The sequence below is a fragment of the Cupriavidus sp. Met-2 genome (assembly GCF_049843575.1).
Classification (GTDB): domain Bacteria; phylum Pseudomonadota; class Gammaproteobacteria; order Burkholderiales; family Burkholderiaceae; genus Cupriavidus; species Cupriavidus metallidurans.
In genome coordinates this window covers 56,739-287,424 of the sequence record NZ_JBBHZL010000008.1, presented here as the reverse complement: position 1 = coordinate 287,424, position 230,686 = coordinate 56,739, and the positions used below count along the sequence as shown (strand labels likewise).

At 64.9% G+C, this 230,686-nt stretch carries 202 protein-coding genes, 3 tRNA genes and 2 riboswitches (1 of these 207 running past the window's edge); of the genes, 128 read left to right on the top strand and 77 right to left on the bottom strand.

Annotation, left to right across the window (positions count from 1 at the left end):
* The first annotated feature begins 409 nt into the window (after positions 1-409).
* The 11 genes from rpmH (at position 410) to WD006_RS18755 (ending at position 9,030) form a co-directional block, all read left to right on the top strand.
* Positions 410-544, top strand: a complete 135-nt coding sequence (gene rpmH / locus WD006_RS18805) for a 50S ribosomal protein L34 (protein WP_008650850.1) — start codon at positions 410-412, stop codon at positions 542-544.
* Between the two features lie 146 nt (positions 545-690).
* Entirely contained in the window at positions 691-1,137 is a 447-nt protein-coding gene (rnpA, locus tag WD006_RS18800) for a ribonuclease P protein component (protein WP_085960498.1), read from the top strand.
* 8 nt (positions 1,138-1,145) lie between these two features.
* A complete protein-coding gene (gene yidD / locus WD006_RS18795) occupies positions 1,146-1,436 on the top strand; it encodes a membrane protein insertion efficiency factor YidD (RefSeq protein WP_008650848.1) in 291 nt (96 codons plus the stop codon).
* A 22-nt stretch (positions 1,437-1,458) separates the two neighbouring features.
* Positions 1,459-3,126, top strand: a complete 1,668-nt coding sequence (gene yidC / locus WD006_RS18790; RefSeq protein WP_011518027.1) for a membrane protein insertase YidC — start codon at positions 1,459-1,461, stop codon at positions 3,124-3,126.
* Positions 3,127-3,259: 133 nt separating this feature from the next.
* Positions 3,260-4,030, top strand: a complete 771-nt coding sequence (gene tam / locus WD006_RS18785; protein WP_029306819.1) for a trans-aconitate 2-methyltransferase — start codon at positions 3,260-3,262, stop codon at positions 4,028-4,030.
* Between the two features lie 106 nt (positions 4,031-4,136).
* On the top strand, positions 4,137-4,898 hold the full coding sequence (locus WD006_RS18780; RefSeq protein ID WP_011518025.1) for a CHAD domain-containing protein: 762 nt from the start codon (positions 4,137-4,139) through the stop codon (positions 4,896-4,898).
* Positions 4,899-4,950: 52 nt separating this feature from the next.
* Positions 4,951-6,378 (top strand): tRNA uridine-5-carboxymethylaminomethyl(34) synthesis GTPase MnmE, encoded by a 1,428-nt coding sequence (mnmE, locus tag WD006_RS18775; RefSeq protein WP_011518024.1) that lies wholly within the window; start codon positions 4,951-4,953, stop codon positions 6,376-6,378.
* Between the two features lie 46 nt (positions 6,379-6,424).
* A complete protein-coding gene (locus WD006_RS18770; RefSeq protein ID WP_011518023.1) occupies positions 6,425-7,015 on the top strand; it encodes a hypothetical protein in 591 nt (196 codons plus the stop codon).
* 12 nt (positions 7,016-7,027) lie between these two features.
* A complete protein-coding gene (locus tag WD006_RS18765; protein WP_011518022.1) occupies positions 7,028-7,624 on the top strand; it encodes a TetR/AcrR family transcriptional regulator in 597 nt (198 codons plus the stop codon).
* Positions 7,625-7,683: 59 nt separating this feature from the next.
* Positions 7,684-8,250, top strand: a complete 567-nt coding sequence (locus WD006_RS18760) for an OB-fold putative lipoprotein (protein WP_008650831.1) — start codon at positions 7,684-7,686, stop codon at positions 8,248-8,250.
* 180 nt (positions 8,251-8,430) lie between these two features.
* The gene (locus WD006_RS18755) at positions 8,431-9,030 is read left to right on the top strand and encodes an Sbal_3080 family lipoprotein (RefSeq protein WP_011518021.1); all 600 of its coding nucleotides are present in this window, start codon (positions 8,431-8,433) and stop codon (positions 9,028-9,030) included.
* Between the two features lie 122 nt (positions 9,031-9,152).
* Here the strand turns inward: WD006_RS18755 and WD006_RS18750 are convergent, their stop codons facing one another.
* The 3 genes from WD006_RS18750 to WD006_RS18740 all read right to left on the bottom strand — a co-directional run bounded on the left by WD006_RS18750 (position 9,153) and on the right by WD006_RS18740 (position 12,218).
* Complete coding sequence (locus WD006_RS18750; protein WP_011518020.1) at positions 9,153-10,127, bottom strand: M14 family metallopeptidase; 975 nt, start codon at positions 10,125-10,127, stop codon at positions 9,153-9,155.
* A 17-nt stretch (positions 10,128-10,144) separates the two neighbouring features.
* Positions 10,145-11,116, bottom strand: coding sequence for a Bug family tripartite tricarboxylate transporter substrate binding protein (locus tag WD006_RS18745; RefSeq protein WP_029306820.1), 972 nt, complete (start codon positions 11,114-11,116; stop codon positions 10,145-10,147).
* 163 nt (positions 11,117-11,279) lie between these two features.
* The gene (locus WD006_RS18740; RefSeq protein WP_011518018.1) at positions 11,280-12,218 is read right to left on the bottom strand and encodes a LysR family transcriptional regulator; all 939 of its coding nucleotides are present in this window, start codon (positions 12,216-12,218) and stop codon (positions 11,280-11,282) included.
* Positions 12,219-12,277: 59 nt separating this feature from the next.
* Here WD006_RS18740 and WD006_RS18735 point away from each other — a divergent pair, with 59 nt between their 5' ends.
* On the top strand, positions 12,278-13,117 hold the full coding sequence (locus tag WD006_RS18735; protein WP_029306821.1) for a MerR family transcriptional regulator: 840 nt from the start codon (positions 12,278-12,280) through the stop codon (positions 13,115-13,117).
* A gap of 46 nt (positions 13,118-13,163) precedes the next feature.
* Here the strand turns inward: WD006_RS18735 and WD006_RS18730 are convergent, their stop codons facing one another.
* The 4 genes from WD006_RS18730 to WD006_RS18715 all read right to left on the bottom strand — a co-directional run bounded on the left by WD006_RS18730 (position 13,164) and on the right by WD006_RS18715 (position 17,564).
* Positions 13,164-14,036: a metal-dependent hydrolase gene (locus tag WD006_RS18730; protein WP_011518016.1), complete on the bottom strand. Its 873-nt coding sequence runs from the start codon at positions 14,034-14,036 to the stop codon at positions 13,164-13,166.
* Positions 14,033-15,034, bottom strand: a complete 1,002-nt coding sequence (locus WD006_RS18725) for an alpha/beta fold hydrolase (protein WP_029306822.1) — start codon at positions 15,032-15,034, stop codon at positions 14,033-14,035. The genes WD006_RS18730 and WD006_RS18725 overlap by 4 nt, the downstream gene beginning before the upstream one ends.
* Positions 15,031-15,921 carry an SDR family NAD(P)-dependent oxidoreductase gene (locus WD006_RS18720; RefSeq protein WP_011518014.1) on the bottom strand — a complete coding sequence of 297 codons (891 nt, stop codon included), beginning with the start codon at positions 15,919-15,921 and terminating at the stop codon, positions 15,031-15,033. Before WD006_RS18720 ends, WD006_RS18725 begins: the two co-directional genes overlap by 4 nt.
* A 77-nt stretch (positions 15,922-15,998) precedes the next feature.
* Entirely contained in the window at positions 15,999-17,564 is a 1,566-nt protein-coding gene (locus WD006_RS18715) for a flavin-containing monooxygenase (RefSeq protein ID WP_029306823.1), read from the bottom strand.
* Between the two features lie 353 nt (positions 17,565-17,917).
* Here WD006_RS18715 and WD006_RS18710 point away from each other — a divergent pair, with 353 nt between their 5' ends.
* The 7 genes from WD006_RS18710 (at position 17,918) to WD006_RS18680 (ending at position 26,167) form a co-directional block, all read left to right on the top strand.
* Complete coding sequence (locus WD006_RS18710; protein WP_029306824.1) at positions 17,918-18,499, top strand: hypothetical protein; 582 nt, start codon at positions 17,918-17,920, stop codon at positions 18,497-18,499.
* A gap of 8 nt (positions 18,500-18,507) precedes the next feature.
* Positions 18,508-20,103: a GMC family oxidoreductase gene (locus tag WD006_RS18705; protein WP_011518011.1), complete on the top strand. Its 1,596-nt coding sequence runs from the start codon at positions 18,508-18,510 to the stop codon at positions 20,101-20,103.
* Between the two features lie 202 nt (positions 20,104-20,305).
* Positions 20,306-21,247, top strand: coding sequence for a TetR/AcrR family transcriptional regulator (locus WD006_RS18700; RefSeq protein WP_011518010.1), 942 nt, complete (start codon positions 20,306-20,308; stop codon positions 21,245-21,247).
* A 207-nt stretch (positions 21,248-21,454) separates the two neighbouring features.
* The gene (locus WD006_RS18695; RefSeq protein ID WP_011518009.1) at positions 21,455-22,354 is read left to right on the top strand and encodes a DUF1571 domain-containing protein; all 900 of its coding nucleotides are present in this window, start codon (positions 21,455-21,457) and stop codon (positions 22,352-22,354) included.
* Between the two features lie 228 nt (positions 22,355-22,582).
* Positions 22,583-23,950, top strand: coding sequence for a DUF2957 domain-containing protein (locus tag WD006_RS18690; RefSeq protein WP_029306825.1), 1,368 nt, complete (start codon positions 22,583-22,585; stop codon positions 23,948-23,950).
* A gap of 52 nt (positions 23,951-24,002) precedes the next feature.
* Positions 24,003-25,289, top strand: a complete 1,287-nt coding sequence (locus tag WD006_RS18685; protein ID WP_011518007.1) for a DUF2957 domain-containing protein — start codon at positions 24,003-24,005, stop codon at positions 25,287-25,289.
* A 17-nt stretch (positions 25,290-25,306) separates the two neighbouring features.
* The gene (locus WD006_RS18680) at positions 25,307-26,167 is read left to right on the top strand and encodes an OmpW/AlkL family protein (RefSeq protein WP_011518006.1); all 861 of its coding nucleotides are present in this window, start codon (positions 25,307-25,309) and stop codon (positions 26,165-26,167) included.
* 74 nt (positions 26,168-26,241) lie between these two features.
* Here the strand turns inward: WD006_RS18680 and WD006_RS18675 are convergent, their stop codons facing one another.
* Genes WD006_RS18675 through WD006_RS18665 form a run of 3 tightly spaced genes read right to left on the bottom strand, consistent with a single transcriptional unit; the run spans position 26,242 to position 32,146 of the window.
* Entirely contained in the window at positions 26,242-27,717 is a 1,476-nt protein-coding gene (locus WD006_RS18675; RefSeq protein WP_011518005.1) for an efflux transporter outer membrane subunit, read from the bottom strand.
* A 2-nt stretch (positions 27,718-27,719) separates the two neighbouring features.
* Positions 27,720-30,872 (bottom strand): efflux RND transporter permease subunit, encoded by a 3,153-nt coding sequence (locus WD006_RS18670; protein WP_011518004.1) that lies wholly within the window; start codon positions 30,870-30,872, stop codon positions 27,720-27,722.
* A gap of 26 nt (positions 30,873-30,898) precedes the next feature.
* Positions 30,899-32,146, bottom strand: coding sequence for an efflux RND transporter periplasmic adaptor subunit (locus tag WD006_RS18665; RefSeq protein ID WP_011518003.1), 1,248 nt, complete (start codon positions 32,144-32,146; stop codon positions 30,899-30,901).
* 491 nt (positions 32,147-32,637) lie between these two features.
* On the opposite strand from WD006_RS18665, the gene WD006_RS18660 reads away from it, so the two are divergent.
* A complete protein-coding gene (locus WD006_RS18660) occupies positions 32,638-33,366 on the top strand; it encodes a TetR family transcriptional regulator (protein ID WP_011518001.1) in 729 nt (242 codons plus the stop codon).
* Positions 33,367-33,433: 67 nt separating this feature from the next.
* On the opposite strand, the gene WD006_RS18655 is transcribed toward WD006_RS18660, so the two are convergent.
* Positions 33,434-34,534, bottom strand: a complete 1,101-nt coding sequence (locus tag WD006_RS18655; RefSeq protein WP_224445474.1) for an ABC transporter substrate-binding protein — start codon at positions 34,532-34,534, stop codon at positions 33,434-33,436.
* Between the two features lie 212 nt (positions 34,535-34,746).
* Here WD006_RS18655 and WD006_RS18650 point away from each other — a divergent pair, with 212 nt between their 5' ends.
* Complete coding sequence (locus WD006_RS18650) at positions 34,747-35,421, top strand: response regulator (RefSeq protein WP_011517999.1); 675 nt, start codon at positions 34,747-34,749, stop codon at positions 35,419-35,421.
* On the top strand, positions 35,421-36,908 hold the full coding sequence (locus WD006_RS18645; RefSeq protein WP_011517998.1) for a sensor histidine kinase: 1,488 nt from the start codon (positions 35,421-35,423) through the stop codon (positions 36,906-36,908). Before WD006_RS18650 ends, WD006_RS18645 begins: the two co-directional genes overlap by 1 nt.
* Before the next feature lie 24 nt (positions 36,909-36,932).
* Here the strand turns inward: WD006_RS18645 and WD006_RS18640 are convergent, their stop codons facing one another.
* The 6 genes from WD006_RS18640 to WD006_RS18615 all read right to left on the bottom strand — a co-directional run bounded on the left by WD006_RS18640 (position 36,933) and on the right by WD006_RS18615 (position 44,982).
* Positions 36,933-37,769, bottom strand: a complete 837-nt coding sequence (locus WD006_RS18640; protein ID WP_011517997.1) for a ChaN family lipoprotein — start codon at positions 37,767-37,769, stop codon at positions 36,933-36,935.
* Between the two features lie 84 nt (positions 37,770-37,853).
* Positions 37,854-41,063 carry an efflux RND transporter permease subunit gene (locus WD006_RS18635; RefSeq protein ID WP_029306828.1) on the bottom strand — a complete coding sequence of 1,070 codons (3,210 nt, stop codon included), beginning with the start codon at positions 41,061-41,063 and terminating at the stop codon, positions 37,854-37,856.
* Positions 41,064-41,067: 4 nt separating this feature from the next.
* Entirely contained in the window at positions 41,068-42,291 is a 1,224-nt protein-coding gene (locus WD006_RS18630) for an efflux RND transporter periplasmic adaptor subunit (protein ID WP_011517995.1), read from the bottom strand.
* Positions 42,292-42,555: 264 nt separating this feature from the next.
* The gene (locus WD006_RS18625) at positions 42,556-43,212 is read right to left on the bottom strand and encodes an MOSC domain-containing protein (RefSeq protein WP_011517994.1); all 657 of its coding nucleotides are present in this window, start codon (positions 43,210-43,212) and stop codon (positions 42,556-42,558) included.
* A 220-nt stretch (positions 43,213-43,432) separates the two neighbouring features.
* Positions 43,433-43,801 (bottom strand): hypothetical protein, encoded by a 369-nt coding sequence (locus WD006_RS18620; RefSeq protein ID WP_011517993.1) that lies wholly within the window; start codon positions 43,799-43,801, stop codon positions 43,433-43,435.
* A 167-nt stretch (positions 43,802-43,968) separates the two neighbouring features.
* On the bottom strand, positions 43,969-44,982 hold the full coding sequence (locus WD006_RS18615) for a D-2-hydroxyacid dehydrogenase family protein (RefSeq protein WP_008642764.1): 1,014 nt from the start codon (positions 44,980-44,982) through the stop codon (positions 43,969-43,971).
* A 525-nt stretch (positions 44,983-45,507) separates the two neighbouring features.
* Here WD006_RS18615 and WD006_RS18610 point away from each other — a divergent pair.
* A complete protein-coding gene (locus tag WD006_RS18610; RefSeq protein ID WP_011517991.1) occupies positions 45,508-47,364 on the top strand; it encodes a phosphoenolpyruvate carboxykinase (GTP) in 1,857 nt (618 codons plus the stop codon).
* A gap of 88 nt (positions 47,365-47,452) precedes the next feature.
* Here the strand turns inward: WD006_RS18610 and WD006_RS18605 are convergent, their stop codons facing one another.
* Positions 47,453-48,139, bottom strand: a complete 687-nt coding sequence (locus WD006_RS18605) for a response regulator (protein ID WP_029306829.1) — start codon at positions 48,137-48,139, stop codon at positions 47,453-47,455.
* Positions 48,136-49,524: a cache domain-containing protein gene (locus WD006_RS18600; protein WP_029306830.1), complete on the bottom strand. Its 1,389-nt coding sequence runs from the start codon at positions 49,522-49,524 to the stop codon at positions 48,136-48,138. The genes WD006_RS18605 and WD006_RS18600 overlap by 4 nt, the downstream gene beginning before the upstream one ends.
* 385 nt (positions 49,525-49,909) lie before the next feature.
* On the opposite strand from WD006_RS18600, the gene WD006_RS18595 reads away from it, so the two are divergent.
* From WD006_RS18595 to WD006_RS18585, 3 genes are all read left to right on the top strand, one after another.
* Complete coding sequence (locus WD006_RS18595; protein ID WP_011517987.1) at positions 49,910-51,985, top strand: carbon starvation CstA family protein; 2,076 nt, start codon at positions 49,910-49,912, stop codon at positions 51,983-51,985.
* 16 nt (positions 51,986-52,001) lie between these two features.
* Entirely contained in the window at positions 52,002-52,196 is a 195-nt protein-coding gene (locus tag WD006_RS18590) for a YbdD/YjiX family protein (RefSeq protein ID WP_008642754.1), read from the top strand.
* Positions 52,197-52,431: 235 nt separating this feature from the next.
* Complete coding sequence (locus WD006_RS18585) at positions 52,432-52,875, top strand: membrane protein (protein ID WP_008642753.1); 444 nt, start codon at positions 52,432-52,434, stop codon at positions 52,873-52,875.
* A gap of 129 nt (positions 52,876-53,004) precedes the next feature.
* On the opposite strand, the gene WD006_RS18580 is transcribed toward WD006_RS18585, so the two are convergent.
* A complete protein-coding gene (locus WD006_RS18580; protein ID WP_029306831.1) occupies positions 53,005-53,253 on the bottom strand; it encodes a hypothetical protein in 249 nt (82 codons plus the stop codon).
* A gap of 192 nt (positions 53,254-53,445) precedes the next feature.
* On the opposite strand from WD006_RS18580, the gene WD006_RS18575 reads away from it, so the two are divergent.
* Entirely contained in the window at positions 53,446-54,378 is a 933-nt protein-coding gene (locus tag WD006_RS18575) for a LysR family transcriptional regulator (protein ID WP_029306832.1), read from the top strand.
* Positions 54,379-54,436: 58 nt separating this feature from the next.
* Here the strand turns inward: WD006_RS18575 and WD006_RS18570 are convergent, their stop codons facing one another.
* The 4 genes from WD006_RS18570 to WD006_RS18555 form a co-directional block, all read right to left on the bottom strand.
* A complete protein-coding gene (locus WD006_RS18570) occupies positions 54,437-57,112 on the bottom strand; it encodes a DNA topoisomerase III (protein ID WP_029306833.1) in 2,676 nt (891 codons plus the stop codon).
* 175 nt (positions 57,113-57,287) lie between these two features.
* Positions 57,288-57,677 (bottom strand): thioredoxin family protein, encoded by a 390-nt coding sequence (locus WD006_RS18565; protein ID WP_011517983.1) that lies wholly within the window; start codon positions 57,675-57,677, stop codon positions 57,288-57,290.
* 36 nt (positions 57,678-57,713) lie between these two features.
* Positions 57,714-58,829, bottom strand: coding sequence for a DNA-processing protein DprA (gene dprA, locus WD006_RS18560; protein ID WP_011517982.1), 1,116 nt, complete (start codon positions 58,827-58,829; stop codon positions 57,714-57,716).
* Between the two features lie 38 nt (positions 58,830-58,867).
* Positions 58,868-60,043 carry a LysM peptidoglycan-binding domain-containing protein gene (locus WD006_RS18555; RefSeq protein WP_029306835.1) on the bottom strand — a complete coding sequence of 392 codons (1,176 nt, stop codon included), beginning with the start codon at positions 60,041-60,043 and terminating at the stop codon, positions 58,868-58,870.
* Between the two features lie 164 nt (positions 60,044-60,207).
* Between WD006_RS18555 and def the strand changes: the two genes are divergently transcribed.
* From def to WD006_RS18515, 8 genes are all read left to right on the top strand, one after another.
* Positions 60,208-60,714, top strand: a complete 507-nt coding sequence (gene def, locus WD006_RS18550) for a peptide deformylase (protein WP_011517980.1) — start codon at positions 60,208-60,210, stop codon at positions 60,712-60,714.
* 115 nt (positions 60,715-60,829) lie between these two features.
* On the top strand, positions 60,830-61,828 hold the full coding sequence (gene fmt / locus WD006_RS18545) for a methionyl-tRNA formyltransferase (protein ID WP_029306836.1): 999 nt from the start codon (positions 60,830-60,832) through the stop codon (positions 61,826-61,828).
* Between the two features lie 164 nt (positions 61,829-61,992).
* On the top strand, positions 61,993-62,853 hold the full coding sequence (gene htpX, locus WD006_RS18540; RefSeq protein ID WP_008641022.1) for a zinc metalloprotease HtpX: 861 nt from the start codon (positions 61,993-61,995) through the stop codon (positions 62,851-62,853).
* Positions 62,854-62,998: 145 nt separating this feature from the next.
* On the top strand, positions 62,999-64,372 hold the full coding sequence (gene rsmB / locus WD006_RS18535) for a 16S rRNA (cytosine(967)-C(5))-methyltransferase RsmB (RefSeq protein WP_011517978.1): 1,374 nt from the start codon (positions 62,999-63,001) through the stop codon (positions 64,370-64,372).
* Between the two features lie 9 nt (positions 64,373-64,381).
* Positions 64,382-65,212: a DUF4390 domain-containing protein gene (locus WD006_RS18530; protein ID WP_011517977.1), complete on the top strand. Its 831-nt coding sequence runs from the start codon at positions 64,382-64,384 to the stop codon at positions 65,210-65,212.
* The gene (locus tag WD006_RS18525) at positions 65,209-67,692 is read left to right on the top strand and encodes a sensor histidine kinase (RefSeq protein ID WP_011517976.1); all 2,484 of its coding nucleotides are present in this window, start codon (positions 65,209-65,211) and stop codon (positions 67,690-67,692) included. Before WD006_RS18530 ends, WD006_RS18525 begins: the two co-directional genes overlap by 4 nt.
* A 56-nt stretch (positions 67,693-67,748) precedes the next feature.
* Complete coding sequence (locus WD006_RS18520) at positions 67,749-68,465, top strand: response regulator (protein ID WP_011517975.1); 717 nt, start codon at positions 67,749-67,751, stop codon at positions 68,463-68,465.
* Positions 68,466-68,522: 57 nt separating this feature from the next.
* Positions 68,523-68,598 (top strand) — tRNA-Phe (locus WD006_RS18515).
* Between the two features lie 117 nt (positions 68,599-68,715).
* On the opposite strand, the gene WD006_RS18510 is transcribed toward WD006_RS18515, so the two are convergent.
* Genes WD006_RS18510 through WD006_RS18500 form a run of 3 tightly spaced genes read right to left on the bottom strand, consistent with a single transcriptional unit; the run spans position 68,716 to position 71,764 of the window.
* On the bottom strand, positions 68,716-70,101 hold the full coding sequence (locus tag WD006_RS18510; protein ID WP_011517974.1) for a sodium:solute symporter family protein: 1,386 nt from the start codon (positions 70,099-70,101) through the stop codon (positions 68,716-68,718).
* Positions 70,102-70,119: 18 nt separating this feature from the next.
* Entirely contained in the window at positions 70,120-70,329 is a 210-nt protein-coding gene (locus WD006_RS18505; RefSeq protein WP_011517973.1) for a DUF3311 domain-containing protein, read from the bottom strand.
* 13 nt (positions 70,330-70,342) lie between these two features.
* A complete protein-coding gene (locus tag WD006_RS18500; RefSeq protein WP_011517972.1) occupies positions 70,343-71,764 on the bottom strand; it encodes an amidase family protein in 1,422 nt (473 codons plus the stop codon).
* 184 nt (positions 71,765-71,948) lie between these two features.
* On the opposite strand from WD006_RS18500, the gene WD006_RS18495 reads away from it, so the two are divergent.
* Positions 71,949-72,857 carry a LysR substrate-binding domain-containing protein gene (locus WD006_RS18495; RefSeq protein WP_011517971.1) on the top strand — a complete coding sequence of 303 codons (909 nt, stop codon included), beginning with the start codon at positions 71,949-71,951 and terminating at the stop codon, positions 72,855-72,857.
* A gap of 9 nt (positions 72,858-72,866) precedes the next feature.
* Here WD006_RS18495 and WD006_RS18490 read toward each other — a convergent pair whose 3' ends face one another.
* The 6 genes from WD006_RS18490 to WD006_RS18465 all read right to left on the bottom strand — a co-directional run bounded on the left by WD006_RS18490 (position 72,867) and on the right by WD006_RS18465 (position 79,084).
* Positions 72,867-74,348: a dihydrolipoyl dehydrogenase family protein gene (locus WD006_RS18490; protein WP_011517970.1), complete on the bottom strand. Its 1,482-nt coding sequence runs from the start codon at positions 74,346-74,348 to the stop codon at positions 72,867-72,869.
* Between the two features lie 81 nt (positions 74,349-74,429).
* A complete protein-coding gene (locus tag WD006_RS18485) occupies positions 74,430-75,341 on the bottom strand; it encodes a patatin-like phospholipase family protein (protein ID WP_011517969.1) in 912 nt (303 codons plus the stop codon).
* A gap of 8 nt (positions 75,342-75,349) precedes the next feature.
* Positions 75,350-75,766, bottom strand: a complete 417-nt coding sequence (locus WD006_RS18480; RefSeq protein ID WP_008641008.1) for a PaaI family thioesterase — start codon at positions 75,764-75,766, stop codon at positions 75,350-75,352.
* 105 nt (positions 75,767-75,871) lie between these two features.
* A complete protein-coding gene (locus WD006_RS18475; protein WP_011517968.1) occupies positions 75,872-77,386 on the bottom strand; it encodes a tripartite tricarboxylate transporter permease in 1,515 nt (504 codons plus the stop codon).
* A gap of 28 nt (positions 77,387-77,414) precedes the next feature.
* Entirely contained in the window at positions 77,415-77,888 is a 474-nt protein-coding gene (locus WD006_RS18470; RefSeq protein ID WP_008641005.1) for a tripartite tricarboxylate transporter TctB family protein, read from the bottom strand.
* A gap of 227 nt (positions 77,889-78,115) precedes the next feature.
* Positions 78,116-79,084: a Bug family tripartite tricarboxylate transporter substrate binding protein gene (locus WD006_RS18465; RefSeq protein ID WP_008641004.1), complete on the bottom strand. Its 969-nt coding sequence runs from the start codon at positions 79,082-79,084 to the stop codon at positions 78,116-78,118.
* Between the two features lie 412 nt (positions 79,085-79,496).
* Here WD006_RS18465 and WD006_RS18460 point away from each other — a divergent pair, with 412 nt between their 5' ends.
* Positions 79,497-79,991: a hypothetical protein gene (locus WD006_RS18460; RefSeq protein WP_011517966.1), complete on the top strand. Its 495-nt coding sequence runs from the start codon at positions 79,497-79,499 to the stop codon at positions 79,989-79,991.
* Between the two features lie 61 nt (positions 79,992-80,052).
* Here the strand turns inward: WD006_RS18460 and WD006_RS18455 are convergent, their stop codons facing one another.
* The 5 genes from WD006_RS18455 to WD006_RS18435 all read right to left on the bottom strand — a co-directional run bounded on the left by WD006_RS18455 (position 80,053) and on the right by WD006_RS18435 (position 86,719).
* Positions 80,053-81,816 (bottom strand): cellulose biosynthesis regulator YedQ, encoded by a 1,764-nt coding sequence (locus tag WD006_RS18455; protein ID WP_029306838.1) that lies wholly within the window; start codon positions 81,814-81,816, stop codon positions 80,053-80,055.
* 144 nt (positions 81,817-81,960) lie between these two features.
* Positions 81,961-83,157, bottom strand: a complete 1,197-nt coding sequence (locus WD006_RS18450; protein WP_029306839.1) for an MFS transporter — start codon at positions 83,155-83,157, stop codon at positions 81,961-81,963.
* 60 nt (positions 83,158-83,217) lie between these two features.
* On the bottom strand, positions 83,218-84,399 hold the full coding sequence (gene dinB / locus WD006_RS18445; protein WP_024569230.1) for a DNA polymerase IV: 1,182 nt from the start codon (positions 84,397-84,399) through the stop codon (positions 83,218-83,220).
* A gap of 115 nt (positions 84,400-84,514) precedes the next feature.
* A complete protein-coding gene (rarD, locus tag WD006_RS18440; RefSeq protein WP_029306840.1) occupies positions 84,515-85,429 on the bottom strand; it encodes an EamA family transporter RarD in 915 nt (304 codons plus the stop codon).
* A 150-nt stretch (positions 85,430-85,579) separates the two neighbouring features.
* Positions 85,580-86,719: a TRAP transporter substrate-binding protein gene (locus WD006_RS18435; RefSeq protein WP_011517961.1), complete on the bottom strand. Its 1,140-nt coding sequence runs from the start codon at positions 86,717-86,719 to the stop codon at positions 85,580-85,582.
* A gap of 336 nt (positions 86,720-87,055) precedes the next feature.
* Between WD006_RS18435 and WD006_RS18430 the strand changes: the two genes are divergently transcribed.
* Complete coding sequence (locus WD006_RS18430; protein ID WP_029306841.1) at positions 87,056-88,786, top strand: carbohydrate porin; 1,731 nt, start codon at positions 87,056-87,058, stop codon at positions 88,784-88,786.
* Here WD006_RS18430 and WD006_RS18425 read toward each other — a convergent pair.
* From WD006_RS18425 to WD006_RS18415, 3 genes are all read right to left on the bottom strand, one after another.
* Positions 88,770-89,522: an aquaporin gene (locus WD006_RS18425; protein ID WP_231108917.1), complete on the bottom strand. Its 753-nt coding sequence runs from the start codon at positions 89,520-89,522 to the stop codon at positions 88,770-88,772. The genes WD006_RS18430 and WD006_RS18425 overlap by 17 nt on opposite strands.
* Before the next feature lie 307 nt (positions 89,523-89,829).
* Entirely contained in the window at positions 89,830-90,810 is a 981-nt protein-coding gene (locus tag WD006_RS18420; protein ID WP_029306843.1) for a DUF2272 domain-containing protein, read from the bottom strand.
* Between the two features lie 238 nt (positions 90,811-91,048).
* On the bottom strand, positions 91,049-91,327 hold the full coding sequence (locus WD006_RS18415; protein ID WP_008640984.1) for an HU family DNA-binding protein: 279 nt from the start codon (positions 91,325-91,327) through the stop codon (positions 91,049-91,051).
* Positions 91,328-92,160: 833 nt separating this feature from the next.
* Between WD006_RS18415 and WD006_RS18410 the strand changes: the two genes are divergently transcribed.
* Positions 92,161-92,673 (top strand): SET domain-containing protein, encoded by a 513-nt coding sequence (locus WD006_RS18410; protein WP_008640983.1) that lies wholly within the window; start codon positions 92,161-92,163, stop codon positions 92,671-92,673.
* 33 nt (positions 92,674-92,706) lie between these two features.
* On the opposite strand, the gene WD006_RS18405 is transcribed toward WD006_RS18410, so the two are convergent.
* The 4 genes from WD006_RS18405 to phhA all read right to left on the bottom strand — a co-directional run bounded on the left by WD006_RS18405 (position 92,707) and on the right by phhA (position 96,573).
* On the bottom strand, positions 92,707-94,389 hold the full coding sequence (locus WD006_RS18405; RefSeq protein WP_011517954.1) for a sensor histidine kinase: 1,683 nt from the start codon (positions 94,387-94,389) through the stop codon (positions 92,707-92,709).
* A gap of 34 nt (positions 94,390-94,423) precedes the next feature.
* Positions 94,424-95,128 carry a response regulator transcription factor gene (locus WD006_RS18400; protein ID WP_008640981.1) on the bottom strand — a complete coding sequence of 235 codons (705 nt, stop codon included), beginning with the start codon at positions 95,126-95,128 and terminating at the stop codon, positions 94,424-94,426.
* A 100-nt stretch (positions 95,129-95,228) separates the two neighbouring features.
* Positions 95,229-95,528 (bottom strand): 4a-hydroxytetrahydrobiopterin dehydratase, encoded by a 300-nt coding sequence (locus WD006_RS18395; RefSeq protein WP_017514891.1) that lies wholly within the window; start codon positions 95,526-95,528, stop codon positions 95,229-95,231.
* A 112-nt stretch (positions 95,529-95,640) separates the two neighbouring features.
* A complete protein-coding gene (gene phhA / locus WD006_RS18390) occupies positions 95,641-96,573 on the bottom strand; it encodes a phenylalanine 4-monooxygenase (RefSeq protein WP_029306844.1) in 933 nt (310 codons plus the stop codon).
* 138 nt (positions 96,574-96,711) lie between these two features.
* On the opposite strand from phhA, the gene WD006_RS18385 reads away from it, so the two are divergent.
* From WD006_RS18385 to WD006_RS18355, 7 genes are all read left to right on the top strand, one after another.
* Positions 96,712-97,191, top strand: coding sequence for an Lrp/AsnC family transcriptional regulator (locus WD006_RS18385; RefSeq protein ID WP_011517951.1), 480 nt, complete (start codon positions 96,712-96,714; stop codon positions 97,189-97,191).
* A 93-nt stretch (positions 97,192-97,284) separates the two neighbouring features.
* Entirely contained in the window at positions 97,285-103,266 is a 5,982-nt protein-coding gene (locus tag WD006_RS18380; protein WP_375199031.1) for an alpha-2-macroglobulin, read from the top strand.
* Entirely contained in the window at positions 103,263-103,964 is a 702-nt protein-coding gene (locus WD006_RS18375; protein ID WP_008640976.1) for a lysoplasmalogenase, read from the top strand. The genes WD006_RS18380 and WD006_RS18375 overlap by 4 nt, the downstream gene beginning before the upstream one ends.
* Before the next feature lie 16 nt (positions 103,965-103,980).
* A complete protein-coding gene (gene pbpC, locus WD006_RS18370) occupies positions 103,981-106,188 on the top strand; it encodes a penicillin-binding protein 1C (protein WP_029306846.1) in 2,208 nt (735 codons plus the stop codon).
* 60 nt (positions 106,189-106,248) lie between these two features.
* Entirely contained in the window at positions 106,249-107,247 is a 999-nt protein-coding gene (locus WD006_RS18365) for an aldo/keto reductase (protein WP_375199030.1), read from the top strand.
* A gap of 84 nt (positions 107,248-107,331) precedes the next feature.
* Positions 107,332-108,300 carry a delta(1)-pyrroline-2-carboxylate reductase family protein gene (locus tag WD006_RS18360; protein WP_029306848.1) on the top strand — a complete coding sequence of 323 codons (969 nt, stop codon included), beginning with the start codon at positions 107,332-107,334 and terminating at the stop codon, positions 108,298-108,300.
* Between the two features lie 288 nt (positions 108,301-108,588).
* On the top strand, positions 108,589-109,314 hold the full coding sequence (locus WD006_RS18355) for an OmpW/AlkL family protein (protein WP_029306849.1): 726 nt from the start codon (positions 108,589-108,591) through the stop codon (positions 109,312-109,314).
* 64 nt (positions 109,315-109,378) lie between these two features.
* On the opposite strand, the gene WD006_RS18350 is transcribed toward WD006_RS18355, so the two are convergent.
* Positions 109,379-109,579 (bottom strand): heavy-metal-associated domain-containing protein, encoded by a 201-nt coding sequence (locus WD006_RS18350; protein ID WP_008640966.1) that lies wholly within the window; start codon positions 109,577-109,579, stop codon positions 109,379-109,381.
* A 182-nt stretch (positions 109,580-109,761) separates the two neighbouring features.
* On the opposite strand from WD006_RS18350, the gene WD006_RS18345 reads away from it, so the two are divergent.
* The 15 genes from WD006_RS18345 to WD006_RS18275 all read left to right on the top strand — a co-directional run bounded on the left by WD006_RS18345 (position 109,762) and on the right by WD006_RS18275 (position 127,616).
* On the top strand, positions 109,762-112,203 hold the full coding sequence (locus tag WD006_RS18345) for a heavy metal translocating P-type ATPase (protein ID WP_011517944.1): 2,442 nt from the start codon (positions 109,762-109,764) through the stop codon (positions 112,201-112,203).
* Positions 112,200-112,619, top strand: coding sequence for a Cu(I)-responsive transcriptional regulator (cueR, locus tag WD006_RS18340; protein WP_008648660.1), 420 nt, complete (start codon positions 112,200-112,202; stop codon positions 112,617-112,619). The genes WD006_RS18345 and cueR overlap by 4 nt, the downstream gene beginning before the upstream one ends.
* 106 nt (positions 112,620-112,725) lie before the next feature.
* The gene (locus WD006_RS18335; RefSeq protein WP_029306851.1) at positions 112,726-113,646 is read left to right on the top strand and encodes an alpha/beta hydrolase; all 921 of its coding nucleotides are present in this window, start codon (positions 112,726-112,728) and stop codon (positions 113,644-113,646) included.
* Between the two features lie 80 nt (positions 113,647-113,726).
* A complete protein-coding gene (locus tag WD006_RS18330; protein ID WP_011517942.1) occupies positions 113,727-115,394 on the top strand; it encodes a GMC family oxidoreductase in 1,668 nt (555 codons plus the stop codon).
* Between the two features lie 359 nt (positions 115,395-115,753).
* The gene (locus WD006_RS18325) at positions 115,754-116,527 is read left to right on the top strand and encodes an ABC transporter ATP-binding protein (protein ID WP_008648866.1); all 774 of its coding nucleotides are present in this window, start codon (positions 115,754-115,756) and stop codon (positions 116,525-116,527) included.
* A gap of 12 nt (positions 116,528-116,539) precedes the next feature.
* Positions 116,540-117,265: an ABC transporter ATP-binding protein gene (locus tag WD006_RS18320; RefSeq protein ID WP_029306852.1), complete on the top strand. Its 726-nt coding sequence runs from the start codon at positions 116,540-116,542 to the stop codon at positions 117,263-117,265.
* A 99-nt stretch (positions 117,266-117,364) separates the two neighbouring features.
* On the top strand, positions 117,365-118,573 hold the full coding sequence (locus WD006_RS18315) for an ABC transporter substrate-binding protein (RefSeq protein WP_011517940.1): 1,209 nt from the start codon (positions 117,365-117,367) through the stop codon (positions 118,571-118,573).
* A gap of 173 nt (positions 118,574-118,746) precedes the next feature.
* On the top strand, positions 118,747-119,631 hold the full coding sequence (locus WD006_RS18310) for a branched-chain amino acid ABC transporter permease (RefSeq protein WP_008652243.1): 885 nt from the start codon (positions 118,747-118,749) through the stop codon (positions 119,629-119,631).
* The gene (locus WD006_RS18305; protein WP_011517939.1) at positions 119,631-120,665 is read left to right on the top strand and encodes a branched-chain amino acid ABC transporter permease; all 1,035 of its coding nucleotides are present in this window, start codon (positions 119,631-119,633) and stop codon (positions 120,663-120,665) included. Before WD006_RS18310 ends, WD006_RS18305 begins: the two co-directional genes overlap by 1 nt.
* A 350-nt stretch (positions 120,666-121,015) precedes the next feature.
* Positions 121,016-121,504 (top strand): hypothetical protein, encoded by a 489-nt coding sequence (locus WD006_RS18300; RefSeq protein WP_224445449.1) that lies wholly within the window; start codon positions 121,016-121,018, stop codon positions 121,502-121,504.
* Positions 121,505-121,538: 34 nt separating this feature from the next.
* Complete coding sequence (locus tag WD006_RS18295) at positions 121,539-122,297, top strand: sulfite exporter TauE/SafE family protein (protein ID WP_011517937.1); 759 nt, start codon at positions 121,539-121,541, stop codon at positions 122,295-122,297.
* 336 nt (positions 122,298-122,633) lie between these two features.
* Positions 122,634-123,782, top strand: a complete 1,149-nt coding sequence (locus WD006_RS18290) for an ABC transporter substrate-binding protein (protein ID WP_008650179.1) — start codon at positions 122,634-122,636, stop codon at positions 123,780-123,782.
* Between the two features lie 171 nt (positions 123,783-123,953).
* Positions 123,954-125,006, top strand: a complete 1,053-nt coding sequence (locus WD006_RS18285; RefSeq protein WP_011517936.1) for a branched-chain amino acid ABC transporter permease — start codon at positions 123,954-123,956, stop codon at positions 125,004-125,006.
* 3 nt (positions 125,007-125,009) lie between these two features.
* Positions 125,010-126,863 carry an ABC transporter permease subunit gene (locus WD006_RS18280; protein ID WP_051722982.1) on the top strand — a complete coding sequence of 618 codons (1,854 nt, stop codon included), beginning with the start codon at positions 125,010-125,012 and terminating at the stop codon, positions 126,861-126,863.
* Between the two features lie 9 nt (positions 126,864-126,872).
* Positions 126,873-127,616, top strand: a complete 744-nt coding sequence (locus tag WD006_RS18275; RefSeq protein ID WP_011517934.1) for an ABC transporter ATP-binding protein — start codon at positions 126,873-126,875, stop codon at positions 127,614-127,616.
* Between the two features lie 110 nt (positions 127,617-127,726).
* On the opposite strand, the gene WD006_RS18270 is transcribed toward WD006_RS18275, so the two are convergent.
* The gene (locus WD006_RS18270) at positions 127,727-128,629 is read right to left on the bottom strand and encodes a LysR substrate-binding domain-containing protein (protein ID WP_011517933.1); all 903 of its coding nucleotides are present in this window, start codon (positions 128,627-128,629) and stop codon (positions 127,727-127,729) included.
* Between the two features lie 130 nt (positions 128,630-128,759).
* Between WD006_RS18270 and WD006_RS18265 the strand changes: the two genes are divergently transcribed.
* The 23 genes from WD006_RS18265 to WD006_RS18155 all read left to right on the top strand — a co-directional run bounded on the left by WD006_RS18265 (position 128,760) and on the right by WD006_RS18155 (position 159,134).
* On the top strand, positions 128,760-129,779 hold the full coding sequence (locus tag WD006_RS18265; protein WP_029306855.1) for a Bug family tripartite tricarboxylate transporter substrate binding protein: 1,020 nt from the start codon (positions 128,760-128,762) through the stop codon (positions 129,777-129,779).
* A 3-nt stretch (positions 129,780-129,782) separates the two neighbouring features.
* The gene (locus WD006_RS18260) at positions 129,783-130,661 is read left to right on the top strand and encodes an N-formylglutamate amidohydrolase (RefSeq protein WP_029306856.1); all 879 of its coding nucleotides are present in this window, start codon (positions 129,783-129,785) and stop codon (positions 130,659-130,661) included.
* 237 nt (positions 130,662-130,898) lie between these two features.
* Positions 130,899-132,863, top strand: coding sequence for a tRNA uridine-5-carboxymethylaminomethyl(34) synthesis enzyme MnmG (mnmG, locus tag WD006_RS18255; protein ID WP_029306857.1), 1,965 nt, complete (start codon positions 130,899-130,901; stop codon positions 132,861-132,863).
* The gene (gene rsmG, locus WD006_RS18250; protein ID WP_029306858.1) at positions 132,864-133,571 is read left to right on the top strand and encodes a 16S rRNA (guanine(527)-N(7))-methyltransferase RsmG; all 708 of its coding nucleotides are present in this window, start codon (positions 132,864-132,866) and stop codon (positions 133,569-133,571) included.
* A gap of 71 nt (positions 133,572-133,642) precedes the next feature.
* Positions 133,643-134,416 (top strand): ParA family protein, encoded by a 774-nt coding sequence (locus tag WD006_RS18245; RefSeq protein WP_011517928.1) that lies wholly within the window; start codon positions 133,643-133,645, stop codon positions 134,414-134,416.
* Positions 134,417-134,461: 45 nt separating this feature from the next.
* On the top strand, positions 134,462-135,355 hold the full coding sequence (locus WD006_RS18240) for a ParB/RepB/Spo0J family partition protein (protein WP_029306859.1): 894 nt from the start codon (positions 134,462-134,464) through the stop codon (positions 135,353-135,355).
* Between the two features lie 367 nt (positions 135,356-135,722).
* The gene (locus tag WD006_RS18235) at positions 135,723-136,265 is read left to right on the top strand and encodes an ATP synthase subunit I (RefSeq protein WP_017511788.1); all 543 of its coding nucleotides are present in this window, start codon (positions 135,723-135,725) and stop codon (positions 136,263-136,265) included.
* Positions 136,266-136,499: 234 nt separating this feature from the next.
* A complete protein-coding gene (gene atpB / locus WD006_RS18230; protein WP_011517925.1) occupies positions 136,500-137,369 on the top strand; it encodes a F0F1 ATP synthase subunit A in 870 nt (289 codons plus the stop codon).
* Between the two features lie 61 nt (positions 137,370-137,430).
* Entirely contained in the window at positions 137,431-137,697 is a 267-nt protein-coding gene (gene atpE / locus WD006_RS18225; protein WP_008650162.1) for a F0F1 ATP synthase subunit C, read from the top strand.
* A 105-nt stretch (positions 137,698-137,802) separates the two neighbouring features.
* Complete coding sequence (locus WD006_RS18220) at positions 137,803-138,273, top strand: F0F1 ATP synthase subunit B (protein WP_008650161.1); 471 nt, start codon at positions 137,803-137,805, stop codon at positions 138,271-138,273.
* Between the two features lie 2 nt (positions 138,274-138,275).
* Positions 138,276-138,818, top strand: a complete 543-nt coding sequence (locus WD006_RS18215; RefSeq protein ID WP_008650160.1) for a F0F1 ATP synthase subunit delta — start codon at positions 138,276-138,278, stop codon at positions 138,816-138,818.
* Between the two features lie 39 nt (positions 138,819-138,857).
* Positions 138,858-140,399 (top strand): F0F1 ATP synthase subunit alpha, encoded by a 1,542-nt coding sequence (gene atpA, locus WD006_RS18210; protein ID WP_011517923.1) that lies wholly within the window; start codon positions 138,858-138,860, stop codon positions 140,397-140,399.
* Positions 140,400-140,469: 70 nt separating this feature from the next.
* A complete protein-coding gene (atpG, locus tag WD006_RS18205; RefSeq protein WP_008650158.1) occupies positions 140,470-141,345 on the top strand; it encodes a F0F1 ATP synthase subunit gamma in 876 nt (291 codons plus the stop codon).
* Between the two features lie 33 nt (positions 141,346-141,378).
* Positions 141,379-142,782 (top strand): F0F1 ATP synthase subunit beta, encoded by a 1,404-nt coding sequence (gene atpD, locus WD006_RS18200; RefSeq protein ID WP_011517922.1) that lies wholly within the window; start codon positions 141,379-141,381, stop codon positions 142,780-142,782.
* Between the two features lie 138 nt (positions 142,783-142,920).
* Positions 142,921-143,337 (top strand): F0F1 ATP synthase subunit epsilon, encoded by a 417-nt coding sequence (locus WD006_RS18195; RefSeq protein ID WP_011517921.1) that lies wholly within the window; start codon positions 142,921-142,923, stop codon positions 143,335-143,337.
* Between the two features lie 723 nt (positions 143,338-144,060).
* Positions 144,061-145,017 (top strand): alpha/beta hydrolase, encoded by a 957-nt coding sequence (locus WD006_RS18190; protein WP_011517920.1) that lies wholly within the window; start codon positions 144,061-144,063, stop codon positions 145,015-145,017.
* A 115-nt stretch (positions 145,018-145,132) separates the two neighbouring features.
* Positions 145,133-146,236, top strand: a complete 1,104-nt coding sequence (gene hemE, locus WD006_RS18185) for a uroporphyrinogen decarboxylase (protein WP_008650152.1) — start codon at positions 145,133-145,135, stop codon at positions 146,234-146,236.
* Positions 146,237-146,737: 501 nt separating this feature from the next.
* On the top strand, positions 146,738-149,032 hold the full coding sequence (locus tag WD006_RS18180) for a primosomal protein N' (protein ID WP_011517918.1): 2,295 nt from the start codon (positions 146,738-146,740) through the stop codon (positions 149,030-149,032).
* A 197-nt stretch (positions 149,033-149,229) separates the two neighbouring features.
* Entirely contained in the window at positions 149,230-153,192 is a 3,963-nt protein-coding gene (gene putA / locus WD006_RS18175) for a trifunctional transcriptional regulator/proline dehydrogenase/L-glutamate gamma-semialdehyde dehydrogenase (RefSeq protein WP_011517917.1), read from the top strand.
* 154 nt (positions 153,193-153,346) lie between these two features.
* Positions 153,347-154,498, top strand: coding sequence for a branched-chain amino acid ABC transporter substrate-binding protein (locus WD006_RS18170; RefSeq protein WP_008647384.1), 1,152 nt, complete (start codon positions 153,347-153,349; stop codon positions 154,496-154,498).
* 201 nt (positions 154,499-154,699) lie between these two features.
* On the top strand, positions 154,700-156,655 hold the full coding sequence (locus WD006_RS18165) for a hypothetical protein (protein WP_011517916.1): 1,956 nt from the start codon (positions 154,700-154,702) through the stop codon (positions 156,653-156,655).
* Between the two features lie 140 nt (positions 156,656-156,795).
* Positions 156,796-158,016 (top strand): cation:proton antiporter, encoded by a 1,221-nt coding sequence (locus tag WD006_RS18160; protein ID WP_011517915.1) that lies wholly within the window; start codon positions 156,796-156,798, stop codon positions 158,014-158,016.
* On the top strand, positions 158,016-159,134 hold the full coding sequence (locus tag WD006_RS18155) for a YbdK family carboxylate-amine ligase (RefSeq protein ID WP_011517914.1): 1,119 nt from the start codon (positions 158,016-158,018) through the stop codon (positions 159,132-159,134). Before WD006_RS18160 ends, WD006_RS18155 begins: the two co-directional genes overlap by 1 nt.
* 36 nt (positions 159,135-159,170) lie before the next feature.
* Here the strand turns inward: WD006_RS18155 and WD006_RS18150 are convergent, their stop codons facing one another.
* The 6 genes from WD006_RS18150 to WD006_RS18125 form a co-directional block, all read right to left on the bottom strand.
* Positions 159,171-159,917 carry an MBL fold metallo-hydrolase gene (locus WD006_RS18150; protein ID WP_011517913.1) on the bottom strand — a complete coding sequence of 249 codons (747 nt, stop codon included), beginning with the start codon at positions 159,915-159,917 and terminating at the stop codon, positions 159,171-159,173.
* A gap of 92 nt (positions 159,918-160,009) precedes the next feature.
* Positions 160,010-161,386 (bottom strand): L-serine ammonia-lyase, encoded by a 1,377-nt coding sequence (locus WD006_RS18145; RefSeq protein WP_011517912.1) that lies wholly within the window; start codon positions 161,384-161,386, stop codon positions 160,010-160,012.
* Between the two features lie 108 nt (positions 161,387-161,494).
* Positions 161,495-164,419, bottom strand: coding sequence for an aminomethyl-transferring glycine dehydrogenase (gene gcvP / locus WD006_RS18140; RefSeq protein ID WP_011517911.1), 2,925 nt, complete (start codon positions 164,417-164,419; stop codon positions 161,495-161,497).
* Between the two features lie 85 nt (positions 164,420-164,504).
* Positions 164,505-164,885 carry a glycine cleavage system protein GcvH gene (gene gcvH, locus WD006_RS18135; RefSeq protein ID WP_008647396.1) on the bottom strand — a complete coding sequence of 127 codons (381 nt, stop codon included), beginning with the start codon at positions 164,883-164,885 and terminating at the stop codon, positions 164,505-164,507.
* Between the two features lie 103 nt (positions 164,886-164,988).
* On the bottom strand, positions 164,989-166,116 hold the full coding sequence (gene gcvT, locus WD006_RS18130; RefSeq protein ID WP_011517910.1) for a glycine cleavage system aminomethyltransferase GcvT: 1,128 nt from the start codon (positions 166,114-166,116) through the stop codon (positions 164,989-164,991).
* Positions 166,117-166,223: 107 nt separating this feature from the next.
* A riboswitch (glycine riboswitch) is annotated at positions 166,224-166,343 on the bottom strand.
* A 21-nt stretch (positions 166,344-166,364) separates the two neighbouring features.
* A riboswitch (glycine riboswitch) is annotated at positions 166,365-166,452 on the bottom strand.
* A gap of 154 nt (positions 166,453-166,606) precedes the next feature.
* Positions 166,607-166,828 (bottom strand): glycine zipper 2TM domain-containing protein, encoded by a 222-nt coding sequence (locus WD006_RS18125; RefSeq protein ID WP_011517909.1) that lies wholly within the window; start codon positions 166,826-166,828, stop codon positions 166,607-166,609.
* 293 nt (positions 166,829-167,121) lie between these two features.
* Here WD006_RS18125 and WD006_RS18120 point away from each other — a divergent pair, with 293 nt between their 5' ends.
* The 3 genes from WD006_RS18120 to WD006_RS18110 all read left to right on the top strand — a co-directional run bounded on the left by WD006_RS18120 (position 167,122) and on the right by WD006_RS18110 (position 171,583).
* On the top strand, positions 167,122-169,209 hold the full coding sequence (locus WD006_RS18120) for a UvrD-helicase domain-containing protein (protein ID WP_029306860.1): 2,088 nt from the start codon (positions 167,122-167,124) through the stop codon (positions 169,207-169,209).
* Positions 169,210-169,533: 324 nt separating this feature from the next.
* The gene (locus WD006_RS18115) at positions 169,534-170,265 is read left to right on the top strand and encodes a response regulator (protein ID WP_017514019.1); all 732 of its coding nucleotides are present in this window, start codon (positions 169,534-169,536) and stop codon (positions 170,263-170,265) included.
* Positions 170,266-170,269: 4 nt separating this feature from the next.
* Positions 170,270-171,583: an ATP-binding protein gene (locus WD006_RS18110; RefSeq protein ID WP_011517906.1), complete on the top strand. Its 1,314-nt coding sequence runs from the start codon at positions 170,270-170,272 to the stop codon at positions 171,581-171,583.
* A gap of 23 nt (positions 171,584-171,606) precedes the next feature.
* Here the strand turns inward: WD006_RS18110 and WD006_RS18105 are convergent, their stop codons facing one another.
* The gene (locus tag WD006_RS18105) at positions 171,607-172,785 is read right to left on the bottom strand and encodes an ABC transporter substrate-binding protein (protein ID WP_011517905.1); all 1,179 of its coding nucleotides are present in this window, start codon (positions 172,783-172,785) and stop codon (positions 171,607-171,609) included.
* Positions 172,786-173,020: 235 nt separating this feature from the next.
* Here WD006_RS18105 and hemN point away from each other — a divergent pair, with 235 nt between their 5' ends.
* Positions 173,021-174,523: an oxygen-independent coproporphyrinogen III oxidase gene (gene hemN / locus WD006_RS18100; protein WP_011517904.1), complete on the top strand. Its 1,503-nt coding sequence runs from the start codon at positions 173,021-173,023 to the stop codon at positions 174,521-174,523.
* A 119-nt stretch (positions 174,524-174,642) separates the two neighbouring features.
* Here the strand turns inward: hemN and WD006_RS18095 are convergent, their stop codons facing one another.
* The gene (locus tag WD006_RS18095; protein ID WP_011517903.1) at positions 174,643-175,527 is read right to left on the bottom strand and encodes a c-type cytochrome; all 885 of its coding nucleotides are present in this window, start codon (positions 175,525-175,527) and stop codon (positions 174,643-174,645) included.
* A gap of 426 nt (positions 175,528-175,953) precedes the next feature.
* On the opposite strand from WD006_RS18095, the gene WD006_RS18090 reads away from it, so the two are divergent.
* Positions 175,954-176,029: transfer RNA gene (locus WD006_RS18090), tRNA-Arg, on the top strand.
* Between the two features lie 177 nt (positions 176,030-176,206).
* Here the strand turns inward: WD006_RS18090 and WD006_RS18085 are convergent.
* Both WD006_RS18085 and WD006_RS18080 read right to left on the bottom strand, forming a co-directional pair.
* Complete coding sequence (locus WD006_RS18085; RefSeq protein WP_011517902.1) at positions 176,207-176,440, bottom strand: YMGG-like glycine zipper-containing protein; 234 nt, start codon at positions 176,438-176,440, stop codon at positions 176,207-176,209.
* A gap of 9 nt (positions 176,441-176,449) precedes the next feature.
* Entirely contained in the window at positions 176,450-176,830 is a 381-nt protein-coding gene (locus WD006_RS18080; RefSeq protein ID WP_011517901.1) for a hypothetical protein, read from the bottom strand.
* Positions 176,831-177,100: 270 nt separating this feature from the next.
* Here WD006_RS18080 and WD006_RS18075 point away from each other — a divergent pair, with 270 nt between their 5' ends.
* From WD006_RS18075 to WD006_RS18050, 6 genes are all read left to right on the top strand, one after another.
* Positions 177,101-177,895 carry an enoyl-CoA hydratase gene (locus WD006_RS18075; RefSeq protein ID WP_029306871.1) on the top strand — a complete coding sequence of 265 codons (795 nt, stop codon included), beginning with the start codon at positions 177,101-177,103 and terminating at the stop codon, positions 177,893-177,895.
* Positions 177,896-178,114: 219 nt separating this feature from the next.
* Positions 178,115-179,506: an FAD-binding oxidoreductase gene (locus tag WD006_RS18070; RefSeq protein WP_011517899.1), complete on the top strand. Its 1,392-nt coding sequence runs from the start codon at positions 178,115-178,117 to the stop codon at positions 179,504-179,506.
* Positions 179,507-179,554: 48 nt separating this feature from the next.
* Positions 179,555-179,959, top strand: coding sequence for an alternative ribosome rescue aminoacyl-tRNA hydrolase ArfB (arfB, locus tag WD006_RS18065; RefSeq protein ID WP_029306872.1), 405 nt, complete (start codon positions 179,555-179,557; stop codon positions 179,957-179,959).
* A 206-nt stretch (positions 179,960-180,165) separates the two neighbouring features.
* Positions 180,166-183,360: a bifunctional cytochrome P450/NADPH--P450 reductase gene (locus WD006_RS18060; RefSeq protein WP_011517897.1), complete on the top strand. Its 3,195-nt coding sequence runs from the start codon at positions 180,166-180,168 to the stop codon at positions 183,358-183,360.
* A gap of 104 nt (positions 183,361-183,464) precedes the next feature.
* Complete coding sequence (locus WD006_RS18055) at positions 183,465-184,673, top strand: MFS transporter (protein ID WP_011517896.1); 1,209 nt, start codon at positions 183,465-183,467, stop codon at positions 184,671-184,673.
* Between the two features lie 33 nt (positions 184,674-184,706).
* Positions 184,707-185,732 carry a GlxA family transcriptional regulator gene (locus WD006_RS18050; protein ID WP_011517895.1) on the top strand — a complete coding sequence of 342 codons (1,026 nt, stop codon included), beginning with the start codon at positions 184,707-184,709 and terminating at the stop codon, positions 185,730-185,732.
* A gap of 20 nt (positions 185,733-185,752) precedes the next feature.
* Here the strand turns inward: WD006_RS18050 and htpX (WD006_RS18045) are convergent, their stop codons facing one another.
* The 4 genes from htpX (WD006_RS18045) to WD006_RS18030 form a co-directional block, all read right to left on the bottom strand.
* Positions 185,753-186,631, bottom strand: a complete 879-nt coding sequence (gene htpX / locus WD006_RS18045; protein ID WP_011517894.1) for a protease HtpX — start codon at positions 186,629-186,631, stop codon at positions 185,753-185,755.
* Positions 186,632-186,742: 111 nt separating this feature from the next.
* Positions 186,743-187,126, bottom strand: coding sequence for a hypothetical protein (locus WD006_RS18040; RefSeq protein ID WP_029306873.1), 384 nt, complete (start codon positions 187,124-187,126; stop codon positions 186,743-186,745).
* A gap of 124 nt (positions 187,127-187,250) precedes the next feature.
* Entirely contained in the window at positions 187,251-188,921 is a 1,671-nt protein-coding gene (locus WD006_RS18035) for an FAD-dependent oxidoreductase (RefSeq protein ID WP_011517892.1), read from the bottom strand.
* Between the two features lie 81 nt (positions 188,922-189,002).
* Positions 189,003-190,514, bottom strand: coding sequence for a polyamine aminopropyltransferase (locus WD006_RS18030; protein WP_011517891.1), 1,512 nt, complete (start codon positions 190,512-190,514; stop codon positions 189,003-189,005).
* Between the two features lie 203 nt (positions 190,515-190,717).
* Between WD006_RS18030 and WD006_RS18025 the strand changes: the two genes are divergently transcribed.
* The 9 genes from WD006_RS18025 (at position 190,718) to WD006_RS17985 (ending at position 196,417) form a co-directional block, all read left to right on the top strand.
* A complete protein-coding gene (locus WD006_RS18025; protein WP_011517890.1) occupies positions 190,718-191,104 on the top strand; it encodes a DUF350 domain-containing protein in 387 nt (128 codons plus the stop codon).
* A gap of 40 nt (positions 191,105-191,144) precedes the next feature.
* A complete protein-coding gene (locus WD006_RS18020; RefSeq protein WP_011517889.1) occupies positions 191,145-192,167 on the top strand; it encodes an SPFH domain-containing protein in 1,023 nt (340 codons plus the stop codon).
* A gap of 9 nt (positions 192,168-192,176) precedes the next feature.
* Entirely contained in the window at positions 192,177-193,721 is a 1,545-nt protein-coding gene (locus WD006_RS18015; RefSeq protein ID WP_011517888.1) for a DUF4178 domain-containing protein, read from the top strand.
* A 3-nt stretch (positions 193,722-193,724) separates the two neighbouring features.
* Entirely contained in the window at positions 193,725-193,898 is a 174-nt protein-coding gene (locus tag WD006_RS18010; protein ID WP_017513169.1) for a hypothetical protein, read from the top strand.
* An 18-nt stretch (positions 193,899-193,916) separates the two neighbouring features.
* A complete protein-coding gene (gene speD, locus WD006_RS18005; protein ID WP_011517887.1) occupies positions 193,917-194,303 on the top strand; it encodes an adenosylmethionine decarboxylase in 387 nt (128 codons plus the stop codon).
* Between the two features lie 66 nt (positions 194,304-194,369).
* A complete protein-coding gene (locus tag WD006_RS18000) occupies positions 194,370-194,804 on the top strand; it encodes a Cd(II)/Pb(II)-responsive transcriptional regulator (protein ID WP_008646161.1) in 435 nt (144 codons plus the stop codon).
* 179 nt (positions 194,805-194,983) lie between these two features.
* Positions 194,984-195,121 carry a hypothetical protein gene (locus WD006_RS17995; RefSeq protein WP_008646160.1) on the top strand — a complete coding sequence of 46 codons (138 nt, stop codon included), beginning with the start codon at positions 194,984-194,986 and terminating at the stop codon, positions 195,119-195,121.
* Between the two features lie 222 nt (positions 195,122-195,343).
* Complete coding sequence (gene rnk, locus WD006_RS17990) at positions 195,344-195,781, top strand: nucleoside diphosphate kinase regulator (RefSeq protein ID WP_011517885.1); 438 nt, start codon at positions 195,344-195,346, stop codon at positions 195,779-195,781.
* 288 nt (positions 195,782-196,069) lie between these two features.
* Entirely contained in the window at positions 196,070-196,417 is a 348-nt protein-coding gene (locus WD006_RS17985; protein ID WP_008646158.1) for a hypothetical protein, read from the top strand.
* A 152-nt stretch (positions 196,418-196,569) separates the two neighbouring features.
* Here WD006_RS17985 and ypfJ read toward each other — a convergent pair whose 3' ends face one another.
* From ypfJ to gcl, 6 genes are all read right to left on the bottom strand, one after another.
* On the bottom strand, positions 196,570-197,463 hold the full coding sequence (gene ypfJ, locus WD006_RS17980) for a KPN_02809 family neutral zinc metallopeptidase (protein ID WP_011517883.1): 894 nt from the start codon (positions 197,461-197,463) through the stop codon (positions 196,570-196,572).
* A 297-nt stretch (positions 197,464-197,760) separates the two neighbouring features.
* Complete coding sequence (pyk, locus tag WD006_RS17975; protein WP_008646154.1) at positions 197,761-199,227, bottom strand: pyruvate kinase; 1,467 nt, start codon at positions 199,225-199,227, stop codon at positions 197,761-197,763.
* A gap of 38 nt (positions 199,228-199,265) precedes the next feature.
* Positions 199,266-200,597: a glycerate kinase type-2 family protein gene (locus WD006_RS17970; protein WP_011517882.1), complete on the bottom strand. Its 1,332-nt coding sequence runs from the start codon at positions 200,595-200,597 to the stop codon at positions 199,266-199,268.
* An 88-nt stretch (positions 200,598-200,685) separates the two neighbouring features.
* Positions 200,686-201,609 (bottom strand): 2-hydroxy-3-oxopropionate reductase, encoded by a 924-nt coding sequence (glxR, locus tag WD006_RS17965; protein WP_011517881.1) that lies wholly within the window; start codon positions 201,607-201,609, stop codon positions 200,686-200,688.
* A 54-nt stretch (positions 201,610-201,663) separates the two neighbouring features.
* Positions 201,664-202,443 (bottom strand): hydroxypyruvate isomerase, encoded by a 780-nt coding sequence (gene hyi, locus WD006_RS17960; protein ID WP_008646150.1) that lies wholly within the window; start codon positions 202,441-202,443, stop codon positions 201,664-201,666.
* Positions 202,444-202,536: 93 nt separating this feature from the next.
* Positions 202,537-204,327 (bottom strand): glyoxylate carboligase, encoded by a 1,791-nt coding sequence (gcl, locus tag WD006_RS17955; RefSeq protein ID WP_008646149.1) that lies wholly within the window; start codon positions 204,325-204,327, stop codon positions 202,537-202,539.
* Positions 204,328-204,611: 284 nt separating this feature from the next.
* On the opposite strand from gcl, the gene WD006_RS17950 reads away from it, so the two are divergent.
* Both WD006_RS17950 and WD006_RS17945 read left to right on the top strand, forming a co-directional pair.
* On the top strand, positions 204,612-205,295 hold the full coding sequence (locus WD006_RS17950) for a hypothetical protein (protein WP_011517878.1): 684 nt from the start codon (positions 204,612-204,614) through the stop codon (positions 205,293-205,295).
* 131 nt (positions 205,296-205,426) lie between these two features.
* Positions 205,427-206,338 carry a LysR family transcriptional regulator gene (locus WD006_RS17945; RefSeq protein ID WP_008646147.1) on the top strand — a complete coding sequence of 304 codons (912 nt, stop codon included), beginning with the start codon at positions 205,427-205,429 and terminating at the stop codon, positions 206,336-206,338.
* Positions 206,339-206,570: 232 nt separating this feature from the next.
* Here the strand turns inward: WD006_RS17945 and WD006_RS17940 are convergent, their stop codons facing one another.
* Both WD006_RS17940 and WD006_RS17935 read right to left on the bottom strand, forming a co-directional pair.
* Positions 206,571-207,263 carry a GntR family transcriptional regulator gene (locus tag WD006_RS17940; protein WP_008646146.1) on the bottom strand — a complete coding sequence of 231 codons (693 nt, stop codon included), beginning with the start codon at positions 207,261-207,263 and terminating at the stop codon, positions 206,571-206,573.
* 52 nt (positions 207,264-207,315) lie between these two features.
* On the bottom strand, positions 207,316-208,719 hold the full coding sequence (locus tag WD006_RS17935; protein ID WP_011517876.1) for a C4-dicarboxylate transporter DctA: 1,404 nt from the start codon (positions 208,717-208,719) through the stop codon (positions 207,316-207,318).
* A 406-nt stretch (positions 208,720-209,125) separates the two neighbouring features.
* Between WD006_RS17935 and WD006_RS17930 the strand changes: the two genes are divergently transcribed.
* Together WD006_RS17930 and WD006_RS17925 are read left to right on the top strand one after the other, a co-directional pair.
* On the top strand, positions 209,126-210,382 hold the full coding sequence (locus WD006_RS17930; protein WP_011517875.1) for an allantoate amidohydrolase: 1,257 nt from the start codon (positions 209,126-209,128) through the stop codon (positions 210,380-210,382).
* A 62-nt stretch (positions 210,383-210,444) separates the two neighbouring features.
* The gene (locus tag WD006_RS17925) at positions 210,445-211,695 is read left to right on the top strand and encodes a M20/M25/M40 family metallo-hydrolase (protein ID WP_224445415.1); all 1,251 of its coding nucleotides are present in this window, start codon (positions 210,445-210,447) and stop codon (positions 211,693-211,695) included.
* A 78-nt stretch (positions 211,696-211,773) separates the two neighbouring features.
* Here the strand turns inward: WD006_RS17925 and WD006_RS17920 are convergent, their stop codons facing one another.
* Entirely contained in the window at positions 211,774-212,298 is a 525-nt protein-coding gene (locus WD006_RS17920) for a MarR family winged helix-turn-helix transcriptional regulator (RefSeq protein WP_011517873.1), read from the bottom strand.
* Between the two features lie 59 nt (positions 212,299-212,357).
* Between WD006_RS17920 and WD006_RS17915 the strand changes: the two genes are divergently transcribed.
* From WD006_RS17915 to WD006_RS17905, 3 genes are all read left to right on the top strand, one after another.
* Entirely contained in the window at positions 212,358-212,816 is a 459-nt protein-coding gene (locus WD006_RS17915; RefSeq protein WP_011517872.1) for a carboxymuconolactone decarboxylase family protein, read from the top strand.
* Complete coding sequence (locus WD006_RS17910; RefSeq protein WP_011517871.1) at positions 212,813-213,262, top strand: GNAT family N-acetyltransferase; 450 nt, start codon at positions 212,813-212,815, stop codon at positions 213,260-213,262. The genes WD006_RS17915 and WD006_RS17910 overlap by 4 nt, the downstream gene beginning before the upstream one ends.
* A gap of 76 nt (positions 213,263-213,338) precedes the next feature.
* Positions 213,339-213,959, top strand: a complete 621-nt coding sequence (locus WD006_RS17905; protein ID WP_011517870.1) for an FMN-dependent NADH-azoreductase — start codon at positions 213,339-213,341, stop codon at positions 213,957-213,959.
* 36 nt (positions 213,960-213,995) lie between these two features.
* On the opposite strand, the gene WD006_RS17900 is transcribed toward WD006_RS17905, so the two are convergent.
* Both WD006_RS17900 and WD006_RS17895 read right to left on the bottom strand, forming a co-directional pair.
* Positions 213,996-214,616, bottom strand: a complete 621-nt coding sequence (locus tag WD006_RS17900) for a GNAT family N-acetyltransferase (protein ID WP_011517869.1) — start codon at positions 214,614-214,616, stop codon at positions 213,996-213,998.
* 3 nt (positions 214,617-214,619) lie between these two features.
* A complete protein-coding gene (locus tag WD006_RS17895; RefSeq protein ID WP_160172324.1) occupies positions 214,620-214,760 on the bottom strand; it encodes a hypothetical protein in 141 nt (46 codons plus the stop codon).
* Here WD006_RS17895 and arsC point away from each other — a divergent pair.
* Positions 214,759-215,118 carry an arsenate reductase (glutaredoxin) gene (gene arsC, locus WD006_RS17890; RefSeq protein ID WP_011517868.1) on the top strand — a complete coding sequence of 120 codons (360 nt, stop codon included), beginning with the start codon at positions 214,759-214,761 and terminating at the stop codon, positions 215,116-215,118. The genes WD006_RS17895 and arsC overlap by 2 nt on opposite strands.
* 91 nt (positions 215,119-215,209) lie before the next feature.
* Here the strand turns inward: arsC and WD006_RS17885 are convergent, their stop codons facing one another.
* The 3 genes from WD006_RS17885 to WD006_RS17875 all read right to left on the bottom strand — a co-directional run bounded on the left by WD006_RS17885 (position 215,210) and on the right by WD006_RS17875 (position 216,949).
* Positions 215,210-215,440 (bottom strand): hypothetical protein, encoded by a 231-nt coding sequence (locus WD006_RS17885; RefSeq protein ID WP_029306875.1) that lies wholly within the window; start codon positions 215,438-215,440, stop codon positions 215,210-215,212.
* 207 nt (positions 215,441-215,647) lie between these two features.
* The gene (locus WD006_RS17880) at positions 215,648-216,295 is read right to left on the bottom strand and encodes an exonuclease (protein WP_011517867.1); all 648 of its coding nucleotides are present in this window, start codon (positions 216,293-216,295) and stop codon (positions 215,648-215,650) included.
* Positions 216,296-216,298: 3 nt separating this feature from the next.
* Positions 216,299-216,949, bottom strand: coding sequence for an MBL fold metallo-hydrolase (locus tag WD006_RS17875; protein ID WP_017510795.1), 651 nt, complete (start codon positions 216,947-216,949; stop codon positions 216,299-216,301).
* A gap of 296 nt (positions 216,950-217,245) precedes the next feature.
* Between WD006_RS17875 and WD006_RS17870 the strand changes: the two genes are divergently transcribed.
* Entirely contained in the window at positions 217,246-218,001 is a 756-nt protein-coding gene (locus WD006_RS17870; RefSeq protein WP_011517865.1) for a septal ring lytic transglycosylase RlpA family protein, read from the top strand.
* Positions 218,002-218,085: 84 nt separating this feature from the next.
* Here the strand turns inward: WD006_RS17870 and rsmI are convergent, their stop codons facing one another.
* A complete protein-coding gene (gene rsmI, locus WD006_RS17865) occupies positions 218,086-218,985 on the bottom strand; it encodes a 16S rRNA (cytidine(1402)-2'-O)-methyltransferase (protein WP_011517864.1) in 900 nt (299 codons plus the stop codon).
* Between the two features lie 16 nt (positions 218,986-219,001).
* Here rsmI and WD006_RS17860 point away from each other — a divergent pair, with 16 nt between their 5' ends.
* The 15 genes from WD006_RS17860 to WD006_RS17790 all read left to right on the top strand — a co-directional run bounded on the left by WD006_RS17860 (position 219,002) and on the right by WD006_RS17790 (position 230,049).
* Positions 219,002-219,442 (top strand): YraN family protein, encoded by a 441-nt coding sequence (locus WD006_RS17860; protein ID WP_049799762.1) that lies wholly within the window; start codon positions 219,002-219,004, stop codon positions 219,440-219,442.
* A gap of 30 nt (positions 219,443-219,472) precedes the next feature.
* On the top strand, positions 219,473-220,060 hold the full coding sequence (locus WD006_RS17855; protein WP_008646124.1) for a phosphoheptose isomerase: 588 nt from the start codon (positions 219,473-219,475) through the stop codon (positions 220,058-220,060).
* 154 nt (positions 220,061-220,214) lie between these two features.
* Positions 220,215-221,069, top strand: coding sequence for a BON domain-containing protein (locus WD006_RS17850; protein ID WP_011517862.1), 855 nt, complete (start codon positions 220,215-220,217; stop codon positions 221,067-221,069).
* Between the two features lie 5 nt (positions 221,070-221,074).
* Positions 221,075-221,452 (top strand): c-type cytochrome, encoded by a 378-nt coding sequence (locus WD006_RS17845; RefSeq protein WP_011517861.1) that lies wholly within the window; start codon positions 221,075-221,077, stop codon positions 221,450-221,452.
* A gap of 3 nt (positions 221,453-221,455) precedes the next feature.
* Positions 221,456-222,736 (top strand): NAD(P)/FAD-dependent oxidoreductase, encoded by a 1,281-nt coding sequence (locus WD006_RS17840; protein WP_011517860.1) that lies wholly within the window; start codon positions 221,456-221,458, stop codon positions 222,734-222,736.
* Positions 222,737-222,886: 150 nt separating this feature from the next.
* Positions 222,887-223,780 (top strand): O-acetylserine/cysteine exporter, encoded by an 894-nt coding sequence (locus tag WD006_RS17835; RefSeq protein WP_011517859.1) that lies wholly within the window; start codon positions 222,887-222,889, stop codon positions 223,778-223,780.
* 277 nt (positions 223,781-224,057) lie between these two features.
* Positions 224,058-224,384: a c-type cytochrome gene (locus WD006_RS17830; RefSeq protein WP_008646439.1), complete on the top strand. Its 327-nt coding sequence runs from the start codon at positions 224,058-224,060 to the stop codon at positions 224,382-224,384.
* A 254-nt stretch (positions 224,385-224,638) separates the two neighbouring features.
* The gene (gene soxY / locus WD006_RS17825) at positions 224,639-225,094 is read left to right on the top strand and encodes a thiosulfate oxidation carrier protein SoxY (protein WP_011517858.1); all 456 of its coding nucleotides are present in this window, start codon (positions 224,639-224,641) and stop codon (positions 225,092-225,094) included.
* A gap of 63 nt (positions 225,095-225,157) precedes the next feature.
* A complete protein-coding gene (soxZ, locus tag WD006_RS17820) occupies positions 225,158-225,469 on the top strand; it encodes a thiosulfate oxidation carrier complex protein SoxZ (protein ID WP_008646443.1) in 312 nt (103 codons plus the stop codon).
* 23 nt (positions 225,470-225,492) lie between these two features.
* Positions 225,493-225,951, top strand: a complete 459-nt coding sequence (locus WD006_RS17815; protein ID WP_011517857.1) for a DsrE family protein — start codon at positions 225,493-225,495, stop codon at positions 225,949-225,951.
* Positions 225,952-226,093: 142 nt separating this feature from the next.
* The gene (gene soxA, locus WD006_RS17810; protein WP_011517856.1) at positions 226,094-226,969 is read left to right on the top strand and encodes a sulfur oxidation c-type cytochrome SoxA; all 876 of its coding nucleotides are present in this window, start codon (positions 226,094-226,096) and stop codon (positions 226,967-226,969) included.
* 11 nt (positions 226,970-226,980) lie between these two features.
* Entirely contained in the window at positions 226,981-227,643 is a 663-nt protein-coding gene (soxX, locus tag WD006_RS17805; RefSeq protein WP_011517855.1) for a sulfur oxidation c-type cytochrome SoxX, read from the top strand.
* A gap of 10 nt (positions 227,644-227,653) precedes the next feature.
* Positions 227,654-228,154, top strand: coding sequence for a TlpA disulfide reductase family protein (locus tag WD006_RS17800; protein WP_011517854.1), 501 nt, complete (start codon positions 227,654-227,656; stop codon positions 228,152-228,154).
* 27 nt (positions 228,155-228,181) lie between these two features.
* Positions 228,182-229,906: a thiosulfohydrolase SoxB gene (gene soxB / locus WD006_RS17795; RefSeq protein ID WP_011517853.1), complete on the top strand. Its 1,725-nt coding sequence runs from the start codon at positions 228,182-228,184 to the stop codon at positions 229,904-229,906.
* A gap of 67 nt (positions 229,907-229,973) precedes the next feature.
* Positions 229,974-230,049 (top strand) — tRNA-Ala (locus WD006_RS17790).
* A gap of 93 nt (positions 230,050-230,142) precedes the next feature.
* Here WD006_RS17790 and WD006_RS17785 read toward each other — a convergent pair.
* Positions 230,143-230,686, bottom strand: partial view of a LysR family transcriptional regulator gene (locus WD006_RS17785; RefSeq protein WP_011517852.1) — the 3' portion only. 419 nt of this gene lie beyond the right edge of the window; the window shows 544 of its 963 coding nt (coding positions 420-963); its start codon lies beyond the right edge, outside the window; the stop codon is at positions 230,143-230,145.

Here is a 230,686-nt window from a genome sequence, read left to right as displayed (position 1 = left end):
GTTACCCACTGCGACTTGTGGACAATGGCGCACCACGTCGGCGTGACGGATTCGCCGCCGCCACCGGCCTCAACCATCGGACGCCTTGACAGGCTCAACGAATATCGGTTAAATGGCGGGTTCTGCGATGCGGCAGGGGATCACGTATGCGCATCGCCGGGTCTGGCCCGTACCGTGCGTGTGAACCATGTGCGGCATCAGGCAAGCGGCCTGATCCCCGCCGGCGCTTCGTCCAATGTGGCGATGCCAGCGGCGGCCGGCAGCAAGACAGAACCAGAATCGTCGGCAAGGCCGCAGCTTTCCCAGAGTCTGCATCGCGGCACAGCCCCATGCGAACCATACGCGGCGGCCAAGGCGCCCCGGCAAATCGCCGGCGCCCGGAAAGCCCGGATCAACCAGAGAGTGCAACATGAAACGTACCTATCAACCTTCCGTTACCCGCCGCAAGCGTACCCATGGTTTCCGCGTGCGCATGAAGACCCGTGGCGGCCGTGCCGTGATCAACGCACGCCGCGCCAAGGGCCGCAAGCGCCTGGCGATCTGAGTGCCGGGCGACCGGCCCGGGCGGTGAACGTCGGGTTGCGCGATTCGCGCTGCCTCGATGAAAGCCTGCCCGGCCAAGCGCCTCGCACTCAGGATGGCCGGGAGCACTGCCCGTCGAAGCCCAGCTTGCCGCTAGCTTTGCCAAGCGTGTCGAACCATGCCTTTCCCAAAGCCGCGAGGCTCACAAAGACGGATGAGTTTTCATCCGTTTTTGCTTTGCGGCCCCGGCGTCGCACTACGCACTTCGTGCTGTACGTGCGCGCCAACGGCCAGGCGCAGGCCCGGCTGGGCATCGTCGTCGGCAAGAAATTCGCACCACGCGCGGCCGAGCGTAATCTCGTGAAGCGCATGGTGCGGGAACTGTTTCGGAGCCGGCAGGCCCAATTCGCGGGCCGCGATATTCTGCTGCGCCTGCAAGCGAAGTTTCCGCGCGCGGAGTTCTCCAGCCGGGTTGCAATCCGCAAGGCCTGCCATGCGGAGATCAGCGGATTGCTGGACGTGGCGGCCAAGCCGCTACCCGTTGCGCCCGCCGTACCCACGGCACCGCCGACGGCTTCTGCGGATGTGCCCACCACGCCCGAGGCGCCTGCCTGACCACCACCATGAAGCGAATCCTGCTTGCCCTGCTGCGCATCTACAAGATCGCCCTGAGTCCTTACCTGGGCTCGCAGTGCCGCTTCCTGCCCACATGTTCCGACTATGCCCGCGACGCCATCGTGCAGCACGGCGCGGCGCGCGGCACCTGGATGGCGGCGTGCAGACTCTGTCGCTGCCACCCATTCACAAAGGGCGGGTATGATCCCGTGCCTGCAACACACGGGACCGCCGCGGCGCCCCCGGCATCCGCCGCGCCAGGCCGCCCGCCTGTCACGGTCCGGCTTCCCAGACCCTGATTTCCTCCGACCATAGCGAGACATGGATATCAAACGCACCATCCTGTGGGTCATCTTCTCGATGTCCCTCGTGCTGCTCTACGACAACTGGCAGCGCGCCAACGGCCACGCGTCGATGTTCTTCCCGAGCGCCAACACGCAGCAGGCCGCCCCGGCCGGCGCTGGTGGCGCTACGCCTCAGGCCGACGTGCCCAAGGCGAACGCGACGAACGCAGCCCCTGGAACGGTTCCGGCAGCGCCGCAAGCGGCTGCACAGCCGGTCGGCGAGAAGGTCACCGTGACTACCGACGAGGTGCGCGCCGAGATCGACACGGCCGGCGGCATCCTGTCGCGCCTGGAACTGCTCAACGAGCATGAGAAGGATGGCGCGCCGGTCGTCCTGCTTGAACGCGACGTCAATCGCACCTACCTGGCCCGCTCCGGCCTGATCGGTGGCGACCTGCCGAACCACACCACCGTGTTCACGGTGGCGCCGGGCGCGCGCACGCTGGCACCGGGCCAGGACAAGCTCGACGTAGTGCTGACCGCCGAGAAGAACGGCGTGAAGTTCGTCAAGACCTACACGTTCCACAAGGGCAGCTACGTGGTCGACACGCGCTTCGACGTGACCAACACGGGCACCGCGGCGGTTTCGCCGACGCTGTACCTGGAACTGGCGCGTGATGGCAGCAAGGTCGAGAAATCGCAGTTCTACAGCACGTTCACGGGCCCGGCGATCTACACGAACGCCGACAAGTACCACAAGCTCACCTTCGAAGACATCGCCAAGGGCAAGGCCACCGTGCCGGCCGCCACCGACAACGGCTGGGTGGCGATGGTGCAGCACTACTTCGCATCGGCCTGGATTCCGCAGACCGGCAAGCAGCACAGCTTCTACGCCGAGCAGATCGACCCGAACCTGTACCGCGTGGGTATCCAGCAACCGCTGGGTCAACTGGCCCCGGGCGCAACGGTCAGCACCGATGCCCGCCTGTTCGCCGGCCCGCAGGAAGAACGCATGCTCGAGCAGATCACCCCGGGCCTGGAACTGGTGAAGGACTACGGCTGGCTGACTATCCTGGCCAAGCCGCTGTTCTGGCTGCTGGAAAAGCTGCACGGCTTCCTGGGTAACTGGGGCTGGTCGATCATCGGGCTGACCGTGCTGATCAAGCTCGTGTTCTTCCCGCTGTCGGCTGCCAGCTACAAGTCGATGGGCAAGATGAAGGACCTGCAGCCCCGCATGACGGCCATCCGCGAGCGCCACAAGGGCGATCCGCAGAAGATGAACCAGGAAATGATGGCGCTGTACCGCACCGAGAAGGTCAATCCGCTCGGCGGCTGCCTGCCCATCGTGATCCAGATTCCGGTGTTCATCGCGCTGTACTGGGTGCTGCTGTCGTCGGTGGAAATGCGCGGCGCGCCGTGGCTGGGCTGGATTCACGATCTGTCGGTGCCGGATCCGTTCTACATCCTGCCGATCGTGATGGCCGTGTCGATGTTCGTGCAGACCCGACTGAACCCGACCCCGCCGGACCCCGTGCAGGCCAAGGTCATGATGATCATGCCGCTGGTGTTCTCGTTCATGTTCTTCTTCTTCCCGGCCGGCCTGGTGCTGTACTGGGTGGTGAACAACATCCTGTCGATCGCCCAGCAATGGCAGATCAACCGGATGCTCGGCAAGGGCAAGACGGCTGCGGTAGCCAAGAGCTGATCACCGCCGATCCGACCCCGAACCTGGAAAAACCCGGCCTCCTGCCGGGTTTTTTCTTTTTCGGCGCACGTCACTAGTCTTATATCTTATATAAGACTAGAATCCCCTTCACCAAGACGAAAGGGGATACGCCATGACCTGGTCGGCCAGCCAATACGTGCAATTCGAGGATGAACGGACCCGCCCCGTGCGGGATCTGGTCGGGGCGATCCCCACCGCCAGCGCGCGGCGGGCCGCCGATGTCGGCTGCGGCCCGGGCAACTCCACCGAAGTACTGGCCGCGCGCTACGCCGGCGCCGAGGTAACGGGGTTCGACAGCGACGCGGACATGATTGCGGCGGCACGCAAACGCCTGCCGGACCTGCGCCTCGATATCGCCGACGTCACCGCCTGGAATGACCCCGGCCCCTACGACGTGATCCTGGCCAATGCCGTGTTCCAGTGGGTGCCAGATCACGCCACGCTGTTTCCCTCGCTGATCGACAAGCTGGCGCCGGGCGGCAGCCTGGCCGTGCAGATGCCGGACAACCTCAACGAGCCGCCGCACCAGTTGATGCGCGAGACAGCGCTGAACGGCCCGTGGGCGAACAAGCTCGCCAAGGCCGCCGAGGCCCGCACGCCGCTGGCCAACGAGCGCTGGTACTACGAACTGCTCAAACCGCACTGCACACGCGTGGACATCTGGCGCACGATCTACCAACATCCGCTCAAGGGCGGCCCGGCGGCCATCGTCGAGTGGTTCAAGGGCAGCGGCTTGCGGCCGTTCCTGGCGCCTCTGACCGAAGATGAGAAGGCCGAATACCTGAAGCGATATGAGGCGGCAGTGGCCAAGGTCTTTCCGGCCATGTCCGATGGCACGGTCCTGCTGCCGTTCCCGCGCGTGTTCATCGTCGCAACGCGCTAGGAAGCCTCCACGGAACATGGCGTTGGTATCACGTGCGTCGTCGCCTACACTGCAGTGACGCCTTGCAGTCTCCTCGTGTCCAAGCTGTGCGCAGAGAGATACCGCCATGAGCCGTCCGCCCGAGCTGCATCGGAAGATGCGCCCTGCCGCCGCCTTTGTCATGCTGGGCGGCTCGGGCCTGCGCATCGTCGAGGCTCAGCTCGACGCCCTGCTGCAACGCGACATAGCGGAAGATGTGCACGCACTGCGCGTGGCCGTGCGACACCTGCGTGCGGTGACCTGGGCATTCGGCCCGATCCTGCCGCGCGCCGTCATGGAGCGCTGGAAGCTGGCGCTCCATGACGTGGCCGATGCCGCCAGCGCCGTGCGCGACTGGGACGTCTTTCTTTCCGAAACGCTACTGCCTGCCCTTGCCATGCAACCCGGGGACCCGGTGCTGGTCGCGTTGATCGACGTCGCCCATGCCAGGCGCGCCGAGGCACGCACGCTCATGGTCACGCAGTTGACGCGCTACCGGCAGGCGCCATTGCCCACCCTTTACCGGGATCTGCTGCACCTGTCCGATCCCAAGACCCGCCACGGGCAGCATGGCCGCATGGCTGCGTTCGCGCGCGGGCGCATCCGCAAAGCGCGCGGGCGCGTACGCGATCTGGCGCGCGTGGCACGCGACGGCCAGATCGCACACATCCATGCGCTGCGGATCGGCAACAAGCGATTGAGGTATGCAATCGAAGCGCTGTCCGATGTGCTGCCCAAGCGCTACCGCAAGCGGCTGCACGGCAAGCTCATCGCACGCCAAACCGAACTCGGCGGCGTCATCGACGACGCCGTGGCGCACAGGCTGATATGCGAATGCCTGGCAAGCTGAGCCTTGCCACCCCGATCGTCCCCCATGCGGACGATCTGCGACAATACTGGCCATGACCGTATCCCAGATTCCCATCGCCGCGATTGCCACCGCGCCTGGCCGTGGCGGCATCGGCGTCGTGCGTGTTTCCGGCCCCGATGTCGGCGCCGTGATGCGCGCCGTATGCGGCCGCGCGCTGCAGCCACGTCACGCCACCTATCTGCCGTTTCTCGATGCGCGTGGCAATGTCATCGATCATGGCCTCGCGCTCTACTTCCCGGCACCGAATTCGTACACCGGCGAGGAAGTGCTTGAGTTGCAGGGCCATGGCGGACCGGTGGTGATGCAGATGCTGCTGTCGCGCTGCCTCGAGGCCGGCAAGGACATCGGCCTGCGTGTGGCCGAGCCGGGCGAGTTCACACGACGCGCGTTCCTCAACGACAAGCTCGACCTCGCGCAGGCCGAGGCCGTGGCGGATCTGATCGAAGCAAGCACGGAGGCCGCGGCGCGGTCTGCGGCGCGGTCCATGGAGGGAGAGTTCTCCAAGGCAATCCACGCGCTTGTGGAAAAAGTCATCCACCTGCGAATGCTGGTGGAAGCCACGCTGGACTTTCCCGAAGAGGAGATCGATTTCCTCGAGGCCTCCAATGCACGCGGCCAGCTGACACGCATTCGCGAAGATCTCGCGGGCGTCCTCAAGCAGGCGCGGCAGGGCTCATTGCTGCGTGAAGGATTGTCGGTGGTTCTGGCCGGACAGCCCAATGTGGGCAAGTCCTCGCTGCTCAATGCGCTCGCCGGCTCGGATCTCGCCATCGTCACGCCAATTGCCGGCACCACGCGCGATCGCGTGCGCGAGACGATCCAGATAGACGGCATCCCGCTGCACATTATCGACACCGCAGGTCTGCGCGACGATGCCGCCGACGAAGTGGAACGCATCGGCATCGAGCGCACATGGGAAGCCATCCGCCACGCCGATATCGTGCTGCATCTGATCGACGCGGCGGACTACATCGAGCATGGCATTTCGGAGACCGATGACCATATCGACGATCGCCTGAGCGGCCAGTTGCCCCCCGGGTCTCCAATCGTTCGCGTCATCAACAAGATCGACCTCGCGCCATCCGTCGGCGCGATGGGATTTGGCGGCAACCGCCCGCATGTGGTGGCGGCCAATGGGCCAAACCCGACCGAGATCTGGATCTCCGCACGCACCGGCGCGGGCATCGACCTGATGCGCAGCGAACTGCTGCGCCTGATCGGCTGGCAGTCCGGCAATGAAGGCGCGTTCCTGGCGCGGGAGCGCCATCTCATCGCGCTGCGCAACGCGGAATCGCACCTCGAACTCGCCGAGGCCAGCGCCTCGCAGCACGCCCAGGCGCTGGATCTATTCGCGGAGGAACTGCGGCTGGCACAGGATCACCTGAACAGCATCACTGGAGAGTTCACGAGCGATGACCTGCTGGGGACAATTTTCACGCGGTTCTGCATCGGGAAGTGACGGCTTGGCGAGACAAGACCGGTAGCACAAGGCGAACCGTCTCCTGATGTCTTCCGCGAAAACCGCTCGCCCCCTCACCCCCGGTGAGATCGCGCTCGCCCGCAGTGTCTTTGCCGATGACATCGACTACGGGCAGGTCCGCATTCACGCGCGGAACTACGTGTTCTGGCAGGGTGCCGGATACATCATCACGCCAAACGGGCAGATGTACCTCGGCCGAAGGCTGCGTCACTACACAGACTTCAGCGCTGCCGGCATCCAGATCCAGGCGTTCTTCATTCACGAGATGGCGCACGTCTGGCAGCACCAGCACGGCGTCAACGTGTTGTGCAGAGGACTTGGCGAGCAGATCCGGCACTTCCTCGGCTTCAACCAGTACCGGTACCGGCTGGAGCCCGGCAAGCCACTCACGGCCTACAAACTCGAGCAGCAGGGCGACATCATGCGCGACTTGTTCCTCGCGCAACTTGGACATCCGACGCCGTATGACGCCGAAGCATACGTCGCGATGACAGGCGCACCTGCAAGAGGCCGCTCGATCGGTATCACTCAACTGGACGCCGTTGACTTGGCAAACAATGTGGCAGACCATCCCGGCACGGATGGTGAGTCAGTCCACAAGGATGGAAGTCAGTGATGGGAGTCAGTCATGCCGCGGGTATCGAAAGCGGAAACGGAAAAGAACCGTATAGCCATTGAACAGGTTTCGTCCCAGTTGTTTCGTGAACAAGGATTTCACGGGATCAGCGTAGCCGATCTGATGGGTGCGGCCGGACTGACGCACGGCGGCTTCTACGGCCATTTCGAATCGAAGGATGCGTTGGCGGCCATCGCCTGCGCGCGCGCATTCGAGGAGTCGAACGCGCGCTGGCGCAAACGTGTGGAAGAAGCGCCTGACAAGGCAACCGCGCTCGCGGCGCTGATCGATGGCTATCTGTCCACGCGCAACCGCAATGCGCCTGGGAGCGGCTGCCCGGCGGCGGCGCTGGCCAACGATGTCGCGCGCGAGGGCGATGACAAACCGGTTCGCGCGACCTACCACGAAGGGCTCGAAAAACTGCTGGATGTTCTGGCCAGCATCCAGCCGGGCGGCAACGCCGCCGCCAATCGCGCTAATGCCATCGCGGAGATGGCCACACTGGTCGGCGCCCTGGTGCTCTCGCGCGCCACGCAGGGCACGCCGCTGTCCAACGAAGTGCTCGCGGCAGCCAGGGGATATTTGCTGGCCCGGGTCAGCAAGGAGTAGGCGCGTTAAACTGGCGGCCTTTCTCCACTTACCTGGCTCCAGAGGAGCCCGTCCCCGAGATGTTGAGCCGCCTGCAGCAATCCCTCATCGCCGTCGTTGCCGTGGTCGTCCTCGGCCTGTTGTGGTTCGTTGGCAATGACAAGGGGGACGTCGTACCGGTTGAAACCGGCGCCGCTCCATCATCCCAGCCAGCCAGCATCCCGCGCGGCATCCCACGTAACGGCACGCTCGACCCGATCAGCATCGACCCCGAGCGTCCCGCCGACGTCCTGCCCCAATACCAGGCCGATGGCCTGTTTGCCGACTATCGCGACAATGCAGGCGAGGCCGACGACCGCTATCGCGGCAAGTACTTCATCGTCGAAGGCGTGGCCAGCGGCATCCGGCGCGACGACGGCAACAATGTGTTCCTGGAAATCCGCACCAGCAACCCGGGTGAACTGGTCCGGGCAAACCTGCTGCGCCGGCAGATCTGTGGCCCGGCAGGCAGGGTCTGCGAGGTTGAGGCGCGCGCCACCATGGTCCGGCGTGGCCAGAAGGTGGCCGTCGAATGCACGGGCGCCGGGCAAGGCGAGGGCGGCGTGCCGCTGCTGAATGACTGCCTGATTCGCGGCGGCGCCAATTAAATCGCCGTCCCGCGCGGTGCCGTGCGCGGCACGCGGGAGATTTGCGGCATCAGTGCCCCGTTGTTCAGTGATTTGACCCTGTGCCCGCGCGTCTACAGTACGCAGGCATGGTGCCGCCAATGCGCCCCTCATCCGGATCCGGGCGGCCGGCGCCCGCGCCGACGCGACTCAGGACACACGATGAAAAGAGCAACGATTGCCGCCATGCTGGCCCTGCTGGCCAGCGGCTGTTCCACCTACCAAGCCGTCACACCGGTCGACCAGGGCCAGGCTGACCCGATCGCCAGTTTCCAGCCCGGCCCCTATGGCGGACCGGCGCAGTTCCGCGTCAACGGCAATCACGTGGTGGGTGCCGATGGCGCGCTGTTCTGCATCATCCCCAATCAAGTGAACGGCAATGCCTATGTGGAGAACTTCGCGGACGCACTGCGCGCGCGCAATTTCGAAGTGAAGGTCCTGCAGCCGTATTCGTCGGTGGCGGCATGCCCGATGACCGCCACGTACACGGCCCAGCGCCAGACGTTCGTGACACCGTTCCTGGTCTCGGTCGACATCACGGTATTCCGCAATGGCGAGCGTGCCGGCAAGGCCATCTACAACGCCAATCGCAGCGCGGGCGGCATCAATCTGAGCCATCTGATCCAGCCGGACGCCAAGATCGACGAACTGGTCGACCAGCTGTTCCCGGGCCTGAAGCCCCAACCGGTACCGGCCCAGGTAGCACCGGCGCCTACTCCGGGTTCGCAGCCAGGCTCCGGTGGCGCCGCGCCCGCCGCCTGAGCGAGCGGCATTCAGGCCTAAGAAAAGCGGGGCCGGGGAACGCCTCTTGAGGGGGCATCTTGCCGGCACGCCGCATGAAGATCGCGAGTTTCTGGCGCGTGGATGCTCCAGTGCTCCAGTGCTCAGGCTTCCAGCCGACCCAGACGCACCACGGTCACCCCGGGCCGCAGCTGGCGCAGCGAGGGCATCACCAGCACGCAATTGGGATACGGCGTGAGCACCTCGGCACCGTCGTTCCAGCCGATCACGGTTCCGGCATCGGCAAAGGTCTCCAGCCCCGTGTACGGGCCGGCAAAGCGGAAATCCATGCTGGTCGCCACCACGGGCTCGGTCACGCGAATCACGCGCTGCGCGGCCGGCAGCGGGCGCAGCCAGCCCGCGGGCAGATCGGCTTCCTCGACGATGCCGGCGCTGAGCAGGAAGCGCGCCGTGCTGTCACGCGCGACGTCCACCGCCGAGGTCTCCCAATGCTGGCCACATTCGATCAGCAGCGCATTTCGCGGGCTGGCCGGATCGCCAAAATCCGCGTAATCGCGCATCCGGCGGCCTTCCGGATGGCCTTCATCGACGATGATGTCGGCCGGGGCGCCAATGGCACGTGACAACGCAATGCCCTTGTCGAGCGGACCGGACACGATCAGCGGCCGGCTTTTCTCGTGCATCGAGTGCAGGTCGAGCAGCAGGTCCACCGTATCGATCACCGGACGCATCGCGCGCGCCCGGCGCAGTTCGGACGAATCGCGCGACACGTCGTCGAGCACCGCCGAAGTCCAGACCCGGTTGAAGTCCTGATCGACGAAGCGCGACGCATCGGGCTTCGCCGCATCGAAGCGCGCGTAGGCGTCGACGTTGGCGAACGACAGCGTGAGCCTGCCGCGTCGCGGCCGCAGCCCATGGTCGAGCAGCCCGGCCACCGTGATCGCGCCGCACACCTCGTTACCGTGCGTCAGTGCGTTGATCATCACGTGCGGCCCGGGCAGGCCGCTGTCGAACGTATGGAGGTAGGCGATGCCGGTGTTGCTCTCGGCATACGGGCCAATATCGGGAAATTCGACTTCGACGGGGTAGGCGTCGAAGGCGGGAGCAGTCTGCGTCATCAGGACTTCCTCAGGAGTTACTCGCGAATATCGGCCGCCTGCACGATCGTGCGATAGCGGCTGGTTTCGCGCTTGATGAAGCTCGCGAACTGGGCCGGATTGGCCGGCGCCACTTCCACGCCGGCCTCGGCCAGCTTCTTGCGAACTTCGGGCATGGCCAGTACGGCCTGCATTTCATTATTCAGGCGATCAATAACAGGGCGGGGAGTAGACGTTGGCGCCATCAATCCGAACCATACCCCCATGTCGACGCCCTTGAGCGCCGGGGTCTCGGCCAGCGCCGGCACGTTCGGCGCCACGCTGGCGCGCTTGGCTTCGGTGACACCATAGGCCCGAATGCGGCCCGCCTGGATGTGCGGCAGCGCCGAGGACAGCACCATCACGGCCAGGTCGATCTGACCGCCGAGCAGGTCGGTGGACATCGCCGAGGCTCCCTTGTACGGCACATGGGTGATGTTGACCTTACCCTGCTGCTTGATCAGTTCGCCGGCCAGGTTCAGCGGCGTGCCAACGCCGGAAGACGCATAGGACAGCTTGCCCGGCTGCGCCTTGGCCAGCGCCATCAGTTCGCCGGCATCCTTGGCCGGCAGTTGCAGCTTGCCGACCAGCACCATCGGCTGCGTGCCGACGAACGTGATCGGCGCCAGGTCCTTCTCGCCGTCATAGCGCACGGCCGGGTTGGTCAGGCGGGCGATCGACACCTCGCTGCCCGAGCCCATCAGCAGGGTGTAGCCGTCGGCATCCGCCTTGACCACTTTCTGCGCGCCGATCGTGCCGCCAGCGCCGCCGAGGTTCTCGATCACCACGCTCTGCCCCAGACGCTTGCCCAGTTCCGGCGCCACGGTACGCGCAACCAGATCGACGCTGCCGCCCGCGGTATAGCCCACCACCAGCGTGATCGGCTTGGTCGGGTAATTGCCGGCCGCGCTTGCGGCGAATGCACAACAGGCGAGGGAGGCGGCAACGGCCGCGCGCAGCAGGGTCTTCATGATTTCTCCGGGCAGTTCTAGGAATGTTGTCCGGCGATGGTAGAGAGACGCGCAGCGGGAAACATGCGGCTTTGGCAATGTGGATTGCCGATTTGGCAATGGCTGTCTGACTCCCCGCTCCGCACGACGGGTGTATAGACCGGGAGAAGGGACGAACCAGTGCTCAGGCTGCCGCCGCGGCCCGCCAGAACGCCTCGGCCAACGGGCGCATTTGCGCGCGCGGGCGGTACAGGCGGATATCAAGCGCGAGGTCGGCGGAGTCGCCGCCCTGAAGATCGGCACGCACCAGGCGTCCCGAATGGAGATCGTCGGCAATCAGACGCGCCGGCAGCCAGGCCAGGCCCATCTTCTGCCGCACCATCTCGTGTACCGACTCGGCGAAGTCACTGACGGCGATCACGTCGAGCCAGCTTGCCAGCTTGCGGCGGGCAATCTCCTGGTTGACCATGCGGCCCATCGTCAGCGTCTCCGCATAGGCAATCATCGGCACCGGCGCGGGGCGCGTGCCCGACTTCGGTCGTTGCAGCCGGAAGGCGGGGCCACCACGCGCATCGGCAGCCGCCACGCAGACCATGCGCTCCACGCCCACGGGATGGAACACATAGCGCGCGTCGTCCAGCATCACGGGCATATCGTGCGGACTGTAGCAAAGCAGAAAGTCAGCATCGCCCTCGGTGAACATGGCCAGCGCATCGTGCGTGGCATGGGTCGATAGCCGTGTGCGAAAGCCGGCGCCGGCCGGGTCGTCGCGCAGTGCCTCGCGCAGGCCGGCCAGCCATGCTGGCACCATCGAACGCGCGAGCGTCTTGCCGGTGGCGATGGTCAGCGTGCTGGCGTCCGCGCGATGCGCCGCCCGCAGCGACAGGCGTGCGTCCTCCAGCGTGCGCAGCGCCGTCTGCGCGGCCTCCAGGAACTGGCGGCCCTCGGCGGTCAGCCGCACCGGAAACGTGCTGCGATCGATCAGTGGCGCGCCGGCCCAGACTTCGAGCGCCTGCATCCGCCGGCCAAATGCGGGCGGCGTGACGTTGCGCAACTCGGCGGCACGCGCGAGACTCCCGGCCTGGGCCAGGCAGACGAAATCTTCGAGCCAACGGATATGCATGGGGACGGCGGGAGGAGATGCCGCATTGTAACGTCGCCGACTCAGTTAGAATTTTCGCCATGGTCTCGATCAAGCGCAGCGGCACGCCCACTCCTTCCAGTCCTACCGATTCCGACTCAGCGCAGGCGGGCGGCAAGGCCTTTCCCGAATACACCATCGACGAGCTGGCGCGTGTGGCCGGCACCACCGTCCGCAACATCCGCTCCTATCAGGACCGCGGGCTCATCGACCCACCCGAGCGGCGCGGGCGCGTCGGCATCTACACGCAGGCGCATCTGGGCCGGCTGCGGCTGATCCACCATCTGCTGGCGCGCGGCTACACGCTCGCCAACATCATGGAACTGCTCAAGGCGATCGTCGAAGGCCACGACCTGCGATCGATCCTGGGTCTCGAGACGGCGATCAGCAGCCCCTGGAACAGCGAAGCACCGCGCCACTACTCGTACTTGGCGCTAGCACGGTTGTTCGGCCGCGCGATCTCGCGCACGGCGCTGGCCAAGGCGATCTCACTGGGATTGCTGGAACCGGATGGCTTCGGCTACCTGGCCCGCAGCCCGCGCGCGCTGGCGGCGGGTGCCGAGATGGCCAAAGCCGGGTTTCCGCTCGAGGACGTGCTCGACATCATCGAGCAGGCGCGCGGCCACTTCCAGGCCGTGTCCGACCGGATCGTCGGCATGGTCGTGCGCGAACTGGACCGCTTCGGCGAAGGCAAGCTGCCGCCGCCATCCGAAGTGCCGCGCATCGTGGATGTGCTCTGGCGCATCCGGCCACTCGCGCTGGTGGCGCTTGAGACCGAGATGATGCGGGCGCTCGAAATCTCGGCCAACAAGTATCTCGGGGACCGCGTTGCCGCGATCCTCGAACATCTGCATGAAGAGGGCGGATCGGCGGGCGATTGATGCGCCGGCCGAGCTCCCGCACACCTGCCGCTTGCCACCTGCCGCGTCACGCCACGCTACGGATCGACGGCGCGCGCGTGCTGGCACCCGCGCGAATCGCCGTGTCCTCGATCTCCGAGATCAGCGGCGCGATGCGGCTGAGCTCCGCGCGATTGTCGTCATCCCAAGGATGGAACCCAGGCCGGAAGTAGGCGAACCATTCCGGAATCATCTTGCGCAGCGTGCCCGGCGATCCCCACAGGAAGTTCATCACGCTGCCAAAGCCGAGCAGCTTGTTGCGGCATGACTTGTCCGCCATCACCAGCCTGACGTGGAAAACGAACACCATGGCCCAGAACGTCACGGTGGTGGTGAGCATCGTGAACGTTCGCACGAAGTAGCGGTATGGGCCGGGCTTCATGACCACGTTCCATACGTCGTAGGCCACGGCCTTGTGCTCGGTTTCCTCCAGCGCGTGCCAGGTCCATACCTGCCGATAGCCAGGCTCCGAATCACCCATTTGACGCGGATCGGCCAACACGCCAGCAGCCAGCATCGCCGTGTAGTGTTCCAGCGCGATCGTGTGCGCGAGCTGCCATGATTTCGGCAGGATTTTGCGCAGCAGATTGAGCAGGCTGGCCACGCGGCTGTCGAGCTTGCCGGCAGGTAGGCCAACATCATCGAGCAAACGGTTGTAAAGGATGTGCTCGCGTGTGTGCATCGCTTCCTGTCCGATGAAGCCGGCCACGGCCTGCTTGAGTTCTGGGTCGGCGATACGGTCGCGATAGTTGCGCACGCTGTCCATGAAGAAGCGTTCGCCGGCCGGAAAGAAAATCGAAAGTGCGTTGATGAAGTGGGTGACGTGCCGGCCGCGTTGATGCCAATCGCAAATGCGTTCCGGCGGGAGATGAGGGTGTACGTCACGGCGGACAGGCATCATGATGCGAACTCCTTGCTGAATGACGGACGTGCCTCGCGCACACCGTCCAGAAAAGGCAACAGGTCAGCGGCCACGCGCGGAGGGTCTTCTTCCATTGGGATGTGGCCAAGCCCCGCGTAACGGCGCAGCGTCACGTCGGGAATGCGGGCCGCGAACTCGGCCGCGTGCGCGGGTGGAATCCAGCGGTCGCGATCGCCCCACAGCACCAGCGTGGGCACGCGCACGCCGCGCAGGCGTTCGGTATCCAACCCATCGAAATCGAGCTTCGGCACCATGCGACCTACGGCTTCACGGCTGCCTGCGGCATAGAAGAAATCGACGTAGCGGCGGAACGTGGCCTCCGGCACGTGCGACGCATCACCATAGACATCGCGTGTGGCCGCGCGGATGATCCACTCCGGCAACATCCACGGCGCCGACCAGCGCACCATGGCGTGCCGGAACAGGTCGATGTAGATCGGCAGTTTCATCGGGAAACCTGCGGCATCCACCAGCACCAGCCGGTTCACCAGCGACGGCCGGCGCGCGGCGAGGTCCCATGCGATCAGTCCGCCGAGCGAGTTGCCAATCAGCGTTGCACACGAGATGTTCACTGCGGCCAGGAAGCCGTCGATGAATGCGCGATAGACGTCGACATCCATCGTCATGATGCGACCATGCGCGTCACGCAGCGGACCGGTGAGGCCAAACGGCGCGAGGTCGAGCCGCACCACGCGATAGCGGCGACGCAGCATCGGCATCAATCCCTCCCACGTATGCAGCGATGCGCCGAATCCGTGGATCAGCACCAGCGGCTCGCCCTCCGGCACGCCTTCCTCGGTGTAGTGGACCAGCGTGCCCATCACCGATACCCAGCGGGACGCGGGCAACGCATGGCGGTGCGCCAGCGTTTCACGCGACAGGCTGAACAGGCCGATGCGGCCTTGCCCGAACCAGCGCGTGAACGCACCCGGCGGCGACTGCAATGCCGCCTCACGTGAAAGCGCGGCGCGATTCATGCGCGTTCTCCGCGTGCGGGCGCGCCCGCCGTATCGGACAGCAGTCGCTTGCTCTTGCGTCGCGTATCGCGCACCACCAGCGACTGGTACGCGGCAGGCAGGACGCGGGAGAGGGCATCCGCCGCGTAGGCATCCGGGCCGATCAGCACGCGGCGCTTGTTCGCGCGCACCCCGTCCAGAATCACGCGCGCGGCCTTGTCTGCCGTGGTGATGAAGAACTTCTCGAACTCCTCGCGGCCCTGCTGCGCGTCGCGCACCAGCAGCCCGTTCACGCTCGACGAGACCCGGCTGGCACGCGCGATATTGGTCTTGATACCGCCTGGATGCACAGTGGTCGCGGACACGCCGCAGTCCATCAGATCGAGTTCCTGGCGCAGCGATTCCGTAAATCCGCGCACCGCGTATTTGCTGGCGTTGTACGCGCCCATGCCGGGCTGCGCGAACAGGCCGAAGATGCTCGACGTGTTCACCACATGGCCTTCACCGCTGGCCTTCAGATGGGGCAGGAATGCCTTCGTGCCATACACCACACCCCAGAAGTTGATGCCGATGATCCATTCGAGATCGTCGTAGGCCATGCCTTCGATCGTGCTCGACAACGCCACGCCGGCATTGTTGAAGATCAGGTTCACGCGGCCATGCGCACGCGCCACGTCATCCGCCCAGGCATGGACGGCGGCGCGATCCGCGACATCCACGCGATGACTGGTGACCTGCACCATGGGCGCCACGCGGCGCACTTCGGCCACCGTCTGCGCGAGGCCCGCCTCATTGCAGTCCGATATCGCCACGTGGCAGCCGGACTGCGCGAGCTGGATGGCCAGACAGCGCCCCATGCCCGAGCCGGCGCCGGTGATCGCGGCAACCTTGTTGTGGAAATCCTTCATGCATGTCTCCCGATATCGTTATGGGGTGCTGCGGTGTGGATGAGGGCGCAGGGTTGTGGGATGGGTGCGACCAGATCTCAGGCGCGGGCGGTCTCGGCCTGTTCGGGTAGCGGGGCAACGCCTTGTTCGCGCATGGGCCAGCGTTCGTAGTCGGCCATGCGGAAGGTCTGCGTCGCGCGCCAGAACTGCCATGTGAAGCCTGGCCACAGCGTGGTGTTCTTGCCGCTGCGCGGGTCCATGTACCAGCTCGCGCAGCCGCCTGCCGACCAGATCGTGTGATTCAGCTTCTGCTGGATGCCACGGTTGAAGCCATCCTGGATCGACGGGCGCACGTCCACGGCTTGCACGCGTTCCTGGCGCATCTGCTGCAGCGCGTCGAGCACGTAGCGCACCTGCGACTCGATCATGAACACCATCGAACTGTGTCCCAGTCCGGTGTTCGGCCCCATGATCAGGAACAGGTTCGGGAAGCCCGAGACCGTGGTCCCGAGGTACGCCTCCGCGCCGTCGCGCCAGGCATCGAGCACGTCACGGCCATCTCGCCCGATGATCACGCCACGCGGCAGCGGATCGGTGGCGCGGAAGCCCGTGCCCAGGATGATGCAATCGGCCGGCCTGCGGCTGCCATCGCGCATCACCAGCGCGTCCGGTTCCACATGGTCGATGCCCGTGGTCACCACATCGACATTGGCGCGTGTGAGCGCACCGTAGTAGTCGTTGGACATCAGCACGCGCTTGCAGCCGATCGTGTAGTCCGGCGTCAGCTTCGCGCGTAGCTCGGGGTCGCGCACTTCCCGCGCCAGGTGGCGCCGCGCCATCTGCTCCACGGCCTTCATCAGCTTCGGATGCATCACGAAGCCCATCACGCGCATTTCCAGCATCCAGTACAGGCCGGCGCGTACCAGCCACTGCGTGAAGGGGAACTGGCGGAACATCCAGCGCTCCAGCGCGGAAACGTCGCGGTCCGGCTTGGGCATGACCCACGGCGGCGTACGCTGGTAGAGGTCGAGGCGATCCACCTGTGGCGCGATCTGCGGCACGAACTGGATCGCGCTGGCGCCAGTGCCGATCACGGCCACGCGCTTGCCCGCCAACGGATAGTCATGGCGCCACTGCTGGGAGTGGAACGTGGTGCCGGCGAAGGTATCGAGACCGGGAATATCGGGAATGGCAGGGCGGCTGAGCCCGCCCATCCCCGAGACCAGGATCCGGGCGCGCACGCGCCGGCCATCGGCCATTTCCAGCCGCCAGACCCCAGCGGACGCGTCCCAGACGGCCTGCTTCAGTTCATGGCCGAAGCGCAAATGCGAGCTCAGGCCGAACGTCTCGGCGCTGTGTTCAAGGTAGCGGCGAATCTCCGGCTGCGGCGAGAACATGCGCGACCAGCTCGGATTGGGCGCGAACGAAAACGAGTAGAGATGGGATTGCACGTCGCACGCACAACCGGGATAGTGGTTGTCGCGCCAGGTGCCGCCGACCGAACCGGCTTTCTCGAAGATCAGGAAGTCATCGACGCCAGCTTGCTTGAGACGGATACCCATGGCCAGCCCAGAAAAGCCGCTGCCGATGATGGCGATGTCGCAGGCAGCGTCGTTGGGACGCGTGGGGATGAGACGGTCGGGCAGATCCACGGGTGCATTCATTTGGCGCATTCCGGTGGGTGCGCGGGTGTCGCCTTCGAGGGCGGCGACACGATCACGACACCATTGATTGTGACATTGAACGATGTCATCGTAGGTATCGCTGTGGCGTGGGTCAATGTGCTGGTTTGAAGATTTGCTCTATTTTTCGGCGATTTCCAGCGGCCCCTAGCGCACATGAAACAGGGTGCGCACCGAGAAAACCGCATCGGCGGCGGCAGTCAGTCGCGCGTTTGAAACCTGTCGGGGGGGTGAAAAAAAATCCTGCGCTTCGGCAGAATCGCAACGCAACTCGGCCAGTGCGGCTCGCCTGGCCTGGCAACGACATCGAAAACACGAACGAAGACGGAGACACGATGCCCGTACCTGCCCCACCCACTGTGGAGAAATCATCACGCCGCCAGTTCCTGAAGGTCGGCGTCGGGTTCTCCGCCGCGATCGCCTGCTCGGCGCTTCTTCCCTCGCTAACGGGCTGCTCGCCCGCCAGCACCCCACCGCAGGCCGGCATGGCATTCCTGCGGCCGGCCGATGTCGCGCTGTTCCGGGCGCTGCTGCCGGCGGTAGTCAGCGAGTTGGAATCAGTCGACTCGGCCCAGCGCGAGAAGCGCATCGCCGCCGCCGTGCAGAACATCGACGGGTCGATCGCGGCAATGGGTCTGAACGGCCGCGCGGAACTGCGCAAGCTGCTCGATCTGCTGGCCAGCACGCCGCTGCGCTGGGCCCTGGCCGGCCTGCGTGCGCCGTGGGACCAGGCCACGCCCGAACAGGTGCGCGGATTTTTGACGCGCTGGCGCACCAGCCGCTTCGAAACGTTCAACGCGGGCGGCGTGGTGCTGGTGAAGCTGACCAGCGTCGGCTACTTCGTGCTGCCCGATGCGTGGGCCGCCGCCGGCTACCCCGGTCCCAATCCCGCGGTCTATCGCGCCATCCATAGCTGACACCCACCATGGCCATCAACGATATCTACAGCGCCGGCATCGCGTCCGGCTGGAAGGTGCTCGACGCCGCCACGTTCACCGCGCCGCGCACGTTTGAAGCGGACGTCGCCATCGTCGGCAGCGGCGCGGGCGGTGGCATTGCCGCCGAAATGCTCACCGAGGCGGGATTCAAGGTACTGCTGATCGAGGAAGGGGCACTGCGCACTTCGGACAGCTTCAAGGACATGGATGAAGCGCGCGCGTATCGCGAGCTCTACCAGGAGGCCGCCGCGCGTGCGACGTCCGATGGCGCCATCTCGATCCTGCAGGGGCGCTCCGTGGGCGGCAGCACCACCGTGAACTGGACGTCCAGCTTCCGCACGCCCCCGAAAACGCTGGCCCATTGGGCCACGGAGCACGCTGTAACCGGGCATTCCGAAGCCGAGATGGCGCCGTGGTTCGAGAAGATCGAAGCCCGCCTGAATATGGCGCCGTGGGCGATGGACCCGAATCCGAACAACACCGTGCTCAAGCGCGGTTGCGAAAAGCTCGGCTGGGAATGGCACGTGATTCCGCGCAACGTGAAAGGCTGCTGGAACTCCGGGTACTGCGGCCTGGGCTGCCCGGTCAACGCCAAGCAATCGATGCTGGTGTCGACGATTCCCAACGCGCTCGCGCACGGGGCCACGCTCGTGCATCGGCTGCGGGTACGCACGATCGACCATGACGGCAAGACCGTGCGCGGCCTCACCGGCGACGCGCTTGGCATCGATGGCTACACGGCCACCGGCGTCACGGTCACCGTTCGCGCAAAGCATGTGATCGCGGCGGGTGGCGCCATCAATACACCCGCGTTGCTGCTGCGTTCGCGCGTGCCGGACCCGCATGGGCGGATCGGCCTGCGCACGTTCATCCATCCGGTGAACCTGACTATTGCCGAAATGCCGGAAAAGATCGATCCGTACTATGGCGCGCCGCAGTCGATCGCGTCCGATTATTTCCAATGGCGCGATGGCGCAACCGGGCCGATGGGCTACAAGCTCGAAGTGCCGCCGATGTTCCCGGGCATCAGCTCGGGCGTTTTCAATGCGCTGGGCGATGACCTGCGGCGTCAGATGGCCGCGTTGCCGCATACCAACGCGATGCTGGCGCTGCTGCGCGACGGCTTCGTGCCGGAGAGCCCCGGCGGGCGCGTGCGCATTGCCGACGACGGTAGTCCCGTGCTGGACTACGACGTGAGCGACTATGTCTGGGACGGCGTGCGCCGCGCCTACCTGAGCATGGCCGAAGCCCAGTTTGCTGCAGGTGCGAAGCGGGTACGACCCGCTCATCTCGACGGTCAGGACTACACGAGCTGGACCCAGGCACGCGAAGCCATCGGCCAACTGCCCCTGAAGAAATTCCGCGCGTTGCTTTTCACCGCGCACCTGATGGGTGGCTGCGGCATGAGCGACGATCCCAAGCGGGGCGTGGTGAACAGCACGGGTCGCCACCATCAGCTCGAGAATCTCTCCGTGTTTGACGGCTCGGTGTTTCCAACCAGTATTGGTGCGAACCCTCAGTTGTCAGTATTCGCACTCACGGCGCAGAATGTCTCAGCCCTATCCCGGAGCATCAAGCCATGATCCAAATAAAGCCCGTCGCAGTCGGGCCTGCAATTTAGAGGATCTATTCGAATATAAGTCTTGTGAAACGGTCGTGGCGCTGGATAGGCTCCCACAACCGTTTCAAGCATCCGTATGCCGTTAGAGCACGGAGCAACAGCGGTCGTGGATTTTTATTTTTATTGCAGGGGTCCACTGCGGTTTCATAGCGAGAGACGCCCCCATGAAGACCGGGAAAACCACGGCAGGAGACACCAAGGCTCGCATTCTTGACGCGACCGAGAAGCTGTTCATCGAGGTAGGCTACGAAGCAACATCGCTCAGACAGGTTACGTCGCGGGCAATCGTCAACCTCGCTGCCGTCAACTATCACTTCCGCAGCAAAGAAATCATGATGCAGTCGGTGCTTGGCCGCCGGCTGGATCCCCTCAACACCCGTCGCCTCGCGTTGCTGGACGCCTGCGAGGCGCGCTGGCCGGGTGCCGAGATTCGCTGCGAACACGTGATGGGCGCGCTGTTCGTGCCCGCGCTCCAGATGGCGCGCGAGCCCGAGATCGGCGGCCCATCGTTCCTGCGCCTGCTAGGGCGCGTGTATTCGGATACATCCCCGTTCATCCAGTCCTGGCTGATGGGGCACTACGCACCCGTGTTCGGCCGCTTCTTCGAAGCGTTCGCCCACGCGCTGCCGGACGTGCCTCGTCAGGAGCTCGGCTGGCGCCTGCATTTCGCCCTCAAGGCGTTGGCAGGCGTGCTGGCCGGCGACGAACTCGGCAACCTGATGCCGACGTTCACGCAGGGCAAGCGGATGAGCGATGCGCAGGTGCTGGCGCAACTGACGTCGATGGTGGTGGCGGCCCTCAAGGCGCCTTCACCCGCGCCGCAGGAGCTCGGCGCGCTGCAGGATGTGTTCGAGATCGGCGAGACGCAGCACGCCGACGAGCAGGCTCACCTCGCGGCACTGGCCGCCACTGTGGAGGCCGAATCCCACGAGGCCGCGGCAGCCGCCGCAGCCGCGCTGGGACGTGCCAGACGCAGTGCGCGACAAGTGCGCAACGAGGGAGCGACGCGAGCGGCCACCGCCAGCATGGCGGTACGCCGCGAGCACTGCGCGACCTTCCCAAGCAACCCGCTCGACGACTGGATGCGAACCCGCCCCAGGTCCTAGCCGACAAGTGAAGCGGTGGTCCTCATCGGGGCCGCCGCGCACCGGCAGCGAGCGGCGACGACATCCGTCGCTATCGATACCGACAACGTGATTCGCCACGCAACTTGCGAGGCGTGACCCGTTGCGCGCCACGCATGGCGCGACTTCACCCGCCTGCCACGGCAGCCCGCGGGAGGGACACGTCTTGCCCGCAAAAGGAGACATGCGATGAAACAGCTATACGCGGCAGCCGCCCTCGGCGGCATCCTGGGGATTCTCGCGGCACCGCCCGGAGGCACCACGGCGTACGCGCAGGGCACGTCCGCACCGGCCACGCAGACCCCGCGTGTCGCCACGCCATACGACGGCCTGCCCACTTCGCAACAGGCCACGATGCTCTCGAAACAGGTAGCCAGCGGCGAGCTTGCCGCGCAATCCGACGCGCAGGTACTGGCCACGTTCGAAGCGCTGCAGCCCGAAGCCATTCTGACGTGGGCACGGGCGGAAATGAATCGCTACCCCGAGTACGAATACTCGATGACGCGCCAGGAACGACTCAACGGTCAATGGCAAGACAAGCCAGCGCGCATGATGATCCGCTACCGCCATATGCCACGCCAGCTCTACGCGAAGTGGTTGCCAAACGGCGTGCAGGCCGGCCAGGAAATCATCTATGACGAGACCCGTCGCAAGGACGAGATGTACGGGCACCTCGGCGGCATCATGGGCTTCACGTCGATCTGGACCGCAATCGACGGCACATTGGCCAAATCCCAGTCGAATCACACCGTGCGCGACCTTGGCTTCCAGTTCGTGCTGTCGATGCTCGAGCGCGATGCGAAGACGCTGCGCGCGGCGGGGCTGCCAGAGAAGTACAGCCGAGTCGAAATCGTGCAGGAGCAAGGCGTGCGCATGGTGGCGCTGACATGGGAGCTACCAGAAGGCGCGCCGAAGTACTACGCGAAGAAGGTGCAACTGATGTTCGATCTCAAGCACCCCTGGCCACGCGCGGAAACCGCGTGGGACGCGGACGGCAACATGGTCGAGAAGATCGTCTTTGAGAAGGCCCAGAAAAAGACCTTCGACGCATCGACCTTCGATCCCTCGAACAGCGAATACAAGTTCTGAAGATGCCGAACGTGGGCCATCCCGTCCGTTTGAATTCGCGTGCCATGCATGACAAACGCGGTTTGAACAATGACGGGAGAGGCTTGCGTGACAACGGCAGGCCGCGCGGCCGCGGTGTTTGGAACGAGCGCTCTATTGCGCTCGACCGCTTGAAACGCGAGATTCCGACGCACCGTGAGCTATCCCGGCAATCGCCGGAGCGCCGGTCATAACGACAAGGAGACAACCATGCAGATGTCGCATGCTCGACACGCACTTTTTGCTGTTGCAGGGGTAAGCCTGACCATGACGCTCGCTGCGTGCGGCGGCGGTGGAGATGGCGATTCCTCCAGCAGCGCAACGCCAGCCGCCGCTGCGCAGCAATGCGCCACCGTCGGCAACTGCCCCACCTCGGGGGCTACCGAGAACCAGCCCGTGGCCTCGCTGTGCCCAAGCACACTCGATTACGGCACCACGTACACCGGCGGTTCCGGCGCGGGCGAGTTCCTGAAAATGCAGTTCGACTCGACCAGGGGCACGTACCAGATCACGATCATCGAATCGGCCGTTCCCAAGGCACCGGGATCGGTATCGCCGACACGCGCGGGCGTCACGCTGACTGGCACGATGACGCATCCGACCCGGCCGCTGCCGACTGCAGCGCAAAACAACTGCGCGTATGAACTGAAAACCGTCACCGCATCCGACGGCGCATCGCAGGCCATCATCGACCCCGCCAATCCGCCGATCATTTTCATCGGCAACGGCGTGGCGGGTGGCGGCATTCCTGGCGCAACGATCCAGTATGGCGGCCTGCTGGGGCTCGGCAAGATCCCACAGCGCACGTTCCCGATGTACCCGGTGCTGGCATTCGCGCAGACTGAGACCGACTTCAGCAAGATCGCGGGCACGTACAACCTGCTCGGCTATCACCTTGTGCCGTCCGGCGGCAAGTTGACTGGCGCCACGAACTACGCGCCCGCTACCGCCAACACCGTGGAAACACTCAACGCCGATGGATCATGCGCGTCGGCCAGCGGCGGGTCCTGTCTATCGACGGGCCAACCCTGGCATTTGCGTGGCGGTAACGATGGCGCGTTCGGCAGCGACAACGATGGCGGGGCGGGCAGCAAGCCGTATCCACACTTCTATGCCAACGCGCTCGCGCCCGCGAACGCGTGCGCACGCGGCGTGCTGGTGGTCGGCAAGCTCGAGGGCAAACAGGTGCCGCTGCTGGTCCGCGTGGGCTCCGCCTACATCAACGGACTGGACATCAGAGTCGACGACGAATCCGGCCTTGCCCTGATGACGCCAACCACCACGGTCACCCAGGCCAGCATGCAGGGCAGCTACATCGGCTCGGGCAGCGACTTCAAGTACCTGTCCTCGGCGGTCCAGAACAACCTCGTTGCGTTGATCGACCCGCAGGACCCCTCGCTCAAACCGGTCAGCGGATTTCAGATGGACTTCACGCAAGCCACGCGGCCCGGCGTGGTGACCACTGTCGACAACAGCGGCATCACGGGATCGGTCATCACCACTGGCCCCGTGTATGCCCACCTGTTCGGCCCCGCAGCAGATCCAACGTTCCGTGTCAGCGCGCTGGCCAGCCGCTGACGCAAGACATCCACTGCCTCACACATAGAAGAACCCCATAGGAGACATCATCATGCCGCTGCCGCAATCGCATCAACCACGTTCCGCAGCTTCGCTGCGGCCCTGGGCGCCACGCTTGGCGCTGGCACTGGTTACCACCGCGGCACTCGCCGGATGCGGCGGTGGTGGCGATGGCGACAGCGCGCAAACCGCAGTGCCCGCTGCCGTGCCTGCCCGACTCTGTCCTGCATCGGTCGACTATTCGACGCCTTATGTCGGCGGCACCGGATCGGGCGAACTGGTGAGTGTGCAGATCGACACCACGAAGATGACGTGGGCTGTCACGTTCCTGGACTCATCGGTCCCACGCACCACGGGCACGGTGCAGCCAACGCGCTCCGACCCCACCAACGGGCAAAACGTGGTGACCGGCAAGCTGGCGCAGGAAACCGGCCTGCCCACCGACAAGCTGAATCAATGCGCATTCCAGTTGATCGGCGCGAGTCTCGATGCATCGCGGCCGGCACGGCTGTTCCTGGGCGAAGGCGTGATGGGCGGCACGATCCCTGGCGCGCGTATCCAGTTCAACGGCATTGCCGGTGCTGGCGCCGTGCCCGACACGACGTTCCCGTACTTCCAGTTCATCGGCTTCGCGCAGACCGAGACGGACCTGAGCAAGATCGCGGGCGTCTACAACGGGTCTGGCTTCCATGAGATTCCATCGAAGAACTTCGCGCAGGTCGCGCAGGACTACAAGATGTCCCTGGCCGCCGATGGTTCATTCACGGTCTGCGACAACAAGACCGGCGGCACCTGCAAGCAGAAGGGCAACAAGTTCGTGCCGCAAGGCAACGGCTCGCTGCTTTCCACCAACTACGAAGGCGAGCAGCAACCAAGCCTCGGCGGCGTGCTGGGCCGCGCGTACCTGATCGTGGGCAAGCTGCGCGGACAACTCGTGCCGATCATGATTCGCGTCGGCTATGCCAACGCGTCGTTCACGAACCTGCAACCGGTGGGCGCCGATGACGAGATCGGCATCGGCATGATGGCGCCGGCGGTGTCGATCACACAAGGTAGTGTCAATGGCGAGTACGTCGGCGTGGACAGCAACTTCGACTACCGCACCACGGCGCTGGTGGGTGCCGATGCCGCGCAACTGGACCCGTTCCGCGCGGCCGACGCCACGCTGGCCACGGCGCTGAAGCTCGACTACTCGCAGACCACCGCTGGCGTGGTGACCACCACGCGCAAGGACAACGCCACGATCACGGGCAAGTTCATGTTCACAGGCGGCGTGTTCGGCTTCCTCGAAAACCGCACCACCGGCCCGTACTTCACGGTCGGCGCCTTCGTGCAATAACGACCCAGGGAGCCAACATGCATAACAAACGCCTCTCGCTGGCCCGTCGGCTTTCGATCGCTGCAGCCTTTCTCGCCTGCAGCACCTTCATGGCCACCACCGCGCACGCGCAAAAGGCCGGGGACAACGTCGTATCCGCGGGCTGGTTCCACATCGAGACCTTCGGCACCAGCGGCCCGTTGACCACAACCCTGCTCGATGTGCCAATCAACTATCCGCTTGGACTGCCGAGGTCGTTCTCGGCGCCAGGCAGTGGCCTGTCGACGTCGAATGCCGACACGCTCGGCTTGACGTTCAGCCACTTCGTCACCGACAACATCGCGATCACAGCCGTGGGCGGCATTCCGCCCGAGTTCAAGATCTACGGACACGGCTATCTGATTCCGCCGGGCCCGGCCGGCGCGCTGGGTCACCAGAGCCTCGGCGACCCGTCGCTGAATCCGATCATCACGCGCGCGCGTCAGTGGAGCCCGGCGGCTATGGTGCAGTATCACTTCCGTGCTCCCGATGTGACGTTCCGCCCGTTTGTCGGTGTTGGTGTCTCATACAACTTCTTCACCAATATCGACGTCAATCCGGCGTTCGCCGCATCGGTGAACAATAACCTCGGCGCGATCCTGGCTGCGGGTGCGGGTATTCCGGGTCCGACGTCGGTCCACGCCGATGCGTCGTCGTCGTGGGCGCCGGTCTTCAATGTCGGCGGCACCTACAACTTCACCGAGCATTGGGGTGTCACCGGGGCGGTCACGTACATCCCGCTCAAGAGCGAATCGACGATGACGATCAAGGCGTCGGACGGCACCGTGCTGTCGACCTCCAAGACGACACTGCGGCCAAACCCGCTGGTGTTCTTCCTCGCGGCGACCTACAAGTTCTGACCGACGTCAGCCACAACGCAAAAAGGGCGAAGCCTTGAAAGCTTCGCCCTTTTTTGCTGAACCGAAACGATGACTTACTGCGTCGTCGTTGTCTGCGGTGCCGGCTGCTGCGCCACCGGTCCTTTCTCCACCAGCCCGCCACCCAGCGCGCGGTAGAGGTCGATCGAGTTCACCAACCGCAACTGCCGTGCCGCAACCAGATCCTGCTCGGCCGAGAACAGCTGGCGCTGTGCGTCGAGTTCGTCGAGGTAGCTCGCCACGCCGCTGCGGAAGCGCATCCGCGCCAGTTCGTAGCGCGCGGCTTCCGCGTCACGCTGCTGTTCCTGGCCTGCCACTTGGTCCTCGAGCGTGCCGCGTGCCACGAGGGCATCGGCCACTTCGCTGAACGCGGTCTGGATCGTCTTCTCGTAGTTGGCGATCTGGATGTTCTTGCGGACGTTGGACAGGTCCAGGTTCGACATGTTTCGGCCGTAGTCGAAGATCGGCAGCACGAGTTGCGGCGCGAACGACCACACGTGGGCGCCCGAGTCGAACAGGTTCGTGAACGACGTGCTGATGGTGCCGGCATTGGCCGTCATCGTGATGCGCGGGAAGAATGCGGCCCGCGCCGCGCCGATGTTGGCGTTGGCCGACAACAGCTGCTGCTCGGCCTGGCGGATGTCCGGACGCTGCGTCAGCAGCTCCGAGGGCAGGCCCTCAGGAATATCGCTGATGATGTGTTCGTCCGACAGACGCATCGGCGCAGGCAGGTTCGGGATCTCGGCGATCGGCTTGCCCACGAGCACTTCCAGCGCGTTCTGCGCCTGCGCGCGCTGACGCGCCAGCTGCGCCGCGGCCACGCGGGCCTGCGCCACCAGCGATTCGTTGTCGCGCAGGTCCAGCGCGGATGTCGCGCCGGCGCTGAAGCGCTTCTGCGCCAGTTCGTACGTGCTCTGGCGCGCCTTGTAGGTGTCGCGGGCCAGATCGTACTGCTCGGCAAAGGCGCGTTCGGCCAGATAGGCCTTGGCGACCTCCGAAACCAGCGAGATATACGCGGCGCGGTGCGCTTCCTCGGTGGCCAGGTACTGCGCCAGCGCGGCGTTCGAAAGGCTCCGCACGCGGCCGAAGAAGTCGAGCTCCCACTGCGTTACCGACAGGCCGACCTGGTACACGTTACCCGTGAACGACTGGTCGATACCCGACGAGGCGCCCGAGAAGCGGCCGCGCTGGAAGCCGGCATTCGCATTCACAGTCGGCAGCAGGTCGGCGCGCTGGATCTGGTACTGCGCGCGCGCCTCTTCGATGCGGAGCGCGGCGGTACGCAGGTCGCGGTTGTTCTCCAGCGCCGCCTCGATCAGCCCTTGCAGGCGCGGGTCGGTGAAGAACTCGCGCCAGCCGATCTCGGTGGCGCGGCGCGTTTCACCGCTCTTCACCTCGGCCGAGGCATAACCTTCCGGCGCTGCCGGGTAGCCGCCCGCCACAGGTGCGGCGGGGCGGTCATAGTGCGGCGCCATCGTGCAGCCGCTCAGCACCCCGGCCACCAGCAGCAGAGTGGTCAAAGTCTTTGTCATAGTCAGATTTCCTTCTGGCTTTCCAGGCGTGCCATTTCCCGCTCGTGCTGGGCCTTGCTGCCCTTGAAGCGGCTACGCACCACCACGAAGAATACCGGCACCAGGAAGATCGCCAGCAGCGTTGCCGTGATCATCCCGCCCATCACGCCGGTACCGATCGCGCGTTGGCTGCCCGAGCCCGCGCCAGTGGCAATCGCCAGCGGCAGCACGCCCAGAATAAATGCCATCGACGTCATCAGGATCGGGCGGAACCGCAGGTGCACCGCTTCGAGCGTCGCATCCACGAGGCTACGGCCCTGCGCCTGCAGGTCCTTGGCAAATTCCACGATCAGAATGGCGTTCTTGGCGGACAGACCGATCGTCGCGATCAGGCCCACCTTGAAGTACACGTCGTTCGGCATGCCACGCAGCGTCACGCCGAGCAGCGCGCCGATCACACCCAGCGGCACCACCAGCAGCACGGCTACCGGAATCGACCAGCTCTCATAGAGCGCGGCCAGACACAGGAACACGATCACCAGCGACAGCGTGTACAGGATCGGTTCCTGCGAGCCGGCCAGGCGCTCTTCATACGACTGACCCGACCACTCGAAACCGAAGCCCGGCGGCAGCTTGGCGAAGTTTTCCTCCATCACGCGCATGGCCTCGCCAGTGGACTTGCCCGGCGCGGCCTGGCCCGCGAGCTTCACGGCCGGCATGCCGTTGTAACGCTCCAGGCGCGGCGAACCCATGATCCACTTCGACGTCGCGAACGCGGCAAACGCCACCATGTCGCCATTGGCATTGCGCACGCGCAGCTTGGTCAGATCGTCCGGCAGGCGGCGATCCGCACCTTCGGCCTGCACGATCACACGGCGCACGCGACCCTCATAGATGAAGTCGTTCACGTACGAGGAGCCAAACGCGATCGACAGCGTCGAGTTGATATCGGCCACCGATACGCCCAGCGCGCGCGCCTTTTCGCGATCGATGTCGATGCGCAACTGCGGCGCGTCTTCCTGACCTTCCGGACGCACGCCTTGCAGCACCGGCGACTGCGCCGCCATGCCCAGCATCTGGTTACGCGCTTCCATCAGCTTCGCGTGGCCCTGACCGCTGCGGTCCTGCAGACGGAAGTCGAAGCCCGACGAGTTACCCAGTTCGGAGATGGCCGGCGGGTTCAGCGGGAAGATGATCGCGTCCTTGATAAACGACAGCGCGCCGAACGCACGGCCCACCAGCGCTTGCGCGGTCTGATCCGCGCCCGGACGCTCCTTCCAGTCCTTCAGACGCACGAACGCGATACCGCCGTTCTGGCCGCGGCCGAAGAACGAGAAGCCCGCCACCGTGATCATCTGGTCCACCACCTTCGATTCCTTCTGCAGGTAGTAGTCCTCGATCTGCTTGAGCACGCCGATCGTGCGCTCTTGCGTCGCGCCCGTGGGCAACTGCACCACGGTGATCATGTAGCCCTGGTCCTCATCGGGCAGGAACGACGACGGCAGGCGCTTGAACAGCACCACCACCCCGGCGATGATCACCAGGTAGATGATCACGTAACGGCCCGTGCGCTTGAGAATGCGCGCAATCATGCCCTGGTAGCTGCCAGATGCCGTGGTGAAAGTACGGTTGAACCAGCCGAAGAAACCCTTCTTCTCGTGGTGATGGCCTGCTTCCACCGGCTTGAGCATGGTGGCGCACAGTGCCGGGGTCAGCGTCAGGGCCAGCAGCGCCGAGAAGCCCATCGAAGCAATCAGAGACAGCGAGAACTGGCGATAGATGTTGCCGACAGAGCCCGAGAAGAACGCCATCGGGATGAACACCGCCGTCAGCACCAGCGTAATGCCGATGATGGCGCCCGTGATCTGTCCCATCGCCTTGCGCGTGGCTTCACGTGGCGAGAGTCCTTCCTCGCTCATGATCCGCTCGACGTTCTCGACCACCACGATGGCATCGTCGACCAGAATACCGATCGCCAGCACCATGCCGAACATTGTCAGCACGTTGATCGAGAAGCCGAACGCCAGCATCGCGCCGAACGTGCCAAGCAGCGCCACCGGCACCACCAGCGTCGGGATCAGCGTCGCGCGGAAGTTCTGCAGGAACAGGTACATCACCAGGAACACCAGCACCACGGCTTCCAGCAGCGTCTTGACCACTTCCTCGATCGAGATCTTCACGAAGGCCGAGGTGTCGTAAGGCACGCTGAACTCGTAGTCCGGCGGGAAGAAACGCGAAAGCTCTTCCATCTTGGCGCGCACCGCGGTGGCGGTGGCCAGCGCGTTGCCGGTCGGGGCCAGCTTGATGGCGATGGCCGAGGCCGGCTTGCCGTTGATGCGGGCGAGCGTCGAGTAGTCGGCGCCGCCCAGTTCCACGCGGCCGACGTCCTTGATGCGCACCGACGAACCGTCCGGATTCACGCGCAACAGGATGTTGGCGAATTCCTCGGGCGTGTTCAGGCGGCTTTCGGTACTCACCGTGGCGTTAAGCTCGGTGCCAGAAGGCGACGGGGTCCCGCCCAGTTCGCCCACGGCAACCTGGATGTTCTGCTCGGCCACTGCGGCCTTCACGTCGAGCGGCGTGAGGTTGTAGCCGGTCAGCTTGGCCGGATCCAGCCAGATCCGCATCGCGTATTCGGTACCGAACAGGTCGGCCGCACCCACGCCGGGCACGCGACGGATCGAGTCGACGACCTGCGCGGACACGAAGTTACCGAGCTCGATCGCATCCGAGTTACCGGATTTGGACGAGACCGTGATGAACATCATGTAGTTGTTGCCGGCCTTGTCGACCTTCACACCCTGTTGGCGCACTTCCGCGGGCAGACGCGCTTCCACGCGCTTCAGGCGGTTCTGCACTTCCACGGAGTTCAGGTCGGAACTCGAGCCCGGCGCGAACGAGATGTTGATCGTGGCCAGGCCGGACGACTCGCTCTGCGACTCGTAATAGAGCAGGTTCGGCGCGCCGTTGAGCTCCTGCTCGATCGGCGTCACCACCGTGTCTTCAATGGTCTTGGCCGATGCACCAGGGTAGGTCGTGCTGACCGTGATGATCGGGGGCGCGATATTGGGGTACTGCGCGATCGGCAATTGCAGGATCGCGAGTGCCCCGCCCAGCACGATGATCAGCGCGAGCACCCACGCGAACACCGGCCGGTCGATGAAAAACTTCGCCATGAAACTGGCTCCCTAAGTGTGCGTGGTCAGCCTTGCTTGGCCGGCTTCTGCTCGGCGGGCTTGGCTTCGTTGCTGGCTTCGGACTTGCCGCCTTCAGCACCCTGCGCACCTGCGCCCGATGCCGGCGCAGCCGCGGTCTGCGGATTCTGGAACGGCACGGCCTTGGCAGGCGCGCCCGGGCGAACCTTTTGCAGGCCCTCGACGATGACCTTTTCGCCACCCTTGAGGCCTTCGGTCACCACCCAGCGATCGCCGATCGCCTGCGGCGCCTTGACCGGCACCGCGGCTACCTTGCCGTCATCGCCCACCACCAGCACGCTCGCGCCCTGTGCGCTACGGATCAGCGCGCGCTGCGGCACGGTCAGCGCCTTTTCGTCCACACCCTGTTCGATCTTGACGCGCACGAAGGTGCCCGACAGCAGTTCACGCTTCGGGTTCGGGAACTCGGCACGCAGCGTGATCGAACCCGTGGTCGGGTCCACGGTCATGTCCGAGAACAGCAGCTTGCCGGTCATGCCGTATTCCTTGTCGCCGGCTTCCGGGTACAGGTGCACGCGCGCGCCACCGTTCACACCCTTGACCTGGCCGGCCTCAATGGCGCGACGCAGGCGCGCCACTTCCGACGCGGGTTGCGTGAAGGTCACCCAGATCGGCTCGACTTGTTCGACGGTGGTCAGCTTGGTGGCTTCGCCCTTGCCGACCAGCGCGCCTTCCGTGACCAGCGCACGGCCGACGCGGCCGGAGATCGGCGCGGTGACGGTGGTGTAGCCCAGATTGATCTGCGCGGTCGTCACGGCCGCCTTGGCGGCGGCGATATCGGCATTGGCCTGACCGGCGGCGGCAACCGCCTCGTCGTATTCCTGCTTGCTGACGGCGTTGGCAGCCACCAGCGGCTTGTAGCGCTCAGCCTTCTGGCGCGCGGACACGGCATTGGCCTCGGCACGCTCGAGCTGGGCCTTGGCCGAAGCCAGTTGCGCCTGATACGGGGCGGGATCGATGCGGAACAGCACCTGACCGGCCTTCACTTCACCGCCTTCGGTGTAGTTGCGCGACAGGACGATACCTTCCACGCGGGCACGCACCTCGGCGGTGCGAACACCCTCGAGACGACCCGGCAATTCATTGACGACGGCAACTGCGGACGGCGTGACGGTCACGACACCCACTTCCGGAGGCGGCATCGCGCCGCCCTGCGGGGCTTTCTGGCCGCAGGCGGACAACGCCAGTACCGCCACAGCGGCGGCAACACTACGGATTTGTTGGGACTTCCTCATCGATAACCCCATGATGGCAATTTGAGATCTGCCGCAATGCCCGCGACGCGAACAGTCGCAAAGGGCAACACACTCCGGGGGCGGGGTATGGCGGCCAAACAGGTTCTTGCTTGTTGCCAGCCGCCGCACGCAAGGCGGTGGATGGAAACGCTTTTCTTTCTACAGGCAGGATTTCCCGGCTTCGGCTCATGGCTGCGTCACTTTGCGCGCGCGCCATCACACAAATCAGGTTGGCTGAAACTCGGGCAGGGGCGTATTATAGATACATTCGCGCATGTATGTAAGTACCCGGATAAATTTTGGGGCGTTTACAACACATGTGATGGTTGCGTGTAGTGGAATGCTCCTGCAAATCGAGCACGATTGTTCCATTCACGGTACGATGCGCCCCGCCTAGTGCCGTTGCGCAATTTGGAGAGAGAAGCGCCTTGCCATCCACCGGCAGCGCCTATGGAGACCTGGCGACCACCGCCGTCCGGGTAAAGAGGGAAATGGTCAGACGTACCAAGGAAGAAGCGCTAGAGACGCGCAACCGCATTCTGGATGCGGCAGAGGCCGTGTTCCACGCCCGTGGCGTGGCACGTCCTTCGCTGGCGGACATTGCCGAGGCGGCAGGCGTCACGCGCGGCGCGATCTATTGGCATTTCAAGAACAAGAGCGACGTGTTCGCCGCGATGTGCGATCGCGTCAACTTGCCTGTCGAGGCGCTCTGCTCGCCCGAGCGCATTGCCTCGCAGGAAGACCCGCTCGGCAGCATCCGCGACATCTGCGCATTCGTGTTCCGCCAGACCGTCAACAATCCCCAATGGCGCCGCGTGTTCGAAATCATCTTCCACAAGTGCGAGATGGTCGAGGACAACGGCGCCATCTTCGTGCGCCAGCGCCAGTCGCACCAGGAAGGCACGGTGAAGATGCGCGAGCATCTGCGGCTAGCGATGGAGCGCGGCCAGTTGCCCGCCGACCTCGACCTGCCACTGGCCGTCAATGCCTTTCACGCCGCGATCGGTGGCGTGCTGGCGCACTGGCTGTTCTCCCCCGAGGATTTCGAACTGGCCCGCGAGGCCGAACGCCTGGCGGACGCATTCATCGACACATTGCGCCTCTCGCCGGCTCTGCGCGTGGGCTACGTGCCACGCCCCATGGCGCCGCTCGATGCGGAAATGGCGGCCCTGTGCGAACGGCAGCCCCAGCAGCCCCAGCAGGCCCTGGCGCCGACCTGATTCCGACCTGATTCCGACCTGATTCCCGAACGGATTGCTGAGCGGGCTATGAGTTGGCTATGCGCCGTCAACCGCGCATGGCTTCGCGCCAACGCGCGATGAACGCCTTCTTGCGCAGGGCATCCTGTGCGGCCAGCAGACCCGGCCCGACGCTGATCGGTCTGAGCGCGTAGCCCAGCCGTTCCGCCAGTGCGTTGGCAGTATGCGTGCTGTCGGTGTCGGTGCGAATCGTGTAGAGCTGGGACGCGGTCTGACTCAGCAGGACCTGCCCATCGCGCGACAGCAGGAAATCGAGCCACAGCCGCGCCGCGTGTGGCCTCGGCGCCTGCCGCGCGATGAACGCCACGCGCGACATCACCAGGGTGTAGTCGCGCGGCGCGATGACGGCAATCCCGGCCCCGCGCTCCATCAGGGACAGCGCATAGGAACCTAGCAGGTTATAGCCCAGCACCAGCTCGCCACTGGCGATGCGCTCGATCATGTCCGCCGTCGATGCAGACAACTGCACGCGCGCGCGGCCCAACGCCTGAGCCAGATACCAGAACTCGCTGCCCATGCGCGCATCCTGCTGGGCGAGCAGATAGCCAACGCCGGAACGCTCCACGTCGTACGTCACAATCTTGCCCCGCCATTGCGGCGCGCGGTCCTGCAGCAAGCGCGCCAGGCCGCTGCGGCTACTCGGAATATGGGTGCCCGCGAAGTGCTTCCGGTTGTAGACGATCACCGCAGGCTCGAACGTGGTGCCGAACGCCTCGTCGCGCCAGACCGCCCAGCCCGGCAGGCCATCGCGTTCCGGCGACTCGTAGCGCTGCGCGTAGCCGTCGTTGACGAGCTTGATCTGCAGGTCCATCGCCGTGCTCCAGAGCACATCGGCCACATCCGCGTCCCTTGCCGGCCGGTTCGTGCCGAGGCTCGCGCTCTCCGCCAGGAAGCGGTCGTTCAGCTCGATCGTGTTCAGGTCCTGATAGCGCACGCGAATACCCGGATAGCGGGCTTCGAATGCGTCGATCAGCGGCTGCGCGATCTCCAGATCGGTCGAACCATAGACCGTGACCGATCCCTCGCGCTGCGCGCGCGCGATCACCTCGATATAGTCGCTCGGATACCCCGCCGGCACCCGCGCCGTGGGCTGCGCCCGGGCCGGAAGCGACGGTACGCCCGCAGCCATGACGGCGCCCGCCATCAGCAAGTGACGGCGAGTTGCATGAACCGGAGGCGACTTGGTTTCTGGCACAGTAGACAGGCGTGTTGTACACGGGAAGGAGCGCCGCCATTATAGGGTGCGAGCGGCGCCCCCGACACCCGCCGCCGAGGCGGTATCATAGGCGCCCTCGGGGGCAGCCCCCGGAGACAGATCAAGAGCGGGCAGAGGAGGGTCCCATGCGCATCCTGCTGGTGGAAGATGAAGTGGAACTGGCCCGCTGGGTCACACGCGCACTTGAGCAGGGCGGCTTCGTGATCGAGCATGTCACCGACGGCCTGAAGGCCGAGGCCCGCCTCATGGCCGAGGAATACGATGCCGTCGTGCTGGACCTGCGCCTTCCCGGCAAGGACGGCCTGGCCGTGCTGAAGGCCATGCGCGGCCGCGACGACCGCACGCCCGTGCTGATCCTCACCGCACAGGACACCCTGGATGAACGCGTGCGCGGTCTCAATCTCGGGGCCGACGACTACCTGCCCAAACCATTCGCCATCGCGGAACTCGAGGCCCGTATCCTGGCGCTGATCCGGCGCAGCCGTGGCCGGGCGCATCCGCGCCTGCAATGCGGCACGCTGGTATTCGACGGCGAAGCGCGCAGCTTCACACTGGCTGGCGCGCCGCTGTCCCTGACCCCGCGCGAATCGACGCTGCTCGGCGCGCTGCTGGCCCGAAGCGGCCAACCGCTGACGAAAGCCCAATTGCTCGACAAGGTGTTCTCGCTCGACGCGGACGTGAGCCCGGACGCCATCGAGGTGCTGGTCTATCGCCTGCGCAAGAAGCTGTCCGGCCACGGCGTAACCATCGTCACGCTACGCGGCTTCGGCTACCTGCTCGAACCAGAGACCGCCACCTGATGTGGCCTCGCCGCCTGCGCCAGCGCGCGCGCCTGCCTGTGCGGTCCTGGTTGCGCGGCAGCCTGCGGCGCCAGTTGCTGATCCTGCTGGTGCCGGCGCTGGCGCTCATGATGGCGGTCGATACGTGGTTCACCTACGGCACCCTGCGCGATGCCGCCAACACGGCATACGACCGCTCGCTGTACGGCTCCGTGCTGACCATCGACAACGCCATCGGGATGGCCGGCGAAAGCATCCAGCTATCGCTGCCCGACGCAGCCATGGAGATGTTCGAGACCGCGGCGCAGACACACGTGTTCTACCGCGTGTCGATGGAGCGGGCGGGCCAGATCGAGACTGTCACCGGTTATGACGACCTGCCGCTGCCGGCGGGAGCGCTGCGGAACGGCCAACCGCGCTTCTACGACGCCACCTATCGCGGCGACCGGGTCCGCATCGCGGCGATGGCCCGCCCGGTCTATCGCCCCGACGCGCACATGCGCGTGATCATCCAGGTGGCGGAGACCGCCGAGCCGCGCGCGGCGCTGATCGGCAACGTCTGGCGCAGTGCACTGCTGCGCGACATCGCGCTGATCATCGTCTCGGCGCTGATCCTGGTCGGCGGCATTACCTACGTGCTCCGCCCGCTGCAACAGGTACGCGACGATGTGCGCGCGCGCTCGCCCGAGGATCTGACCCCGCTCGAATTCGACCATGTGCCGGTCGAGGTGCGCCCGCTGGTCGACGCGGTGAACCTGCACGTGTCGCGCTCCGACGCGATGGCCCAGGCCCAGGCCCAGTTCATCGCCGATGCCGCCCATCAGCTCCGCACGCCACTGGCCATCCTGAAGACACAGGCCGAGTTCGCGCAGCGGCAGCTCGACACGTTCGGCGGTGAAGGCGCGGCGCATTCAGGCGCCGCCGAAGCCGTTGGCGGCATCGTCAAGCAACTGGAGCAGGCCGCGCGGATGACCAACCAGTTGCTGGCACTGGCGCGCGTCAGACAGCACGCGCCGGACGGCACCGCCCCGGCCACGGAAGTGGAAATCATCGACGCAATCGGCGTGGCGGAGCAGGTGGCACTGGACTACCTGCCACTCGCTCGCGGACGCCAGCAGGATTTCGGCTGGGAACGACCGGCCGGACTGGAACTGCCAGTGCAGGCCGATCCCGCGCTGTTGCGCGAGGCATTCGCCAATCTTGTCCACAACGCCATCCAGTACTCGGGACGCCGCAGCCGCATCACGCTCTCCGCCACACAGGTCGACGACAGCGCCATGCTCGTCGTCGAGGATGACGGCCCCGGCATTCCCGAGGCCGAACGCGAGAAGGTGTTCGCGCGCTTCTATCGCCGGGTCGGCCACACGGAAACAGGGTCGGGCCTCGGACTTGCCATCTCGCGCGAGATGGCGATGCGCTGCGGCGGCACCGTGGTCTTGCGCGAAGGCGTCCAGGGACGCGGCGTGCGCGCGGAACTCAGCTTGCCACTGGTGATGCCGACGGCCTGATGGGCCGCGCACGCCGACTCATTGCTACTTCTTCATCACCGCATCGGTACATGGGTCGGGACGATCCACGGCAGGGACACGCACAAGCACATCGAATGCCTTGTCGTTGACCTCGGACTCCGCATAACCGACGCTGAGCACGCGCACGTCATCTCGATCGGCACGATCGAGCCAGCGGGGCACACCGATGTCGCGCCGCACGTGGCCGTTACCCGCGATCAGCACCACGCCCCGGTCGCCATGTGCCTTCATGATCTGCGCCATCACAGCATCGCGGGCAGCCTGCGCGTCGAGCATCCCTGGCAGCATCGCCTTCGGGAAATTACCGCAGTGCCCGGCATCGAGTGTCGCCGTCTGCAAGGCGACGAGGTCGGCAGGCAAGGGCTTGTCCAGTTTCAACTCGGCCTGCTGTTGGGGCGCGAAAACCTGCCCGAGCCCGCCGCGCACGATCTTCGCGGCATCGGCACGCGACAGGTTCGCGGCAAGCAACGGCAGGTCGTATTGCAATGCAAGTGATACCACCGGTTGGTAGAGCGCCCAGTTCCAGCCACTCTTTGGGCCCGTCGCCTGCGCGATGACATAGTCCGCATCGCCCGGACGCTCGCGACGCGCACGGTCGATATCGCCCTGCCGTTCGCGGTCGAATTGCTCCATCGCGATCGCGGGCCGCCAGCCCGCCTCGACGGCCTGCGTCAGCGCCTGCAGCCGCTGCCGTTGGCCCGCCGCGTTGTCGTGCACCTCTCCGAGCAATACGTAGGTCTGGTTCGGGAAGCGCTGGCTCAAGGCATCTGCCGAAGGTCCTGTCGACGCGCATCCGGCGGTCAGGGCTGCCATTGCGATACAGGCTACGAATCGGTTCATCGCTGTGGTCTCTCCGGTTGCCCGGCACTTGCGCCGGGCCATTGGGATGGGAGCTTGACGCGACACGAGCCGATGGTTTGGCGATCAGTGCGCCACCGTTGCCGGCTGCTGCTCGTCCAGCGGATTGCCTTCCGAATCGATCTGCAACGGGCCGGTACCAGAGTAGCGATCGAGCGCGAGGTAGATCACCGGCGTGATGAACAGCGTGATCACTTGCGAGAACAGCAAACCACCCACCACGGCCAAGCCGAGCGGCTGGCGCAGTTCCGCGCCCGCGCCCAGGCCCAGTGCCAGCGGCAGGGCGCCCATCACGGCCGCGAACGTGGTCATCATGATCGGGCGGAAGCGCAGCAGGCACGCCTGCCGAATCGCCTTCGCGGGCGCCATGCCCTGCTCACGCTGCGCCGCCAGCGCGAAGTCGATCATCATGATCGCGTTCTTCTTGACGATACCGATCAGCATCAGCACACCGATCGTCGCGATCAGCGACAGCTCCACGTTGAACAGGAACAGCGTCAGCAACGCGCCAACGGCCGCGGAAGGCAGGCCGGCCAGAATCGTCAGCGGGTGGATGTAGCTCTCGTAGAGCACACCCAGCAGCGTGTAGATCACCGCGATCGCCGCCACCAGCAGCACCACCTGCGTGGCCTGTGACGACTGGAACACCGCAGCATCACCACCCCAGCTCGTGAATATCGATGTCGGCATCGCGATCTCATCGCGATAGCGGTCGATCAGCTTCGACGCATCGCCAAGCGCGGCGCCCGGCGCGAGGTTGAACGACACCGTGACCGATGGCAATTGGCCCTGGTGGTTCACCGCGATCGGTCCCACGCGGCGCTCGGTCGTGGCGAACGCCGACACCGGCACCATCTGGCCCGTCCGGCTGCGCACGTAGAGCTTGGAGAACGCCGTCTCATCCGCGCGGTCGATATCGGCCGCGGTCAGGATCACGTAGTAGTTGTCGATCGGCGTGTAGATCGTCGACACCTGACGCTCGCCAAACGCGGTGTACAGCGCCGTGCGCACGTCCTGCATCTGCACGCCGAGCGCATTGGCCTTGTCGCGGTCGATTGTCAGTTGCGCCTCGAGACCCGACTGCTGCGAATCGCTGGTCACGTCACGGAAGATCGGCTCGGTGCGCATCTTGGCCATGAGCTTGTCGCTGAACTCCTGCAACTGCCCCGGCTTCACGCTCTGCAGCGTGTACTGGTAGCGGCTCTTGCTCTGACGCCCGCCGAGACGCAGGTTCTGCACCGGCGAGAAGTAGACCGCCAGCCCGGGCACCCCGGCAACATCCTTGCGCAGCGACTCCACCACCTGCGGCATCTTCGGGCGCTCCCCGAGCGGCTTCAGCTCGACGAACATCCGGCCCGTGTTGATGGCTGGCGACGGGCCACCGCCGATCGACGCCACCACGCTCTTCACGGCCGGATTCGCGCGGATACGTTCGGCGGCGTCGCGCAGGCGATCGGACATCGCGTCGAACGAGATGTCCTGCGGGCCTTCTGCGTTGACCTGGATCTGGCCGATGTCTTCCTCGGGGAAGAAGCCCTTCGGGATCTTCACGAACAGCACAGCGGTCAGCACGAACGTCAGGCCGGCTGCGGCAAGCACCACGCGGCGGTGCGCCAGGCACCAGTCCAGTCCGCTCGCGTACTTGCGGAGCGTCCATTCGAACAGGTCTTCGAACCACTGCGTGGAACGCATCCCGATCGTTTGCTTCTGCTCCACGCGATGCACGGGCGCGCCCGCGGCGTGATCGCCCGTCGCTTCCCCATACATGTGCTGTGATTCGTCCACCGGCACGTTCTCGGCAGACAGGAAGCGCGCGCACAGCATCGGGATCAGTGTCAGCGACACGAGCGCCGAGACGAGAATAGACAGCGACACCACCGCGGCGAATTCGTGGAACAGCAGGCCAATCACACCCGGCATAAAGAAAATCGGGATGAACACGGCCACCAGCGAGATCGAAATCGACAGGATCGTGAAGCCCATTTCGCGCGAGCCCACCAGCGCTGCCTTGAGCGGCGGCACGCCTTCCTCGATATGACGCACGATGTTCTCGAGCATCACGATCGCGTCGTCCACCACCAGGCCCACGGCCAGCGTGATGGCCAGCAGCGACACGTTATCCAGGCTGTAGCCAAACGCCTTCATCAGCGCCACGGTGCCGATCAGCGAGATCGGCAGCGATACCGTGGGAATCAGCGTCGCGGCGGCGCGGCGCAGGAACAGGAAGATCACCATCACCACCAGCGCGACGGTCAGCGCCAGCGTGAACTGCACATCGTGGATCGATTCCCGGATCGACATCGACCGGTCGTTCACCACGTTCACGTTGACGGAGCCCGGCATCTGCGCCAGCAGGCGCGGCAGGGCGCTCCGGATCGCATCGACCACGGCCACCGTGTTGGCATCTGGCTGGCGCTGCACGGCCAGCACGATCGAGCGTTCGTTGTTGAGCCAGCTGCCGGTCTTGATCGTCTCGACGCTGTCTTCCACTTCCGCCACGTCCGACAGCCGCACCACGGCGCCGCTCGGCTGGCTGGCCACGATGATGTTGCGGAACGCGTCCGCGTTGGTCATCTGGCGGTTAGCCTGGATCGTCAGCGTCTGGCGCGTGCCGTCGAGCGTGCCGACCGGCGTGTTCGCATTGGCGCGATTGAGCGCGGTGGCCAGCTCATCAAGCGTCAGGCCACGCGCGGCCAGCGCGTCGGGGTGGGCGCGCACGCGCACTGAGAAGCGCTTCTGGCCAAAAATCTGCACCTGCGCGACGCCGGGCAGTGTGGCCAGCGTCGGCGAGATCAGGTTATCGCCAAACGCGTTCAGCTCCCCGAGGCTCATCGACGGCGAATTGATCGCCAGCAGGATCACCGGCGCATCGGCCGGGTTCACCTTGCGATACGACGGTGGCAGCGTCATCTCGATCGGCAGCGACCGCTGCGCGCGGAACAGCGCGGCCTGCACGTCCACGGCGGCGGCGTCGATATCGCGGTCGTTGTTGAACTCGATCGTGATGCTCGAATTGCCGAGCGTGTTCGACGAGCTGATGACCGAGACGCCCGGAATCGTGGCGAACTGCTTCTCGAGCTGCGTGGCGACGGACGCCGCCATCGTCTCCGGGCTCGCCCCCGGCAGCGTGGCCGTGACCTGGATCACGGGCGAATTGAAACTGGGCAACGCCGCAATCGGAATCGTCGGATACAGCACGATACCGGTCACGATGACGGCCAGGCACAACAGCACCGTCATGACGGGCCGGCGGATACAAAGCTCGGACAGCGTCATGGCATCAATGCTTGGTAGCGGCGGCCGGGGCCGAAGCGCCGCGAGCGGCAGCTTCCCGCACCAGGCTTCCCGGACGCAGATTCTGCGCGCCCTCGGTCACGACGCGCGCGCCGGGTTGCACGCCTTCGATCACCGCGGCAGCAGCCGTCGTGGCGATGACCTGCACTGGCACGCGCGCCACCTTGTTGTCGGCCTGCACGGTGTAAACGAAACGGCCCTCGGGGCCGGCCACGATGGCCTGTGGCGGCACGGACAGCGCATCCTTCAGCACCTGCACCGTGGCGTTGACGTTGGCGTAGGTGCCCGGCCAGAGGCGGTGCTCTTCGTTGCCAAACATCGCCTTGACGCGGATGCTGCCGTACTGCGGATCGACGGTGTTGTCGACGAATGTGATCTTGCCGGTCACGGGCTGCTTGCTGCCGTCGTTAGGCAGCGCCGTCACCGATACCGGTCCGCTGCGCAGTGCCTCGCGCAGGGCGGCAAGCTGCCGTTCGGGCAGCGTGAACATGACCGTGATCGGCGCGATCTGCGCCACGATGACCATCGGCGTCGCAGTCGTCGGCGTGACCAGCGAGCCCGGGAAGACGTTGATGACGCCGGTCCGGCCGCCGATCGTCGCTCGAATCGTGCCGTAGCTGATGGCCACGCGGCTCGCTTCGATGGCCGCCTGGTCGGCGCGAATCGTGGCTTCGAAGCCGTCGACCTTGGCCTGTGCCGTATCCACGGCACTGCGCGAGATGAAGTTGCGCTGCAGCAGCTCCTGGCTACGTGTCAGCGTGCGGCGTGCGTCGGACAGATCGGCCTGGTCGCGCATGAGCTGGGCGCGCGCCTTGTCCAGATTGGCCTCGTCCATGCGCGTATCGAGCGAGAACAGCAGGTCGCCCGGCTTGACGCTCTGGCCTTCCTTGATATGGACCGTGCGAACGGTGCTCGACACCTGCGGGCGCACCTCCACGGTCTGCATCGCCACCACATTGCCGTTGGCGTTCACTTCCAGCGGCACATCGCCCTGCTGGACGATAGCCGTGGCAACCGTGGTCACGGCCGGGCCCTTGGCGGCCGGCTTCGGCGCAAACCAGTGCTTCCAGCCAAACCAGCCGGCGACAACGATCACAAGCACGGCCACGACGGCCGGCCAGCGCGAAGTGCGGCCGCGCCCCGTACCGGCGGCCGCGCTCCAGTTGCCATCGACAAAGCCCTTCGGCTGGTCGATTCCATCTGTTTTCATTATGAGGACCCTCAAATACTGCACGGCGCGCGACTCCCCCTTGGCGCCGGCTTCATCGGGCCGGCTTTATCCGCGCAAACCGCTACTAGTACCGCGCCTTGGCCGCTTCCGGCTAGTGCGTTGTATTACAACCCATTACAGCTCCGCTGGGGATGGATGTCTGGCCGACAGGGAAGGGATGGCCGAACCGCTTGTATGAGTTCTAAAACATTAGCAGAAAAGCCCGTGGCGGCCACCCCGGACTAACGCGGGATTGGCAACAATCTAGCGAGAGATTTGCCGGCCGTTCCGGTGCAGCAGGGTATTCAGCGGCACATCACGCGGGCCGGGAATCAGGATCACGGCATCGCCGGCGCGCAGCACGCCAGGCTGGATGACACCCAGGTACACGCCGGAAAAGCTGCTTTCCAGCATGTCGCGCGCGGCATGGGCGTACCCCATCGCCGCATTGAACTTGTAGCAGGGCCGCCGTGGCGCATTCACCACAAGTTCGACGTCGCCAATAAGCAGGCGGTCGTCCACCCACAACGCGGACTCCAGCAGGCCCTGGGTCGTCAGATTCTCGCCCATCGCGCCGAACGCCAGCGGACGCTCGGATTCCTCGACCCCGGCATCGCGCCGGCGCGTGTTCCACCAGGTGTAGTGCTCGATCGGATAGGCATAGACGGCCTGCTCAGGTCCGCCGTGGACGCTGCGGTCGACCTGCTCGTCGCCGGCCAGCCCCAGGCGGTGCACGCCTACGGCAATCGGATGATGCAATGTACTGAGCGGGTGTTTGCGGATGGCCGACATCACCACAGCCTCCGTGCCTGCGCCTGCCACCACGAGCGGCAGGGCGGTGCCGACATTGACGGCCAGCACACGGCCAATGCTCATGCCACCGGCGCCGGCGGGGTTCGGACGCGGATCGGTTTCGGCCACGGTACGCTCTCCTTGCGTGTGCGGGGCTGCGCGCGCGTCATGCTGCCGCGCGTCGGCTTTGCACCGAGTGTACCGACTTGGGCGCTCGTTTGAGCAAGGGAATGTGGGGAAACAGACGCACGTTCCAGGTGTCTGGCGGGGCGGTGCGTCTGCCGGTCAGGCGTCCCTCCCGGACGTCGCGCCATGCCTCATGGCGCGGGTCCGGGAAGCGCTCGAACGCTCAGTTCCAGATGGGATTTTCCTTCTGCATCTGCTCGGCGGTCTTCGAATGCCAGTAGGCACCGATCTGACGCTCGGTGACGTAGCCCTTCTTCTTCACATCGATTTGAGAGAAGCGCTTGTAGACCTCCGGCATGCCGGCCTTGGCCTCGTCGCGGGTCAGCTTGCCGTCATGGTTGGTGTCCGCGGCCTTGAACTTCTCGGAAATCATGGCCTTGGCCTGGGAGGTTGGCGGCATCGGAGGAACCTCGGCGGACCCCGTCGCCGGTTGCGCTGCGGGCTGCTGTGTCTGCTGAGCGTTCGCCCCGAAAGCAGCGAGCGCCAGTGTTACGGCTACGGCCAAACCAACTACAGGTGTACGGACAGTCATTTTTCCCTCTCCTCCTGAAATTTACGGTTCAGCATTGCCTGCTCTGGCAATGTCAGGACCGCCCGCCGAAAGCAGGCGACCAAGAGGAATAATAGTCACGCGCGCCCTGCGCTCCAAACATCATTTCACGACGTCAGAATGTGACTTGACTGAAGTCAGCGCTCGAGTCAGCGTGCAAGCGTGGGGGTGAGTGCCTTGGGATTGGCGATGCTGTCGTGCTTGCCGGCCAGCACATCAAGGATGTTCTGGAACGCCGCGCGGAAGTAGAGTTCGTAGCTTTCGCGCTCCACATAGCCCAGGTGCGGCGTGCAGATGCAGTTCTCCATGCGCAGCAGGGCATGACCCTGCAGGATCGGCTCGGACTCGAACACGTCGATGGCGGCCATGCCCGGACGTCCGCGATTCAGCGCGGCGACCAGCGCGTTTTCCTCGATCAGCTCGGCGCGGCTGGTGTTCACAAACAACGATGTGGGCTTCATGCGCTGCAGGTCGGCCAGCTTGACGATGCCGCGCGTCTCGTCGTTCAGGCGCAGGTGCAGCGACAGCACGTCGGAGTCGGCAAACAGCTGTTCGACCGATTCCGCCACGTTAAGGCCAGCCTCCCGGGCGCCCTGCTGCGAAGCCTCGCGGCCCCAGACCAGCACGTTCATGCCAAAGGCGCGGCCGTAGCCCGCCAGCAGGCGGCCGATCTTGCCATAGCCCCAGATGCCGAGCGTCTGTCCGCGCAGGACCTGCCCAAGGCCGAAGTTCGGCGGCATCGTGGTCGATTTCAGGCCCGACTGCTGCCAGGCGCCGTGCTTGAGGCTGGCAACGTACTGGGGAATGCGGCGCTGGGCCGCCATGATCAGCGCCCAGGTCAGCTCGGCGGGCGCCACGGGAGAACCGACGCCTTCCAGCACGACCACGCCGCGCTCGGTACAGGCCTCGATGTCGACATGGTTCCCCGCCCGGCCGGTCTGGCTGATGATCCTGAGCTTGGGCAGCTTCTCGAGTAGCTGACGCGTCACACGGGTGCGCTCGCGAATCAGCACCAATGCCTCGACATCCGAGAGGCGCGCTGCCAATTGGCCCACGCCCTTCACGGTGTTGTTGAAGACCTTGACGTCATGGCCTTCGAGCAGCGCAAAGCAGGGCAGCTTGCGCACGGCGTCCTGGTAATCGTCGAGAACTGCAATCTTCATTGGTGACTCTTTGACCTCGGGCTCGGTGCGCACGGCCACAGAATCAGTGCGCAACCGACAGTATTGTTGGATTTCCTGACACAACATTGAAAGCGGACATCATCGTCCCCAACCGTGTCCGCGACGACCCGCGGCGGTGGCGAAAAGGCATCTCGGCTGAGATAACAATGTTGCGCAGCAAAAAACAGGTGATCCGTGCAATGGTATCCTTGCCCGCTCCCGCGACGCGCACAGTGCGGTTGAGCTACGCTCCCACACCCCGTTCGTCGCCGGACAATGCCCGCCCGGCCCCTGTCGCCCGCCAAAAGCAGGCGAAGCGCAACTGTATCGCAGCAACAGGGCCCCTCGCGACCATTTGAAAGAATTTGGTCGCCGCCGAGTTGTAACGGGATGTCACGGTCAGAAGGCAAGTGCGCCATGCCAAACAAGGCAGGCAGCCGGCCCGGCCCCGACTTTCCCGGCCCGCTCATCCGCGAACCGCCGCTCGGACATTGCACGATTTCTTTTTCGCTTTGGAGTCGCAGTATGAACCACCCCACAATGCAAGGCACTCCGGCACTGAACGTGCCGGCTTGGGTCAAGAACCAGAAACTGGTCGCCTGGGTTGCCGACATCGCCGCATTGACCAAGCCCGACCAGGTCTACTGGTGCGATGGCTCGCAGGAAGAATATGACCGCCTGTGCGAGCAGATGGTCGCCGCCGGCACGATGCGCCGCCTGAACCCGGCCAAGCGCAAGAACTCGTTCCTGGCCCTGTCGGATCCCTCCGATGTGGCACGTGTCGAAGACCGCACTTTCATCTGCTCGCAGAAGCAGGAAGACGCCGGCCCGACCAACAACTGGACCGCACCGGCCGAAATGCGCCAGACGCTGAACGGCCTGTTCGACGGCTGCATGCGTGGCCGCACCCTGTACGTGGTGCCGTTCTCGATGGGCCCGCTGGGTTCGCCGATCGCCCACATCGGCGTCGAGCTGTCCGATTCGCCGTACGTCGCCGTGAACATGCGCATCATGACCCGCATGGGCCGCGCCGTGTACGACGTGCTGGGTGCCGACGGCGAGTTCGTGCCGTGCGTGCATACCGTGGGCAAGCCTCTGGCCGCCGGCGAGAAGGACGTGGCATGGCCGTGCAATCCGACCAAGTACATCGTGCACTTCCCCGAGACGCGCGAAATCTGGTCGTTCGGTTCGGGCTACGGCGGCAATGCGCTGCTGGGCAAGAAGTGCTTCGCACTGCGGATCGCCTCGACGATGGGCCGCGACGAAGGCTGGCTGGCCGAGCACATGCTGATCCTCGGCGTGACCTCGCCGGAAGGCAAGAAGTACCACGTGGCTGCCGCGTTCCCGTCGGCCTGCGGCAAGACCAACTTCGCCATGCTGATCCCGCCCAAGGGCTTCGAGGGCTGGAAGGTCACGACGATCGGTGACGACATCGCCTGGATCAAGCCAGGCAAGGACGGCCGCCTGTACGCCATCAACCCGGAAGCCGGCTACTTCGGCGTGGCCCCGGGCACGAGCGAGAAGACCAACTTCAACGCGATGGCGACGCTCAAGGAAAACGTCATCTTCACCAACGTGGCACTGACCGACGACGGCGACGTGTGGTGGGAAGGCATGACGAAGGAAGCCCCGGCGCACCTGATCGACTGGCAGGGCAAGGACTGGACGCCCGAGATCGCCAAGTCGACCGGCGCCAAGGCTGCCCACCCGAACGCCCGCTTCACCGCGCCGGCCTCGCAATGCCCGTCGATCGACGACAACTGGGACAACCCGGCTGGCGTGGCCATCGATGCATTCATCTTCGGCGGCCGCCGCAGCTCCACCGTGCCGCTGGTGACCGAAGCCCGCAACTGGACCGAAGGCGTCTACATGGCCGCCACGATGGGTTCGGAAACCACCGCCGCCGCTGCCGGCCAGCAAGGCGTGGTCCGCCGCGATCCGTTCGCGATGCTGCCGTTCTGCGGCTACAACATGAGCGACTACTTCGGCCACTGGCTGGCGTTGGGCAAGAAGCTCGAAGCCGCCGGTGCCAAGCTGCCGCGCATCTACTGCGTGAACTGGTTCCGCAAGGACGCCGACGGCAACTTCGTGTGGCCGGGCTTTGGCGAGAACATGCGCGTGCTGTCGTGGATGATCGACCGCGTGGAAGGCCGTGGCGAAGGCGCCGAGCACGTGTTCGGCACGTCGCCGCGCTACACGGACCTGAACTGGAACGGCCTGGCCTTCACCGCCGAGCAATTCACCCAGGTCACGTCGATCGACCGTGACGCATGGCAAAAGGAACTGGCGCTGCACGACGAACTGTTCACGCAGCTCAAGCACAACCTGCCGCAAGCGCTGGCGGAAACCAAGGACGCACTGGCCAAGCGCCTGTCGGCCTGAGTCTTCCCGCGTTAAGAAAAAACGCCGAACGGCTTGCCGCCGTTCGGCGTTTTTTTGTTTTGGCTATCGTTTTCTCGTGAACTGCCCCTCAGCCACCCTCGACATCCAGCCCAAGCTGCTGCACCGCATACTTCACCAGTTCCGCCCGGCCCTCGATGCCAAGCTTGCGTTTCAGGTTGAGGCGGTGGGTTTCCACCGTGCGCACCGATACTCCGAGTTGCACCGCGATGTCCTTGTTGGCCTGTCCGCGTCCGATCCCGTGAAGAATGTCGCGTTCGCGCGGTGTCAGCGCGTCGAGCGGACTCACAGCCTGCGCCGCCATGCCACGCGCGATACGGGCGCTGTAGAACACACGTCCCGCCAGCACCGCATGGATCGCAGCCAGTAACTCATCGGCTGGTGCGTCCTTGAGCACGTAGCCGCGCGCGCCCGCGCGGATCGCCTGGCGCACGTATTCCAGGTTGTCGTGCATCGACACGATCAGCACTGCCAGTTCCGGGTAGCGATCGTGCAGGGCGCCCGCCAGGGCAATACCGCCCATGCCGCGCATGCCGATGTCGGTGATCACGAGGTCCGGCATGCGTCCGGCTTCGGCCGCCGCCAGCCACGCCAGCGCGGCCTCGCCATCGTCGGCTTCCCCGACCACTTCCAGCCCCGGCTGCAGCGTCAGGTGCATACGCATGCCGTCGCGCACCAGTGCGTGATCGTCGATCAGCAATACGCGTGCGGCGGAGGAGGTGGTGACGGCCGGATCGGCGTCGTGGGGTGCGGTCATGACTGCGAAGTCTCGGGGGAAAAGGGCTGCGGAGCGGTGGGCAGAGAAGCGGTGAGCAGCGTGCCGGTGGGAGCGGAGAGGATTTCGAAACTTCCGCCCAGCGCGGCTACCCGCTCGCGCAGGTTGCGCAGGCCGATGCCGCGGCTCGGATCGACCTGCATGCGGGCCACGTCAAACCCCGTGCCGTTATCCCGCACCGTCAGGCGCGTGGCACGGTCGGCAAAGTCGAGTGTCACGTCGACGCGCGTGGCATGGGCGTGGCGCTCGACATTGGTCAGCGCCTCCTGCGCAATCCGGAACAGCGCGGTCGCCGGCTCGTCGGCCAGCGAACGCGGCTTGCCAGTCTGCGTCACGTTGATCGTCAGCGTGCTGCCGGCCTGCATCTCGCGCGCCAGATGCTGAAGCGCGGCGTACAGGCCAAGATCGTCGAGCAGGGCGGGGCGCAGGTTGCGCGCCACACGGCGCACTTCATTGAATACGGAATCGAGCCGGTTCAGCGCCATGCCAAGGATCGGCGCCACCGACGCCCCCTCGGTCGGGGCCAGGCGGATGCGGTTCGTCGCGGCTTCGAGCACCAGCTTGACCGACACCAGCAACTGGCTGATGCCATCATGAAGCTCACGGGACAATCGCGCGCGCTCCTCTTCCTGCGACTGCACCACGCGCTGGGCAAGCTGCCGCAGCTTGGCATCGGCCTCACGGTGTTCGCTGACGTTGAGCGCCAGGCCGCTGGCGGCCACCAGCAGGATACTGATGGCGGCGATGACGCCGATCCAGGCCATGGTTTCGCGGATGTCGGTCTCGGCGCGCGCGTCGAGCTGGCGCAGCGTCTGCTCCACGTCGTCAAGATAAATGCCGGTGCCAAGCATCCAGTTCCAGGCCGGCACGGCCACCACATAGCCCAGCTTGGGCGCCACCTGCTGCGAGGACGGCTTTTTCCACAGATAACGCACCGAGCCACCGCCCGCCTTGGCGGCAGCCACCAGCTTCTGGATCGTCAGCGCTCCTTCGGGGTCGCGCAGCAGCCACAGGTCCTGGCCCACGAGTTCGGGCTGGCGCGGGTGCATCAGGTTGCGCCCCTGCAGGTCATACAGGAAGAAATAGCCGTCGCGGCCGTAATCGAGCCGGGCCAGCGCGTCCATGGCGGCCTGCCGGGTGGCCTCGTCCGTGCGGCCGGATTTGACCATCGGTGCGATCGCGCTTTGCGCCAGCTCTACGTAGTGGCGCAGCTCGGTTTCCTTGCTTTGCAGGTAGGCGGCCTCCACCAGCATGCGCTCGTGCCGGACCAGCGCAGTGGCCTGGAAACGGACGGCCAGCGCGATGCCGAGCATGGCAACGGCCAGCGGCGCCACGGCAAGCAAAAGTATCTTTTGGCGGAGTTTCATCTGAACCGGGGGTAAACACCGATGCCGGGAAGACCGCATGAAACCGTCGATCTACGCACTACTACGCAGGTACGTTGCGTAGTTCCGCGCTTGTGGCGGCCTGGGCGGGTGTCAATACTACACGCCGGATTGTCCCGGGGCTCCGCCCTTGGCGCGATCTGACGCAATTGGTGCGCCTCGATCCACGCGAATCTCGCTGATCTCGCTGCCGGACGCACTGACCACCTGCACGACAAGATCCGGATCAGACGAGAACAGACCGGGCGCCGCGGACATCCAGGAGGCAATCTTCCAAGCGATCGTCGGCGGCCGCCATCCGGCACGCCCCCGCTGCCCGCCTCCCGTCGCCGCAGGCCTTTTCAGCCGGTCTGAGGAGACCCTTCAAATGAATCGCATCGGACAACACCTGTTGTGGCTGGCCGTCGCCGTGCTCGGCGCCTTCGCCTTCGCCACTGTCGCGCTGTCGCGCGGCGAGGCCGTCAGTGCCCTGTGGATCGTGGTTGCCGCGCTCTGCATCTACCTGATCGCCTACCGCTACTACAGCCGCTTCATCGCCGACAAGGTGATGCAGCTCGACCCCAATCGCATGACGCCCGCCTGGCGCCACAACGATGGCCTGGACTACGTGCCGACCAACAAGGCGGTGCTGTTCGGCCACCATTTCGCCGCCATCGCCGGCGCCGGGCCGCTGGTGGGCCCCGTGCTGGCCGCGCAAATGGGCTATATGCCGGGCATGTTGTGGATTCTGGCCGGCGTGGTATTCGCCGGTGCGGTGCAGGATTTCATGATCCTGTTCATCTCAACGCGCCGCGACGGCCGTTCGCTGGGCGACCTGGTCAAGTCCGAGATGGGCACCGTGCCGGGCATGATCGCCCTGTTCGGCTGCTTCATGATCATGATCATCATCCTGGCCGTGCTGGCGCTGATCGTTGTGAAGGCACTGGCCGGCTCGCCGTGGGGCACGTTCACCGTGGCGGTGACGATTCCCATCGCGCTGTTCATGGGCATCTACACGCGCTACATCCGTCCCGGCCGCATCGGCGAAGTGTCGGTCATCGGCTTCGTGCTGCTGATGCTCGCCATCATCGGCGGCCAGTACGTACATGAAAGCGCCGTGCTGGCACCGCTGTTCACGTACGACGGCAAGGCCCTGACATGGATGCTGATCATCTACGGCTTCATCGCCGCCGTGCTGCCGGTGTGGCTGCTGTTGGCCCCGCGTGACTACCTGTCGACCTTCCTGAAGATCGGCACGATCATCGCACTGGCCATCGGCATCCTGATCGTCGCGCCGGAACTGAAGATGCCGGCGTTCACGCAGTTCGCCCAAGGTGGCGGCCCGGTGTGGTCGGGCAACCTGTTCCCGTTCCTCTTCATCACGATCGCCTGCGGCGCCGTTTCGGGCTTCCACGCGCTGATCTCGTCGGGCACCACGCCGAAGCTGCTGGAAAATGAATCGCACGCGCGCTTCATTGGCTACGGCGCGATGCTGGCCGAGTCGTTCGTCGCCATCATGGCGCTGGTGGCCGCCTCGGTGATCGAGCCGGGCGTGTACTTCGCGATGAACAGCCCGGCGGCCGTGATCGGCAACACGCCGGAAGCCGTGGCGCACGTGGTCTCCACCTGGGGCTTCGTGATCACGCCGGACGTGCTGATCCAGACCGCCAAGGACGTGGGCGAGAACACGATCATCTCGCGCGCCGGTGGCGCACCGACGCTGGCCGTCGGCATCGCCCACATCCTGCATCAGGTGGTGGGTGGCCAGGCCATGATGGCCTTCTGGTACCACTTCGCGATCCTGTTCGAGGCGCTGTTCATCCTGACCGCCGTGGACGCGGGCACCCGTGCCGGCCGCTTCATGCTGCAGGATCTGCTGGGCAGCTTCGTGCCGTCCCTGCAGCGTACCGACTCGCTGCCGGCCAACCTGATCGCCACCGCGCTGACCGTGGCGGCCTGGGGCTACTTCCTGTACCAGGGCGTGGTCGATCCGCTGGGCGGCATCAACACGCTGTGGCCGCTGTTCGGTATCTCCAACCAGATGCTGGCAGCCGTGGCGCTGGTGCTGGGCACCTGCGTGCTGGTCAAGATGAAGCGCGGGCAGTACGCCTGGGTAACGCTGCTGCCGACCTGCTGGCTGCTGATCTGCACGCTGACCGCCGGCTGGCAGAAGCTGTTCGACGCCGATCCGAAGGTCAGCTTCCTGACCCACGCATCGAAGTTCAGCGCCGCGATCGCCGAAGGCAAGGTACTGGCTCCGGCCAAGACGATGGAGCAGATGCACCGCATCGTCTTCAACGACTACCTGGATGCCGGCCTGTGCGCGCTGTTCATGTTCGTGGTGCTGTCGATCGTGTTCTATGGGTTCAAGACCGCGATGTCGGCCCGCGCCATCTCGAAGCGCACGGACCGCGAAACGCCGTTCGAGCCGATGCCTGCCCAGGCTTCGGCGGCGTCGCACTGATCACCTGGAGGCCATCATGCTGGAACAGCTCGGAACCATGGGACGTTACCTGGGCCAGTCGCTACGGCTGATGGTCGGCTTGCCCGACTATCAGACCTACGTGGCCCATATGGAAAGCACCCACCCCGACCGCGAGCCGATGACGTACGAGGAATTCTTCCGCGAGCGTCAGGAGGCACGCTACGGTGGCGGACAGGGAAAGTGCTGCTGACCAGACTCACATGACGCCTCTGGCGCAGGCAAGACAAGGCGACCCAGCTGGGTCGCTTTTTTATTGGTGGCTACATGCGCCGCCAAGGCCACATTGCGTTGCGCCGGCACATCGACTGCTAACGGCTTGATACCGTTTCTGCAGAGGGTTACAGGGCCTCACAACTCGTTACAGCAACGGGGGGACTCCTTCTCTACACTCTCGAACCAGATACCCGCCATATAAAGGAAAAACGATGTCTCGTCCTCTTCGCAACCTGACTCTGGCCCTTGCCCTTTCGGCAGCTGCGCTGCCGGTGTTCGCAGGGGGAGATCTGAACAACGCACTGGGCGGTGGCCTGGGCGGCGTCGCTGGCGCCGCGGTGGGTGGCGCGCTGGGTGGTAGCACCGGCGCCGTGATCGGTGGTGCGGTGGGCGGTGGTGCCGGTGGCGCCATCACTTCGAACCGTCGCGAGCGCACCGGCGCCATCATTGGTGGCGCACTGGGCGGCGGTGCAGGTACCGCGGCCGGCAACGCCATGGGCGGCCGTACGGGCGGCCTGGTTGGTGCTGGCCTGGGTGGCGCTGCAGGCGCGGCGCTGGGCGGCAACGTGTCGCGCAGCAACTCGTACGACGATGATCGTCGATACAACCGTGGGTACAAGCGCAGCAAGCACCGTCACCACCACCACGACGACTGAGTCACAAAGGAATAGACTACGGGCCCTGAACGGGCCCGTTTTCTTTTGTCCGGCCGGTCTCCGGCCAAAGCCCAAACAAAAAGCCCGTACCGGTGAGGGTACGGGCTTTTGCGGAATGCCTGGCTGGGATCAGAGCTTGGCGCCGTCCGAGTAGACGTCGAAGCTCTTGGCGCCATCGGTGTACGTGTCAAACTTGCCGCTCTTGGCGCCGTCGGTGTAGGTGTCGAACTTGCCGGACTTGGCGCCGTCGGTGTACGGGTCGAACTTGCTGGCGCGGGCGCCATCGGTGTAGGTATCGAACTTGCCGGCCTTGGCGAAGGCGGGAGCTGCCGACAGGGCAACGGTCAGGGCAGCGATCAGGGCGAATTGGCGCTTCATGATGGAATCCTCTTTCACATTCAAGGATGCCGGTGGTCCCAGGACCGGTGCTGCAATGCGGCATCAGATGGTGCGATATTAGGCATTTCCCTGATATGAATAAATAGCGCCGTCCACAATGATTGGTTGTGCTTTCAACAATAAATCACCCGGATCGTGTAAAAATTCACCGGTGAACAGGGAGACTATGTCATGGATCGGCTTCAATCGATGCGCGTCTTCGCCAAAGTCGTCGAACTAGGCAGTTTTGCCCGTGCGGCGCAGCAATTGGAAATGTCCAATGCGGTCGTGACGCGCTACGTCGCCGATCTGGAAAGCCATCTCGGCACCCGGTTGCTGAACCGGACCACCCGAAGCCTCTCCCTGACCGACGCCGGCGAGACGTATCTGCAGCGCTGTTCGCAGATCCTCGAAGACGTGGAGGAAGCCGAGTCGATCGTTGCCGCGCGCAGCCAGTCACTCTCCGGCACGCTACGGCTTGTCACCCCAGTCATGTTCGGCCTGCATCTGCTGCCGCAGATCCTGGAACGCTTCCAGCAGCTGTATCCCGACGTCGTCTTCGACGTGCAGCTTTCGGACCGAATGATCGACATTGTCGAAGAAGGGCGGGACGTAGGCGTGATGCTGTCCGATCTCGGGCTCGGCTCGCACCTCGTGGCGCGCCCGCTGATCTCCGCCGAAGTCATTCTTTGCGCCTCGCCGGGCTATCTGCGCGAACACCCGCCGCTGCGCAACGCGCATGACCTGTCCAACCACCGCGCCATCGCGATGCGGCTGCCCAACGCCGAGCACGAATGGACGTTGTCCGGCCCCGAAGGCGAGGTGACCGTACCGATTCGCCCGGGCCTGCTGTGCAGCAATGCCGAACTGGCGCACCAGGCGGCGCTGACCAATATGGGCATCGCGATGCTGTCGTCGTACCTGGCACGACCGAACATCGAGGCAGGGCGGCTGACGCATATCCTGCCCCAGTACCAGTTGCCGCGCCGCGACGTGAGCGTGGTCTATCCGAGCCGCAAGTTCCTGCCGACCAAGGTCCGGGCCTTCATCGACTTCCTGCTGGAGGAAAGCCAGCAGCGGGCGGTGGACACGGAGAACAAGCCGCAGATGACCGCGGCAAAGTGAAAACGGCGGGGCTCGCGCCCCGCCGTTTTACCTTCCCGTGATGCCAGAAGGTAAGTGATTACTCTTCGGCTTCGGCCGTCTGCTTTGTGGTTGCGCGCGTCTTCTTGGCAGCAGCCGTCTTCGTAGCAGCCGTCTTTGTCGCCGTCTTCGTGGCGGCCTTCTTCGCCGCCGGCGCCTTCTTGGCGGCTACCTTTGCCGGTGCCGACTCTGCCTTGGCCGCGGACTTGGCCGCAGGCTTCGCGGACTTGGCCGCCGCGCCCGCCTTGGGTTCACGCGCCTCGAACTCGAACCCGATCTTACCGTCCGGCTGCTTGACCAGGAAAGCCTTGAAGTTGCGGCCGGTACGCGACGACTTGAAGCCAGTCAGCAGGTCGGTCTTGCCATCCGTCAGCAGCTTGCCGATCTGCTCACGCGAGATTTCCTGCTGCAGGATGATCTTGCCGCTGGTGAAGTCGCACGATTTCGCGCTGCCCACGGCGTTCTCGCAGACGTACTTCATGCCGTGCTCGTAGACCGAGCCACCGCACTTCGGACACTTGCCGACCGGGGTCTGCTCGCTGAAGTCCACCGGTTCGCCATCGCCTTCGTCGTCGTTCTGGCCGAAGTCGAACTCCATCTTCCAGTTGCCGTCGTCATCCTTGGCCAACTTCAGGATGGCCGCGAACGGCCGGCCCATCTTGCTGCGGAATCCCTGCAACGGGCCGATTTCCTTCTTCAGCAGCAGTTCCTCGACTTCCTCGATCTCGAACTGGCGGCCGCCAGGGATCTTGCTGATCGAGAATTCGCAGGCCGTGCAGGCAAAGCGGCGGTAGTTCTCCTTGACCTGGCCACCGCACTGCGGGCACGGCGTGTCGAGCGTCGCGTAATCGCCTGGAATCGTGTCGTTGTCGTATTCCTTGGCACGCTTGACGATCTGCTGCGTCATCTGCGCGATCTCGCGCATGAACTCGTCACGCTTCAGACGTCCGCGCTCGATCTGCGACAACTTGTGTTCCCACTCACCCGTCAGTTCGGCCTGGGTCAGTTCCTCCACGCCCAGCCCGCGCAACAGCGTCATCAGCTGGAACGCCTTGGCCGTGGGAATCAGCTCGCGGCCTTCGCGGACCAGATACTTCTCAGCCAGCAAGCCTTCGATGATGGCCGCGCGCGTGGCTGGCGTGCCCAGGCCCTTGCCTGCCATCGCCTCGCGTAGCGCATCGTCGTCCACGAGCTTGCCGGCACCTTCCATGGCCGACAGCAGCGTCGCTTCGTTATAGCGGGCCGGCGGGCGCGTGGTCAGGCCGACGGACTCGACCTTGTCGGTCTTGACCTTCTCGTCCTTCTGCACCGGCACCAGGTTGGCGTCCTTGTCGTCCTTGCCCTGCGCCTCGCGGCCGTAGATCACCAGCCAGCCCGGATTGACCAGGATCTTGCCCTCGGTCTTGAAGTGGTGGCCGGCAACCTCGGTGATCCGCGTGGTCACCTGGAACTCGGCGGTCGGGAAGAACACCGCCAGGAAGCGTCGCACGACCAGGTCGTACAGCTTCTGCTCGGGCTCGGACAGGTTCTTGGGCGCCTGCAGGGTCGGGATGATAGCGAAGTGATCGCTGATCTTGCTGTTGTCGAAGATCCGCTTGTTCGGCTTCACCCAGCCGCTCGACAGAATTTTCTTCGCGTGCGGCAGATAGTTCGGCGAGCTGTCGGCCAGCATGTCCATGGTCTGCTTGACCGTGTCCAGGTAGTCCTCCGGCAGCGCGCGCGCATCGGTACGCGGGTACGTCAGCACCTTGTGCTTTTCGTACAGCGCCTGCGCCAGGCCCAACGTGTTCTTGGCCGAGAATCCAAAGCGCGAGTTGGCTTCGCGCTGCAGGGTGGTCAGGTCGAACAGGGCAGGCGACTGCTGCGTCGACGGCTTGGACTCCTCGGTGACCGTGCCTTGCTTGTCACGGCAGGCCGCCACGATGCTCTTGGCTTCCGCCTCGCTCCACAGGCGCGAGTCGCGCGCCTCGGGATCGAATTCGTTCTTCTTGAACTTCGGGTCGAACCAGCGACCCTCATAGAGGCCCGCGGCGGCGATGAACTCAGCCCGCACCTCCCAGTAGTCGCGGGGGACGAAGTGTTTGATCTTCTCCTCGCGCTCGACCACGATCGACAGCGTCGGCGTCTGTACCCGGCCCACGGTGGTCAGGAAAAAGCCGCCGCCCTTGCTGTTGAAGGCCGTCATGGCACGCGTGCCGTTGATGCCGACCAGCCAGTCGGCTTCGGAGCGGCAGCGGGCCGCGTCGGCCAGCGGGAGCATTTCCTCGTCCTCGCGCAGCGCGGCAAACCCGTCGCGGATGGCCTGCGGCGTCATCGACTGCAGCCACAGGCGGCGCACCGGCTGCTTGGCCTTGGCCTGCTGGGCGATCAGTCGGAAGATCAGTTCCCCTTCGCGCCCCGCGTCACAGGCATTGATCAGCGCGGTCACGTCCTTGCGCTTGATCAGGCGGTTCAGCACCTTGAGGCGAGACTCGGTCTTGGCGATCGGGCGCAGATCGAAGTGCGGCGGGATCACCGGCAGATTGGCGAAGCTCCACTTGCCACGCTTCACCTCGTAATCGTCGGGCGCCGCGATCTCTACCAAGTGACCGACGGCCGAGGACAGCACGTAGTCGTCGCTCTCGAAATACTCGTCGTGCTTGGTAAAGCCCCCGAGGGCGCGCGCGATATCGGCGGCGACCGATGGCTTTTCCGCGATGATGAGGGCTTTAGACATTCAACGGGTCCTTGTGGCACCACTGCGCAAGGGCAGTTCGCGCCTCTTGAAATTCACGACAAACTATGTAAACAGCACGGCTGGGCTTTGAGGCGCCAATAATAAGCGCGGTTCGGACGGCGGTGCAAGCTGATGCCGCGCCCAAACGCGGCACCACGCAACGCCGGCCTGCTTCCTACCCAAGCAACCAGTCGAGCACTTGAGGAATCTCCGACGCCGTTGCCGGCATCGCACTGCCACGCACCAGCATCCGGTCCAGAACTTCCAGGTGGGGCAACACCGTTCCGTAAAAGTGCGGTGCCCCTCCGGCAATGGGCTGAATCAATACAGTAGGAAAGTTTTCGATATCGATGTCCTCACCCAGCCGATCGGCATGGGTTTCGATATCGACCCAGACAAAACAGTCGTCCGGATAGCGTGCCGCCAACGCCGCAAACCCGCTCACATATTCCTTGCAGGTCCCACACCAGTCGGCGCACAGGCACGCAACCAGACGGCCGCCTGGGCGCGCCGCCAGAGCCTGACGGATGGCTGCGAGATCTCGCTCGGGGAAGTAAACGGTCATTGCGCACAAAAAATGAGACGGTTGCGATACCGCGGATCATGCCAGACGTCGGTAACGATTGCCGGCCATGCGTTCGACCGTTCCCCCAAGCTCAAGCTCCAGAAGCATTGCCGCCGCCATATGCGGCGCGAGACCAGACCGCTCGCACAACGCATCGAACGTGACAGGATCATAGGCGAGGGCGGCGCCGAACGGATCACCGGGCACTGGCGCCGAATCGGGTACGGGTACCGGGGCGACAGAAGCCACCCCGCCCGGATCGCCGAACTCCTCGAACACGTCGGCCGGTGTCTCGACCAGCTTGGCCCCCTGACGGATCAGCTTGTGGCAGCCTCGGGCCAGCTCCGCATGGATCGATCCCGGCATCGCGAATACCTCCCTGCCGATCTCGGACGCCAGCCGCGCCGTAATCAGCGAACCCGACCGCTCCGCCGCCTCCACCACCAGCACGCCGCGAGACAGCGCCGCAATGATACGGTTGCGACGCGGAAAGTGGTTCGGCAACCCGGGCGTGCCGAGTGCAAACTCGCTGACGATGGCACCGCCCGCGTCGACGATCCGATGTGCCAGCGCATGATGCCTGCCCGGGTAGACGATGTCGGCGCCCGTCCCGATCACTGCCACGGTGCCGCCCGGCCCCTCAAGTGCCCCGGCGTGGGCTGCGGCGTCGATGCCGAGCGCAAGGCCGGACACCACTGTCCATCCGGCATTGGAAAACGCTGATGCAAATGCCTGGGCATCGCGCGCGCCTTGCGTTGTCGCCTTGCGCGCGCCGACCATGCCAAGCGCTGGGCCGGCCAGACGGGCAGGGTCTCCATTGATATAGAGCAGCAGGGGAGGGTCGGCCAGATCGAGCAGGCCCGCCGGGTAACCGGCATCGGCCATCGTGACCATGGCATGGCGGGCATCGGCCAACCACGCAACCGTCCGGTCGATCAACGCCGACATGGCGGCATCCAGCGGCGCGTTCAATACACACGCCACCTTGGCATCCACCACTTCACGCAGGCTTGCCAGGTTCTGGGCGAGCACAGTCTGCGGCAGGCCGAACTTCGCCAGCAGGCGTCGTCCGGCCAGTGCGCTGACGCCCGGCGTCGCCGTTAGCCGCAGCCAGGCTGCGACCTCGGCGGGATCGCGAGTCGAATCGGTCATCGGCAACGATGCGGCGCGTGGCAGGGCACGCGCCCTGGTCAGCGCGGCGTCGAGGCGATATCGCCAACCTTCATCACGTTGGACGCGTCGGTCACCAGCGCGTACGCAACGCCCGGGAACACGCGGTAGACGTACGCGAGACCGTAGCGATCATCGGGCAACTCGATAGCGCGATTGCCATCGGTCGGATCGGCGACGTGGCCGCCATCGCTCGAGAGCGCCAGCACGTGGCCCGGCTCCAGACCGGCGTTGGCGCCAATATTGAGCACCACGATCTGCTTGGCGCCGCCATAGCGCACGCCGCCATACACCGCGGCGACACGTCCCTCGACTTCACCATCGGGAGCATGCGGCACATAGCGGATCAGTTCGCGCTGCGGCTGCGGCAGCAGCAGCGATCCCGGACCGATTTCCTGCAGGGACTGGGTGGCCTGGACCGTGGTCACCGCGTTGGGGCCCTCGGGTCCGCGCGTCACGCGCACGCTGCCTTCGTAAGCCGCCTCGAAGCCGATTACCCGGCCGGTGACCGGATCGAGCACGGGGCTGGCCGGCCGGAATGCCTGCCAGTCGCTGCCGAGCGAGGCGTCGGCCGGCGCAATGCCACGCGCGTAGGCCATGTCACCGCGCCCCATATAGACACGGGCGTCGGGCAGAGCGACGATGCGCGCCGAGGTATCCACCGTGCCTTGGTCAACGACGAGCGGACGGATCAGGAACGGCTCGATATCGCTGGAGGCAATGCTCTGGATGGCCTCGCCGTCGCCACCATTCCCGCGAATGCGCGGGGACAGGCGGACGTCGCCGCTGGCACCGCCCGGAGGGTTGGTGGACAGGTAGGCGCGGCCATCGCGCTGGACCAGATAAAGAATCTGGCCCGGATAGATCAGGTGAGGATTGTGGACCTGCTGCCGGTTCATGCCCCACAGCTGGGGCCAGCGCCAGGGCTGGCGCAGGTACTGTCCGGAAATGCCCCAAAGCGTGTCGCCCGAACGCACCGTATACTGACTGGGCGCATTGGGCGAGAGGTCGGCAACGGGGATGCCCTGCTGTGCCGTGCGATCGGCCTCCGCAAGCTGGACCGGCGAGACGCTCAGGTCAGCGGCCTGAACCGCCATGGTCGCCCCAGTTGTGATCCCTGCGACACTCAAGATGGCGAGGGTGAACGCGTGCAGCCTGCGGCCCGACGCCGCCTGTTCTTTGGTAAGATCGCGCATTTTCCTGAACCGGTCGGGAGAACGACCGGATTGACCCTAGGTAGAGCGTGCCTGCTGCGGCGCGCCTTGAATTTTTGTACTAGCGCCCCGATTCTGCATGGAAACCCCGGTCGCCGCAACGGCGGCTGGACCGTGGACAGCACCCGGCGTTGCGCCCGAGCATCATGGCAAAACTCGACATCCTCACCTACCCCGATCCTCGCCTGCACAAAGTGGCCAAGCCCGTGGAGGTGGTGGACGACCGCATCCGCCAGCTCGTGAAAGACATGGCCGAAACCATGTACGAAGCGCCCGGCATCGGCCTGGCCGCGACGCAAGTGGACGTGCACGAGCGCGTGATCGTGATCGACATTTCCGAGAGCCGCGACGAGTTGATGGTGTTCATCAACCCCGAGGTCACTTGGGCCAGCGAGAACCGCAAGGTATGGGAAGAGGGCTGCCTGTCGGTGCCCGAAGTCTATGACCGCGTGGAGCGCCCGGATCGCGTCAAGGTACGCGCGCTCGACGAGAAGGGCGAAGCGTTCGAGCTCGACGCCGACGATCTGCTCGCTGTATGTATACAGCACGAGATCGATCACCTCGACGGCAAGGTATTCGTGGAATATCTGTCGCCACTCAAGCTCCAACGCATCAAGAGCAAGCTCCAGAAGCGCGTGCGCTCGCGCATGTAAGGATGTAACAATCGCGCGGAAGCGGAAACGCCTCTGCTAAGGTTACAGCTTCCGAAGAACACATACGTACCCGGCCGCTATGCGGCCGGTGTCGTTTTCATTGCGGAATATCGTCATGACCCAAGCCCAGCCACTGCGCGTCGCTTTTGCGGGAACGCCGGAATTCGCGCGCGTCGCCCTTGAGGCCATTCACGCTGCCGGATTTCCGGTGGTCGCCGTGCTGACCCAGCCAGACCGGCCCGCCGGCCGCGGCATGCAATTGCAGGCCAGCCCGGTCAAACAGTTTGCCGTCGAGGCCGGCCTGGGCCCAGTGCTGCAGCCACGCTCGTTGCGCCGCCAGGGCAAGTATCCGGAGGAAGCCGGCGCGGCCGTCGACACGCTCGCGGAAATCGCACCCGATGTGATGGTGGTGGCCGCCTACGGGCTGATTCTGCCGACCGAAGTCCTTGAGTTGCCGCGTCATGGCTGCCTGAATATCCATGCCTCGCTGCTGCCGCGGTGGCGCGGCGCCGCGCCGATCCACCGCGCGATCGAGGCGGGGGACCCGGAGACCGGCATCACGCTGATGCAGATGGACGAGGGGCTCGACACCGGCGCGATGCTGTCGCGCGAGTCCACGCCGATCGGCCCCCAGGACAGTACCGGCACGCTGCATGACACACTGGCCGCGCTCGGCGGGCGCATGATCGTGGACGCGCTGCGCCAGCTCGCCGCAGGCCAGCCGCTCACCGCCACGCCGCAGCCCGAAGCCGGCGTCACCTACGCGGAAAAGATCGCCAAGGATGAGGCACCGCTCGACCTGACGCGCCCGGCCATCGAACTGGCGAACCAGATCCGCGCCTTCAATCCGTTCCCGGGCGCCACGGTGCAAGTCGGCGACACCATCATCAAGTGCTGGCAGGCGCTGCCGCTGGCTGCCGCCACGAGCCTGCCGCATCCCCCGGGTACGATCCTGGCCGCCGACACAGCCGGCGTGATCATCGCCTGCGGCAATGGCAGCGCCCTGCAGGTCACCGAGCTGCAGAAGCCCGGCGGCCGGCGCCAGCCGGCGCAACAGTTCCTGCAGGCCATGCCGCTGCCACCGGGAACGCGCTGCCTGATTGCCGGCGCCTAGCGGGCACTGCGTGGCGAGTGCTGCAGCAATGTGACGCCGGATTATCACAATGCGTAAAACACCGCCTCCGGCATTGAATTTCCACGGTTCGCACCCTATCTAACCGTTATCGTGTCCACGCAGGGGCGTGGCACGCGACTGACAGACGATCTGGAGATCAAGCCATGTTCAACTGGGTCAAGACCTTCATGCTGATGGCCGCGATCACGGCGCTGTTCGTTGTGATCGGCGGCATGATCGGCGGACGCAACGGCATGACATTCGCCCTGCTGATCGCGCTCGGCATGAACTTCTTCTCCTACTGGTTCTCGGACAAGATGGTCCTGCGCATGTACAACGCGCAGGAAGTGGATGCCAGCACCGCGCCGCAGTTCTACAACATGGTGCACGAGCTTTCGCAGCGTGCCGGCCTGCCGATGCCGCGCGTGTACCTGATCAACGAGGACGCGCCAAACGCGTTTGCCACGGGCCGCAATCCCGAGCACGCGGCGGTGGCCGCCACCACGGGCATCCTGCGGGTGCTGTCGGACCGCGAACTGCGCGGCGTGATGGCCCACGAACTCGCGCACGTGAAGCATCGCGACATCCTGACCTCGACCATCGCCGCGACGATGGCCGGCGCCATTTCCGCGCTGGCCAATATGGCGATGTTCTTCGGCGGGCGCGACGAGAACGGCAACCGCTCGAATCCGATTGCCGCCATCGCCGTGGCGATCCTGGCGCCGCTGGCGGCATCATTGATCCAGATGGCGATCTCGCGGGCCCGCGAATTCGAGGCCGACCGCGGCGGCGCGGAGATCAGCGGAGACCCGCAGGCCCTGGCCAGCGCGCTCGACAAGATCCATCGCTACGCCCAGGGCATTCCGTTCCAGGCCGCCGAGGAGCATCCGGCCACGGCGCAGATGATGATCATGAATCCGCTCTCGGGCGGCGGGATCGCGAACCTGTTCTCGACCCACCCCGCCACGGAGGAACGGATCGCGCGCCTGATGCAGATGGCGCAGACCGGCACCTACCCGGCCTGACGCGCATTGCCACGTTTCCGGGGGCTCATGCCAGGTAACGGGTAAACTGCCCGCTGTGTTCCGTCAGGAGCCGGCGGGCTTTTTCGTATCCGCACGCGCCCGACGGCCCGTACCACCCGTTTTTTGCAGATTTCCGGTATTTCCCATGCGCCTGCCACCAGATTCCCTTGCCTTCCAGATGCTCGGCGCCGCCGCTGCAGTACGCGGCGTCCATGAAGGCACGGCCCTGCCGCAAGCCATCGAGGACGCCACCAACCTGCTGCGCCTGGACCGCGTGCGCGATGCCGCGACGCGCGGCGCCATCCAGGACCTGGCCTATCGCACCGTGCGGCAGTTCGGCGCCACACGCGCCCTGGTGACGCAACTGGTCACACGCCCGCCCGGCGCGCTGGTCGACTCCCTGCTGGCCGTGGCGCTCGCGCTGCTGCTCGAAGGCGAGGAGGGCGATCGGAGCAAGGTCGGACGCGGCGGCTACTCCGACTTCACCGTCGTCGATCAGGCCGTCAGCGCGGCGGCCTCGGAGCCAAAGACCGCCCACGCGCGCGGGCTCGTCAACGCAGTACTGCGCCGGTTCCTGCGTGAGCGCAAGGCCCTGATGGACGCGATCGCCAAGGACGAGGAAGCGCGCTGGAACCTGCCCACGTGGTGGCTTGAGCAACTCCGCGCCGCATACCCGGATCGATGGATGGCATTGGCAGAGAGCGTCAATGTCCGCCCGCCAATGACATTGCGCGTCAACACCAAGCGCCTGTCGGTCGACGAATACCTGAAGGAACTGGCCAACGCGGGCATGGCGGGCACCGCCATCGGCCCTCAGGCCGTGCGGCTGGTTCGGGCATTTCCGGTATCGCAAGTGCCAGGTTTCGCCACCGGCGATGTCTCCGTACAGGATGCCGGCGCCCAGCTTGCCGCGCCGCTCTGCGAGGTTGCCGACGGGATGCGCGTGCTGGACGCCTGCGCGGCCCCCGGAGGCAAGACCGGCCATCTGCTCGAACTGGCCGATATCCATGTGACCGCCGTGGAGAGCGATGCGGAGCGAGCCGCGCGCATTCATGAGAATCTGGCCCGCCTGGACCAGCGTGCCGAGGTCATCGTTGGCGATGCCAGCCGCCCGAAGGACTGGTGGGATGGCCAGCAGTTCGACCGCATTCTGGCCGATGTGCCGTGCTCGGCGTCGGGCATCGTCCGACGCCATCCCGATATCCGCTGGCTGCGACGCGAATCGGACATCGCGAAGCTTGTCAATGAGCAACGTCGCATCGTGTCGCAATTGTGGTCGCTCCTTAAGCCAGGCGGCATTCTGGTCTATGTGACCTGTTCTATTTTCCCAACGGAGGGCGAGGAGCAGGCGCTCTGGTTTGGTGCCCAGCTCCCAGATGCGATACGATTGCAGGCGCCCGGGCAGCTCCTGCCCGGCACGAAGGCGCAGGAGACGGCCGGCACCAACATGGCCGGCCAGCCAAGCCTGCCATCGGATCACGATGGCTTCTACTACGCCCGCTTCCAGAAACGCGCCTGAATTCCACCGATGCTGAGCACGCCGCGCCTGTTCGACCTACGTGTCCCCGGTCACGCGTTGCGCGAGTGCCCGGCAGACTCGCTGGTGAACACACTCCGCGCATGGTGCGCGGCCACGATGATGCTGCTGATGCTGATGGTGCTTGCCCCGCATGCATCGGCGCAGCTCATCGAGACCACCGAGGCCCGCATCGAGTACCAGGACGGCGGGTTCGATCTCGCCGCGTCGTTCGACTTCGACCTGCCCCCCGCGCTGGAAGACGCCCTGCACAAGGGCATCTCGCTCTATTTCGTCGTCGACTTCCAGCTCACGCGCCCACGCTGGTACTGGTTCGACGAGAAGCCGGTCAACACCATGCGCACGGTGCGCATTTCCTATCAGCCGTTGACGCGCCAGTACCGCGTGTCGACCGGCGGCCTGCAGTTGCCGTTCAGCCGCCTCAAGAGCGCGCTGCAGTTCATCCAGCAGGTACGCGGCTGGCGTGTGTTCGAACGCAACCAGGTCAGGCTCGGCGAGACCTATCACGCCGAAACACGGATGCGCCTGGACCTGTCCCAGCTACCTAAACCGTTTCAGATCAACGCCGTGAATACGCGTGAGTGGAACCTATCGTCGGAGTGGAAGCGCTTCAACTACACGGTGCCGACCAATCTCGACGCGCCGCCGCCGCCGGCCCCGGTAGCACCGCCACCCGTTGCGCCACCCGCACCGCCGGCCATGCCCGGCTCGTCACCAACGCCCGCTTCGGCCGTCAGCGGAGAACCACGCACGCAGTTCTCGCAAACGCTGTCTAACGCGTTGTCCACGAACCAACTGGTCCAGCCGGTCAGCCAGCCATGAACGGCAATCCGTGGGACAGCAGATTCCGACGCCTGCTCTATCGCGTCGTGGTGGGCATCATCGTCTTCCTGGCGTTGGTGCTGGTGGGACTGCTAGCCGGAGCCTCGGCCAATACCGAGTTCTTCGACCGCTATTTCACGCTGCTCTTCAAGATCAATCTCGTCGTCGGCGCCTTGCTGGTGCTGACCGTGGGCGCGCTCGCGCTGACGCTCTGGCTGCGCTATCGCCGCGGCAAGTTCGGCACGCGGCTGATGTCGAAGCTTGCCGTGTTCTTCGGCGTGGTGGGCGTATTGCCGGGCGTTCTGATCTATCTCGTCTCGCTGCAGTTTGTTTCCCGCAGTATCGAGTCGTGGTTCGACGTGCGCGTGGAAACCGCGCTCGAGGCCGGCCTCAATCTCGGCCGCTCCACCATCGACAGCCAGTTGGCCGACCTTCAGGGCAAGGCACGCTTGATGGCCGACCAGCTGACCGGCTCGACCGGCATGGCAACGTCACTGCAACTGAACCGCCTGCGCGAGCAGTACGGCGTACAGGAAGCCGCGATCTTTACAGGCAGCGGCCGCGTGCTGGCAACCGCGTCGAGCAGCTATGCGTCGCTGGTGCCGGACCTGCCATCCGGCGTGCTGGCAGAGCAAGCGCGCATGGCCGGAGGCTATGCGGCAGTGGAGGGTGGCACCGATCCGTCGACTGGCGACAAACCGCAGCCCAATGTCGATAGCAGCCATCTCTACCGGCTGCGCGTGATCATTCCGCTGGGGCCCGCGCCGAGCGCGGCAGCCTCCGACGATCAGGCACAGGCCACTGCAAGCGCTGCCGTAGCCGCGGCGGCGCGTACCCAGCATCCCCCGCCAAAACTCGGCCTGCCCGTGCCGAGCAGTCGTTGGGCAGGCTCGGGCCTGTCCGTGGAGCGCCGCCCCGAGGATGCGCCCGCCACGGGCTTCGGCCTGGTGGGCGACACTGTGCGCGAGGAGCGATACCTGCAGGTCCTGCACCCGGTACCTGGCGTGCTGGCGCGCAATGCCGACGAGGTCCAGCGGGCCTATCAGGAATATCAGGAAAAGGCGCTGGGCCGCACCGGCCTGCGCAAGATGTACATTGGCACGCTGACGCTGACGCTGTTCCTCGCCGTGTTTATCGCCGTGATGCTGGCGCTGCTGCTGGGCGGCCAGCTAGCCCGCCCGCTGCTGATGCTGCTGCAGGGCACGAAGGAAGTGGCGGAGGGCGACCTCTCTCCCAAGCGTGAACTCAAGAGCCGCGACGAACTCGGGATGCTGACCCAGCAGTTCAACCAGATGACGCGCCAGCTTGCTGAAGCGCGCATCGCCGTGGAAGAGAATCGCAGTGCGCTCGAGCAGTCGAAGGCGTATCTGGAAAGCGTGCTGCGGAATCTGACCGCAGGTGTGCTCGTGTTCGACCGGCGCTTTGTGCTGATCACCACCAACCCCGGCGCCGAGCGCATCTTCCGCCAGCCGCTCAACGGTGTGCTGGGGCACCCGGTGGAACAGATCCCCGGCATGAACGACTTCGCGGAGATCGTGCGTCAGGCATTTTCCGAGCAGACCACCAGCGAGGTCCTGGGTGGCGCGCAGCACTGGCAGAAGCAGATCGAGTTGCCGCAGGGCGACGAGGAGCAGCCGCTCACACTGCTGGTTCGCGGCGCGCATCTTCCTGGCGGCAGCCATGACGAACCGGGCTACGTGGTGGTGTTCGACGATATCTCAGACGTGATCTCGGCACAGCGTTCGGTGGCCTGGGGAGAAGTGGCGCGCCGTCTTGCCCACGAGATCAAGAATCCGCTGACACCGATCCAGCTATCGGCGGAACGGCTGCAGATGAAGCTGTCCCCTAAACTTGAGACGTCGGATGCCGAAGTACTGAAACGTGGGGCGGCGACAATCGTCAACCAGGTGGCAGCGATGAAGCGCATGGTCGATGATTTCCGCGACTACGCGCGCACGCCGCCGGCTGTGATGCAGTCGCTGCCGCTCAACGGCCTGGTGTCGGAAGTCCTGCATCTTTACGGCATCGATGACCCTGCCGTGCACGAGCACCCCGTGATCCATCCGACGCTGGACACGGATATGCCTGAAATCAAAGGCGATCCGACCCAACTCAGGCAAGTGATTCACAACCTGTTGCAAAATGCCCAGGATGCGGTGGCGGAGAACGTTGCGGCCGGTAGGGCGGCGCCCCATATCACTCTGCACACCGAGACTGTAGAATACAAAGATTCTGCCGGCGAAGACCGGCAAGCCGTCAAGCTGTCCATAGCGGACAATGGCCCCGGCTTCGCACCACGGATTCTGAGCCGCGCGTTCGAACCCTATGTGACCACGAAGGCCAAGGGCACGGGTCTCGGGCTGGCGATGGTGAAAAAGATCATTGACGAACATGGCGCACGCATCGAGGTGCGCAATCGCATGAACGGCACCGAGATCATTGGCGCTCAGATCTCGATCCTGTTCGTTAAGCTGGCATAGTCAATCTTGCGCACCGGCAACGTCCGGTGACGCTGCGGTGGGGTTAAGAGGAACGTATGGCAACCATCCTCGTAGTCGATGACGAAATGGGTATCCGGGAGCTGCTCTCGGAAATCCTGAGCGACGAAGGCCACGTGGTCGAAGTGGCGGAGAACGCCCAGCAGGCACGCGAGTTTCGTGCAGGCGCGACGCCGGACCTGGTGCTGCTCGATATCTGGATGCCAGATACGGACGGCGTGACGCTGCTCAAGGAGTGGTCGGCACAGGGCTTCCTGACCATGCCGGTCATCATGATGTCCGGCCATGCGACGATCGACACGGCCGTCGAAGCCACCAAGATCGGCGCGCTCAACTTCCTTGAGAAGCCGATCGCGCTGCAGAAGCTGCTGTCCGCCGTCGAGGCAGGGCTGGCCCGTGGCGTCGAGCGCCCACGTGCCGCGCCTTCCGTGGTGGCCGCACCTGCCGCCGTCAGCACGGGCGAAGCCGCGGTCTCCGCGATAGCAACCGCCGAAGTACCGGCCGAGGCCATCGCGAACGGCACGGCCACACGCGGTGTACCCGAAGGTGAAATGCAGTTCTCGTTCGACATGCCGCTGCGTGAAGCCCGCGACCTGTTCGAGCGTGCGTACTTCGAGTACCACCTGGTGCGCGAACACGGCAGCATGACCCGTGTGGCGGAGAAGACCGGTCTGGAGCGTACCCACCTGTACCGCAAGCTCAAGCAGCTGGGCGTGGAACTGGGCCGCAACAAGCCCGAGCCGACCGAACAATAAGTGGCTCGACAAAACGCTTGACGAACCAATTTTGCACAGTTATAGTTTCGCTTCTTTGGCCCGGTAGCTCAGTCGGTAGAGCAGAGGATTGAAAATCCTTGTGTCGGCGGTTCGATTCCGTCCCAGGCCACCAGATTCAAGCAAAACGGACGCTTCGGCGTCCGTTTTGCTTTTTGCGTTCTGCATTTGGCCGGTTGGAATCGGGCGATGCCCGATCCCGCGACCATCAAGCATCTGGCCTGCTGTGCGACTACGCCGTCGCCTGAAGCCCCTTCGGGGTACGGAGCAGGTTCAGCACCACCATCACCACGACGTTCGCCGCGAGGCAGGGCAGTCCCAGGTTGATGCCACCCAGATCCACCTTCTCGAGATACAGCACGACCGCCATCAACTGGCCGGTCAGGATGCCCAGCACCACCGCGCTTGGCCTGACACGTAGCGAGAACAGGATGACGATCATCCCTGGCAGGAACTGCGTCACGCCGTAGTACGTGGTGTTGATCAGCGTGAGCATCAGGTTCGGCGCCATCAGCGTCATCAGGATTGACACGATCAGGTACACGACGATCACCCCCTTTGCACCTGCCTTCTGCCTGGACTCTGGCAGGTGCGGCAGCAGGTTGCGCGTGACGATGGGACCGATCGCCAGACACATGCCCGTCAGCACCAGCAGGCCCGACAGCGCCGCGGCCGCCGCCACCAGGCCCAGTAGCCAGGAGGGCAGCAGGTGGGTGGCCGCCACGAAGAAGGCCTCGTTCGCCGTTGCAAGTGTGTCGCTGCGCGTCAGCGCGTAGTACGACGCCAGTACCAGGAACGGATACATCAGCATGTACAGCGGCATGGCCACCTGCGTGCGGCGGATCGTATCTGCGCTTTTCGCGGTGTAGATGAACTGCACCGAGATCGGCATCATGTAGAAGCCAAGCGACTGGAACAATATCGTGCTCATCGAGAAACGTAGCTGCTCGTCGTTCATCCGGTTGCTGACGTGCTCGCTCGCCACGTGGAAGACCTTCGCTACGCCAACTTCGCCCGCAACCGCCAGGCCCGTCACCACGATCGCCACCACCATCAGCACGTCCTTGAGCACCGCCACGTAGGCCGACGAACGCACGCCGGAAATGGCGATGTACGTGAAGGCGAGCACCGCCGCGATCAGGACCAGATGGAGCGGCTGGAAGCTCCAGCCCAGCCCCCGGAACGCGGCGATCAGGCCAGTGAACTGGAGCTGTGCCATCGGCAGCAGGAACAGGATCGACGACAGCGCGACTACGAACTCCACGGCGCGGTTGTCGAAGTGGCCCTTGAACAGGTCCGCCAGTGTGATGGCATTGAAGCGCTGGCCGGCCTCCCAGATCTTCGGCGCCAGGAAGTAGCCGAGCGGATAGGCCAGCAGGATGTAGCCCAGGAACCAGATGCCGTAGGTCGGCCCCTTCGCGTAGATACCGCCGGCGAAGCCCACCATCGTGGCCACGCTGTAGATCTCGCCAGCCGCCAGGAAGAACACGAGGAACGCGCCGAACTGCCGGGACGCGACGAAGAAGTCATGAGCGCTTTGCGACCCCGTTCCCTTGCGCGAACGCAGGGCCAGGTACAGCGACAGGACGATGAAGCCGAGGAAAACCGCTGTGGACATAAGAGTGGCTCCCGGAAGTCAGGCGTCCAGCCGACGCTCGGCGTCGACAGGACGGTCGAAGAAACGCCAGCAGACGTAGAGGCACACCGACGTCAGCACGAACCAGGCGAACATCCACGCATAGACGAATGGCACGCCGAGCACGAAGGTGTCCACCGACGCAACCCAGGGCAGCAGCCCCAGCACGCCAACGTAGGGAATGCCGATGCCGATCAGTAGCTTGAGCATGACCGGACTCCTTTCAGCGCGCGGCCGACGTCTGGGGATCGATCGGCGTCATCACGCCGCAGCGCGCCTCGATGGCCTCACCGGCGGACAGGATCAGGCTTTCCTGAAAGCGCCCGGCTACCAGTTGCACACCCATTGGCAAGCCTCCTGCCAATCCAGTGGGCACGGACAGCCCAGGCAGGCCGAGAATCGCCGTTGCAAGCAGCGGACTCTGCGCGTCGAGGATGTGGCGTGCGGCATCAGCGCCCTGACGGTCTGCGTCGATCAGGAACGGGCGTTGCCAGGACACGGGCATCAGCAGCAGCGGGTAGCGTTCAAAGAACTGCTGCCACTCGCGCAGCAGCGTGGTGCGTCGCGCCAGGGCGTTCATGTATCCGGCGAGATCCAGCGATGCTGTCTGACGCCGTTGGGTGCCGATGGCAGCGCGCACGGCATCGTCGCCGTCACGCTCGATGATGTCGCCCAGGCCAGCGGCCAGTTCGTTCATCGTCAGTGCCAGCCACAGGTCGGTCGCCTCCTGGAATCGAGGTGGCACGACTTCCTCGATCACGCAGCCGGCATCCTCGAGCCAGCGAGCCGCCTGCCTTACGGCGGCCGTGACCGCTTCGTCAGCCGTGAAGCCCGGCAGGGTCGCGCAAACGGCAACGCGTGTCGGAAAGGTCTTGTGAGCGCTACCAACCGAGGCCGAAGCCTGCCAGGGGTCACGGCTGTCCGGCGCGGCCATCGCGGTCAGCGCCAGACGCAGGTCGCGTACCGTGCGCGCCAGCGGCCCCTGCACGGACGATAGCTGCGCACCCATCGTGCGCTCACGCAACTGCGAGGGATTGAAGGCCGGCACCAGACCCTGTGTCGGGCGCAGCCCGGCAACACCGCAGGCATAGGCCGGATAGCGAATCGAGCCGCCCTGGTCATTGCCGTGCGCAATGGCGCCGATACCGGCCGCCACCGCAGCCGAGGCACCGCCGCTGGACCCGCCCGGTGTATGGCTGGCGTTCCACGGATTGAGGGTACGGCCATGCAGGTCGTTGTCAGTGAACCAGCGCAGCGAGAATGCCGGCGTGTTGGTGCGGCCGATGATCACGGCGCCGGCCTTGCGGAGATTGGCAACCACCGGGCTGTCCACGCTGGCCACCGTGTCCTGGAACGCCACCACGCCATTGGTCGTGGCACGGCCCGCCATGTCGACGTTGACCTTCACCGTCACGGGAACGCCGTGCAGCGGCCCAAGCAACTCGCCCCGGGCCAGCGCCGCATCGGCGTCGGCCGCTGCCTGCATCGCCTCGTACGCCAGCACGTCGACGACGGCATTGATCGATGGATTGACCGCATCCAGTCGGGCCAGGCTACTGGCAACAACCTCCACCGACGATACCTCGCGCTTTGCGATCTGGCTGGCCGCCTCGGCCGCGCTCCAACGCCACAGCTCGTTGCTCATACGTCTGTCTCCTGTTTCCGTGTTTTGAGTTTTGTGTTCGGCCGCCTGTGGGGCTGACGGCACGTCGGAGAAAGACTAGTCCGCTATGATGCATACCAAAAGACAATACTTTTCCGATGGTGACCACTAAAAGTTGTCATCGTTTGCGGTGCGGCAGGTCACCTGCCCTGGGGAGACAACACACATGCGAGACCATCAACTGAAGGCGTGGCTGCGGCTGGTCGAAACCGGCAGCATTCGCGGCGCCGCGCGCAGTCTGCACCTGAGCCAGGCAGCGATTACGAAGGCCATTCGGGAACTGGAAGAAGACCTCGATGCGCCGCTGATCGTCAGAAGCTCGCGCGGTATCACGCTCACCGAGTGCGGTCGCCAGCTGACCGTCCGCGCGCGGCAGTCGCAGAACCAGCTTACGCTCGCGCGCCAGGACATCCGTCAGTTGATGGGCGGCGAAAAAGCCCGCGTGTCGGTCGCGGTGACGCCGATGGTGTTCCTGAGCGTGCTCCCCGATGTCCTGCGAGATTTCAGGCGCAGCATGCCGCTGGCCGACCTGACGCTCGAAGAGGGCCTGATGCCCGCGGTATTGCCCGCGCTGCGCGCCGGCACGGTCGACTTCGCGATTGCCGCGCTGATTCCGGAAACGCTGGGCAGCGAGTTCGATTTCGAGCCGTTGAAGACGCTCGACGTCATGATCGCGGGCCGCCGTGGACACCCGCTGGCCAACGCCACGCGCTGGGAAGAACTGGTGGAGTGCGACTGGCTGATGCAGCTATCGCCAGGCAGCCAGCACACCTTCCTGCTCGATCAGTTGCAGCAACTCGGCCTGCCACTTCCCCGGCGCATCATCAAGACCAATACGTTCGGCGTGACGTCGAGTCTGCTGGTCAGCACCGATGCGGTGTCGACGATCCCGAGCAGCATCCTGAAGGTGGGTCCCCAGTCCGAGCAGCTCACGCGCATCCCCGTGGACGTACCGCTGCGGCCCCTGACGCTCGGCATTGTGACGCTGCGCGACAACCCGCTCTCGCTGGCCGCCACGCGATTCTCGAACCTGTTTCGCGAGGCACTGTCGCGCGTGAATCCGGCGCTGGACTAGTTCGCATCCCTAGCCGAACAGTTCCTCCGCCACCGTGGGATGCAGTGGCATCGTCGTCTTCAGATGCGCATCCTTCACGCCGAGGCGCAGTGCGACGGCAAAGGTCTGGATGATCTCCGGCGCGGCGTTGTCCATCAGGTGCGCACCCAGCACCCGTCCGCTGCGCGCGTTGAACACCAGCTTGAACACCGAGGGCTGCGCCACGCCGCCGAAGCGGTTCTCCAGCGACACAAACCGCTTGATCTCGGTGCGCACGCGATCGGCTCTGCCGCCGGCGGCTTCGATCGCCTGTGCCTCAGTCAATCCCACCGCTCCGATCGCGGGTTCGCTGAACACGGCGGTCGGCACGAAATCGAAATCGGCAATATCACCACGTTTGCCGAACAACCGATCTGCAAGCCAGCGCCCCTGCGCGATGGCTACCGGCGTCAGATGCAGATTCCGATCCATGCAGTCGCCGATCGCATGGATCGAGCGCACCGTGGTGCGGAACTGCCGATCGACGCAAATGCCGCCGCGCTCGCCAAGCTGCACGCCAAGCGCATCGAGCCCAAGTTCGGCGATGCTGGGCCGACGCCCGATCGCCGCGAGTACCGCCTGCGCGCGCACGGTCTGCGTGCGGCCAGGATTGTTCTGCTGCGTGTAGCAGACTTCGGTCGCGCCGTTGGCCTGCGACAGCATCGTCACGTCGGCCCGGAAATGGAGTCGCACGCCCTTTGCCGCGAGCGCCTCGGCCAGCGCGGCGGCGATATCGTGATCGAACTTCGGCAGCAGGCGATCCCCGCGCACCAGCAGGTCCACTTTCACGCCATAGCGCGAGAGAATCGACGCCATCTCCACGGCAATGTAGCCGCCGCCGATCACCGCGATGGATGCAGGCACGGTCTGCCAGGTGAACACGTCATCGGACGAACTCGCCAGCTCGCCGCCCGGAACGGGCAGGGCGAGGGGATGCGCGCCAGTGGCGATCAGCGTCTTGCGCGTGCGGATGATCTCGTTACCGACCACCACCTCGTCCGCTCCACTGAGCCGCGCATCGCCATGCAGGATCTCGACGCCGGCCTCATTGAGCCGTTGCGCGTACGACGCATTGAGCCGCGCCACTTCGGCATTCACGCGCACGCTGGCATCGCGCCAGTCTTCCTTGCCGCCGGTATGTGACAGGCACGTCGAGAGGATCGACGCCCAGTTCGCGCCATAGGAGAGCATCTTCTTTGGCACGCACCCGCGATTCACGCAGGTACCGCCAATGGCGTCGCGCTCGACCAGTATCACGCGTGCGCCATGCGATGCCGCGCGACGCGCCGCGGCCACGCCACCGGAGCCTGCGCCGATCACGACGAAATCCGCTTCACGCGTGGTGGGCCGCACGGAACGCTTGCGGCGCGGCACACGCTCGACAACCGGCTCCGCGCTAACCTCACTGGCGCGGCGCCGGGCTTTTGCCGTTGTCTTCGTGGTGGTCGCCGTTGATGCCTGACGCTTAGTCATTCATGCCTCCTTGCCTGGCAGCCCTTGGCCGCATTGCACATTGCACACACGATCGACCGGCGCCAATCTGGCGCATACCACTCAAGACGCCGGCAACAGTTCCTCTCTTATCTCGGGCCACTCGCGCAGAAATGTTTCCGCATCGCGGCAGCCCAGGTCGTACGCATGCGTCATCGCCTCGGGCCGGGTGTAGTCCCAGCTCGAAATCGGCACACGCATCGACGGTTGCAGATACAGGCGACGCTGGCCGTCCACCTCGAGCACGAAGCGGCGCGGGCGTGGATACAGCCTGGTCACCAGCACCAGCACATTGCCCGGCGTGGCATCGAGCGCATCGACGGGGACGTTGTCGACCAGTCCGCCGTCGAGCACCGCGCGGCCATCCCGGCGAAGTACTGGCGTGAACGGTGGCGTCGATGCCGATTGCAGCAGCAGATCGGCCAGATCCTCGGGCGACCGGCAATCCTGCGCGCGCACGAACTCCGGATGAAAGCCGAGCTTGCGGCCCAGTCTCGGATGCAGTGTCTTGAGCAGGTGCTTGTCGATGTTGTACGCGAGCAGTCCGGCCGCTACGGCCAGACGCGGGCCGCTCCAGCGCGGGATATGCGCGACGCCGATGCGAATCTCCGGCGCTTCCTGCAATCGCTCCAGACGGCTGTCGCCAAACAGCGAAAGCAATGCGTTGCGATAGATGCCGTAGTGCGGAAATACGCGTTCGCGCCGCAGCAGGTTGCCCCAGTACGCATTGCGCGAATTGTTGGCCAGCACCTCGCGGTAGTAGGCCATGGTCTGCTTCGAATCATTCGCGTAGACCATGCACGCCGTCGCCGCGCCCGCCGAGATGCCGGCGATCACGCGCGGCCTCAGTTTCAGCTCTGGCTCCACGGTGTCCCACCATCCGGCCTGCCACCAGCAGCGGTTGCCACCACCAGCGAAAACGATCTGGTCGAACGGCTGCGCACTTGTCGAAGGGAGGGAAGTGGAGGTCGACATGCCGGCGTTCAAAGCAGCGCGTAGGTGGTAGTGGCCTGCACGGCGAGCTTGCCGTCCTTGCCAGTGAGTTCGATCTCGCCGAACACCACGGTCTTGCCGAGCCGCAACACGTTGGCGCGCACAAGCACATCGCCGTCGATCACGGGACGCATGAAGTTGGTGGTGAGGCTGACGGTCGTCATCGGGCGGAAATTGCCCAGGGCGTTCGCGATGGCGACGATCATCGCCGTGTCCGCCGCGGACATCAGCACCTGCCCGCACACCACGCCGCCGGCGTGGCGAAGGCTTTCGCTGAAAGGCAGACGCAGTGTCACGCCATCGGCATCGACGGCTTCGGCACGCAGGCCAAGCTCACGCACCCAGGGGGCCAGCACGCGTTCGAGCGTGGCGTCGATGTCGGCTAGCGTGAAAGTGGATTCGGGCACGATCCGTGTCTCCTCGGCGCACGATGTTGTTTGCGCCAATGATACAGGGGGCCGAAGCCCCCTGCCCAAACCCGCCGGGCCGCCCCGAAGGGCGGTACCTGGGATTTATGCCGCGTTGTCCGCTTCCGCGCGCGCGGTTGTACGGCTGGCGTGCCAGCGCAGCAGACGCGGGAGCACCACCACCGCCACGGTCATGGCCAGGATGGTTGCCGAGATCGGCTGCTTGATGAACAGGCTCCAGTCGCCCTGACCGATCGACAGCGCATTGCGAAGCTGCTTCTCGGCCATCGGCCCCAGAATCAGGCCGACGATGACTGGCGCGGTCGGGAAATCGAAGCGGCGCATCGCCATGCCGAGCAGGCCGATCACGAACAGCAGCAGCAGATCGAACCACGACTGGCGGATGCCGTACGCGCCCAGGCCTGCGAAGATCAGAATGCCACCGTACAGCAGCGGCGTCGGCACGCGCAGCATGCGCACCCACAGGCCGATTGCCGGCAGGTTCAGCACCAGCAGCATCACGTTGCCGATATACAGCGAAGCGAGCAGACCCCACACCAGATCGCCCGAGGTCTGGAACAGCATCGGACCCGGTTGCAGGTTGTAGTTCTGGAACGCCGCCAGCAAGATTGCCGTGGTGTTCGAAGTCGGGATGCCCAGCGTCAGCAGCGGGGCCAGCGTGGCGGTCACCGCGGCGTTGTTGGCGGCCTCGGGGCCAGCCACGCCTTCGATCGCGCCAACGCGGCCGAACTCGTCCTTGTGGTCGGACAGCTTCTTCTCAGTGGCATACGACAGGAACGTCGGAATCTCCGCGCCGCCGGCCGGAATCAGGCCGAACGGGAAGCCGATAACCGTGCCGCGAATCCAGGCCGGCACCGAGCGCTTCCAGTCCGACTTGTTCATGTGGACCGAGCTCAGTTTGTTGAACGTGCCTTCGGGCTGCGGGAAGAAGGCGTTGAACAGCGCCTCGCCCACCGCGAACAGGCCCACGGCCACCACGACAATGTCGATACCGTCGTAGAGTTCCTGCACGTCCATCGAATAGCGTGTCTGGCCGGACAGCGAATCCATGCCGATCAGGCCGATACCAAGACCCAGGAACAGGCTGGTCATGCCGCGCAGCAGCGACGAACCGAGCACGGCCGAAACGGTCGTGAAGGCCAGCAGCATGATCATGAAGTACTCGCCCGGGCCAAACTGCAGCGCCACGTCGGCAGCCACCGGCGCGAACATCGACAGCAGCACCGTGGCGATCGTGCCCGCTACGAAGGAACCGATCGCGGCCGTGGCCAGCGCCGGGCCGGCACGGCCGTTCTTGGCCATCAGGTTGCCTTCCATCGCGGTGACCATTGTCGACGACTCGCCCGGCGTGTTCATCAGGATCGAGGTCGTCGAGCCGCCGTACATCGCGCCGTAGTAGATGCCGGCGAACATGATCAGCGCGGCGGTCGGTTCCACCTTCGCGGTCAGAGGCAGCAGCATTGCCACGGTCAGCGCCGGGCCGATGCCCGGCAGCACGCCGATCGCGGTGCCCAGGAAGCAGCCCACCAGGGCCCACATCAGGTTAAGCGGCGTGATGGCCACGGCAAAGCCGTGCATCAACTGGTTCAGGGTATCCATGTTTCGTTCCTCCCGTTGGGGTGCGGGCTCAGAAGCCCGCTACCGGCAGCAGCGGCAGGTTGATGCCGAGCAAGAATTCGAACAGCGCCCACATCGGCACCGTGATGAGCAGGCCGATCAGCGCATCACGCACGATGCGGCGGCTGCCATAGCCACGCGCGACGCACACCATCATCAGCGTCGACGAAAACACAAAGCCCAGCGTGCCGATCAGCGCCATGTTGGCCACCAGCCCCAACGCCACCCACAGGAAGCCCTTGAAGTTGTGCGGCGCCGACGGCAGTTCGGCATCCTCTTCGGGCATGTTGCGGAAGCCGCCGCGCACGCCTTGCCACGTCAGCAGCGCGCCGCACACCGCCAGGCCGATGGCCACCAGCGTGGGGACGAAGCGCGGCGACAGGCCGGCATAGCCTTCATCGCCGGAAATACCCGGCAATCCGGCAAAGAAGAAGGCGGACACCGCCAGGATGGCGACGCCGATGGAGACGTGGGATGGTTTCATGATGGGGCTCTCGGATGGTCCTGCCACCCGCACGGTCACGGGGCCCGGTGACGATATGGTTTGTTTTTGGTGCATCGCAGGTGGCGGCACCGGGCCCCGTGCCGCTCTCCGCGCCGCCGGACATGACGGTCGGCGGCCGGGCGGGAACGACAGGGTGAAACGAACTTCCGCGTGCTTGCTGGTCGTCGGGGACCGCGGCTTGCGCGCCGGGCCCCTGTGGAGCGGTCTTACTTGGCGACGCCGAGTTCGCGCAGCGTGCCACCCAGGCGGGCGGATTCCGCGTCGACGAACTTGCCGAACTCGTCGCCGGTCAGCAGGAACGGCGTCCAGTCGTTCTTCTGGAGCGCGTCCTTCCAGACCGGGTTCTCGGTGCCCTTGACCACGGCGTCGATCATCGCCTTGCGCTGTTCGGCCGAGATGCCAGGCGCGCCATAAACACCGCGCCAGTTGTAGATCTCGACGTTGATGCCTTGCTCCTTGAGCGTCGGGATATCGGCGGTGCGATCCTTCGACGTCACGGCCAGCGCGCGCATCTTGCCGGTCTTGATGAACGGCAGGAACTCGGACACGCCAGCGATACCGACGGTCACGTGGCCGCCCAGGATCGATGCCGAGGCTTCACCACCGCCCTGGAACGGCACATAGTTGATCTTCTTCGGGTCCACGCCAGCTTCCTTGGCGATCAGGCCAGCCAGGATGTGGTCGATCGAACCCTTCGAACCGCCGCCCCAGCTCACGCTGCCCGGATTGGCCTTCAGCTGCGTGGTCAGGTCCTTGATCGACTTGATCGGCGAGCTGGCCGGCACCGTCAGCACCATCGTGTCCGCGAACAGGCGCGCGATCGGCGTGGCGTTCTTCAGGGTCACCGGCGGGTGGTTCGTCTCGATCGCGCCGACCATCACGGCGCCGGTCACGATCAGCGCGTTCGGGTTGCCCTTGTCGGTGTTGACGAACTGGGTCAGGCCGATGGTGCCGCCCGCGCCGCCCTTGTTGTCATAGGAGGCGCTCTTGGCCGCGCCAGCTGCCACCATTGCCGCGCCGATGGTGCGGCCGGTCTGGTCGAAACCGCCGCCGGGGTTGGCGCCGATCATGACCTTGAGGGAGTCCACAGCGTAGGCCGGAGCGGCCACCACGGCGGCGGCCAGCGTCGCGGAGGCGACGAAGGCGTGCGTGAAACGGGCGAACGAGCGATTCATCAATGCTGTCTCCTGTCTTTATTGGAATGTTGTGGTTGTACTGAGAGAACGGCCACGATGTATTTGGCCAGACTGCCGAAGGCATGGACATCGGCGATCATGGCCCGAATTCTAGATGGCCGAAACTGTCAAATGCCTGTCAAAACGTCAGCAAATGTGTTGGGGTTTACGTGGTGTTGTTTGCTTTGTCTGCCGTCGCAGGTCATTGCCGCTGTCGCATTTCGGCATCGCCGGCTGGGGGGGAAATCTGATCTAAACATCTTTGACTTGGCGGCCGACATACATCTCACTACGATGGATTTCAGTTGCCTGCCGCACGGACGGAGCAATGACAAGAACGATCCGGACCGACGCACGGCGATGCGAATCGGCCAACAAAACAGAAGTTTCAATGGGTGTCACTGGGGTCAAGATGGATACGATAATCAAGGCGTCGGACGGCTGGGTGCCGGAACTCGGCGCGGCAAGCGATCGCGGCCTGTGGAAAAGCACCATGGCTGCGGCCAACCAGGCACTGGAAGCCGCCAAGGGCATGCAGGCGGCCGTCAGCCAGTCGCTCAAGCTCCAGCGCAAGATCACCGCGCTGCGTGACGAACTGCACCGCATGGAAGCCGAACGCGATCTCTATCGCGATTTGCATTCCCGCACGGTCGACGAACTCAATCACACGCTCGACCTGAGCCCCGACGAATGGCAGCGCCTGCGGGCGGACAACGAGACGCTCCAGATCCGCCATCGCGCCTACAAGCTGCTGGTGCAGCACTACGCGCGCAGCGGCCTGGCGATCGAACCCGCAGTCTTCGCCGAGCAACGCAGCCGCGTTCAGCAACACATCCTGTTTCAGCGTCGCAAGGGTATTCCGGTGTCGGTCATCACCGCCGACGACATCGCATTTCTCGTGCGCTGAGTTGAAATGCGCAATGGATTTGCGCGGGGCGCACTTGCCGTATCCCCGCGCAAGGAGCTGGTCATGCATTGCCTTGTCGCTGCATCGATGGCACCGCTGCACTTCCGACCGGCGCATCCGTCGCGCATACCCGATTACGCCCCGCTTCCTTGGCGACATAGAGCCGGCGGTCGGCCACTGCCAGCATGGCGTCGAGTGTCTGGCATCCGTCGGTCCCGGCTTCTGCAACACCAATAGACACGGTGAAGCGGATGCGTCCGTCGCCCGCGTCGGGCTGCGGCGCGTCGGGTGCCGCCTCGACGGACGCGGCTTCCACGGCCAGGCGCAGGCGCTCGGCCGCCGCCACGGCTTCATCCGACGACGCGCCCGGGAGCAGTACCGCGAATTCCTCGCCGCCAAGGCGGGCGGGAAAGTCAATCTCGCGCAAGTGCTTGCGCATCAGGTCCGCCATCGCCATGAGCACGCAATCGCCGCTGGCGTGGCCCCATTTGTCGTTCACGCGCTTGAAGTAGTCAATGTCGAGCATCAGCATGGCCAGCGGCGTGCCATCGCGCTGCCGGCGGGCCGTTTCATTTTTGAACTGTTCGCTAAAGCGGCGCCGGTTGGCCAGTTGCGTCAAGGGATCGGTTTCAGCCATCTGCTGGAGTTTCCTGCCGGCGGCCAGATAGTGGTCAAACAGCAGCGTCACCACACGCAGCGTGACATACATCAGCACAGGCAGCAGGAACCAGATCGTCAGCAATGGCAAGCTGAGGCGCCGGGCCACTGTCGCATAGACATCGTATTCGTCGAGCGTGTCCACCATTAGCCAGTTGCCGGCATTGCCCACGCGCTGGAAGTACACATACTGGCCGTTGACGTGCCGCATGCCCGTGCCTTGCGAGATGAGGTCCGACACGGGTGTATTGCGCAGGTCCCCGGCGAAATCGTCGGGCCAGCGCAGATTGGTCTTGCCTCCGGTCTGACTCGAGACGATGACATTGCCGTTGCGGTCCAGCAGGTAGCGATGAGACCCCAGGATCTCCGGCAAGCCAATCAGGTCACGCAGACGGCGAATCTCCAGGTCCACGGCCACCACGCCGCGGAAGCGTTGCGCGACGTAGACCGGCACGCTCAGTGTCGTGCGCAGCTGCGTGCTTTCGAATTGCGTGTAGACCTGCGCCCAGCGCATCTCGTGGCTGGGGTCGCGATCGGGAAGCAGGCTGCGGTAATAGTCGATCCCGCTGAAGCGTTTGATCAGGGCAGGAGCCCTGTCCGGTGGCAACGCGGGATATGTCACGTAAAAGCCGTTGCTCGAGATGAACGTCACCGTGCCATCGGGACGGTCGCTGCGCTGGCTGACGCCCAGCACATGGCTGAGCTGACGCGCGGCCAGCAGATCCGCCCGCAGGTCCTCGTCGCGGCGTTCGAAACCTTGCAGTCCTTTCAGGATCTGGGGCGACACCCCCACGATCGGCGCGTCGCCAAGTGGTACCTGCAATTCCCAGACAGGTTCATTGCGTGCCGCATAGGCACGTTCGATATCGGCGTCAGTGGACGCTTTCGTACCCTGCTGGAGTTCGAGAAGCTGCTGCGCGTAATCGCGCACGAACGATAGCTTGAACCGTTCCGCATTGATAACCGCTTCCGCGCCAAGTGCGCGCAGCACCAGATCGTGTTGATGCAGGATCAGGACGCGCTCGCGCAGCAGGTAAAGGTCGCGCATCGCCACGACAAGCATCAGCAGCATCGCCAGGCCAAATCCCACCACCACCACGCGCTGCGGATATATCAGTGCCGCGCGCGGCAGCCAGCGCGGCCGCGGAAGCAGTTTGTGCCATGCCATTGGACGTCTCCGGCAAGCCCGCATCTTGCGGGTACTGCGACGACGGATTCAGGAATGATGGTACCGATATGCTGGCACAGTGTAGAGCACACGACGACGTCTGGTGCACGGGAGACGAACGTCTTGCGCCTGATTCAACCGCTGTCAGGTGCTTGCAGGCTCGGTTCGGAAATAGAGCAGGGCGATGGCCGGCAAGGCGAAGCCGATCCAGCTCGCCAGCGGCCAGCCGGCACGCGCATAGGCCCATGCGCCAACCGACGAGCCGATCGCACCGCCAACGAAGAAGATGGCCATGTAGAGCCCATTCAGGCGGCTGCGATGTTCCGCGGACAAAGAGAAGATCGCGCGCTGCCCGATCACCAGGTTGGCCGACACGGCAAAGTCGAGCACGACGGCCGCGACGGTCAAGGCCGCCAGTGACATGAGCGAACCTTCGACGCCGATGCGGCTCAGCAGGAAGGAGCCTGCGCCCAGCGCCAGTGCGATGGCAGTCATCTGGCGGCTGTGGCCACGATCGGCATAGCGGCCGGCCATCGGCGCGGCAATCGCGCCGGCCACGCCCACGAGCGCGAACACGGCGATGCCGGTCTGGGACATATGGAAGGCGGGCCCGGCCAGGTACAGCGGCGTGGTGGTCCAGAACAGGCTGAATACGCCGAACATGCTCGCCTGGTACATCGCGCGCCGCCGCAGCACCGGCTGCGTGCGCAACAGGTGCCCCATCGAACCAAGCATCTCGACATAGTTCACGCCGGGCACCGGCTGGCGCTGCGGCAGCTTGCGCGACAGCACCACGCCAAGCAGCACCATGGCCACGGCCGACGCGGCGAAGATCGTATGCCAGCCGAACAGGTCCGCCACCAGGCTCGATACCGGGCGCGCCAGCATGATGCCCATCAGCAGGCCGCTGGTCACGTTGCCGACGGCGCGGCCGCGCGCATGTTCGGGCGCGAGGTGTGCCGCGAACGGCACCAGTACCTGCACCGCCACCGAGCACAGGCCTATCGCGCATCCAGCGATCAGGAAGACGCTCGCGTGGGTAGCCAGCGCTGCCGCGACCAATGCCACCGCACAGCCGGCGATCAGCGCCAGTACAAGCTTGCGGTTCTCGACGATATCGCCCAAGGGCACCAGCAGCAGCAGGCCCACGCAATAGCCGATCTGGATCAGCGTGACGATCAGGCCGGCGATCTCGGGAGAAAGCTCGAGCGCCCGCGCGATCGGACCGACCAGTGGCTGGGCGTAGTAGAGGTTGGCGACAATCATGCCGCACGCGGTGGCCAGGAGGGGAGTGATCCAGGCGGCAGGGGCGTCGGCGCGTTGGGCGGTGGCGGATGTCATGGCCGCCGATTCTACCGGGACATAGATAGGCCCGTATGACACAGGGGATTCAAACCCGCTTCAACGGAAAACCGGGGAATCCGGCTCGGCATCGAAGCGCAATTCCTCCTGGACCGGCGCGGGGTCATCGCCCTGATCGGCGGCCGGGATCAGCGCGCTGACGCGTACGCCGAGCAGCCGGATGCGTCGTTCCAGCGGGATACGCTTGAGGCACTCGGTGGCGCCATGCCGGATCGTCGCGCCGTCCGCGGTGTGGGCGGTCAGCGTCAGGTCGCGCGTAACGGTGTGGAAGTCGTCGAAACGCAGCTTGATGCCGACGGTGCGCCCCACGTAGCCCTTGCGCCGCAGATCTTCGGCCACGCGCATGCAAAGCCGGGTGAATTGCTCGGACAGTACCGGACGATCGCCGCGCGGATGCAGATCACGCTCGAACGTGGTTTCGCGGCTCATCGACTTGGGTTCGGAGCTGACCACGACCTGCCGCTCGTCGCGCCCATTCGCCACTTCGGCCAGCCAGCTTGCGTAATTGCGGCCGAAATGGGCCTGCAGCAGCGCGGTGTCGGCCTCCGCCAGTTGCCCCACGGTCTCGATGCCGATAGCCGCCAGCTTCTCCGCCGCCTTGGGGCCGATGCCATTGACCTTGCGGGCTGCCAGCGGCCAGATTCGTGTCGGGATATCGGCCGGTGTCAGGATCGTCAGGCCATCGGGCTTGTCGAGTTCGGAACCGATCTTGGCCAGCAGCTTGTTTGGCGCCACGCAGATCGAACAGGTCAGCCCGGTGGCGGCGTTCACGGCGGCCTTGATACGGGCCGCCACATCGCGCGCCTCACCATCGATATCAGTCAGATCGATATATATCTCATCGATTCCGCGATCTTCTATTTGTTCCGTGAATGATCTGACTGCAGCCTTGAACAACCCGGAGTAACGCCGGTAGGCGTCGAAGTCCGTCGGCAACAGGATCGCGTCGGGTGCCAGCTTGGCAGCCTTCATCATCCCCATGGCGGAAAACACGCCAAGCGCGCGGGCCTCGTAGGTGGATGTGGTCACGACGCCGCGTCCGGCGTAATCGCGCAGACGCGCATAACGGCGCGTGCCATCGGGCAGGACCTCGGGCACGGCGTTGCGACCACCCCCGATCACGACGGCCTGGCCGCGCAGATCCGGGTAGCGCAACAGTTCGACGGACGCATAGAAGGCATCCATGTCGAGATGGGCGATGCGCCGTGCGGATGAGGACATGGACGAAGGGGAAAATCGTGTACTGTATAAACGTACAGTATAGTGCCGCGCCCGGATTTTGCGGAGGGCCTGTCAGCTGGCTCTCTCGCAAATTATTTACTTAATAGATTGATCTTTATGTTCTTTCGCTGATTTCATTCTTAATACTAATAGTTTTCCGCTGCAGCAGTTTGCTGACAAGTAGGCCTTCAGCAGCGTAGATAGCCAGAGATACCCAGATCAGCGCATAGCCAATCTGCTTTTGCGGCGGAAACGGCTCGTGGTACAGCCAGATGCCGAGCGCCAGTTGCAGTGTCGGGCCGGCGTACTGCAGCAGCCCGAGCAGCGACAGCGGAATGCGCCGTGCGCCTGCCGCGAAGAACAGCAGTGGCACGGCGGTAATCGGACCGGCCATCACCAGCAGCACCTGCGTACCCGGTGCTGCGGCGCGCGTGGTGTCCTGACCCGTCAGAAACAGAAAGGCGAGCGCGGCGGCGGCAAACGGAAACAGCAGTAGTGTTTCCAGTGACAACCCTTCCAGCGCCCCCAGGGCACCGGTCTTGCGCAACAGTCCATACCCGCCGAACGATGCCGCCAGACCGAGCGCGATCCACGGCAACTGCCCAGCCGTCACCGTGAGCCAGATCACCCCGGCCGCGGCAATCGCGATCGATAGCCATTGCACGGGGCGCAGCCGCTCGTGCAGCAGCAACACGCCAAGCAGCACGCTGAACAGGGGATTGATGAAGTAGCCCAGGCTGGCGTCGACCACCCGATCGGCGGAAACGGCCCAGATATAAAGGAACCAGTTGCAGCAGAGCAGGGCCGCACTGGCTCCGAAATTGAGCGCCAGGCGTGGATTGGCCGCCACCTCGCGAAGCCAGCCGAAATGCCGGCGCCACAGCAGGATCGCTCCGAGAAACACGAGCGACCACACCATGCGATGCAGCAGGATTTCCAGCGGCGCAACGCCGTGCAGGGATTTGATGTAGAGGGGCAGCAGGCCCCAGATGATGTACGCGAGCAGCGCGTAGAAGATGCCGAGTTGCATGGGGAAATGTCCCGGGTAGATGTCCGGTTGTGGGCGGATTCTACCGGGGCGGGAGAAAGCGCGTGTGAGCGCCTTTCGGGCGTGGCAAGCGGATAAAGTGCCGGCCCTCTCCACTCGCCCCTCTCCTCGCGGGAGAGGGGCGTTTGTGGCTTACAGCTTGCGGGCGAAGCTGAACTGCGAGAATGCCTGCTCGGCCACGTTGAACCACGCGGCTTCGTTGTTACGGAACACGCGCCAGTCGTCGAAGATCTTCTTGAACGACGGGTTCTTGGCGCTTTCGTCCGCGTAGGCTTCCTGGGTGGCCTTGAAGCAGGCTTCCATGATTTCCTTCGAGAACGGACGCAGCTTCACGCCGTTTTCCAGCAGACGGGCCAGCGCCTGCGGGTTCACGGTGTCGTACTTCGCCATCATGTTCGTGTGGGCCTCGATGGTGGCCGTTTCCAGCGCGCGCTTGTACAGCGCGGGCAGCTTCTCGAACTCGGGTGCCGACGCATAGAACGAGAGCTGAGCGCTGCCTTCCCACCATCCCGGGTAGTAGTAGTACGGCGCCACCTTGTAGAAGCCGAGCTTCTCGTCGTCGTACGGGCCCACCCATTCGGCTGCGTCGATCGTGCCCTTTTCCAGCGCCGGGTAGATATCGCCACCGGCGATCTGCTGCGGCACCACGCCCAGGCGCGACAGCACCACGCCAGCAAACCCGGCGATGCGGTACTTCAAACCCTGCAGATCCGCCACGCTCTTGATTTCCTTGCGGAACCAGCCACCCATCTGCGCATTGGTGTTGCCGCCGAGGAAGTTGACGACGTTGTATTCCTTAAAGAACTCGCGCATCAGTTTCATGCCGTTACCCTGCAGCATCCAGGCGTTCTGCTGGCGCGCGGTCAGGCCGAACGGAATCGTCGTGTCGAAGCACAGCGTCGGGTTCTTGCCGAAGTAGTAATAGCCGGCGGTATGGCCGATCTGCACGGTCTGGTTCTGCACGGCGTCCAGCACCTGCAGGCCCGGCACGATTTCACCTGCGGCAAATACCTTGATATTGAACTTGCCGTCCGTCAGTTCCTTCACACGTTGCGCCAGCAGTTCGCCACCGCCATAGATAGTGTCCAGCGACTTCGGAAAGCTCGACGCCATCCGCCATTCCACTGCCGGGTTGCTGCCGATGACAGCAGGGGCGGCTGGGGCGCTGGCCGATGCTGCCGGCGCGGCGGGCTTTTCTTCCTTGCCGCAAGCGGCGAGCGCTCCGGTGGCGGCCACGGCGGACGCTTTCAACAGGAAGGAACGACGTTCCATGGACATCTCCTCGTTATTGATATGTATGTATGCAGAACTGTCGGGAATCCGGATGTGTTGTCGGAAAGACAGGCCGGTCGATTATAGCGGTGGCGTTTTGGGCACGGAGCCCCATCAGAATGGGGGTTTTCGCTAGGAATTCGCACTTCTGCAACGGATAACCGGCATGTTCGGAAACGGTGCGCAGGGCATGGCCGGACCGGCCCGCGGCCTTTCGCAATGTGGGAAGTCGAGCATTTCGGCGGATTTTGTAACCCGCCTTGTAGTCCAACAGTTCACCTGATAAAACCTGAGCCCTTGTTCCGGTGTTCGTGCCAAGCCGGTTTCGCCGTTGTCATGCTGCTATCTGCTTTGCGCCCCCATCGTCTGCTTGCCCGTCGTCGCCTCACGTTTGCCGTACTGGCCGCGTGGGGACTGGGTGCGTGCGCGCATACCGGCAGTTCCGTCGCCCCGCCACCGTTCATCGCGGAGAGCACGGTGTCGCCCAAGGCCTCGGTGATGGCGTCCCTGGAGCCTGCGGCGGCAGTTCCTGAACCAGTTGCCGCACCAGCAGTCTCGGCCGATCCGCTTGGCGACCTGATTCTGTCGTCTGCGCCGACGGATGCAGCTGCCAAGCCCGCCGAGGCGGCCAGTCCGCCCGAGGCCTCGCCGCCCGTTAACGCGACAACTTCCCCGGAAGCAGCAACGCCCCCGGATAGCTCGAAGCCCGTCGAAGCGACAAATGCCGTCGATCCGGATTTCGTCGGCCCGCCCGACTCGCTGGCGCCGCCGCCGCCACCACCTCCGCCACTCGTCCTGTTCCCGCGCCGCCTGGGAGAGTTCCCCGCGCAGGCCGCTGCGCCGCAAGGCGAAGGGACCGGCGACCCCGCATCCGCGCCAACCCCTTCCGACGTGCCGCCGGTCCTGCGCTCGCAATTGCCGGCAGACAATCTGGCCGGGGATTCCGTTTGGCAACTCGGCTATAGCGGCCGTGCGGCCGTAGAGGACCGGTCAGGCCTGCAACACGCCTGCGCCGGCGGTGGCACGCCTTCGGCCGGCTTTGGCAGGGGGCTTGCCTGCACCAGCTCGGGCGAGGTCAAGATTCGCGAGTCTCTGATGGATATGGGAGGCGGCACGCAGGTCCAGCTCGTCGCGCAGGCCAAGGGCACCGATACGACATCGGTCAACGGCAATGCCGCGGCGGTGGACCCTTACGCGCTGGTGCAGAACTTCTATACCTCCGTCAGCGGCCTCTCGGGAACACCCATGCTGCAGGAAGCCAGCGTCTGGGCTGGCCGCCGCGACAGCAATCCATTCCTGATGTCGTCGGGCCTGCTGCCGCCGAGTTCGCCATCGATGCGTTTCGGCGTCGACAACGCCAAAGTGGGCGATTTCGGGCTGAGTTATCAATACACTGCACGTAACGAACTAAATGGCGCCAAGCTGCCCAGCTATCACACAGTCCGATCGGCGCCGATCGGCACCAATGACAAGGGTTCGGTCCAGGTAGGCTTCACCCGCGTGGAAGCCATGCAGGAAATCGAGAACTCGGGCGGCGCATGGTGGGCATCGGCCATGCACGAGCAGAAGGGCGTGCTCTATGGCACCAACCGGCTTGGCCTGCAGTATGGACAGGGATCGCGCGTGGCCATGACCGGCTATTCGGGCATGGGCAACGATCTGTCACGCGTTCGGGTATCGGATTCGGTGGAATGGAAGAGCCGGACAGGCCTGGCGGGTTCGGTGGAGTCCAGCCTGCAGCTCGATCATTCGGGCATCGGCACGCTGCAATGGGCCGCCACGCGCGTCCGACCGGCGTTCGTTGCCAACGACCAGTTCCGGCTGACGTTCGAGGTCGCGCACGACCAGATCTCGTCTGGGTTTGGCGTTGGCGGTCAGCGCACGGCGTTCACCGTGGCGCCGACACTGACGCTCGGCAAATCGGCCGGCAACGCCAACCTGCGTGCGTTCTATACCTACAGCCGTGCCAATGATGTGGATGGCATCACCTTCGCCTCGCCAGCCGATGCCTGGGCATCCCAGACATCCGGCTCGATCTTCGGCGTTCAGCTCAATCGGCGCTGGTAAGCTCCGTGCGGCCTTGCCAGCGTTGGGCTGGCGGGCTTGAGGCCGCTGCCATGGGGGCAGGGCAGAGCCACTGGAACAGCAACGCAGCATTCGCGGAACCAAATATCTGCGCCAGAATAAACATCGAAGCATCAATCGCACGAATACCTGTGAAGGTGTCGGTCAGCGCGCAGGCGATTGTCAGCGCCGGATTGGCGAATGACGTGGACGATGTGAACCAGTATCCCGCCGTGATATAGCCCGCCACGACAAATGGCACGAGTCCCGGCCGATGGCGGCTGGTGGCCAGACCCAGACCGATCAGCCCGAACGTCGCCAGGAATTCGCTCCACCACATGGGCGGACCGGTGCGCGCCTGCGTGGCCGCGGCCAGCAGCGGCAGACCGAACATGGCGTGCGCGGCCATCACGCCGAACACCGCGCCGGACAACTGCGCCAGCACATAACCAAGCGCTTCGCGCGGCGACAGATTGCCCTGGATCAGGTTCGACAGAGTGACCACCGGATTGAAATGACCGCCTGACACGGGGCCAAGCGACACCAGCAGCGCTACGAGCCCGGCACCAGTGGCCAGGGCGTTGCAGAGCAGGGCGAGCGCGGTATCTCCAGCGGCAAGCCGCTCGGCACGAATGCCGGACCCCACTACGATCGCAATCAGCAAGGCCGTACCCAGTCCTTCGGCAACGAGCCGGCGGGCGGTCGTCGGGGTACGCATCGTGGGGGTGGTGTCTGGCATGGCGCGGGCTGAATCGTGGGGGAACTGCGACCGCGCAGTGTTCCGCGCGGGAGCAAACCCCGTCAATGCCGCGCCGGGATGTAGTGAACGAACTGCCGGTATCGAATGGCAGGCCTGAATGGCAGGCCTCAAACTATTCCCACAAGAAATGAGATCACGTAATCAGCAGCAAAACACATCCATCACATTTATAAATAAAAGCCATACGGGCTAATAGATCGCAAGCATTAGCCGTATAACTATTTCCAGAACGAATGATCGATAATTAAATTCATCGGCACCCATCCATCTGAGTTATTGAAGATCACTACTGCAGGTTGTTGCGCATCAGGAGCAGCCACGGCATGTGCGAGTTCGTGAAGCCGTCGAGCTGGCCAGCATCGTTCATGTCGATCACGTCCATCGACACCGACTGCTGGACGTTGCCGCCAATCGCCTTGACCACGCGCGCGGCGGGATCCACTTCGACCACGATGTCGCAATGCATCGGCGTGGTGCCGAAACCGATCTCGGCCACGTTGGAGATGTACTTGTCGCGCCCGCGGGCGGCGCAAACGACGTCGCCTGGTCTCGGTACTGCCGGCATCGGCTCGATATGGAAGGCAGGGCGGGGCAGGATGCCATCGCGTGCGTCCACCACATACATCGAATGTGACTGGCCGGTCAGGAACTGGTCATTGTCGAGTCCCGCCTTGCGCATCACCCACGAAATGAACACGGCCGACCACGCCCAGGCGCCCTGGGTGATCTGACGGCAATCCGGCGCCTCACCGACGATGCCCCAGTACCCCTGTGCCATCCGGCAGCCCCGGGGCGTGGCTTCCATACCGGTGCCATCGGGAAAGCGCACGCAGTCCGCTTCCCGGCCGTTCTCGTCATTTTCGGTATCCGCAGACGCCTGGCTGCTGACGTCACCGCCGTCCGATGCCTTTTCAGGTCCGGCAGTCATCGGAGCGGGCAGCGGACTCTGTGTGACGCAGGCGCTATCGTCGCGCCCGATATGCACGACCTGCTGCCCCCATTTGCGCCATTCCTGCATGGCGATATCGACAATGCGCTCGCGCGGCGTAGCGCCAGGCGGCGTGGTCACCTGTTGATAGTCGGGGAGCGGCACGGCCTGCGGGCGAGCCGTTCTCGGGGGCGTCGTGGTACAGCCGCAAAGCACGGCAAGGGCAATTACCGCCGTCAGTCTCTGCGCCAGCGCCTGTGGAGAAGACTGTGGAGCCTTATGTGGAAAGCGCTGTGAATAACGCTGTGGAAATCTGCGCGGCAGCAAGCGGGGCAGCATGTCGGGTCCATGCGTCGCGACATCCCGCAATGCCTTGATCAGACAAGGCTGGATGGCATTATTCAGGGATTCTCGGCCATCACGAAAGTGGCGATGCCGACTGTGAGATTCTACCCGCGGCGTCGCGGGAAATCCTTTGTGGATAACGTCCCCCGCCTGGCGCGCACCTGCGCCAGTTCTGGCGTCTGGCGGCGGCACGGCGGGGTCATGCGATACGGGCTGGAGACGCCCGCAGGCATTACTGGTTGACTGCGTCCTTGAACTTCTGACCGGCCTTGAACTTCACGGTCTTTGCAGCTTCCACCTTGATCTCTTCACCGGTACGCGGGTTACGCGCCATGCGCTCACCACGTTCGCCCTTGCTGAAGGTGCCGAAGCCGATCAGGCTCAGGGTCTCACCCTTGGCCACGGCGTCCATGATGGCGCCCAGGGTCACGTTAAGGGCTTGCTCGGCCTTCGCCTTGGTCAGACCGTCCACGCCTGCTGCAATTGCGTCGATCAGTTCAGTTTTCGTCATGCTTCACTCCGTATCGAGTTGAAAAAACACCAGCGTCCAGCCCGGAGACTTCACCCTGGAAGCCGCTCTGGCAAAGACGCCGCGGGCCACATCATACCGTGTCGGGCAAAGTGCACCGGAAACAAGATTGTTACCGGTTACGTTTGCACGGCCGCGTCAGCAAAGGGATGGCGGGGATTGGAGACGTTCTGGAAGCCCTGTGAGCGCGTATACGGCAAATACGGCCACAGAGGCTCCTGGCCCCCTCTGGAGGCTGTCAGGGACGTATACGGCCCTGTGAGCGCCTCCTGGGGCGTATACGTTGCCTGGGAGGTGCAGCGGAGCGGGTAGAGGCTCAGGCGCTTGCTGGGCACCCCTGCCTGTTTTTTGATCGGCCTTCTGAATTCCGGATTCGAGTCGATGGGTTGCGATGCCCAGAGGTATACGCCTCGACGGCGCGTCTCATGCGTATGGTTTACATCTTCTTTTCATGTATACAGATAGTAGTAGTAGGTAAACGGCGCCCGTTTCTGTGGATAACCGCGTATACGTCAAGTGAATCAAGCGTTTACGTATACCAAAACCACAGGGATGAACGGCTGGGCGGCGTGGATGACTCAGCCATTCGCATGAGGCAGTGCGCGTATACGTGTCGACTTGTTCCTGCGCCGTCCCCATGTCAGCCCCAGTAAACCCACACCAAACGCGCGCGCTTATCCACAGAAATAGCCTTGGTTATCCACATTGGTGGCGGCGAGGTATACGTCCGTCGTGCGTATACCTGAGTGGGCAGCACGGGTATCATCCGGTTCGCGCCGGACTGGGCCGGCCGCCATCGCCACGGGAATCAGCACATGTCGGACAAGGGCACGGACACCAAAGATAAAGAGAAGAAGGCGGGAAAGAAGAAGACCGCCAGTGATCGCATCGAGGTGCGCCAGTCGGGCGTGCATGGCAAGGGCGTCTACGCGATCGGCCAAATCGCCGAGGGTGAGCGCGTGATCGAGTACAAGGGCGAGCACATCTCCTGGAAGGAAGCGCTCAAGCGCCATCCGCACGATCCGAACGACCCGAATCACACTTTCTATTTCAGTCTGGACGACGGCGACGTGATCGACGCCAAGTTCGGCGGAAACCGCGCGCGCTGGATCAATCACGCCTGCGATCCGAACTGCGAGGCGCGCGAGAAGAAGGGGCGCGTGTTCATCCACGCACTGCGCGATATCGAGCCGGGCGAGGAACTGTTCTACGACTACGGTCTGGTGATCGACGCGCGCTACACAAAGAAGCTCAAGCAGGAATACGAGTGCCGCTGCGGCAGCCCCAAGTGCCGTGGCACGATGCTGGCGCCGAAGGACAAGAAGTAAGGCAATCGGGGCGCAAGGGCCCCGAGTGACACATCAGGCTGCGGTGCCGGGGGCTTCGCACGGAATCCGGATCACGAAACGCATGGTCGGCGGGCGCTCCGGCTGCTCGCCCATTGCCTCGCCGCTCTCCTCATCGATCTTTTCGGATCCGACTGCCAGTGCCGCCCGCGACCCGGCAGGCGCCGGCACATCCTCGATGCGGATCGTGCCCTGGTGCAGGGTCACGATTTCATGCACGATGGCCAGCCCAAGGCCAGCCCCGCTCGGCGCGGCCTGGGCCGGCTGCGCGCCCGGCGTGTGATCGCCACGGAAGAAGCGCTTGAACACTTCCTCGCGCCGTGTCGCAGGAATGCCGGGCCCGTTGTCTTCGATCATCACCACGGCCATGCCGCGATGACCCAAGGTCTCGCCGCCGGCGCGCACCGTGATCCGCCCGCCGGCAGGCACATACTTCACCGCGTTGTCGATCAGGTTCGACAGCGCCTCGCGCATCAGCAGACGGTTGCCACGCACCACGGCCGGCGCGCCGCCGGTGAAGGTGGGGCCGGGCAGCACCTCGAATCCAAGATCCACACGCCTTGCCAGCGCCTGCGGCACCCATTCGGCACCGATCTCGAAGGCCATCTCGGCCAGATCGAAATGCTCGACCGGTCCTAGCCGTTCGAGCGACAACCCTGGTTCGGCGCGGGCCAGCGACAGCAACTGGTTAGACAGGCGCACGGCGCGATCCGCAGCGGTCTGTACCTCCCGCAGGGCCTGGCGGGCCACTTCGAGCGAATCAGCATCCACCGCGCGGTCGGCATGGAGCTTGACGGCGGTCAGCGGGGTGCGGAGCTGGTGGGCGGCATCGGCGATGAACTTGCGCTGGGCGTCGAGCGCGTCGCGCAGCCGGGAGAGCAACGCGTTCAGCGCGCGAATCAGCGGTTCGACTTCGGCGGGCATCTGGGATTCGTCCAGCGCCGCCAGCGAGCGCGCGGTCTGGCGGTTGAGCCTGTCGGTCAGGATCTGCAGCGGCACGAGCTCTTCCTTGAGCACGTGCGACAGGATCAGGCTACCTACCAACAGCAGCAGGATCAGCGGCACCGACACCGACAGCAGGATCTCGTTGGCTGCAGTTTCCCGCCGGTCGAGGAGTTCGGCCACTTCGATGACGATCGGCCCGCGCATCGTGCTGGTCTCACCGCCTGTACCCGCTTCATCGGGGCTGGGCGGCGGCAGGTTGACCGGCAGCCGTACCGCGCGCACCTGCCGACCGCTGAACCAGGCATAGAACAGCCGGGCGTCATGCAGCGTGGTCTGGCCCGTGCCGTAGCCGAGCCAGGTATCCATCCCACCGATCAGCCCGTCGGGCCCGTGGATGCGCCAGTAGATCCGGTCGGAGCCTTCGGCTTCCACCAGGGTCTGGGCGATCATCGGGATGTCCTGCTCCAGGCGTGGGCCGGCGATGCGGATCTGCTGGGCGATATTGTTCGCCACGCCATACAGCGCGCGGTCGAATACCTGAGTGGTGTAGTGAGCCGCCAGCCAGTACGACAGCGAACCGCTGGTCAGAACGAGGGCGAACAGCGGCGTGGCCAGCGCGCGCAGCAGGTGAACGCGCAGGCTCGGGTTCGACGTCGGTTTGGGATTGCCGCCGCCGCGCAGGCGTTTGCCGGTCGCGGTCGTTGCGGGCGTGTCACCGGCTTGCGCCGAGGAGGAAGACGAGCGCGGCCACATGGCGATTCAGGGCATCCCGGGGAATTTGCTTCCCTCAGTGGCCGGCACGAATCTGGAGCAGGTATCCGAAGCCGCGCACGGTGACGATCTCGACGTCGCCATCTTCGAGCTTCTTGCGGACGCGGTGCACGTAGACCTCGATGGCGGTGTCGCCCACGGTGTCGCCGCCTTCACCGGCCGGGTGCGCGAACGTGGCCAGATGGTCCTGCAATTGTGCCTTGCTGACCACGCGGCCCTGCCGCTGCAGCAGCAGTTCGAGCACGGCGAATTCGCGGGGCGACAGTTCCAGCGGGCGGCCATCGACGAACATGCGGCGGTCGTTGCCGGACAGGCGGAGCCTGCCCAGGCGCACATCGCGCTCCGGCGCGGCCTCGCCGTGCTGGCTGCGGCGCAGCAGCACACGCACGCGTGCTTCCAGCTCGGGCAGTGCGAAGGGCTTGACCAGATAGTCGTCGGCGCCGGCGTTCAGGCCGGAAAGCTTGTCCTCGAGTTCATCCCGGGCGGTCAGGATGATGACGGGGGTGGTGCGGTTACGGGCGCGGTAGCGGGCCAGCAGCGTCATGCCGTCGATGCCGGGCAGGCCCAGGTCGAGGATGACGAGATCGTGCTGCTCGCGCAGCAGATGGTCGGTGGCGTAGACACCGTCGTGCACCACGCGTACCTGATGGCCGGCGCGGGACAAACCGGCCTCCACGCCGCTGGCGATTTGACGGTCGTCCTCGATCAGCAGGATACGCATGGGAGCAAGACAACGAGACTCGTAGGAGGGATGCCGCTGATTGTACAGGGACGCCCCGTTGTCTGCCTTTCAGTTGCCCTACAGCGCCTTCCCTGGCGTGTTAGCGCGCCAGACCGGCGGCGGCTTTCTCGATGAACGTGGCCAGGTCGATGTCGCGCTGGGTCAGCCCGTTGGCATCGTGGGTGGACAGTGTGATGTCCACGCGGTTGTACACGTTGAACCACTCGGGGTGATGGTCCACCTTGTCGGCTTGCAGCGCGACGCGCGTCATGAAGCCGAACGCCGCGTTGAAATCGGCGAAACGGAACGATTTCTGGATGGCGTCACGGTCCTGGACCGGGGTCCAGCCAGGCAGGCCGGCGAGCAGGCTCGCGCGGGCCTCTTGGGAGAGAGGAGTCATGATGGGGGCTCGATCTGAATAGTAGGGTAAGACGAAGGCCGGCCCGCCCGGGCCGCGAGCGGCCGGGCTTGCCGGCATTGTTTCACAAAGCGGCTGGCGGGATGCGTGCCGCTCAGATGTCGTCGCTGTCGGCCCAGCCTTCGCGGGTGCCGACGTTGATCACGCGATCGCTCTCGACAATATCGCCGGCGCCCAGCGTCGGCAGGGCGCGCAGTTCCGGGTACAGCGCGGTGAAATCGGGGCGGGTGGCGTCGAACAGCTGTTCAAAGCTGTCGATCACGAAGTAGGTCTTCTGGAACGTGTCGATGCGGTAGCGCGTGCGCATGATCCGGTGCAGGTCGAAGCCGATGCGGTTCGGGCTGGCCGAATCCAGGCTGTAGATCGACTCGCCCTGGCTGGACAGGATGCCGGCGCCGAAGATGCGCAGGCCCGCGGGCGTGCGGATCAGGCCGAATTCCACGGTGTACCAGTACAGGCGCGCCAGCATGTCGAGCGCGCCGAGCTTGGCCGCCTTGAGGCCGCCCTTGCCGTACGCCTCCATGTAGTCGGCGAAGATCGGGTTGATCAGCAGCGGCACGTGGCCGAACACGTCGTGGAAGCAGTCCGGTTCCTGCAGGTAATCAAGCTGCTCCGGCTTGCGCATCCACCAGCTTGCCGGGAAGCGGCGGTTGGCCAGGTGGTCGAAGAACACCTCGTCCGGCACCAGGCCCGGCACGGCCACGACCTGCCAGCCGGTGGCGCGCATCAGCGTTTCGTTGAGCTGGTCGAATTCGGGCACGCGGTTGCGTTCCATGCCCAGCGTGGCCAGTCCCTGGAGAAATTCGTCGCACACGCGGCCCTGGAGCATCGAAGCCTGGCGGTCGTACAGCTTGCGCCAGATCGCATGGTCGGTATCCGTATAGCGGTGCACCGGCTGGGCGATGGTGAAGTCCGGGCGCAGTTCCTGGCCCGATAGCAGGCCCTCGTCGAACTGTTCCTTGAGCTTGGCGGTCATCGTGCCGGCAAAGGCGGTGTCGATTTCCTGCGGGGCGGCCGTGGCGATCATCTATGTCTCCTGTATGCGGAATTTCTGCATAGTCTAGCGATCGGATGCTGCATTCAGGCCGCAAAATTGGCCATATTCCGGTTCTTAATGCATATAATCTGCGCATATTTAACATTCAGTGCGGGATTGATGCGAACCATGAACCACGCCGACCTGGACCCCTTCGACCTGGCCTTGCTGGCGGCGCTGCAAGCCGATGGCAGATCCACCCATCAGCAACTGGCCGAGCGCGTGCACCTGTCGCCGAGCCAGGTCGGCCGGCGTCTGGCGCGGCTCGAAGCCGACGGGGTGATCACTGGCTATCGCGTAAACCTGTCGCCACAAGCCCTGGGCCTGGGGGTGCTGGTCTTCATCAGCGTCAAGCTGGCGCACCATGGCGACACGATCATCGAGCGCTTCGCCGAGGAAATCCTGCTGCTGGAGGAAGTGCAGGAGTGCTACTCGGTGGCGGGCGAGGCCGATTACCTGATCCGCGTAGTGGTGGCGGATCTGCCCACGCTGGCCGAATTCACGATGAAACGCCTGATGCGCGTACCCGGTGTGGAGAGCATCCGGTCGAACATTGTGCTGACCGCGCTCAAGCGCGAAGGACCGCTGCCACTTTCACATTTGCGCTGAAACGGTCACGCGATCTGAACAAAATGTGCAGAGGCTTGCGCTTGCCATCCGCGCATGTCACCCTCGCCCGGTGGCAAATCCGGAAAGGGCAAGATGATGTCGAAGATCGTCACGGCGGTTGGAACCGCCGCCGCAGGTCTTGTGCTGGGGGCAGTGCTGTGGGCGCCGATGGCGTCGGCCGCGCAGATCACGCGCTTTTCACCCGAAGGGGTGGTCCCGCAGGTACGGCAGGTGGCGATCCGCTTCGACGAGGCGATGGTGCCGATGGGCGATCTCAAGGCTGCACCGCCAGCGGCTGTGTCCTGTACCGGTGGCAGCGTTGGCGGCAGCGGGCGATGGGTCAACGCTACCAACTGGGTCTACGACTTCGAGCGTGACCTGCCCCCGGGCGTGCGATGCTCGGTGCGGATGTCGGCAGGCCTCAAGAGTGTGGCTGGCAAGACCTACGCCGGCAAACCGGAATACAGGTTCGAGACCGGCGGCCCATTCGTGATCTCGGCGCGCCCGTCGGGTGGACAGATCGAGGAAGACCAGGTGTTCGTGCTGCGCTTCAACGGCGCGGCAACGGCGGGATCGATTCGTGAACATGCGTGGTGCCAGGCCGAAGGCCTCGGCGAGCGGATCCCGGTCAGGCTGCTGACGGGCAAGGAGCGGGATGGCGTCATCGAAGCGGTGCGCTGGAACGACATCGTCAAGCAAAACCCCGAAGCCGTGCACCTGCTGGCCTGCCAGCAGCGTCTGCCCGCTGGCGCGCGCATGCAGCTCGTGCTCGATGCCGGCATCTCCACCCCGTCCGGGCTGGCCACTACCGCGCCGCGCCGTTTCGACTATCAGGTACGCGAACCGTTTGCCGCGGGCTTCACCTGCGAGCGCGAACGTGCCGAAGCCCCATGCACGCCGCTGCGGCCGCTGGTCGTCACCTTCACCGCACCGGTACCGCGCAAGCTGGCCGAGCACATCGTGCTCAAGACGCCGTCCGGCCCGCGTGCGCCGAAGTTCGATAGCGACGACGCCAGGGACGCTCCGGTGTCGTCGGTCACGTTCCCCGGCCCCTTCCCGGAGAAGGCCAGCCTCACTATCGAGGCGCCGAAGGATCTGAAGGACGAGAGCGGTCGCTCGCTGTCTAATGCCGACCTGTTTCCCATCAAGCTGACCACCGCCGCGCTGCCGCCGCTGGCCAAGTTCGCCGCCGCGCCGTTTGGAGTGGTCGAACGTTTTGCCGATGTGCCGCGCGGCAAGTCGCCGGCTGACTATCCGCCACTGCTGCCAGTCACGCTGCGCAACGTCGAGGCTGATCTGCCGGCGCTGTCGGCGCGGGCCGAAGCCGGTACGGTCGCACGACTCAAGGTCGATGACGACGGCGCGATCCTGCGCTGGTTCGGCATGGTCAAGCGTATGCACGAGAACTCGTGGACGCGTCAGGAGCTGGATGCGATCCGCGCAGGCAAATCGCCGTCGGAAGCACGCAGCCCGCGCAACGCGCCATCTATCGAGACCCGCTCGGTATCGTTGCTCGAAGGCGTATCCGGCGCGAAGACGCTGGCGATTCCGAAATCGAACGACACCTCGCCTCGGCCGTTCGAAGTGGTCGGTATCCCGCTGCCGGAACCTGGCTTCCATGTGGTTGAGATCGCTTCGCCAATGCTGGGCGAAGCACTGCTCGGCCGGAAGGTGCCGATGTATGTGCGCACGGCGGTACTGGTGACCAACCTCGGTGTGCATTTCAAGCTCGCGCGTGGCCTGGCCGATGGCGACATGAGCGGTCTGGCGTGGGTCACATCGCTGGATGACGGCAAGCCCGTGGCCAATGCGAAGGTGGCCGTGCGTAGCTGCGATGGTGAGTTGTTGGGCGAAGGCGCGACCGATGCCACCGGCGTCGTTCGCTTCGCAAAGCTGCCCGATCGCCGCTACAAGGATTGCGCGAACGGCATGGACGGCTACTTCGTCTCCGCGCGCATTGCGGCGGACCATCCACAAGCGCGCGGCAAGGCCGATATGGCGTTCGTGATGTCCGACTGGAATCGTGGCATCGAAACGTGGCGCTTCAACGTGCCGACCGACCTGAGCCCGAACCAGACCGTGCGCGCGCATACGATCTTCGATCGCACGCTGCTGCGCGTGGGCGAAACGGTGTCGATGAAGCACCTGATCCGCACGGAGACCGCACAGGGATTCGCGCTGCCTGCCGCGATGCCGGACAAGGTGGTCATCACGCACGAAGGTAGTGGCCAGACCTATGAACTGCCGCTGGCGTGGCGCAACACGGCTACGGGTGGCCGCAGTGCCGAGAACGCCTTCCAGGTGCCTCAGGCGGCCAAGCTTGGCGTCTACGATGTGGCGCTGGTCTATGGCGATGGGCGCACGCTGAGCAGCGGCAGCTTCCGCGTGGAAGCGTTCCGACTGCCGGTGCTGGCTGGCACGCTGTCGGTGACCAAGGATCCGAAGGCGAAGGGCAATGCCCTTGTAGCGCCCGCCGAGGTACCGGTTGGCGTGGAGATCCACTACACGAACGGTGGTGGCGCAGCCGGGCTGCCGGTGAGCGTGTCGGCACTGATGCGCAACAAGTACGTGAACTTTGCCGACTACGACGATTTCTCGTTCAACGCGCCACGGCCGCAGCAGCAGCAGAGCGCCAGCGGTGACGAGGAGGAAGACCAGGAAGGCGAGAGCTCGCGTGACGAAGCGGAGAAGCTCGTTGCCGACAAGCTGCCGTTGACGCTCGACAAGGACGGCAATGGCAAGGTCACGATCAAGAAGCTGCCGAAGGTGAACGTGCCGGGCGACCTCGTGCTCGAAGCGGGCTTTGCCGATCCGAACGGCGAGATCCAGACGCTGCGGCAGACCGTGCCGGTGTGGCCGTCGGCCGTGGTGGCGGGCATTCGCGCCGCGAACTGGGTATCGGTGTCACAGAAGCTGGCCGTGTACGGCGTGGTGCTCGACACGCAGGGCAAGCCGATTGCCGATACGCCGGTACAGGTCAAGGCGAGCGCGCGGATCACCACGTCAGCGCGCAAGCGCGTGGTGGGTGGCTTATATCGCTACGACAACCGCAGCGAAACGAAAGACCTCGGCGTGGTGTGCGAGACGCGTACCGACGCACAGGGCCGCGCGCGTTGCGAGGTGGCGTTGTCGCAGGCGGGTGAAGTGGAACTGGTAGCCAACGCGCGCGATGGCGATGGACGCGTGACACAGGCCGCGACGACCGTCTGGGTCACGCGCCAGGGCGAACTCTGGTTCGGCGGCGAGAACCACGACCGCATGGACGTGCTGCCGGAGAAGAAGGCCTACGCGCCGGGCGACACCGCGGTGTTTCAGGTACGGATGCCGTTCCGCCGCGCGACGGCGCTGGTCGCAATCGAGCGCGAAGGCATCCTGGACACCGAAGTGGTCGAGCTGAACGGCACCGATCCGACCATCAAGCTCAAGGTCAAGCCGGAGTGGGGCCCGAACGTGTATGTCTCGGTGCTCAGCATTCGCGGACGTCTGCGCGAGGTGCCCTGGTACTCGTTCTTTACGTGGGGATGGCGTCAGCCGCTGGACTGGTGGCACGCGTTCCGCAGCGAGGGCAAGGAATACGTGGCGCCGTCGCCGCTGGTCGATCTGTCGAAGCCGGCGTTCCGGCTCGGTCTGGCGGAAATCCGCGTCGGCAACGAAGCACACCGGCTCGACGTGACTGTCACACCTGACAAGGCCACGTATCCGGTGCGCGGCAAGGCGCATGTGGTGGTGCAGGTGAAGCTGCCCGACGGCAAGCCGGCGGCGAATGGCGAGGTCGCGCTGGCGGCGGTCGATCAGTCGCTGCTCGAACTGATGCCGAACACAAGCTGGAACCTGCTCGATGCGATGCTGCAGCGGCGCAGTTATGGGGTGGAGACCTCGACCGCGCAGATGGAGATCATTGGCCGCCGCCACTATGGCCGCAAGGCCGTGGCCGCGGGCGGTGGTGGCGGCAAGAGCCCGACGCGCGAGCTGTTCGACACGCTGTTGCTGTGGAATCCGCGCGTGCAGCTCGATGCGGAAGGCAAAGCCGCACTCGACGTGCCACTCAACGATTCGCTGACCAGCTTCCGCATCGTCGCCGTGGCCGATCTTGGCGCGGGCCGCTTCGGCAGCGGCAGCGCGTCGATCGCCGCGACGCAAGACCTGCAGATGATTGCCGGCCTGCCACTGCTGGTGCGCGAGGATGACAAGTACCGCGCAATGTTCACGCTGCGCAATACCACGCAGCGTGCGATGACCGTGGAAGCCACCGCGCGCGCGACGCTGGTCGACGCGCAGACGCTGCCCGCGCAGACCGTGCAGATTCCTGCCGGTGAAGCGCGAGAAATCGGCTGGGACATCACCGCGCCGGCACTGCTGGCGTTCAGCCGCGGCGGGTCGATCCTTTGGGAAGTGGGCGCGACAGAGAAGGGCACCGGCACTGCCAGCGACAAGCTCAAGGTCTCGCAACAGATCGTTCCTGCCATCCCGGTGACGGTGCAGCAGGCAGTGCTGGCGCAATTGACGCCGAACGCGTCGATGCCAGTGCAGGCACCGGCTGGCGCGCTGGCGGATCCAAAGGGCCAGGTGCGGGGCGGGATGCAGGTGTCGTTGCAGTCGTCGCTGGCTGGCGGCATGCCCGGGGTGCGCGAATGGTTCCGCAACTATCCGTTCACGTGCCTCGAGCAACGCTCGTCGAAGGCGCTCGGCCTTGGCGATGCCGCCGCGTGGGATGCATTGATGGTGCAGTTGCCGTCCTACCTGGACAGTAACGGGTTGGCCGCGTACTTCCCGCTGCGTAGCGATGGAAGCTACGGCAGCGAAGTGCTGACGGCCTATCTGCTCTCGATCTCCGACGAGGCTGCGCGTGCTGGCCTGCCGATGCGCGTGCCGGACGCGCTGCGCGATCAGATGGAGCGCGGACTGACTGCCTTTGTCGAAGGCCGCATCACGCCTCCGCGCTGGGCGCCGTCTTCGGCGACGATGGATCTCGACGTGCGCAAGCTTGCCGCGCTGGATGCGTTGTCGCGCACCGGCCATGCGCAGGCGCGGATGCTCGGGTCAATCCAGATCCTGCCCGAGCAGTGGCCGACGTCGGCGCTGATCGACTGGCTCGGCATCCTGTCGCGCGTGCAGGATATCCCGCAGCGTGACAAGCGCATGGCCGAAGCCACGCAGTTGCTGCGCAGTCGCCTGACGGTCCAGGGCACGCGACTGGTGTTCTCCACCGAGCGCACCGACAACTGGTGGTGGCTGATGTCTGGTGGCGATGTGAACGCCGCGAAGCTGCTCGCGCTGGCGACACAGTTACCGGACTGGAAGGGCGATGTGCCCGAACTGGTGACGGGGCTGCTCGGCCGGCAGACGCGTGGCGCGTGGATGACGACCACGGCCAACGCCTGGGGCGTGCTGGCGATCCAGCGCTATGCGCAGGTGTACGAGAAGACGCCGGTGGCAGGCGCGGCGCGCGTTGCGCTGGGCGATGCGTCACGCACGTTCGAATGGTCGAAGGCCACGCAGAAGGATGGCGTGGCCAGCGGCATGGTCGAATTGCCGTGGCCGGCCAAGACATCGACGGCACCGGCTACGCTGCAGGTTGAACAGCAGGGCTCGGGTCGTCCGTGGGCCACTGTGCGCGCGCTGGCGGCGGTACCGCTGACCGAACCGGTGTCTGCGGGCTATCGCGTGCGCCGTACCGTGACGCCGGTGGATCAGGCGGTGGCAGGCAAGTGGTCGCGTGGCGATACCTATCGGGTGAAGCTCGACATCGACGCGCAGGCCGACATGACTTGGGTGGTGGTCAGCGATCCGGTGCCAACCGGGGCGACGATTCTCGGCAGCGGCCTGGGCCGCGATTCGGAAATCGCAACGCGTGACGAAAAGAAGTCGTGGTCTGCCTTCACGGAACGCACACCTGCGGTCTATCGCGAGTACTTCGGCTATGTGCCGAAGGGGGCGTTGTCGGTCGAGTACACGGTGCGCCTGAACAACGCCGGCGAGTTCACGCTGCCACCCACGCGCGTTGAAGCGCTGTACGCGCCCGATGTGTTCGGTGAGACGCCGAACGCCAAGATGACGGTGGGGGCCAAACCGTGAGCTGGATCGCCATGCGGATGCCCCCACGCGTGCGCGAATGGTGGATTGCCGGCGTGCTGGCCGGCGTGACATACGGCGTGATGCTGATCCAGGTGTCCGCGTACTTGCCTCCCGGCACGCCGTTGACGGGCCAGATCGCCTATCAGCCGATCTGGAAAACCGCGATGGCGGTCATGCTCGCGCGCGCGGCGTGGTTCCATCGCCCGCTAGGAGAGCGGCGCTGGCTCGTGACCGCGCTGCTCTTCTCCGCGCTGGGAGATCTGTTGCTGGCGCTGCCCGGTCTGAAGATCTCATTCATCGGCGGGCTCGGGGCGTTCCTGATGGCGCACCTGGCCTATCTACGCTTGTTTGTGCCGATGATGGGAGACCTGCGGCCGCATCGGCTGATCGGCTGTGGTCTGATCATCGGCGCGGCGGGCGCATTGCTTGGGCGCTTCTGGCCGAATCTCGGCGATCTGATGTGGCCGGTCACGGTCTACATCTGCGTGCTGGCGGCGATGGCCTGCACGACGATGCTGGCATCGCTGCCGACGGCGCTGGCGGCAATCGGCGCCCTGTTTTTCGTGGCGTCGGACGCGATGATCGGTATCGCGAAATTCCTGTCGTTGTTCGACACGTACCAACTCGGCATCTGGTGGACCTACGCCATCGCACAGGTGCTGCTGGTGGCGGGCGTGGTGGCCGAGCGGGACGCGTGAGAGGTTGGGGTTCGTGATGAAGCGTGGTGGGATTCATGTTGCTGTGGCGCTGCTGTTATTCGCGGGCGCCGCGCAGGCCGTGCCCACGTTTCGAGAGGTTCGCGCCAACTGGCGCAGCGCCGATATCGTGGTGGTGGATCGCCATGGCGAAACCGTGGCCCGCGTGCGTGACGATTTCCGCGCGCGGCGTGGCGACTGGGTGACGCTGACCGATACGTCGCCGGCCTTGCGCACCGCCATCGTGCTATCCGAGGACAAGCGCTTCTACGCGCATAGCGGCGTCGACTGGCAGGGCGTGGCGGCTGCCGCATGGGCCAATCTGTGGAACACCCGCACACGTGGCGCTTCGACGCTGACGATGCAGCTCGCCGGCTTGCTCGACGAGGATTTGCGCGCGGGCCGTGGTCGCAGCATCGGGCAGAAAGTCGAGCAGGCGGTCAGCGCGGCGTCACTCGAGCGTGGCTGGAGCAAGGACCAGATCCTCGAGGCATACCTGAATCTGGTGCCGTTCCGTGGCGAACTGGTGGGGCTCTCCGCGATGTCGCAGACGCTGTTCGGCAAGGTGCCGAGCGGGCTCGACGCGCGTGAGTCGGCAGTGGCCGTCGCGCTCGTGCGCGCGCCCAATGCCTCGGCCGCGCAGGTGTCCAAGCGTGCGTGCGGCATTCTGCGCGACATGGGCCAGCCGCGCGAATGCGAGGGGCTCGACGGTTTCACCGCGCTGGTGCTGGTGAAGTCAGCCAGTGCGCAGACCGGCCCGCAGGCCCGCAACGCCAATCTCGCGTCGCATCTGGCTCGTGCCGTTATCGCGCAGGCGCGAGGGTCCGGCAAGCCGGTGCCACCGCGCATCACTTCCACCCTCGATGCCGGGCTGCAACGCGTGGCAGTGACCAGCCTCGATCGCCATCTGCGCGAGCTGGCGGGGCGCAATGTCGAGGACGGCGCCGTGGTGGTGATCGACAACGCCAGCGGTGACGTGCTGGCCTATGTCGGCTCTTCAGGCATCCTGTCCGCGGCGTCACAGGTCGATCACGCGGCGGCGCTGCGGCAGGCCGGTTCGACGCTGAAGCCATTCCTCTATGAGCAGGCCATCGAGGAACGCAGGCTGACCGCGGCATCGCTGCTTGACGATCGTCCGGTGAATCTTCCCACTGGCGGTGGCCTCTACATTCCGCAGAACTATGACCATCGCTACGCAGGCTGGGTCAGTCTGCGCGCCGCGCTGGGTTCGTCACTGAACGTGCCGGCGGTGCGCACGCTGGTGATGGTGACGCCGCACCGCTTTCATCAACGGCTGGTGGCGCTCGGCCTGCCGCTGACGCAATCAGGCGATTACTACGGCTATAGCCTTGCGTTGGGCAGTGCGGATGTGTCGCTGCTGTCGCTGACCAATGCCTATCGCAGCTTCGCCAACCAGGGCGCGTATGCGCCATCGCGGATGACGCTGAATGCCGCCGTGCCGTCGAAGCAGAACGTGATGATGCCGGCGGCGACGTTCGTGATCGGGGATGTGCTGTCTGATCGCCACGCGCGGGCGCGTACGTTCGGGCTCGACAGTCCGCTGACCACGCGTTTCTGGACGGCAGTGAAAACCGGCACGAGCAAGGACATGCGCGACAACTGGTGCGTCGGCTGGTCGGAGCGCTACACAGTGGGCGTGTGGGTCGGCAATGCCAGCGGCGCGAGCATGCACGACGTATCGGGAGTGTCTGGCGCGGCGCCCGTATGGCACGAGGTCATGGAAGCGCTGCATCAGCGCACGCCGAGCCGCGCGCCGGCGATGCCATCAGGCGTCGAACGTGTGGCATTGACGTTCGACGACGAACTCGAGCCAGCACGGCAGGAGGTATTCCTGAGCGGCACCGGGATGCGGCGCGTCAGTGTGGGCACGACGGAGCAGGGCAACACGATGCCGGCTATCGCCAGCCCGGCCGACGGCACGATCTTCGCGCTCGATCCCGATATTCCTCCGGCCGCGCAGCGGATCTGGTTTCATGCCGATGGGCTGACGGGTCAGACCGCGCGCGCGGTGAGCTGGCGCATGGACGGCAAGCCGCTCGGCAAGGGCGGGCAGGTTGCCTGGTTGCCATGGCCGGGCCGGCATCGCGTGCAACTGGTCGATGCGGCGGGGAAGGTGGTACACGAGATCGGCATCGAGGTGCGCGGCGCGGGCGTCCGTGAGACGGCCGCGCCACGGAAGACGCCTGCGGGGCCAGTCCGGCAATAGCCGCACGACGCGCGTATCATCCCGGGGTTCGCTGAAGTACCTATCCTGAGGAGCTTCCAGATGACCACACCGCGCAAGCTGGGCCGTAACGGCCCCGAGGTATTTCCCATCGGTCTGGGCTGCATGGGCATGAGCGAGTTCTATGGCGCGCATGACGATGCCGAATCTATCCGCACGATTCACCATGCGCTCGACCACGGCGTGAATCTGCTCGACACCGCCGACATCTATGGTCCGCACACGAACGAGCAACTCGTGGGGCGCGCGCTTGCCGGTGGCCGGCGTGACAAAGTGGTGCTGGCGACCAAGTTCGGCATCGTGCGCGATCCGTCGAATCCGACGGCGCGCGGCGTCAATGGTCGTCCTGAATATGTGCGCGCCGCCTGCGATGCGAGTTTGAAGCGGCTCGGTGTCGACCATATCGATCTGTACTACCAGCACCGCATCGATCCCGATACGCCGATCGAGGACACCGTTGGCGCAATGGCCGATCTGGTCAAGGCGGGCAAGGTGCGGTGGATCGGCCTTTCTGAGGCCGGCGTCGAGACAATCGAGCGGGCGCACGCGGTGCATCCGGTCACGGCGCTACAGACCGAGTATTCGCTCTGGACGCGTGACGTCGACGAGAACGGCATCATGGCTACCTGCGAGCGGCTTGGCATCGGCTTCGTGCCGTATAGCCCGCTGGGCCGTGGGTTCCTGACCGGCGCGATCCGCACGCCCGACGATTTCGACGCGGACGACTATCGACGTACCAATCCGCGCTTCATGGGCGAGAACTTCGCGCGCAACCTGCAACTGGTCGACGCCGTGCGAGCGTTGGCGAGCGAGAAGGGATGCTCGCCGGCGCAACTGGCGCTGGCCTGGGTGCTGACGCGCGGCGAGCACGTGGTGCCGATTCCCGGCACGCGGCGCGTGGTCAATCTCGACGACAACCTGGGGACGCTGGACGTGACGTTGAGCGCGCAGGATCTGGCCCGGATCGACGCGATCTTCCCGCTGGGCGCAGCGGCGGGTACGCGCTATGCGGCAGCGATGATGCCGTTCCTGTCGCGCTGATCGGAACCGAGTCATCGGCGCGGCGTACTTCCGGCGACTCTCGGCGACAATGGCGGTCTCGTTTGCCAAACCGCCTTGTTGCCGATGACCGCTCCCGCCGCTTCGTTCGTCCCCCTGGATGCCGCCGCCACGGCGGCACGCCTGCCTTATCCGGAACTGGCCCAGGCCATCGCGGCCATGCTGGCCGAGTTGCGCGACGGGACCGCCATGGCGCCGCCGCGCATCGCGCTGCCGGTCGGTGACACCGAGCGCGGGCATGGCACGCTGCTGGTCATGCCGGCACGCAACCGCGACATCGTGATGACCAAGAACATCACGGTGCATCCCGACAATCCGCAGCGTGGGCTGCCCAATATCCTCGGCGAGGTGGTTGTCGCCAACGCACACACTGGCGAACGGATCGCATTGCTCGATGGCCCGACCGTCACGGGCCGCCGCACGGCTGCCGTGTCGCTGCTCGCGGCCCAGTCGTTCGCGCCGGTGCCGGATGGCGAGCTTCTGATCGTCGGAGCAGGCGTGCAGGCGCAGACGCATCTGGAGGCGTTCGTGGCTGGCTTACCCGTTCGCAAGGTCTGGCTGCATTCGCGCACACGAGACAAGGCCGAGGCGCTGGCGGAGCACGCCGGGCGCCTGGGCGTCTCGGCCACGGTGATCGACGATGTGGCGGAGGTGCTGCCGCGTGTGTCGATGGTGGTGACGGTGACATCGAGCCGCACGCCGGTCCTGCCCGATCTCGACAGCGGCCTGTGGACCGACCGCCATTTCATTGCTGCAGTTGGCGCATTCCGACCGGAAATGTGCGAATTGCCCCCGCGGCTTTGCCATGCGGCGGCGGCCAGTGGACGTCTGCTGGCGGACACGCTTTTCGGAATCGAGGACGAAGCGGGAGATCTGCTGCAGGCCGGCATCGACTGGCAGACCGTGCAGCCATTCGAGACGGCGATCCTGGAGGCTGACGCATTGCGTGCGCGGACCGGGAGTCCCCTCGTGTTCAAGAGCGTGGGCTACGCGCTCTGGGATCTCGCAGCCTGCGCGCTGGCCAGCAAAAAGTGACACAAAGTGCCTCCGCACAATACCCGAACGGGTGTTTGAGGGCGGGCTGATGACGCCGGAAGGGCCATTTTTCCGAAATGGTCTTTCATGCTTGAAACAGAACCGTTGCGCGGAAGCGTCGGTGCGTAGGCAAAAATCCGAAAATTCCTACTCAGACTTTGGGTTAACCCTGTCTTTAGGGCAAATCTTCTACCGTTGGGTAACCTGTTTGAAACAGTCGGGGCCCGGCGCGCAGGATAATGCGCCCCTAGCAGTGCGTTGTAACCAAAGGACGGAGTAAGAGGAACAATGAAGACGATCTATAAGAAGATGCTGGTGGCAGGCGCCGCCATGGCACTGGCTGGTGTTGCACACGCTCAATCGGCAGGCAGCAATATGGTCAGTTTTGGCTGGATGCGAATCATGCCGACGGGCCACTCGGAATTTCTGACCATTGATTCGATTGCTGGCTTCCCGGTCGGTGCGCAGAAGCCGAACACGGGCGCGACGATCGATTCGGCCGATACGCTCGGCCTGACCTTCGCCCACTTCTTTACCGACAATATCTCGGCGGAATTCGTGCTCGGCGTGCCGCCGAAGCACAACGTGAGCGGTGACCGCGGCTACGAAAAGTACGGCAAGCTGGGCGAAGTGCGCCAGTGGAGCCCGGCCATCGTGGCCAAGTGGCACTTCTTTGACGCCAAGACCAAGTTCCGCCCGTACGTGGGTCTTGGTGTGAACTACACCTGGTTCACGGGGGAATCCGTGACCAACCAGTCGTTCGTGCAAGGTGAATTCGGTCCGGGCTCGCACATGACCGCTAGCGCCAAGTCGTCGTGGAACCCGGTGTTCAACGTCGGCGCCAGCTATGCCGTGACCGACAACTGGTTCGTCGGCTTCTCGGTGTCGTACGTGCCGGTCACCACCACGGCCAATTTCACGACGACGCTGGCCAACGGCGCGCAGGTCCAATCGCACACGAAGATCAAGATCGATCCGGTCGTGACGTACCTGAACGTCGGCTATCGCTTCTGAGCCTTTCCGGCGCGGACGTGAAAAAGGGCACCCTCGGGTGCCCTTTCTTGTTTGGCGGCGACGATCAGCTTGCCGACTTGACCGGGTAGCCGGCACCTTCGATGGCCTGCTGCAGCGCCTGGCGGTCCGCAGCCGACTCGACCTTGACCGATTGGGTTGGCACATCGGCCGATACGCGAGCAGCCGGGTCCACGGCTTGCACGGCGCGCGTGATGGAACCGACACAGTGGTTGCAGGACATGCCTTCGACTTGGAACTGGATCATGGTGATGACTCCTGTTGGGTTGGATCGGTGAGCAATGAATCTCGACGACAGGCTGAAGTGTGAACCTTCCCACCATGGGAAGCGCAAGTGTCGCGTGCGACTCAACAAATCCTTGACCTTCCAATGGTGGTAAGGTTCACAGTGCAGTTGTCGCGCTCCGTCGCTCAGATTCCACGACTCCGATGACCCATCCTGCCGCATCTCTCCAACCATCCGAATGGCGTCTACCTGTTGAGGGTATGACGTGTGCTTCGTGCGTGCGCCGCGTGGAAACGGCGCTGGCCAAGGTGCCCGGCGTGCATGACGTCGCGGTCAATCTGGCCACCGAGCAGGCCACGCTGCAAGCGGATAGCCCCGAAGTGCTGAACGCGGCTGCCAAGGCCGTGGCCGATGCCGGCTACGACGTGCCGCGCGCCGAGATCGAACTCAATATCGCCGATATGACCTGCGCGTCATGCGTGGGCCGTGTCGAGCGTGCGTTGCGCGCCGTGCCGGGCGTGGTGGACGCGCAGGTGAACCTGGCCACTGAGCGTGCCACGGTCACCGTGCTGCGCGGCGCGGCCGATGTGGCGACGCTGGCCGCCGCCGTGGAGCGTGCCGGGTACGGCGCCACGCCGGTGGTCGAAGCCGCTGCCGCAGCGGTGGGTACGGCCGAGGCCGGTCCCGGTTTCTGGGCCGGCCCGTGGCCGGTGGTGATCTCGGCAGCGCTGTCGTTGCCGCTGGTGATGCCGATGGTGTTCGAATGGTTCGGCATTCACGCGATGCTGCCGGGCTGGGTGCAATGGGCGCTGGCCACGCCGGTGCAGTTCGTGTTCGGCTGGCGCTTCTACAAGGCGGGCTGGAAGGCGGTGCGCGCCGGTGCCGGCAATATGGACCTGCTGGTCGCGCTCGGCACCTCGGCGGCGTACTTTCTGTCGATCTGGCAGATGGCCGAGGCTGGCGATGCCATGCCACATCTCTATTTTGAAAGCGCGGCCGTGGTGATCACGCTGGTGCGGCTGGGCAAATGGCTCGAGACACGGGCCAAGCGCCAGACGGCCGACGCGATCCGCGCGCTGGCTGCCTTGCGCCCCGATACCGCACAGGTACGCCGCAACGGCGTGGAGCAGACCGTGCCGCTGGCCAGCGTGCGTGTTGGCGATGAGATCGTGGTGCGTCCCGGCGAGCGGATTCCGGTAGACGCCGATGTCGTGGAAGGCAGCAGCCATGCCGACGAATCGATGCTGACCGGGGAATCGGTACCCGTGCCCAAGCAGCCCGGCGACAGGTTGACCGGTGGCTCCATCAACTACGACGGGTTGCTGGTGGCACGCACGGCGGCCGTCGGCGCCGAGACCGTACTGGCGAAGATCATCCGCATGGTCGAACATGCCCAGGCCGCGAAGGCGCCGATTCAGCGCATGGTTGACCAGGTCAGCGCGGTATTCGTACCAATCGTACTGGTGATCGCGCTGGCGACGCTGCTTGGCTGGGGCTTGGTCGTGGGCGACTGGACCACCGCATTGCTCAACGCCGTGGCGGTGCTCGTGATCGCCTGCCCGTGCGCGCTGGGTCTGGCCACGCCGACCGCGATCATGGCGGGCACTGGCGCGGGCGCCCGCGCGGGCATCCTGATCAAGGACGCGGAGGCGCTCGAGGTGGCGCATCGCGTATCGGTAGTGGCTTTCGACAAGACCGGGACGCTGACCGTGGGCAAGCCCGAGGTGGTGGCGTTGCATGCCGCCGATGGCGACGAGCCCGCATTGCTGGCGAAGCTGGCCGCACTCCAGGCCGGCAGCGAGCATCCGCTGGCACGCGCGGTGACGACGCTTGCCACGGAACGTGGCATCACCGTGCCAGCGGTCACTGACGTGCGCGCGCTGCCAGGACGCGGTATCGCTGGCATCGTTGCATGGCAGGCGCTGCAACTCGGCAGCGATGGCCTGCGTGCCTCGTTGCAGGCCGATGCGGGGGCGCTGCAGACCGAAGCCGAGCGGCTGCGTGGCGAAGGCCGCACCGTCTCCTGGCTGATCGATACAGACCAGCGCCGCGTGCTGGGGCTGGTGGCATTCGGCGACGCGCTCAAGCCGGGCGCCGCTGCCGCGATCGCACGCCTGCGTGAGGCCGGCATCCGCACGGTGATGCTGACGGGCGACAACGCAGGCGCCGCGGCGCGTGTGGGCAAGCAACTGGGGCTCGACGAAGTACAGGCCGAGGTGATGCCGGAAGACAAGGCGGCGCGCGTCGTCGCACTCAAGCGCGGTGGAGAGGCCGTGGTGGCGATGGTGGGCGACGGCATCAACGATGCCCCCGCGCTGGCGGCGGCCGATGTCGGCATCGCCATGTCCACTGGCACGGACGTGGCGATGCACGCGGCCGGCATCACGCTGATGCGTGGCGACCCGGCGCTGGTTGCCGATGCGCTGGCCGTGTCGCATCGCACGGTGCGCAAGATTCGCCAGAACCTGTTCTGGGCCTTCATCTACAACGTGATCGGCATTCCGCTCGCGGCGGCCGGTCTGCTCAATCCGGTCGTGGCGGGCGCCGCCATGGCATTTTCAAGTGTCAGCGTGGTCAGCAACGCACTGCTGCTGCGCCGCTGGCATCCGCTCGCAGGCAGTGGCCATAAGGAGGTAACGCAATGAACATCGGAGAAGCCGCGGAAGCCTCGGGCGTTTCCGCAAAGATGATTCGCCACTACGAGTCGATCGGACTGGTCGATGCGCCGCCGCGCAGCGAGGGCGGGTATCGGCGGTATGACGAACGCGCGGTGCACACCTTGCGCTTCGTGCGACGGGCCCGTAATCTCGGATTCTCGCTCGACGAGATTCGCGGTCTGTTGTCGCTCTGGCATGACCGGGCGCGCGCCAGCGCGGATGTGAAGGCGCTGACGCTCAAGCACGTGGCCGACCTGGAGGTCCGCATCGCCGAACTCGCTGCGATGCGCGACACACTGCGGTCGCTGGCCGAAGCGTGCACGGGGGATGACCGGCCCGACTGCCCGATCCTGTCGGATATGGCCCGTGCCGACAGCGAGGATCGCCCGGCCTGCCATCACTAAGTGCTGGCGGCCCGGGGCCGGGGGAGCGCAGGCGTCAGCGGGACTGAAGGATCCAGATCCAGATCACTAACAACAAGCAGGCGTACCCGACGAGGAGACGTGTGGGATGAATGAACCTGTGACCGCCGCTGGCCTTCCAGGCGCGCGCGAATCCGCCGTAACCGGAGCCGTACCCACCGAAACACGCCAACGAATGCGCGATGGCACCGAACTGCTGCTGCGCACCTGGCTGCCTGATCCCCAACGCTTTGCCGAGCCGCTTGGCACGGTGCTGCTGGTACATGGGCTGGCCGAGCATAGCGGGCGCTATGGCCACGTTGCTGCAGCGCTTTGCGCGCTCGGCCTGCGCGTGCGGGCCTACGACCATCGCGGCCACGGCGCGAGTGGCGGGCCGCGCATGGTGGCGCCCACGCCGGACAGCTATCTCGACGATCTGGCCGAAATCTACGATGGTGCAATGCGGCAATGGAACGAATTGCCGATCGTGCTCGGGCACAGCATGGGCGGACTCATTGCTGCGCGCTTTGCCACCGCGCGCGTGCGGCCGATCCGCGCGCTGGTGCTGTCGTCGCCCGCGCTGGCGCTTCGTCTGTCCAATTCTATGCTTACGATGCATCGAGTGCTACTTGCTTTGATGCCTCGTATTCGTGTGCCGAATCCCATTGATGCCCGGCTGTTGTCCCACGATGTCGAAGTGGGGCGCGCATATCGCACCGATCCGCTGGTGCAGGGGACGATCAGCGCCAGCGTGCTGGAGACATTCATCCGGGGAATGCCGCAGGCCCTGGCTGATGCGCCGCGGCTGGAAGCGCCCATGCTGATGCTCGTGGGTGGCGCGGACCGCATCGTCGATCCGGAGGGCAGCCGCATCTTCTTCGAGAGCGCGCCAGAGGATCTGCGCGAGATGGTCTGGTTCGACACTGGCTATCACGAGATATTCAATGAAGCTGAGCCGTTGCGCGGCGAGGTGTTTGCGGCACTGACCGGCTGGCTGCGGCAGCGCCTGGAGACTCCGGCAAAGCACTGACGGCGGAAGCACCCCGAGTCGTGCGATGATTTCGGGCATTCCAGCAGTAACTGCCGGTGTCTGAATAGGATCGCAGGGAAATGGAGACGTTCGACTACATCATCGTGGGTGCGGGTTCGGCGGGTTGTGTGCTGGCCAACCGGCTGACGCAGGACAGCGATGTCAACGTGCTGCTGCTCGAAGCGGGCGGCAAGGACGACTATCACTGGATTCATATTCCAGTCGGCTATCTCTATTGCATCGGCAATCCGCGCACCGACTGGCTCTATCGCACCGTGGCCGAAGCCGGCCTGAACGGCCGCTCGCTCGGCTATCCGCGTGGCCGTGTGCTGGGCGGGTCATCGTCGATCAACGGCATGATCTACATGCGTGGCCAACGCGAGGACTACGACGACTGGGCACGCATCACTGGCGATGACGGCTGGCGCTGGGACAACGTGCTGCCGTTCTTCAAACGCAGCGAGGACCATCACCGTGGCGCGAACGAGTTCCACGGGGCCGGCGGCGAATGGCGCGTGGAAGCGCAGCGGCTGCGCTGGGAAATCCTCGAGTGCTTCATCGAGGCCGCCGAGCAGGCTGGCATTCCCCGTACCGACGATTTCAATCGTGGCGACAACTTCGGCGTGGGATATTTCGAGGTCAACCAGCGTCGCGGCATTCGATGGAATACGTCGAAGGCGTTCCTGCGCCGTGCGGCGGAACGGCCCAACCTGACCATCGTCACCGGCGCGCAGGTCAGCGCGTTGACGTTCGATAGCCCGGACGGCCTGCGCTGCACCGGCGTGCAATACCTGGGCGGTGGCCAGCCCCACGAGGCGCGCGCGAAGCAGGAGGTGATACTTGCTGCCGGCGCGATTGGCTCGCCGCAGTTGCTGGAGCTCGCGGGCATCGGCCAGCCAGACCGGCTGCAGGCGCTGGGCATCCGCGTGCGCCACGCGCTGCGCGGTGTGGGCGAGAATCTGCAGGATCACCTGCAGTTGCGTTCGGTGGTCAAGGTCCAGGGCGTGCGCACGCTCAACACGCAGGCGGCGCATTGGTGGGGCAAGCTTGGCATCGGCCTGCAATACGCCTTCAACCAGAGCGGGCCGATGAGCATGGCGCCGTCGCAACTCGGCGCGTTCGCGCGCAGCGATCCGGAGCAGCCTCGCGCCAATATCGAATACCACGTGCAGCCGCTGTCGCTGGACAAGTTCGGCGATCCATTGCACAGCTTCAATGCCTTCACGGCGAGCGCCTGCAATCTGCGCCCCACGTCGCGCGGCAGCGTGCATATCGAAGACACCGATTTCCGTCGCGCGCCATTGATCGCGCCGAACTATCTGTCCACCGAGGAAGACCGCAAGGTCGCCGCCGATTCGATCCGCCTGACGCGGCGCATCGTGTCTTCGCCGGCATTGGCGCGCTACAAGCCGCAGGAGTATCTGCCCGGCGCAACATTCCAGACCGACGAGGAACTGGCGGAAGCTGCTGGCGCGATCGGCACGACAATTTTCCATCCCGTCGGCACTTGCCGCATGGGTGGCGCGGACGATGCCGACGCCGTCGTCGACAACCGCCTTCGCGTGCGGGGCATCAGTGGTCTGCGCGTGGTCGATGCGTCGGTGATGCCGTTGATCACGTCCGGCAATACGAACTCGCCGACGATCATGATTGCCGAGCGCGCCAGCGATATGATCCGCGCGGATCGCAAGGCAAGCGCTGGTAATCCGGACATCGTCACGGCGCCGTCACCAGCAGTCACTGCATAGTCAGTATGCGGTGCGACACGCACCGCATGAAGACCTGCTGATTACATCATCTTCACGCAGTTTCGACGTCTCTCGCAGACGTCGGTACGCGCTCGCACGTCTGTCGCGTGGGTGACATATCGTGCATGTATTATGCCTAGTGCAAACCCCGATGTTTTGCGACGCAGCAGGCGCACACAATAGTCGCCGGCATATCGGTGCCGCAGGCTCCACTTGGTGCTGCGCCACCGCGCCAGTCCGGCAGCCGCGCCGAATCACACCTACAAAGCGGCAACCATGGCGACACAGCGCCGGAGTTCGAACCATTGTCAGTTGCCGGCCAAAATCCGGCATCGCAGCAAGAGGGCGGGCAGGAGACTATGACTCAGGAAACTATCCTGGAAACGAAGAACCTGACGAAGGAATTCAAAGGGTTCACCGCGGTAAGCGACGTCAACCTGCGGGTGCGGCGCGGTTCGATTCACGCATTGATCGGGCCGAACGGCGCGGGCAAGACCACCTGCTTCAATCTGCTCACGAAATTCCTGGAGCCGACGACCGGCACGATCCTGTTCAACGGCATCGACATCACGCGCGAGAAGCCGGCGCAGATCGCACGGCGTGGCGTGATCCGTTCGTTCCAGATTTCGGCAGTGTTCCCGCACCTGACCGTGCGCGAGAACGTGCGCATCGGCCTGCAGCGCCAGCTTGGCACCGCGTTCCAGTTCTGGCGTAGCGAGCGTTCGCTCGATGTGCTCAACGGGCGCGCGATGGAGCTGCTCGATCAGGTGGGCCTGACCGAGTACGCCGAGACCGTCACCGTCAATCTTCCCTATGGCCGCAAGCGCGCACTGGAGATCGCCACGACGCTGGCGATGGAGCCGGAGCTGATGCTGCTCGACGAGCCCACGCAGGGCATGGGCCATGAAGACGTGGACCGTGTGACGCAGTTGATCAAGAAAGTATCCGCCGGCCGCACGATTCTGATGGTCGAGCACAACATGAGCGTGGTGTCGTCGATCGCCGACAAGATCACGGTGTTGCAGCGCGGCGCAATCCTGGCCGAAGGCCCGTACGCGGAGGTGTCGAAGGACCCGCGCGTGATGGAAGCGTACATGGGCACGGCCGACGCCGAGCTGCAGGGCGCGCACTAAGGGAGACGGACCATGGCGAACGAGAACACTCCCGCGCTAGAGATCAAGGACCTGCACGCCTGGTACGGCGAGTCGCACATCCTGCATGGCGTGGACCTGACCGTGAACCGCGGCGAAGTGGTCACGCTGCTGGGCCGTAACGGCGCCGGCCGCACCACGACCATGCGCGCGATCATGGGTCTGACCGGCGCGCGCAAGGGATCGATCAAGGTCAACGGACACGAGACGATCGGGCTGCCCACACACAAGATCGCGCACTTCGGTATCGGCTACTGCCCGGAAGAGCGGGCGATCTTCTCGAGCCTGTCGTGCGAGGAAAACCTGCTGCTGCCGCCGATGCTCAAGGGCGCCAACGCAGGCAAGGGCATGAGCGAGGCCGAGATCTACGAGATGTTCCCGAACCTCAAGGAGCGGCGCCAGAGCCAGGGCACGCGCCTCTCGGGCGGCGAGCAGCAGATGTTGGCGGTGGGCCGCATCTTGCGCACTGGTGCGAACCTGCTGCTGCTCGACGAGATTTCCGAAGGCCTGGCGCCGGTCATCGTGCAGGCGCTGGCCCGCATGATCCTGATGCTCAAGAAGAAGGGCTACACGGTGGTGATGGTGGAGCAGAACTTCCGCTTCGCCGCTCCGCTGGCTGACCGCTTCTACGTGATGGAGCACGGCGCGATCGTCGAACGCTTCGCCGCGAACGAGCTGCAGGCCAAGATGCCCGTGCTCAACGAACTGCTTGGGGTCTGATCGACGGCGCCGCGCCTGTGGTGCCGTGGTCGCATTTAACTCGCATTGGTGGCAGGAACGGGCGGCGTGACTGCGCTGCCGCAACTCAGGAGACAACAAATGAAGATGACTCGACTGGCCGTCGCAGTGGCGGCGACTGTCCTTGGTGCGTTTGCAGGCGGCGCTTCGGCGCAGGTTTCGGGTGACACGGTAAAGATCGGCTACATCACCGACATGTCGGGCCTGTATGCCGACATCGACGGCCCGGGCGGCCTGGAAGCGGTGAAGATGGCCATCGAGGATCACGGTGGCAAGGTGCTGGGCAAGCCGATCGAACTGGTTTCGGCCGATCACCAGAACAAGGCCGACATCGCCGCCTCGAAGGCGCGCGAGTGGATGGACCAGCAGGGTCTGGACATGCTGCTGGGCGGCACCAACTCGGCTACCGGCCTGGCCATGAACAAGGTGGCGCAAGAGAAGAAGCGCGTCTACTTCAACGTGGGCGCGGGCACTGCCAGACTGACGAACGAAGAGTGCTCGCCGTACACGGTGCACTACGCCTATGACACGGTGGCGCTTGCCAAGGGCACCGGCAGCGCGGTGGTCAAGCAGGGCGGCAAGAAGTGGTTCTTCCTGACTGCCGACTACGCATTCGGTCATTCGCTCGAGAACGACACGGCAGCCGTGGTGAAGGCCAACGGCGGCACGGTGGTGGGTTCGGTGCGCCACCCGCTGTCGGCATCGGACTTCTCGTCGTTCCTGCTGCAGGCGCAGTCGTCAAAGGCTGACATCCTGGGCCTGGCCAACGCCGGTGGCGACACGATCAACGCAATCAAGGCGGCCAAGGAATTCGGCATCACGAAGAACATGAAGATCGCTGGCCTGCTGATGTTCATCAACGACATTCACTCGCTGGGTCTGAAGAACACCGAAGGCCTGCTGATGACCGACAGCTGGTACTGGGACATGAATGACGACACACGCAAGTTCGCGAACCGCTTCTTCGGCAAGATGAAGAAGATGCCGAGCAGCCTGCAGGCAGCCGACTACTCCGCGATCAGCACGTACCTGAAGGCCGTGGAAGCCGCCAAGACCGATGACCCGGACAAGGTCATGGCCGAGCTGAAGAAGATGAAGATCAGCGACTTCTACAACAAGAGCTACATCCGTGCCGATGGCCGCAACATCCACGACATGTACCTGATGCAGGTGAAGGCGCCGGCCGATTCGAAGAAGCCGTGGGACTACCTGAAGATCGTAACGACGATCCCGGGCGACCAGGCGTTCACGACGCCGGCCGAGTCGAAGTGCGCGCTGTTGAAGAAGTAAGCGAAGCAGGCGAACCCGAGATGGTTTGCTCCCCTCTCCCGCGTGCGGGTGAGGGGCAGGGGGAGAGGGTCAGCGTATCAGTACGCGAGGGCGGCAAATTGGTCCGCCAGACGCTTTCCCCCGACCTCTCTCCCACTTGTGGGAGAGGGGAGACCCAGAAGGCAACTTAAGCCATGGATATTTTCGGAATACCGCTACCCGCCATGCTGTCCCAGCTGCTGCTGGGCCTGGTCAACGGCGCCTTCTACGCGATGCTGAGCCTTGGGCTGGCCGTGATCTTCGGCCTGCTCAACGTGATCAACTTCGCGCACGGCGCGCTCTTCATGCTCGGTGCCGTGCTGGCATGGGCGGGCATGGAGTACGTCGGACTCAATTACTGGGTGATGTTGATCCTCTCGCCGCTCGTGGTCGGCGTGCTGGGCGTCATCATCGAGAAGACGATGCTGCGCTGGATCTACAAGCTCGATCACATCTACGGCCTGCTGCTCACGCTGGGCATCACGCTGGTGATCGAAGGCGTGTTCCGCTCGATCTACGGGGTGTCGGGGCTGCCGTACTCGGCGCCCGATGCGCTGCAGGGCGCCACCGATCTCGGATTCATGATCCTGCCGAACTATCGCGCATGGGTGGTGGCCGCTTCGATCGTGGTGTGTCTGGCCACTTGGTTCGTGATCGAGAAGACCAAGCTCGGCGCGTACCTTCGCGCCGGCACCGAGAACCCCAAGATCGTCGAGGCGTTCGGTATCAACGTGCCGCTGATGGTCACGCTGACCTACGGCTTCGGCGTGGCGCTGGCAGCGTTTGCCGGCGTGCTGGCGGCACCGGTCATCCAGGTGTCGCCGTTGATGGGCCAGAACCTGATCATCATCGTGTTCGCGGTGGTCGTGATCGGCGGCATGGGCTCGATCATGGGATCGATCATCACGGGCCTGGGGCTCGGTGTGATCGAAGGCCTGACCAAGGTGTTCTACCCTGAAGCATCGTCGACTGTGGTGTTCTTCATCATGGTGATCGTGCTGATGCTGCGCCCGGCAGGGCTGTTCGGGAGGGAAAAGTGATGAGTGGACCGACCGGACAAACGACTGCGGCCGTGGAGGCCAAGGGCTTCAAGGAAGGAACGGGCGTGCAGAAGAAAGTGTTGTATGGCCTGCTGTTGCTGGGCCTGATCGCGGCGCCGCTGGCCGGCGCCTACCCGGTGTTCGTGCTCAAGGTGCTGTGCTTCGCGCTGTTCGCGTGCGCCTTCAACCTGCTGATCGGCTTCACGGGCCTGCTGTCGTTCGGCCACGCGGCGTTCTTCGGCGGCGCGGGCTATGCGGCAGGGCACGCGATGAAGGTCTGGGGCGTGACACCCGAGCTCGGCCTGATCTTCGGCACGCTGAGCGGCGCGGCGATCGGCTACGTGGTGGGCTCGCTGGCGATTCGCCGCCAGGGCATCTACTTCTCGATGATCACGCTGGCGCTGGCGCAGATGCTGTTCTTCTTCTGCCTGCAGGTGCCGTTGACGGGTGGTGAGGACGGGCTGCAGGGCATTCCGCGCGGCAAGCTGCTTGGCGTGCTGCCGCTTTCCGACGACCTGACCCTCTACTACGTGGCCCTGGTCATCATCGTGGCGGCGTTCGCGCTGATCGTGCGCACGGTGCACTCGCCGTTCGGCCAAATCTTGAAGGCCATCCGCGAGAACGAGCCGCGTGCCATTTCTCTGGGTTACGATGTCGACCGCTTCAAGCTGCTGGCCTTCGTGCTTTCGGCAGCGCTCTCCGGTCTGGCGGGCTCGATCAAGGCGCTGGTGCTCGGCTTCGAGACGCTGACGGACGTGCACTGGTCGATGTCGGGCTCGGTGATCCTGATGACGCTGGTGGGCGGCCTGGGCACACTGTCCGGCCCGATCGTCGGTGCGTTCGTGGTGGTGGCGCTCGAGAACAAGCTGGGCGATATCGGCACGTTCCTGGCCTCGGTGACCGGCCTCGACTGGTTCAATTCGCTGGGCGAATCGGTGACGATGGTGACGGGCGTGATCTTCGTGATCTGCGTGCTGACGTTCCGCCGCGGGATCATGGGCGAGCTGATCGCACTCACGAGCCGGAAGAAATAGCAAGGGTGTGAAGACGGGTCGACATGCCCGATTTTGGGGCTAGGGTTATTGCTGACTTGTTTCATACGCACCGCTTCGTTACATTCCATATACGGTTTTCGCAGGTTACTTGGAGGCGGAAGCGAGGAGACGACAGGCGCGCACCCGGTGTCGGGTAGCAGCAGCCAATACGATAAAAGGGCGTTGCCGGGTGATCCCCAGCAACGCCTTTTTCATTTCTGGCGCCTGAATATCAACTTTCAGTCACTTCTCCAGCGTTCATGTCGATGGGAAGTGCGGGTGATGCAACTTCGGCATGACCGCCCGCAAAGCCCCATGCGACAATGCCGGCCAGCTTCCAAGGCCCGGTCATGTCCGTCCATCCCGACTCCCCGATTCCCATTGAAACGCAGCGCTGGGTACGCCCAGGCGTGGCAGCCGACGCGCCCGTCCTGGACGCCTGGCTGATGGCGCGCGCGCCATTGGCGGTGCCCGAGGCGCGCGGGCGGCGGCTGGCGCTGGACGCCTTGCTGGAGCAGGGCGGACACGGCATCTGCCTGATCGCAGGCACCGACGCGGTGCGCGCGCTATTGCCCGTGGTGCTTGTCCACAGCTTGTCCACAGGTGGGAGGGTGGCAATGGTGACCGAGTGGTGGCCGCCGGAATCCGGCGATGCCGACGACTGGCTGGCCGAGTGCTGCATCGTGCTGGCCGAGTGGTGCCGGGCTCACGGCATCCGTCACGCCATGCTGGCACCCGGACTGATCGCCGATGCCGCGCGCGCGCCAGCCGGCTTCGTGCGGGGGGCCGAAGGCCTCTGGCGCGGCAACCTCGTACCGACAGCCAAGCATCTGGGCTGACAGGCGCTTCCGAACCCTTCCTGATTGTTCATCCATGGAGTTTGTCTTTCTGGCCGCGGCCGCCTTTCTGGCCGGAGTGATCGATGCTGTCGCTGGCGGCGGCGGGCTGGTGCAGGTACCGGCCCTGTTTTCCACTTATCCCAATATGTCGCCCGCCACGCTGATCGGCACCACCAAGGTGGCGTCGCTGGCGGGCACCGCCAACGCCGCGACACGCTATGCGCGCAAGGTGCGGATTTACTGGGGCGCCACGGCGCCGGCAATGCTTGCCGCATTCGTGATGGCGATGGCCGGGGCCTGGACCCTGACCAAGATTCCGGCTGAGCCGCTACGCAAGGCACTGCCGCTGGTGTTGCTGGTGCTGCTGATCTACACCGTAGCCAAGAAGAACCTGGGTGCAGAGCACGCGCCAACCCTGACGGGGACGCGTGAGCGCGTGGCCGCCTTGCTCGCGGGCGCGGTGATTGGCTTCTATGACGGTGCCTTCGGTCCGGGTACCGGCAGCTTCCTGATGATCGTTTTCGTACGGGTGTTTGGTTACGACTTCCTGCACGCGTCGGCGTCGGCCAAGGTCGTCAACCTGGCCACCAATCTTGCGGCGCTGCTGCTGCTGGCATCCAAGGGACATATCTGGTGGCAGCTTGGCCTGATCATGGCCGCGGCAAACGTTGCCGGCAGCCAGGTGGGCAGCAAGCTTGCGCTGCGCCATGGCAGCGCCTTCGTGCGCAAGGTGTTCATCGCCGTGGTGAGCGCGCTGATCCTGAAGACGGCCTACGACGCGTTCCTGCGTTGAGCATGGTGGTCGGCGTGGGGCAACAGGGGAGCAACAACCCTCGACTGTTGCGCTCGCGCGGCTGCGGGTTAATCCCGCTTTCGCTACAAGATCGCTGTGTTAGACTCAATTCGCATTCCCGACCGCGCGGTCGGGAAATGCAGCTGCGCAACCGGGGGTAAAAAGCGCAGGACGGGAAAAAACGGGGCGATCTTCGACGTTCCCGATAGTGACGCGGATGCCGGCGCTGCATCTGCCAGAGAGCCCGAACAACGGGCCGCAACAAAAAACTGGAGGCATCCGCCGGCCGGAAGCCGGCGGATGCCTTTTTCCGTTTTTGGAACCGAAGGAGACGCAATGACATTCAAGCGTGCCAGCTTGCTGGCTCTTGCCGCCGCCAGCCTGTTCGCCGGCGCAGCCAACGCCCAGGTGAAGGTTGGAGTCACGGTATCGGCCACGGGCCCTGCCGCATCGCTCGGCATTCCCGAGAAGAATACGTTCACGCTGCTGCCGAAGGAGATCGCGGGCAAGAAGATCGAGTACATCGTGCTCGACGACGCCACCGACACGACCACGGCGGTCAAGAACACGCGCAAGCTGATCAGCGAGGACAAGGTAGACGTGGTGGTGGGCTCCACCGTCACGCCGAACTCGCTGGCGATGGTGGACGTTGCCGCCGAGAGTGAAACGCCGATGATCTCGATGGCCGCGTCGGCGCGCATTATCGAACCGATGGATGCCAAGCGCGCGTGGATCTTCAAGACGCCGCAGAACGACTCGCACATGGCCACCGCCATCGCCGAGCACATGACCAACAACAACGTGAAGACGGTGGCGTTCATCGGCTTCGCGGATGCCTATGGCGATAGCTGGGGTCAGGAGTTCGCCAAGGTCGCCGAGATGCGCAAGATCAAGGTGGTCGCCAACGAACGGTTTGCGCGCACCGATAACTCTGTGACCGGGCAGGTGCTGAAGATGATGGGCGCCAATCCGGATGCGGTGCTGATCGCTGGTTCGGGTACGCCGGCCGCGCTGCCGGAGAAGGCGCTCAAGGAGCGCGGCTACAAGGGCAAGATCTACCAGACGCACGGTGTGGCCAACCCCGACTTCCTGCGCGTGTGCGGCAAGGACTGCGAAGGCACGTTCCTGCCTGCCGGCCCGCTGCTGGTGGCCGAGCAACTGCCTGACAGCAATCCGGTCAAGAAGCCGGCCCTGACGTACAAGACGGCTTACGAGAAGGCCTTCGGCGGTCAGGTGTCGACGTTCGGCGGCCATGCCTGGGACGCGGGCCTGCTGCTGCAGAACGCGATTCCTGAAGCGCTCAAGAAGGGTCAGCCCGGCACGAAGGAGTTCCGCAAGGCGCTGCGCGATGCGCTCGAGAAGACCACGAACCTGCCGGTGTCGCACGGCATCATCAACATGACCCCCACCGACCACCTCGGCATGGACCAGCGCGCGCGCGTGATGGTGCAGATCGTCGACGGCAAGTGGAAGCTGCAGAAGTAAGCGGGAGATAAGTCGCGCGGGGTAAGCGTGGTACGGAAGGGCGCATGGAGTTTGCCATGCGCCCTTTTTTTACCTCCGCATCCGGGCGGCCACGTTTGACGGCAGTGGAGGCAGCAGAGGGAATCGCGTTGCCTTGCTTCATCCATGACAACGAGTAGACACGAGTAGACAATGGACCTATCGATTGCGGCCATTCTGGCGCAGGACGGCATCACCTCCGGCGCGATCTACGCGCTGCTGGCACTGGCGCTGGTGCTGGTGTTCTCGGTGACGCGCGTCATCTTCATCCCCCAGGGCGAGTTTGTTGCATACGGCGCGCTGACGCTTGCAGCGATGCAGGCCGGCCATGCACCCAAGACGACGTGGCTGTTGCTCACGATGGGCGTGCTGACATTTCTCTATGAGTGCGTGACCGTGATGCGCAGCCCCGAGTTGCGCAGTACCGCGCCGCGGAGGTTGGCGATTCTCGCGGGCAAGTACCTGCTGTTTCCGGGTGCCGTGCATCTGGTGGTGCAGCAGTACGGGGGTCAACCCTTGCCGATGCTCGCGCAGATCGCGCTGACGCTGCTCGTTGTGATTCCGCTCGGACCGATGCTGTATCGGCTCGCGTACCAGCCCTTGGCGGAGGCGAGCACGCTGGTGCTGCTGATCGTATCCGTTGGGGTGCATTTCGCACTGGTGGGCTTGGGGCTCGTGATGTTCGGCGCGGAAGGGTCGCGCACGACGGCGTTCTCCGATGCGCGCTTCGAAGTTGGCAGTCTCACCATATCGGGGCAAAGCCTCTGGGTTGTGGCGGTGTCGGCATTGCTGATTGGCGCGCTCTGGTTCTATTTCGATCGCACGCTGCAGGGCAAGGCATTGCGTGCCACGGCGGTGAACCGGCTTGGCGCGCGTCTGGTCGGCATAGGTACCACGCAGGCGGGCCGCCTGTCGTTCACGCTGGCTGCGGCGATGGGCGCGCTGTGCGGCATCCTGATCGCGCCGCTGACGACGATCTACTACGAGTCCGGATTCCTGGTTGGTCTCAAGGGCTTCGTTGGAGCGATCGTCGGCGGTCTTGTCAGCTATCCGGTGGCCGCGCTTGGCGCGCTGCTGGTGGGGCTGCTTGAATCGTATTCGTCGTTCTGGGCCAGCGCGTTCAAGGAGGTGATCGTCTTCACGCTGATCCTTCCGGTGCTGTTGTGGCGCTCGCTCACGAGCCGGCATGTCGAGGAAGAGGAGTAAGCCATGACGATGCTCACCGACAAGCAGATGGAGAAGGACATGGGTTCGCGTGAAGCGCCGGCAGTTCGCGGCACGGGCGCATTGCGCAATCGCATTGCGACGCTGGCATTCGTCATCGTGCTGGCGTTGCTGCCGGTACTGCCGACGCCGGAGTTCTGGATCACGCTCGGCAACTACATTGGCCTGTACAGCATCGTGGCGATCGGGCTGGTGCTGCTGACGGGCGTTGGCGGCATGACGTCGTTCGGGCAGGCCGCGTTCGTCGGGCTCGGTGCGTACAGCACGGCATACCTGACGACGCAGTTCGGCCTCTCGCCGTGGATCGGTCTGGTCGTGGGTCTGATCATCACCGTGCTGTGCGCCTATGTCATCGGATTGATCACGATGCGCATGTCCGGGCACTACCTGCCGCTGGCCACAATCGCGTGGGGACTGTCGCTGTTCTTCCTGTTCGGCAATCTCGATTTCCTTGGCAAGTACGATGGCCTGAACGGTATCCCCGTGCTGTCGCTGTTCGGCATCGAGCTGCAATCGGGCCGCTCGATGTTCTATCTGATCTGGGGGGTGGTGTTGCTCTCCGTGGTGGCGATGCACAACCTGCTGAACTCGCGCCCGGGTCGTGCCATTCGCGCACTCAAGGGCGGTGGCACGATGGCCGAGGCGATGGGCGTGAACACCGCTTGGATGAAGGTGGTGATCTTCGTCGTCGCGGCGATGCTGGCCTGTGTGTCGGGCTTCCTGTATGCGCATCTGCAACGCGCCGTGAACCCGACGCCGTTCGGTCTCAACTACGGCATCGAGTACCTGTTCATGGCCGTGGTCGGCGGGGTGGGACATGTCTGGGGAGCGGTGTTGGGCGCTGGCGTGCTGACGATCCTCAAGGATGTGCTGCAAGGGCTGCTGCCGAAGCTGCTTGGCTCCGACGGCAACTTCGAGATCATCGTCTTCGGCGTGCTGCTTGTGCTGCTGCTGCAGTACGCGCGCGATGGCATCTGGCCGTTCGTGCGCAAGCTGATGCCGGCCGGGCCGCCGGTGCTGGCCCCCGATACTGCGCCGCCGTTGCCGGTACGGCAGAAGCCCGAGACCGGTGAGCTGATTCTGGACGTGCGCGCGGTGCGCAAGCAGTTCGGTGGGCTTGTGGCGGTGAACGACGTGAGCTTCCAGGTGCGGGCCGGCGAGATCATTGGCCTGATCGGCCCGAATGGCGCGGGCAAGTCGACGACGTTCAACCTGGTGACCGGCGTGCTGCCGCTGACATCGGGCGAAGTGCGCTATCGGGGCGACGTGATCTCCGGTTTGCCGTCGCGCGAGATCGTCAGGCGTGGCGTGGGCCGGACCTTCCAGCACGTGCATCTGTTGCCGACGATGACGGTGCTCGAGAACGTTGCCATCGGCGCCCATCTGCGCGGCGATTTCCGTGCGCAGGGCGGTGTGTCGGCGGCGATCCTGCGCATGAACAAGATGGAAGAGCAGAAGCTGCTGTTCGAGGCGAAGCGGCAGCTGGAGCGTGTTGGACTGGCCGACTGCATGTACCTCGAGGCTGGCAGCCTCGCGCTGGGTCAGCAACGCATCCTGGAGATCGCGCGCGCATTGTGTTGCGATCCCGCGCTGCTGCTGCTCGACGAGCCTGCCGCGGGGCTGCGCTACAAGGAGAAGCAGGCGCTGGCGGACCTGTTGCGCAAGCTGAAGGGCGAGGGCATGAGCGTGCTGCTTGTCGAGCATGACATGGATTTCGTGATGAACCTGACCGACCGGCTCGTGGTGATGGAATTCGGCACGCGCATCGCCGAAGGTGTGCCGGAGGAGGTCCAGAAGAATCCGGCAGTGCTGGAAGCCTATCTGGGCGGCATTGATTGAGGATATGAGATGAGTCTGATTCTGGAAGTGAAGGACTTGCATGTCCGCTACGGGAAGGTCGAGGCGGTGCATGGCGCGAACCTCAAGGTTGAGGCAGGCAAGATCGTGACCGTGATCGGGCCGAACGGGGCCGGCAAGTCGACGATGCTGAATGCCGTGATGGGCGCGCTGCCCGTCAGCGGGTCATCGACCGGATCGGTTCGGTTCCTCGGCCATGACATGGCGGGGATTCCGGTGGAGGGGCGCGTGGCGCGCGGGATGTGTCTGGTGCCGGAGAAGCGTGAACTGTTCGCGTCGATGACCGTCGAGGACAACCTGCTGCTCGGCGCATTCCGGCGCAAGCGCGCTGGGGAGCGCAACTATCTGGACCAGAAGGATGTGGTGTACGACCTGTTCCCGCGTCTGCGGGAGCGTGCGAAGCAGGAGGCGGGCACGCTGTCCGGTGGCGAGCGCCAGATGCTCGCCGTGGGGCGCGCGCTGATGGCCAAGCCGCAGTTGCTGATGCTCGATGAGCCGAGCCTTGGTCTCGCGCCGCTGATCGTTAAGGAGATCTTCCACATCATCCACAACCTTCGGCAAACCGGCGTGGCGACGCTGCTGATCGAACAGAACGCTCGGGCGGCGTTGCAGGTGGCTGACTACGGGTATGTGATCGAGACCGGCGACATGGCTATGGAAGGCGAAGCGTCGGCGTTGGCGAGCAATCCAAAGGTGATCGAGACGTACCTGGGGCTGACGAAGAAAGCGGCCTGACCTGCTTTTATATTCTTGTGTTTGATTGACGACGCCATAATGGCGTCGTTTTTATTTGTTGAGCATATAATAAATTGATGATCATTCGTACGATGGATGTGTAATTGGTTTTACTTCGAGCCAATATCTATTGCTGCGGCTGAGAGCAGCCAATCTCGAAAGGCAGTCAGGGCAGGATGGTCACGTCTTTCACGTGGCGCGCACAGGAAGTAACCGCGATTGAGCCGGATCGGCAGATCGAAAGGCGCGATGACCTGGCCAGCCTGTAGTGCATCGCGTACCAGGCATCTCTGCAAGACCGCCACGCCCATGTCGGCCTTCACGGCCTCGAGCAGGATCGAGACCTGGTCGAAGCCCCTGGCAAGTGTGGGCGCGGCACTGGGTACGCCGGCCGCGCGCAGCCAGTTCTGCCAGTTCGCGGGTGCAGTGGTGTGGTAGAGCAAGGGTTCGTCGAGCAACTCGTCCGGCGATTGCCACTGCCGCGTCTCGGCGCGGGCAGGGTGGCAGACCGGCACCATTTCACGTCCGATCACATAATCGGCCTGCCAGCCCGGCCACTGGCCCGCTTCGCCCGCCAGGATCGCGGCATCCGGCCGGGCGCCTGAGAAATCCTCGTCGCGCCGATAGGGGACGAAGTCCAGGTGAATCTCTGGGTGGCGACGGTGGAAGTCCGGCAGGCGCGGAACGAGCCACACACTGGCGAGCGTGGGGACGGCGGACAGGATCAGATGATGGCGGCGATCCGTCGCAAGCATGGATGCGCTGGCGGTCTCAATGGCTGCCAAGTGCACCGCGATCGCCTCCAGATAGCTGCGGCCGGCGTCGGTCAGGGTCAGACGATGGGCGTTGCGATGGATCAGCGGTTGGCCGAAGTGGGATTCCAGGCGAGAGATCGCCCGGCTGATGGCGCCCTGGGTGACGCACAGTGTCTCGGCCGCACGCGTGAAACTGCCCAACCGGGCCGCCGTGGCGAATGCGTGCAGCTCTGACATCGACGGGGAACGGATGCGCATGACCGGACCGCCTAGGATGAACTTTGGTAATGGAAGCGTGCAATATAGTCGTTTGTGCAGGGCCGGTAAACTCCCGACACTCGCTGCTCGGTACCCCGAAATTCGAGAACGAGAAGAGGAGTTTGATCAGATGACCCGAGTCCGCAATGCTGCCAGCACGCGCCGGCATTTCCTGCTTTCCACCGCCGTGTCCGCTGCAGTGGGTACGCTCGCCACGGTTGGTTTGACGGCGTCGGCTTTCGCGCAATCCAACTATCCAAACAAGCCGATCCGCTTGGTTGTGCCATTCGCCGCGGGTGGCTCGACGGATCTGTCGGCGCGCCTGGTAGCGGAGTTCGCAGGGCGTGAGCTGGGGCAGACCATCGTCGTCGACAACAAGGGCGGGGCGGGTGGTTCGATCGGCATGGAGCAGGTGGCTCGTGCCACGCCGGACGGCTACACGATCGGCATGGCCACGGTCAGCACGCACGGGTCCAACCCGGCGGTCTATCCGAAGCTCGGCTATGACCCGATCAAGGACTTCGCCCCGGTGACCAACGTGGTAGCGATTCCGAGTGTGTTCGCCGTGCATCCGAGCGTGCCCGCCAAGACGATGCAGGAGTTCATCGCCCTGGCGAAGGCGCACCCGGGCAAGTACACGTTCGCATCGCCGGGCGCGGGGTCGCTGGGTCACGTGAACATCGAGAACTTCATGATGCTGGCCAAGATCGATCTGCTGCATGTGCCGTACAAGGGCGCGGGTCTGGCGCTCAACGATGCGGTGGCGGGGCAGGTCAATGCGATCACGGACAACCTGTCGTCGACGCTGCCCCACGTGAAAGCGGGCCGACTGCGTGCGCTGGCGGTGCTCGGCACGCAGCGTTCGGCACAGTTGCCCAATGTGCCGACCTATGCCGAACTCGGTTTCAAGGACATGGGCGAGGGCGGCTGGTTCGGCATCGTTGCGCCGGCCGGCACGCCCCAGCCGGTGATCGACAAGCTGAATGCCGCGATCCACAAGGCCATGCAGAACCCCGAATTCAAGCGGAAGGTGGAGGAGTCGGGTGGCACGTTGGTGCCGACGACGCCTGATCAGTTCAAGGCACAGATCCAGCAATCGATCGCCCGCTACGCGCGTGTGGTCAAGGCCGCCAACATCAAGCTGGACTAAGCCATGACGACGTTTGAAGCAGTGCGGGGCGACGCGCCGGTGGGGCCGTTCCTCTTGTTTGCGCCCGAAGGCGCGGCGTTGCCGCTGGTCTGTGACTCGCCACATAGCGGCACCCACTACCCGACGGACTTCGGTGCGGCCGTGCCTCTGCAGCGGCTGCGTGGCGGGGAAGATACGCATATCGATGCCTTGTGGTCCGCCATCCCGAAGGTCGGCGGCACGCTGATCGGGGCGACCTTTCCGCGCGTTTATATCGATCCGAACCGGATGCTCGACGATCTGGATCCGGAGTTGCTGGCAACATCGTGGCCGACACCCCTGTCGCCAGGGGAGAAGACCAAGCTCGGCTACGGTCTGGTCTGGCGCAATATCGATGCTGCCACCCCGATCTACGATCGTAAGCTGACAGTGGACGAGGTGCGGAACCGGATCGATCGCTATTACCGTCCGTACCATGCTGCGCTGTCGACAGCGGTGGAGTCTGCGTACGCGCGCTTCGGTGCGGTTTGGCATCTGAACCTGCATTCGATGCCGAACAATGCCTATGAGCGCCTGAAGATCCAGAGCCCGCATCCGTTGGCTGACTTCGTGCTCGGAGACCGTGACGGGACCACCTGCGAGCCCGGCATCGTCGATCTGGTCGAGCGGGAGTTGAGGGGAATGGGCTACACCGTGGCACGTAATGACCCGTACAAGGGCGTGCAGCTGATCGCGCAGATTGGCCGCCCGGCCGAGCGGCGCAATAGCCTGCAGATTGAGATCCGGCGGCCGCTTTACATGGATGAAGCCAGCAAGGTGCCGAATGCTGGTTTCGAAACCCTGCAACGAGACCTGGGTATGCTGAGCGAGAAGGTGGCGACGTACATCCGGAGCCAGATCTGAGACCACGTTTCACGTGAAACATGTGAGGCAGAGAAGAGCAGAGGGAAGGCCCCGCGGAAGCGGGGCCTTCTTCTTTTGGCTCGGGAGTGTTTCACGTGAAACACACTTTGCCTCGCCAGGTACCGCACACGCCATGTTTCACGTGAAACATCATGTCCGACCGAAGGCGGGGAATCGATTGCCGCTATAATTCGACATCCCGATTTTTCCCGCCCAGCCTCCCGGAGGAGGTGTCCCATGCTTTACCCGAAAGAATTCGACGTCATAGTCGTCGGCGGTGGTCACGCCGGCACCGAAGCAGCCCTCGCCGCCGCGCGCATGGGCTGCCAGACGCTGCTTCTGAGCCACAACATCGAAACGTTGGGGCAGATGAGCTGCAATCCGTCGATCGGTGGCATCGGCAAGGGTCATCTCGTCAAGGAAGTGGACGCCATGGGCGGCGCGATGGCAGCCGCCACGGACGAGGCGGGCATCCAGTTCCGCATCCTGAACTCCAGCAAGGGCCCGGCCGTTCGGGCGACCCGTGCCCAAGCGGACCGAGTGCTGTATCGCAAGGCCATCCGGACGCGGCTGGAGAACCAGCCAAACCTGATGCTATTCCAGCAGGCCGTGGATGATCTGATGGTGGAGGGTGACCGCGTGGTCGGTGCTCGTACCCAGGTTGGCATCGATTTCCGCGCGCGCGCGGTGGTGCTGACGGCTGGTACCTTCCTGGACGGCAAGATCCACGTCGGACTCGATAACTACACGGGCGGTCGTGCGGGCGACCCTGCAGCCGTGTCGTTGTCGGCGCGTCTCAAGGAACTGAAGCTGCCGCAAGGTCGCCTGAAGACCGGTACACCGCCGCGCATTGACGGCCGCACGATCGATTTTTCGGTGATGGAAGAGCAGCCCGGCGACCTGGACCCGGTGCCGGTGTTTTCGTTCCTGGGCCGTCCGGAGCAACATCCGCAGCAACTGCCGTGCTGGATCACCCATACCAATAGCCGTACCCACGACGTCATCCGCGGCGGGCTCGATCGCTCGCCGATGTACACCGGTGTGATCGAAGGAGTAGGGCCGCGCTACTGCCCGAGCATCGAGGACAAGATCCATCGCTTTGCCAGCAAGGAAAGCCATCAGATCTTCCTGGAGCCCGAAGGGCTGACGACCAACGAGTTCTATCCGAACGGCATCTCGACGAGCCTGCCTTTCGACGTACAGCTTGAGCTTGTCCACTCGATTCGCGGACTGGAGAACGCGCATATCCTGCGCCCGGGCTATGCGATTGAGTATGACTACTTCGACCCGCGCGGGCTGAAGTCGTCGCTGGAGAGCAAGGCAATTGAGGGCTTGTTCTTCGCCGGCCAGATTAATGGCACGACCGGCTATGAGGAAGCGGCAGCACAGGGTCTGCTGGCCGGGATCAACGCCGGTTGCTACGTACGCGAACGCGACGCCTGGACGCCGCGCCGCGACCAGGCATATCTCGGTGTGCTGGTCGATGACCTGATCACGCGAGGCGTGACCGAGCCGTACCGCATGTTCACCAGCCGCGCGGAGTTCCGCCTGAGCCTGCGCGAGGACAACGCGGACATGCGTCTGACCGAAATCGGTCGTGAACTCGGTGTGGTCGACGATGTGCGCTGGGATGCTTTCAATCGGAAGCGCGACGCTGTTTCACGTGAAACAGAGCGACTCAAGAGCACCTGGGTCAATCCGACCTTGTTGCCTGAAGCAGATGCCGTTCCGCTGCTCGGTAAGGGCATCGAGCGCGAATACTCGCTCGCAGATCTGCTGCGTCGTCCCGAAGTCCGTTATGAGGCGCTTGTCGCGCTGCAGGATGGCCGTTTTGCACCAGAGACGCCGCTCGCCGATGACACGATGCTTGCCGAGCAGATTCGCGAGCAGATCGAGATCGGTATCAAGTACCACGGCTATATCGCACGCCAGGCTGCCGAAGTAGACAAACTCGAAGCCAACGAGTCGACCAAGTTGCCGCCGAACTTCGACTATACCGAGGTGCGTGGCCTGGGCTTCGAGGTGAGCCAGAAGCTGAACCAGCATCGCCCGGAAACGCTGGGTCAGGCTTCGCGTATCTCCGGCGTGACGCCTGCGGCTATCTCGCTGCTGTTGGTACACCTGAAGAAGAAGGGCATGGGGCGCACCGCGACCCAGACATCGGCAACCCCGGTGGCCGGCAATGGACAGGAGGCTGCCTGAGTGGGTGGTTCCCGACATTTCGCGGTCGACGATGCCGCGCAACGCCGCCGGCTCGAAGCCGGACTGGACGCGATCGGGCTGGCACTGACGCCAGCCCAGATCGATACGCTTCTCGCGTACCTGACGCTGCTCCGCAAATGGAATGGCGTCTACAACCTAACCGCGATTCGTCATCCTGACGAAATGCTCACGCATCATCTGCTCGATTCGCTGACGGCTGTCCCGGCGTTGGCCGAAGCCGCTCGCTCCGCAAACGTGGCGCGGGGCGCGCGGGGCAGGGTGCTCGACGTCGGCTCGGGCGGTGGGATGCCGGGCATGCCGCTGGCGATCTCGTGCCCGGATGTGTCGGTGCTGATGGTCGACATCGTGCAGAAAAAGACCGCATTCCTGACGCAGTGCCGTGCCCAGCTGCACCTGACCAATGCGGCTGCCCACTGGGGGCCTGTGGAAAAGATCGACGACGAGCAGGGCTATGCCGTGATCACCTCGCGCGCATTCGCAGAATTGACCGACTTCGTGACGTTGTCCGGCCACCTGCTGGCGCCGGGCGGAAAGCTGATCGCCATGAAGGGAGTTTATCCACAGGCGGAGATCGATCGAATGGAAGCGGCCGGTCTGATGGCTGACTGGCAGGTCGAAGCGGTACCGAAACTGGTAGTACCTGAGCTCGATGTGGAACGGCACCTTGTGGTGCTGTCCCGGCGTTGAAATCGGTTGGGTAATTTATTGAGCACGTGTTCCGCATGGCGGAATTGTGCACTGAGGAGCTGCAAGCGCATATGGCCAAGGTATTCGTGATCGCAAACCAGAAGGGCGGCGTCGGCAAAACCACCACCACGGTGAACCTGGCCGCCGGCCTGGCAGCGCAGGACCAGCGCGTCTTGCTGGTCGACCTCGATCCGCAGGGCAATGCCTCGATGGGGTCGGGCATCGACAAGCAGGCGCTGCAGCACAGCGTGTACCAGGTACTGGTGGGGCTCGCCACCGTGCCCGAGGCGCGCCAGCGATCCGAATCGGGGCGCTATGACGTGCTGCCCGCCAACCGTGAACTGGCTGGTGCCGAAGTGGAGCTGGTCGAGCTCGACCAGCGCGAACGTCGGCTCAAGCAGGCGCTGGCCGAAGTCGACGAGGAGTACGACTTCGTGCTGATCGATTGCCCGCCGTCGCTGTCGCTGCTGACGCTGAACGGCCTGTGCGCGGCGCACGGTGTGATCGTGCCGATGCAGTGCGAGTACTTCGCGCTCGAAGGACTGTCGGACCTCGTCAACACGATCAAGCAGGTACATGCGAACCTGAATCGCGACCTCAAGGTGATCGGGTTGCTGCGCGTCATGTTCGATCCGCGCGTGACGCTGCAGCAGCAGGTGTCGGCCCAGCTCGAGGCCCATTTCGGCGACAAGGTATTCAAGACTGTGATTCCGCGTAATGTGCGTCTGGCCGAAGCGCCTTCCTATGGCATGCCGGGCGTGGCGTTCGATGCCTCGTCCAAGGGCGCGAAGGCGTATCTCGATTTCGGCGCGGAGATGATCGCGCGCGTGCGACAGCTCGGCTGAGCACGTCACTGAAACAGCAGGGAAGGGACAGCAAGGATGGCGACGATGAGTACCGCAAAGAAGAAGGGACTGGGTCGGGGGCTGGAAGCACTGCTCGGCGGCCCTGCAGAGATCGTTGAAACCTCGAAGCAGGAGGGCGCGCCGTCTGTGCTGCGCGTCGATCAGCTTCAGCCTGGCAAGTACCAGCCGCGCACGCGCATGGACGAAGGCGCGCTCCAGGAACTGGCCGCGAGCATTCGCGCTCAGGGGCTGATGCAGCCGATTCTGGTGCGTCGCGTGGCCGAGCCCGATCGCTACGAGATCATCGCCGGTGAGCGCCGTTACCGCGCTTCGAAGCTTGCGGGTCTCGACAAGGTGCCGGTGCTCGTGAAGGACGTCGCCGACGAGGCTGCGGCCGCGATGGCGCTGATCGAGAACATCCAGCGTGAAGACCTGAACCCGCTGGAAGAGGCGCAAGGCATCATGCGCCTGATCCGCGAATTCCGTTTTACGCACGAGCAGGCTGCCGAATCCGTAGGCCGCTCGCGCAGTGCGGTATCGAATCTGCTGCGTCTGCTCAATCTTGCCGCGCCCGTCCAGACCATGCTGATGGCCGGCGATCTCGACATGGGGCACGCGCGCGCGTTGCTGGCAGTCGACGGCGCGAATCAGATCACGCTGGCCAACCAGATCGTCAACAAGCGGCTGTCCGTGCGCGAGACCGAGAAGCTGGTGGCATCGACGCTCAAGCCGTTCGATCTGAAGTCCCTCAAGCAGAAATCGGGCAATGGCACGCGCGATGTGGCGCGGCTCGAAGAAGAGCTTTCCGATACGCTGGGCCTGTCTGTGCAGATCAAGCTCGGCGCGCGTGGCAAGGGCCAGCTCACGATTCACTTCGCCAGCAACGACGCACTGGACGGCGTGCTCACGCGCCTGCGCGAACCGCAAGCCAGCGCCTAACCTGTTCCATACATTCCGGCAACCTATTCCTTGCGGTTGCCGGAAGGTTGTCGGTCTCACGCGACACGTATACAGCGACCCGCTGATCTGCGCGATTACCGAACGCCGTCGACGGGAATGACCGTCGTGCAGTCGCTGACGGATCCGACATCATGCGCGCCAGTGCTGGCGCAATCCAATTACGTTTCAGATCGTTGCGGCGCAATATCCGGCCAGCCATCATGAAGGCGTGATAGCAGCCGTTGTGCGAAATTCACTGCAAGCAATCTGAAAGCAGATTGACTGATGTTAGCGATTCCTAATAGAATCGTGCGGTTTGAATTCTGGCCGGGCCTGAAAAGTTCCGGCCTGGAATGAGGCAGGGCAGGTGGTGGTTCGAGACCGTCAGCAGGACCGTTCGCAAGCCGGCAAGGCGTCCGGAAACGATCGTCGAGATGAGCGCCAGCAAGATGTGTGGCGTGACGACGATTGGGATGATAGCGCCGAGCGCGAGGAAGTAGCTGTCGATCCGCTGTCACATGCTGAAGCGGTGAAGCTGCTTGGCGAACGTGCATTGCGCCCATCGCGCATGACGCCCGGCAAAGTGGTACTGGCACAGGTCGCTGTGACGCTGTTGTCGGCGCTTGCTTGGGCGATATTCGCGCATGAGCATGCGCCGTCGGGCTGGTCGGCCTTGTTCGGCGGCATGGTGTGTGTTGTTCCCAGTGGCTTCTTTGCGCTGCGCCTGTGGATGTCGCGCAGGCAGCCGACGGTTGGCGGCCTGGTGGCCGGCGAGGCAATCAAGGTGTTCAGCACCGTCGCACTGTTCGTGCTTGTGGTGGTGTTGTACCGCGATCTGCGCTGGATACCGATGCTCGTCACGTTCTTGCTGGTGTTGAAGACTTACTGGGTGGCGCTCGCGATTCGCTAGGCGGTGCGGGCACTGGATGCAGATGAGGCAGCCCCCAGGGAAATCAAGAGGTTTCAAACGCGATGCGTCACAACGGTGCCGTGTCGCGTGACTAAGGTTTGCCAAGAATAACAAGGCGTACTTGCTCCAAGCGGTGACCGGTCATGTGACCGAAGGCTAAGCAAGACGTGTACCGGGAATCGGCCGAAGGCGGGTTTCCGATGTCAGATTTCGCAATATACGGTTCGTTTCGACATGTCAGCTGAAGCTACTCAAGGCGCGGAGCACGTGCTCACACCCTCAGGCTATATCGCCGAGCACTTGCAGAACTTTAATTCGGTCGGCGGCAAGCAGCATTCCGTGGTCGATTTCAGTGTCCTGAACTACGACACTGTGTTCTGGTCGGTGCTGTGCGGCGTGATCGCCATCCTGTTCCTCTACATGGCCGCTCGCCGTGTGACGGCCGGCGTGCCGGGCCGTTTCCAGGCCTTCGTGGAAATGATCGTCGAGATGGTGGACGACCAGGCCAAGGGAATCATTCACGGCGACCGCTCGTGGATCGCTCCGCTGGCGCTGATGGTGTTCTGCTGGATCACCATGATGAACGCGATCGACTTGATTCCTGTGGATTGGGTCACGGGCCTGAACGGTCTGCTGGGCATCTTCCACATTCATCTTCCGCACCACCGCGCAGTGGCCACGGCCGACCTGAACGGCACGCTGGGCATGTCGTGCTCGGTCCTGGTGCTGATGATCTACTACAGCTTCAAGATCAAGGGCGCGGGCGGTTTCATGCACGAACTGTTCTCGGCCCCGTTCGGCGCCAAGTGGTACCTGGCCCCGTTCAACCTGGTCCTGAACATCATCGAATTCCTGGCCAAGGCCGTTTCGCTCGGCATGCGGTTGTTCGGCAACATGTACGCCGGCGAACTCGTGTTCCTGCTGATCGCGCTGCTGGGTTCCATCTGGACGTTCAGTGCTGACCTGAGCGCGCTGGGCTTCGTCGGACATGTGGTTGCCGGTACCGTCTGGGCCATCTTCCACATCCTGATCGTTCTGCTGCAGGCATTCATTTTCATGATGCTGACGCTGGTGTACATCGGCCAGGCTCACGATCACCACTGATTTTCGGTTTTTGGTTTTTTGGTTTTTTGGTTCTAAGTCTCTCTAAATTAAAGGAGTCATCATGCAAGCATATCTCGCCAACATCCAGGGTCTGACCGCTATCGGTATCGGCATCATCATCGGTCTGGGCGCTATCGGCGCCTGCCTGGGTATCGCCCTGATGGGTGGCAAGTACATCGAAGCGTGCGCACGTCAGCCTGAGCTGATGAACCCGCTGCAAACCAAGATGTTCCTGCTGGCTGGCCTGATCGACGCTGCATTCCTGATCGGTGTGGGTGTTGCAATGCTGTTCGCCTTCGCCAACCCGCTGCTGTCCGTCATTCAGTAAGTCTTTTCGGTCTGCATGATGCTGACGGGCGGCGTGGGCCTCAGTCCGATGGCCTGGCCGCCCTTGTGCATTTATCTGTAGTTTGATTACCGAAAGGAACACACCATGAATCTGAACGCAACGTTTTTTGCGCAGATGGTCGTGTTCTTCATCCTGTGGTGGGTTGTTGCCAAATTCATTTGGCCGCCGCTGGTGAAGGCGCTCGACGAACGCGCAAAGAAGATCGCCGATGGCCTCGCCGCTGCCGAAAAAGGCAAGGCGGAGCTTGAACTCGCCAACAAGCGTGTGGACCAGGCTATGGCCGAAGCCCGCACCGAAGGCGCCCAACGTGTGGCCGACGCTGAAAAGCGTGCCCAGTTGACCGCCGACGAGATCAAGCAGAACGCCCAGGCAGAAGCCGCACGCATCATCGCTCAGGCCAAGGCCGAAGCAGAACAGCAAGTGACCCGCGCGCGTGAATCGCTGCGCGACCAGGTCGCCGTGCTGGCCGTGAAGGGTGCAGAGCAGATCCTCAAGCGTGAAGTGAACGCGCAGGTCCACGCAGACCTGCTCAATCAACTCAAGGCTGAGCTCTAATCATGGCTGAAACCGCAACCATTGCCCGTCCCTACGCGGAGGCGCTCTTCCGCGTCGCCAGTGAAGCCGGTGCAGGCAACCTGGGTGCATGGTCCGAGCTGGTGTCGGAAATGGGGCAGGTTGCCGCCAATCCCGACATGCAGGCGCTCGCCACCGACCCGAACATTTCCGGCGACAAGCTCGAGGAAGTGTTCCTGTCGGTGCTTAAGAGCCCGGTCAACGACGAAGCTCGCCGCTTCGTGAAGCTGCTGGTGGAAAACAGCCGCCTGACAGCGTTGCCGGAAATTGCCGAACAGTTCCATGCGCTCAAGAACGCCCGCGAGGGCTCGTCCGACGTCGAGATCACCAGTGCATTCCCGCTGGACGCCTCGCAGACGAACGAACTGGTCGCCGCACTCGAACGCAAGTTCGGCCGCAAGCTGTACGCAAAGGTGGCGGTGGACCCGTCGCTGATCGGTGGCGTAAGCGTCAAGGTCGGTGACGAAGTGCTCGACACCTCCGTGCGCTCGCGTCTGGCTGCCATGCAAGCCGCGCTGACCGCCTGACCGCAACGGCCGACGGATTGAAGAATTAGGAGCATTGTGATGCAACTGAACCCCTCAGAAATCAGCGAGCTGATCAAGTCCCGCATCTCGGGTCTTGGCGCCGACGCTGAAGTGCGCAACACCGGCACGGTAATTTCCGTGACCGATGGTATCTGCCGCGTGCACGGCCTGTCTGGCGTGATGCAGGGCGAGATGCTGGAATTCCCGGGTAACACCTACGGCCTGGCACTGAACCTCGAGCGCGACTCGGTGGGTGCCGTGGTTCTGGGTGAGTACGAACACATTTCGGAAGGCGATACGGTCAAGTGCACCGGCCGCATTCTGGAAGTGCCGGTTGGCAAGGAACTGCTGGGCCGCGTGGTGAACACGCTGGGTCAGCCGATCGACGGCAAGGGCCCGATCAACGCCAAGGAAACGGACGTGATCGAGAAGGTCGCTCCGGGCGTGATTGCGCGTCAGTCGGTGAGCCAGCCGGTGCAGACCGGTCTGAAGTCGATCGACGCGATGGTGCCGATTGGCCGTGGCCAGCGTGAGCTGATCATTGGCGACCGCCAGACGGGCAAGACCGCCGTGGCCGTTGACTCGATCATCAACCAGAAGGGCAAGGGCGTCTTCTGCGTGTACGTGGCAATCGGCCAGAAGGCTTCGACGATCTCCAACGTGGTGCGCAAGCTGGAAGAGCACGGCGCCATGGAGTACACGATCGTCGTGGCCGCAACGGCTTCGGACTCGGCCGCCATGCAGTACCTGGCTGCCTACGCCGGCTGCACGATGGGCGAATACTTCCGCGACCGCGGTGAAGACGCGCTGATCGTTTATGACGATCTGACCAAGCAGGCCTGGGCCTACCGTCAGGTGTCGCTGCTGCTGCGCCGCCCGCCGGGCCGCGAAGCCTACCCTGGCGACGTGTTCTACCTGCACTCGCGTCTGCTCGAGCGCGCTGCCCGCGTGAACGAAGACTACGTGGCCAAGTTCACGAACGGCGCCGTTACCGGCAAGACCGGTTCGCTGACCGCGCTGCCCGTGATCGAAACGCAGGCCGGTGACGTGTCCGCATTCGTGCCGACCAACGTGATCTCGATTACCGACGGTCAGATCTTCCTGGAAACCGACCTGTTCAACGCCGGTATCCGCCCCGCTATCAACGCCGGTATTTCGGTGTCGCGTGTGGGTGGTGCAGCGCAGACCAAGGTCATCAAGAAGCTCTCCGGTGGTATCCGTACCGACCTGGCCCAGTACCGTGAACTGGCTGCGTTCGCGCAGTTTGCTTCGGACCTGGACGACGCTACCCGCAAGCAGCTCGAGCGCGGCCGCCGCGTGACCGAACTGCTCAAGCAGCCGCAATACCAGCCGCTGCAGGTGTGGCAACTCGCCGCGTCGCTGTATGCCGCCAACAACGGCTTCCTCGACAACGTCGACGTGAAGGACATTCTGCCGTTCGAGAAGGGCCTGCACGACCACCTGAAGACCAAGTTCGCCGACCTCGTCAACCGCATCGAAGATACCAAGGATCTGTCGAAGGAAGACGAAGCCGCCCTGCGTGCAGCGATCGAGGATTTCAGGAAGTCCGCCGCGTTCTAACCGCGTGATTCCATGTGTTGCGCCGGGCGCGCCGTAAGGCGCGCGGCGCGGCACGAGTGGAGAGGAAGATATGGCCGGAACGAAAGAGATTCGAACCAAGATCAAGAGCGTGCAAAACACGCGCAAGATCACCAAGGCGATGGAGATGGTCGCCGCATCCAAGATGCGCAAGGCGCAGGAACGGATGCGCAACGCCCGCCCCTACGCCGAGAAAGTGCGGAATATCGCGGCGCACCTGGCCTCTGCCAACCCCGAGTTCAAGCATCCGTTCATGGTGGCACGCGACGTCAAGCGTGCCGGCATGATCGTGGTGACGACCGACAAGGGTCTGTGCGGTGGCCTGAACACCAACGTGCTGCGCGCGGTGACCAACGAACTGAAGGACCTGCAGGGCCAGGGCGTGAACGTGCAAGCGACCGCCATCGGTACCAAGGGCATGCAGTTCCTGGGCCGCATCGGCGCCAAGGTGGTCTCGCATGTGGTGCAGCTGGGTGACACCCCGCATCTGGAAAAGCTGATCGGCGCGATCAAGGTTCAGCTGGACGCCTATACCAACGGCGAAGTCGACGCGGTGTACTTGGCATATACCAAGTTCATCAACACGATGAAGCAGGAGCCGATGGTCGAGCAACTGCTGCCGCTGGCAGCGGACAAGCTGAGCCAGACCGAAGATGAAAAGCGCGCCTACTCGTGGGATTACATCTACGAGCCCGACGCCCAGACCGTTGTGGAAGAGCTGCTCGTCCGCTACGTCGAAGCGCTGGTGTACCAGGCCGTGGCCGAGAACATGGCGTCGGAGCAATCCGCGCGTATGGTGGCCATGAAGGCTGCATCCGACAACGCCAAGAACGTGATCGGCGAACTGCAACTGGTCTACAACAAGACCCGTCAGGCAGCGATTACGAAGGAACTGTCGGAAATCGTCAGCGGTGCCGCTGCGGTCTAAGGCGTCAAGAATTCAAGCTATCGGAGATACGAAATGAGTATCGGAAATATTGTGCAGTGCATTGGCGCCGTGGTGGACATCGAGTTCCCGCGCGACGCAATGCCGAAGGTGTACGACGCACTCGTGCTCGAAGAGGGCAACGACAAGTCGTTCGCCGAGAAGGGTCTGACCTTCGAAGTGCAGCAACAGCTCGGCGACGGCGTGGTGCGTACCATTGCCCTGGGCTCGTCGGACGGCCTGCGCCGTGGCATGTCGGTGATGAGCACCGGCGCCCCCATCTCCGTGCCGGTGGGCCACGGCACGCTGGGCCGCATCATGGACGTGCTGGGTCGCCCGATCGACGAAGCTGGTCCGATCGAAGCTGACGAAAAGCGCGCGATTCACCAGAAGGCACCGAAGTTCGACGAACTGTCGCCATCGGTTGACCTGCTGGAAACGGGCATCAAGGTTATCGACCTGGTGTGCCCGTTCGCGAAGGGCGGTAAGGTGGGTCTGTTCGGTGGCGCCGGTGTGGGCAAGACCGTGAACATGATGGAACTCATCAACAACATCGCCAAGCAGCACAGCGGTCTGTCGGTGTTTGCCGGCGTGGGCGAGCGTACCCGTGAAGGGAACGACTTCTACCACGAAATGAAGGACTCGAACGTGCTCGACAAGGTGGCCATGGTGTTCGGCCAGATGAACGAGCCGCCGGGCAACCGTCTGCGCGTGGCGCTGACCGGCCTGACGATGGCCGAGCGCTTCCGTGACGAAGGCCGCGACATCCTGTTCTTCGTCGACAACATCTACCGCTACACGCTGGCCGGTACCGAAGTGTCGGCACTGCTGGGCCGTATGCCTTCCGCCGTGGGCTATCAGCCGACGCTGGCTGAAGAAATGGGCAAGCTGCAGGAGCGTATTACGTCGACCAAGACTGGCTCGATCACGTCGATCCAGGCCGTGTACGTGCCTGCGGATGACTTGACCGACCCGTCGCCGGCTACCACCTTCCTGCACCTGGACTCGACCGTCGTGCTGTCGCGTGACATCGCCGCGCTGGGTATCTACCCCGCCGTCGACCCGCTCGACTCGACCTCGCGCCAGCTGGATCCGCAAGTCGTGGGTACGGAACACTATGAAGTGGCCCGCCGCGTTCAGCAGACCCTGCAGCGCTACAAGGAACTGCGCGACATCATCGCGATTCTGGGCATGGACGAACTGTCGCCGGAAGACAAGCTCGCCGTGTCGCGTGCGCGTAAGATCCAGCGTTTCCTGTCCCAGCCGTTCCACGTGGCCGAAGTGTTCACGGGTTCGCCGGGCAAGTACGTGCCGCTGAAGGAAACCATCCGTGGTTTCAAGATGCTGGTGGATGGCGAGTGCGATCACCTGCCCGAGCAGGCGTTCTACATGGTTGGCTCGATCGACGAAGCCTTCGAGAAGGCCAAGAAGCTTCAGTAAGCGGCGTCTTTCGCCTTCATGCGCCGTTGCGGCTGTCCTGGCGAAGTCAGCCGGTGTACGTGGCAGCCGCGAGCATGAGGGCGAGACACATGCTTCCTGATTTCGGGAAGCCAACGCTTTCTGAAGAAAGGATCAAATATGGCAACCATTCTTGTAGACGTCGTCAGCGCGGAAGCGTCGATCTTCTCCGGTCAGGCGAAGTTCGTGGCGCTGCCGGGCGAGTCGGGTGAACTGGGTATCCTGCCGGGTCACACGCCGCTGATTACCCGCATCCAGCCGGGCGCGGTGCGCATCGAGAAGGAAGACGGCGGCGAAGAGTTCGTGTTCGTTGCCGGCGGCATTCTTGAAGTGCAGCCCCAGCACGTTACTGTGCTGGCCGATACCGCGATTCGCGGTACGGATCTGGATGAAGCCAAGGCTAGCGAAGCCAAGCGCGCGGCCGAGGAAATGCTGCAGAATCAGAGCAGCGATCTGGATCTGGCGCGCGCCCAGAGCGAACTGGCCGTGGCCGCTGCGCAGCTTGCTGCAATCGCCCGCCTGCGTCGTAAGAAGTAAGCATTTAAGTCGTACTGCCGCGCTGTTGTATTTTTGGCGCGGCACTAAAAAAGGCAGCCCGCGGGCTGCCTTTTTTATCTGACGGGCGCTATATTTCGTGGCCTGGACCACAAAAAAAAGCGCGCGGGCCGGGGAGGCTCCGCGCGGACGGGAAAATCCCTTCGAGGGGTCAATTCGAAGGAACGGGTTCGGTCCAGGCTACTCTTACACGCGCATCGGAGTGTTCTCTCCGCAACTTGCGCGCCGGTCTTCCTGGTTTTCCGGATCAACCTGCAACGTCTGCTGGGTTGGTCCGGATAAATCTGGTCACTACCTGAGGGGCTTTCTTCAGCGCCCCATATTTTTCAATGCTTTAGCGGCGGGGGGCTCCTCACACCAAGCATCGGTCTGTCAATGCATTGTGGGGGAAACTTCTGGCCATGGCAGTAACAAAATGTATCGTTTTGCAAGTAGTTGAAAGGCGACCGCGTATGGATACGTCGTTCTAAACACTTTGCGGCGTGCTTGAAAGCGTTTTCATCGCGTGTTCCGTCATAATGTGCGCCAGGAAGTGCAAAAATGAAGACTTGCTAGTGTCTTGAATGCATTACGTTTTCTGCCCATTAATACGCCGTGTTCCCCACATTCGGGGGATAAGAAAAATCGGGTTTCTGATTTTGTGTTCGGCAGCGCATTCAGCGTTACGATTCGAAACGGTTAGCAAAGCGATTTTCGAAGTTTCCGATGGCCATCGACCCCCAGCTACTCAGCTACTACCGCCAGATGGCGGACCTGTACGCCAACGAACCCATTCCCGAGGATGCCGCAGCGCGGCGCTCGCGCTTCGAGGATGTGGCCGCGCGCTCGCGACAGCCGGACACCGAGGAGATCTCCGTCACCGATCTCGCGATCCCCGTGGACGGCGCGGCGTTGACGGTGCGCTTGTTCAGGCCCGCCAATGTTGAGCAGCCTCGACTGATTGTCTATTTCCACGGTGGTGGCTGGGTCGTCGGCTCGCCGGAAACGCATCACACGGTGGCGGCGCTGCTGGCAGCCGACACACAGTGCGTCGTTGCCAGTGTCGACTACAGGCTGGCCCCGGAATACGCGTTTCCAACCCCTTGCGACGATGCGGTGGCAGCCGTGCAATGGCTCGCTGCATCGCGCGAGTCGCTTGGCGTGCATCCAGATTTTCTCGCCGTGGCTGGCGACAGCGCAGGCGCGCATCTGGCTGCGGCAGCGGCCCGCGTCGTCAACGAACAGCGCCGTGCGCATATCGTCCAGGCGCAGTTGCTGATCTACCCCGTGGCTGCGCCATTGCTCACGACCGAGAGCTATCGGGCGTTCGCGAACGGGCCTGGTCTCACCCGAGACGAAATGGCGTGGTACTGGACGCAGTTCATCGGCGCCGAAGAACTGGCCAAGGGCGCCGAGCAGGACGATCCCCGGATCCATCTGATGGCATCGCCGCCCGCCATGTTGCCCCCCGCCAGCGTCGTGCTTGTGGCGGCCAATGACGTGCTGCGTGATGACGGCCTGGCCTACGCCAACTTCCTCGTGCGCCACGATGCACCGGTGATCACGATCGAGGCGTCAGGTATGACACATGGCTTTGCGCGTCTGCAACCGGACGCACCACGCGCACGGGAGTGGATGCGCCGCGCCGCCGAGGCGTTCACAGGTGTGTTCGACGACCTCTGAGGACCGCCGAGGACCGCTGAGGCCCGATCCAGCGCAAGCATTCGTGTGGATATCACTCGCCATAGGGCTTGCGGGTGCGGGCATCCCTTAGAATGTCGGTCTCACGAGGATGACCATGACCGCATTGCAGAACGACACCTTCCTGCGGGCGCTGCGCCGGCAACCCACTGAATACACACCCCTCTGGCTCATGCGCCAGGCGGGTCGCTACCTGCCCGAGTACAACGCCACGCGCGCGCGCGCCGGCAGCTTCCTCGGCCTGGCCAAGAACCCGGCCTACGCCACCGAGGTGACGCTGCAGCCGCTCGACCGCTACCCGCTCGACGCCGCGATCCTCTTCTCGGACATCCTCACCGTACCCGATGCGATGGGCCTCGGCCTGTCGTTCGCGCAGGGCGAGGGCCCGCGTTTTGCGCATCCGTTGCGCACGGAAGCCGACGTGGCCAAGCTCGCGGTGCCGGACATGGCGTCGCTGCAATACGTGTTCGATGCGGTCAGCGAAATCCGCAAGGCGCTGGTGCAGGACGGCCGTCAGCGTGTGCCGCTGATCGGTTTCTCGGGCAGCCCGTGGACGCTGGCCTGCTATATGGTCGAAGGTGGTGGCTCGGACGACTTCCGCACCGTCAAGGCGATGATGTACGCCCGGCCCGACCTGATGCATCGCATTCTCGACATCAATGCTACCGCCGTGTCCGCGTACCTCAACGCGCAGATCGAAGCCGGGGCCCAGGCCGTGATGGTTTTCGACACCTGGGGCGGCGCGCTGGCGGATGGCATGTATCAGGCCTTCTCGCTAGCGTACATGCGCAAGGTACTTCAGGGCCTCAAGCGCGAGCACGACGGCCAGCAGATCCCAGTGATCGTATTCACCAAGGGCGGCGGCATCTGGCTCGAGGAAATCGCCGGGATCGGCCCGGATGCGATCGGGCTCGACTGGACCGTGAACCTGGCGAAAGCTCGCCGTCGGACCGAAGGCCGCGTGGCACTGCAAGGCAATATCGACCCGACCGTGCTGTTCGCGTCCGAATCGGCCATCCGCGAACAGGTACGGGGCGTGCTCGACTCTTACGCATCCGCCGGTGGCAGCGATGGACACGTCTTCAACCTCGGCCACGGCATTTCGCAGTTCACGCCGCCCGAGAACGTTTCGGTCCTGGTTGACGAAGTGCACAACCATAGCCGCAAGCTGCGCGCCGGGCAGGTTGCAGCGGCCGTCTGAAACAGGCGTTTTCCCCGCGGCGCAGCGATTCGTCGACCCGACTGCGCCGCTGTGTCGCAGTCGTCGCTATCGATAAGCTGTCAAGTAAACTATTTGCGTTATTTCGCCAAAAAGGTGCTGGGCGGTTGCTGTCAAGGCTTGACTTATGCACACCGATAGGTTTGCCGCACCGCAAGACGGGGTAACCCCTTAACTCAGTTGGGGGGTGTTTGCAACCCATTGATTCATAAGGCTTTGAATCTTTCTTTAAGAACCGTGTAAGGTCGATGAAAGCCTTGATTCATGGGCCTTGCGGGGAACTCGGCGCGACTTTTCAACAAAGTTATCCACAGGCGTGACAGATACCTTGGAAAAGCCACCAAGGATCATCGACTTAGGGTCACATTTCAGGTTTTACTTTAAGTTGATGTTGCGCCGCACACAGACCCGTTCGGAAAATCCTGTTACGCCAGCCATGCACAACCATCGCGCAGCCGGACTGCACCACGCTGGAGCTGGTCAATGACATCGGCGGCGGCGCCTGTGGATACTGCGTTACAGCCCGCATCCGCTGAGGCTGCGGCGGGCCTCGTGCGCGTCGCATTGGATACCCCCGCTGACGACTACTTCGACTATCTGGCGGATGCCGCGGTGATGCCGGGCGAGCTCGTGGTCGTGCCATTTGGCAAGCGCCATGTCATGGGGGTCGTGCTCGATCGACCCGACAACACCGAGGTACCCGCAGACCGCCTGAGGCCGGTGACGGGCCATCTGACGTGGATGCCACCGCTCAACGCCGCGTGGATCGGCCTTGCCCGTTTTGCCGCGCGCTACTACCACCGCTGTCTGGGCGAAGTGATGCTGCCCGCGCTGCCGCCGTCGCTGCGCGATCCGCAGACGTGGGAACGGCTGGAACAACGCGCCCGAACCACGCAGTACCGGGTACGCCCGGCGCAGTCAGAAGCCTTGCTGGCGGCAGCGCCGTCGCGCGCACGAACCGTGCGGGCGCTGGCTGAAGCGTTGATTGCGGCGCCTGATGGGTTGCGCCTTGCAGAAGCCCGCGAGCTTTGCACGGCGGCCCCGGCACGCCTGGCCGAGTGGGAGGCCGCTGGTTGTATCCAAAGCACCCATGCAGACCGTCCGCTGCTCGATAAAGCCCCCACGCAGGTACCATCTGTCGCCCCGACGCTCCATGACGAGCAGCGTGCGGCCGTGGATGCCATCACCGCCGCCGAAGGCTATGCCGCCTTCCTGCTCCACGGGGTGACCGGCAGCGGCAAGACGGAAGTCTATCTCCACGCCATCGCCGCGCGATTGGACGAGGACCCAGCCGCCCAGGTATTGATGCTGGTCCCCGAGATCAACCTCACGCCCCAACTGCAGGCGCGTATCGCCGAGCGCTTTCCTGACCAGCCACTGGCCGTCCTGCATAGTGGACTGGCCGATCAGGAGCGCAGCCTCCAGTGGCTGGCAGCGCATCGCGGCGAGGCGCGTATCGTGCTCGGCACACGCATGGCCGTCATGGCATCCGTGCCGAACCTGAAACTGATCGTGGTCGATGAAGAGCACGACACCTCCTACAAGCAGCAGGAAGGCCTGCGGTACTCGGCACGCGATCTGGCCGTGTGGCGAGCCAACCAGTTAGGCATCCCGGTAGTGCTTGGCTCGGCCACACCGTCCATGGAGTCCTGGTACCGGGCGGAGCAGGGCGCCTATCGCAAGCTGGTGCTGCGGGATCGCGCCCAGGCGGATGCCGCACTGCCCACGGTCAGGCTGATCGACCTGAACCATGAACGCCAGCGTCAGCGCACGCTCTATGAAGGGCTGTCGGTGCCGCTGCTCGATGCCATCCAGCAGCGGCTGGATCGGGGTCAGCAGAGCCTGTTGTTCCTGAACCGGCGGGGCTACGCGCCAGTCCTGGCCTGCGACAGTTGCGGCTGGCTCTCGGGCTGCCCGCGATGCTCGGCGTACCTGGTGCTGCATCGCCCGGAGCGGCGGTTGCGCTGCCACCATTGCGGGCTTGAGGCGCCCGTGCCGCATCATTGCCCCGACTGCGGCAATGTCGACATCGCACCGCTTGGCCGGGGCACGCAGCGGATCGAGGAAGCGCTGGCCGCACGTTTTCCACAGGCACGCATCGCCCGGATCGACGCGGATTCCACGCGGCGCAAGGGCAGTGCGCAGGCCATGCTCGACGAGGTCCATGCCGGCGAGGTCGACATCCTGGTGGGCACGCAGATGGTGGCCAAGGGACACGACTTCCAGCGTGTCACGCTGGTGGGCATCGTCCACCCTGATGCCGCCATGTTCAGTCACGATTTCCGCGCGGCCGAGCACCTGTTCGCGTCGCTGATGCAGGTGTCTGGCCGCGCCGGCAGGGCAGGGCTGGGCGGCGAAGTGTTGATCCAGACCCGCTATCCAGATGCCCCCGCATTGCAGGCTTTGGTTCGCCATGACTATGATGGATTCGCAGCCAGCCAGTTGCGAGAGCGCCGGCAGGCCGGGTTGCCCCCATATGCCTACCAGGTGCTGGTGACGGCCGAGCACGCGCAGCTCGAGCGCGCGCTTGCCTTCCTGCAGGCCGCTCGCGCGTGCGCGGATGCCAGTCCGATGGCAGCCGAAGTGCAACTGCATGACCCGGTGCCGATGTCGATGGTGCGCCTGTTCAACAAAGAGCGCGCCCAGATGCTCGTCGAAGCCGGCTCCCGTCCGTTATTGCAACGGTTTGTCAGTGAGTGGGTACGGACTTTCGATGATGCCGCGACACGTGTCAAAGGGGTGCGTTGGCAATTGGAAATCGATCCGCTACGCATTTGAGCGGAGCAGTCGCCACGCCGGGAAGTTGCGAAAGTGCAACCTTTTGTCCGCAAGTGAGCTTAGGGGTTGCACTAGGTTGCACCCCGTAATTCTCCGAGAGTAAGATCGCGCCAGTCCGGCTATCTGGCGGGTACGCACACGTGCGTATCGCCGGTGCAGCCAACCGATATTCCAAGATTCGCTGGAGAACCGATCACATGGCCACCACCACCCTCGGCGTCAAGCTCGACGACGCATCGCGCGAACGCCTGAAGCGCGTTGCCCAGTCCATCGACCGCACCCCGCACTGGCTGATCAAGCAGGCCATCTTCACGTACCTGGAACAGGTGGAACGCGGCCATCTGCCCCATGAAGCTGGTGCCGGCGCGACTGCAGATACCGATGGCGCCGATGCTGGCGACGCGACGCAGGCCGATGCCGCGCCGCAACCTTTCCTCGAATTCGCGCAGAGCGTCCAGCCTCAGTCGGTACTGCGCGCGGCCATCACGTCCGCCTACCGCCGTCCGGAAACCGAATGTGTGCCGGTGCTGCTGGAGCAGGCGCGCCTGCCGCAGGCGCAGGCCGATGCCGCCATCAAGATGGCGCGAGCCCTGGCGGCCCGGCTGCGTGAGCAGAAAGTAGGCAGCGGACGCGAGGGGCTGGTGCAGGGGCTGATCCAGGAGTTCTCGTTGTCGTCGCAGGAAGGCGTGGCGCTGATGTGCCTGGCCGAAGCGCTGCTGCGCATCCCCGACAAGGCCACGCGCGATGCGCTGATCCGCGACAAGATCAGCGGCGCCAACTGGCAATCACATCTGGGCCAGAGCCCGTCGCTGTTCGTCAACGCTGCCACCTGGGGCCTGCTGCTGACCGGCCGGCTGGTGGCCACGCACACCGAAGCCGGACTGTCGAAGGCGCTGACGCGCATCATCGGCAAGGGCGGCGAGCCGTTGATCCGCAAGGGCGTGGACATGGCGATGCGCCTGATGGGCGAGCAGTTCGTGACTGGCGAAACAATCTCCGAGGCGCTGGCCAACGCGCGCAAGTACGAGGAAGAGGGCTTCCGTTACTCGTATGACATGCTCGGCGAAGCGGCGATGACCGAGGCCGATGCCCAGCGCTACCTGGCGTCCTACGAGCAGGCGATCCACGCGATCGGGCAGGCTTCGCGCGGCCGTGGCATCTACGAAGGCCCAGGCATCTCGATCAAGCTATCCGCGCTGCACCCGCGCTACAGCCGCGCGCAGCACGAGCGCGTGATCACCGAACTCTACGGTCGCCTGAAGAGCCTGACGATGCTGGCCCGCCAGTACGACATCGGTATCAACATCGACGCCGAGGAAGCGGACCGCCTGGAAATCTCGCTCGACCTGCTTGAGCGGCTCTGCTTCGAGCCGGAGCTGGCCGGTTGGAACGGCATCGGCTTCGTGGTGCAGGGCTATCAGAAGCGCTGCCCGTTCGTGATCGATTATCTGATCGACCTGGCGCGCCGTAGCCGGCATCGCCTGATGATCCGCCTGGTCAAGGGTGCGTACTGGGACAGCGAGATCAAGCGCGCCCAGGTCGACGGCCTGGAGGGCTACCCGGTCTACACGCGCAAGGTCTACACCGATGTGTCGTATGTGGCCTGCGCCCGCAAGCTGCTGTCGGTGCCCGACGCGATTTATCCACAGTTCGCCACCCACAACGCCCACACGCTGGCAGCCATCTACCAGATCGCCGGCCAGAACTATTACCCCGGCCAGTACGAATTCCAGTGCCTGCATGGCATGGGCGAGCCGCTGTACGACCAGGTGGTCGGCCCGGTGGCGGATGGCAAATTCAACCGGCCGTGCCGGATCTACGCGCCGGTCGGCACCCACGAAACGCTGCTGGCATACCTGGTGCGCCGCCTGCTCGAGAACGGCGCCAACACCTCGTTCGTGAACCGGATCGCCGACGAGACGATCGCGCTCGACGATCTCGTCGCTGACCCGGTGGCCGTGGTCGAAACCATGCACAAGACAGAGGGCGTGCTTGGCCTGCCGCATCCGCGTATCCCGCAGCCGCGCGCGCTGTATGGCAAATCGCGCGCCAATTCGGCCGGCATCGACCTGTCGAATGAACATCGGTTGGCGTCGCTGTCGTCCGCACTGCTGGCCGGCACCAGCGAGACGCCGCGCGCGGAACCGCTGCTCGGCGCCGCAGTGGCGGGCACGGATGCCACGTCCGAGCCGGTACTGAATCCGGCGGATCGTCGCGACGTAGTGGGGCAGGTCAGCGAGGCAACGCCGGCTGAGACCGAAGCCGCGCTTGTGGCCGCCGTCAACGTGGCGCCGATCTGGCAGGCCACGCCGCCCGAAGTGCGTGCCGCCGCGCTGGAACGCGCCGCCGATCTGATGGAAGCCCAGATGCAGTCGCTGATGGGCATCATCATGCGCGAGGCCGGCAAGACGTTTTCGAACGCCATCGCCGAAGTGCGCGAGGCGGTCGACTTCCTGCGCTACTACGCGGTGCAGGTCCGCGCGTCGTTCTCGAACGATACCCATCGCCCCCTTGGTCCGGTGGTCTGCATCAGCCCGTGGAATTTCCCGCTGGCGATCTTCACCGGCCAGGTGGCCGCCGCGCTGGCAGCCGGGAATCCGGTGCTGGCCAAGCCGGCCGAACAGACGCCGCTGATCGCCGCCGCCGCCGTGCGTCTGCTGCGCGACGCCGGTGTGCCCGCAGCCGCGGTGCAATTGCTGCCGGGCCGGGGCGAGACCGTCGGCGCGGCGCTGGTAGGCGACGCCCGGGTCAAGGGCGTGATGTTCACCGGCTCGACCGAAGTTGCCCGCCTCCTGCAACGCAACGTGGCGAGCCGTCTCGATGCCGCGGGCCGTCCGATTCCGCTGATCGCCGAGACGGGCGGGCAGAACGCGATGATCGTCGATTCCTCGGCGCTGGCCGAGCAGGTGGTGGGCGACGTGGTGACTTCGGCCTTCGATTCGGCCGGCCAGCGCTGTTCGGCGCTGCGCGTGCTGTGCCTGCAGGAAGACGTGGCCGACCGCATCCTGGAAATGCTCAAGGGTGCGATGGGTGAGTTGACGCTGGGCAACCCGGATCGCCTCTCCACTGACGTTGGTCCTGTGATCGACGAGGAAGCGCGCGGCAATATCCTGCGCCATATCGAAGCGATGCGGGCCAAGGGCCGTCGTGTGCACCAGGCCGACCCGGGCGCGGCGGACACGCCGGCCTGCCGCCATGGCACGTTCGTGCCGCCGACGCTGATCGAACTCGATTCGATCGCGGAGCTGAAGCGGGAGGTGTTCGGTCCGGTGTTGCATGTGGTGCGCTTCCCGCGAACCGCGCTGGACAAGCTGATCGACCAGATCAATGGCACTGGGTATGGCCTGACGCTCGGCGTCCACACGCGGATCGACGAGACGATCGCGCACATCGTCGACCGCGCGGATGTGGGCAATCTCTATGTGAACCGGAATGTCGTCGGCGCCGTGGTGGGCGTGCAGCCATTCGGTGGCGAAGGGCTGTCCGGCACGGGGCCGAAGGCGGGAGGGCCACTCTATCTGCACCGGCTGCTGTCGGTCTGCCCGCAGGATGCCGTGGCGCGCGCCGTGCGTGCGTCGGATGCGACTGGTGGCGTGGCCGCCGCGCCGGTGTCGCCCGAACTGGCCGCGCTGAAGGCCTGGGCGCAGGCGTCGCTGCCCGAGGTGGCCGAGGCCTGCGATCGCCTGGCCGCGGCATCGCCGTCGGGGCTCGGTGTGACGCTGCCGGGTCCTACCGGCGAGCGCAACACCTACTCGCTGCTGCCGCGCGAGCGTGTGCTTTGCCTCGCCCAGCAGGAGTCCGATCTGGTGCTGCAACTGGCCGCCGTGCTGGCCGTCGGCAGCGAGGCGTTGTGCGTTGACACAGCGCAGACCAGGGCCCTGTCTGAAAGGCTTCCCGCCGCAGTACAATCGCGCGTCCGCATGGTTTCCGACTGGACGTCGACGGATACGGCATTCGATGCCGTGCTGCACCACGGCGATTCCGACCAGCTTCGCACGGTTTGCGAGCAGGTGGCCACCCGCACTGGTCCGATCGTCGGCGTGCAGGGCCTTGCGCACGGTGAACCGAATATCGCTCTGGAGCGTTTGTTGATCGAACGTTCGCTGTCCGTCAATACGGCGGCCGCGGGCGGCAATGCAAGTTTGATGACGATCGGCTGAGGCAGGCCTCGACCGTGGCGCGTCGCAGTGCGCGGCGGGGGCCGGTGATCCCGACCCCGTCGCAACCCAGGAACGGAGCGGTGCTGCCAACGCCGGTCCGCGAACATGCCGACACCGGCACCATATGGCACCCTATGGGACCCAAGGAGAACTGATGAGCTCGACATTCCGCAAGACGGCGATGACCGTTGCCATGGCCGTAGCCGGCCTGACCGCCGCCTCGGCCGCATTTGCCCAGGCGCAGGAAATCAAGCTGGGCTTTGCCGGCCCGATGACCGGTGGCCAGGCGCAGTATGGCAAGGACATGCAGAACGGTATCGTCCTCGCCATCGAGGACATGAACGCCACCAAGCCCAAGATTGGCGGCAAGGACGTCAAGTTCGTGCTGGTCTCCGAGGACGACCAAGCCGACCCGAAGACCGGTTCCGTAGTGGCGCAGAAGCTCGTGGACGCGGGCATCCAGGGCATGCTCGGCCACTTCAACTCGGGCACCAGCATCCCGGCGTCGATGGTCTACAACCGCGCCGGCATTCCGCAGATCGCCATGGCCACGGCGCCTGAGTACACCCGCCAGGGCTTCAAGACCACGTTCCGCATGATGACGTCCGACACCCAGCAGGGTTCGGTGATCGGCGCCTTCGTGGTGAAGAAGCTCGGCGCCAAGAACATCGCCATCGTCGATGACCGCACGGCCTACGGCCAGGGTCTGGCCGACGAGTTCGAGAAGGCGGCCAAGGCCGCTGGCGGCAAGATCGTCCGCCGTGAGTTCACGAACGACAAGGCCGTGGACTTCAAGGCCGTGCTGACCAACATCAAGCGCGCCAACCCGGACATCATCTTCTACGGCGGCGCCGAGACGCAGTCGGCCCCGATGGCCAAGCAGGTGAAGGAACTGGGCATGAAGGCGCCGCTGGTGTCGGGCGAAATGTCCAAGACCGACAACTTCCTGAAGCTGGCCGGCCCGGCAGCCGATGGCACCGTGGTGTCGCTGGCCGGCCTGCCGCTGGACCAGATGCCGGGTGGCGTGGCCTATGAGAAGAAGTACGAGAAGCGCTTCGGCTCGAAGGTGCAGACCTACTCGCCGTATGCCTATGACGGCGCCACCGCGATGATGACGGCCATGATCAAGGCCGGCTCGGCCGATCCGGCGCGCTACCTGCCGGTGCTGGCTGCGACCAACATGCAGGGCGTGACCACCAAGACGCTGGCCTACGATGCCCGCGGCGACCTGAAGGACGGCGGCATCACCGTCTACAAGGTGGCTGACGGCAAGTGGACCGTGCTGCAGACCGTGGGCGGCAAGTAAGCCAGCCCGCATCGGCGCGCCGGACGGCTTTCCTCCGCCCAGCGCGCCGCGCGATACCAGACGCCACCCGGGCCCGGCCCGTGGTGGCGTTTTTTGTTGGGCGGCGGGAACCGGCCCGAAATCCCCGCTGTTCTTTCCCGGGTGATTCCCGCGGTTAGCGCATAATTCCGCTTTTGCTGAATTCTTGAGAAGGAACCGACCGTGCAGGATGTCCGTTACGAGCACGCGATCGCGCTAGCCAATGCCGGGCGCCACGACGAGGCGCTGCAGGTGGCCGACCAGCTCTGGGAGGCACACCCTGAGGTGGTGGACTATGCAGCGCTGCGCGCGCAACTGCATGCCGATCGCGACGATGTGCCTGGCGCGCTGGCCGCGCTGGACGAGGCGATGGAACGCCTGCCTTCGCTGTCGCTGGCGCCAGTGCACCGCTGGGCGTCACGTGGCGCGCTGGCCCATATCTACGGCACGCTGCTGATGCGCGAAGGGCGTGATACCGAGGCGCAGCCGTGGATGCATGAAGCGGCGCGCCGCAACGGGCTGGCCACAGGCGAATGGGCGGCGCATTTCTATGCCGGCTTCGTCGCGCTCCGCCTCAATGACTTCGCCCTGGCGGGCCGCTATTGGCACGATCTGCTCTATCGCGCGCCGGACCTGGGCGCGGGTGACATTCTCCCGCTGGTGCAGGACTACGTGGCGCGTTGCGATGCCGCCGGGCAACTGGGCGAGCCGCTGCTGCGCGTTTGCCTGGGACGTATCGCGCTGGATTCCCCCGAACTGCTCGATCTGACACCGCCCGAGGGCGATGCGCTCGCTGCCATGCAGGCCGAACGAGTGCTGGCCGAGCAAGCCGACCACCCCGAGGCACGCCGTTTGCGCGCGCCACTGCGTCTGGGCAGTGATCCGGCGGGTGCGCTCGATGACATGGATACCTATCTGCGTCAGGAGGCCGATCCGCTGACACAGGTACGCGTGTTGACCTTGCGCAACCAGCTCAACGCGGCCGCACCGGCCAATGCGCCTGCGCCGCAACCCGCATGGACCGGCTTCGCGCTGACGGCCGACGCCGACGACGGCGCGCTGTATTTCCATGCGGCCAGCGCACTCGGTGCCTTCATCGACGAGGTGCCGGCGTCGCAGGCCACGCTCAGGCCGCTGCTAGAGGCCGCCTGCCGCAAGGGCCTGGCTTGCTTTGAGTCGTACTTTTCCACAGGCGAAGGCGACCCACGCGGCCACGGCGGCAATGCCGATCCTCATCTCTATTCGCTGCTGTGCCGTCTGCTGGCGCGTCTGCTGCCTGCCGACGAGGCGCATCTGGAGGAAAAGCTGGCGTTGCACCGCAAGGGTATGGCGGCGAGCGATTTCATCGACCACTGGATCGACCTGCTCGACACGCACGCGGCGGCAGGCCAGCATCAGCAAGTGGTCGACCTGGCCGGCGAAGTCATGAACCGCTACCCGGTGGAACGCAATCCCGGCAACGTGAGCTGGGTGTTCAGCCGTCTGGTGGCGGCCTTGGCGGCGATTGGCGGCCGCGAGGCTACCGAGTCTGCCAGCGCGGCCATCTCGCATATGGATGCGCGTCTCGACGCACTGCCGGTGGAAGCGCGCAGCGAGGGCGCCCATGCCATGGCGCACGCGCGCGCCCACTATGCCGGGCTGCTCCAGTCCGGTATGGCGGCGATGGACGAGCATGACCGTGCTGATGCGCGCGCCGAACTCGAAGCGCTGGAGCGCCGCTCGATGCTGGTCGAAGACGCGTGGCTATGCAGTCGATTCGGCCAGATCTGGCGTGACCTTGGCGACAACGACCGCGCGCTGCCGCTGCTGGAGCAAGCCGTGCAGCTTGGCGAGCGCGATGGCCGGGGCCAGGCTCAGGCACGCGTGCAGCGGGCCGCGTTGCTAGTCGACCTGGCGCGCTTTCCCGAAGCGCTGACCGATTTTCAGCTTGCGTTCGCCGCGCGGGATGACTGGGATGCCAGAACCTGGCTGACGGCGGTACGGGCCGCCGTAGGCATGGCGCAGCGCGAAACGGCGCTTGCCTGGTTCGAAAAGGCTCGTGCGCTCGAGGGTGACAAGGGTGTCACCCGGGGTCTTTTCGCGCAGGTGGAAGCCGGCCTGAAGTCGACGCGTCCCAAATGGAAGGTCTGGGGCGTGTGAGCCCATTCTGAATTTGCCAACCCCGGGGAAACGCCATCTGCGAAGATGGCGTTTTTTAATGGCAGAAGCCGAAAGTTGCAAGCGTATTAAAAGAAGCGTCGGACAACACCCGACACGAAAGTTCATGTGCTTCCGTTACCATGTCGGCCATGAACGGACTAAGCCAACTTTTCCCATCCCTGCCACTGGCCCCGAGCGGATTGTTCTGGGTCGGGCTCGCGCTGGTTGGCGCGGGACTGGCCGGCGAGCTCTGCCGCCGCTGGCTCGGCTTCCCACGCATCGTCGGTTATGCGGCCGCGGGGTTGTTCGCGGGCACGCTCGGACGCAGCATCGTCGACGAGAACATGATCGCGCAGACGCGCATCCTGATCGACATGGCGCTCGCGCTGGCGCTGTTCGAGCTTGGCCATCGACTGTCGTTTTCCTGGCTGCGCGCGAACCGCTGGCTGCTGTTCACGAGCGGGGCGGAAAGCCTGCTGACCTGGGGACTGGTGTCCACGGTATTGCAGTGGCTCGGCGCATCGCCGGCCGTGGCGATTCTGGCGGGCGGTATTGCGGTCAGCACGTCGCCGACCATCGTGCTCCAGCTCAAGAACGAGTTGCGCGCCGAAGGCCAGGTGACCGAGCGGCTGATGGCCATGGCGGCCCTGAACAGCATCTACGCCGCCGTCATCGTGCAGGTGGCCACCGGCTGGCTGCACTCCGAGTACGGCAACATCGGCGCTGCGCTGCTGCATCCGCTCTACCTGCTGACTGGCTCGTGCCTGCTGGCGTGGGTGGTCGGCAAGGTTGGCCATGCCATTTACGCCCGCATGTCCGCTGACGATCACTACAGCTTCCTGGTGCTGGTTGGCCTGGTCCTGTTCGCGCTGGCGCTGACGCGCGTGCTGAAGTTGTCGATGCCGCTCTCGCTGATGCTGGCTGGCGTGGTCTTCAAGCATCAGGACCGACAGCCGCATGTGTGGCCCACGCACTTCGGCAGCGCGGGTAGCCTGCTAATTATCGTGATGATCGTCTCGCTCGGCCTGCCGCTGACGGCACATGACTGGGCGGTGGGTGGCATGCTGGCCATCGCGCTGGTCGTGATGCGTCACGTTGCCAAGCTCGTTGGCGTGATATCGCTGGGGTCGTTCTCGGGCCTGAGTCTGCGCCAGTGCACGGCGCTCGGGCTGGCGCTGGCTCCGATGTCGGGACTCGCCTATCTTTTGATGAACGACGTCGCCTTGCTGTATCCGGGAACCGGCTCGCCGCTGGCTTCGATCATTCTGTGTGCGCTGGCGATCGAGCAGTTGCTCGGACCCGTCATCGCGGCGTGGGCGCTGCATTATGTCAGCGAAGCGCGTGACAACGGAGGGCGCTGATGTCGCTCGAACCCTTCAAGCATTCCGAAGCCCTGACGTTTGGTGTCGAACTGGAACTGCAGCTCGTCAATCGTCATGACTATGACCTCGCGCCGTTCGCGCCGGACCTGCTCCGGGCGCTCAGGGGCACGCAACATGCCGGCGACATCAAGCCGGAGATCAGTCCGTCGATGATCGAGATCAGCACGGGGATCTGCCACGACTACGCGCAGGCGCTCGAGGAGCTGAGCGTCATGCGGGACCTGATGGTCAATGCGTCACGCGGCTTGAACCTCGGCATCTGCGGCGGCGGCACGCACCCGTTCCAGGTGTGGTCCGATCGCACGATTTCCGACTCGCCCCGCTACCAGTACATCTCCGAACTCTACGGCTATCTGGCCAAGCAGTTCACGGTGTTTGGGCAGCACGTCCATATCGGGTGTCCGAGCCCCGACGAGTCGCTGTTCCTGCTGCACGCCATCGGGCGCTACGTCCCGCACTTCATTGCGCTGGCCGCGTCGTCGCCCTATGTGCAGGGTGTGGATACCGGTTTCGCTTCGGCCCGTCTGAATTCGGTGGCGGCATTCCCGATGAGCGGGCGCGCGCCGTTCGTGCTGACTTGGGACGCCTTCAAGGCGTACTTCGACAAGATGCGCGCCACCGGTGTGATCGAGAGCATGAAGGACTTCTATTGGGACATTCGTCCCAAGCCGGAATTCGGCACGATCGAAGTTCGCGTCATGGACACGCCACTGACCGTGCAGCGCGCGTGCGACATCGCGGCCTATATCCAGGCGCTGGCGCGTTACCTGCTGTTGTCACGGCCATTCATGCCGCAGGAAGACGACTATCTGGTCTACACATTCAACCGCTTCCAGGCGTGTCGCTTCGGGCTGGAGGGCGAGTATGTGCATCCGAATGAACTGACTCGGATGCCGATTGCCGACCATATCCTGTCGATCTGCGATGCGCTCGAGCCACATGCGGAAGCACTGGGCTCGCTGGAGGCGCTATCGAATATCCGCGCGCTGGCGGCGAGCCGCAGCAACGACGCGCATTGGGTGCGCGCCGCCAATCGCGATGCGCACAGCCTGCGCGATATGGTGCGACAGACCTGCGAACAGTGGGGGGGCGGCTGAGGCAAGGCGCTGCGCCGACGCTGCGCAGCGCTCAACTCACGCGCCGTGCGGCACACTTTCCCCGTCGCGGCCGGTGATCAGACCGAGTTGCTGGTTGGCCGGCACGGCCACGTCGATCAGCTTTGGCCGGGGCAGGTTCAGGCCGCGCATCATCACGATGAACTCGTCGCGTGTACGTCCCGCCACCCGGCTGTTGGTGGCGCGCTCCTGACCGATCGTGGACTCGGTGCGGCCCTTGTAGTCATGCGCCGGATAGACACGCGTGTCGTCGGGCAGGCGGAAGAGTTTTTGCGTCAGGCTGTCGAACAGCGTGCCCGCATCGCCGGACTGGAAATCGGTGCGGCCACAGCCGTCGATCAGCAGCGCATCGCCGGTGAAGATGCGGCGCACCACGCCATCGGTGGTGGGCTCCTCCCACAGATAGCTCATGCTGCCGGCGGTATGTCCGGGCGTGTGGATGGCCCGTAGCACCTGATTGCCGAAGCGGAGCGTGTCGCCGTCGATGAGTTGCTTCTGCGCGGGCTTGATGTCGCAGCCCGACGGCGCCGCCGTGTGGGCGCCGGTCTGCTGTGCCAGATGCCCCGCCGAGGTGATGTGGTCGGCATGGGCATGTGTTTCCACCACCCAGGCCAACTTGGCGCCGGTGTCTGCAAGCACGCCGAGGTCACGCTCGTACTGGCGGTCCACGGGATCGATCAGCACCGCCTCATGGGTGTCCGCGTCGATCAGCAGATATGTGTAGGTGGACGACGTTTCGTCGAAAAGCTGATGGAAGGTCTGCATGGCCGTGTTGTTTTTGGCAAACCGAAGGTGCCTCAATCATACGTCGGCCATCGGTGCCTGCAACCTGCGTGGGTAACTGGAGGCACCCGGAATCAGCACTCCACGATATTGACCGCCAGGCCGCCTCGCGCGGTTTCCTTGTACTTGGTCTTCATGTCCGCGCCAGTTTCGCGCATGGTCTTGATGACCGAGTCGAGCGAGACGTAGTGCGTGCCGTCGCCGCGCAGGGCCATGCGCGCCGCATTGACCGCCTTGACCGCCGCCATGGCATTGCGCTCGATGCAGGGAATCTGCACCAGTCCGCCCACGGGGTCGCAGGTCAGGCCGAGGTTGTGCTCCATGCCGATCTCGGCGGCGTTTTCCACCTGCTCGGGCGTGCCCCCGAGCACGGCCGCCAGCGCACCGGCCGCCATCGAACAGGCCACGCCGACTTCACCCTGGCATCCGACCTCCGCGCCGGAGATCGACGCGTTGAGCTTGTAGAGCAGACCGATCGCGCCTGCCGTCAGCAGGAAGTCCACTGCGCCCTGTGGGTTCGCGCCCGGAATGAAGCGGTCGTAGTAGTGCAGCACCGCCGGAATGATGCCGGCCGCGCCATTGGTGGGCGCCGTGACCACGCGGCCACCCGCCGCGTTTTCTTCGTTGACGGCGATTGCGTACAGGTTGACCCAGTCCATGACCGAAAGCGGATCGGAAAGGGTGCGCTCGGCGCGCTCCGTCAGGTTGCGATACAGCTCGGGCGCGCGGCGGCGCACCTTGAATGGCCCGGGCAGTTCGCCATCGGTGCGGCACCCGCGTGCCACGCATTGCTGCATCACGTCCCAGATGTGGAGCAGGCCGTCCATGACCTCCTGCTCGGAGCGCCACGTGAGTTCGTTCTCCAGCATGAGCCGGGCAATCGACTTGCCGCTGGCGTGAGCCATGTCGAGCATCGCGCGTCCGCTGCGGAACGGATGCGGCAACTGGCGCTCGGCCGCTTGCAACTGCGTGTTAGGTGAGCCCGCCGTGACGATGAAGCCACCACCCACGGACAGATAGCGGGCCTCGCGTAGTGAGGTGCCGTCCGTATCGTAGGCGTGGAATTTCATCCCGTTGGGATGCTCGGCCATCGCCTCGCGACGATAGAACGCGATGTGTTCGCGTTCTACGAATGGCACCGTATGCGTGCCGAGCAGCGAGAGCTGGCGGCTCGCGCGTAGCGCGGCGAGCTTGGCGTCGATGGTGTTCGGGTCGACCGTGTCCGGCGCTTCCCCCATCAGGCCCAGGATCACGCCCTTGTCGGTGCCGTGTCCCTTGCCCGTCGCACCCAGCGAGCCATACAACTCCACGCGCACACTTGCCACCTGCGGCAGCAGCCCGTCACGCTCCAGCCCGTGGGCAAACATCAGGGCGGCGCGCATCGGGCCGACGGTGTGCGAACTGGACGGGCCAATGCCCACCTTGAACAGATCGAAGACGCTGACTGCCACGGCTGACTCCGGTAATGCGCCGCCAATAGGGGGCGCCGGCACAGGTTCCGGCCGGCGACGCCGGAGTGTCCCCCGACGCCGCCGCGTGCTAAGGCAGAGGCAGGTGCCTCAGTCTTCAGCGTACTCGCTTAGCGGTACGCACGAGCAGAACAGATTGCGGTCGCCGTACACGTTGTCCGCGCGGCCAACCGGCGGCCAGTACTTCTGCGTGCGCAGCGATGCCACCGGGTAGGCGGCTTCCTCGCGCGTGTACTTGTGGTTCCACTTGTCGCTGACCACCACGGCTGCTGTGTGCGGCGCGTGCTTGAGCGGGTTGTCTTCGCGATCGAAGCTGCCGTCCTCGACACGCGCGATCTCGCCACGGATGGCGATCATCGCGTCGATGAAGCGGTCGAGCTCGTGCAGTGCCTCGCTCTCGGTCGGCTCGATCATCAGCGTGCCCGGCACCGGGAAGCTCATGGTCGGCGCGTGGAAGCCGTAGTCCATCAAGCGCTTGGCCACGTCCTCGTTGCTGATGCCAGTGGCCTTCTGCAGCGGGCGCAGATCCAGAATGCACTCGTGCGCCACCAGGCCGTGCTGGCCCGTGTAGAGCACCGGGAAGTGCGGCGACAGACGCCGGGCCACGTAGTTGGCCGTCAGGATCGCGTTCTCGGTGGCGGCGGTCAGGCCGGCCGAGCCCATCATCGCGATATACATCCACGAAATCGGCAGGATGCTGGCCGAGCCGAACGGCGCGGCCGAGACACCGCCGATGCCGTTCTCGTCGCGACGATAGCCGACGCTGTCCTGGTTCGGCAGGAAGTCCGCCAGATGCGCGCCCACCGCCACCGGGCCGACGCCCGGGCCGCCACCGCCGTGCGGAATGCAGAACGTCTTGTGCAGATTCAGGTGGGACACGTCGCCACCGAACTGGCCCGGCGCGGCCACGCCGACCATCGCGTTCATGTTCGCGCCGTCAACGTAGACCTGCCCGCCGTGCTTGTGCACGATGTCGCAGATCTGCTGCACGCCCTGCTCGAACACGCCGTGCGTGGACGGGTAGGTGATCATGATCGCGGCCAGGTTCTTGCTGTGCTGCTCGGCCTTCTTGGCCAGATCCGCCAGATCGACGTTGCCGTTCTCGTCGCAGGCCACCACCACCACCTTCATGCCGGCCATCTGCGCCGACGCCGGGTTGGTGCCGTGCGCGGACGACGGGATCAGGCAGATATCGCGATGGCTTTCGCCACGGCTCGCGTGATAGGCATGGATAATCAGCAGGCCCGCGTACTCGCCCTGCGAACCGGCGTTCGGCTGCAGGCTCACCGCGGCGTAGCCGGTGGCGGCGCACAGCATCGCCTCAAGCTGGTCGATCATTTCGCGATAGCCGACGGTCTGGTCGAGCGGCGCGAACGGGTGGATGTTGCTGAACTCGGGCCACGTCACCGGGATCATCTCGCTGGTGGCGTTGAGCTTCATGGTGCAGGAGCCCAGCGGGATCATCGTGCGGTCGAGCGCGAGGTCCTTGTCGGCCAGCGCACGCAGGTAGCGCAACATCTCGTGTTCGGCGTGGTGCGTGTTGAACACCGGGTGCGTGAGGTACGCGCTCTGGCGCGCCAGCGTCGCCGGGAAGCCGTCCTGCACCGAGGCTTCGATCGTGTCGAAGTCGGGCACGGCCTTGCCGTGCGCGAAGATTTCCCACAGCGCGATCACGTCGTCGCGCGATGCGGTTTCATCGAACGAAATGCCGATGCGGGTGGCGTCCACGTGGCGCAGGTTGATGCCACGGGCCGTGGCCGATGCGTGGAACGCGTCGGTGTTGAAGCCGGTCTCCAGCGTCAGCGTGTCGAAGAACGTAGCGTTCAGCGGCGTATGCCCCAGCGTCTTCAGGCCGGCGGCCAGCGTGGCGGTCAGGCGATGCACGCGCTGGGCGATGCGCTTGAGGCCCTGTGGACCATGGTAGACCGCGTACATCGACGCCATCACGGCCAGCAAGACCTGCGCCGTGCAGATGTTCGACGTGGCCTTCTCGCGGCGGATGTGCTGTTCGCGCGTCTGCAGCGCCAGACGATAGGCCTTGTTGCCTTGCGCGTCGATCGTCACGCCGACCAGACGGCCCGGCATCGAGCGCTTGAATTCATCTTTCACGGCCATGTAGCCCGCGTGCGGGCCACCGAAGCCGAGCGGCACGCCAAAGCGCTGCGAGTTGCCCACGGTCACGTCGGCGCCCCATTCGCCCGGCGCGGCGATCAGCGTCAGCGCCAGCAGGTCGGCAGCGGCCACGACGCGGCCACCGGAGGCGTGCACGGCTTCGGCAATCGCGCGGTAGTCGGCCACATCGCCATTGACGCCCGGGTACTGCAGGAGCACGCCAAAGGCATGGGCCTGCGCGGCGTCGGCGGCGGGGCCGACCTTGACCTCGATGCCGAGCGGCAGGGCGCGCGTGCGAACCACTTCCAGCGTTTGCGGCAGGACGTCTTCAGCCACGTAGAACGTGTTCGAGGCGTGCTTGTTCACGCGCTGCAGCAGCGTCATCGCCTCGGCGGCAGCGGTGCCTTCGTCGAGCATCGACGCGTTGGCGATATCCAGGCCGGTCAGGTCAGTGATCATCTGCTGGAAGTTCAGCATCGCTTCCAGACGACCTTGCGAGATTTCGGGCTGGTACGGCGTGTACGCGGTGTACCACGCCGGGTTCTCGAAGATGTTGCGCAGGATGACGCCCGGCGTGAGCGTGTTGTAGTAGCCCTGGCCAATGAAGCTCTTGAGCACGCGGTTCTTGCCCGCCAGCGCGCGCAGGCGGCCGAGCGCGGCCTCCTCGGTCAGCGGTGCGGTGAATTCGCCCAGCGACATGCCGTCACGGCGGCGGATCGCGGCGGGCACCACGGCGTCGATCAGCGCGGCGCGGCTCTCGAAGCCGAGCACCTTGAGCATGTGTTGCTGTTCGGCGGAATCGGGGCCGATATGACGGGCGGCGAAGGCGTCGCGCGCCTCCAGTTCGGCCAGCGTGGGCCGGGCACCTTGGGCGGCAGCGTTCATGGGGAGCGGGGCGTTCATGGCAAGGAATCTCGTGGGGGCGCGGCGGCAGGTGGTCAGCCTGGCCGCCGCGTTTGCGGCATCGAATCAGTTGGGGTGTCGGGGCTCAGGCGCCGACGCTGGCCTTGTAGGCGTCGGCACTCATCAGGCCGTTCACGTCGTCGCTGTTGGCCGGCTTCAGCTTGAACAGCCAGGCGTCGAACGCATTGGCGTTGACCGATTCCGGCGAGGCCGAGGCGGCTTCGTTCACGGCGATCACTTCGCCAGCCACCGGGGCGTAGATGTCGGAGGCGGCCTTTACCGATTCCACCACGGCAAGCGCGTCGCCGGCGCCGACCGACTTGCCCACTTCGGGCAGTTCCAGGAAGACGATGTCGCCGAGCGCGTCCTGCGCGTGATCGGTGATGCCGATCGTCAGCGTGCCGTCGGACTCGACGCGCACCCATTCGTGCGACTCGGTGTACTTCAGGTCAGCGGGGAAATTCATTGAGGTTCTCCGGAATGCAGTGTGTTTCTTGTTTCAGGCATCCCCCTGGCTAGCCCGCCGGGGGGATGTAAGGGCGACCGTTGGTGTGAAGCCGGGCGATGCCTCAGCTCACGAGTGCCTTGCCATTGCGCACAAACGGCAGTTTAACCACAGTCGCGGTCAGTTTGCGGTCGCGAATCTCCACCTGCACCTCGGTGCCGGGGGCAATGTCGCGGGGAAGGCGGGCAAAGGCGATCGACTGCGACAGCGACGGGCTGAATGTGCCGCTGGTGATTTCGCCGTCGCCGGCCGGAGTGATGACCTTCTGGTGCGCGCGCAGCACGCCACCCTTGTCTCGCAGGATCAGGCCGGCGAAGGTCTTTTGCTGGCCGCTGGCCAGCAGCGCCGACTTGCCGATGAAGTCGCGCTCGCTTTGCAGGTCGACGGTCCACGACAGTCCTGCATCGAGCGGTGAAGTGTGGATATCCATGTCCTGGCCGTACAGGTTCATGCCGGCTTCCAGCCGCAGCGTGTCGCGCGCGCCGAGTCCGGCGGGACGCACACCCGAGGCGGACAGCTTTTCCCAGATGCCCGCGACGTTCTCCGCCGGCACAACGAGTTCGAAGCCGTCTTCGCCGGTGTAGCCGGTACGGGCCACCATCAGTTCACCCATCTCGGCGTCGTGCACCACCACCGCGTTGAACGGCTTGAGCGTGTCGGCGGGCTGGGTCGACGGGAATGCGTCGTACACCTTCTGGCGCGCGTTCGGGCCCTGCACTGCAACAATCGCCAGCTTGCTCACGCAGGCCGGGGCCAGGTCGCCACGGCGCGGGGTGATCGTCACGCCGCTGCCGGTGGCCGTGTTGCGGGACTGGATCCATTCGATGTCGCCGACGGCAGTGCTGGCGTTGACCACCAGGCGGAACCGGTCCTCGGCAAAGAAGTAGACGATCAGGTCGTCGATGACGCCGCCTTTCTCATCGAGCATGCACGAATAGAGCGCCTTGCCCGGCGTTTGCAGCTTGTCGATGTTGTTGGCCAGCAGACCGCGCAGGAAGGCGCGCGCGTGGATGCCGCTCAGGTCCACCACGCACATGTGGGAGACGTCAAACATGCCGGCGTCGGCGCGTACCGCGTTGTGTTCCTCGATCTGGGAGCCGTAGTTGACGGGCATGTCCCAACCGCCGAAGTCGACCATGCGGGCGCCGAGGGCGCGGTGGATGGCGTTGAGGGGCGTGGCCTGGAGCGTCATGGATGTCCTTGGGGGCGCTCGGTTCGAAAACCGTGGTTCGAAAACGAAAAAAGGGTCATCCGCCGCAGCGTCCGGTCGCGCCAATGCGCTACCAGTCCGCTGCCGCGGATGACCCCTCTGTCCTCGATACCTGAGAGATTACGAAGCGTGGTGCTTCGTGCGCCCCTTCGGTGGACATGCTCACCATTGCCTTGCAATAGCGGATGTCGCTCTCCAGAGTGCGGCATGCATTGTGTGCATGTTGCATGCCGATCCAGCCAGTCCATGGTGCCTGAGAGTTTTCGGGTGATACCCCTTCGGCGGCGCAATCGCTGCGCGCTCTCCCGGCCGGATGCGCGTGAATGTACGGGACCGTTCTGCCTTTGTCAAACCTCGTGCGGCAGGCCCGGTCCCGTGCGTGGTCGCCCGTTGCGGGCGGCCCTCGCCAACCTGTCAGTGGCCGTCATCGCGCCCGGTAACAGGCCCTTGATGAGCGGCCCTGGGACAACCCTTAGTGACCCTTGGTCGTGACGTTACCGATCACGCCACCCACGGCGGCGCCGCCGAGCGTGCCCAGCGCGCTGCCTTCGGTCAGTACGGCGCCACCCACGGCACCGACGCCCGCGCCGATCGCCGTGTTGCGCTGCTTCGGCGTCATGTCGGCGCAGCCGCCAAAGGCAGCAAGCGTGACACCAATCAGTGTGAGCTTCGAAATCGTGCGGAACGTAGTCATATGGCCTCCAGTGCTTTGTTGTCGACATGCAGTACTGCCACGCGCGCCAGCCATACCGGCACGCTGTGATAAGTGAGAGGCCGATGCCGTGCCCCGGGTGCCTGCGGCTTACGATTGTTACGGGCTCGAAACGCTTGCCGTAGGACGGTCTCCGACACACGTGCAGGGTGCGACCAGACACGACGCGCGTGACACGAGGCGCGTGTTAACATCGCCAGCTTTGGCGCACCGGCTCCGGTGTGCTTCATCCGCGCCTTTTCGGCCGATCCAGGCCAATCCTCATCAAAGATCACATGTCCCACGGGCTCAATTCCGCGCAATCCGAAGCCGTTCGCTATCTCGACGGGCCATGCCTCGTCCTGGCGGGTGCCGGATCGGGCAAGACGCGCGTGATCACGCAGAAGATCGCGCACCTGATCGAGGACAAGGGGTTCGAGCCGCGCCACATCGCCGCCGTCACGTTCACCAACAAGGCGGCCAAGGAGATGCAGGAGCGCATCGGCAAGCTGATGGAGGGCAAGACCACGCGCGAGGGCAAGCGGATTCCGCTCAAGCAGCTCACGGTCTGCACGTTCCATTCGCTCGGCGTGCAGATCCTGCGCATGGAAGCCGAGCACCTTGGCCTGAAGCCGCAGTTCTCGATCATGGATTCCGATGACTGCTTCGGCCTGGTGCAGGAGCAGCTTGGCACCACGGACAAGAAGCTGATCCGCAGCGTGCAGGGCACGATCTCGCTGTGGAAGAACGGCATGATCGATCCGGAGACGGCGCTCGCGCAGGCGAGCGATGCCGACGAGCACCAGGCCGCGATGGTGTATCGCAATTACGTGGCCACGCTGCACGCGTACCAGGCGGTGGACTTCGACGACCTGATCCGCCTGCCCGCCGAATTGTTCGCGCGCGACGAAGCCGTGCAATTGAAGTGGCAGAACCGCCTGCGCTACTTCCTCGTCGACGAATACCAGGACACCAACGCGTGCCAGTACCAGTTGCTCAAGCTGCTGGCCGGTGGCTCGCATCTGCGCGCGCCGGCGTTCACCGCAGTGGGTGATGACGATCAGGCGATCTATGGTTGGCGTGGCGCCACGCTCGACAACCTGCGCCTGCTGCAGACCGATTTTCCGAGTCTGAAGGTGGTCAAGCTCGAACAGAACTACCGTTCGACCGTGCGGATTCTGGAAGCCGCCAACGCGGTGATCGCCAACAACCCGAAGCTGTTCGACAAGAAGCTGTGGTCGGAACACGGCATGGGCGATCCGATCGCGATCCACCCGATGAACGACGAGGAGCACGAGGCAGAGTCAGTGGTATTCCGGCTGTCCGCGCACAAGTTCGAGCGGCGCGCGCAGTTCCGTGACTACGCAATCCTTTATCGCGGCAATCACCAGGCCCGGCTGTTCGAACAGATCCTGCGCCGCGAGCGCATTCCGTATGTGCTCTCGGGCGGTCAGAGCTTCTTCGACAAGGCCGAGATCAAGGACATCTGCGCGTACCTGCGCCTGATCGCCAACCCCGACGACGATCCCGCATTCATCCGCGCGATCACCACGCCGCGTCGTGGCGTGGGCAACACCACGCTCGAAGTGCTCGGCACGTTCGCGGGCCAGGCCAAGGTATCGCTGTTCGAGGCGGCCATGATGGGTGGCATCGAGGCGAAGCTGCAGCCGCGCCAGCTTGAGCCGCTGCGCACGTTCTGCGAGTCGATGGTACGGCTGGCCGATCGTGCGAAGACAGACCCGGCCACGGTGGTGCTCGACGATCTCATGGAAGGCATCCACTACGAGGCCTACCTCTACGACACCTTCGACGAACGGCAAGCGCAATCGCGCTGGACCAACACGCTCGAATTCCTCGACTGGCTCAAACGCAAGGGCACGCGTCCCGAGCCGGAAGGCGAGGGCGAAGCCACCGGATTCGACACCGCCGATGGTTTCGGCGACGAAGGCAAGAACCTGCTCGAGCTTACGCAGACCGTGGCGCTGATGAGCATGCTGGAAGGCCGCGAGGAAGATCCCGATGCGGTGCGACTGTCGACGCTGCACGCGTCGAAAGGGCTCGAGTATCCGCACGTGTTCCTGGTCGGCGTGGAGGAGGGCATCCTGCCTCACTCGCGCGAGGACGAGGAAATGGGCGACGAGAAGATCGAGGAGGAGCGCCGCCTGATGTATGTGGGCATCACGCGCGCGCAGCGCAGTCTGCAGATCAGCTGGTGCAGGAAGCGCAAGCGCGCCCGCGATACGTATGCGTGCGAGCCGTCGCGTTTCATCGCCGAGATGAAGCTCGAGGACAGTCCCGCCCCGAAGGACGAGACTCCGGCCATGAGCCCGAAGGATCGTCTGGCCGGGCTCAAGGCGCTGCTCGGCAAGCCTGCGGCGGAATGATTGATACAAGCCGGACAAGCTTCGCGATGACCGGCTCTCTACGATTGGAATGCGCGCTTTCGTCTCGACGTCTGTCGCGACACACTGCGCCTACCCTTCGGTTTGCGGTGTGTGCTGGGCGCATGCGAGCCCGGCTTCTTCCCTGTTGAGCGCTCCCGGATGCGGCAGCACCGGGGGCGTTTTTTTCCGCCTCTCGCTACTTGTGGCGTTTTGCGCACGTATCAAGTTTGATACAAAACCGGCATCGCTTGTAATGGGCAAGCTGGTACATTGGGTGCTCCATCCGGCCGCGGTTCCGCGGCCGTTCCCATCCGCAAGCTCGCCATGGACCTGTCCCCCGCTCTGCCAATCCGCCTGCTGATCGTCGACGACGACCCACAAATCCGGGCCATGCTGGCCGAATACCTCGCCACATTCGGCATGGAGGCCGAAGGTGCCGAAGGCGGCACTGCCATGCGTGCGGCGATGTCGAAGCAGGAATACGACCTCGTCATCCTGGATCTCTCGCTGCCCGGCGAGAACGGCCTGACGTTGTGCCGCGAAATCCGGGAGTCCAGCAACCTGCCTGTGATCATGCTGACCGCCCGCGCGGAACTGGCCGATCGCGTGGTGGGACTCGAGGTGGGCGCGGACGACTACGTGACCAAGCCGTTCGAGATGCGCGAGCTGGTGGCGCGCATCCATACCGTGCTGCGTCGCAGCCGTGCCGACGTGCGACGTCCGGCGCCGGCTGCGCCCGGGCATGAAGTCCGGTTCGCGGCATGGCGACTGAACACCACGCTGCGCCAGCTGGTGGATGCCGAGGACACGGTGGTGCCGCTTTCCAACGCGGAATTCCGGCTGCTGCTGACATTCATCGAGCATCCCAATCGCGTGCTCGATCGCGAGATGCTGATCAACACCGCGCGTGGACGCGATCTGGACGTGTTCGATCGCAGCATCGACCTGCTGGTGTCCCGTCTGCGCCAGAAGCTGCGTGACGATCCGCGCGACTCGGCACTGATCCGCACCGTGCGTGGCGAAGGGTACGTCTTCACGGGCACCGTGGAGCACTGACGGCATGGCCGCGCAGATGCCGCCATCGGCGGACGATCCACCGATCGTGCGGCCCGAATTGCGTTCCAGCGCATCGGAGACGCCCCGAAGGCGCTTCGATTCGATGTTCGTGCGGCTGTTCTTCGTGATGGCCGCGATCATGCTTGCTGTTCACGTGCTGGGCGTGACCGTGATCGAGGGGTTCTTCCCGCGCCCGGGTTCGGAGCGCTACATGGAACGGATGCGCCGCGCCGCCTCGGAAGCCGAGGCGGCCGGCCACTCATTGCCTGCACCACTGCCGGGCGCGTTAGCATCGCTCAGCCATCCGCACGGGCCGCCACCACCGCCCAATGATGACGATGACGACGGCGACAACGACGGGCCCCCGCTGCATCCCGACGCATTCCGCATGCAGAAAGGCGGCGTACTCATGCCGCCCGGACCACCTGGGCCACCTGGGCCACCGTCCGGTTTCCATATTCGAGGTCTCTGGCCGCCGCACTTGGGCATGTTGTTCCAGCTCGTGGCCATCCTGATTGCATCGTGGGTTGGCGCGCGTCTGCTGGCGCGGCCCGTGCAGCAACTGGCCAGTGGCGCGAACCGGCTGGCGCAGGACGTCCACGCGCCGCCGCTGGAGGAGGAGATGGGCCCAGCCGAAGCGCGTGACGCTACCCGGGCACTGAACCTGATGCAGCAGCGCATCCGCACCCAGCTGGCGCAGCAATCACGCTTCCTGGCGGCGGTGTCGCACGATCTGCGCACGCCGCTGACGCGCATGAGCCTGCGCATCGAGCGCATCGAGGACAACAACGTGCGCTACCGTCTGCGCCAGGATCTGGCCGAGATGAACGGACTGATCGACGCCACGCTGTACTACCTGCGCGAGCGAGACGATGCCGCCGGCCCGCGCCAGCGCGTGGACGTGCTGGCACTGCTGCAGGCGATCGTCGACGATGCCCAGGAAATGGGCCAGGACGTGCGGCTTTCCGGCACCGCCGTGCCGCTGCTGGCGTACCCGGCCGAACTGCGCCGCGCGGTAGTCAATCTGGTGGAGAACGCGCACCGGTACGGCGGCGCCGCCCATATCGTGCTGACCGACAGCGCCGAGCGCGTGATCATCGACGTGTCCGATAACGGCCCGGGTATTCCGCCCGCGGAACTCCAGCGCGTGCTGGAGCCGTTCTATCGCGTGGAGTCGTCGCGCAGCCGTGCCACAGGCGGTGTGGGAATGGGGTTGGCGATCGCCGCCGATATCGTGGCGCGACACGGCGGGGAACTCACGCTGAGCAACCGTACCGAGGGCGGCCTGCGCGTGCGCATTGTGCTGCCGCGCGCCTGACGGGGCATCGGCCCATCGGTGGCTCAGGCGCGTTGGGGCAAACCGCTCTTGTTGATCGGCGCCAATTGCACGTACTGCGAACCGCGTAGTCCGCGCGTGAAGTCGAGCATGAAATCGCCAACGTCGACACGCGTCTGCAGCGCGCGACGCAACTCTACCGGTCCGGGCGCCTTGATGCCGCTGGCCGCGCGCACCAGCCACGCGGCGCCAATGTAGCCGGCCAGCGTGGCGGGCGAGGGCGGTTCGTCGAGGTACTGCTTCATGCGCGCTACATGCTCTTTCACCACACGCAGCGTCGATTCCTGCGGCCCCGGCGCGATCTGCGTCACGACCATTCCGCCCGCATAGCCGGTGCCGAGGATTTCACGCGCCGACACCGGGCTGACAGCCGACAACCCCACCAGGAATCCGTACCAGTTCTGCGCAGCCAGCGCGCGACCCAGGCTGCCGTAGGCGAGCGTGTCGCCGCCGACGATCACCGCGCCCGGACGGCCCGCCGCAATGCGGCGCGCGCTCTCGTCGAAGTTGCCCGTGAGCGGCACCGTCTGTACCGACATGGCTTTCTCCAGCCGCGACAGCCAGGGCGTGCCTGCAGCGAGCGTGCCCGCCGCGAAATCGGGAGAGACCGCCAGCGTTACCGCGGTCAGTCCGAAGCCGCGTAGCTGACGTACTGCCGCGTCCAGTTCGGATTGATAGTCGGCGCGCGTGAACCAGACGTTCTCGGCATTCAGCGAGAGCCCCGACAGCGGTGCCACGATCTGCACGCCACGGCGCGACAGTTCGGTGGAAGCCGCGAGCGCGGGCAGCAATGCATCGCCGGGCCCGAACAGCACTTCGGCATGTTCGCTGTCGGCCAGTGCCACTGCCTGGGCCGTGGCGCCACGCGGATTCGTATCGGCATCGCGCACGACGTGGACGATACGCAGGCTGCCGTTGGACGCGTTGTACGCGTCGAACAGCACCTTCGCGCCGGCCAGGTAGTCGCGCGAAAGATCGGCCTGCGGGCCGGTGCGATCGACCAGTTGGCCGACGACAAGCTGGCGGCGCGCGCCCGATGGCGCGGGCTGCGCGAACGCGGTCTGCGGCGCGATTACAGCCAGTGATGACAACGCGCCGAGCGAACCCAGTGCGCCAAGTGTGCGCCGACGCCCTGCAGACGCGGGCGCGCATGACGATTTCGACTGCGGTGGGGCTTGGCGCATGGCAGTGGTTCGGAAGCGGTGTGAGCGAAGAAAGGACGCCGCGCAGCACAGGGCTGCGAGACCGGGCCGAGACTATCGGCGCTTCATGACGCTCCCGTGACTTGCACGCGACTTGGCTCCCCACGTCGGCGGGGCTGGCGGGCGCACGCATGACGTGGCCTTGATGCTTATCAAGATGGCGTTCCCGGGCGAGGCATAGGATCGGACGTACTTCCGCCTAGAAAGCACCACAATCATGTCCGCCCCCATGTCCGACACCCCCGATACCGCTATTCCTTCCGGCCTCGCATCCTCGTCTACCGCCTTCGACCGCACCGCACTCGCCGACTTCCGCGAACTTGCCGGCCGCATCGATGGCAACGGCCCGCGCTACACGTCGTATCCCACCGCCGATCGCTTTCACGGTGAAGTCGGCGACGCCGCCTACCGGCGCGCCCTGGATGCCTGCCGTGCGAACGTACCGGCACCGCTGTCGCTGTACGTCCACATCCCGTTCTGCGAGAACATCTGCTACTACTGCGGCTGCAACAAGATCATCACCAAGGATCACACCCGCAGCGCGCGTTACGTCGACTATCTGGCACGCGAAATGGCCATGGCCGCCGAGCAGCTTGGCGAGCGCCGCGCGGTCATGCAGTCGCATTGGGGCGGCGGCACGCCGACGTTCCTCGATCCTGTTGAAATGCGCCACGTGATGTCGGCGTTGCATAAGCATTTCGAGCTGCTGCCTGAGGGAGAGCACGCGATCGAGATCGACCCGCGCCGTGTGGGCGACGATCGCATGGAACTGCTCGGCGAACTTGGCTTCAACCGGATCAGCCTTGGCGTGCAGGACTTCGATCCCGAAGTGCAGCAGGCCATCCACCGGGTGCAGTCATATGAGGAAACCAACGGCGTGGTGCGGGCCGCGCGACGCCTCGGGTTCCGTTCGATCAGCATGGACCTGATCTACGGACTGCCGCACCAGACCACGCAACGCTTCTCGGCAACCATCGACCGCGTGCTGGAAATGCGCCCGGACCGCCTGTCGGTCTACAGCTACGCGCACCTCCCGCATGTGTTCAAACCGCAACGCCGCATCGATCCCGCCGCATTGCCACCTGCCGCGGAAAAACTCGACATCCTCGTTTCGACGATCGAGCGCCTGACCGCTGCTGGCTATGTCTATATCGGCATGGACCATTTCGCGTTGCCGAATGACGATCTGGCCATCGCCCAGCGCGAAGGTCGGCTGCAACGCAATTTCCAGGGCTATGCCACCCACGCGGGCTACGACCAGCTTGGCTTCGGCGTCTCGGCGATCGGCGCTGTGGCGGGCCACTACGCGCAGAACGCGCGCACCACGGACGAGTACTACGCCGCGCTCGACAAAGGCCAACTGCCGATCGTGCGCGGGTTCGAGACCTCGGAAGACGACCGCCTGCGCAAGTTCATCATCGGCGAACTGATGTGCAACGGCACGCTCGATATTCCTGCCGTGGAAGCCTCGTACAGCATCAATTTCGCGCAGAAATTCGCCGCCGAACTGGTCGACCTCGACAAGCTGGCCCTGGACCATCTGCTTCGGCGCACACGGAACCGGATCGAGATCACGCCGCTGGGTCGACTGCTGGTGCGTCGCATCGCGATGGTGTTCGATCACTATCTGCGTGAAGACGCGCTGCGTCCCAAGCCGGCAGCGCCGGCGGCCAACGACGCGAAGGTCATCCCGCTGGTGCGCTACTCACGCGTCGTTTAAAGAAATTTTGATGCTCAGCAAATGAGCCAATAAAAAAAGCCCGCGAGATATTCGCGGGCTTTTTTTGTGGAGCCGGGGTGACTTCCGGGGTTGCCCCCGGGCGTCACTGTCATTCGCTCTTACTTGCCGGCCTCTGCCATGTAGTTCGAAGCGGCGATCACGTCGGCGTCCGGACCGGCATAGCCGCCCTTCGGCGGCATCACGCCCTTGCCCTTCAGCGCGTAATTGTGGACTGCGTCCATGCCTTCCTTCAGGCGCGGTGCCCAGGCGGCCTTGTCGCCGAACTTCGGCGCGCCAGCCACGCCAGAGGCATGGCAAGCCGCACAGACTTGTTCATATACCTTCTTGCCTGTTTCAGCCGAAGCGGCGGCCGGTGCAGCAGCGGCAGCAGCAGGGGCTGGAGCCGCGGCGGCGGCAGGCGCTGCAGCAGCAGGGGCGGCGGCGGGTGCGTCGGCTGCCGGAGCGGCGGCCTGGGCCGGTGCGCCAGCGGCCGGGGCTGCCGGCTCAGGGAACTTGGCGCCACCGGCGTCGGCCATGTACACCACGGCACGGGCCAGTTCGTAGTCGCTCAGGTCGTCCGGGGTGGTGCCGGCACGAGCAGGCATCGCGTTCTTGCCGTTGAGCACCGACTTCATCAGGCCGTCGAAGCCCTGGCCGATGCGGCCCGCCCAGTCACCCGCCACGCCGTACTTCGGCGCACCAGCGGCACCGCTGGCATGGCAGGCTGCGCAGACGGCCTTGTAGACCTCTTCGCCGGTCTTCAGGACGCGCGGTGCGTTGGGGTCCTTGATTTCGAGCGAGGCCACGGGCTTGATGCGGTCGTTGATTGCCTCGGCAGACTGGGTTGAGCCGGCGCCTTCGCGGGTGCCGTGTCCGACAAAGTTGACCAGCAGGATGATGACGAGGATCGGGATCAGGAACGCTGCGATCACGACGACGATCAGCTGCTTGGGGGTCTTGATTGGCGACTCGTGGTGGTCGTTTTCTTGGTGGACGTCACTCATACAGAACTCTCGATTTTGCGGGAAACCTATTGCACAGCACGTTGGGGGCGGCTTGCTTTGTCTGGCCCTTGGAGACGCTATCCGGACGACTCTGGCGTCGCAGCGCGGCTTCAACTGCCCACGTCCACGCGCCTGGCCGTTTCGGCCTGGCCTCGTCTGGATAGCGTCCCTGTTTTCGGGGATGAATCTGTCGTTTTTGCGTCCGGGTTGTCTCAGGTCCCGGGTACGTCTCTCTGGCGACGCAAATAGGAGCCGATTATAGACGCAAGACATGGCCTCCGGGGGCCAAAAGCGGCGGCTGGGAGACCCGTGGAGACCCGTAATCGCACTAACCGGCGCAACCCGCATGGACGGGCTGGGTCAAACGGAGTATCCTATGCGACTTTCCGACGGCGGCACTCGCCCGTTGTCAGCAAAGCCCACATCGCGCCCGTAGCTCAATGGATAGAGTACTGCCCTCCGAAGGCAGGGGTTGCTGGTTCGATCCCAGCCGGGCGCGCCAATCCCAGCAAGACTTTCCCGAAGTGATTTCAACTCAGGCTGCGCACCGGCCATAGCTGGATTTCCGTCGCCCGATGCCAGAAGTCAAAGGCGCGGACCCGATACGCACGGGCCAATGCCATGCGTACCCAAATCCGCGCCGATCGCCGCAAGGGCGATTTACAGGGACAAGGGACGATCAGTACCAGCTCTGCTGCTTGTTGCCCTTGATGTTTCCCGCCACCCCGCCAGCGACGGCGCCGATGGCGGCGCCGGTCCAGCCGCTGCCGCCGGCAATCGCCGCGATACCCGCGCCTGCCGCGGCACCGATTGCCGCGCCGGATACCGTGCCTTGCTGCTGCGGCGTCATGTTCGTACACCCAGCGGCGCCGACGATGGCCAGCACCACACCAATCTGTTGAAATCGTTTCATGGCATCACCTCACTTTTGGGGTTGCAGGCCGGGAATGACCATGTCGAACCAGATCGTCTCGATCACCGGCCGCGCAAGCTGGTCGGGGTGCGCCGCATACCAGTTATCCACACGTTGACGCACGGTATCGAGCGTATGGCCCCTGAGCCCCTTCGACAGACGGGGCATGATGCTCTGGGTGTCGCCGGGCGGCTTGTCGGCGTAGTAAGCCGATTCCACCTGGGCCAGATTGGCGATGCCCACCAGATAGGCCTTCTTCATCTGTTCGGTCGATTGTGTCCATTGCTTGCCGGTGACCAGTGGAATTTCCTGGGCCAGGGCGCTTTGGCCCATCGTCATCACGACACATGCCGTTGCCGTTGCTGCGAGCCAGCTCAGTCTTCTTGCCATTGCAATTTCCCTCCGCTGTTGTAGATACCGCACGGGGCTGGTGCGTAACACCATATTAGTCGCTGTTCCGGTGTCTGCCAGGTCACTGCGCACGGGTTAAAGTGCGCAAAAAGACGCAAGTTGTGCCAGACCAATCAGTGGATTCCAGCTTTGTTCTGGTGTCGAATAGGGTCTGGATGGTTCGCCGGCCGGATATCTGCCCGAGTTGACCGGACATTCCTGCAGGTCCGAACCTGGACACTCACCCCTTGACGGAGCGCAGACGTGGAAATGGAATCCGGCGGCAAGGCTGTTGACCCCTTCGTGTTACGAGAGACCCATGATGGCGTGGTGACGCTACGGCTGAACCGGCCGCAGCAGTTCAACGCGCTGTCCGAAGCCATGCTCGAAGCGCTGCGCGTGGCCTTCGAGGATGTCGCCCGGGACGACTCGGTACGTTGCGTCGTGCTGGCCGCCGAAGGCAAGGCGTTCTGCGCCGGGCACGATCTGCGCGAGATGCGCGGTCGCCCGGACCTGGCTTACTACCGCACGCTGTTCGCGCAATGCAGCGTGGTCATGCAGGCGATCCAGGCATTGCCGGTGCCGGTCATCGCGCGGGTGCACGGCATTGCCACGGCCGCCGGCTGCCAGCTCGTGGCGAGTTGCGACCTGGCTATTGCGTCGGTTGCGGCGAAGTTCGCGGTGTCCGGCATCAACGTCGGCTTGTTCTGCTCCACGCCATCGGTGGCGTTGTCGCGCAATGTCTCGACCAAACGCGCGTTCGACCTGCTCGTAACCGGCCGCTTCATCGATGCCGAGACGGCAGCGGATTGGGGCCTGATCAACGAGGCCGTGCCCGAGCAGGAGCTTGACGCCGCCGTGGCGCGCAAGGCGGAGGCGATTCTGTCCAAGAGCCCGGCAGCGATTCGCTACGGCAAGGCGATGTTCTATCGCCAGCGCCTGATGGAGCTGGGCGATGCCTATGCATTCGCGGGCGACGTCATGGCGCGGAACATGATGGAGGAGGATGCGGGCGAGGGCATCGATGCGTTCCTGCAGAAGCGCCCCCCTCGCTGGCAGCGATAAAGTCTGTCTGCCAGCGTGACCGTGCCGGGCGCGCGGATGTCCCTTTCACGCCGTCCCAACTTTGCAACAGGTCGGGCCAACTCGCCTCGGCGTTGCTACCCCGTACATTGAGACAATCCAGCGCCAATGCGGCTTTCCGCCCATTGGCGCGTGCCTTGCATGGATATCTCCTCCGGGTGCGAATTCCGAAGCCCCGGGCATGTTTGTGGAGGTACCGCCATGCCCAACCTGACCACTGATCATATCGACATGCTGCGCCACGCCGTGCGCGGCAAGGTGCTGCTCCCCGCCGATGCAGGATACGAAACAGCACGTACGGTCTGGAATGCCACCGTCGACAGGCGTCCGGCGATCATCGTCCAGTGTTCGGGCACGGCCGACGTGATGCAGGCCGTCGGCTTCGCGCGCGACCGTGGCCTGGTGCTCGCGGTGCGGGGCGGCGGGCACAACATCGCTGGCAGCGCGATCTGCAACGGCGGTCTCGTCATCGACCTGTCGCAACTGCGTACCGTCCACGTGGACCCACTCGAACGCGTAGCGTGGGTGAGTCCCGGCGCCACGCTCGCCGATTTCGACCATGAGGCGCAGGCGCAGGGTCTGGCCACGCCGCTCGGGATCAATTCGACCACCGGCGTAGCTGGACTGACACTTGGTGGAGGCTTCGGCTGGCTCACGCGCAAGTACGGCATGACTGTGGATAACCTGCTCGGCTGCGAGATCGTCACCGCTGACGGCACGCGTCACTGGACCGATTCGCGACATGAGCCTGAGCTGTTCTGGGCGTTGCGCGGCGGTGGCGGCAACTTCGGCGTGGTGACGCTCTTCCAGTTCCGACTGCATCCCGTGGGGCCGATGATCACGGCGGGCCTGCTGGTCTTCCCGGCGGTCGAGGCGAAGGCAGTGCTCCGCCAATACCGCGCCTATGTGGAATCGACGATGCCCGAGGATCTCAACGTCTGGGTCGTGCTGCGTAAAGCGCCGCCGCTGCCCTTCCTGCCGGCCTCCGCGCATGGCAAGGATGTGGTGGTGCTGGCGGTGTTCCACGACGGCGATCCGGCCGCCGCGGAGAAGGCGATCGAACCGCTGCGCAAGTTCGGGGAGACCGTGGGCGAACACGTCGGACAGATGCCTTACACCGCGTGGCAACAGGCCTTCGACGCGTTGCTTGGTCCGGGTGCCCGCAACTACTGGAAGTCGCACAATTTCACTCGGCTCGAGGATGGGGCGATCGACGCCATGACGGACTTCGCACTGCGGCTACCGTCGCCGCTGGCGGACATCTTCGTCGGGCAGGTGGGCGGCGTGGCCAATCGCGTGGCGCCCGATGCCACCGCGTATCACCATCGCGACGCCCGCTATGTGCTGAACGTTCACGCGCGGTGGGAGCGTCCCGACGAGGACGCCGCCTGTATCGCCTGGGCGCGCGACTTTTTCCGCGCCACAGAGACGTTCGCCACTGGCGGCGTCTACGTGAACTTCCTGACCGACGATGAAACCGCGCGCATCGGCGCGGCCTATGGCCCGAACTACGCCCGCCTGGCGCAGATCAAGCGCACCTACGATCCGCAGAACCTGTTCTCCACGAATCAGAACATCGCGCCGGCGTCCTGATACCGATTGCTCCACATCGTCGGCCACAGCGTTGCTATGATGCGGCGCATGGCCGACGATTTTTTCATCCCACATCAGGAGTACGACATCACCGCGATCCGCGCCCAGGGCGCGGGCGGGCAGAACATCAACAAGGTGTCGAACGCCGTGCATCTGCGCTATGACGTGCGTGCGTCGTCGCTGGAGCCCGATCACAAGGAGCGGCTGCTGGCGCTGCACGACCATCGCATCACGCGCGACGGCGTGGTGGTCATCAAGGCCCAGCAGCATCGCAGCCTGGAGTTGAACCGGGAAGAGGCAATCCGGCGGCTGCACGAACTGGTGCGCAGCGTGGCGGAGCCGCCGCGCGTGCGGCGGGCCACGCGGCCGACGCTGGCGTCGCGCAAGCGCCGGATCGAGGCCAAGACCCAGCGCGGCCAGGTCAAGGCCCTGCGCGGCAAGGTGCTTGATTAGGCAGTCGATCGCGCATTCGATCCGGTAGTCGGTTCGGTGCCCGCGCCCGGGATTCGAACAAACATTTCAAACGGACGGGGCAGAGCGGACAGAAGTGCCGATTGGAAGGCATCCTCGGTGCCAGTGCGTTGACTTCGCCGTCGAATCTGGCGATCGTCGACGGCAGCCTTCCTGATGACGTCCACGCGCGACAAGGCGCTTCCCCCATGTCCACTGCAACACCTGCCGCTGCCCTCGAGCCGATTCCCCGCGATCCGGGCTGGCCGATCTTCGGCAACCTGTTCCAGATCACGCCGGGCGAGGTCGGCCAGCATTTGCTGGCGCGTAGCCGCCACCACGATGGCATCTTCGAACTCGACTTCGCCGGCAAGCGCGTGCCGTTCGTGTCGTCGGTCGCGCTGGCCAGCGAGTTGTGCGACGCCACGCGCTTTCGCAAGATCATCGGGCCACCGCTGTCCTACCTGCGCGACATGGCCGGCGACGGCCTGTTCACCGCGCACAGCGACGAGCCGAACTGGGGCTGCGCGCACCGCATTCTGATGCCGGCGTTCAGCCAGCGGGCGATGAAAGCCTACTTCGACGTGATGCTGCGTGTGGCTAACCGGCTGGTGGACAAATGGGACCGACAGGGCCCGGACGCCGATATCGCCGTGGCGGACGACATGACGCGCCTGACGCTCGACACCATCGCGCTGGCGGGCTTCGGGTACGACTTCGCATCGTTTGCGAGTGACGAACTCGATCCGTTCGTGATGGCGATGGTCGGCGCGCTGGGGGAGGCGATGCAGAAGCTCACGCGCCTGCCGATCCAGGATCGCTTCATGGGCCGCGCGCATCGCCAGGCCGCCGAGGACATCGCATACATGCGCAATCTGGTCGATGACGTGATTCGCCAGCGGCGCGTGTCGCCAACGTCGGGCATGGATCTGCTGAACCTGATGCTCGAAGCGCGCGATCCCGAGACCGACCGGCGGCTCGACGACGCCAACATCCGCAATCAGGTCATCACGTTCCTGATTGCCGGCCACGAAACCACCAGCGGCTTGCTCACGTTCGCGCTCTATGAACTGCTGCGCAATCCGGGCGTGCTGGCGCAGGCGTATGCCGAAGTCGACACAGTGCTGCCCGGCGATGCGCTGCCGGTCTATGCCGATCTGGCGCGTATGCCCGTGCTCGACCGCGTGCTGAAGGAAACGCTGCGGTTGTGGCCGACCGCACCCGCCTTCGCGGTGGCGCCGTTCGATGACGTGGTGCTGGGCGGCCGCTACCGGCTGCGCAAGGACCGTCGCATCTCGGTGGTGCTGACCGCGCTGCATCGCGATCCGAAGGTCTGGGCGAACCCCGAGCGTTTCGATATCGACCGCTTCCTGCCCGAGAACGAGGCGAAGCTTCCCGCCCATGCCTATATGCCATTTGGACAGGGCGAGCGCGCGTGCATCGGCCGCCAGTTCGCGCTGACCGAAGCCAAGCTCGCGCTGGCGCTGATGTTGCGCAACTTTGCGTTCCAGGACCCGCACGACTACCAGTTCCGGCTCAAGGAAACGTTGACGATCAAGCCCGATCAGTTCGTGCTGCGCGTGCGGCGACGCAGGCCACACGAGCGGTTCGTGACCCGGCAGGCATCGCAGGCCGTTGCCGACGCGGCGCAGACAGACGTTCGCGGCCATGGGCAGGCGATGACCGTGCTGTGCGCATCGAGTCTCGGCACGGCTCGCGAACTGGCTGAGCAGATCCATGCCGGCGCCATTGCGGCGGGCTTCGACGCGAAGCTGGCCGACCTCGACGACGCCGTAGGCGTCTTGCCCACTTCGGGCCTGGTCGTCGTCGTGGCCGCTACCTACAACGGCCGCGCGCCCGATTCGGCTCGCAAATTCGAAGCGATGCTCGACGCGGACGATGCCAGTGGCTACCGCGCGAATGGAATGCGGCTGGCGCTGCTCGGCTGCGGCAATTCGCAGTGGGCGACGTACCAGGCGTTCCCACGTCGCGTGTTCGATTTCTTTATTACCGCGGGTGCGGTGCCGCTGCTGCCGCGTGGCGAAGCCGATGGCAATGGCGACTTCGATCAGGCGGCCGAGCGCTGGCTCGCGCAACTCTGGCAGGCGCTGCAGGCCGACGGCGCGGGCACCGGTGGCCTCGGCGTGGACGTGCAGGTGCGCAGCATGGCGGCAATCCGCGCTGAAACGCTGCCAGCCGGCACGCAGGCGTTCACGGTGCTGTCAAACGACGAACTGGTAGGCGACCCGAGCGGCCTGTGGGATTTCTCGATCGAGGCGCCGCGCACGTCGACGCGCGATATCCGGCTGCAACTGCCTCCGGGCATCACGTATCGCACCGGCGATCACATCGCGGTGTGGCCGCAGAACGATGCGCAACTCGTTTCCGAGTTGTGCGAGCGGCTCGATCTCGATCCCGATGCGCAGGCCACGATCTCCGCACCACACGGCATGGGGCGTGGCCTGCCAATCGACCAGGCGTTGCCGGTGCGGCAACTGCTGACGCACTTCATTGAGCTGCAGGACGTGGTCTCGAGACAGACGCTGCGTGCGTTGGCGCAGGCCACGCGCTGCCCTTTCACAAAGCAGTCGATCGAACAACTTGCTTCGGACGACGCGGAGCATGGGTACGCCACGAAGGTGGTCGCGCGGCGGCTGGGCATCCTCGATGTGCTGGTCGAACATCCGGCGATCGCGCTGACGCTTCAGGAACTGCTGGCGTGTACTGTGCCGATGCGGCCGCGCCTTTACTCGATTGCATCGTCGCCGCTGGTATCGCCCGATGTGGCGACGCTACTGGTCGGCACCGTCTGCGCGCCGGCGTTGTCCGGGCGCGGGCAGTTCCGTGGCGTGGCGTCGACGTGGCTCCAGCATCTGCCGCCCGGCGCGCGGGTATCCGCGTCGATTCGCACGCCGAATCCGCCGTTCGCCCCGGACCCCGACCCGGCGGCGCCAATGCTGCTGATCGGTCCGGGCACCGGCATCGCGCCGTTCCGCGGATTCCTGGAGGAACGCGCGTTGCGGAAGATGGCGGGCAATGCGGTGACGCCGGCGCAGCTCTACTTCGGCTGCCGCCATCCGCAACATGACTGGCTCTATCGCGAGGACATCGAACGCTGGGCCGGGCAGGGTGTGGTGGAGGTTCACCCGGCGTACTCAGTCGTGCCGGATGCACCGCGCTATGTGCAGGATCTGCTCTGGCAGCGGCGCGAGCAGGTCTGGGCGCAGGTACGGGACGGCGCGACGATCTACGTCTGCGGCGATGGCCGCCGCATGGCGCCAGCGGTACGCCAGACACTGATCGAGATCGGCATGGCGCAGGGTGGCATGACCGATAAGGCGGCGTCCGACTGGTTTGGCGGTCTCGTCGCGCAGGGCCGCTATCGGCAGGATGTCTTCAACTGAGCCGCTGAGTTCCCGATTGGCAGAAATCCGCTGAACGTTGTCAGTCGGACGGCCATGCCGACCCGTACGCTGGGTGCCATCCCCATTTCCACATCGGAGACGCGATGGCTTCCCACGCATTGCGGCAGGCGCGCGTGTTGGCGCTGTGCCAGGCACTCTATACCTCGGCGCTGTCCGTCGACCTGACGCTGACGGGGCTGGTCGGCTACACCCTCGCGCCGAACAAGGCGCTGGCCACGCTGCCATTCGCGCTGATTACCGTGGCATCGGCGCTGACCGCCATCGCCGCGGCTTTCCTGATCGAGCGACTTGGCCGACGCCCGGCGTTCTGCCTCGGCGGACTGGCCTGCATGGCCGGTGGTCTGGTTTCGGTGCTGGCGATCTGGCGGCACGACTTCGTGTTGTTTTGTCTCGGTACGGCGCTGGTCGGAGTGTTCCAGGCATTCGCGCGCTTCTATCGCCTGGCCGCTGCCGATGCCGCGCCGCTTGCCGAGAAGCCGCGTGCGATATCGGCCGTGCTGACCGGTGGGGTAGTGGCGGCGGTGTGTGGCCCCGCGATCGCGGCCTGGAGCGCTGACATGATGCAGCCGCTGCCGTTTGCCGGCTCCTACGCGGTAGTTGCCGTGTTCGGCGCGCTATCCGTGGCCGTGCTGGCGCTGGCCTATCGGGAACCACCGGCAACGGCGCACGCTGCGGCGGCTGTGGATAACCTTCCGGCCCGGCCGCTCGGCGAGATCTTTCGCCAGCCTGTGTTCCTGGCATCGTTTGCGAACAACGGTATCGGCAACGCCGTGATGATGTTCATGATGACGGCCACGCCGATCGCGGCCGTGGCGTGCCAGCACACGATCAAGCAGGGCGCCCAGATCATCGAATGGCACCTGGTCGGCATGTATGCGCCATCGTTCTTCTCCGGCTGGCTGCTGCAGCGCTTCGGCAATCCGGTGATGCTGGTGAGCGGCATCGCGTTGTCGGCGCTCGCGGCCATCGTCGCGCTGTGCTCGACCACGCTGCCGGCCTTCTATCTCGCCCTGCTTTGTCTGGGCGTGGGGTGGAACTTCATGTTCGTCGGCGGCACGACGCTGCTGACCAGCAGCTACCGCCCGGCGGAGCGGGCACGGACGCAGGCGGCCAGCGAGTTTTCCGCAGCCGCGCTGACCGCGCTGGCCACACTGGCGGCGGGGCAGGTGTTGAACCAGTGGGGTTGGCAGGGCGTGAACCTGGCGGTGCTGCCGGCATTGGCGGTGGCTCTTGCCGTGACGCTGGCGTGGCAGCGTCAGGAGCGGCTGGCGCCGTCGGCGGCGGGCGTATGATCGGCGCATCCGCGCCCAATCACTTGCCCAGCCATGCACCCAGCCCCCGAACCGCCGCGCGTTGTCGTCATCGTCGCGCCCGATCCTGCGCAGGAACTCGACGTCACCGGGCCGACCGCCGTGTTCGGTGCCGCCAACAAGCTGTGCGGCCGTGAGTCGCCGCCCTACGACCTGCACGTGGTCAGCGTCAGCGACGATGCCATCGTGCGTACGGAGAGCGGTCTGCGCATATTGGCGGACGCGCCGTACCACCGCATCGTCGAGCAGGTGGGCAGACCGATCGACACGCTGCTGATCTCGGGCGGCTCGGGCCATGCACGGGCCGCCGAGGACGAGCAGCTGATCGGCTGGCTACGCACGCAGGCGACGCAGGTGCGGCGGATGGGCGCGGTTTGCACCGGGGCGTTCGTGCTGGCCGGTACGGGGCTGCTCGACGCGCAGCGCGTGACCACTCACTGGCGTCATGCCGAGCGGCTGGCCCATCGGCACCCGGAACTGGACGTCGATGCCGATCCGATCTGGATTCGCGCGGGTCGCTTTTATACCTCGGCCGGCGTCTCGGCTGGCATGGACCTGTCGCTCGCACTGGTCGAGGAAGACCTGGGCCACACGGTGTCGCTGGACGTCGCGCGGGATCTGGTGCTGTTCCTCCGGCGTCCGGGCAATCAGGCGCAGTTTTCGACGGTGCTGCGGGCGCAAGCGGCGCAAAGCCCTGAACTGCGAGCGTTGCAGACATGGATTGCCGATAACCTCGGCCGGGACCTGTCGGTCGGCGTGCTGGCGGAGCAGGTGGCGATGAGTCCGCGCAATTTTGCGCGGGTCTTCGTGAAGCAGGTGGGAGACACGCCAGCGCGCTATGTCGAGCGGCTTCGCGTGGAAGCGGTGCGGCGTCTGCTGGAAGGGGGCGATCGGCGGCTGGAAGCCATCGCGCATGTCACCGGATTCGGTAATGCCGATGTCATGCGTCAGGCATTCCAGCGCCATGTGCAGACGACGCCCGAGCGATACCGGGCGGCATTCCGCGGGGAAGGGCAGGCAGTGGCGCTGGCGGCTGCGTAGCCACCAGCGCTCTGCGGGGCTTAGCGGGTGCCTTGCAGGGCCGCGATGCGCGATTCGATCGGCGGGTGGCTTGCAAACAGCGCCAGCCACGACTTGCCGCCCGAGATACCCATCGCCTGCATGTTCTGCGGCAGGCCGTCGGCGTCCAGACCACCCAGGCGGCGCAATGCCGCCACCATCGGGCTCGGCGTGCCGAGCAGCTTCGCCGCGCCGGCGTCGGCACGATATTCGCGATGACGCGAGAACGTGGCGACGATGACGCTGGCCAGGATGCCGAAGACGATCTCGCAGACCACCACGGTGACCATGTAGCCGATACCGGGGCCGCTCGACTCCTCGTCATTGCGGCGCAGCCACGAATCGACGAAGTAGCCGACCACGCGTGCCATGAAGATCACGAACGTGTTCACCACGCCTTGAATCAACGTCAGCGTGACCATGTCGCCATTGGCGATGTGGGCCACTTCGTGCGCGAGCACGGCCTCGACCTCGTCGTGCGACATCGACTGCAGCAGGCCCGTGGACACAGCCACCAGCGAGCTGCTCTTCGACGCGCCGGTAGCGAATGCGTTGGGCTCGCCATCGTAGATCGCCACCTCTGGCATCGGCAGGCCGGCGCGCGTGGCCAGCTTCTCGACGGTCTGCACGAGCCAGAGCTCCGTGCTGGTGCTCGGGTGGGTGATGACCTGGGCGCCGGTCGACCACTTGGCGATGGTCTTGGACATCAGCAACGAGATGAACGAGCCACCGAAGCCCATCAACGCCGCGAATGCCAGCAACATTCCGAGGTTGAGGCCGTTCGAGGTCAGGAAGCGATTCACGCCCAGCAGGCTGGCCGTGACACTGAGGACAAGCATGACGGCGAGGTTGGTCGCCAGGAACAGAAAGATACGTTTCATGGATGTGGGGCGAGACTAGGAAGAACGCGGACGGGCCGCAAGCGCGCGGCCCGCTGGATGCGAACTGCGCGATAAAGGTGCGCGCGAAGCAACCTTCGCGCGAAAGCGGGATCAGCCGCGCGGCGGGCGCGGCAGCAGAGGCAGGTCGGGGTCCGGCAGGGCGATGCGGGCGTACTGCGGCACCGCGCCACGGCCGGTTGCGGTTGCCATGCGCGGAAGCGGCGCGGGCAACAACTGCTCGGCGAAATCCGCGCCCGGTGACGACGGTTCCGCATTATCGGCAGGGTGGGAGGACTCTTGAGTCGTGGGCGCCGGCATATCACCGGGATCGCCAACATCGGCGATAGCGGAAGCATCGGTCGCCACGGCGAGCGTGGCCCGAGCGACGTCGGAGACATCGGCCGTCTGAGGCACCTGCACCATGCCGACGCCTGCCGCGGACGTGCCGAGACCTGCCCATGCCTGCAACGGCAGGAAGGCAAGCAGCACAATCATCAGCAGTAACCGGAACGGTTGCACGAGGAGTCGGGGCGCGGGTGACGCAAAAGACAAAAAGACTGGCGTCGATTCTACAGGATGGCAGGGGCCGGCGCAGACGGTCGTCCCCACCCCGGCGTCACTATCCGACGATTCTCAGCGCGGCGCGTGTGCCCCACCATGCCGCTTCCTCGAACACGGAGAGTCCGCTCAGGTCGGCGTGGGCAAACAGGATGCGGCCGTCGGTCTCACGCAACGCACGGATGCCCGCGTTGCCCAGAAAGCCCGGCACCGGCGTGGCCATCGCGTGGCCGCGTGCCGTGATCTCGACGGCGTCCGCATGGCGCCAGAATTCGCGGCCATAGACCGCGCGAAGATCGGACACGGCCAGGTCCATCAGCGCGGCCGGGTCGGCATCCGCCAGCCATCGCCTGACGGCATCTGGCGATCCCCCGGCAGGCGCACCGGATTCGGCGTCGAGCGGACAGTAGGCCGTGAACGCGGTGTGCGCCGGACGTGCCTGGCGGATCCACTGGTGCGTGGCCACGACGTAGCCGAGGCCGCGCGAGCCATGCACGACGTTGTCCCACGCCAGCGGCACCCCGGCGGCCTCCTGCGGAAACCCCCGCAGGTGGAACGACGAAACCAGCCAGGGCGCGTGATATTGCAGATGTTGCGCCGGGTCGAAGCCGAGCGGCTTCAGCGGCAAAACGTGGGCGGCGACATGCAGCGGCATCGCGCAGATAACGCGCCGCGCCCGAATGCGAAAAAGCGCGGGCGGCCGTGTAACACCATCGGGCCAGTGCGCGCACAGCACGCTGACGCCATCAGACGTTTCGTCGATACGCACCGCCATGCCCGCGCGCCGCCATGGCTGGCCGGCATTCATCCGCGCATCGATCTTCGATGTCAGCCGCGTCACCATACCGTGCAATCCGTCCGGCCATGTCAGCACCGCGCCATCGGCGGCATTGCTGGCATGGCCGCCACGGCTGGCGAAGTAGTGCAGGCCCGCCCACGCGGAAACGGCATCAGCCCCCGCGCCATAGTCGTCACGGCAGCAGTAATCGGCGTACCAGTGCAGCGTCGGTGCGGTAAAGCCTTCGGCTTTCAGCCATTGCCGGAAGGTCTGGCGATCGAGCGCCGTCCATGCCGGGTCACGCGAAGATTCGGCGATCGGAATCGCAAATGCCTTGCGGCCATCGCTGCCGGTGGCGTGGCGCAGCGCATCCATGCGGGTGAGGAAGCGTGTGTGCTGCGCATCGTGATCGTCATGATCGGGCAGCAGGCCGTCCTGCCATTTCCCGTCGAAGAACAGCCGCTCGTCCGGCGCATGCACCAACGCATGTTCGTCGAAGCGTGGGCGCGCATCGAATGGATCGCGCTCAATCACGCCGACGTCGGCCAGCATCTCGCGCACGTGGGTCGATTGCGCCGAAGGCAATGGCAGGTAATGCGCGCCGCGCGGGAAACCGATCTCGCCGAACTGGCCGCCGGCCGCATTGCCGCCGAACTCGGGGCCGTCGAGCATGATGAAGTCGCGATGACCGGCGCGCGACAGTTGCCATGCGGCCGACAACCCGCCCGGGCCGCTACCCAGGATCGCCACATCGGTGCGCAGTTCGCCGCCCGGCTCGGGCCAGCCGCGCTGGTCACGCAGCGCGTGCCCCTCCGCCATGCCGGGGCGCAGGACCACCGGCGTGGGTTCGCGCAGGGCCAGGCCGCGCAGGAAGCTGTCGGCCTCGTCGCCGATGCGGCTACAGCCGGCCAGCGCGGTACCCGCGGCGGCGATCAGGAAGCGGCGGCGGTCCATCGGCGTACTGGAGCAGCCGCTCCGGCAAGCGAACTTGCGGATGACTTGGCGGATGACTTGGCGGATGACTTGGCGGATGACTTAGCGGATGACATTGCGCCAGTCACGCTCGAAGTCGTGCACGAGAGTTTGTTCATTGAGCCGGTTCGGCTCGCCCTGGCGCGGCGCCATGTCGGCGGGAAAACGGAACATCAGCGCAGTCGTATCCCCGTCGAGAAACTTCATCGGCACGTCGTAGCGCGTCGGCGGCGTGTAGTCGTTGCGCTTGCCGACCAGGATGTAGCCCCACTCGCCGAACGACGGCACGTAGGTATGGTACGGCCACGTATGCAGCCCGGCTTCACGCAGCGTGGCGTCGATGTCCCAGAACGAGCGCGGTGCGTAGTAGGGCGATGTCGACTGCACCACCGCGTAGCCCTTCTCGGCCAGATGGCGCGACATCAGCCGGTACATCGGCACGGAATACAGCTTGCCGAGCCCGAAATTGGACGGGTCAGGCAGGTCGACGATGATCGCGTCGAAGCTGTCCTGGTTCTGCTCGAGCCATTGCGCGGCATCGGCGTTGACCACTGTCACGCGCTGGTCGGTCAGCGAGCCGTGGTTCAGTGCCCGTAGCGGTTCGCTGCGCGAGAATAGCGTGGTCATCGCCGGGTCCAGGTCGACCAGCGTGACGTGCTCGATATTGCGGTACTTGAGAATCTCGCGCAGCGCCAGCCCATCGCCGCCACCGATTACCAGCACGCGACGCGCCCACGGCAGCGCCTGCAGCACCGGGTGCACTAGCGCTTCGTGATAGCGGTGTTCGTCGCGCGAGGAAAACTGCAGATTGCCGTTGATGTAGAGGCGGAGATCGTCCTTCCAGCGCGTGATGACCAGCCGCTGGTACGGGGTGGTTTCGCTATGGATGATCTCGTCGCCGAACAGGCCGCGCTCGGCCCAGTGCGTCAGATAGTTCGAACCGGCGAAGCCGACTGTCAGCACCGCCAGCACCATGCCTGCGCGCAGCGTGCGCAACGTCGTGCGCGACACCTCGTCGCGGAAGATGCGCAGTGTGAACAGCGCCACCGCGACGTTGAGCATGCCGAACAGGAATCCCGTGCGCGACAGCCCGAGCCGTGGCGCGAGCACCAGCGGGAATACCAGCGACACTGCCAGCGCGCCGAGATAGTCGAACGTGAGCACGCGGCTCACCAGATCGCTGAACTGGGCACGCCGCGCATTGAGGATGCGCATGACCAGCGGAATCTCCATGCCGACCAGCATCCCGATCACGAACACCAGCGCATACAGCGCGGTGCGGAATGGCGCGGAGAGCCAGGCGAATACCACGAACAGCAGCGCCGCCGAGATGCCACCGAGCAGGCCGACAAGGATCTCGATGTCGATGAAGCGGGTCAGGACGTCCTCGTCCTTCACGTAGCGCGAGAGCCACGAGCCGACACCCATCGCAAACAGGTAGCAGCCGATGATCGAGGAGAACTGGAGGATCGAATCGCCGAGCAGATAGCTCGACAGGGCGCCGGCAATCAGTTCGTAGCCAAGCCCGCAGGAGGCTACGATCAACACCGAAAGGACTAGGGTACGGTCGCGCATGGGGCGGCGGTCGCAACAGGTGAGCAACAGGAGATCGCCCGGAGCGCGGCTGGCGTTCCGGCGTGTCACAAATTGATATTGGAAGGAATAGGACTGCGGCTATACTTTGCCGCGTAGTTTGCCGCTGGCATCGCCGCACGGCAAGCGCATCGCGCAGGACCGGATATTTCCACAACTCCATCGACAGGCCGCGTACCCGAACCATGCTACCCATCTACGCCTACGCCGAGCATCTGCTGGCCAGCCTTGTGCTGCTGGTCGTGTTCGTCGGAGTCTACACCAGGATCACGCCCTTCAACGAGTTCGCGCTGATCCGCCAGGGCAATGTGGCTGCCGCGCTCTCTCTGGGCGGCAGCACGCTCGGTTTCTGCTTCACGCTGTCGTCGAGTCTCCAGCACAACGACACATTTCTGATGTTCCTGGTGTGGTCGCTGGTGGCGATGGTGGTGCAGGCAGTGGTCTACGCGGCGCTGGCGCGCGCTTTGCCGGATATGGATGCGGCCATCGAATCTAACAATATGGCCATGGGCGGGCTGATGGGCACGATGTCGGTCTCGGTCGGCGTGCTCAATGCCGCGTGCCTGTCCTGAGGCCAGGACGTGAATCATTCCTTGGGAAGAAGGAGCTGACATGAGCATCGGGTCGTTCATCAGGAAGCAGTTCATCGACATCCTCCAGTGGACGGAGGACACGGACGGCGTGCTGGCGTGGCGCTATCCGATGGAAGACATGGAGATCCAGTACGGTGGCAGCCTGACCGTGCGTGAATCCCAGATGGCGGTCTTCGTCAACGAAGGCAAGATCGCCGACGTGTTCGGCCCCGGCATGTACAAGCTGACCACCCAGACGCTGCCGGTGCTGACGTACCTGAAGAACTGGGACAAGCTGTTCGAATCGCCGTTCAAGTCGGACGTCTACTTCTTCAGCACCCGCCTGCAGATTGGCCGCAAGTGGGGCACGGCGCAGCCGATCACGATCCGCGATGCGGACTTCGGCATGGTGCGGCTGCGCGCCTTCGGTCTGTATTCGTACAAGATCAGCGATCCGCAGAAGTTCTACACCGAGATCAGCGGCACGCGCGCCGAGTACACGCGCGACGAAGTGGAAGAGCAGCTGCGCAACCTGCTGATCGCCACGATGACGAACACGCTTGGCGCGTCGTCGGTACCGTTCCTGGACATGGCGGCGAACCAGACGCTGATGTCGCAGACGATCCACGAAAAGCTCGCGCCCGAGTTCGAGCGTTATGGCGTAGCGCTCGATAACTTCGCGGTCACCAATGTCTCCTTGCCAGAGGAACTGCAGAAGGCCATCGACACCCGCATCTCGATGGGGATGATGGGCGACATGGCCAAGTACACGCAGTACCAGGTGGCCAGCTCGATCCCGCTTGCCGCGCAGAACGAGGGCGGTGTCGCCGGGCTCGGCGCGGGTCTGGCCGCCGGGGCAGTCATGGGGCAGGCGATGGCTGGCGGACTCGTCGGCGGGGTGGCGGGTGTACCCGCTGCAGCGCCCGTCGCTCCCGCAACGCCCGCCGCCGAAGATCCGGCGGCGCGGCTGCAGAAGCTCAAGGAGCTGCTCGACAAGAGCCTGATCTCGCAGGCGGAGTTCGATACGGCCAAGGCGGAAATTCTCAAGAAACTCGTCGGCTGATTCCGCTCCATGCAAACGGTCAACTGTCCGGGCTGCGGCGCGGAGGTCCGCTTTCGGTCGTCCGCCGCGGTCATGGCGGTCTGCGAGTACTGCCACAGCACCTTGCTGCGCGAGGCCGATCAGGTACGCGACATCGGCAAGATGTCGGCGTTGCTCGAGGACTACTCGCCGCTGCAGATCGGCACCAGCGGCATCTGGCCGAATGACGGCAAGGGGCAGGGCTTCACGCTGGTCGGCCGTCTCCAGTTGCGGTACGACGCCGGCCTCTGGAGCGAATGGTATGTGCTGTTCGACGATGGCACGGACGGCTGGCTCGGCGATGCGTCGGGCCAGTACATGTTCACGCGCAGGGTGCCTGACGAAGACGCCGCGAAGGCGTCGGTCGGCAAGCTGCCGAAGTTCGAAGGCCTGAAGCCCGGCGAGCCGCTGTTCTTCAACAAGTATCGTTACGAAGCCGGTGATGTGCGCACCGCGCGCTGCACCGGTGGGCAGGGCGAGTTGCCGTTCCAGGTCGGCGCGGGCTGGACCGCTCAGGTCGCGGACTTCCGCAACGCGGGCAACTTCCTGACGCTCGACTACGCCGATGGTTACCCGCCCGCGGTCTACACGGGCCAGATGGTCGAGCTCGACCAGCTCAAGTGCCAGCTTCTGCGCAGCGCAGACGAGATTGACCGCACCGCCGACCGCTATCGTGGCAAGGCGATTCCGCTGGCTTGCCCAAACTGCGGCAGCCCGATCGCCTATCGCGCCGGCGTGGCGAATTTCATCATTTGCCCAAGCTGCCATAGCGAAGTCGATTGCACCACGTCGACAGCCATCGTGCTGGAGAAGCACGCCGAAATCGAGGCACTGCAGACCAGCCTGACGCCGGGCGAGGTCGGCACAATCGACGGCAAGCCATACACCGTGCTCGGCCTGCTTCAGTGCACCGATGATGACGAGGACGAGACCTCGACCTGGATGGAGTACCTGCTGTTCAACGAATCGGCCGGCTTTCTGTGGCTCGTGGAGCAGGACGCCGGCTGGGACCGCGTGCGCGTGCTGGATGTCTGGCCCGGCACGATGGCGTCGTCGAGCGTGGCCGTGCTTGCCGGCAACGAGTACCGCAAGGGGTTCGAATACGTCAGCCGCGTGCTCTATGCGGCCGGCACGTTCAACTGGCGCGTGCAGGCCGGCGATACCACGCGGCTGACCGAGTTCGGCCCGCCGGCGCGACGACTGACGCGCGAGACGAGCGACACCGAGATCGTCTGGACGCAGTCCACCACGGTGTCGCGCACCCAGGTCGCGCAATGGTTCAAGGGCAACAAGGCGCTGGCCGCCGCGGCGAAGGCGCTACCCGAGCGCAAGCGTCCCGCCGCGCCAGCCACCGGCGACCTCGCGTACTGCCGCAAGGTCGCGTGGGGCATCGCTATCGCGATGTGGTTGCTGAACCTGCCGATCTCGTTCTTCGGCGGTGCCGGCATGGCCGGGCTTCTGCTGGGCACGGTGCTGCTCTGGCTGCCGATCTGGACCGTGCAGGCGTTTTCGGGGCATATCGGGGGAGGGGACTGAGCTGTGCGCTTTTTGTTTCTTGTCTACGGATTGATCGTGCTGTTCGGTGTCACGTTCTACACGCTGGGGTCGGCGGGCAGTACGTCCGGTGGATCGTCGTCGGCTCGCGGCTGGAGTGGCTCCGGCGGATACGGCGGTTCGGGCGGCGGCTGGTCTTCGGGCGCCGGTCACAAGTAGTCCGGTGAGACGATCGCCATGAATGCACCGACGCTTGCCTGCCCACCGGTTCTTGGCCGCCACCTGCTGCTCGACATGCAGGGCGTGACCGCCGCACGGCTCACCGATGCCGTGCTGATCGAGCGCGTGCTTTACGATGCCGCCCGCGTGTCAGGCGCCACGCCGGTGGATGCGCGGTTCCAGCATTTCGGCCCCGGTCTCGGTGTCACGGGCGTGCTGCTGCTCAAGGAATCGCACATCAGCATCCATACCTGGCCGGAATATGGTTTCGCGGCTGTGGATATCTTCATGTGCGGTGCGGCGCAGCCCCACCGGGGCATCGAAGCCATCGTGGCCGAACTGGCGCCGGCGCAATGGCATGTGCGCGATGCAGCGCGTGGCCCCGCCTCTGCAGGGTCCGCCTGATTGGGCTACACTTCACCGGTAACCCTGTAATTACTACAGGGATCTGGCATCGTGGAGGCACTGACCATGCGTATCGGCGAACTGTCCCGCCACAGTGGCTGCGACATCGAAACCATCCGCTATTACGAACGTGAAGGGCTGCTGGACGCACCGCAGCGCGAGGACAACGGCTATCGCCGCTATGGCGACGGGCACCTCGTCCAGCTCAACTTCGTGCGCCACTGCCGCTCGCTGGGCATGAGCCTGGCCGACGTGCGCAAGCTGCGCGACTTCCAGCGCAATCCGTCACTCGCGTGCGACGACATCAATACGCTGTTGGACCGCCAGATCGAGCAGATCCACGCCCAGCGTGTTTCGCTGGAAGCGCTGGAAGGTCAGTTGCGCACGCTGCGCCATACCTGCGAGAACCCAAATCCGCATCCGGCCAGCGAGTGCGGCATCCTGCAGAACCTGCAGCAGGCAGCCGAGGGCGCGGCCTGCGAGTGCCACCCACGACACTAGGGATGCAGCGGGACGGCATCGTCACGCCGATCTCGCGACATCTCGCAACAAGGCGGGCGGCAAGCCGGAACAGGGGCATTCCGCCCCCTCGCCTCGAATCGAACCGTTGCCGCCTGGCTGTGCTACGATGGCCGCTGGTCGCTTCGGTGACTTACCTGTAACTCAGAGATTTCCCCACGATGTCCCGTCATCTACTGCTCGCCGTCTCCGTCATGGTTCGCTTCCAGCGACCGGCGCGCGCGCGCGTGATGCCGGCGCCCATCGACGCCAGCCGCTGGATCAACGCCCCGCTTGATCCTGCCCGGTTCCCGGCCTAACCGATCCCCTTCCTGAACCAGCAGAAGGCCCGGCGCCGAACCGGGCCCGAGCCAGCACGTACCCCCGCATTCACACGCAGCACCAGGCCTCGCCAGTTGCCGCGTGATCCGCTGCCGAATTAGTTGCTGCATTCGCTGCATTACCAAGCTGTGTCCGTCCGGCGCGCGTGAAGTTGCGCCGGCCAATCGATTCTGGATTTCACTTCCGTGAGAGGCATTGCCATGGCCAAGACCAAAAACACGACCGCCGCGCCGTCGCGCCCGGCAACCCTTTACCTGACCGAACTCGACGTCACGCGCCTCGAGGGAATTGCCAGCCGTGCCGGCACCGCCGAACTCGACGAGATGCTGGATGCACTACTGGAGCGCGCGGCCATTGTGTCGCCCGACGCGATCCCGAAGGATGTCGTGACGATGAATTCACGTGTGGTTTGTGCGCTCGAAGGCGAGGCCAAGCCGCGTGACTGGACCCTGGTGTACCCGGACGATGCCGATCTGGCCACTGGCCGGTTATCGGTGCTGTCGCCAATTGGCCAGGCACTGCTGGGTGCCCGCTCTGGGGACACCGTCGACTACCGCCTGCCCGACGGCCGCGCGCAACGCGTGACCATCGTGGAGATCGCGTTCCAGCCCGAGGCCAGCGGCCAGTTCACGCTTTGATCCTTCCCCCGGCCAGCTACCCACCGTGCGCCCGAAGCGGCGCGCGCGGGTAGCCGCGCCGCCTGGCAGTACCGAACGGTAAGCACCGTTCGGTCAGGCAATCCCTTCCGTTCATCCACATCTTCAGCGTTTCACGGCGTGCAACGCACCATTCGTCGCAGCGGTATTTCTCCTGGTTCGACGAGCCACTAACCTTCAGTCCGTGCTCGATCGCCACAGAGATGGCGTATCCGGGCAGAAGTCAGCTGTATCCATAAGAAAGTTGTGAATCAGTTGAAGGAGTCCCAGATGAACGCCAAACGTATCCTTGGCGGCGCACTCGTGCTGGCTGCATTTGCCGCCTCGGCCGCGATAGCCGCTCCCGCCGCCACCAAGAAGGCCGGCAAATTCGATGTATATGCGGACGCCGCCCGAGTGGGCAAGTTCGATGTGTATTCCGACGGAGCGAAGATCGGCAAGTACGACTTCTATACCGACGGACAACGCGCCAGCAAGTTCGACCCGTATAGCGAAGGCACCCGCCAGGGCAAGTTCGATAGCTTCAGCGAAGGCGCCCACGCATTCAGCGGCGAGATCTCCGCTTCGTCGCTCGACAACTCGCGCAACGGCGGCGAGCTCTACGGCTACAGCGTCTGACGCATCCGGTCCTCATGGACCGTGGCGGCCACTCCGGTGGCCGCCAGCTCAAAAGTTTCTCTCCCACCTGCGCGACCGACCTCCTCCATCTCTCTCCGTCGCGCAGGTGATTTTTCCCCCTCGGCAGTGTCTGCAGTCCTTCCCGAAGTGATCTAGAGTTGCCGCGCGGCAAATGTGTCGCACTTGCGGATATCGCCGGTCGTCAGGCCCTGACGCAGCCAGCGCACACGCTGCTCGCTCGTGCCATGCGTGAAGGCTTCAGGCACCACGTAGCCCTGTGCCTGACGCTGCAGCCGGTCGTCGCCGATTGCGGCGGCAGCCTTCAGGCCTTGCTCGATATCGCCGGGTTCCAGCAACTGCTGGTTCAGCTTCTGCGCGTTGGCAGCCCACACGCCAGCCAGGCAATCGGCCTGCAATTCCATGCGTACCGAAAGCTGGTTGGCCTGCGCCTCGTTCATGCGGCGACGTGCCGCATCCACCTTTTCCGAGACGCCGAGCAGGTTCTGCACATGGTGGCCGATCTCGTGCGCGATCACATATGCCTGCGCGAAATCACCACCGGCGCCGAAGCGCTGACGCAGTTCGTCATAGAAGGACAGGTCGATATAGACCTTCTGGTCACCCGGGCAATAGAACGGACCCATGGCGGACTGGCCAGTACCGCAGGCGGTTTGCGTGGCGCCGGAGAACAGCACCAGTTTCGGTGGCGCGTAACGGCGGTTCAGGTCGGTTTCGAAGATGTGTTCCCACGTGCGCTCGGTATTGCCGAGCACCTTGCGGGTGAAAACCGTCAGTTGGTCGTTGGCGGGCGGGCGATGTGCCTGGGACTGCGGCGCCTGTTGCTGCTGGTTCTGGACGACCGATGCCCCCTGGAAAATCAGCGAGGGGTCGATGCCGAAGAAATATGAAGCGGCCAGCGCAATGACGATCGTGCCGATACCGATCGACTTGCCGCCGATCGGCAGTCCGAACCCTCCGCCTCCGCCGTAGCCACCGCCGCGGCGATCTTCTACGTTCTGGCTTTCGGCTTCGTCATCGAGACGCATGTGGGCTCCGTCGGGTCATGTATGGCGGCAGCCGCGCTTCGGCTGCCCGATGCCGGTGGAGTATAGCAACGGCACCTGACGCCCAGCGCACCGTTCAGAATTCGTTACCTCGAAAAAGGGAAGCCGCCCGCGCACCAGGCGACAAGCGGGCTGATAAGGGCGTGGGCGGCCGGCGAGCAGGGGGTCAGCCTGGTAGCCAAAGGGAAATCCTGCGTAGCCGGCAATGTGCATCGCCAGCCTGCTCCCCCGACCCCTTTCCCACGTGACGTAAGCGGGATGGGGGAGCGATTCAGCGCATCAAACCGCCTCGGCAGCCGGCACCTTGCCGATGTCCAGCCCGGCCACTTCCGTACCCACCTCTGCCACGCGCAGCAGGTTGGTCGTGCCGCCCTGGCCAAATGGCATCCCGGCCGCGATGGTGATCTGGTCGCCCGGTGCGGCATAGCCTTCCACCAGCGCGGCGCGCGCGGCGGCCTCGACCATTTCGTCGACGCTCTGCACGTCCGGGCTGACAGTCGAATGCACCCCCCAGGTGATGGCCAGCCGACGCGCGATCTCCAGGTTCGGCGTGATGCTGACGATCGGCGCGCATGGCCGCTCACGTGCCGCGCGCAGCGCGGTGGCGCCGGACGACGTGTACGTCACCGTGGCCTTCGCGCCGATGATCTGCGTGACCTCGCGCAGCGCCGCGCAGATCGCGTCCTGGCGCGTGGAGAGCGGTGCCTCGTGCTGGGCGTCGATCATGTTGCGGTAGAGCGGATCGTTCTCGACCTCGGTGATGATGCGATTCATGATCGAGACAGCGGCCACCGGATGACGGCCATTGGCCGATTCGGCCGACAGCATCACGGCATCGGCGCCGTCATAGATCGCACTCGCCACGTCGGACGCTTCGGCGCGCGTCGGCACCGGCGAGTCGATCATCGATTCGAGCATCTGCGTGGCGATCACGATCGGTTTGCCCAGCTGGCGGCAGATGCGCAGGATGCGCTTCTGCACACCCGGCACGCGCTCGGGCGGCAGTTCCACGCCGAGGTCACCACGCGCGACCATCACTGCATCCGACACCCGTACGATTTCCTCGAGCTGCTGCAACGCGGCCGGCTTCTCGATCTTCGACAGCACGCCGGCACGCGTGCCGATCAGTTCGCGCGCTTCGAGGATGTCCGACGGACGCTGCACGAACGACAGCGCGATCCAGTCGGCGCCAAGCTCCAGTGCGAAGGCCAGATCCTTGCGATCCTTTTCGGTCAGCGCGGGGATCGGGATCACCGCGTCGGGCACGTTCACACCCTTGCGGTCGGACAGCGTGCCGTTGTTGGCCACGCGCGTGGTGATGCTGCCGCTAGCCACCGATTCGATGTTCAGGCGTACCTTGCCGTCGTCGATCAGCAGCGACTGGCCCGCGTTGGCGGCCTTGAACAGCTCGGGGTGGGGCAGGTAGACGCGCTTCGCATCGCCCGGCGTCGGGTCGCTGTCGAGGACGAACGTGTCGCCGGCGCTCACGGCCACCTTGCCGGCCGCGAACGTGCCGATGCGCAGTTTCGGGCCCTGCAGGTCGGCCAGGATTGCGATCGGACGGCCGGTCTCGGCTTCCACCTGACGCACGGCGTCGTAGCGCGCGCGGTGGTCCTCGTGCGTGCCGTGGCTGAAGTTCAGCCGGAACACGTCGGCCCCGGCATCGAACAGTTGGCGGATGACCGCGATGTCCGTGCTGGCCGGGCCCAGTGTGGCCACGATCTTGGCTTTGCGCTGGCGTCTCATGAGTGTCTCCTCTCTTCCTCGTTCCTTGCAGGGCGCGATCAGATGATCAGGATCGCGCGAAAATCGTTCACGTTGGTACGGGTCGGGCCGGTGACGATCAGGTCGTCGATACCGGCAAAGAATCCGTACCCGTCGTTGTTGTCCAGATGCGCGCGGGCAGACAGGCCGCGTGCCACGGCGCGCGTCAGCGAATCGGGGCCAAGCAGCGCGCCGGCATTGTCTTCGGAGCCGTCGATGCCATCGGTGTCGCAAGCGATCGCGTGCACACCGGGCAGGCCGTCGAGCGACACCGCCAGCGACAGCAGGAACTCGGCATTGCGACCGCCACGGCCATTGCCTCGCACCGTCACCGTCGTCTCGCCGCCGGACAGGATCACGCACGGCTTCTCGAACGGCTGGCCATGCGCGACGATCTGGCGCGCGATCGCGGCGTGGACTTCGGCCACGTCGCGCGCTTCGCCTTCGATGCTGTCGGACAGGATGTGCGCGGTCAGGCCGAGTTCGCGTGCGCGTGCGGCGGCCGCTTCGAGCGACTGCTGGGCGCTGGCCAGCGTCACGTTGCGATGACCTTCGAAACGGGTGTCGCCGGGCTTTGGCGTTTCACCCGCGCCGCTCTCCAGATGCGCGCGCACGTTGGCGGGCACATCGATGTTGTACTTGGCGATGACCGCGAGCGCATCCGCGCAAGTGGTGGCGTCCGGCAGTGTCGGGCCGCTGGCGATCAAGGTGGGATCATCGCCCGGAATATCGGAAATCAGCAGCGTTTCCACACGCGCGGGTGCGCAGGCCAGAGCCAGGCGGCCACCCTTGAGCGCGGACAGGTGCTTGCGCACGCAGTTCATCTCGCCGATGCTCGCGCCGCTGCGCAGCAGCGCCTTGTTCACGGCCTGCTTGTCCGCCAGCGTGATGCCCGACGCGGGTGCGGCGAGCAGGGCGGAGCCGCCACCGGAGATCAGGCACAGCACGAGGTCGTCGGCAGTCAGTCCCTGCACCAGTTCCACCATGCGCTGCGCGGCCTGCTGGCCCGCGGCGTCAGGCACCGGGTGCGCGGCCTCGACGACTTCGATGCGCTGGCAATCGGCGCCATGGCCATAGCGCGTGACCACCAGCCCCGACAGTTCGCCCTTCCAGTTCGCCTCTACTGCCTGCGCCATCGCGGCGGCGGCCTTGCCCGCGCCGATCACAACGGTGCGTCCCTTCGGCGGTTGTGGCAAATGCGGCGGCAGGCAATGCGTCGCGCTCACGGCCGAGACGGCCGTATCGAACAGATCGCGCAACAGCGCGCGGGCTTGAGAGGCGTCGCGATAGTCGGGCGTGCCGGCCTGGCGCTGCGGCGACAGCAGGGCGGCGGTGGCGTCGGTGGCAAACATGTGGGTCCTGAAATGAAACGCAAGCAGAAAAACAAGGACAACAATCAACGCGGCCGCCCGCCGTCAGGCAGGGCAGCCGCGGGAGGGCTTACTTCGCGCCCTTGGCGATCTCGTGGTTCGACATGATTTCGATCGCGCGGCACAGTGCCGAGTGATCGAGCTTGCCGAAGCCGTTCGCGGCGCACGCGTTGAACAGCTCCTGCGCCGTCGACGTGTTCGGCAGCGATACGCCCAGTGCCTTGGCGCCTTGCAGCGCCAGGTTCAGGTCCTTCTGGTGCAGTTCGATGCGGAAGCCCGGATCGAAGGTGCGCTTGACCATGCGCTCGCCGTGCACTTCCAGGATGCGCGAAGCCGCGAAGCCACCCATCAGCGCCTGACGCACCTTTGCCGGATCGGCACCAGCCTTCGACGCGAACAGCAGCGCTTCGGACACGGCCTGGATGTTCAGCGCCACGATGATCTGGTTGGCCACCTTGGTGGTTTGGCCGTCGCCGTTGCCGCCCACCAGCGTGATGTTCTTGCCCATCAGTTCGAACAGCGGCTTGACCTGGTCGAACGCTTCGGCCGGGCCACCGACCATGATGGTCAGCGTTGCGGCCTTGGCACCCACTTCACCACCCGACACCGGTGCGTCAAGGTACGAGGCGCCGAGCTTGTTGATGCGCGCGGCGAAGTCCTTCGTGGCGATCGGCGAGATCGAGCTCATGTCCACGACGATCTTGCTGTAGCTGGCTTCCTTGCCGGCTGCCTTGAAGGCGGCGGCAACACCCTTTTCGCCGAACAGCACGGCTTCGACGTGCGGGGTGTCCGGCACCATCACGATCACGATGTCGGCACGCTTGGCCACTTCCTCGGCGCTGGTGCAGACGGTGACGCCTGCGTCCACCAGGAACTGCGGTGCCGGGTTCACGTCATGCACGAACAGCGTGTGGCCGGCGGCGCGCAGGTGACCCGCCATCGGCGCGCCCATGATGCCCAGGCCGATAAAGCCGACGTTGCGTTGGTTTGCCATGTTTGTCTCCAGTCAGTAGAAAGAATTCGATTCGGATTTCAGCGGAACGCCGGCTCAAACGCCGTGCGCCGCGCGCCAGCCCAGGCCGGCTTCGGTGGTCGTCTTCGGCTTGTATTCGCAGCCGATCCAGCCCTGGTAGCCGATCTCGTCGAGGAAGCGGAACAGGTACTGGTAATTGATCTCGCCGGTGCCGGGCTCGTTGCGGCCGGGGTTGTCGGCAAGCTGCACGTGCTTGATCTTCGGCAGGTTGGCGCGGATCGTATTGGCGATCTCGCCCTCCATGCGCTGCATGTGATAGATGTCGTACTGCACGTAGAGGTTGGGCGCGTTGACCTGACCAATCAGGTCGATCGCCTGCTGCGTGCGCGACAGGAAGAAGCCCGGGATGTCAAACGTGTTGATCGGTTCAACCAGCAGATCGATATGTTCCTGCGCCAGCGCATTGGCCGCGAAACGCAGGTTTTCCACCAGCGTTTCCTGCGCCTGTTCGCGCTTCACGTTCTGCGGCAGGATGCCGACCAGACAGTTCAACTGGCGCACGCCCAGTACCTTCGCGTACTTGATGGCCTCGCCCACGCCGTCCTGGAATTCGCCCACGCGGTCCGGGTGGCAGGCGATGCCGCGCTCACCCGCTTCCCACTTTCCGGCGGGCAGGTTGTGCAGCACGAGGTCGAGCTGGAAGCGGTTCAGGCGATCAGCGATCTGGTCGGCGTGAAACGCGTACGGAAACAGGAACTCCACGCCACGGAATCCGGCGCGGGCGGCGGCCTCGAAGCGGTCCAGGAAGCCGACTTCGTTAAACAGCATCGTCAGGTTTGCTGCGAGCTTTGGCATTGTTTGTCTCTCTCGGTGTCTGGGAAAAACCGCCACACCCACCCCGGTGGAGCGGGGCAGGGTGGCGTACTACGGGGAAGCGGTACTCGGTACTCAGGCCGTGGTCTCTTCGACCAGGATCGCCGAATCGGCGTCCACGGCATCCTCGAGGTCCTCGATCGGCTCGAACTCGTTGATGTTGTCGATCTCGGTACCCATCGCGATGTTGGTGACGCGCTCGAGGATCACCTCGACCACTACCGGTACCGAGAACTCGGCCATCAGGTCGCGCGCTTCGGCAAAGGCCGGTGCGATGTCTTCGGGCTTGAACACGCGGATTGCCTTGCAGCCGAGACCTTCCACAACCTTCACGTGGTCCACGCCATAGCCTTCCAGCTCGGGCGCGTTGATGTTGTCGAACGCGAGCTGCACGCAGTAGTCCATCTCGAAGTTGCGCTGCGCCTGACGGATCAGGCCCAGGTACGAGTTGTTCACCACCACGTGGATGTACGGCACCTTGAACTGCGCGGCCACGGCCAGTTCCTCGATCATGAACTGGAAGTCGTAGTCACCCGAGATGGCCACGATGTCCGAGTTCGGCGAGGCGGTCTTCACGCCGATGGCGGCGGGAATCGTCCAGCCCAGCGGGCCTGCCTGGCCGCAGTTGATCCAGTGGCGCGGCTGGTTCACGGACAGGAACTGCGCGGCGGCGATCTGCGACAGGCCGATCGTCGTCACGTAGCGCACGTCGCGCGGGAAGTACTGGTTCATCTCGCGGTACACGCGCTGCGGCTTGACCGGCACGTTGTCGAAGTCGCTCTTGCGCTTCATCGTGCGGCGGCGCTTCTGCACGTCGGCCACCCACGCCTTGCGGCACGGCAGGCGGCCGGCCATCTTCATTTCGCGAGCCACTTCGACGAACTGCTCCAGCGCGGCCTTGGCATCCGAGACGATGCCGAGGTCAGGACCGAACACGCGGCCGATCTGCGTGGGCTCGATGTCGACGTGCACGAACTTGCGGCCCTTGGTGTAGACGTCGACGCTGCCGGTGTGGCGGTTGGCCCAGCGGTTGCCGATGCCCATCACGAAATCCGAGGCGAGCAGCGTGGCGTTGCCGTAACGGTGCGAGGTCTGCAGGCCCACCATGCCGGCTTGCAGCGGGTGGTCGTCGGCCAGCACGCCCCAGCCCATCAGCGTGGGCACCACGGGCACATTGACCAGCTCGGCGAACTCGACCAGCAGTTCCGACGCGTTAGCGTTGATCACGCCGCCGCCGCAGACGATCAGCGGACGCTCGGCCTGGTTCAGCATCGAGATGGCCTTCTCGATCTGGGCGCGCGAGGCGGCCGGCTTGTACGGTTGCAGCGGTTGGTACGTTTCGGGATCGAATTCGATCTCGGCCACCTGCACGTCGAACGGCAGGTCGATCAGCACCGGACCCGGGCGGCCCGAACGCATCAGGTGGAACGCCTGCTGGAACACCTGCGGCACCAGCGCCGGCTCGCGCACGGTCACGGCCCACTTGGTCACCGGCTTGGCGATCGACTCGATATCGACGGCCTGGAAATCTTCCTTGTACAGACGGGCGCGCGGGGCCTGGCCGGTGATGCAGAGAATGGGGATCGAATCCGCCCAGGCCGAGTAAAGGCCCGTGATCATGTCCGTGCCGGCGGGGCCCGACGTGCCGATGCAGAGGCCAATGTTGCCCGGCTCGGCACGGGTGTAGCCCTCGGCCATGTGCGAGGCGCCTTCCACGTGGCGCGCCAGCAGGTGGCGGATCGAGCCAGCGCGGCGCATGGCCGAGTAGAACGGGTTGATGGCGGCGCCCGGCACGCCGAACGCGGTGGTGATGCCTTCCTTTTCCAGTACGGCGATGGCCGCGTCGACTGCTCTCATCTTCGGCATGTCTGTCTCCAATACGATTCAAAACAATGGGTGGGATTTGTTCTGGGTCTGATGCTATGCCCGCACCGGCCTGTGGATAAACAGAAGGGAGATCAGTTGATTCGATACCTGCAGTTAGCAATGCCGCAGCATCGAGCATCGAATGTGAGCGATGCAGTATGTGTTCGAGACCTTCGCCGGATCCCCCATGGCGAGGGGTTCGGCGCAATCTGGTGGCGTTGCGGGCTTTCGGTCGCGCCGCCATCGGGCCAAAATGAGAGGTTTGGAATCGCCCTTGCTCTGCCATGTACTCGCGGCTGCCGACCACCTACGAATTGATTGAAGCGCTCCAGGCCTCTCCGCAGGCCGGACCGGCCGCCGAGAGCCGTCTGGCCACGGTGTTGTGGGCCGGCTTTGTCCTGGCGCTGGTGCCGATGCTGGTCGCCGGCGGCGCGCTGGTGTGGTGGCACCGGGTGCTTGCGCAGGTGCCGCCGGCGTGGCTTCCGCAGGTCTTTCACGTGCTGCTGGCCGTTTGCGGGGTGTTCTACGTCGGCGCATGGGTGATCAGGCTGCTCGATCGCCGTGCTGCGTTGCAGCATCCGCTTCGCTGGCTGACGCGTCGGCTCGATACCCAAAGCGAGGTCGAGAACGCGCTGCTGCTACGCCTTGGCCGCATTCCGGCGCTCCAGCTCCGCGCCCGCCAGCGTCGCGTGGTGCTGCAGGCACGGCTCTGGGACGCCAGCGCCCGCACCATGGCGCTGGTCCTGGCCATTGGGCCCGCCGCGGTGATCCTGGCCGACGGTGTGGCGGTCATGGCACCCGGCGGCGTCCCGGCGCTCGTGGCGATCTACGGCGCAGTGTTGGTGGCTGGATGCGCCCTGGCGTTGTTCGCCCAGTTGCAATGCAGCGCCCCGCTGCGCCGGCTGGCCCACGTGCTGGGTGAAGCAGCGGAAATCAACGAGGCCGTGAACCGCCAGCGTCAGCCGTAGCAGTCGTCCAGCACGGAGCTTCCGGGGCGTGACGATTGGTGGGCCGGATGGGCGTCATAGCGCCCCGGGGATGCGCGATATGGCTCCGATGCCTCACAATGTGCCGGCAGGAGACATTTAGCTGGGCTGGCATGGACAAACTCAAACAGATCGAAGCATTCATCGCCGTGGTGGAACACGGCAGCATGGCCGCCGCCGCGCTGACGCAGAACGTCACGCCGGTCATGATCGGCCGGCGCATCAACGCGCTGGAGGCACGCATCGGCGTCAAGCTGCTGCATCGCTCCACGCGCCGCATTGTGGTGACCGAGCAGGGCGCCGCGTTCATGGAGCAGTGCAAGAAGGCGCTGGCCGACCTGGACCGCGCCGAGATGCTGATTGCCGAAGGCAAGCACAAGGCCACCGGTCACCTGATCGTGTCGGCACCGGCCGCATTCGGGCGCAAGCACGTGGCGCCGCACGCGCCGGCCTTTCTCGCCGCCAATCCCGAGGTGCAGATTTCATTCAACCTGACCGACCGCGTGGTGGATCTGGTGCGCGAGGGCTATGACGTCGGCATCCGCATCGGGGGCGCGATCGACCCGAACTTCGTGGCGATCAAGCTGGCGACCAATAAGCGCGTGGTATGCGGCACGCCCGCGTACTTTGCCAGGCACGGCGTGCCGCACACGCTCGAGGATCTGGAGAAGCACAACTGCCTCGCGTTCAACCTGCAAGGCGGGCAGCAGCGTGGCTGGTACTTCCAGCAAAACGGTAAGACCGTGACGGTGCGCGTGAACGGCAATCTCGACTGCAACGACGGCGAGCTATTGCATCGCTGGACTGGCGAGAGCCTGGGACTGGGCTGGCGTTCGACGTGGGAGATCCTGCCGCAACTGGAAAGTGGGGAGCTGATCACGGTACTCGACGAGTACGCGCTGCCGGATTACGACATCCTCGCGGTGTACCCGCAGCAGCGGCCGGTGCCGGCCAAGATCCGCTTCTTCATCGAGCACTTGAAACAGGCGTTTGCAAAGCCGGGGTATTGGAGCGGCAGGGTCTGAGGGGTTTGAAGCGTTGGTGCTATGGCGCCGTCAGCGCGGAACCAGATCCGCAAAAACCGAACCCCCAAAAGAAAAAGCCCGCAGCCATTGCGGTCTGCGGGCGGTCCCTCTTGCGAAGGACGGGGAGAGCTCATGAAGTGCGCCCCCGCAACTCCATGGCGAGGTGAATATTGCGCCTCTCCCGCTTCTTCGTCCTTGACTCCGATCAAGCCTATCGCATTCGCTCCGAACGTCAGGCCAGCAACGCGGCCACCAGGTCCTTGCCACGTGCCGCCGCCGGTACTTCCTCAAAGTGCAGAGCGGCCTCCACATGCGCCAGATGCTCGACCATCAGCTTCACGGCAAGTTCGGCATCGCCCGCGCGCGCGGCGTCGATAAAGGCGCGGTGCTCGTCCGATGAACACGTCGCATCGCGGCGGCTCTGGTAGAGCATCGTGATCACGGCGCTGCGCATCGACAGTTCGCGCATGATGCCGGTCATCACGCTGTTGCCCACCACCTCGGCCAGCACGATATGGAAATCGCCCAGCAGCCGGGTACGCGTCTGGGCATCATTGCCGCCCAGCGACTTGCGTTCGGCGGTCAGGTGTTTCTCGATGCGCTTGTAGTCTGCAGGCGTGGCCTTGGCGACGAACTCGCGCGCCAGTGCCGCCTCCAGGATGCGCCGCACCGTGAACACCTCGCGTGCTTCTTCCGCGCTGGGCTTGGCCACGAACGCGCCCTTGTCCGGCACGATCTGGATGACCTTGTCCTTGGACAGCATCAGCAACGCGGCGCGAACCTTGGTGCGGCTGACGCGATAGACGCTGGCCAGCGCCTCCTCGCGCAGCTTGGTGCCGGGCGGCAGGCGGTGCGAGACGATGGCGGCGACGATATCGTCGGCAATCGCCTCGGCGGTCATGTCTGGATCGATATGCTCGGGCATGGTGTCGCGCGTCGCCTGGCAGGCCAGCGCGGTGAGTGGGATGTGCGTGATTCTAGCGCCCCGAGGCCACCCCCGGCAGCGGTGCCGGTACCGGGACTTCCCCGGAGCCATGATCGTGCACCATCAGCCCTTCCTCCAGCTCACCTGCCGGGATCGTGCCATTGAGCACGCCGTGGGCCCGTTCGCGGTCGATGTCGTGCTCCCAGGCGGCCACCACTACCGTGGCTACGCAGTTGCCAATCAGGTTGCCCACCGCGCGGGCGATACCGATGAACCAATCCACCGACAGCACCAGCACCAGGCCGATGGCGGGGATCGCCGGATGGGCGGAGAGTGTCGCGGCCAGGATCACGATCGCCGAACCGGGAATGCCATGCGCGCCCTTCGACGTGACCAGTGCCACGGCCAGGATGCCGAGCAGGTCGCCCAGCGCCAGCGGCGTGTTGGTGGCCTGCGCGATGAACACCGCGGCAAGCGTCAGGTAGATCGAGAATGCATCGAGGTTGAATGAGTAGCCGGTGGGAATCACCAGGCCGACCACCGACTTGCGGATGCCCATGTACTCGAGCTTCTTCATCACCTGCGGCAGCACGCTGTCGGACGACGCTGTGCCGAGCACCACCAGCAATTCGGCACGCAGGTAACGAATCAGCTTCAGCACCGAGAAGCCGCACAGCCGCATGATCAGCCCCAGCACGCCGACCACGAAGATCACCACCGCGCCGTAGAACAGGATCACCAGGAACCCGAGCTGCTTGAGCGAGCCGATGCCGTACTTGCCCACGGTGAACGCCACCGCGCCCAGCACGCCCAGCGGCGCCAGCTTGATGATGAAGCCCATCATCTTGAACAGCGTGTGCGAGAACGTGTCGATCAGCTTGACCAGCGGCCGGCCGGATTCGCCCACGACGGACAGCGCGCAGCCGAACAGGATTGAGACCAGCAGCACCTGCAGCACGTCTCCACTGGAGAATGCGCCCATGATCGTGTTCGGAATCAGCTTGAGCAGGAAATCGACCATGCCCGCGCTCTTCACCTTGTCGGCGGATTCGATGTAGGCCGACATGGCTGAGATATCCAGCGAACGCGGATTCACGTTCATGCCGGTGCCCGGATGGAACACGTAGGCCAGCACCACGCCCAGCGCCAGCGCGATGGTCGTGACCACCTCGAAATAGACCACGGCCTTGATGCCGACGCGCCCGACCTTCTTCAGCTCCCCGGCGCCGCAGATGCCCGCCACGACCACGCAGAACACGATGGGGCCGATCAGCATCTTGATCAGCTTGATGAAGGCATCGCCCAGCGGCTTGAGCTTGGCGGCGAACTCGGGGAAAAACAGCCCGAGCAGGGTGCCGATCACCAGCGCGATCAGCACCTGACCGAACAGGGAGCGGGTGAATCGGGTGTGCAGGCGTGCACCAGCGGCGCGCTGCGAGGGTACGGCTTGCTGCATTGTTGTCTCCGTGCCGGGCGCGGTCCAGATGAGACGTCTTTGCGTCGCTGGCCGGCCCTGATCTGATTCAGGACTACCTGCCGTCACATGGCGCGGGAGGGCGGATGCGCGGCGGGCCTGGCATCACCACGGGAAATCGGCCCGAGAGCCATATCCCGCGCGGAAAGCCCCCCTGTTGAGGCGGAATCCACGCAATCCACTTGTCCGGACCGGATTGTCCGCAGCGGATTGTTGGTGCGTGGAGGCCAATATAGTGCATATCATTTTTGTATGCAATTTTTGAATTCACTGTGCTAACATGAATCGCACAGAATAGAGCTACGGCACCGGGCGCCTGCCTTGACTGGCCCTCCCGCCAGGATTTCCTCGACCGAGCTCACGCACCACCAGCAGGAGAGACACACACATGGCAGCAACCCCTACGCCGTTGTCCGCTGAAACCGGCACGCGCATCATGACCTGGGCCGACGCCCTGGCCGTTCATACCGATCAGCCCGGCATCCTTACCCGCACCTATCTGACCGAGGCCCATCACGGCGCCGCCGCGCTGCTGACCGAATGGATGGAAGCTGCGGGCATGACCGTGCGCCGCGATGCCGCCGGCAACGTGATCGGCCGCTATGAAGGCACCACGCCAAACGCCCCGGCGCTGCTGACGGGTTCCCACTTCGACACCGTGCGCGACGCGGGTCGCTACGACGGCAACCTCGGCGTGATCCTGCCGATCGCCTGTGTGGCCGAGTGGAACCGCCAGGGCAAGCGCTTTCCGTTCGCGCTCGAAGTGGTCGGGTTTGCCGAGGAAGAGGGCGTGCGCTTCAAGGCCACGCTGCTGGGCAGCCGCGCCATCGCGGGCACGTTCGATACCAATGTGCTCGACAACGTCGATGACTCGGGCAAGACCATGCGCGAAGTGATGCGCGCGGCCGGGTTCGATGCCGGGCAACTGCCCGCCGCGAAGCACGATCGCAGCCAGGTGCTGGCCTTCATCGAGGTTCACATCGAGCAAGGTCCGGTGCTGCTGAACGAAGGCCTGCCCGTGGGAGTGGTTACCGCCATCTCTGGCGCCACGCGCTTCATCGTCGAGCTGGAAGGCCTGGCCGGCCACGCCGGCACGGTGCCGATGGACATGCGCCGCGACGCCGCGATGGCCGGCGCGGAGATCGGCCTCTTCATCGAGAAGCGCTGCGGCGGCAAGCCGGGCCTGGTCGGCACGGTCGGCCAGTTCAATGTGCCGAACGGCGCCACCAATGTGGTTCCGGGCCGCGCGGTGTTTTCCATCGATATCCGCGCTGGCGATGACGCCGAGCGCGAGGCCGCCGTCAACGACGTGCTGGCCGAAATCGAACGTGTTTGCGCGCGCCGCAACGTCCGCTCGCAGATCCGCAAGACGCACGAAGCCGCCAGCGTTCCGTGCGCGCCGTGGCTGCAGTCCCAATGGGCCGCGGCAGTAGAGCGCCAGGGCGTGCCCGTGCATCACCTGCCCTCCGGCGCGGGCCATGACGCCATGGCCATTGCCGCCATCGCCGATGTGGCCATGCTGTTCGTTCGCTGCGGCAACGGCGGCATCAGCCATCACCCCACCGAAACCATGACGTCGGAAGACGCCCAGACGGCCGCGCGTGTGTTCGCCGATTTCGTCGAGCACTTCCATCGCCCCCAATAAGCGCCGCCATCGGCGTCGCCCCGAAAACTCCAGAGATAACGAAGATGACCGCACGAGACAACATGAATCCCGTTGAAACCACGCTGACGCAATATATCGACCAACACCGCCCGCAACAGGAAGCGTTCCTGGCCGAGCTGGTCAAGGTGCCGTCGGACAACCCCCCCGGCGATTGCGACGCCCATGGCAAGCGCGCCAAGGAACTGCTCGAAGGGCTGGGATTCAAGGTCGAGGCCCACAAGGTGCCCGAAGACAAGGTCCGTGCAGCCGGCATGATCAGCGCGACCAACCTGCTGGTGCGCAAGACGTTCGGCAACGGTGGACCGACCATCGCGATGAACGCCCACGGTGACGTGGTGCCTCCGGGCCTGGGCTGGACCAAGGACCCGTACGGCGGCGAGATCGCTGACAGCGAACATGGCCCGGTGATGTTCGGCCGTGGCGTGGCCGTGTCGAAGTCGGACTTCGCCACCTACGCCTACGCCGTGCTGGCGCTTCAGGAAGCCGAGAAGCAGGGCGCGAAGCTGAACGGCACCGTCGAACTGCAGTTCACCTATGACGAGGAAACCGGTGGCGACATCGGTCCGAAGTTCCTGCTCGACGAAGGCCTGACCAAGCCCGATTACGCAATCTCGGCCGGCTTCTCGTACGGCATCACGTCGGCCCACAACGGCTGTCTGCACGTGGAAGTCACCGTCAAGGGCAAGCAGGGCCACGCCGCCATGCCGCACACTGGCGTGGACGCGATCGAGGCCGCCACGCACATCCTGCAGGCGATCTACGGCCTGCGGGCCGAACTGGCCACGCGCAAGAGCAAGGTGCTCGGCATCGACACTGCCACGCTGAACGTCGGCCTGATCAAGGGTGGCATCAACACCAACGTGGTGCCTGACCTGGTCACGTTCCGCGTGGACCGCCGCATGATTCCGGAAGAGATCGGTTTCGACGCCGAAGGCGAGCTCCGCGCTGTCGTGGAGAAGGCCGCCAAGGAGCGTCCGGGCATCGAGGTGAAGGTAGAGCGCATCATCCTGGCCGAACCGCTGTCGGAACTGCCGGGCGTGGAGAAGCTGATCGGTGCCCTGAAGCAACGCGCCGAGTCGGTCTTCGGCGTGGAGATTCCGGTGCAGGGCGTGCCGCTCTACACCGACGCTCGCCACTACACGAGCCGTGGCATCCCGACCGTGCTGTACGGCGCCGGCCCGCGCACGCTGATGGAAGCCCGCGGCCACAACTCGGACGAGAACCTGCGTCTGAACGACCTGAACCGTGCCACCAAGGTCGTCGCGCTGGCACTGTCGGACCTGATGGCCTGAACAAGACGCGCCCCCGCGAACTGTAGTACCCCTTGGTTGTGATGATGGCCCGCGAGACACTCGTCCGCGGGCCTTTTTTCATTCGGCGGCGTCTTCGTCCGGCACGGCCAGGCTTACCAGCCATCGCCGCACGATCTGCTCTTCTTCGGCGGTGAGCCCGGCGCGCAGTCGCTTATCGGCCTCCCGCGCGCGTACCTTGCACTCGGCCAGCAATGCCTGCCCGCTCTCCGTCAGCGCGATCGTCTGGATGCGGCCGTGCACCGGATGAGGCTGACGCGCGATCGCGCCCATCTTCTCCAGGTTGTTCATGATCACGCTGACCGTCTGCGGGGTCAGCATCGCCAGCCGCGCGACGTCGGCACCGGAAATGCCGGGGTAGGCGCCGAGCATCGTCAGTACGAAGAACTGCGGCAGGGTCACACCAAGATCGGCCAGCAGGCGTTCCATGTTCAGGCGATTGGCCGCGCTGGCCTGCCGCAGCAGGTACGCCAGATAGCCGCTCTCGCCGCGCTTGCCTTCACCGGGTGCGGGAATCCGAGCCGCTTCCTCCGCGTCTGCCTTCTTCCCTTTGTTTTTCCCTTTGGATGACAGGGTCTTTCCCATAATGTCAGAGCTCTTACATTAATCTTCGAACTCTGACATCTTATCGCAAGGAGCCAGTCATGGATTTCCAGACCTTCACGAAATCGGCGTCCGACGTCTACGCGGCGCTGAGCGGGGTAAGCAAGGCAGTGGAAGCGGCGGGGATGGACAAAGCGCTGACGGAGCTGCTCAAGCTGCGCGTCTCGCAGATCAACGGCTGCGCGTTCTGCCTGCAGTTCCATCTGAACATTGCGCGCAAACTCGATATCGACCCGCGCAAGTTCGACCTGCTGGCCGGCTGGCGCGACGCGGGCATCTACACGGCGCGCGAAGCCGCGGCGCTGGGCTGGGCCGAGGCGCTGACGTCCATGAACGATCCCGCCGCGCGCGATGTGGCCTTCGCCACCGCGCGGACGGTGTTCAGCGAGCAGGAACTGATGTTGCTGGCAGCCGCGATTGCCTCGATCAACGCCTGGAACCGCATTGCGGTCGGCTTGCATTTCGCGCCGCCGCCAGCCTCGCCCGGGGGCCGGCCATGAACGGCGTCACCGCGGAGCAGATCGAGATCCGCGGCATCGATACGCCCGGAGACGTGGCTGCGGCGTTTCCCCTGATGCACCAGTTGCGCCCGCATCTGCAGGACGCGGACGAGCTGGTCACGCGTTGGCAGCGGCAGACCGGCGACGGCTACCGTCTGGTCGGTCTGTGGAACGATGGCCCGTTGGTGGCGCTGGCTGGCTATCGGTACGCGGAAAACCTCGTCTATGGGCCGTACTGCTATGTCGACGATCTGGTCACTGACGCCGCCGCGCGCAGCGGTGGGTACGGCCAGATGCTGATGGACTGGCTGAAGACGAAAGCGCACGCGCAGGGATGCGCGCGGCTGGTGCTGGACACGCCGCTCGACAATGTGCTCGGCCACCGCTTCTACTACCGCAACGGCCTGCTGGCCCGGGCGCTACGGTTCAACTACGTGTTCGACTGAGTGAGTCGATCACTGGCGCCGAATTCATGGGCCGAACTAATGGGCCGAACCACGGGCCGACCATACGCCTCCAGACATGACCACATTGCTACACCTGAACGTCAGCCCGCGCGGCGAGCGATCACACAGCCGCCAGGCTGGGTCCGTCGTACGCGAACGGCTGGCCGCGCATCGCGGACCGCTGACCGTGATCGAACGCGATCTCGGTGCCGAGCCGCTGCCGCCCATCGACGCGGCGTTCACAGACGCGAATCTTGCCGTGGCGGCCGGCGGTGACGAGCAGGCCCCGGCGCTGATGCTCTCCGAGCGCCTGATTGCCGAACTCGAGTCTGCGGACATGGTGCTGATCACCACGCCGATCCACAATTTCACGGTGCCGGCCACGCTCAAGACGTGGATCGACGTGGTCGTGCGGCCGGGGCGGACCTTCCGGAGCACGCCGCAAGGCAAGCAGGGCCTGCTGCGAGACCGCCCGGTGCTGGCCGTGGTGGCCTGCGGCGGCGCGTTTCACGACGGGCCCGGCAGTCAGCAGGATTTCTTCACGCCATACCTGAAGTACGTGCTGGGGACGATTGGCCTGTCGCGCGTCGAGGTTCTGCGCATGGAGAACATGAATCGCGGCTCCGACCCGGTGGCGCGCAGCTTTGACCACCTTCGCGCCTGGTGCGAAGCCGCCGTGCCCGCGATGGTGGACTGATGTGGACTGACGCCGCAAAGGCGACCGGTCAGTCAATCAGTCGGGGATCGTCGCGTCTCCGACGCCAAGCGGGCGCTGCATCAGCAGGGTGTCGATCCACTGACCGTGCTTGAGACCGACCGATTCCAGCCGCCCGACGGTACGGAATCCCAGCCGCTCGTGCACGGCCACGGAACCGGCGCCCTCACCGGACGCGGTCAGCGCCACCACGGCCACCATCTGACGCCACGGCCCGGTCTCGCAGCGCGTGATCAGTTCGGCCAGCAGCGCGCGGCCCAGCCCTTCGCCGGTATGGCGATGGTCGATATAGATCGAGTCCTCGATGGCGAAGCGGTAGGCGCTGCGAGCGCGATAACTCGACGCATAGGCATAGCCAAGGATCTCGCCATCGCGTTCGGCGACGATATACGGCAGGCCCTTCTTGAGGACCTCGCCGAACCGGTGCCGCATCTCGTCGACGGTCGGCGCCACTTCCTCGAACGAGGCGCGGCCGTGTTGCACGTGGTGGGCGTAGATGGCGTGGATCGCCGGGACGTCGTCAGTGGTGGCGTCGCGCAGCCGGTAAGGCTTGCGCGCGATGGTGGGGAGGGCGGACACGTTGGATTCCGAAGGAGATTCTGAGGGGTCAATCTGCCATGGCACGTCGTCGCTGGCCATGGTTCAGCGATAGGCCGGGTCGCGCATGATGCGTGCCAGCCAGCAATCGTTGCCTGGCCGTTGCCTGTCCGTTGCCGCGTGCGGTTGTATATAGTGCGGGTAGTTCAACACAGACTGCCGGAACAGGCCGAAGGAAGCCGTCATGATCACGATCTACCATAACCCCCGCTGCTCGAAATCGCGCGAAACGCTCGCGCTGGTCGAATCGGCAGCGCAGCGCCTGGGCGAACCGGTGGAGATCGTGGAATACCTCAAGACGCCGCCGTCGCTCGCCACGCTGCGCCAGCTCCACACGATGCTGGGCGTGCCGGTGCGCGCCATGATCCGCGATGGCGAAAGCGCCTACAAGGAGCTGGATCTTGCCGATCCCGGCCTGACCGACGCCGAACTGCTGGCCGCCGTGGCCGACAACCCGATTCTGCTGCAGCGACCGGTGGTGGTCCGCAACCGCCGCGCGGCGATCGGGCGTCCGCCGGAGAACGTGGCCCAACTGCTGGGTTGAGCGCCAGTTTTCCACCCCTGAAATAGAACCGGCCCCCACCAGAGGTGGAGGCCGGCCGGTCAGACAGGGAGTGTGCTTCAGACGGGGCCGTTCAATTGACGCCCAGCCAGTGCATGACCTCCTGACCGAAAGAGATTCCTGCCAGGACGACCAACAGCACGACCGCCGTGACCGCGCTCACGTAGATCGTCGCCTGGGCGACTTCCGCATCTTCCGTGACGGAATGGTAGTGCGTGACGATATCGGTATGCGCACCAGGACGGTGCAGCCAGTGCAACCGGCCGGAAAGATCCTTGAGATGAAGATCGGGATGGAATCGCATGGCCACACCTCCTCGGCGCACCGTCAGGGATCGCTGGCGGGCACAGGCGGCGCGAACGCTCACGCCACCTCACGCCACCAATTGCACGCTTCTACTATAGGTGACGTTTGCCATGCTATCGATGCGGCATGGATCGAACAGGTGTTGGTTGCCGCACCAAGGCGGTGCGCCTGTTCGGCCTCAAATGCACCGAAAGCGATCCAACATTCACACTGCGGGTTTGGGATCGCTTTCCGGTGTGTCCGCCGCCGGGGGCAGGGCAGCCAGGGCGGCTTCCCGTGCGCGCAGTTCGGTCAGCATGTTGCAGAACAGCGCCCCTTGCTCGAGCGCGTCGTCGAGCGCCACGTGCGTATGGGGCAGCGGATCGTGCCAATGGGCGGGAAAGGCCGCCTTGACCGCTTTACGGTAGGGCAGCCCGGTCAGCGCGAAGCCGACGGTCTTGATGTCGAGCGCGGCCCAGCCGAAGGGTGACCGGCCTACGAACCGCATCATGTACCAGAACACCCATGTGAAATCGAAGCCGGCTGGGAACGCGACGAACACCGGCTTGCCGGGCAGGCTTTCGACCCATTCGACGTAACGCGGCATGGCGTCCTCGGGACGCTGCAGGTCACGCCGGCACGCCGCCCAGGCTTCGGGCTGCGTTTTCCACCATTGCATCTGTACAGGATGACCGGCCGCGCCGGGCAAGGTCTCCAGGTTCGCGGAGAACGTGCCGACAACAGTCTTGTCTGCCAGCATCGCCACCGATGCGAAAGACAGCATCGAATGTGGGCCCGGGATCGGGCCGTCGGCCTCCACGTCGGTACTGACGTAGATCTCGGGACGCGTGTCCGGCGCCTGTTTTTTCGCCATGGGTCAGGCCACGTCGATCAGGTGATCGGCCACGAACGGATTGTTGCGACGCTCCTCGCCGAACGTGGAGACCGGGCCGTGACCCGGCACGAACGTCACGTCGTCACCCAACGGCCAGAGCCGGGTGCGGATCGAGCGGATCAGATCCGCGTGGTTGCCGCGCGGGAAGTCGGTGCGCCCGATCGAGCCGGCGAACAACACATCGCCGACGATGGCGAGCTTGTTGGGGCGCGAGAAAAACACAACGTGGCCCGGCGTATGGCCCGGGCAGTGATAGACCTCGAGCGTCTCGTTGCCAAACGTGACCGTGTCGCCGTTCTCGAGCCAGCGGTCCGGCTCGAAAGCCTCGGGATGCCCAAAGCCGAATCGCCGCGTCTGCTCGGGCAGCTGCTCGATCCAGAAGCGTTCCTCCTGCTGCGGCCCCTCGATCGGAATGCCGAGCTGGCGCGATAGCGTCGCGGCGCCGGCGCAGTGATCGACGTGCCCGTGCGTCAGAAAGATCTTCTCCAGCGTGACGCCTTGCTCCTTGACCGCCGAGAGGATGCGGTCGAGATCGCCACCGGGATCGCAAACGGCCGCGCGCTGCGTGGTCTCGTCGATCAGTAGCGAACAGTTTTGCTGGAAGGGCGTGACGGGGATCAGGAGGGCTTTCATTTGTGCTTGTTGCGGCATATTTTGAGGCTGGACACCGGCCTCGGCAGGTGAGTCATTGTAGCCGCGTCATGCGTGCGTCATCGCTCGGTCATCGACCCCGATACGTGCGATGCCACACAGAAAGTGCAGCATAAGCCGTGCACGCTCCATCAAGAACCCGCCCCGGGGTATCCGGCGCAATCCCTTGCCACGCCGTGGATTGCGGGGAATTGACACCAGTTTAAGCACCTTTTGCTTAAGTTTCGTAACAAAATCAAGGCACTAGCTTCAATACGACTCTGTTAGACTGCGCGCCTATGTTTAGCCAGCCCGCACTCCGCCCGGAGTCCGTGCGCACGATAGCGCCCGGCTCCACACGCTTCCTTCGTCAATGCGCGATCATCGTATCGGCGTTGGTGATGGCCGCGTGCGCGACGCCGCCGGGCGGCGACACCGAGAACGCATCGACGCAAGGCGCGATCCCGACCAAGTCCGCACGGTCGAAGTCCGGCACGAACGCGCCGGCGACGGCCAAGTCCGACGATCGCGGTAGCTGGAACCTGTTCGGCCTCGATGAAGGCGCGCCGGCGCAATCGTCGATCGACGGCCTGCGCGCGGACATGGGTACGTTCGAGCAGCGTGGCACGGCATCCTGGTACGGCAAGGGCTTTCACGGCCGCAAGACCGCCAATGGCGAACGCTTCGACATGCGCGCCATGACGGCGGCTCACCCGACCCTGCCGCTAGACAGCTGGGTGCTGGTGCGCAATCTCAGCAACAACAAGGTGGCCGTGGTGCGGATCAACGACCGTGGCCCCTATCATGGCAACCGGATCCTCGACCTGTCGTACGCGGCAGCCAAGCGCCTGAGCTTCGTCAATAGTGGCTCGACCAAGGTGGAAATCCGCCGGCTGTCCCGCACCGAAGTGGCGGCCCTGGGCCCCGAGATCGAGGCGGGTGGCACCGAGGCCGGCGATGGCAGCGGCGCCGACGAGATGCCGGATACCGCCAATGCGCTGGTGCCGACGAAGTCGAAGGCCAGGAAGTCCACGGTCAAGCGCAAGCGCCCCTGATCCGCGATGCAGGCCGGCCGGATCGATCCTCTCGCTCCCCGCTCAACCGCCCGCCTGCAGCCCCCCTCCCAATTCAGATTTTTCTCACTCAGCACGCTGCGCGAGCGCGAGCTGGTAGAGCGCATCCGTCTTCGCGCCGGTGATCGCGGCCGCCAGTTTGGCTGCGCGCTTGGCTGGCAGCTCGGCCAGCAGCAGCTTCAGCACGCGCACCGCTTCCGCATCGGGCGCATCTTCATCGCCCGCTTCCGCCCGACGCACACCTTCCACGACCAGCACGAACTCGCCCTTGCCGCGCGCAGCTTCGCTCGCAAGCCAGGCTGGGGCTTCCGCCACGGTCAGGACGGGCGTCTCCTCGAACAGCTTGGTCAGTTCGCGCCCGATCAGCAGGCGGCGCGTGCCGGGCAGGGCGGCCGCCAGCGCGGCCAGCGTGTCGGCAATGCGGTGCGGTGCTTCGTAAAGGACCCAGGCGTGGTCGAGCACAGCCAGCCGGGCGATCTCGTCCGCGCGGGCCTTGGGCTTGCCCGGCAGGAATCCGACAAACGTGAAACGGCCTTCGCCAGCCTCGAGCATGTCGCCTGCGACGGACAGCGCCGTGACCGCGGCGCTCGGCCCCGGCAACGGCACCACGCCGAGTCCGGCCGCGCGCACGGCTTCCACCAGCCGAGCGCCCGGGTCAGAAATACCCGGCGTGCCGGCATCGGACACATAGGCGATCCGTTCCCCGGCCCGCAGGCGTTCCACGATACGGACGGCGGCCTCGCGCTCGTTGTGCTCGTGCACGGCGACCAGCGGCCGCTGCAGCCCCACGCGGGTCAGCAGTTGCCCGGTGTTGCGCGTGTCTTCACAGGCGATTGCGTCGGCCAGGCCGAGCACGTGCAGCGCGCGCAGGGACAGGTCGGCGACGTTGCCGATCGGCGTGGCCACCACGTACAGCGTGCCCGGTGGGTAGGTCTGACCGCTTGCCAGCAGGGTCCAGTCACTCATGCTTGGAGAACTTCCGTTGATTCGCTCATTCAAAACCACCACGCCATCCGCGTTGCCGGCGCGGCCGGCATCGTCCACGACGCGGCAAGGCGCGCTGGCCGAGGATCGCGCGCTTGCCTACCTGCAGCGGCAGGGTCTGGTGGCGGTCGAACGCAATTATCGCTGCAAAGGCGGCGAGATTGACCTGATCATGCGCGCTGCTGACGATACGCTGGTTTTCGTCGAGGTGCGCAAGCGCGGCGGACGCGGGTTTGGCGGCGCGGCGGCAAGCATTACGCTGACCAAGCAGCGGCGCGTGCTGCGCGCGGCCAGTCATTACCTTGCCACGCTGGACCGGCTGCCGCCATGCCGGGTGGACGTGGTGGCGCTGGACCCGGGCCGGCTCGAATGGCTGCGGAACGCGTTCGACCTCGGGGCGCTGGATTCCGAGGGCGGCGGCGAGGGGCCTGCGTCATAATGCGCGGGATTGTGCAGAAGTCATCAAGCCATGAGTATTGAAAGTATCGAGCAGCAATTCCTGGACAGTGCCGAGACCAAGCGGATGGCCGCCACGCTGATGGCGCCTCACATTGACGCCGCCGTGGAGCGGATGGTCGCGGCCCTGACCAGCGGCAACAAGATCCTGGCCTGCGGCAACGGCGGCTCGGCCGCGGACGCCCAGCATTTCGCGGCCGAACTGGTTGGCCGGTTCGAGCGCGAGCGCCCGGGCCTGGCGGCCATCGCCCTGACCACGGACAGTTCGATCCTGACGGCGATTGGCAACGACTACGATTTTTCGGTGGTGTTCTCCAAGCAGGTGGAAGCCCTGGGCCAGCCCGGCGACATCCTGCTGGCGCTCTCCACTTCGGGCAATTCGGCCAACGTGATCGCGGCCATCCACGCCGCGCACCAGCGCGACATGAGCGTGGTGGCGCTGACCGGCAAGGGTGGCGGCAAGATCGCCACGGTGCTGGACGAATTCGACATTGACCTGTGCGTGCCGAGCGATCGGACCGCGCGGATCCAGGAAGTGCATCTGCTGACACTGCATTGCCTCTGCGACGGTATCGACGAGGCACTGCTGGGTGAGGCATAAGGACCACGCCAGTGGACGCCCGCGAGTTATCCCGGGTTATTCACAGGCCTGCCCACAACGTATCCACAGGTTTTGCGGCGTCATCCACAGTGATATCCACAGCCGCGCAACCGCCCTGCAAACCGCTGCAACCTGATTTCCTGCAAAGGACCGCATGACGAACGTGACCAAGACTAACCAGAAGAAGACTTCCCCGGCCCGTATCGCACGCACGGCCGTCACCGTGGCCGCACTGATCGTGTCGGCCACGCAGCTCGCCGGCTGCTTCCCGGTGCTGGCCGGCGCGGTCGGTACCGGCGTGGTGATGGCCACCGACCGCCGGCCCACGGGCACGCAGACGATCGACCGTGGCCTGCAGATGGAAATCGACAGCACGCTGAGCTCGCGCTTCAGCGGCGACAAGGCCCGCGTGGAGGCGGCGGTGTTCAACCGCAAGGTGCTGCTGGTGGGCGAAGTCAGCAATGCCGACGTCAAGCAGCAGGTCGAACAGTACGTGCGCGGCCTGCAGAACACGCGTGACGTGGTGAACGAACTCCAGGTCACGGCCTCGCCGGGCTTCATGACGCGCAGCAATGACGCGTACCTGACCAGCAAGGTCAAGACGCTGATGGTGACCGCCGAGGGCGTTCCCGCCAATTCGATCAAGGTTACGACGGATAAGGGCGTGGTCTATCTGCTGGGCATCGTGACCAATGCCGAAGGCGACAAGGCCACGGACGTGGCCCGCAACTCCAGCGGCGTGCAGAAGGTGGTCAAGGCGTTCGACTACATCAGCGAATCCGAGCGCGCCCGTCTGGATGCATTGGGTAGCTCGCAGAACGGCAACACCGGCAGCGAAGCGGTGGGTACGCCGGCGCCGGTCCAGTCGGTGCCGGGTAGCGCACCCAACGCCCCCGTGAACTCCGACGCGCCCGCGTCGATGGGCACGTCCGGTGGCGCGACCACGAGCCCTGTGGCCGCGCCGGTCTCGTCGCCGGTGGCGCTGCCGCCGGGCCGCAACCTGCCGTAAGCGACATGACGCTCGCGCCGCGGTACCTGAGGGGCGTCGTGGCGGGTTTCTGCGTGGCGCCGTCGCTGGCGCTCGCGCAGCCGGCTTCGGCACCCGCCGGGCCGGCCGAAGCCGGCAAGCTGACCGTGGAGGCGCAGGCGGCCCGCACGATGCAGGCGCGCAATCTCGCCGCGTCCTGCGCGGTCTGCCACGGCACGGACGGCAAGCCGCCCGCGGACGGTCCGATTCCGCGACTGGCGGGCCGGCAGCAGGCCGATCTCGTCGAGCTGATGTTCAATTTCAAGAACGGCAAGCGCTCCGGGACCGTGATGCCGCAAATCGCCAAGGGCTATAGCGACGCGCAGATCCTCGCGATGGCCGCGTGGTTCGCCGACCAGAAATAGCCCATGCAAAGACGCTCTGTCCTACAGGCCGCCCTGGCCGGTGTCGCGGCCACCACGCTCGGCATGTTGACGCCGCGTCAGGCGCGCGCAGCAACCGCAGCGAAGGTCGTGGTGGTCGGCGGTGGCTTTGGCGGTGCCACGGCCGCACGCTACCTGCGCACCTGGAGTCACGGTGCTGTCGACGTCACGCTGATCGAGCCCGACGAGGCGTTTGTGTCCTGCCCGCTGTCGAATCTCGTTGTCGCCGGCTATCGCCAGATGGCCGACATCACGCTGCCCTACGACACGCTGGTGAGTCGTCACGGCGTGAAGCACGTGCGCGACACGGTCACGGCGATCGACCCGGCGGCACGCACTGTCCGGGTGGCGGGCGGAGGGACGCTGCCGTATGACCGCCTGATCCTGTCCCCCGGCGTGGAGATGCAGTCCAGCGCGATCCCAGGTCTGGCACGTCCTGGCGGGGATCAGATCGTGCACGCCTGGAAGGCCGGTCCGCAGACCGACGTGCTGCGCCGCCAGCTCGCGGCGATGCCCGATGGCGGTACGTTCGCGATCACGATCCCGCTGGCGCCGTATCGTTGCCCACCCGGGCCGTACGAGCGGGCCTGCCTGGTTGCCGACTATCTCAAGCAACACAAGCCGCGCAGCAAGGTGCTCGTGCTCGACGCGAACCCGGACATCACGTCGAAGGGCGCGTTGTTCCGCAAGGTCTGGGAGACACGCTACAAGGGGATGATCGAGTACCGGCCGCAGTTCGAGACCGTCGATGTCGATCCGGCCACACGCACGATCCGCTTTGACGTGCAGGACGACGAGCGGGCCGACGTCATCAACCTGCTGCCACCGCAGCGCGCCGGCGCCATCGCCGTGGCCAGCGGTCTGGCGACGGCCAACGGCCGCTGGTGCGAGGTCGACTTCCTGACCATGGCGTCGACCGTGGCGCCTGACATCCACGTCCTTGGCGACGCCGTCCAGATCGCGCCGCTGATGCCCAAGTCCGGCACGATGGCCAATCAGCACGGCAAGGTGGCCGCCGCCGCGATCCTGCGGCTGCTGGCCGGTCAGGATCCGGACCCGGAGCCGGTCTACACCAACACCTGCTACAGCTTCACGTCGTCGAACGAGGCCATCCACGTGGCCAGCGTGCATCGCTACGATGCCGGCGAGAAAACCATGCTGACCGTGCCGGGGTCCGGCGGGCTGTCCGTCGCGCCAAGCAGGCGGGAAGGTGAGTACGGACTTGCCTGGGCCCACAGCATCTGGGCCGACATGCTGGGCGCCTGACTCACTGACAGAGTGCCGGCTGCCCCACACGCCCCGCTCACCCTACACGCCGCAAAACCGCAGGATCGTGCAACGCCGCGCCGCCACGGGCTGATACGCTAGCCGTGCCGGTCATCCCGCCCCCAGGGATGCGGCGATCCCTCTTCGATCATGCAAGCCAAAGACCGTCTGCTTGCCCTGGCCATCATCGTGGTCTGGGGCGTCAATTTCGTCGTCATCAAGGTCGGCCTCGTCGGCGTGCCGCCAATGCTGCTGGGCGCGCTGCGCTTCTGCCTGGTGGCGTTTCCGGCTGTTTTCTTTATCCCTCGGCCACGCATTCCGCTGCGGATGCTGGTGGCCTACGGCGCCACCATCAGCCTTGGGCAGTTCGTGTTCCTGTTCTACGCGATGGCCGTCGGGATGCCGGCGGGGCTGGCATCGCTGGTGCTGCAGTCGCAGGTGTTCTTCACCGTGGCCATCGCCGGGTTCTGGCTTGGCGAGCCGGTGCGCTGGCACAACATCGCTGGCATGGCCATCGCCGCCTGCGGGCTCGCCCTGATCGGCAGCGGCGCCGCTCACGGCCCGGGCGGCATGACGCTGGCCGGCTTCCTGCTGACGCTGTGCGCCGCCCTGTGCTGGGCCACGGGCAACATCGTCAGCAAGAAGATTGGGCCGGTGGATCTGCTGGGCCTGGTGGTGTGGGGCGCGCTGATCCCGATCGTGCCGTTCGCGCTGCTGTCGCTCTGGTTCGAGGGCCCGGCCCGGATGACGCAGGCGCTGACCAATATCTCCGGCATGGGTGTGTTCGCGGTCTGCTACCTGGCGTTCTGCGCCACGCTGTTCGGCTACACGATGTGGGGCCGCCTGCTGACGCGCTACGCGGCCAGCAAGGTGGCGCCGCTGACGCTGCTGGTGCCGGTGGTCGGCCTGGTCTCCGCACACCTGCTGCTGGGCGAAGCATTGGCGCTGACACAATGGGCTGGCGCCCTGGTGGTAATGGCCGGACTGCTACTCAACGTGTTCGGCGGGCGGCTGTGGGCCGGTCGGATGCTCGCTGGGCGATGATTTCGAGGGTTAACCCGTATATTTAGCCGCCGTTCCCGCATTTTTGCGCATATGGATATCACGTGCGAATCCGTATCGTTGCCGCATCTTGAGGCAAAATAGCGGACTGGCCGCAACCCGCCCGAGACGCTCTCACCGATCACCCGAGAGGCCCGGAGGCCCAGAGGCCCGAAAGAAGGCCCGCCCAACGGCGGCCAGCGCGTGCCGCGCCGCGGGATCGCCCCCCCAAGCGCGTCCTTGCCGTCCCCACGGCTCAATCAGTTTGGAGCACAACAACATGAAGCAGTTTGTCATCGCCGCCGCTCTCCTGGCCGCCGCCGCATCCGCGCACGCCGTGGATGCCGCCAAGGCCCAGGAAATCGCCAACAAGAACGCCTGCATGGGCTGCCACCAGGTCGACAAGAAGCTGGTCGGCCCGGCGTACAAGGACGTGGCAGCCAAGTACAAGGGCGACAAGACCGCCCTGGCGAAGCTGACCGCGAAGGTCAAGAACGGTGGTTCGGGCGTCTGGGGTCCGGTGCCGATGCCGGCTAACGCCGCTGTCAGCGATGCCGACCTGAAGACGGTCGTGGAGTGGGTGCTGGCTGGCGCCCCGGCCAAGTAAGCGCCGCGACGTCCGCGCGGGCCGTCCGATGTTCCGGCGGCCCGTGCCATTTCTGGCGGTAGGACATCCATCGTGATGACCGGCGAAATACCAAAGCAATGCCGGCGCACTGTTCGCAAGAAGTCGTTTCAGAATGAAGCGAAGCAGTTCTGGCCAGCCACGCGGCTGCAGACAGTGGAGCGAGCGCCAGAATCATTTTGAAACGGCTTCCAGGGAAACCGGGTAAGCAAGGCAAGTACAGGAAATACAGCAACATGAATGCGAAACGACGAGACGTGCTACGGATGACCGCTGTGCTGTCGCTGATGGCCGCCACCGGCCTGATCAGCGAGGCGCAGGCCGCGGAGTGGAACAAGACGGCCTTCGACGGCAAGAGCGTGGCCGACGTGATCAAGGCGCTGGGCGGCAGCGGTACCGAGAAGAGCTCGGCCATCACCTTCATCGCACCTGACATCGCCGAGAACGGTGCCGTGGTGCCGGTGGCCGTGACCAGCAACATCCCCGATACCGAGCAGATCGCTATCCTGGTGGAAAAGAACCCGAACACGCTGGCCGCCGATTTCACGATTCCGGCCGGCACCGAGCCGTTCGTCTCCACGCGCGTGAAGATGGGCCAGACCTCGGTCGTCCACGCCGCGGTCAAGGCCGGCGGCAAGTGGTACGTGGCATCGAAGGAAATCAAGGTCACGCTGGGCGGCTGCGGCGGCTGACGCCCCATCGTTCAGACGAGAACACGGACCAGATTTCCAGATTACTGCTGACAGGAGAAGCACATGGCAGACCCGATGCGCGTTCGCGCCACCGAAAACGGCGGCGTGGTTGACGTCAAGATTCTGATGAAGCACGACATGGAGACCGGCCAGCGCAAGGACGCTTCCGGCAAGACGATTCCGGCCTGGCATATCCAGACCGTGATCGCCACGTGCAAGGGCAAGGAAGTGTTCCACGCCCAGTTCGGCCCGGCCGTATCGAAGGATCCGTTCCTGAATTTCAAGTTCAAGGGCGGTGCCAAGGGCGACAAGGTCACTGTGACCTGGGTCGACAACCGCGGCGACAAGCGTACCGACGAAGCCACCATCGCCTGACCAGGGCGAAGCGAGGAAGCACCATGCGGCGAGCATTCTTTCGGGCCACGGCGGCGCTGGCCGCCATCGGCCTCACCGCCAAGGCAGCGGCACAGGAGAAGGCGTCCATGCCTATCCTGGGCAAGGGCCGCGTCAAGGTCGTCTATCAGTTGTCAGAGGGCATCGATCAGGCCGTGCGTGCCATGGCCAATCTGCGCAATCACCTGAACGCCGCGCCGGATACGAAGATCGTCGTCGTAGCGTTTGGCTACGGCATCGACTTCCTGGTGGAAGGCGCCAAGGATTCGCGCGGCAACACGTTCGAAGCCCCGGTGGCTGCGCTGGCGTCGTCGGGCGTGGAGTTTCGCGTTTGCCACAACACGCTTGCCGCCCGCCACATTTCCGAGCAGAACCTGCTGATGGATGCCAAGGTGGTGCCCGCCGGTGTGGTGGAAGTGGCACGCCTGCAGTTCAACGAAGGCTACGCTTACCTCAAGCCCTGATGTGTCCGCGAGGCGTTCGCCGCTGCAAGCGCGAGCGCCGAGCGCGATTTCCGGAAGTCCGGCCATGAGCCCCTGGGCCGGACCCGCATAGCAAGCCGTCCGCCGCCCGACCATGTGGCGAGATGGCGAGGAGAACGCCCCGATGGTTTCCCCGCGCAATACCCGCAGCAATACCCGCCGCAGTCCCCGCCGCACCTACCGCGCCGCTCCTGCCGTTCTGGCCGTGGCCGCCGCCGTCACGGCGATCGCCACCACGCTCTCCGCGCCCGCGCTGGCGCAGGGCAGCACCGCCGAAGAACTCGCCAAGTACCGTCAGATGCTGGCCGAAGGCAATCCCGCGGAACTATGGGAAGCCGCCGGCGAGGAACTGTGGAAAAAGCCGGCCGGCCCGAAGAACGTCTCGCTCGAACAGTGCGACCTGGGCAAGGGCCCGGGCGTGACCAAGGGCGCTTACGCCGAACTGCCGCGCTACTTCAAGGACACCAACAAGGTCATGGACCTGGAGCAGCGCCTGGCTTACTGCCGCGTGACGTTGCAGGGCCTGACACAGGAAGAAGCGACGAAGAACCCGTTCTCGTCGCAGGGCAAGCCGTCCGACATCGAACGCCTGGCTGCCTACCTGACCGGCGAGTCGCGCGGCGTGAAGATGAACGTCCAGCTCACGCACCCCGAGGAAAAGCGGGTCTACGCGCTGGGCGAGAAGATGTTCTTCTATCGCGGCGGCGCATATGACTTCGCCTGCGCCACCTGCCATGCCGTGGATGGCCAGCGCATCCGCCTGCAAGACCTCCCGAACCTGCTGACGTCGAAGGGTGCCGAGGCCGCGTACACCACGTGGCCCGCCTACCGCGTCTCGCAGGGCGAGGTCCGCACGATGCAGCACCGACTTTACGACTGCCTGCGCCAGCAGCGCTTCCCCGAACCGGCCTATGGTTCCGACGTGATTACCGCCCTGACGATGTTCCTGGCGAAGAACGCCAACGGCGGCACGTACGACGGCCCGAACATGAAGCGCTAGGAGACCACGACATGAACAAACTCCATACGATGGCGCTGGTCGCCATGGTGGCGCTCTCGGCTGCCGGCACGCAGGCGCTGGCGCAGACGGCGGCAAAGGGTACGACGAAGGGCGCGACCACAAAGGTCACCGACGCCGACGTGCGCCAGATGATCGAATCGTCCTTCACGTCCAAGGGACCCGCCACGGTCGAGGGTGTGCTGAACCAGGACGCCACGCAGAAGGCGTGCAGCCAGTACCCAGATCGCAGCAAGGTGCCGGCCGCCGTGGCGAAGAAGGTGGAAGCCGCCGAGCTGAAGCAGGTGAAGTATCCCGCTGACAACAACTGGCTCGGCGACTGGAAGGAAGGCGAGAAGATCGCGCAGAACGGCCGGGGCATGCAGTTCACCGACGCGGTGGGCGGCACCAACGGCGGCAACTGCTACGCCTGCCACCAGCTGACCAAGGCCGAGATCTCGTTCGGCAATATCGGGCCGTCGCTCTACCAGTACGGAAAGCTGCGCGGCAACTCGCAGGAAGTGGTTCGCTACACGTGGGGCAAGATCTGGGATTCGAACGCGTTCAGCGCCTGCTCCAACATGCCGCGCTTCGGCCACAAGGGCATCCTGACCGAGCAGCAGATCCGCGACGTGATGGCGCTGTTGCTCGATCCGGCATCGCCGGTCAATCAGTAAGGGGCGCATGATGCGGGCTCGGCGCGGCGTGGTCGCATGGATGCTCGCGCTGGTCGCGGCGTTTGGCGCGGCAGCGCAGTTGGCTCAGGCCGCGGAAGTCGGCGACGTGATCCACCTGCCCGACGTGAAGCTGCTCGACGGCCGCACCGTACCTGCCTCGCAGTGGGCCGGCAAGCCGCTGGTCGTCGAGATCTGGGCATCGTGGTGTCCGTTCTGCGCGCTGCAGAACCCGCGCCTGCAGGCCCTGTACGACAAGACGCGCGGCACACCGCTGCAGGTGCTGACGATCAGCATCGACAAGCACCCGCATGAAGCAGTGGCGTACCTGAAACAGCGCGGCTACACCTTCCCCGCGACGATGGATTCCGATGCCCTGCGCCACGCCTTCGGCAAGCGCAAGGGGCTGCCGGAACTGTACGTGCTGGACGGGCAGGGCCGCGTGGTGCAGAAGGAAGTGGGCGAGATGCTCGACGATGACGTCGCCGCCCTGGCGCGCTATGGCAAACGCTGAGCGCGCACGACTCGGACGGAAATCAGTATGAATCGACGCGAGTTCCTGCAGGTGCTGGCGGTGGCCGGCGCCGGCGGCATGGCTTTCCCGGGCGGCGACGCACAGGCCGCGCGCGCCGCGCAACAGTTCTACGACGTGCCGCGCTTCGGCAACGTCCACCTGCTGCACTTCACCGATTGCCACGCACAACTGCGCCCGGTGCATTTTCGCGAACCCAGTGTGAACCTCGGCGTGGCGGAGTGGGCAGGCAAGCCGCCGCATCTGGTGGGCAAGGCCTTTCTGCGCGAGTACGGCATCCGCCCCGGCACCCCCGAAGCGCACGCGTTCACCAGCCTCGATTTCACCGAAGCCGCGCGCCGCTACGGCAAGGTGGGCGGGTTTTCCCATCTCTCTACGCTGATCCAGCGCATGAAGGCCAGCCGGCCCGGTGCGTTGCTGCTCGATGGCGGCGATACCTGGCAGGGCTCGGCCACGGCGCTGTGGACCAAGGGCCAGGACATGGTCGACGCGGCGCTGCAACTGGGCGTTGACGTGATGACGCCGCACTGGGAAATGACGCTCGGCGCCGAGCGCGTGAAGCAGATCGTCGACAACGACTTCAAGGGCCGCGTCTCGTTCCTGGCGCAGAACATCAAGACCAACGACTTCGGCGATCCGGTCTTCGACCCGTACGTGATCCGCGACATGAACGGCGTGGCCGTAGCGATCATCGGGCAGGCCTTCCCGTACACGCCGATCGCCAATCCGCGCTACTTCGTGCCGGACTGGACCTTCGGCATCCAGGAAGAAAACCTCCAACAGGTGATCGACGATGCGCGTTCCAAGGGCGCGGAGGTAGTGGTTCTGCTGTCGCACAACGGCATGGACGTCGACCTCAAGCTCGCCTCGCGGGTGCGCGGCCTCGACGCGATCCTCGGCGGCCACACGCATGACGGCGTGCCCAAGCCAGTGCAGGTCAGGAATTCGGGCGGTGTGACGCTGGTGACCAACGCGGGCTCCAACGGCAAGTTCCTCGGCGTGCTCGACTTCGACGTCCGCAACGGCAAGGTGGCCGATTTCCGCTACAAACTGCTGCCGGTCTTTGCGGACTACCTGCCGGCCGACCCCGCGATGGAGGCACTGATCACCAAGGTACGTGCCCCGTACGAGTCCAGGCTCAGCGAGGTACTGGCGATCAACCGCGGCCTGCTGTACCGACGCGGCAACTTCAACGGCACCTTCGACCAGCTCATCCTGGACGGCCTGATGGCCGTGCAGGACGCCGAAATCGCGTTCTCCCCCGGTTTCCGCTGGGGCACCACGCTGCTGCCCGGCGAGAACATCACGATGGAAGCCCTGATGGACCAGACGGCCGTCACGTACCCGTACACGACGGTGACGCCGATGACCGCCGAGACCATCAAGACCATCCTCGAGGACGTGGCCGACAACCTGTTCAACCCCGATCCCTACTACCAGCAGGGCGGCGACATGGTGCGCGTGGGCGGGCTGCAATACACGATCGACCCCAACCAGCCGATCGGCAAGCGGATCACCGACATGCGGCTGGGCGGCAAGCCGCTGGAAACCGGCAAGACCTACAAGGTGGCCGGCTGGGCGCCGGTATCAGAAGAAGCCCGCCAGGCGGGTGGGGCGCCAATCTGGGATGTGATGGCCCAGTGGCTGCGGACAAACAAGGAAGTCAGCGCTCGCCCACTGAACCTGCCGACCGTGCGCGGCATGAGCGGCAACCCGGGAATAACGACCACCTGACATCGACGCAACGGTTGCGCCAATGCGATTGAAAGGCCGCCTGAAGGCAGCTACAATCATCCGCTACGGGCCGATAGCTCAGCTGGGAGAGCGCTGCGTTCGCAATGCAGAGGTCGGGAGTTCGATCCTCCTTCGGTCCACCAAATGCAAAGGGGCTTGGCAAATTGCCAAGCCCCTTTTTCTTTTTCCGGCATCGAAAAAACACGATACGGCTCACCCTGCCAGGCAGTACCGAGTCAATCTGCGACTTCCCCGATACGTGCCGGCCAACTGCCATCGTCAAGCACGGTTCGCACGGTCTCCGTCAGCAGGTCCAGTACGGCGGACGCGGCGATAGACAGGGGCATGGTGGCAGAGCGGCATAGATAGACCGGGCGCGACACGGCAGGCTGGCAGATGCGCGCGGCCGAGAGTTGGCCCTTTCGCACTTCGGCGCACACCGACGCATACGAAAGAACGGTGCATCCCACGCCGGCAGACGCCAGTGCGATCAGTTCCGGGATGGCGTTGACCTCCGCGAGGATCTGCAGGTCGACGCCCTGGGTCCTCAGGTAGCCATCCAGCAATGCGCGTAGGCCGTGCTCACCGGCTGGCAGGATCATTGGGTATTGATTCAGGTCGCGCAGACGGACAGTGTCGGCCAAGGGCTGCGCCTGCGTGTGACCGTTGGCGAATTGCCCGGGCGGGCCCACCAGCACCAGGTCCTCATCGACGATCTGGTCGAACTGCAGGCCAGAATTGGCATGAGCCCGGAACGTCAGGCCGATGTCGATATGTCCG

Bases quoted from the DNA above. Each gene is read 5' to 3' on its own strand.
- rpmH (WP_008650850.1), top strand. From the start codon at position 410: ATGAAACGTACCTATCAACCTTCCGTTACCCGCCGCAAGCGTACCCAT.
- yidD (WP_008650848.1), top strand. From the start codon at position 1,146: ATGAAGCGAATCCTGCTTGCCCTGCTGCGCATCTACAAGATCGCCCTG.
- yidC (WP_011518027.1), top strand. From the start codon at position 1,459: ATGGATATCAAACGCACCATCCTGTGGGTCATCTTCTCGATGTCCCTC.
- tam (WP_029306819.1), top strand. From the start codon at position 3,260: ATGACCTGGTCGGCCAGCCAATACGTGCAATTCGAGGATGAACGGACC.
- WD006_RS18780 (WP_011518025.1), top strand. From the start codon at position 4,137: ATGAGCCGTCCGCCCGAGCTGCATCGGAAGATGCGCCCTGCCGCCGCC.
- mnmE (WP_011518024.1), top strand. From the start codon at position 4,951: ATGACCGTATCCCAGATTCCCATCGCCGCGATTGCCACCGCGCCTGGC.
- WD006_RS18770 (WP_011518023.1), top strand. From the start codon at position 6,425: ATGTCTTCCGCGAAAACCGCTCGCCCCCTCACCCCCGGTGAGATCGCG.
- WD006_RS18765 (WP_011518022.1), top strand. From the start codon at position 7,028: ATGCCGCGGGTATCGAAAGCGGAAACGGAAAAGAACCGTATAGCCATT.
- WD006_RS18760 (WP_008650831.1), top strand. From the start codon at position 7,684: ATGTTGAGCCGCCTGCAGCAATCCCTCATCGCCGTCGTTGCCGTGGTC.
- WD006_RS18755 (WP_011518021.1), top strand. From the start codon at position 8,431: ATGAAAAGAGCAACGATTGCCGCCATGCTGGCCCTGCTGGCCAGCGGC.
- WD006_RS18750 (WP_011518020.1), bottom strand. From the start codon at position 10,127: ATGACGCAGACTGCTCCCGCCTTCGACGCCTACCCCGTCGAAGTCGAA.
- WD006_RS18745 (WP_029306820.1), bottom strand. From the start codon at position 11,116: ATGAAGACCCTGCTGCGCGCGGCCGTTGCCGCCTCCCTCGCCTGTTGT.
- WD006_RS18740 (WP_011518018.1), bottom strand. From the start codon at position 12,218: ATGCATATCCGTTGGCTCGAAGATTTCGTCTGCCTGGCCCAGGCCGGG.
- WD006_RS18735 (WP_029306821.1), top strand. From the start codon at position 12,278: ATGGTCTCGATCAAGCGCAGCGGCACGCCCACTCCTTCCAGTCCTACC.
- WD006_RS18730 (WP_011518016.1), bottom strand. From the start codon at position 14,036: ATGATGCCTGTCCGCCGTGACGTACACCCTCATCTCCCGCCGGAACGC.
- WD006_RS18725 (WP_029306822.1), bottom strand. From the start codon at position 15,034: ATGAATCGCGCCGCGCTTTCACGTGAGGCGGCATTGCAGTCGCCGCCG.
- WD006_RS18720 (WP_011518014.1), bottom strand. From the start codon at position 15,921: ATGAAGGATTTCCACAACAAGGTTGCCGCGATCACCGGCGCCGGCTCG.
- WD006_RS18715 (WP_029306823.1), bottom strand. From the start codon at position 17,564: ATGAATGCACCCGTGGATCTGCCCGACCGTCTCATCCCCACGCGTCCC.
- WD006_RS18710 (WP_029306824.1), top strand. From the start codon at position 17,918: ATGCCCGTACCTGCCCCACCCACTGTGGAGAAATCATCACGCCGCCAG.
- WD006_RS18705 (WP_011518011.1), top strand. From the start codon at position 18,508: ATGGCCATCAACGATATCTACAGCGCCGGCATCGCGTCCGGCTGGAAG.
- WD006_RS18700 (WP_011518010.1), top strand. From the start codon at position 20,306: ATGAAGACCGGGAAAACCACGGCAGGAGACACCAAGGCTCGCATTCTT.
- WD006_RS18695 (WP_011518009.1), top strand. From the start codon at position 21,455: ATGAAACAGCTATACGCGGCAGCCGCCCTCGGCGGCATCCTGGGGATT.
- WD006_RS18690 (WP_029306825.1), top strand. From the start codon at position 22,583: ATGCAGATGTCGCATGCTCGACACGCACTTTTTGCTGTTGCAGGGGTA.
- WD006_RS18685 (WP_011518007.1), top strand. From the start codon at position 24,003: ATGCCGCTGCCGCAATCGCATCAACCACGTTCCGCAGCTTCGCTGCGG.
- WD006_RS18680 (WP_011518006.1), top strand. From the start codon at position 25,307: ATGCATAACAAACGCCTCTCGCTGGCCCGTCGGCTTTCGATCGCTGCA.
- WD006_RS18675 (WP_011518005.1), bottom strand. From the start codon at position 27,717: ATGACAAAGACTTTGACCACTCTGCTGCTGGTGGCCGGGGTGCTGAGC.
- WD006_RS18670 (WP_011518004.1), bottom strand. From the start codon at position 30,872: ATGGCGAAGTTTTTCATCGACCGGCCGGTGTTCGCGTGGGTGCTCGCG.
- WD006_RS18665 (WP_011518003.1), bottom strand. From the start codon at position 32,146: ATGAGGAAGTCCCAACAAATCCGTAGTGTTGCCGCCGCTGTGGCGGTA.
- WD006_RS18660 (WP_011518001.1), top strand. From the start codon at position 32,638: ATGGTCAGACGTACCAAGGAAGAAGCGCTAGAGACGCGCAACCGCATT.
- WD006_RS18655 (WP_224445474.1), bottom strand. From the start codon at position 34,534: ATGGCTGCGGGCGTACCGTCGCTTCCGGCCCGGGCGCAGCCCACGGCG.
- WD006_RS18650 (WP_011517999.1), top strand. From the start codon at position 34,747: ATGCGCATCCTGCTGGTGGAAGATGAAGTGGAACTGGCCCGCTGGGTC.
- WD006_RS18645 (WP_011517998.1), top strand. From the start codon at position 35,421: ATGTGGCCTCGCCGCCTGCGCCAGCGCGCGCGCCTGCCTGTGCGGTCC.
- WD006_RS18640 (WP_011517997.1), bottom strand. From the start codon at position 37,769: ATGAACCGATTCGTAGCCTGTATCGCAATGGCAGCCCTGACCGCCGGA.
- WD006_RS18635 (WP_029306828.1), bottom strand. From the start codon at position 41,063: ATGACGCTGTCCGAGCTTTGTATCCGCCGGCCCGTCATGACGGTGCTG.
- WD006_RS18630 (WP_011517995.1), bottom strand. From the start codon at position 42,291: ATGAAAACAGATGGAATCGACCAGCCGAAGGGCTTTGTCGATGGCAAC.
- WD006_RS18620 (WP_011517993.1), bottom strand. From the start codon at position 43,801: ATGACTGTCCGTACACCTGTAGTTGGTTTGGCCGTAGCCGTAACACTG.
- WD006_RS18615 (WP_008642764.1), bottom strand. From the start codon at position 44,982: ATGAAGATTGCAGTTCTCGACGATTACCAGGACGCCGTGCGCAAGCTG.
- WD006_RS18610 (WP_011517991.1), top strand. From the start codon at position 45,508: ATGAACCACCCCACAATGCAAGGCACTCCGGCACTGAACGTGCCGGCT.
- WD006_RS18605 (WP_029306829.1), bottom strand. From the start codon at position 48,139: ATGACCGCACCCCACGACGCCGATCCGGCCGTCACCACCTCCTCCGCC.
- WD006_RS18600 (WP_029306830.1), bottom strand. From the start codon at position 49,524: ATGAAACTCCGCCAAAAGATACTTTTGCTTGCCGTGGCGCCGCTGGCC.
- WD006_RS18595 (WP_011517987.1), top strand. From the start codon at position 49,910: ATGAATCGCATCGGACAACACCTGTTGTGGCTGGCCGTCGCCGTGCTC.
- WD006_RS18590 (WP_008642754.1), top strand. From the start codon at position 52,002: ATGCTGGAACAGCTCGGAACCATGGGACGTTACCTGGGCCAGTCGCTA.
- WD006_RS18585 (WP_008642753.1), top strand. From the start codon at position 52,432: ATGTCTCGTCCTCTTCGCAACCTGACTCTGGCCCTTGCCCTTTCGGCA.
- WD006_RS18580 (WP_029306831.1), bottom strand. From the start codon at position 53,253: ATGAAGCGCCAATTCGCCCTGATCGCTGCCCTGACCGTTGCCCTGTCG.
- WD006_RS18575 (WP_029306832.1), top strand. From the start codon at position 53,446: ATGGATCGGCTTCAATCGATGCGCGTCTTCGCCAAAGTCGTCGAACTA.
- WD006_RS18570 (WP_029306833.1), bottom strand. From the start codon at position 57,112: ATGTCTAAAGCCCTCATCATCGCGGAAAAGCCATCGGTCGCCGCCGAT.
- WD006_RS18565 (WP_011517983.1), bottom strand. From the start codon at position 57,677: ATGACCGTTTACTTCCCCGAGCGAGATCTCGCAGCCATCCGTCAGGCT.
- dprA (WP_011517982.1), bottom strand. From the start codon at position 58,829: ATGACCGATTCGACTCGCGATCCCGCCGAGGTCGCAGCCTGGCTGCGG.
- WD006_RS18555 (WP_029306835.1), bottom strand. From the start codon at position 60,043: ATGCGCGATCTTACCAAAGAACAGGCGGCGTCGGGCCGCAGGCTGCAC.
- def (WP_011517980.1), top strand. From the start codon at position 60,208: ATGGCAAAACTCGACATCCTCACCTACCCCGATCCTCGCCTGCACAAA.
- fmt (WP_029306836.1), top strand. From the start codon at position 60,830: ATGACCCAAGCCCAGCCACTGCGCGTCGCTTTTGCGGGAACGCCGGAA.
- htpX (WP_008641022.1), top strand. From the start codon at position 61,993: ATGTTCAACTGGGTCAAGACCTTCATGCTGATGGCCGCGATCACGGCG.
- rsmB (WP_011517978.1), top strand. From the start codon at position 62,999: ATGCGCCTGCCACCAGATTCCCTTGCCTTCCAGATGCTCGGCGCCGCC.
- WD006_RS18530 (WP_011517977.1), top strand. From the start codon at position 64,382: ATGCTGAGCACGCCGCGCCTGTTCGACCTACGTGTCCCCGGTCACGCG.
- WD006_RS18525 (WP_011517976.1), top strand. From the start codon at position 65,209: ATGAACGGCAATCCGTGGGACAGCAGATTCCGACGCCTGCTCTATCGC.
- WD006_RS18520 (WP_011517975.1), top strand. From the start codon at position 67,749: ATGGCAACCATCCTCGTAGTCGATGACGAAATGGGTATCCGGGAGCTG.
- WD006_RS18510 (WP_011517974.1), bottom strand. From the start codon at position 70,101: ATGTCCACAGCGGTTTTCCTCGGCTTCATCGTCCTGTCGCTGTACCTG.
- WD006_RS18505 (WP_011517973.1), bottom strand. From the start codon at position 70,329: ATGCTCAAGCTACTGATCGGCATCGGCATTCCCTACGTTGGCGTGCTG.
- WD006_RS18500 (WP_011517972.1), bottom strand. From the start codon at position 71,764: ATGAGCAACGAGCTGTGGCGTTGGAGCGCGGCCGAGGCGGCCAGCCAG.
- WD006_RS18495 (WP_011517971.1), top strand. From the start codon at position 71,949: ATGCGAGACCATCAACTGAAGGCGTGGCTGCGGCTGGTCGAAACCGGC.
- WD006_RS18490 (WP_011517970.1), bottom strand. From the start codon at position 74,348: ATGACTAAGCGTCAGGCATCAACGGCGACCACCACGAAGACAACGGCA.
- WD006_RS18485 (WP_011517969.1), bottom strand. From the start codon at position 75,341: ATGTCGACCTCCACTTCCCTCCCTTCGACAAGTGCGCAGCCGTTCGAC.
- WD006_RS18475 (WP_011517968.1), bottom strand. From the start codon at position 77,386: ATGGATACCCTGAACCAGTTGATGCACGGCTTTGCCGTGGCCATCACG.
- WD006_RS18470 (WP_008641005.1), bottom strand. From the start codon at position 77,888: ATGAAACCATCCCACGTCTCCATCGGCGTCGCCATCCTGGCGGTGTCC.
- WD006_RS18465 (WP_008641004.1), bottom strand. From the start codon at position 79,084: ATGAATCGCTCGTTCGCCCGTTTCACGCACGCCTTCGTCGCCTCCGCG.
- WD006_RS18460 (WP_011517966.1), top strand. From the start codon at position 79,497: ATGGATACGATAATCAAGGCGTCGGACGGCTGGGTGCCGGAACTCGGC.
- WD006_RS18455 (WP_029306838.1), bottom strand. From the start codon at position 81,816: ATGGCATGGCACAAACTGCTTCCGCGGCCGCGCTGGCTGCCGCGCGCG.
- WD006_RS18450 (WP_029306839.1), bottom strand. From the start codon at position 83,157: ATGACATCCGCCACCGCCCAACGCGCCGACGCCCCTGCCGCCTGGATC.
- dinB (WP_024569230.1), bottom strand. From the start codon at position 84,399: ATGTCCTCATCCGCACGGCGCATCGCCCATCTCGACATGGATGCCTTC.
- rarD (WP_029306840.1), bottom strand. From the start codon at position 85,429: ATGCAACTCGGCATCTTCTACGCGCTGCTCGCGTACATCATCTGGGGC.
- WD006_RS18435 (WP_011517961.1), bottom strand. From the start codon at position 86,719: ATGGAACGTCGTTCCTTCCTGTTGAAAGCGTCCGCCGTGGCCGCCACC.
- WD006_RS18430 (WP_029306841.1), top strand. From the start codon at position 87,056: ATGCTGCTATCTGCTTTGCGCCCCCATCGTCTGCTTGCCCGTCGTCGC.
- WD006_RS18425 (WP_231108917.1), bottom strand. From the start codon at position 89,522: ATGCCAGACACCACCCCCACGATGCGTACCCCGACGACCGCCCGCCGG.
- WD006_RS18420 (WP_029306843.1), bottom strand. From the start codon at position 90,810: ATGCTGCCCCGCTTGCTGCCGCGCAGATTTCCACAGCGTTATTCACAG.
- WD006_RS18415 (WP_008640984.1), bottom strand. From the start codon at position 91,327: ATGACGAAAACTGAACTGATCGACGCAATTGCAGCAGGCGTGGACGGT.
- WD006_RS18410 (WP_008640983.1), top strand. From the start codon at position 92,161: ATGTCGGACAAGGGCACGGACACCAAAGATAAAGAGAAGAAGGCGGGA.
- WD006_RS18405 (WP_011517954.1), bottom strand. From the start codon at position 94,389: ATGTGGCCGCGCTCGTCTTCCTCCTCGGCGCAAGCCGGTGACACGCCC.
- WD006_RS18400 (WP_008640981.1), bottom strand. From the start codon at position 95,128: ATGCGTATCCTGCTGATCGAGGACGACCGTCAAATCGCCAGCGGCGTG.
- WD006_RS18395 (WP_017514891.1), bottom strand. From the start codon at position 95,528: ATGACTCCTCTCTCCCAAGAGGCCCGCGCGAGCCTGCTCGCCGGCCTG.
- phhA (WP_029306844.1), bottom strand. From the start codon at position 96,573: ATGATCGCCACGGCCGCCCCGCAGGAAATCGACACCGCCTTTGCCGGC.
- WD006_RS18385 (WP_011517951.1), top strand. From the start codon at position 96,712: ATGAACCACGCCGACCTGGACCCCTTCGACCTGGCCTTGCTGGCGGCG.
- WD006_RS18380 (WP_375199031.1), top strand. From the start codon at position 97,285: ATGATGTCGAAGATCGTCACGGCGGTTGGAACCGCCGCCGCAGGTCTT.
- pbpC (WP_029306846.1), top strand. From the start codon at position 103,981: ATGAAGCGTGGTGGGATTCATGTTGCTGTGGCGCTGCTGTTATTCGCG.
- WD006_RS18365 (WP_375199030.1), top strand. From the start codon at position 106,249: ATGACCACACCGCGCAAGCTGGGCCGTAACGGCCCCGAGGTATTTCCC.
- WD006_RS18360 (WP_029306848.1), top strand. From the start codon at position 107,332: ATGACCGCTCCCGCCGCTTCGTTCGTCCCCCTGGATGCCGCCGCCACG.
- WD006_RS18355 (WP_029306849.1), top strand. From the start codon at position 108,589: ATGAAGACGATCTATAAGAAGATGCTGGTGGCAGGCGCCGCCATGGCA.
- WD006_RS18350 (WP_008640966.1), bottom strand. From the start codon at position 109,579: ATGATCCAGTTCCAAGTCGAAGGCATGTCCTGCAACCACTGTGTCGGT.
- WD006_RS18345 (WP_011517944.1), top strand. From the start codon at position 109,762: ATGACCCATCCTGCCGCATCTCTCCAACCATCCGAATGGCGTCTACCT.
- cueR (WP_008648660.1), top strand. From the start codon at position 112,200: ATGAACATCGGAGAAGCCGCGGAAGCCTCGGGCGTTTCCGCAAAGATG.
- WD006_RS18335 (WP_029306851.1), top strand. From the start codon at position 112,726: ATGAATGAACCTGTGACCGCCGCTGGCCTTCCAGGCGCGCGCGAATCC.
- WD006_RS18330 (WP_011517942.1), top strand. From the start codon at position 113,727: ATGGAGACGTTCGACTACATCATCGTGGGTGCGGGTTCGGCGGGTTGT.
- WD006_RS18325 (WP_008648866.1), top strand. From the start codon at position 115,754: ATGACTCAGGAAACTATCCTGGAAACGAAGAACCTGACGAAGGAATTC.
- WD006_RS18320 (WP_029306852.1), top strand. From the start codon at position 116,540: ATGGCGAACGAGAACACTCCCGCGCTAGAGATCAAGGACCTGCACGCC.
- WD006_RS18315 (WP_011517940.1), top strand. From the start codon at position 117,365: ATGAAGATGACTCGACTGGCCGTCGCAGTGGCGGCGACTGTCCTTGGT.
- WD006_RS18310 (WP_008652243.1), top strand. From the start codon at position 118,747: ATGGATATTTTCGGAATACCGCTACCCGCCATGCTGTCCCAGCTGCTG.
- WD006_RS18305 (WP_011517939.1), top strand. From the start codon at position 119,631: ATGAGTGGACCGACCGGACAAACGACTGCGGCCGTGGAGGCCAAGGGC.
- WD006_RS18300 (WP_224445449.1), top strand. From the start codon at position 121,016: ATGTCCGTCCATCCCGACTCCCCGATTCCCATTGAAACGCAGCGCTGG.
- WD006_RS18295 (WP_011517937.1), top strand. From the start codon at position 121,539: ATGGAGTTTGTCTTTCTGGCCGCGGCCGCCTTTCTGGCCGGAGTGATC.
- WD006_RS18290 (WP_008650179.1), top strand. From the start codon at position 122,634: ATGACATTCAAGCGTGCCAGCTTGCTGGCTCTTGCCGCCGCCAGCCTG.
- WD006_RS18285 (WP_011517936.1), top strand. From the start codon at position 123,954: ATGGACCTATCGATTGCGGCCATTCTGGCGCAGGACGGCATCACCTCC.
- WD006_RS18280 (WP_051722982.1), top strand. From the start codon at position 125,010: ATGACGATGCTCACCGACAAGCAGATGGAGAAGGACATGGGTTCGCGT.
- WD006_RS18275 (WP_011517934.1), top strand. From the start codon at position 126,873: ATGAGTCTGATTCTGGAAGTGAAGGACTTGCATGTCCGCTACGGGAAG.
- WD006_RS18270 (WP_011517933.1), bottom strand. From the start codon at position 128,629: ATGCGCATCCGTTCCCCGTCGATGTCAGAGCTGCACGCATTCGCCACG.
- WD006_RS18265 (WP_029306855.1), top strand. From the start codon at position 128,760: ATGACCCGAGTCCGCAATGCTGCCAGCACGCGCCGGCATTTCCTGCTT.
- WD006_RS18260 (WP_029306856.1), top strand. From the start codon at position 129,783: ATGACGACGTTTGAAGCAGTGCGGGGCGACGCGCCGGTGGGGCCGTTC.
- mnmG (WP_029306857.1), top strand. From the start codon at position 130,899: ATGCTTTACCCGAAAGAATTCGACGTCATAGTCGTCGGCGGTGGTCAC.
- WD006_RS18245 (WP_011517928.1), top strand. From the start codon at position 133,643: ATGGCCAAGGTATTCGTGATCGCAAACCAGAAGGGCGGCGTCGGCAAA.
- WD006_RS18240 (WP_029306859.1), top strand. From the start codon at position 134,462: ATGAGTACCGCAAAGAAGAAGGGACTGGGTCGGGGGCTGGAAGCACTG.
- atpB (WP_011517925.1), top strand. From the start codon at position 136,500: ATGTCAGCTGAAGCTACTCAAGGCGCGGAGCACGTGCTCACACCCTCA.
- atpE (WP_008650162.1), top strand. From the start codon at position 137,431: ATGCAAGCATATCTCGCCAACATCCAGGGTCTGACCGCTATCGGTATC.
- WD006_RS18220 (WP_008650161.1), top strand. From the start codon at position 137,803: ATGAATCTGAACGCAACGTTTTTTGCGCAGATGGTCGTGTTCTTCATC.
- WD006_RS18215 (WP_008650160.1), top strand. From the start codon at position 138,276: ATGGCTGAAACCGCAACCATTGCCCGTCCCTACGCGGAGGCGCTCTTC.
- atpA (WP_011517923.1), top strand. From the start codon at position 138,858: ATGCAACTGAACCCCTCAGAAATCAGCGAGCTGATCAAGTCCCGCATC.
- atpG (WP_008650158.1), top strand. From the start codon at position 140,470: ATGGCCGGAACGAAAGAGATTCGAACCAAGATCAAGAGCGTGCAAAAC.
- atpD (WP_011517922.1), top strand. From the start codon at position 141,379: ATGAGTATCGGAAATATTGTGCAGTGCATTGGCGCCGTGGTGGACATC.
- WD006_RS18195 (WP_011517921.1), top strand. From the start codon at position 142,921: ATGGCAACCATTCTTGTAGACGTCGTCAGCGCGGAAGCGTCGATCTTC.
- WD006_RS18190 (WP_011517920.1), top strand. From the start codon at position 144,061: ATGGCCATCGACCCCCAGCTACTCAGCTACTACCGCCAGATGGCGGAC.
- hemE (WP_008650152.1), top strand. From the start codon at position 145,133: ATGACCGCATTGCAGAACGACACCTTCCTGCGGGCGCTGCGCCGGCAA.
- WD006_RS18180 (WP_011517918.1), top strand. From the start codon at position 146,738: ATGACATCGGCGGCGGCGCCTGTGGATACTGCGTTACAGCCCGCATCC.
- putA (WP_011517917.1), top strand. From the start codon at position 149,230: ATGGCCACCACCACCCTCGGCGTCAAGCTCGACGACGCATCGCGCGAA.
- WD006_RS18170 (WP_008647384.1), top strand. From the start codon at position 153,347: ATGAGCTCGACATTCCGCAAGACGGCGATGACCGTTGCCATGGCCGTA.
- WD006_RS18160 (WP_011517915.1), top strand. From the start codon at position 156,796: ATGTCGGCCATGAACGGACTAAGCCAACTTTTCCCATCCCTGCCACTG.
- WD006_RS18155 (WP_011517914.1), top strand. From the start codon at position 158,016: ATGTCGCTCGAACCCTTCAAGCATTCCGAAGCCCTGACGTTTGGTGTC.
- WD006_RS18150 (WP_011517913.1), bottom strand. From the start codon at position 159,917: ATGCAGACCTTCCATCAGCTTTTCGACGAAACGTCGTCCACCTACACA.
- gcvP (WP_011517911.1), bottom strand. From the start codon at position 164,419: ATGAACGCCCCGCTCCCCATGAACGCTGCCGCCCAAGGTGCCCGGCCC.
- gcvH (WP_008647396.1), bottom strand. From the start codon at position 164,885: ATGAATTTCCCCGCTGACCTGAAGTACACCGAGTCGCACGAATGGGTG.
- gcvT (WP_011517910.1), bottom strand. From the start codon at position 166,116: ATGACGCTCCAGGCCACGCCCCTCAACGCCATCCACCGCGCCCTCGGC.
- WD006_RS18125 (WP_011517909.1), bottom strand. From the start codon at position 166,828: ATGACTACGTTCCGCACGATTTCGAAGCTCACACTGATTGGTGTCACG.
- WD006_RS18120 (WP_029306860.1), top strand. From the start codon at position 167,122: ATGTCCCACGGGCTCAATTCCGCGCAATCCGAAGCCGTTCGCTATCTC.
- WD006_RS18115 (WP_017514019.1), top strand. From the start codon at position 169,534: ATGGACCTGTCCCCCGCTCTGCCAATCCGCCTGCTGATCGTCGACGAC.
- WD006_RS18110 (WP_011517906.1), top strand. From the start codon at position 170,270: ATGGCCGCGCAGATGCCGCCATCGGCGGACGATCCACCGATCGTGCGG.
- WD006_RS18105 (WP_011517905.1), bottom strand. From the start codon at position 172,785: ATGCGCCAAGCCCCACCGCAGTCGAAATCGTCATGCGCGCCCGCGTCT.
- hemN (WP_011517904.1), top strand. From the start codon at position 173,021: ATGTCCGCCCCCATGTCCGACACCCCCGATACCGCTATTCCTTCCGGC.
- WD006_RS18095 (WP_011517903.1), bottom strand. From the start codon at position 175,527: ATGAGTGACGTCCACCAAGAAAACGACCACCACGAGTCGCCAATCAAG.
- WD006_RS18085 (WP_011517902.1), bottom strand. From the start codon at position 176,440: ATGAAACGATTTCAACAGATTGGTGTGGTGCTGGCCATCGTCGGCGCC.
- WD006_RS18080 (WP_011517901.1), bottom strand. From the start codon at position 176,830: ATGGCAAGAAGACTGAGCTGGCTCGCAGCAACGGCAACGGCATGTGTC.
- WD006_RS18075 (WP_029306871.1), top strand. From the start codon at position 177,101: ATGGAATCCGGCGGCAAGGCTGTTGACCCCTTCGTGTTACGAGAGACC.
- WD006_RS18070 (WP_011517899.1), top strand. From the start codon at position 178,115: ATGCCCAACCTGACCACTGATCATATCGACATGCTGCGCCACGCCGTG.
- arfB (WP_029306872.1), top strand. From the start codon at position 179,555: ATGGCCGACGATTTTTTCATCCCACATCAGGAGTACGACATCACCGCG.
- WD006_RS18060 (WP_011517897.1), top strand. From the start codon at position 180,166: ATGTCCACTGCAACACCTGCCGCTGCCCTCGAGCCGATTCCCCGCGAT.
- WD006_RS18055 (WP_011517896.1), top strand. From the start codon at position 183,465: ATGGCTTCCCACGCATTGCGGCAGGCGCGCGTGTTGGCGCTGTGCCAG.
- WD006_RS18050 (WP_011517895.1), top strand. From the start codon at position 184,707: ATGCACCCAGCCCCCGAACCGCCGCGCGTTGTCGTCATCGTCGCGCCC.
- htpX (WP_011517894.1), bottom strand. From the start codon at position 186,631: ATGAAACGTATCTTTCTGTTCCTGGCGACCAACCTCGCCGTCATGCTT.
- WD006_RS18040 (WP_029306873.1), bottom strand. From the start codon at position 187,126: ATGATTGTGCTGCTTGCCTTCCTGCCGTTGCAGGCATGGGCAGGTCTC.
- WD006_RS18035 (WP_011517892.1), bottom strand. From the start codon at position 188,921: ATGGACCGCCGCCGCTTCCTGATCGCCGCCGCGGGTACCGCGCTGGCC.
- WD006_RS18030 (WP_011517891.1), bottom strand. From the start codon at position 190,514: ATGCGCGACCGTACCCTAGTCCTTTCGGTGTTGATCGTAGCCTCCTGC.
- WD006_RS18025 (WP_011517890.1), top strand. From the start codon at position 190,718: ATGCTACCCATCTACGCCTACGCCGAGCATCTGCTGGCCAGCCTTGTG.
- WD006_RS18020 (WP_011517889.1), top strand. From the start codon at position 191,145: ATGAGCATCGGGTCGTTCATCAGGAAGCAGTTCATCGACATCCTCCAG.
- WD006_RS18015 (WP_011517888.1), top strand. From the start codon at position 192,177: ATGCAAACGGTCAACTGTCCGGGCTGCGGCGCGGAGGTCCGCTTTCGG.
- speD (WP_011517887.1), top strand. From the start codon at position 193,917: ATGAATGCACCGACGCTTGCCTGCCCACCGGTTCTTGGCCGCCACCTG.
- WD006_RS18000 (WP_008646161.1), top strand. From the start codon at position 194,370: ATGCGTATCGGCGAACTGTCCCGCCACAGTGGCTGCGACATCGAAACC.
- WD006_RS17995 (WP_008646160.1), top strand. From the start codon at position 194,984: ATGTCCCGTCATCTACTGCTCGCCGTCTCCGTCATGGTTCGCTTCCAG.
- rnk (WP_011517885.1), top strand. From the start codon at position 195,344: ATGGCCAAGACCAAAAACACGACCGCCGCGCCGTCGCGCCCGGCAACC.
- WD006_RS17985 (WP_008646158.1), top strand. From the start codon at position 196,070: ATGAACGCCAAACGTATCCTTGGCGGCGCACTCGTGCTGGCTGCATTT.
- ypfJ (WP_011517883.1), bottom strand. From the start codon at position 197,463: ATGCGTCTCGATGACGAAGCCGAAAGCCAGAACGTAGAAGATCGCCGC.
- pyk (WP_008646154.1), bottom strand. From the start codon at position 199,227: ATGAGACGCCAGCGCAAAGCCAAGATCGTGGCCACACTGGGCCCGGCC.
- WD006_RS17970 (WP_011517882.1), bottom strand. From the start codon at position 200,597: ATGTTTGCCACCGACGCCACCGCCGCCCTGCTGTCGCCGCAGCGCCAG.
- glxR (WP_011517881.1), bottom strand. From the start codon at position 201,609: ATGGCAAACCAACGCAACGTCGGCTTTATCGGCCTGGGCATCATGGGC.
- hyi (WP_008646150.1), bottom strand. From the start codon at position 202,443: ATGCCAAAGCTCGCAGCAAACCTGACGATGCTGTTTAACGAAGTCGGC.
- gcl (WP_008646149.1), bottom strand. From the start codon at position 204,327: ATGCCGAAGATGAGAGCAGTCGACGCGGCCATCGCCGTACTGGAAAAG.
- WD006_RS17950 (WP_011517878.1), top strand. From the start codon at position 204,612: ATGTACTCGCGGCTGCCGACCACCTACGAATTGATTGAAGCGCTCCAG.
- WD006_RS17945 (WP_008646147.1), top strand. From the start codon at position 205,427: ATGGACAAACTCAAACAGATCGAAGCATTCATCGCCGTGGTGGAACAC.
- WD006_RS17940 (WP_008646146.1), bottom strand. From the start codon at position 207,263: ATGCCCGAGCATATCGATCCAGACATGACCGCCGAGGCGATTGCCGAC.
- WD006_RS17935 (WP_011517876.1), bottom strand. From the start codon at position 208,719: ATGCAGCAAGCCGTACCCTCGCAGCGCGCCGCTGGTGCACGCCTGCAC.
- WD006_RS17930 (WP_011517875.1), top strand. From the start codon at position 209,126: ATGGCAGCAACCCCTACGCCGTTGTCCGCTGAAACCGGCACGCGCATC.
- WD006_RS17925 (WP_224445415.1), top strand. From the start codon at position 210,445: ATGAATCCCGTTGAAACCACGCTGACGCAATATATCGACCAACACCGC.
- WD006_RS17920 (WP_011517873.1), bottom strand. From the start codon at position 212,298: ATGGGAAAGACCCTGTCATCCAAAGGGAAAAACAAAGGGAAGAAGGCA.
- WD006_RS17915 (WP_011517872.1), top strand. From the start codon at position 212,358: ATGGATTTCCAGACCTTCACGAAATCGGCGTCCGACGTCTACGCGGCG.
- WD006_RS17910 (WP_011517871.1), top strand. From the start codon at position 212,813: ATGAACGGCGTCACCGCGGAGCAGATCGAGATCCGCGGCATCGATACG.
- WD006_RS17905 (WP_011517870.1), top strand. From the start codon at position 213,339: ATGACCACATTGCTACACCTGAACGTCAGCCCGCGCGGCGAGCGATCA.
- WD006_RS17900 (WP_011517869.1), bottom strand. From the start codon at position 214,616: ATGGCCAGCGACGACGTGCCATGGCAGATTGACCCCTCAGAATCTCCT.
- arsC (WP_011517868.1), top strand. From the start codon at position 214,759: ATGATCACGATCTACCATAACCCCCGCTGCTCGAAATCGCGCGAAACG.
- WD006_RS17895 (WP_160172324.1), bottom strand. From the start codon at position 214,760: ATGACGGCTTCCTTCGGCCTGTTCCGGCAGTCTGTGTTGAACTACCCG.
- WD006_RS17885 (WP_029306875.1), bottom strand. From the start codon at position 215,440: ATGCGATTCCATCCCGATCTTCATCTCAAGGATCTTTCCGGCCGGTTG.
- WD006_RS17880 (WP_011517867.1), bottom strand. From the start codon at position 216,295: ATGGCGAAAAAACAGGCGCCGGACACGCGTCCCGAGATCTACGTCAGT.
- WD006_RS17875 (WP_017510795.1), bottom strand. From the start codon at position 216,949: ATGAAAGCCCTCCTGATCCCCGTCACGCCCTTCCAGCAAAACTGTTCG.
- WD006_RS17870 (WP_011517865.1), top strand. From the start codon at position 217,246: ATGTTTAGCCAGCCCGCACTCCGCCCGGAGTCCGTGCGCACGATAGCG.
- rsmI (WP_011517864.1), bottom strand. From the start codon at position 218,985: ATGAGTGACTGGACCCTGCTGGCAAGCGGTCAGACCTACCCACCGGGC.
- WD006_RS17855 (WP_008646124.1), top strand. From the start codon at position 219,473: ATGAGTATTGAAAGTATCGAGCAGCAATTCCTGGACAGTGCCGAGACC.
- WD006_RS17850 (WP_011517862.1), top strand. From the start codon at position 220,215: ATGACGAACGTGACCAAGACTAACCAGAAGAAGACTTCCCCGGCCCGT.
- WD006_RS17845 (WP_011517861.1), top strand. From the start codon at position 221,075: ATGACGCTCGCGCCGCGGTACCTGAGGGGCGTCGTGGCGGGTTTCTGC.
- WD006_RS17840 (WP_011517860.1), top strand. From the start codon at position 221,456: ATGCAAAGACGCTCTGTCCTACAGGCCGCCCTGGCCGGTGTCGCGGCC.
- WD006_RS17835 (WP_011517859.1), top strand. From the start codon at position 222,887: ATGCAAGCCAAAGACCGTCTGCTTGCCCTGGCCATCATCGTGGTCTGG.
- WD006_RS17830 (WP_008646439.1), top strand. From the start codon at position 224,058: ATGAAGCAGTTTGTCATCGCCGCCGCTCTCCTGGCCGCCGCCGCATCC.
- soxY (WP_011517858.1), top strand. From the start codon at position 224,639: ATGAATGCGAAACGACGAGACGTGCTACGGATGACCGCTGTGCTGTCG.
- soxZ (WP_008646443.1), top strand. From the start codon at position 225,158: ATGGCAGACCCGATGCGCGTTCGCGCCACCGAAAACGGCGGCGTGGTT.
- WD006_RS17815 (WP_011517857.1), top strand. From the start codon at position 225,493: ATGCGGCGAGCATTCTTTCGGGCCACGGCGGCGCTGGCCGCCATCGGC.
- soxA (WP_011517856.1), top strand. From the start codon at position 226,094: ATGGTTTCCCCGCGCAATACCCGCAGCAATACCCGCCGCAGTCCCCGC.
- soxX (WP_011517855.1), top strand. From the start codon at position 226,981: ATGAACAAACTCCATACGATGGCGCTGGTCGCCATGGTGGCGCTCTCG.
- WD006_RS17800 (WP_011517854.1), top strand. From the start codon at position 227,654: ATGCGGGCTCGGCGCGGCGTGGTCGCATGGATGCTCGCGCTGGTCGCG.
- soxB (WP_011517853.1), top strand. From the start codon at position 228,182: ATGAATCGACGCGAGTTCCTGCAGGTGCTGGCGGTGGCCGGCGCCGGC.